Origin of the sequence: Bradyrhizobium sp. HKCCYLRH2047 (assembly GCF_051168175.1) — a bacterium.
In the GTDB taxonomy this organism is placed as follows: Bacteria; Pseudomonadota; Alphaproteobacteria; order Rhizobiales; family Xanthobacteraceae; genus Bradyrhizobium.
In genome coordinates, this window is sequence record NZ_JBNPUM010000006.1 from 55,380 (window position 1) to 282,299 (window position 226,920).

Consider the following 226,920-nt stretch of genomic DNA (forward strand, 5'->3'; position numbering starts at 1 on the left):
GCTCGACCAGGTCGTCGCCGATCACGATCTCGATCTTCACCTTGGGCAGGAAATCGACGATGTATTCGGCGCCCCGGTACAGCTCGGCATGACCCTTCTGCCGGCCAAAACCCTTGGCTTCGGTGACGGTGATGCCCTGAAGTCCCACTTCCTGAAGCGCCTCCTTCACCTCGTCGAGCTTGAACGGCTTGATGATGGCTTCGATCTTCTTCACTGAGCGCCTCCCGGGCATTCCGCTATAAACAACAGGTGGGTCATCGTCAGGCTGCGCCCACGCGCAGGTCGTTCGATCATTTCGCTACCGGGCCCGACACTCTCCGGCGGAGGCCCGGTGATTGACTGCCCGACTTGCCCCGTGCCGAAGTGGCTCCACAAAAGCAGGGTCTATGCCAAGTCGTTAACGGGCCCAAATAGGGCCGATAATCAGGCATTTCACGAGCGCCCTGACGATTCCCTCAAGGAACGTCTAGAATACCGGAGCCTTGAGAATAGGCAAACAGATCAAACGTTGTGCAGACATCGACGATCCAGACGCGCGCTGTCCGAAATGCCCAGGGAAAAGGCGACATGCCGGGTTTCGTCGCGTCTTGCCAGACGCGCAGCGCCCTTGGAAGTTGCGGGCCGGCGCGGCAATAGGAAGCGCGGGATTCGCGCGCGCCGGCTCCTCGGGACGGGGCGCCGACGCCCGCTGAGACGCGATGGGGACGATATCACGCAGCCGGCGCTAGACGGCGGCTGGGGACGAGAGCGGCGATGGAAATCTTGACCACGAGCGAAATGGAGCGCGCCGACCGGCTGACGATCGCAGCCGGCACGCCGGGCTTTTCGCTGATGCTGAGCGCCGGCCAGGCAGTGGCCGAGGCGGCCATGGACCTGGTCGAGACCGGGCCGATCGTGGTGGTCTGCGGGCCGGGCAACAATGGCGGCGACGGCTTCGTTGCCGCGGCCGAACTCGCCGCGCAGGGCAGGGACGTCTCGGTCATCCTGATGTGCGAGCGCGACGCGTTGCACGGCGACGCGGCCTCCGCCGCCAAGGGCTGGAAGTTTCCGGTGCTGCCGTTCACGCCGCAGGCGATCGGCAGGCCGGCGCTGATCATCGACGCGCTGTTCGGCGCCGGCCTCAGCCGGCCCGTCACCGGCGAGCCTCATGACGTCATCGCAGCGATCAACGGCAATGGCGCGCCGGTGCTCGCGGTCGACCTGCCGAGCGGCATCAACGGCACCACGGGCGCGGTGATGGGCATCGCAGTCCGCGCCACCGAGACGGTGACCTTCTTCCGCAAGAAGCCGGCGCATCTGCTGCTGCCGGGCCGCCAGCATTGCGGGCGCGTCCGGCTCGCCGACATCGGCATCGCTCCCCAGGTGCTCGCGGAGATCAGGCCGCAGGCCTTCGAGAACGATCCCGAGCTGTGGCAGGGCCATTTTCCGGTGCCACGCATCGACGGCCACAAATACGCCCGCGGGCACGTGCTGGCGATGTCCGGCGACGTCACCGCCACGGGCGCGGCGCGGATGGCCGCGCGGGCCGCGTTGCGGGCCGGCGCCGGCCTCGTCACGCTGGCCTCGCCGCGGGATGCGCTGGCGGTCAATGCCGCGGCGCTGACGGCGGTGATGGTGCGCGCCGCCGACACCGCGATCGCGTTCGGCGAATTGCTCGGCGACAAGCGCTACAACACCTGCATCATCGGGCCCGGCACCGGCGTCAGCGAGCGCACGCGCGACCTCGTCTACACCGCGCTCACGGCGCAGCGTCACCTCGTGCTCGATGCCGACGCGTTGACGAGCTTCGCCGATGCGCCGGAGCGGCTGTTCGAGCAGCTCAGGGCGATGGCCGAGGCGCAGATCGTGCTGACACCGCACGAGGGCGAATTCCCCCGGCTGTTCTCCGATCTCAGCAACAAGCATCCCGGCCGCTCCAAGCTGGAGCGCGTCCGCGCGGCAGCGGTGCGCTGCGGCGCCGTGGTGCTGTTGAAGGGCGCCGACACGACGGTGGCCGCGCCCGACGGCCGCGCCGCAATCGCCGCCAACGCACCGCCCTGGCTCGCCACCGCCGGCGCCGGCGACGTACTCGCCGGCATCATCGCCGGCATGCTGGCGCAGGGTGTGCCGGCGTTCGAGGCCGCCTGCATCGGCGTCTGGATGCATGGCGAGGCGGGCAACGAGGCGGGGCCGGGGCTGATTGCCGAGGACCTGACGGAGACGCTGCCCGCGGTGTTCCGGCGGCTCTATGACCGGTTCGGGATCGAGTATTGAGCAGGGCGAGCCGTCGCCCGGCAGACACTGTCATGCCCACGAAAGCGGGCATCCAGTACGCCGCGGCCCATCGATTCAATCGCGGCCGCTTCGGCGTACTGGATCGCCCGGTCAACCCCGGGCGATGACAGTTGTGGTTGCGGTGACGTCGGACCGTCCAGCTAACGCTGGTCGGCTCACGTGACCTGATACTTCGCCACCGCGCTCTCGTTCCACGCGAGCCCGAGGCCCGGGCCCTTCGCCGTCACCTTGCCGTCAATCACCTGCAGCGGCTCGGCGAGAATTGCGCCGGCGAAGTCCAGCACCTCCAGCCAGTGTGCCGTCGGCGTTACCGCCAGGACATGCGCGCTCGCCTCGGGCAGGATGTGGCTCGACATCGGGATCGAGGCGGCATCGGCCTGACCTGCGACGTTGAGCCAGCCGGTGATGCCGCCGACCTTCATCAGGTCGGGCATGATGAAGTCGGACGCGCCGGCCGCGATTGCCTCGGCAAAGCCGCGCGGAAACCACCAGTTCTCGCCGGCCTGGATCGGGATCTCCGACCGCTCGCGCACCCGGGCATGGCCGGAGAGATTCTCCTGCGGCACCGGCTCCTCGATCCAGGTCAGGCCGTAGTCCGCAAGGCGCGTGATTCTGCGCGTGGCTTCCGGGGGATCGAGCGACTGGTTGAAGTCGAGCATCAGCGCCATGTCCGGGCCGAGCAGGGCGCGCAGGCCCTTGATCATCGCTTCGTCGGTCGCGAGATCGCCATGACCGCCCTTGGTCTTGATGGCGCGGAAGCCGTGCTCGTCGCGCGCGGCGCGTAAGATGCGCTCGTCGTCCTTTGCATCGAGCACGCCATAGCTGTCATAGGCCGGAATCGGCCGCGCCGTGCCGCCGAGCAGCTCGGCGACGGGCTTGCCGGCGAGCTGACCGAGCGCGTCCCAGAACGCCATGTCGAGGCCCGAGACGGCCATGCCGACGAGGCCCTGCCAGCCGAGCAGGCGAAACTTGGCGTCCATGAGTTTAATCAGGTCGAACGGGACCAGGGCCTGGCCTTTGAGCTCGCGGCCGATCTCCTCGACCAGATGCAGCAGCGGTTTCAACGCAAGCCTGGTGTAAGCGAACAGGTAGGAGTGGCCGGTAACCCCCTGATTGGTGGCGACGTCGATCAGCACCAGCGGTCCGGAGTCGATGATGCCGAACGCGTTGCGCAAGGGGCGCTTCATGGGCGTGATCACGGCGCGCGCCGTGACCCCGGTGATGGCAGCGATGGTCATGGGGACTGTTCCCTCAGGTTCGTTTCCTCACCGGATCTCATACCACCGCAGCAGGCGCGGCGCTGCCCAGCTGGTCGCCATGCTCTCGACCAGGAACCGGCCGGACTGCTCGGCAAGGAACGCAATGCGCTGGGTCTGGCCGGCCTCCAGTGCCAGCGTGTCGAGCCAATAGGGCTTCCAGCCGTCGTCGAGCTGGTCGAGCAGCCGGAACGGCTGGCCGTGCAAATGGACCACACGGGAGGCGGCGGTCTTGTTGGTAAGAGCCAGCACGACCACCCGGCCGGCCTTCGCCTGGAAGGCGGGGGCGGCGGTGGCATTGAACTGGACGGGCGGCCGCCACTCGGCGCCGTCGAGCCCGAGTTCGGCCCGAACGGCCGTCTTGAGGTCCAGTCTGTCCGGCAAGCCGTTCGACGGCAAAGCTGGCGCCGGCGGCAGTGGGGCGGCACGGAGTGGCGGCTCGCTCGCCGTCACCAGCCGGGCGATGGGGCGCGCATTGCTGCCGTTGTGCAGCAGCACGTCGAGCGCCGTCCTGGCCGCGGGCATGTCGATGAACACATCGGTTCGGCCGCCGGGCGGCAGCACCACGGCGCCGTTGCGCGCCAGGAAAGGCTCGGCCGGCTGGCCGTCGATGGCCATCACGCGGACGGCGTCGAGGTCGGCGATTTTGATCGCGATCACAGCGCGTTGACAGCCATTGATGAACCGCAGCCTGACCCGCGCATGGGTCCGCAGCGCGATCTCGGGCTGGGTCTGCCCATTGACGGTGTAGAGGAGCTCGGCGTCCGTCGCCTCGGTTCCCGGCGCAACCGCGGTGCCGTCGGCCTTGAGCCTGAAGTCCTCGATCAGGAAAACCTCGTCGCGGTCGACAGTTACCGTCGCGGCCTCATCGACGATGACAGGCAGCGGGCGGATCGCCACGACGTCGGCCAGCAGCCGCAGGTCGAGCAGGCCGGTCCCGGCCCGCGACGCCAGGGCTGGAATGGTGGCCCGGCCGCCGGGGCCGATCTCCGCCTGCGCCAGCAGCGGGGCGGGCAAAGCGAGGCCGCGGCTGGACAGCGCGGCGGGGATCGTAAGGCCATTCGAAAGGTCGAGATCCAGGGCCGTGCCGCGGGCAAGCCGGACCACCGGGGCCGGTGCTGCCAGCCGCCAGAGCGGGCTGGCCGCGCGTCCCTGGGCCAGCACGAGAGATTCGCCGCGAGCGTTCAACGAAACCGAGATTCGGCGAGCGGCCCGCGCCGGGCGGGCAAACGAGGCCGCGCCGGCTGCCGCGAGGCCGCCGAGCAGGGCGCGGCGGCTGAGCCCCTCCGACGATTCCGTCATGCGACAAAACATCGTGCAATGAGGGGGATGCGGATCATGCTGTTTTCCCTTATCTGTGCGTTCGACACGGTCGATCGGCCTGCCGGTGGTGCTTTCGACAGCCCATTTTTTTGCTGCGGACGGTTTCGTGCGTGGTATAAGCCGCGCCGCCCGCGGCATCGCGGCCGGGCTATCGATGCAGTTCACGCGGGCGTGGCGGAACTGGTAGACGCGCTGGATTTAGGTTCCAGTGACGAAAGTTGTGGGGGTTCGAGTCCCTCCGCCCGCACCAAGCGCTTCTCCGGCGTTTGCCCCTAGTTTTACCGGCGAACCCGTTCTCTCGCACAGAGAAGCGGGCCGCCGATCCCACCGACGCAAGGCCCTTTGCCGCGCGTCGTCCACAATTGAGTCAGATGTGTCCGGATCGCAAGGGTCCGGACCGAAGCGGAAGAAGATTGACGCCATGCAGGTCACAGAAACCTTGTCGGAAGGCTTGAAGCACGAGTTCCAGATCAGCGTTCCGGCGGCGGATCTCGACGCCAAGGCGGATGCCAAGCTGGTCGATCTCAAGGACAAGGTCCGCATCAACGGCTTCCGCCCCGGCAAGGTGCCGGTCGCGCATCTGAAGAAGATCTACGGCAAGTCGGTCATGGCCGAGACCATCGACCAGACCATCCGCGACACCAACACGCAGATCTTCACCGAGCGCGGCTTCCGCCTGGCCACCGAGCCCAAGGTGACGATGCCGACCGAGGAAGCCGAGGTCGAGAAGATCCTCGCTGGCGAGTCCGACCTGACCTACACCGTGGCCGTCGAGGTCGTGCCGGCGATCGCGCTCGCCGACTTCAAGACCTTCTCGGTCGAAAAGCCGGTGGCCGACATCACCGACGCCGACGTCGACGAGGCGATCAAGCGCCTGGCCGATGCCAACCGTAGCTACGCCGCCAAGGCCGATGGCGCGAAGGCCGAGAACGGCGACCGCGTGAAGATCAACTTCAAGGGCACGATCGACGGCGTCGCCTTCGAGGGCGGCACCGGCGAGGGCATCGACGTCGTCATCGGCTCCAACACCTTCATCCCCGGTTTCGAGGACCAACTGGTCGGCATCGGCGTCGGCGAGACCCGTACGCTCAAGGTCACGTTCCCGACCAACTACCTGAACAACGAGCTCGCCGGTAAGGCCGCGGAGTTCGAGACCACGGCGACCGCGATCGAGGCGCCGGAAGACAAGGTGGTGGACGACGAGTTCGCCAAGACGCTCGGCCTGGAATCGCTCGACAAGCTGAAGCAGCTGATGCGCGATCGTCTCGCCGGCGAGTTCAGCCAGGCGACCCGCCAGCGCGTCAAGCGCGCGCTGCTCGACCGTCTCGACGAGACCCATAAGTTCGATGCGCCGCCGTCGTTGATCGACGAGGAGTTCAACCTGATGTGGAACTCGGTCAAGGCCGAGATGGATTCCAGCGGCAAGACCTTCGCCGACGAGAACACCACCGAGGACAAGGCGAAGGAGGAGTACCGCACCATCGCCGACCGCCGCGTGCGCCTCGGCCTCGTGCTCTCCGAGATCGGCGAGAAGAACAAGATCACCGTGACCGACGACGAGGTCAGCCGCGCCGTGATCGAGCGCGCGCGCTCGATGCCGGGCCGCGAGAAGGAGGTCTGGGACTTCTATCGCAGCAACCCGCAGGCGCTCGCGCAGCTGCGCGCGCCGATCTACGAGGACAAGGTCGTCGACTTCATCCTCGAGCTTGCCAACGTGACCGAGAAGAAGGTCTCCAAGGACGAGCTGTTCAAGGACGACGACAGCGACAAGGCAGCCTGAAAAGGCCGCCCATCGTAGGGTTCGCGACATAAGCGCGAGATTAAGGTTGACCGGCGAAAGCGCCGGTCAGCCCGGTTCCGGTGCTGGCCGCCGCCGCGGGAATCAGCTTGAACAGAGCAACGACCTCGCTCGCGGCTGGCCAGGAGACCCGGTCTTGTCACCGGCAAATTGGTCCATATCTGTGGGCTCGGTCTTGAAGTTCTGCATCACGGGACACCTGTCCGTCGCTGCTCGTTGAAATGAGCCTCACCTGCGGCGGCCGGTCGTCTCAACTGCTGGTCCAACCCTTGGGTGATTCATGCGCGATCCCGTCGAAACCTATATGAACCTTGTGCCCATGGTGGTCGAACAGACCAACCGCGGTGAGCGCGCCTACGACATCTTCTCGCGCCTCCTGAAGGAGCGCATCATCTTCGTGACCGGTCCGGTCGAGGACGGCATGGCGACCCTGATCGTCGCGCAGCTGCTGTTCCTCGAGGCCGAGAACCCGAAGAAGGAAATCGCGATGTACATCAACTCGCCCGGTGGCGTGGTGACGTCGGGCCTCGCGATCTACGACACGATGCAGTTCATCCGCCCGGCGGTGTCGACGCTGTGCACCGGCCAGGCGGCCTCGATGGGCTCGTTGCTGCTCTGTGCCGGCCACAAGGACATGCGCTTCTCGCTGCCGAACTCGCGCATCATGGTGCATCAGCCGTCCGGCGGGTTCCAGGGCCAGGCGACCGATATCATGCTGCACGCCCAGGAGATCCTGAACCTGAAGAAGCGGCTCAACGAGATCTACGTCAAGCACACCGGCCAGCCTTACAAGGCGATCGAGGACGCCCTGGAGCGCGACAAATTCCTCACGGCGGAAGCCGCCCAGGAGTTCGGCCTGATCGACAAGGTTCTCGACAAGCGGCCGGAAGATCCGGCGGCGATGGGTAAGTGAGCCCTCCGTAAACGAGGCGGGGTTCGTTTGACCCGCCTCGGAGCGCACAGCATCACCTTTGTCGGCCCGGGCCGGCAAAGGTACTGAGGTGGGGTCCCAAAAGGGTCGCAACCTTGCCGTGCGGCCGGCAAATAGGCGTGGCAAACACGCAACGCTCCGCTGATTTCGCGTGCTCTTACCGTGTCAAGCCCCAAAATCACGGTAATGTCACGGTCTAGGGTCTGTGCTCCGATTAGCGAATTCTTGATAGTCGGATGACAGCATGATTGGCTAGAGTGTCCAGTTATGGATCGTGGGGGATTCGCGTAGGTCGTGGGCGCACGACAGGTGAAGAACAAGGTGTTAATTTTGGTACGAAATTTGCTCTTTCACCAGTCTGGTCCGGCCCGTGCCGGATCGGAACGAACGAGCGGACAAGAGCGAACCGCGGACGGAGACAGGAATGAGTAAGGTCGGCACGAGCGACTCGAAGAACACGCTATATTGCTCGTTCTGCGGCAAGAGCCAGCACGAAGTCCGCAAACTGATCGCAGGTCCAACCGTCTTCATCTGCGACGAGTGCGTCGAACTCTGCATGGACATCATCCGCGAGGAGAACAAGTCCTCGCTGGTCAAGTCGCGCGACGGGATTCCGACCCCGAAGGAGATCTGCAAGGTCCTGGACGATTACGTCATCGGCCAGAACCACGCGAAGAAGGTGCTCTCGGTCGCCGTCCACAACCACTACAAGCGGCTGAATCACCAGACCAAGCACTCCGACGTCGAGCTCGCGAAGTCGAACATCCTGCTGATCGGTCCGACCGGATCGGGCAAGACGCTGCTCGCGCAAACGCTCGCCCGCATCCTGGACGTGCCGTTCACGATGGCGGATGCGACGACCCTGACCGAGGCCGGCTATGTCGGTGAGGACGTCGAGAACATCATCCTGAAGCTCTTGCAGGCGGCCGACTACAATGTCGAGCGCGCGCAGCGTGGCATTGTCTACATCGACGAGATCGACAAGATCAGTCGCAAGTCGGACAATCCCTCGATCACCCGCGACGTGTCGGGCGAGGGCGTCCAGCAGGCGCTGCTGAAGATCATGGAAGGCACGGTTGCGTCGGTTCCGCCGCAGGGCGGCCGCAAGCATCCGCAGCAGGAGTTCCTGCAGGTCGACACCACCAACATCCTGTTCATCTGCGGTGGTGCGTTCTCCGGTCTCGAGAAGATCATCTCGGCGCGCGGCCGGTCGACCTCGATCGGCTTCGCCGCCCAGGTTCTGGCGCCGGAAGACCGCCGCACCGGCGAGATCTTCCGTCACGTCGAGCCTGAGGATCTCCTGAAGTACGGCCTGATCCCCGAGTTCGTCGGCCGTCTGCCGGTCGTTGCGACGCTCGAGGATCTCGACGAGAACTCGCTCAAGAAGATCCTGACCGAGCCCAAGAACGCGCTGGTGAAGCAGTATCAGCGGCTGTTCGAGATGGAGAACATCGAGCTCACCTTCGCCGACGAGGCGCTGGGCGCGGTGGCGCGCAAGGCCATCGAGCGCAAGACCGGCGCGCGTGGTCTGCGGTCGATCCTCGAGAGCATCCTGCTCGAGACGATGTTCGACCTGCCGGGTCTCGAGGGCGTCGAGGAAGTGGTCATCTCGCGCGAAGTGGTCGAGGGCACCGCCCGTCCGCTCTACATCTACGCCGATCGGTCCGATCGCGCGGTGGAAAGCAGCGCCAGCGCGTGAGGCGCGCTGGTACGAGAGACAGAAGACCTCGATTTATTAGATCGGCGATCGCCGCGGACATCATGTCCGCGGCATCGCAGCGTTTCAGAGTCCCGCCGCGTAAAGCCATTTTTGGCGGGTGTTTACCGATACTTGACACCCCCCGGGTCGATAGCCACCTAATGTCGCGTGGCGATACAAATCTCAATCCCGGGATTCGCCTCAACAACGATCCGAAACAAGCGGGCGATATCGACGCGTCAGTGAAGTCCGGATCAGATCGCACCTTGTGGCGGTTGCGCACGATGGCGGACTGCGTGCAAGGGGGCTAAACAAAAGGAACAGGCCATGACGACCCCCAAACCCCGGCCGACCATCGTTTACGGCGAGAGCCACGCCTATCCGGTTCTGCCGCTCCGCGACATCGTCGTCTTCCCGCACAACATCGTTCCGCTGTTCGTCGGCCGCGAGAAATCCATCCGCGCCCTCGAAGAGGTGATGAAGAACGACGCGCTGGTGATGCTGGCGACGCAGAAGAACGCGTCCGACGACGATCCAGCTCCGGATGCGATCTACGAGACCGGGACGCTCGCCAGCGTGCTGCAACTCCTGAAGCTGCCCGACGGCACCGTGAAGGTGCTGGTCGAAGGCCTGGAGCGCGCGCGCGTCGAGAAGTACACCGATCGCGCCGACTACTACGAAGCCACTGCCGTTGCGCTCGAGGACACCGACGCCAAGTCGGTCGAGGCCGAAGCGCTGGGCCGCTCCGTCGTGTCGGACTTCGAGAGCTATGTGAAGCTGAACAAGAAGATCTCGGCCGAGGTCGTCGGCGTCGTTCAGTCGATCACCGATTTCGGCAAGCTGGCCGACACCGTCGCCTCGCATCTCGCCGTCAAGATCGCGGATCGCCAGGGCATCTTGGAGACGCTGTCCGTCACCACGCGCCTGGAGAAGGTGCTGGGCCTGATGGAGAGCGAGATCTCGGTGCTGCAGGTCGAGAAGCGCATCCGCTCGCGTGTGAAGCGCCAGATGGAGAAGACCCAGCGCGAGTACTACCTGAATGAGCAGATGAAGGCCATTCAGAAGGAGCTGGGCGACGAGGACGGCCGCGACGAGCTCGCCGATCTGGAAGAGCGCATCAACAAGACCAAGCTCTCCAAGGAAGCGCGCGAGAAGGCCCAGCACGAGCTGAAGAAGCTGCGCCAGATGTCGCCGATGTCCGCGGAAGCGACCGTCGTGCGCAACTACCTGGATTGGCTGCTGTCGATCCCGTGGAACAAGAAGTCCAAGGTGAAGAAGGATCTGGAGGCCGCGCAGGCGGTTCTGGATGCGGATCACTATGGGCTGGAGAAGGTCAAGGACCGCATCGTCGAGTACCTGGCGGTGCAGTCGCGCGCCAACAAGCTGACCGGCCCGATCCTGTGCCTGGTCGGACCTCCCGGCGTCGGCAAGACCTCGCTCGGCAAGTCGATCGCGAAGGCCACGGGGCGCGAGTTCGTTCGCGTGTCGCTGGGCGGCGTGCGCGACGAGGCGGAGATCCGCGGTCATCGCCGGACCTATATCGGCTCGATGCCCGGCAAGATCATCCAGTCGATGCGCAAGGCCAAGACCTCGAATCCGCTCTTCCTGCTGGACGAGATCGACAAGATGGGCTCGGACTTCCGGGGTGATCCCTCGTCGGCGCTGCTGGAGGTCCTGGACCCCGAGCAGAACACGACGTTCAACGATCACTATCTGGAGGTCGACTACGACCTGTCGAACGTGATGTTCATCACGACCGCGAATACGCTGAATATTCCCGGACCGCTGATGGACCGCATGGAGATCATCCGCATCGCGGGCTACACCGAGACCGAAAAGCTCGAGATCGCCCGCAAGCACCTGATCCCCAGCGCGATCTCGAAGCACGGCCTGGACTCGAAGGAGTGGTCGATCGACGACGACGCGTTGCTGCTCGTGATCCGGCGCTACACCCGCGAAGCGGGCGTGCGTAATCTGGAGCGTGAGATTTCCACACTGGCCCGCAAGGCCGTGAAGGAGCTCATGATGTCCAAGAAGAAGTCGGTGAAGATCACCGAGAAGACCGTCGAGGAATTCTTGGGTGTTCCGAAGTACCGCTTCGGCGAGATCGAGAGCGACGATCAGGTCGGCATCGTGACGGGCTTGGCCTGGACCGATGTCGGTGGCGAGCTGCTGACGATCGAAGGCGTCATGATGCCCGGCAAGGGCAAGATGACGGTGACGGGCAATCTGCGCGACGTCATGAAGGAGTCGATCTCGGCGGCGGCCTCGTTCGTCCGCTCGCGGGCGATCAACTACGGCATCGAGCCGCCGCTGTTCGACCGGCGTGACATCCACGTCCACGTGCCGGAGGGAGCAACCCCGAAGGACGGACCGTCGGCGGGCGTCGCGATGGCGACGACCATCATCTCGGTGATGACCGGCATCCCGGTCCGTCACGACGTCGCGATGACCGGCGAGATCACGTTGCGTGGTCGCGTGCTGCCGATCGGCGGCCTGAAGGAGAAGCTGTTGGCTGCGGCCCGCGGCGGCATCAAGACGGTGCTGATCCCCGAGGACAACGCCAAGGATCTCACGGAGATTTCCGATGCGATCAAGGGCGGCATGGAGATCATCCCGGTCGCCCGTCTCGACGACGTCGTCGCCCGGGCCCTGGTCCGCAAGCCGGTGCCGATCGTCTGGGAAGAGGACACCAAGGTGCCCGTGAAGGCCGATGGCGACGAAGCCGCCGGCGGCCTGACCGCCCACTGACGACCGAACAGAACAAGGAAACGGCGCCCGAAGGGGCGCCGTTATCGTTTGCGGGATCGAGCCACTGACTTCGAGCGTGCGGAGTCTGCCCCACCGTTCCCGCTGCGGCGGTTTCTCGCTGCCGCCGCGTGGTTCCGGCGTTGATTGCGGATCGGGCAGGGGGTAAAGAAGCGCGACGTGAGGGCGGCTAGCTCAGCTGGTTAGAGCATCTCGTTTACACCGAGAGGGTCGGGAGTTCGAATCTCTCGCCGCCTACCACTCGGATCTGCCGGCAGGCACGCTCGAATTGCGGTGGCTATTGCGGCAGGCGCTGTTTTTCCAGGCTGACCGCGATCCTTTCCAGAAGCGTGTTCGTACGTCTGGTTTCATCGATCTGCTGCTCGTAGAGCTGAACCACCTTCGCGCTGGGACCCAATCCGCCGCGACGGCTGAGCAAGAACCAAACCCCGATCAGGAAGATGAAGGGAAGCCAGGAGACGATCAGCTCCACGACCCATTGTTGCATGACGACCCATTCCCCCATTTGAACCTCTGTCAGAGGTAGCAGGATGGCTATACCGCAGCCTCGTGGTGAAGCGTAGGTGCTGCGGGACGTCGCCGTGGGACAGGGTTTAGAATCCTTTTCGGCGGCCACTACGAAGTGTCAGAACGATTTCGCGTGGTGACCAGCTCTTCTTCGGCTAGCTTCGCGCGGGGTGAAACATCGCGGACGAAACGATGACCGACTTCCTGCGTCACTGCACAGGCGGACACGAACGCATCATCGCGGCTGGCTCCGACCTGCTGGAGGAGGGCCACAGCACCGGGCATCTCTACATCCTGCTGGACGGGCGGCTGGAGGTCATCAAGGCCGGGGCCACGGTGGCCGTCGTCTCCGAGCCGGGTGCGCTGTTCGGCGAGATGTCGCTGCTGCTGGAGCAGCCGCACACGGCGACCGTGCGGGCGCTTGCCGAGTGCCGGATCTATGAGATCCCCAATGCGCCGCGCTTCCTGGCCGAGAATCCCGAGGCGACGCTGGCGATCGCGCGCATGCTGGCGCAGCGGCTCAATGTCGCCAATACCTATCTGGCCGACCTCAAGCGGCAATATGCCGGCCATGGCACGCACCTCGCGATGGTCGGCGACGTCCTGCAGAGCATGGTCAACCTGCCGCCGCAGCAGGTCTCGCCAGGAACGGATCTGGAATCCGATCCACGGCTCTGAGCCAGTCGGGCGCCGCTGTCACCGGCTGGGCCGGGCGCTCCAGCGGTCCGGCGAGGTCGATCCATTCGGCCTGCCCCGCCGACAGCCAGAACGCGCGCTGGGCCTCGGTGTCGAGCACCATGTAGGTCGGCGGGCGCCCGGGCTGCCGTCCGGTGTTGAAGACCCAGGTCTCACCGACGCGATCGAACCAGGATCCGTTCGTGATGAAGGGCGACTGGTGGACGTGGCCGGAGATCACCATCGTTGGCCGATGGCGCGCGATGAAGCCTTCGAGCTCGGTATCGCCGAAGAAGCGCTTGCCGCCCCAGCTCACCGGCGAGTTGCCCGGCGGCGCATGATGCACCCAGATCCAGCGCGCGGGCTTGCGTGCCGCGGCGGCTTCGAGCTGACGCGCGACGGCGGCCTTCACGAGCGGGCCGTCCCACCACGGGCAGACTGAGAACATGATGTCGCCGACCACGAGATCGTCGCCATCGGAAGCGATGCCGAGCTCGCGGACCGTGCTGAGCCAAGCCGCGATCTTCTCGCCGTCCGCGCTACGCTCCTCCAGGTCGTGATTGCCGGAGCAGATCATCACGCGCGTCCTGGCGGCAAGCAGGCCGAGATACTTCTTCACGACGACGATCTGGGCGCGAATGTCGACGATCGAGGCGAGGTCGAGCGCATCGCCGGCGAACACGACCATGTCGAAATGCTCGGCCGCCGCGACCAGCCAGTCGAACTGCGGCAACGTGTAGTGAAGATCGGCAACGATGAGACAGCGCATGAGGCTCCTGACGCGCAGGATGAAAGCAAGAGCGGGACCATGTTCTGCCCGCGCGATTGCATCTCGAAACCGCCGGCGCCAGCAAGACCGTCCTCTGGTCTGTTGAACTCGCCGGTATGATGTTGGCGCGAGCCATCGCGCGCTCGTGCCTTGACAGGCAAGACCCGCGCATGCGCGATGCCTACTCTCTCGATGAGCTCAACCAGACAAGGCGCGTCATGCAATTGCCTTCAGGAGACGACCGCAACGCCGACCAGATCGCCTATTGGAACGGCCCGGGGGGCCAGCGCTGGTCCGATCGCCAGGAGGCGCAGGACGTCCTGCTCGCGCCGGTGTCGCGGATCCTGATCGACCGCATCGCGGCCAAGCCGGGAGATCGTGTGCTCGACATCGGCTGTGGTTGTGGCGGCCTGTCGATCGCGCTGGCCGGGCAGGTGAGCCCGGGCGGGCATGTGCTCGGCGTCGACATTTCCGCGCCGATGCTGGCGCGGGCGCGGGCCGTCGCGCCGGCCGGGCTCGCCACCGAATTCGTGCTGGCCGACGCCACCGTGCATCCGTTCGCGCCGGCGGGCTTCGATCTCTTGGTGTCGCGGTTCGGGGTGATGTTCTTCGCCGATCCGGTGGCGTCGTTCGCCAACATCCGCCGCGCGCTGAAGCCGGGCGGTCGGGTCGTGTTCGCCTGCTGGCGCGAGCCGAAGGCCAATCCCTGGATGATTGCGCCGCTGCAGGCGGTCTATCGCCACGTCCCGAAGCTGCCGGAGATGGCGCCGGAGGATCCGGGTCCGTTCGCGTTCGCATCCGAGGCGCGGGTGACGCGGATCCTCGGCGAGGCCGGCTTCAGCGACGTCGCGCTGCAGGCACATCCGCTGTCGCTCGACATCGCCCGCGGACAGGGTCTCGACGCGGCGGTGCAATCGGCCTTCGAGATCGGCCCCGCCAGCCGCGCGCTGGAAGGGCACCCGGCGGAGACGCGCGATGCGGCGCGTCTCTCGGTACGCGAGCTGCTCGCACAGCATCAGGATGGCGGCAGCGTCACGCTGTCGGGCTCGATCTGGCTGGTGACGGCGCGCGCCTGACGCGGCGCCGGACGGTGCTCAGGAGCGCTCTTCCCAGATCATCGCCAGATGGACGATGGTCTGCGCCGCCTTCTCCATGTCCTTGACGCTGACCCATTCGAGACGCGAGTGGAAGGCATGCTCGCCGGCGAAGATGTTGGGGCAGGGCAGGCCCATGAACGACAGCCGCGAACCGTCGGTGCCGCCGCGGATCGATGTCCGGACCGGCGTCAGTCCGGCGCGGCGGATCGCCTCCTCGGCATAGGTCACGATCTCCGGATGCCGGTCGATGACCTCCTTCATGTTGCGGTATTGCTGCCGGACCTCCATCCGATAGGTCGAGCGCGGATAGTCCTTCAGGACATCCCTGACGATGTCCTCGAGCAGCGCTTCCTTCTGCCGCAGGCCCTGCTCGCTGAAATCGCGCACGATGAAGTCGAGCCGCGCCTGTTCGAGCGCGCCGGAGATCCCGACCGGATGCAGGAAGCCTTCCTTGCCCTCCGTCGTCTCCGGCGAGCAGCCATCCTTCGGGAGCCGATCGACGATTGCGGACGCGATCTTGATCGCATGCTCCATCTTGCCCTTGGCAAAGCCGGGATGGGCGCTGACGCCGTTGATGAGGATGGTGGCGCCGTCGGCGGAGAAGGTCTCGTCCTCGATGTTGCCGGCGGTCTCGCCATCCATCGTATAGCCGAAATCGGCGCCCAGCTTCTTCAGGTCGACCCTGTCGACGCCGCGGCCGATCTCCTCGTCCGGCGTGAACAGGATCTTGATGGTGCCGTGCTTGATCTGTGGATTGCTGATCAGGAATTGCGCCGCGTCCATGATCTCGGCGATGCCGGCCTTGTTGTCGGCGCCCAGCAGGGTCGTGCCGTCGGTGGTGACGATGTCGCTGCCGATCTGGTCCTTCAATGCAGGATGCTCAGCCGCACGGATGATCTGGCTCGGGTCTCCCGGCAGCACGATGTCGCCGCCCTGGTAGTTGCGTACGATCTGCGGCTTCACGTTCGCCCCGGAGCAGTCGGGCGACGTATCCATGTGCGAGCAGAAGCAGATCACCGGCACCGCCTTGTCGGTGGTGGCGGGGATGGTCGCGTAGACGTAGCCGTGGTCGTCCAGATGGGCGTCCGAAAGTCCCATCGCCTGGAGCTCGGCCGCCAGCAGCCGGCCGAGATTCTTCTGTTTGAGCGTCGAAGGGCAGGTCGGCGACGTCGGGTCCGACTGGGTGTCGATCACGGCATAGCGGAGCAGGCGCTCGGTGACGGAGTGGGTATAGCTGCGAAGCGGGTCGGACATGGGCACCACGAGAGAGAGAGAGAGAGAGAGAGAGAGAGAGAGAGGTCGCCGGAGGTATGAGTATACTAATATATCAGTTATTGCATGCCAGATACCAGGAGCGGCAGGTTATCAATGGTTTCAGCTCTGATCAAAGAACGTCCGCAAGCTCCCGTGCTGCGGAATACGACGTTTCGCGGCCGGCGTTGATCAGCACCGCTTCGCCGACGGCAGGATTGAGCTCCATCTGCAGGATACCGCCTCCGGCGATTCGAAGCTCAGCTTGCTCGCACAGGTGCCGGGCGATTCGTGGGCGGCGTCCGCGAGGAATCTCCTCTCACTCGCTTCCTGGTCAGCCCGTGCGCCTCGACCGGGACGGCGGCCGGAAATTTCAATATGCCCGGTCGAAAGTATGCCTGGTCGGACTTGGCGCCCATTTTGCCATATCCGGCCTGCGACGTCTTCGCGAAGCGACCGCCACGGCCGCGGGGCAGGGGTGCCGAGGTCCGGAGGGAGAGACGTGGGATGGCCCATCATCGTGCAGCGATTGACGTCGGCTGCTCGGCCCAGACAAGGAGACCGGGCGTGCTGCATGGACCCCTCATCAATGACTTCGCACAGCTCTCGGTTCATTGTCCTTGACTTCGAAACATCGCCCCTTTAAGTCGCACTCCTCCGCGGATTTCGCGATCACGCGGGAGTAGCTCAGTTGGTTAGAGCGCCGGCCTGTCACGCCGGAGGTCGCGGGTTCGAGCCCCGTCTCTCGCGCCATGTTTTCAATGGCTTAGCTTTCGATCTGATCCGTCCGCTGGCGCAAGCGGCACTCCCGCGCGATCTCTTCCCGCCTACGACCTGATGCTCCGCCGACTGCAAGTGCTCCGTCGCCAATTTTCCGACCGGGCATGAAAAAGGCCACCCGGCGGGTGGCCTGCGAATGCTGTCAGATGGCAGCGGACAGTGGCCTCAGCGGACCATCGAGTCGCTGGAACTCGTCATGGTCACCGGCTTGCCGGCCTTCACGACGTGCGATGCCGTCTGGCTGTAGTCGACGTTGGCGCGGGTCGCGATGCCGAAAGCGGTCACGGCGATGCCGGCGATCAGGGCAACGGCGACGATCTTCAGATGGGTCGATCGGTCTGCGGAATGCAGCGAGTGGTTCATGTCAGCCTCCCGGCGTCTCAGAGCGCCACTTTGTTGCGTGGACATGTACCCCTGCTTTGTTTCGATCCGGTTTCTTCGTTTCCTCAAAATGGTTTCATCGGTTGCAGCCGCCGCGGCGGCAATCGGGAGTATGCGGCCGGGGCTGACTGCGCGCGGCGGTGCCGGCATCGACGGCGGCCGCGGATGATCTTGATCCGGCGGCCCTTCGTGACCATTTCCTGCGGTAACGGAAGCCTATCGGGCGACGGTCCAGTCGCCTCGTTTGGATCGCCCGATCGAACGCTGATCCGCATCCGTCTCCGACCAGCCCAGCCTGCGCACAACGGCGTGCGTCCTCGCGATTGCTGATCGCCTCAGCATCCTGCGGTGGACCGTGCGGCACCGTAATGCTGCGGGTCTGCAATGCGGCTCCTGCACGCGTCATCCGCGGCGCCGTTGCTCGGTGTGTCCCGGTTTCCGCAATGTGGGGAGGGATGACGACGGCGAGACGGCTCGTCTTGCGCGGCTTGGTGCGCTGCGCTAAGGCTTCGACCAATTCCAATGCAACGAGTCTGCGGTTTGCACCGAAACCGCAGAGGAAAGTGGCGCCGATGACCGGCATCCTTCAGAACTATCTCCCCCTCGTCGTTTTCATAGGTGTCGCAGCCATCATCGGGGTGGTGCTGCTGATCGCGCCGTTCCTGGTCGCCTACCAGCAGCCCGATCCCGAGAAGCTCTCCGCATACGAGTGCGGCTTCAATGCGTTCGACGACGCCCGTATGAAGTTCGACGTCCGCTTCTATCTGGTTGCCATCCTTTTCATCATCTTCGACCTCGAAGTCGCCTTCCTGTTCCCCTGGGCAGTCGCATTCGGCAAGCTCGGCGCGGCCGGCTTCTGGTCGATGCTGGTGTTCCTGGCCGTGCTGACGGTCGGGTTTGCCTACGAATGGAAGAAAGGCGCGCTTGAATGGGATTGAGCCCGACCACGTCCTCGACCGGGCCGGCGATCGCTCCGGCCCCGAAGGGCATTCTCGATCCCGCGACCGGCAGGCCGATCGGTGCCAACGACCCGTATTTCCTCGAGGTCAGGTCCGAGCTGTCGGACAAGGGATTCTTCGTTGCCACCGCTGACGATCTCATCACCTGGGCCCGCACCGGCTCCCTGATGTGGATGACGTTCGGCCTGGCCTGCTGCGCCGTCGAGATGATGCAGGTCTCGATGCCGCGCTACGATGTCGAGCGCTTCGGCTTCGCGCCGCGTGCCTCGCCGCGCCAGTCCGACGTGATGATCGTCGCCGGCACGCTGACCAACAAGATGGCGCCGGCGCTGCGCAAGGTCTACGACCAGATGCCGGAGCCGCGCTACGTCATCTCGATGGGGTCGTGCGCCAATGGCGGCGGCTACTATCACTATTCCTATTCGGTGGTCCGCGGCTGCGACCGCATCGTTCCCATTGACATCTATGTGCCCGGCTGTCCGCCGACCGCCGAAGCGCTGCTGTACGGTGTGCTGCTGCTGCAGAAGAAGATCCGGCGCACCGGCACCATCGAACGCTGAAGGTTTTTCGTTATGGACGACGGCAGGCTCGACGCCCTTGGGCAGACGATCGTAAGCGCGCTCCCGGGCGCCGCGATCGGCCATACGGTCGCTTTCAATCAGCTCACGGTGAATGTGGAGCCCGCCCGGATCGTCGAGGTCGTGACACATCTGCGCGACGATCCGGCTCTCCGCTTCGTCAACATCACCGACATCACGGCGGTCGACTATCCCGAGCGCGCCAAGCGTTTTGATGTCGTCTACCACTTCCTGTCACCGACGCTGAACGCGCGCATCCGGCTCAAGGCCGAAGCCGACGAGACCACGCAGGTGCCGTCGCTGATCGATGTCTTTCCGGGCGCCGATTGGTTCGAGCGCGAGGCCTACGACCTCTACGGCGTGATCTTTGTCGGCCACCCCGACATGCGCCGCCTGCTGACGGACTACGGCTTCGATGGCCATCCGCTGCGCAAGGACTTCCCGACGACGGGGTTCGTCGAGGTGCGCTACGACGACCAGGAGAAGCGGGTGATCTACGAGCCGGTCAGGCTCAACCAGGAATTCCGCAAGTTCGATTTCCTGTCGCCCTGGGAAGGCGCGGACTATCCGCTGCCGGGCGACGAGAAAGCGAATAAGTGAGTGGGAGCGCGAGCATGAACGAGCAGAGCCCGGCCCTCCGCAACTTCACGATCAATTTCGGCCCGCAGCATCCGGCGGCGCACGGTGTGCTGCGCCTGGTGCTGGAGCTGGACGGCGAGGTGGTCGAGCGCGTCGATCCGCATATCGGCCTGCTGCATCGCGGCACCGAGAAGCTGATCGAGACCAAGACCTACATGCAGGCGATGCCCTATTTCGATCGGCTCGACTACGTCGCGCCGATGAATCAGGAGCATGCGTTCTGCCTCGCGGCCGAGCGCCTGCTCGGAATCGAGGTACCGCGCCGCGGCCAGCTGATCCGCGTGCTCTACTCCGAGATCGGACGGCTGCTGTCGCACCTGCTCAACGTCACCACCCAGGCGATGGACGTCGGCGCGCTGACCCCGCCGCTGTGGGGCTTCGAGGAGCGCGAGAAGCTGATGGTGTTCTATGAGCGCGCCTCCGGCTCGCGCATGCACGCCAACTACTTCCGCATCGGTGGCGTCCACCAGGACCTGCCGCCGAAGCTGATCGACGACATCGACGCATTCTGCGATCCGTTCCTGAAGGTGGTCGACGATCTCGACCGGCTCCTCACCGGAAACCGCATCTTCAAGCAGCGCAACGTCGACATCGGCGTCGTCACCCTGAAGCAGGCCTGGGAGTGGGGCTTCTCGGGCGTGATGGTGCGCGGCTCGGGCGCGGCCTGGGACCTGCGCAAGTCGCAGCCCTATGACGTCTACGCCGAGATGGAGTTCGACGTTCCGATCGGCAAGAACGGCGACTGCTACGACCGCTATCTGATCCGCATGGAAGAGATGCGCCAGTCGGTGCGTATCATGAAGCAGTGCATCCAGAAGCTGCGTGCACCGGACGGGCAGGGCCCGGTGATGATCACCGACAACAAGATCGCGCCGCCGCGCCGTGGCGAGATGAAGCGCTCGATGGAAGCGCTGATCCACCACTTCAAGCTCTATACCGAGGGCGTGCACGTCCCCGCCGGCGAGATCTATGCGGCGGTCGAGGCGCCGAAGGGCGAGTTCGGCGTCTACCTCGTCGCCGACGGCACCAACAAGCCGTACAAGTGCAAGATCCGCGCGCCGGGTTTTGCGCATCTGCAGGCGATGGACTTCATCTGTCGCGGCCATCTGCTCGCCGACGTCTCGGCCATCCTGGGCTCGCTCGACATCGTGTTCGGAGAGGTGGACCGCTGATGGGCCATGCGCCGATCCAGTTCGATCGTGCGTCCGGAGCGCTCGAAGGAGCGAACCTCTGGGAGCGCACGGCTGCATTGGCGCTGTCGACCGGCTCGAAGATCTCGTCGCATTTCTCGCATCGCGGCTACAACCGCTGCGCCAACCTGTTGCGCCTGGCGCTGCCCGAACGCGATATCGCGGTGAAGCTCAACCCGGACGCCGTGTTCGAGTTTCCCTATGGCGACGGCTACTGGAGCAAGCTGCTCAACCGCGACTATCACTACGAGGACGAGCTCGAGATCCTGTTTCTCGGCACTGTCGATGTCGACTACACCTTCATCGATGGCGGGGCCAATTACGGCTACTGGTCGGTGCTGGTCTCGAGCGCGCCCTACGGTGCGCACAAGGCGATCGCGATCGAGCCGTCCTCGGCCAACTTCGCCAAGCTCGCCAACAACGCCCGGATCAATGCCGGCCGTTTCGAGGTGATGAAGTGCGCGATCGGCGCCAGCCGCGGCACGGCCTATTTGACTGGCACCAAGCACGAGGCCTTCAGCATTGCGGGCGGCGCCGCCGACGGCGAGCGGGTGCCGGTGATGGCGCTCGACGATCTGATCGACGACGGCAAGGTCGCCGCGTCCGGCAAGTACCTGATCAAGCTCGACGTCGAGGGCGTCGAGATCGAGGCGATCAAGGGCGGCGCGCGGTTGCTGGCGACCGACAGCATGATCCTGTGCGAGGAGCACGGCCAGGACCGCAACCATACGGTGTCGCGCTACATCCTCGATCAGACGCCGATGCAGCTGATGGTCTACGACCCCGCGAGCGGCCGCTTCGAGATCGTGACGGAGCTGTCGATCCTCGACCGCATCAAGGCTTCCGCCCACGTCGGCTATAACGTGTTCGGAACTGCAAGTGCCTTCTGGCAGAATCGCGTCGCAGCGCTCAATGCAGACGCCGCGCGCCGCATGCAATGAAAGATTGAAGAGCCATGTCCGTCCGCCGTCTTGCCCCGAAGGAAGTTCAGCCCGCGAGCTTTGCGTTCACGGACGAGAACCTTGCCTTCGCCAAAGCGCAGATCGCGAAATATCCGGAAGGCCGCCAGGCCTCGGCGGTGATTGCGATCTTGTGGCGGGCCCAGGAGCAGCACGACGGCTGGGTGTCGGAGGCTGCGATCCGCGTCGTCGCCGACATGCTCGGGATGCCCTATATCCGCGTGCTCGAGGTCGCGACCTTCTACACCATGTTCCAGCTCCAGCCGGTCGGGAAGAAGGCGCATGTGCAGGTGTGCGGCACCACGCCGTGTCGGCTGCGCGGCGCCGAAGAGCTGATCGAGGTCTGCAAGCATCGTATCCATCATGATCCCTTCCACCTGTCGAAGGACGGCGACTTCAGCTGGGAAGAGGTCGAGTGCCTGGGCGCCTGCGTGAATGCGCCGATGGTGCAGATCTGGAAGGACACCTATGAGGACCTGACGCCGGAGAGCTTCGGCAAGGTGCTGGACGGCTTCGCGACCGGCAATCTGCCGACGCCCGGCCCGCAGAACGGCCGCCAGTTCTCGGCGCCGGCAGGTGGGCCGACCACGCTGAAGGAGAAGACATGAGCCGCGATCGCACCCGCGTTGCGGCCCTGACGGAAGAGGGCGCCGCGATGAAGAACTGGCGCTACGTGGCGCTGCATACGCTTGCTGCCGCCGCTTTCATTTTCGTGCTGCAGCGGTTCGCGCTCAACGCGACGCTGGAGTCCAGTCTGCTGTGGGCCTTGGTGTTCGGCGGCTGTGCCGCCTTCATCGCCACCATGCAGTCGAACCGCTGATTTTCGAGGAAGCCGTCTGATGCTCGACGACAAGGACCGCATCTTCACCAACCTCTACGGCCTGCACGATTGGGGCCTCGAAGGCGCTCGCCGGCGTGGCAGCTGGGACGGCACCAAGGGCCTGATCGAGAACGGCCGCGATTGGATCATCAACGAGATGAAGGCGTCGGGCCTGCGCGGCCGCGGCGGCGCCGGCTTCCCGACCGGCCTGAAATGGTCGTTCATGCCGAAGGAATCGACCGACGGCCGGCCGAGCTATCTCGTGGTCAACGCCGACGAGTCCGAGCCCGGTACCTGCAAGGATCGCGAGATCATGCGGCACGATCCGCATCATCTCGTCGAGGGCTGCCTGCTCGCCAGCTTCGCGATGAACGCGCATGCCTGCTACATCTATGTGCGCGGCGAGTTCATCCGCGAGCGCGAACGGCTGCAGGCGGCGATCGACCAGGCCTATGAGGCCAACCTGATCGGCAAGAACAACATCCACGGGTGGCCGTTCGATCTCTACGTCGCCCACGGCGCCGGCGCCTATATCTGCGGCGAAGAAACGGCGCTGCTCGAGAGCCTGGAGGGCAAGAAGGGCCAGCCGCGGCTGAAGCCGCCATTCCCGGCCAACGTCGGCCTCTACGGCTGCCCCACCACGGTGAACAATGTCGAGTCGATCGCGGTGGCGCCGACCATCCTGCGCCGCGGCGCCGCGTGGTTCGCCGGCATCGGCCGTCCGAACAATGTCGGCACAAAACTGTTCTGCATCTCCGGTCACGTCGAGCGGCCTTGCAACGTCGAAGAGGCGATGGGCATCCCGTTCCGCGAGCTGATCGAGAAGCATTGCGGCGGCATCCGTGGCGGCTGGGACAATCTGAAGGCGGTCATCCCCGGCGGCTCGTCCGTGCGCATGGTGCCGGCCGAGCAGATCATCGATACGCCGATGGATTTCGACAGCCTGTCGAAGCTGCGCTCCGGCCTCGGCACCGCGGCCGTGATCGTGATGGACAAGTCGACCGACCTGATCCGGGCGATCGCGCGCATCTCCTATTTCTACAAGCATGAGAGCTGTGGCCAGTGCACGCCGTGCCGCGAAGGCACCGGCTGGATGTGGCGCGTGCTGACCCGCATGGCCGAGGGCCGGGCGCACAAGCGCGAGATCGACATGCTGCTGGAGGTCACCAAGCAGATCGAGGGACACACGATCTGCGCGCTCGGTGACGCCGCGGCCTGGCCGATCCAGGGCCTGATCACGCATTTCCGTCACGAGATCGAGGCGCGCATCGATCAGTATTCGCACAAGGCCGATGTCGACGACGTCGGCGTGCGCGATCCCGCGCACATGGTGGCGGCGGAGTAGGCGGTGGCGGTCCGGTCCGCCAGCAAGGTTTTCCCCCGCGCTCGCGCCCTCACGGTGCGCAGCGCGGCGGTCCGTGGTTTGAGAGAGATGTGAGGCTATGACCAAGATCATCATCGATGGCAAAGAGATCGATGTGCCGCCGGAGTACACGCTGTTGCAGGCGTGCGAGGCGGCGGGCGCCGAGATCCCGCGCTTCTGCTATCATGAGCGGCTGTCGATCGCCGGTAACTGCCGGATGTGCCTCGTCGAGGTGAAGGGCGGACCGAAGCCGGTCGCGAGCTGCGCCTGGGGCGTGCGCGACTGCCGGCCGGGCCCGAAGGGCGAGCCGCCGGAGATCTCGACGCGGTCGCCGATGGTCAAGAAGGCGCGCGAAGGCGTGATGGAATTCCTTCTGATCAACCATCCGCTGGACTGTCCGATCTGCGACCAGGGCGGCGAGTGCGACCTGCAGGACCAGGCGATGGGCTATGGTGTCGACACCAGCCGCTTCGCCGAGAACAAGCGCGCCGTCGAGGACAAATATCTCGGCGCATTGGTCAAGACCTCGATGAACCGCTGCATCCAGTGCACGCGCTGCGTCCGCTTCTCGGCGGAAGTCTGCGGCGTGCCGGAAATGGGCGCGATCGGCCGCGGCGAGGACATGGAGATCACGACCTATCTCGAGCAGGCGCTGAGCTCGGAGCTGCAGGGCAATCTGGTCGACATCTGCCCGGTGGGCGCGCTGACCTCCAAGCCCTATGCTTTCGCGGCGCGGCCCTGGGAGCTCGGCAAGACGCAGTCGATCGACGTCATGGACGGCGTGGGCTCAGCGATCCGGGTCGACACCCGCGGCCGCGAGGTGATGCGCATCCTGCCGCGCATCAACGATGCCGTGAACGAGGAGTGGATCTCCGACAAGACCCGCCATGTCGTCGACGGCCTGCGCACGCAGCGGCTCGATCGTCCCTACGTTCGCGAGGATGGCAAGCTGCGCGCCGCCTCCTGGCCTGAGGCATTCAAGGCGATTGCCGCCAAGCTGTCGCGCATCGATGGCAAGCGCATCGGCGCGATCGCCGGCGATCTCGCCGCGGTCGAAGAGATGTTCGCGCTCAAGGATCTGCTTGCCAAGCTCGGCTCGACCAACGTCGCCGTGCAGGGCGGTGACAGCTTCGATGCCAAGCTCGGCCGCGCATCCTATCTGTTCAATCCGACCATCGCCGGCATCGAGCAGGCCGACGCGATCCTGATCGTTGGCGCCAATCCGCGCAAGGAAGCGGCCGTGCTCAACGCCCGCATCCGCAAGCGCTGGCGGTCGGGTCAGCTCAAGGTCGGCGTGGTCGGCCCGAAGGCCGATCTCACCTATGCCTATGAGCACATTGGCGCGGGCACGGACTCCCTGAGCGACGTCGCCGCGGGCAAGCACTCGTTTGCGACCACGTTCCGCAACGCCAAGAATCCGATCGTGCTGGTCGGCGCCGGCGCGGTCGCGCGTCACGATGGCGCGGCGATCCTGTCGCTCGCGGCCAAGATCGCGATGGACGTCAACGCCGTGCGCGACGACTGGAACGGTTTTGCCGTGCTGCACGACACCGCGTCGCGGGTCGGCGCGCTCGACATCGGCTTCAACGGCACCGGCCTGACGGCTGCGCAGATGACGACCTTCGGCACCATGGACGTGATGTTCCTGCTGGGCGCCGACGAGGTCGAGGTGCCCGAGGGCGTGTTCACTGTCTACATCGGCACCCATGGCGACCGTGGCGCGCATCGCGCCGACGTCATCCTGCCGGGCGCCGCGTACACCGAGAAGTCGGGTCTCTTCGTCAACACCGAGGGCCGGGTGCAGATGACGGGCCGGGCGTCATTCCCGCCGGGCGAGGCACGCGAGGACTGGGCGATCATCCGGGCGCTGTCCGACGTGCTCGGCAGGAAGCTCGGCTACGACTCGCTGGCCGGCTTGCGCGCTGCGATCATCAAGGCCGTGCCGCATCTCGGCCGGATCGACCAGATCGAGGCGGGCAAGATCGCCGACATCAAGACCCTGGCGGGCAAGGGCGGCAGCCTCGAGAAGGCGCCGTTCAAGCCTGTCATCGATGACTTCTATCTCACCAACCCGATCGCGCGTGCCTCGGCAGTCATGGCGGAATGCTCCCGCCTGGCCTCCGGGCAGATGCTGACGGCAGCGGAGTGAGCGTGACCTGATGGCTGATTTCTTTGCGAGCTCATTCTGGACCGGTTTCCTCTGGCCGCTGATCATCATGATCGCGCAGAGCGTGCTGCTGCTCGTCGTCCTCCTGGTCGCGATCGCCTACATCCTGCTGGCCGACCGCAAGATCTGGGCGGCGGTGCAGATCCGCAGGGGTCCGAACGTGGTCGGGCCCTGGGGCCTGTTCCAGTCGTTCGCCGACCTCTTGAAGTTCGTGCTCAAGGAGCCGATCATTCCGGCCGGCGCCAACAAGGGCGTGTTCCTGCTGGCGCCGCTGGTGTCCTGCGTGCTGGCGCTGGCGGCGTGGGCGGTGATCCCGACCAATCTCGGCTGGGCGATCGCCGACATCAATGTCGGCATCCTCTTCATCTTCGCGATCTCGTCTCTGTCGATCTACGGCATCATCATGGCCGGCTGGTCGTCGAACTCGAAGTATCCGTTCCTGGCGGCGCTTCGCTCGGCGGCGCAGATGGTGTCCTACGAGGTCTCGATCGGCTTCGTGATCATCACCGTGCTGCTCTGCGCCGGCACCCTGAATCTGTCGGCGGTGGTCGAGGCGCAGCACGCCCGCGGGCTTGCGAGCCTGATCGGCCTGCCGCAGCTGACGATCCTGAACTGGTACGTCTGGCCGCTGTTCCCGATGTTCGTGGTGTTCTACGTCTCGGCGCTCGCCGAGACCAACCGCCCGCCCTTCGACCTGGTCGAAGCTGAATCCGAGCTCGTCGCCGGCTTCATGGTCGAATACGGCTCGACGCCGTATCTCTTGTTCATGCTCGGCGAGTATGTCGCGATCACCACGATGTGCGCGCTGGCCACGATCCTGTTCTTGGGCGGTTGGCTGCCGCCGATCGATCTGCCGCCGTTCAACTGGGTGCCGGGCGTCATCTGGTTCTCGCTCAAGCTGTTCTTCATGTTCTTCCTGATCGCGATGGCGAAAGCGATCGTGCCGCGTTACCGCTACGACCAGTTGATGCGCCTTGGCTGGAAAGTGTTCCTGCCGCTGTCGCTGGCCATGGTGGTGATCGTCGCGGGCGTGCTGCAATTCGCCGGCATCGCGCCGAAATGAGGCTGTCATGAACATCTCCGCCACCGCACGGTCGCTGCTGCTGCAGGAGTTCGTCTCCGCGTTCTTCCTCGCGATGCGCTACTTCTTCCAGCCGAAGCCGACCCTGAACTATCCGTTCGAGAAGGGCCCGATCTCACCGCGCTTTCGCGGTGAGCACGCGCTGCGCCGCTATCCCAATGGCGAGGAGCGCTGCATCGCCTGCAAGCTGTGCGAGGCCGTGTGCCCGGCGCAGGCGATCACGATCGAGGCTGGCCCGCGCCGCAACGATGGCACCCGCCGCACCGTGCGCTACGACATCGACATGGTGAAGTGCATCTATTGCGGCCTGTGTCAGGAAGCCTGTCCAGTGGACGCCATCGTCGAGGGACCGAACTTCGAGTTCGCGACCGAGACCCGCGAGGAGCTTTACTATGACAAGGCCAAGCTGCTCGCGAACGGCGACCGCTGGGAGCGCGAGATCTCCAAAGCCATCGCGCTCGACGCGCCGTACCGCTGAGGCCGTCCGATGATCCTTCCTGCGCTCTTCTTCTACCTGTTCGCGGCGGTCTGCGTGGCCTCCGCGGTGATGGTTATCGTCTCGAAGAACCCCGTTCATTCGGTGCTCTATTTGATCCTCGCCTTCGTCAATGCTTCAGGCCTGTTCGTGCTGATGGGCGCCGAGTTCCTGGCGATGATCCTGGTCGTCGTCTATGTCGGCGCGGTCGCCGTGCTGTTCCTGTTCGTGATCATGATGCTCGACGTGGACTTCACCGAGCTGCGCGAGGGATTCCTGCAATACATGCCGATCGGCCTCGTCATCGGCGGCATCTTCCTGTTCGAGCTGCTGCTGACGGTGTCGTACTGGGTCATCAACCCGACGACGCCGAAGGCGATCACGGCGGCGATCCCGACCAACGTCACCAACACCGAGGCGCTCGGCCTGGTGCTCTATACGAAGTACATCCATTACTTCCAGCTGTCGGGCATGATCCTGCTGGTGGCGATGATCGGCGCGATCGTGCTGACCCTGCGCCACAAGGCCAGCGTGAAGCGCCAGGACATCAACGTCCAGAACGCGCGCACGCCGGAGATGGCGATGGCGGTGCGCAAGGTCGCGGTCGGGCAGGGGCTGCAGGACACGGATGCCGCGGAGTGGGTGAAATGACCATCGGACTGGGACACTACCTCGCCGTGGCGGCGATGCTGTTCACGCTCGGCATCCTCGGCATCTTCCTGAACCGCAAGAACATCATCGTCATCCTGATGTCGGTCGAGCTGATCCTGCTCGCGGTCAACATCAACCTGGTGGCGTTCTCGACCTTCCTCGGCGACATCGTCGGCCAGGTGTTCGCGCTGCTGGTCCTGACCGTTGCGGCGGCGGAAGCCGCGATCGGCCTTGCCGTGCTGGTGGTCTACTTCCGCAACCGCGGCTCGATTGCGGTTGAAGACGTCAATCTGATGAAGGGCTAAGGACGCATGATCCGCACAGATGGGGGCCGGCTTGCCGGCAAGGTCATGCGTAAGGGGATGGGCGAATGATCCAGGCCATTGTCTTTCTGCCGCTGCTCGGCGCGATCCTGGCCGGCCTGATCGCGCTGCTGGGGGCGCATGGACGCCATCCGAGCGGCGATGTGGTCGAGCATCATCACGACGACGGCCATCACCATGGCGCCGCCGACGCGCACGCACATGACGATCACGGTCATGGGCACGACGACCATCATGTCGCAGAGCCGCCCGCGGCCGGCACCTGGGCGGCGCAGGCGATCACCACCGCGCTGCTGTTCGTCTCGGCCGGGCTGTCCTGGGCGATGCTGATCAGCGTTGGCTTCATGCATCACGAGGCCGGGGTGAAGGAGCTCTTGCCCTGGATCAATTCCGGCGAGCTGCAGGTCTCCTGGGCGCTGCGCGTCGATACGCTGACGGCCGTCATGCTGGTCGTGGTCACCAGCGTGTCCTCGCTCGTGCATCTGTATTCGATCGGCTACATGGACGAGGATCCGAACCGTCCGCGCTTCTTCGCCTATCTGTCGCTGTTCACCTTCGCGATGCTGATGCTGGTGACCGCGAACAACCTCGTGCAGCTGTTCTTCGGTTGGGAGGGCGTCGGTCTCGCCAGCTACCTGCTGATCGGCTTCTGGTTCCAGAAGCCGTCGGCCAACGCCGCCGCGATCAAGGCCTTCGTCGTCAACCGCGTCGGTGACTTCGGCTTCGCGCTAGGCATCTTCGCGATCTTCCTGCTGACGAAGTCGACCGACTTCGAGACGATCTTCGCCGCCGCGCCGAGCTTGGCTGGCAAGGCGACGATCAACTTCCTCGGCTGGCACGCCGACGCGCTGACCTTGACCTGCCTGCTGCTGTTCATGGGCGCGATGGGCAAGTCGGCGCAGTTCCTGCTGCACACCTGGCTGCCGGACGCGATGGAAGGTCCGACCCCGGTCTCTGCGCTGATCCACGCCGCGACCATGGTCACCGCCGGCGTGTTCATGGTGGCGCGCCTGTCGCCGCTGTTCGAGCTCGCGCCGAACGCGCAGGCCGTCGTGATGTTCTTCGGCGCGACCACGGCGTTCTTCGCAGCGACCGTCGGCCTCGTGCAGAACGACATCAAGCGCATCGTCGCCTACTCGACCTGCTCGCAGCTCGGCTACATGTTCGTGGCGATGGGAGCAGGGGCCTACTCGGTCGGCATGTTCCATCTGTTCACGCATGCCTTCTTCAAGGCGCTGCTGTTCTTGGGCTCCGGCTCGGTGATCTACGCGATGCACCACGAGCAGGACATCCGCAACATGGGCGGCCTGTGGCGCAAGATCCCGTACACCTTCGCGGTGATGACGGTCGGTACGCTCGCGCTGACGGGCTTCCCCGGCTTCGCCGGCTTCTTCTCCAAGGATGCGATCATCGAGGCTGCATACGCCGCGCACAATCCGTTCGCGACCTACGCGTATTTCCTCACCATTGTCGCCGCCGGCCTGACCTCGTTCTATTCCTGGCGCCTGGTGTTCAAGACTTTCTTCGGCACGCCGCACGATCAGCATCATTATGATGCCGCGCATGAGAGCCCGATCTGGATGCTGATCCCGATCGGCGTGCTCGCGGCCGGCTCGATCCTGGCCGGGCTCCCGTTCAAGGGCGTGTTCACCGATCCTCATGGCGTCGAGCACTTCTTCGGCGAGTCGCTGAAGATGAACCCGCACATTCTCGAAGACATGGAGCACATGCCGGCCTGGCTCGCTCAGCTTCCCTTCGTCATGATGGTGCTGGGATTTGTGGTCTCCTACTTCTTCTACGTCAGACGTCCGGACATCCCGGAGGAGCTCGCCGCGCAGCAACCGTTGCTCTACAGGTTCCTGCTCAACAAGTGGTACTTCGACGAGCTGTATGACGTGATCTTCGTCCGTCCGGCGAAGTGGCTCGGCCGCTTCCTCTGGAAGAAGGGCGACGGCTTCGTCATCGACGGATTCGGTCCGGATGGTGTCTCGGCGCGGGTGCTCGACATCACGCGCAACGTCGTCAAGATCCAGACCGGGTACCTCTATCATTACGCCTTTGCCATGCTGATCGGCGTCGCCGGCCTGATCACCTGGTTCATGTTCATGGGGGGCCAGCAATGACCACCTGGCCAATTCTCTCCGTCGTCACCTTCCTGCCGATCGTCGGCGCGCTGCTGATCTATCTGGTCCGCGGCGACGACGAGGCGGCCCGGCGCAATGCGCGCTGGATCGCGCTGTGGACCACGCTGATCACCTTTGCGGTGTCGGTGATCCTGGTGCTGCGCTTCGATCCCGGACAGACCGACTTCCAGTTCGTGGAGAAGTCGAACTGGCTGGCGGCCGGCATCAGCTATCACATGGGTGTCGACGGCATCTCGCTGCCGTTCGTGATCCTGACCACCGCCTTGATGCCGTTCTGCATCGTGGCGAGCTGGAAGTCGGTCACCAACCGCCTGCGCGAATACATGATGGCGTTCCTGATCCTGGAAACGCTGATGGTCGGCACGTTCTCGGCCCTCGACCTCGTGCTGTTCTACCTGTTCTTCGAGGGCGGCCTGATCCCGATGTTCCTGATCATCGGCGTCTGGGGTGGTCCGCGTCGGGTCTATGCCTCGTTCAAGTTCTTCCTGTACACGCTGCTCGGCTCGGTGCTGATGCTGCTCGCCATCATGGCGCTGTACTGGAACGCAGGGACCACCGACATCCCGACGCTGATGCACACCGCGGTGCCGCGTAACCTGCAGACCTGGGCATGGCTGGCCTTCTTCGCCTCCTTTGCGGTGAAGATGCCGATGTGGCCGGTTCATACCTGGCTGCCGGACGCGCATGTCGAGGCGCCGACGGCGGGCTCCGTGATCCTGGCCGCGATCCTCCTGAAGATGGGCGGCTACGGCTTCCTGCGCTTCTCGCTGCCGATGTTCCCGCTGGCCTCGCACGACTTCGCGCCGCTGGTGTGGACACTCTCGGCCATCGCGATCATCTACACCTCGCTGGTCGCGCTGATGCAGGAGGACATCAAGAAGCTCATTGCCTACTCGTCGGTGGCGCATATGGGCTTCGTGACGATGGGCATCTTCGCCGGCACCATGCAGGGCGTCGCGGGCGGCGTGTTCCAGATGATCTCGCACGGCATTGTCTCCGGCGCGCTGTTCCTCTGCGTCGGCGTCGTCTACGACCGGATGCACACCCGCGAGATCGCGGCCTATGGTGGCCTCGTCAACCGGATGCCGGTCTACGCGCTGGTGTTCATGGTGTTCACGATGGCCAATGTCGGCCTGCCCGGCACCTCCGGCTTCGTCGGCGAGTTCATGACCCTGCTCGGCACCTTCAAGGTGTCGATCCCGACCGCGTTCTTCGCGACCTTCGGTGTCATCCTGTCGGCAGCCTATGCGCTGTGGCTGTACCGCAAGGTGGTGTTCGGTGCGCTGACCAAGCCGTCGCTCGCCAGCATCAAGGACCTCACGCTGCGTGAAGGCGTGATCCTGTTTCCGCTGGTGGCGCTGACCATCCTGTTCGGTGTCTATCCGAAGCCGATCCTCGACATGTCGGCGGCGTCGGTGCAGCAGCTCGTCACCAACTACAATACCGCCGTGACGGCCGTGAAGGCCGCCGCGCTGCTCCAATGATGAGACCCTTGGGGTCGGGACAGAGACGATGATCGAGAATCTTGGGCCTCAGCTTTGGGTGGTGCTGCCGGAGCTGCTGTTGGCCGTGGGGGCCATGGCGCTGTTGATGCTGGGCGCGTTTCGCGGGCAGGGGACGACGGGGCTCGTCACCTGGCTGGCGGTTGCTCTGCTGATCGTGGTCGGCATCCTCGTCTTCAGGCAGCCGGGCGGCCAGGCCTTCGGCGGCAGCTTCATCGCTGACAGCTACGCGCGCTTCCTGAAGATACTGGCGATCATCGGCTCGATCGCGACTTTGGTGATGTCGGCGGAATTCTTGTCCAAGCCGGACCGCCGCATCTTCGAATATGCAATCCTGGTGCTGCTCTCGACCTTGGGCATGCTTGTCCTGATCTCGGCCGGCGACCTGATCTCGCTGTATCTGGGTCTCGAGCTGATGTCGCTCGCGCTCTACGTCGTCGCGGCCAGCCATCGTGACAACGTCAAGTCGACCGAGGCCGGCCTGAAGTACTTCGTGCTCGGTGCGCTGTCGTCGGGCATGCTGCTCTATGGTGCCTCGCTGATCTACGGCTTCACCGGCACGGTGAGCTTTGCCGGGATCGCGGCTGCCACCAAGACCGGCAGCGTCGGCATCATTTTCGGCCTCGTCTTCCTGTTCGCCGGCATGTGCTTCAAGGTCTCGGCGGTGCCGTTCCACATGTGGACGCCGGACGTCTATGAGGGCGCGCCCACCCCGGTGACGGCGTTCTTCGCCTCCGCGCCCAAGGTCGCGGCGATCGCCGTGTTCGCGCGCGTCGCGCTGACGGCGTTCCCGGGCATCACCTTCCAATGGCAGCAGATCATCGTGTTCGTCTCGATCGCCTCGATGGCGCTCGGCTCGTTCGCCGCGATCGGACAGACCAACATCAAGCGCCTGATGGCCTATTCGTCGATCGGCCATATGGGCTTCGCGCTGGTCGGCCTCGCCGCAGGCACGGTCGAGGGCGCGCAGGGCGTGCTGACCTACATCGCGATCTATGTCGCGATGACGCTCGGCTCCTTCGCGGTGATCATGGCGATCAAGCGGAACGGCCAGTCGTTCGAGAAGATCAGCGATTTCTCGGGGCTGTCGCGCACCAATCCGCTGCTCGCCTTCTTCTTCGCGATGCTGCTGTTCTCGCTGGCCGGCGTTCCGCCGCTCGCGGGCTTCTTCGCGAAATGGTACGTGTTCGTCGCCGCCATCAAGGGCGGGCTGTTCACGCTGTCGGTGATCGGCGTGCTGACCAGCGTGGTCGGCGCCTACTATTATCTGCTCATCGTCAAGACGATGTATTTCGACGAGCCGCTGCCGACGCTCGATCCGGTCCGGATCGAGTTGCGCACGGTGCTCGCGATCTCCGGCATCTTCAACATCCTGTTCTTCGCCTATCCCGGCCCGCTGGTCAGCGCGGCTGCGGCCGCGGCGAAGTCGCTGTTCTAGATGGCGTTTGCTCTCGGGTCCCGTGCCGCTGCGGCAGGTTACGGGCTCGTCACGTTCGATCAGGCGGGGTCGACCAACGTCGAGGCGCTGAAGTCGGCCAGAGAGGGCGGCAAGGCGCGGTGCTGGTTCGTCACGTCGGAGCAGACGGCCGGGCGCGGCCGTCGCCAGCGTCCGTGGATCGCGCCGCGCGGCAATCTGGCCTCGAGCGTGCTCGAAGTGCTGAACGTGGCTCCCGCCGTGGCCGCCACCCTCGGCTTCGCCGCGGGCCTGGCCATCGAGGCCGCGTTGCGCCAGGTGAGCCTCGAGGCTGCGCTGCGGTCCGGAGGCGGCGTGGCCTTTGCGTTGAAATGGCCCAACGACGTGTTGGCCGACGGCCGCAAGATCGTCGGCATGCTGCTCGAAGCGGAGCAGGTGGCTGGCGGGCTCGCCGTGGTTGCCGGCATCGGAACCAACGTGGTGGCGGCGCCGCCGGATACCCCGACACCGGCGGTCTCGTTGGCGGACCTCGGCATCCAGGTGGCTGCCGAGGATTTGTTCGCGGCCTTGTCTGACGCCTGGGTCGAATATTTCGGCATCTGGAACGAGGGCCGGGGCTTCGGTGATATTCGCCGGCTCTGGCTGGAGCGGGCGGCCGGCCTCGGGCAGCCCGTCGCCATCAGGTCCGGACATGCTATCATCGAGGGGATTTTCGACACGATCGACGAACAGGGTTGTATGCTGGTGCGGACCGCGGAGGGACGATTGGAGCCGATCACGGCAGGCGATGTTCATTTCGGCTCGGTCGCCTCCCAAGGAGCGGTCTAGATGGCACGTCCCGACGAACTGACTTTTGCACCGCTCGGCGGCGTCGGCGAGATCGGCATGAACCTGTCGATCTACGGCCTCGGCAACCGCCACCAGCGGTCCTGGCTCGCGATCGATCTCGGCGTCTCCTTCGGCGACGAGGAGCATCTGCCGGGCATCGACCTGATCATGCCCGACGTCGCTTTCCTGGAGAAAGAGCGCAACAACCTCGTCGGTCTCGTGCTGACCCATGCGCATGAGGACCATTTCGGCGCGATCATCGACCTGTGGCCGCGGCTGAAATGCCCGATCTACGCGACCAAGTTCAGCGCCGCTTTGTTCGAGGCCAAGTGCGAGGCCGAGCGCCTGCCGGCCAAGATTCCGGTCAAGGTGATTCCTTCCGGCGGCCGCGTCGATATCGGTCCGTTCAACGTCGAGTTCATCCCCGTCGCGCATTCGATTCCGGAATCGCATGCGCTCGCGATCCATACCGAGGTCGGTACCGTCCTGCACACCGGCGACTGGAAGATTGATCCGACGCCGGTGCTGGGTGCGCCGACCGATGAGAAGCGGCTGCGCGAGCTCGGCGACGCCGGGCTGCTGGCGCTGATCGGCGACTCCACCAACGCGGTGCGCGAGGGGCGGTCGCCGTCCGAGGCCGAGGTCGCCAAGACGATCGCGGCTTTGGTGAAGGAAGCGAAGGGGCGCGTCGCCGTCACCACCTTCGCCTCCAACGTCGCGCGCATCCGCGCTGTCGCCGAGGCAGCGCGTGAGGCGGAGCGCGAGGTCGTCATCGTCGGCCGCGCCATGGAGCGGGTGGTCCAGGTCGCGCGCGAAACCGGCTATCTCGACGGCGTGCAGAACTTCCGCGGCATGGATCTCTACGGCCACTTCCCCGCGGACAAGGTGCTGGCGCTGTGCACCGGCAGCCAGGGCGAGCCGCGCGCCGCGCTGGCGCGCATCGCCAATGACGACCATCCGTTGGTGACGCTGAACAAGGGCGACACCGTCATCTTCTCGTCGCGCACCATTCCCGGCAACGAGAAGGCGGTCGGTGCCGTCATCAACGGGCTGGTGCAGCAGGGCATCGAGATCATCACCGACCGCAACCATCTGGTCCATGTCTCCGGCCATCCGCGCCGCGACGAGCTGCGCGACATGATCGCGTGGACGCGGCCGCAGCTCCTGATCCCCGTGCATGGCGAAGCGTTGCATCTGCATGAGCATGCGAGGCTGGCGCGCGCCTGCGGCGTGCCGAAGGTGATCACCTGCCGCAACGGCGACCTGGTCAAGCTCGGCCCCGGTGATCCCGGGATCATCGACGAACTGCCGGCGGGACGGCTCTACAAGGACGGCAGCATCGTCGAGGACTCGAAATCGCGCGCCGTGGTCGAGCGCCGCAAGATGGCCTTTGCCGGCTGCATCTTCGTCGCGCTCGCCATCACCGAGAAGGGCGAGCTGGCCGACGATCCCGAAGTCGACATGGTCGGCATCCCCGAGAAGAATGCGGCAGGCGAGGCGATGGACGACATCGTGTTCGACGCGGTCGTCTCGACCTTCGAAGGACTGCCACGCGCGCGGCGTCGTGATCCCGATGCCGCGGCGGAATCCGTGCGGCGGGCGGTGCGCTCGACGGTGAACGAGCAGTGGGGCAAGAAGCCGATCTGCCTCGTCCATGTCTTGGAAGTCTGACGCGGGCCAACAGAACGGCCGTTCAAAAGAAAAAGTGGAGGATGTCATGCTGGGCCGGCTCAACCACGTCGCCATCGCGGTCAAGGACGCCGAAAAGGCTGCCAGGATTTATGGCGCGGCGTTCGGTGCCGAGATCTCCCCCGCGGTGCCGCTGCCGGAGCATGGCGTGATCACCGTGTTTGTGACCCTGCCCAACACCAAGATCGAGTTCATCCAGCCGCTGGGCGAGGCGTCACCGATCGCCAAATTTCTCGAGCGCAATGCGGATGGCGGCATCCATCACGTCTGCTACGAGGTGGCCGACATCATCGCCTCGCGCGACACGCTGATCAAGGAGGGCGCCCGCGTGCTCGGCGACGGCCAGCCGAAGATCGGCGCCCATGGCAAGCCGGTGCTGTTCCTGCATCCGAAGGATTTTTCCGGCGCGCTCGTCGAGATCGAGCAGGCCTGAGCAGCGGGGGCAATCATGGCCTACATCATCTCAACCTGGCTTGCGATCTACTTCGTGCTGTGGTGGGTCATGCTGTTCGTGACCCTGCCGTTCGGCGTGCGTAGCCAGCACGAGACGGGCGGCGGTTCGCCCGGCACCGATCCCGGCGCGCCGACCATCAGCCTGATGGGGCGCCGCTTGATCTGGACCACGCTGTTGTCGGCGGTCGTGTTCGGCCTGGCGCTCCTGGCCTATCAGGCCGGCTATCTCAGCATCGAGCGGCTGTCACGGCTGATGGGAATTCCGTTCTAGCCGCGCTCGCATCGCACAACGTCCTCTCGAAGCCGATGCGCGGACGCGCGTCGGCTTTTTTGCTATAGGAGGTCAAAACAAGACCGACAGGGAGGTTGCGCGTGATGACATCGGCCGAGGCCCGGAACGGGACGCCATCGGGCTATCGCATTCTGAACGAGATTGATCTTCGAAACCATCTCGCGGGGATTCCTTCGGTCGCAGGGCAACTCGGCGGATCGGCTGAGCGCTGGTCGATCACCGAGGTCGGCGATGGCAACCTCAACCTGGTCTTCATCGTCAAGGGATCGTCCGGCGGACTCGCAGTGAAGCAGGCGTTGCCTTACGTGCGGCTGGTCGGCGAGAGTTGGCCGCTGCCGCTGTCACGCGCCCACTATGAGCATCTGGCGCTGACGTATCAGAACCGCCTTGGCCCCGGCCTCGTGCCGGCCATCATTCACCATGATCCGGCGCTGGCGCTGACGGCGATGGAGCTGCTCGAGCCGCACATCATCATGCGCAGGGGACTGGTCGCGGGCACAATCTACCCGGCCTTCGTCGATCACATCACGACCTTCATGGCGCGGACGCTGTTCTTCTCGTCCGACCTCGCGCTGTCTGCCGCCGCGAAGAAGGATGCGATTGCGAGCTTTGCCGGCAATCATGCGCTGTGCAAGATCACCGAGGACCTGATCTTCACCGACCCCTATCGCATCGCCGAGCAGAATCGCTGGACGTCACCGTGGCTCGACGCCACGGCCGCCGAGATCCGTGCCGATCTCGATCTGCACGTCGCGATCTCCCGGCTCAAGCTGAAATTCCTGTCATGCGCCGAGGCGCTGATCCATGGCGATCTGCACACGGGATCGATCATGGTGACGAATACCGAGACCCGGGTGATCGATCCGGAATTCGCCTTCTACGGCCCGATGGGTTTTGACGTCGGTGCCGTGCTGGCCAATTTGCTGATGGCGTATTTCGCCTCCGAAGGACATGAGCAGGAGCGCGGTAGTAGGGACGCCTTCGAAAGCTGGGTGCTTGCGACTGTCGATGAAGTCTGGACCGGGTTTGCCGACAAGTTCCTGGCATTGTGGCGGAGTGAGGCGACCGGTGATGCCTATCCGCCGTCGCTGTTTCCGGGCGAGGCGGGAGCGACACGGCTGGAGACGGAGCGTCAGGCATACATGGCCGGATTGTTCCAGGATGCCGTCGGCTTCACGGCGGCGAAGATCATCCGCCGCATCCTGGGTCTCGCGCACAACATCGACTTCGAGCTGATCGAGGATGCCAAGCAGCGCGCGGTGTGTGAGGCGAGGGCGCTGCGGCTCGCGCGGACGCTGATGCTTGAGACGGCATCGTTTACGTCGATCGACACGGTAACGAAGGCCGCGCGCGAGCTGCGTCATTGGCAGCCGGGGTTCTAGACCTCGACAGAGGCTGCCGTCACCGCGAGGAGCGAAGCGACGAAGCAATCCGGAGGCGCGCGTGACGCCCTGGATTGCTTCCGCCTACGCCTTCGGCGGACATGTCACTTCGCTCGCAATGATGGAAGCAGGTGCGTAGGGTTGGCAAAGGCGCGCCGCGATGCATCAGCTCGGCCTCGTTCTTTCCCGCGCCGTGCCCACCATTTTCGCACCAAGCTTGCTGATGGACGGTGGGCACGCTGCCGCCCTGCGGGCGGCGGCTTTGCCCACCCTACGGCATCCCAGTTAGTCCGCCGCCTTGGCGCGCAGCCGTTGTGCGTAGACGTTGATCACCAGTGCCGCCAGCAGGATCAGGCCGCGGATCAGGATTTTCAGGAAGCTGTCGATGTTGACGTGGTCGAGGCCGTTGTTGAGGACGCCGAGCACGAACAGGCCGACGATGGTGTTGCCGATGCCGCCGCGGCCGCCGAACAGGCTGGTGCCGCCGACCACGACGGCAGCGATCGAGTCCAGCAGGTAGGTGTCGAATTCGTTCTGCTGCGCGCTGCCGAAATGCGCCACGCCGAGCATGCCGCCGATTCCCGAGCACACGGCCGAGATCACCATCACGCTGCCGAGGATCAGCTTGACGTTCAGGCCGGAATATTCCGCCGCCTCGCGGTTGCCGCCGACCATGTAGACGTAGCGGCCGAACCGCGTGTAGGTCAGCACGAGGTGCCCGAGCAGCAGCATCAGCGCCGCCACGATCACGATCCAGGGCACGCCCGCGATCGAGCCTGAACCGAGCGTCGTGATGATGGGCGGGACCTTGTAGGCGATCTGGCCGCGCACCAGCATCGCCGAGATGCCTGCGGCGATCTGCATCATCGCGAGCGTCATGATGAACGAGGGAATGCCGATCACGGTCAGGCCGAAGGCGTTGACCACGCCGAGCAGCGCGCACAGCGCGAGCGCGAGCAGGATGGCGGCAAAGCCGGGCATCGGCAGGTTGGCGATGTTGACGTAGGACTCCTGCAGGGTGAAGTAGGCCACGGCGATGCCGGTGACGTTGGCGATGGCGGCGATCGACAGGTCGATCTCCGCGCACAGGATGACGAAGGTGAGGCCCACCGCAATGATGCCGGTGACCGATACCTGGGTCAGGATGTTGCCGACATTGTCGAGCGTTGCGAAAGATGGGCTTGCGATCGCGAAGAACGCGGTGAGGAAGATCAGCGTCAGGAACGGCGCGATGTTGCGCATCTGCGAGCGCAGCAGCGCTGCGACCCCGCCGGCGCGCCGCGGCTGCGCCTCCGGCATCGGAACGGTCTCGCCATGCGCCATGACAATCTCCCTACGCCGCCTCGAGCAGACGGTCTTTGCTGATGGTCTCGCCGGCGAATTCGCGCACGACCTCGCCGCGCTTGAGCACGATGACGCGATCGGCCAGCGACAGCACGGTCTCCGGCTCGGTCGAGAGCACGATCACGGCGATGCCCTGGTCGCGCAGTTGCCGCACGATCTGGATGACGTCGCTCTTGGCGCCGACATCCATGCCTCGCGTCGGTTCGCACAACACCAGGAGCCGCGGCGGATGGCTGAGCCATTTGGCGAGCGCCACCTTCTGCTGGTTGCCGCCGGAGAGCAGGCCGAGGTCGATCTCGACATCGGCAGGCCGGATCTGCAACTGCTCGACCTGGCGCTTCGCGAGCGCGCGCTCGTGTGCGGGCTTCAGCAGCACCGCGTTGATTCGGTCGAGGATGCTGATCGAGACGTTCTTGTAGACGGGCTCCTGCAGGAACAGCATGTCGCGGCGGCTCTCCGGCACGAAGGCGATGCCGGCGCGGCGCGCATCCGCCGTGCTCTTGAAGCGGTTACGCTGGCCGGCGATTCGTAACTCGCCGGCGTCAGGTGCAAGCTTGCCGAACAGGATTCGCGCCAGCTCGAGCTGACCGCAGCCCATGAAGCCGTAGATGCCGAGCACCTCGCCGGCACGCACGGCGAACGAGACGCGCTTCAGATTGCGCGCCAGCGACAGGCCGTCGGCTTCGACGACCACGGGCTTGCCGGCCGTCGGCGCGGGCAGGGTGATGTCGTGGGTGTAGCTGTCCTCCAGCGCATCGCGTCCCTTGCCGATCATGGCCTCGATCAGCGCGGCCTTGCTGGTGTCGGCAGCACGCGTCTCCATGATCTTGCGGCCGTTGCGGAACACCGTGACCTCGTCGGAGATCAGCAGGATGTCCTCGATAAAGTGCGAGATGAAGATGATCCCCGTGCCTTGCTCGCGTAGCTTGCGCAGCGCCGCGAACAGCCGCTCGACTTCGGGCGGCGACAGCGCCGAGGTCGGCTCGTCCAGGATGATGATGCGCGCGCCGGAGAACAGCACGCGCGCGATCTCGATCAGCTGCTGCACGCCGATCGGGAGATCGCCGAGCCGGCTCATCGGATCGGCGTCGATGCCAAGGCGCTTGAGCTGCTCGGCGGCCTCGCGCGCCATCCGGCGCCACTGCACGATGCCCAGCGCATTGGTCGGCTGGTTGCCGAGAAACACGTTCTCGGCCACCGTGAGATCCGGGGCGACGCTCAGCTCCTGATGGACCATGGCGATGCCGGCTGCACGGGCATCCCGGGCAGAGTTGAAGTGAACCTCGCGGCCGTCGAGCAGGAAGCGGCCGGAGAATCCGGTATGCACGCCGGCGATGATCTTCATCAGCGTGCTCTTGCCGGCGCCGTTCTCCCCGACGAGACCATGGATCTCGCCGGGGCGAAGCGTGAAGTCGACGCCGCGCAACGCGGTGACGCCGCCGAACGACTTGGTGATGTCCTGCAGTTCCAGAAGCGGCGGGCGGCTGTTCGACATGGGAGGGACTTCAGATCAGGAAATGATCCTCCATCCATTGCATGCCGGCGGCATTCGCCTTGGTCACGACCGGACCGTCGGTGATGACGTGCTTCGGAATGCCCTGGCCGCTCTTCTCGCCGGCGGTGACCGCCGCGACGCCGGCCACGATCGCGCCGCCGTGGATGCGGCAGGACGGATTGCGCACGGTCGCGAACATGCGGCCGTCGCTGACCGCCTGGATCGCAGGCGGCATGGCGTCGACGCCGCCGATCAGGATGTTGGTGCGGTTGCGCGCCTTCATGATGTTGTAGGCGGCAAGCGCCATGTCGTCATTGTGGAAGAACGCCGCGTCGATCTGCGGATATTTCGTGAGATAGGTCTCCCACAGCCGCGCCGCCTTCGACACGTCCCAGTCGGCCGGCTGCGTGTCCAGCACCTCGATGTTCGGGAACTGCTTGATCACCGAATTGAAGCCCTTGGCGCGGCCCTGTGCGCCGGTATGGCCGAGCGCGCCCTGCGTCATGATGATCTTGCCCTTGCCGCCCATCGCGTTCGCCAACGCCTGGGTGACGGATGCGCCCATGAACTCGTTGTCGGGTGCCAGGAACGAGTGGACATTGATCTGATCGAGCGGGGCGATCAGCGTGTCCATGTCGATGACGGGAATGCCGGCGTCGATCATCTTCTGCACCGGCTGGGTCAGGGTGCCGATGCCGAACGCCTGGATGGCGACGAAATCCCACTTCTGCGACGCCATGTTGTCGATCGCGGCGCGCTGTTTCACCGCATCGAGCTGGCCGTCGAACCAGGTGACCTCGACGTTGAGCAGCTTGCCCCACCATTCCGCGGCCTGCTTGCCCTGGGCGCACCAGGTCGCCTGCAGTCCGGCATTGGAGAACGCCGCCTTGAGCGGCTTTTCGGAACGGCCCATCTCGGCGGCCATCGCCGGATTGATGCCGAAGCCGGCGAGCAGCGCGGCCGCAGAGCCCGCGGCCGTCGCCGCCTGGAGAAGATCGCGCCTGGTCGTTTTCTTGGACGTTTTGTCAGTGCCGGGCATCCCGTGCTCCCTGTCCCATCGTTGTCCGGCGGCGTCATTGATCGCGCCGCCAAGATCTGCAGTGTTTCACAACCCAATTCATCACGCCACAGCCGGATGTTGTGCGTTGCACTGGATGGCTTTCGCGCTGCACGCGCAATGTCAGAAAACCGTGATGCACCCGTGGTACGCGGCAGCGCAGCTTTGGGAGAGAGCCTTTGGCAACGACACGCATCGCCGTGATCGCCGACATCCATCACGGCCGGGACACGCAGACGAAGCGTGGATCGGTGGCGCTGCCATTGCTCGAGCGCTTCGTCACGCAGATGAACGCCGAAAACATCGCTGCGGTTATCGATCTCGGCGACCGGATTTCCGACGAAGATCCCGAGCGCGATCGTCTGCTGCAAAGCGACGTCGCGATGTGTTTCGCAAAGCTTGCGCCGGCGCATCATCATGTCAGTGGCAATCATGATCTCGCATTGCTCAGTCTCGCCGACAATGAAGCGATCATGGATCGTCCGTGCGGGTCGCGGGCTCTGATCATCGGCGATGTCAGATGTGTGTTCTGGCAACCCGACGTGAGTCTGACGCGGAGCCGTGGCTTTCGCCTCTCCGCGGGCGATCTCGGCGCGTTGGTCCAGCTGCTTGCCCAGGATGACCGGCCGACCCTGCTCGTCAGCCACGTGCCGCTGTCAGGACAGGCTCAGACCGGCAACTACTACTTCGAAGCCAATCCGGAACACGCGGCCTATGCCGAGACCGATGCGATCCGCGCGGCGATCGCGGATGCGCCTTGCCCGATCGTCGCGCTCGCCGGGCATGTCCATTGGAATACGATGACGACGGTCGATGGCACACCGCATCTGACGTTGCAGTCGCTGACCGAGACGTTCATCTCGGGCGATCCAGCCGAAGCGGCTGGCCTTCTCGATATCGGCGATGGTTCGTTGCGCTGGAGCGTGACGGGCCGCGAACCGCTGTCGGTGACGTTGCCTTGGCCAAAGGCCAAGGCGCGGTGGCGTGCGCCATTGACACGCTTCGCGACGGCTGCGGTGGCTTGAGGTGGTGGCGTGTTCAGGTGGCGTTCATGCGGCCCGCAATACCGTCATGAAGACGGTGGCTGCCCTGCGAGGACTGCAAAAAAAATAGAGCAGGGCAGCGGGCCCTGCTCGGAAATTGTGTCGACCCTTTAGATATCCCGCAAGTTCAGATTTGATCTTGTTAAGCGGGGTGACGCTGCTTGTTGCGCGCCAGGGCTCCTCCCGAGACTTGGACCACCAGACTTCCGCAAGCGTTAGCCTGAGGCCCAAATTCGTAGACGATCTTTTTGCGTTTGTCATCCTTTTCGGCAACGATTGTTCAAATTTCGCGCACTTCCTGAAATGATCGGTAAGTGCTTGCAATTGACGAGTTTTATTTTCGTGTTTTCTCGTGATAGGTGCCAAGTTACCGTATTTGACGGCGGCCCCTGAGGCGCGGCGGGATTGTTCTTAATCAACGACCGCTGGCGAAATGTGCCGACTGTGCCTTGCGCGACCTCGACTCCGGGCGTCCACTCGGGCACAAGAATTCGGTTCATTTGGCAGGCTTTGATGCGGCAGCGGCTGCAGGCGTTTCTCCCGATCATGCTGATCGCACTGATGGTGCAGATCCTGGCGCCGATCGGTGTTGCCTGGGCGGCGGCATCAGCCGCGGCCGATCCCCTGTACGGACTTGAGATCTGCCACGGCCAGCTGGGTTCCCAGCCGATTGACGATGGGTCGCCGGCGAGCCCTGCGCTTCACGGCTGTTCGCTGTGCTGCCTGGCGCAGCCGGTCACACTGGATGGGCCAGGGCTCTCCACCGTCGCCGTTCCGCAACGCGATTCGGGCGAGGTCGTGTGGCGCGCCGGTGACCGGGCAGACGGGATCACCAAGGCTTTTTCGAACGCGCAGGCACGGGCTCCGCCCGCAGCGTGACGCGCTGGCCGTCGTGCGGCCCTGACCTCCCAAATCACATCACCATGACCTGCGTTGTCTGCGCGGCGATCGCCGTGCGGACATGCGCCGATCAACCAAGCTGGCGCATCGCCGCCAAGACAAGAAGGATAATCGACATGACCTTCCTCGGACGCTCTCTGCTCGCATTCGCTCTCCTGTTGGGAGGATCTTCCGCCGCCTTGGCCGCCGACGTGAAGGCCGGTGACCTCGTCATCACCCAGCCTTGGAGCCGCGCCACGCCGGGCGGCGCCAAGACGGGCGCCGGCTATCTGACCATCGAGAACAAGGGCAGCGCGCCCGACCGCCTCGTCGCGGTGACCGGCGACGTCGCCGGGCGAGTCGAGATTCACGAGATGGCCATCACCAACGGCGTCATGACCATGCGTCCCCTCGACAAGGGACTCACGATCGAGCCGGGCAAGACCGTCGCGCTGGCGCCGGGCGGCTATCACCTGATGCTGATGGAGCTGAAGAGCCCGCTGAAGCAGGGCGACAAGCTGCCGGTCACGCTGGAGTTCGAGAAGGCCGGCAAGGTGGCCGTGACGCTCGAGGTGCAGGCGGTCGGCGCCAAGGCACCAGGCGGCGAGGGCGGCGGCATGATGAAGCAGCATGATCATTCCGGCATGAAGATGTAGGCCGGGCGCTCTGCGGCTCCGACGGAGAGGCCGGCCTCGATGACGCAACGGGTGTTGAACGCCGCCATGATAGCCGGCTCGCGCGCGAGCCGGCTGCTGGCGGCCGACCGCACCCGACGTCCTGCCAATGTCCGTCAGAAGTTCGTCCGATATCTGCCGGTCGCGCTGCTAGCAATGCTGTTGCAGGTGTTGGCGCCAGTGGCGGCGTCCGCCCTGACGGCAGCGACGATCGTGACGGTCGATCCGTTCGGCGGGACGGCGATCTGCCATGCCGAGACGGATGCGGCGCCCTCTAATGGTGATACCGACCGCGCTGCCTGCGGCCTTGACTGCGTCATGTGCTGCGTGCTGCACGCCGCTGCGGCGCTCGATGCGTCGCCGGCGCCATTCGATGCGGCTCCGCTGCGTCTGACGGCGTCCATCGTCTGGACTGCGCGCGAGCTCCGCCTCGTTCATCTCCTCGCCCGGGCACAGGCGCAACCAAGAGGACCCCCGTTCCTCTCCTGAGCACAGAACTCGTCGTCGGCGCCGCAGCAGCGCGCCGATCCGTTTTGAACCAGGAAGACCGGCCGTGTAGAGCCGGCATCGGGGAAGTCAAACATGTTCCGTCGTCATGCCCTGGGTGGCGTGAGCGTGGTCGCCTTGCAGCTCATGCTGCTGCAACCGGCCACGATCGCGCGCGCCGAGACCGAGAAGGAATTGCCGTCCGTCACCGTCGACGCGCCGCGTGCAGCACCACAACGGACCGTGCGCAAGCCGGTTGTGCAGGCCGCCTCCGTCCGCCCCCGCGCGCCGAAGCCGGCCGGCGCATCCGTGGCCGGCAGCTCCGGGCCGGGAGGAGCGGTGTCCGACCCAGCCTCGGCTGTCGGCGCCGCCCGCAACCAGCTCAGCCAGTCGCCGTCCGGCCAGACCGCAACCACCATCGACCGCAGCCGCTACGATGACCGGCCTGCGTTTTCCGTCGGCGACATCCTGCGCGAAAGCCCCGGTGTTTCGCTCAAGCAGGGCAACGGACCGCGCGATCTCGGCATCTCGATCCGAGGCTCCAACGCCCGCAACGGCTTCGGCATCCGCAACATCGCGCTGTTCGAGGATGGCTTTCCCGTCACGCAGCCGGACGGGCTGTCGCGCAGCGACCTGATCGATCCCCACGCCTATGGCGCGGTCGACGTCATCCGCGGCCCGTCCTCGGCGCTCTACGGCAACTATGCGACCGGAGGCGCCATCAACTTCCGCACCCGTCCGGGCGGCAGCATCGACGGCGCGGAGATCGGCAGCGAGGGCGGCAGCTTCGGCTATCTCAGCAACTACATGACCTTCGGCAAGAAGGTCGGCAATTTCGAGGGCTCGTTGTTCACTAGCGACGTCCGCGGCGACGGCTATCTCGGCAACGGCTGGTTCAACACCCAGACGGTCAACTTCCTCGGCACCTACAAGGCGACGCCGGATGACCGCTTCACGGTCAAGATCATCAACAACGACCTGTTTACGCGGCTGCCGATTCGATACACGCTGAGCCAGTACTATCAGAACCCATATCAGCAGGGCTGCACCACGAGAACGTCTATGGCGGCCGGCTGCGCGACCGTCGGGCTCAACAAGAACGGAATCAATACGCTCGGTGGGGTTGATCAGGAGACCGCGTTGCAGGCGGGGCTCGGCCGCAACGATCGACGCACGATCGTCGGCGGCCGCTGGGAGCACGACTTCGACAACGACACGACCTGGCGCAACCAGTTCGTGTTCGACGACCGCAACATCAGCCAGCCGACAGGATCGACCAGCGCGATCGGCGACTATCCGTCCTACAACTACATGAGCGACATCACCAAGAGGGGAGAGATCTTCGGGCTGGAATCGACCGCCTTCTTCGGCGCGTTCTACAACACGCTGACCGCGTCCGGAGATACGCGCTTCGTCGTGCCCGGCGGCAACGCAGCGCTCGGCGGCCTCTCGGCCAACACCTGGAGCGAGACCACCAACTACGGCCTGCGAGCCCGCGAGGAGCTCAAGTTGACGTCGGCACTGACGGGGGTGGCCGGTCTCGGCTGGGAGCGCACCCATCTGCGCGGCGTGAACACCGCCTACACCTACGGCGCGACGGCAACGACGACCACGATCACGACGGCGGACCGGCAGTTCGACAATCTCGCCCCCGAGCTGGCACTGCTCTACAGGGTGAATAGCGACTGGCTGCTGCGAGCTCGCGTCGCCACCGGGTACGGCACGCCGCAGGTCTCCAACCTGTTCGTGCTGCCGACCGGCGATTTCGGCAACAACACGCAGCTGAAGTCGCAGACCAATCTGGGCTACGACGTGGGGTTCGACTGGACGCCGAACCGGTCTCTGACCCTCAGCGCAACGGGCTTCTACGAGTTCTTCCGCAACGAGATCGTCACCCAGGCCGTCACAGGGACGCAGAACACGTCCTACACCTTCAACGCACCGCGTTCGGAGCATCGCGGCGTCGAATTGGCGGCCGATTGGCGGGTCCTGCCGGGCTGGCGGTTCACCGCTGCCTACACCTACCTCGACCAAGTCTACACCGAGTATTCTGAGAACCTTGTGAACGGCAGCAACCTGTTCGGCTTCAACCGCGCCGGCAACAAGATTCCCGGCATCTCGCCGAACGAGCTGACCGCGCGGCTCGGATACGATCACGACAGCGGGCGGTTCGCGGGACTTGGTGCGTTCGTCGAGGTCCAGTGGAAGGACTCGTTCTATATGGACAATGCGAATTTGCTGAAGGCGCCGGGCTACGAGCTCGTCAATCTGAACGTTCACTACAAGACCGAGCTTGCCTCTGACACGTTCAAGTCGATGAACGTCTTCTTCGAAGTCCGCAATGTGTTCGACCGCACCTACATCGCCTCCGCGAACAATCTGCAGAATACGGTGACGGGCGCCGGCGTGCAGGGACTGGCAGGCACGGGAACGATCTACGCCGGCTCGCCGCGCGCGTTCCTGGCCGGGATGAAGGTGGCATTCCGATGAGGACCGAAATGACAAGGATCGCACGGCTTCGGAGCGGGCTCGTCGGGCTGGCGATCGCCATGCTTTGTCCGCTCACCGCCCGAGCCCAGATGGCCCACCAGCACGGATCCGAGGCGGCATGCGAGGGCACCGAGCTCCGATGCGCCACCAAGGTGACGCCATTCTTCGCTGAAGACGGCAAGCTCTGGCTCGTCTGGATGGCCGGAGGACGGGTGTCGGTGGCGAGCTCGACCGACGGCGGGAAAACGTATTCCGCCGCCGCGCCGGTCACCGAGCAGCAGCTCAATCTCGACTGGGGGCCCGATGCCCGGCCGAAGCTGGTGGTCGATCGCAAAGGCGTTATAGCGGTGGCGTTCTCGATCTTCCGCGACCAGGCGTTCAACGGGCAGGTGCTGTACTCCAGGTCGGAGGATGGCGGCAAGAGCTTCGCGGCGCCCCGTCCGATCACGTCGAACAACGAAAGCCAGCGCTTCGAGGCGCTGGCGCTGGACCAGGATGGCACCGTCTTCGTGGCGTGGCTCGACAAGCGCAACCGGGTGCCGGCCAAGGCCGCAGGGCGCTCGTACGAGGGTGCGGCATTGTACTTCTCCTCGTCGCGCGATGGCGGCGCCACCTATGCCGAAGCGACGCTGGCCCAGGACAACACCTGCGAATGTTGCCGGCTCGGCGTTGCCTTCGCGGGGCCGGGACGTCCGGTGGTGATGTTCCGCAACATCTTCGAAGGCAGCGTGCGCGACCACGCCGTGATCACGTTCAGCGACCTCGGCACCCCCGGCGAGGTCTACCGGGTCAGCACCGATGATTGGCAGATCAAGGCCTGCCCGCATCAGGGTCCGAGCCTGACCGTGGCGCCGACCGGCACCTATCATGTCGCCTGGTTCACCAGCGGCAAGGTTCGCAAGGGGCTGTTCTACGCGCATTCGCGCGACGGCGGCCGGACGTTCTCGGAACCGATGGCGATCGGCCAGGCCGACCGCAATCCGACGCGACCATATATGCTCGCGACCCAGGACACCACGACGCTGGTGTGGAAGGAGTTCGATGGCGAGCGCACCACGGTGATGGTGATGCAATCCCGTGACGATGGCGAGACGTGGTCGAAGCCGCGCGCGCTTGCCAGCACGGACAATGCGTCGGATCATCCGCTCCTGGTCGCCCATGGCAGGCAGATCTTCCTGTCCTGGATGACCAAGTCGGACGGCTATCGGTTGCAGCCGATCGGAGATGAATCATGACACGCGCATTCGCCGCCCTTGCGATCTTTGGCCTCGTCGCCTTGACGGCGTCGAGCACCGCAGCTCCACCGTCGCTGAAGCCGTTCGAGCGCGGCACCTGGCGCGAGGTGCTGCGGGCCCATGCGGGTCGTCCGACACTGATCCATTTCTGGGGCGTCACCTGCGGCCCCTGCAAGATCGAGCTGCCGCAGCTCGGCAAGTTCATGTCCGATCATCCCGAGATCGACGTGGTCACCGTCAGCGCCGACCTGGTGCCGAATCTGGATGCTGCGACCCAGGCCATGCTGGACAAGGCCGGTCTCACCACGGCGGAGAACTTCATCTTCAGCGACGGTTTCGTCGAGCGGCTGCGGTTCGAGATCGATCCCGCCTGGCAGGGCGACATTCCGCGCACGATGCTCGTGACCCGTGACGGCGCCGTCGAAACGATCGAGGGCAGCGCCGAGATCAGCGATCTCGACAAATGGTCCGCGGAACAGGTGCGGCGGCAATAGGGCGCCCGAGATCAAGGACCCTGCCGGCCGCGACCATCGCGACCGGCGGCAAGACGGCGTTGCGGCGTGTTCATCCTCCGCATCAGCCCAGCGAGTAAAATGATTGGGAATCCGGTCGCTTAGCCGCTTTTTCTCAAACCCAGTCTTGTGTTTTGCCGTCCGATCCGCTTTGACTGCGCCAGCCCGAACCGAATCCTGAAGGCTTGGCCCATGCGTCTGTCGCGGTTTTTCCTGCCCATTCTGAAAGAAAATCCGAAGGAAGCCGAGATCGTCTCGCATCGTCTGATGCTGCGCGCGGGCATGCTGCGGCAGGAGGCGGCCGGCATCTATGCCTGGCTGCCGCTGGGCTTCAAGGTGCTGAAGAAGATCGAGCAGATCGTGCGCGAGGAGCAGAACCGCGCCGGTGCGCTGGAACTGCTGATGCCGACGCTGCAGCTCGCCGATCTCTGGCGCGAGAGCGGCCGCTACGACGCCTATGGGCCGGAGATGCTGCGCATCAGCGACCGCCACAAGCGTGAGTTGCTGTACGGGCCGACCAACGAGGAAATGATCACGGAAATCTTCCGTGCCTATGTGAAGTCCTACCGCAATTTGCCGCTCAATCTCTATCATATCCAATGGAAATTCCGCGACGAGCAGCGTCCGCGCTTCGGCGTGATGCGCGGCCGCGAGTTCCTGATGAAGGACGCCTATTCGTTCGATCTCGACGAGGCCGGCGCGCGGCGTGCCTACAACAAGATGTTCGTCGCCTACTTGCGCACCTTCGCGCGGATGGGCCTGAAGGGCATCCCGATGCGCGCCGAGACCGGTCCAATCGGCGGCGATCTCAGCCATGAATTCATCGTGCTCGCTGAGACCGGTGAATCCGGCGTCTACTGCGACCGTGACGTGCTCGACCTGCCGATCCCGCCGGCCTCCGTCGACTATGACGGCGACCTGACCCCGATCATCAAGCAATGGACCTCGCTCTATGCGGCGACCGAGGACGTCCATGACGCGGCCCGCTTCGAGGCCGAGGTGCCGGCCGAGCGGCGGGTCCATACCCGCGGCATCGAGGTCGGCCAGATCTTCTATTTCGGCACCAAATATTCCGAGCCGATGAAGGCCCTGGTCGCCGGCCCCGAGGGGGCGGAGGTCACCGTCCACGGTGGCTCCTATGGCGTCGGCGTGTCACGGCTGGCTGGTGCGATCATCGAGGCCTGTCACGACGAGGCCGGCATCAAATGGCCGGAGGAGGTCGCCCCGTTCCGCGCCGTCATCCTCAACCTGAAGCAGGGCGGCTCCGACACCGATGCCGCTTGCGAGCAGCTCTATCGCGATCTGCTCGCCAAGGGGGTCGACGTGCTCTACGACGACACCGAGCAGCGCGCCGGCGGCAAGTTCGCCACGGCGGACCTGATCGGCATCCCCTGGCAGATCATGGTCGGACCCAAGAGCCTTGCCGAAGGCAAGGTCGAGGTGAAGACTCGCAGCGACGGCGCCCGCCAGATGATGTCCCCGGCGGACGTCGTGGCACGGCTCGGCGGCGGGACATCGGCTGGCTGAGGCGCTCGTTCGATCATCGGATTATCCACCGGGGCTGCCCGCCCCTACAGGCCAATCCGGCCACATTCGGCCCGAATCATGGGATGATCGCACAATGGATGACGCCATGACCGAACCGGTGCAGACCACCACTCCCTTCGCTCCCTTCGAGTGGATGCTGTCGGGGCGCTATCTGCGTGCGCGCCGCAGGGAGGGGTTCATCTCCGTGATCGCGGGGTTCTCCTTCCTCGGCATCATGCTGGGCGTCGCAACCCTGATCATCGTGATGGCGGTGATGAACGGCTTCCGCAAGGAGCTGCTCGACAAGATCCTCGGCCTGAACGGGCATCTGCTGGTGCAGCCGCTGGAGTCGCCGCTCACCGACTGGAAGGACGTCTCCGACCGGATCGCGCAGGTGCAGGGCATCCGCCTCGCCGCGCCGGTGGTCGACGGACAAGGTCTCGGCTCGTCGCCCTTCAATGCGTCCGGTGTGTTCATCCGCGGCATTCGCGCGCAGGACCTCACGAACCTGACGTCGATTGCCAAGAACATCAAGCAGGGCTCGCTGGAAGGTTTCGACGAAGGCCAGGGCGTCGCGATCGGCCGCCGGCTCGCGGACCAATTGTCGCTGCACGCCGGCGACAGCATCACCCTGGTCGCCCCGAAGGGCGCGGTGACGCCGATGGGCACCACGCCGCGCATCAAGCCCTACAAGATCGCGGCGGTGTTCGAGATCGGGATGTCCGAGTACGACGCCAGCTTCGTCTTCATGCCGCTGGCCGAAGCGCAGGCCTATTTCAACCGCAACAACGACGTCACCGCGATCGAGATCTTCACCAGCAATCCCGACAAGGTGGAGGAGTTTCGCAAGACGGTGACCGAAGCGGCCGGCCGACCGATTTTTCTCGTCGACTGGCGCCAGCGCAACTCGACCTTCTTCAATGCGCTGCAGGTCGAGCGTAACGTGATGTTCCTGATCCTGACCTTGATCGTGCTGGTCGCCGCGCTCAACATCGTTTCGGGACTGATCATGCTGGTCAAGGACAAGGGCCAGGACATCGCCGTGCTGCGCACCATGGGGGCTTCGCAGGGGGCGATCATGCGGATATTCCTGATCACCGGCGCCTCGATCGGGGTGGTCGGCACGCTCACCGGATTTGTCGTCGGCCTCCTGATCTCGATGAACATCGATTCGATCAGGAAGTTTCTGTCCTGGCTGACGAGCACCGATCTGTTTCCCAATGAGCTCTATTTCCTGTCGAAGCTGCCGGCTGAGATCGATGCCGGCGAGACTGCGGCCGTTCTGATCATGGCCTTGACCCTGTCTTTCCTGGCTACGCTGTATCCATCCTGGCGCGCGGCCCGATTAGACCCGGTCGAAGCGCTTCGCTACGAGTGAGGCGCTGATGGAAGAGCAGGGGGCCGAGGATGTGCCCGTCGTTTATCTCCACGAGATCAAGCGGCGGTACATGCAGGGCGAGCAGCAGCTGACCATTCTCGACGGGGCCAAGCTGGCGCTGTGGGCCGGGCAATCCGTGGCGCTGGTGGCGCCGTCCGGCTCGGGCAAGTCGACATTGCTGCATATCGCGGGCCTCCTGGAGAGCCCCGACGAGGGCGAGGTCTATGTCGGGGGCGTGCCGACGTCGCAGCTCACCGACATCGAGCGCACCCAGATGCGCAGGACCGACATCGGTTTCGTCTACCAGTCGCACCGGCTGCTGCCGGAGTTTACGGCGCTGGAGAACGTGATGCTGCCGCAGATGATCCGCGGCTTGAAACGGTCCGAGACGGTGAAGCGGGCGACCGAGATCCTGGCCTATCTCGGCCTCGGCGAGCGGATCAAGCACCGCCCGGCCGAACTCTCCGGCGGCGAGCAGCAACGCGTCGCGATCGCGCGTGCGGTCGCCAATGCGCCGCGTGCGCTGCTGGCGGACGAGCCGACCGGCAATCTCGATCCTGCCACCGCCGATCACGTCTTTCACGCGCTGATGCAACTCGTGAAGGCCACGCGGGTCGCGATGCTGATCGCGACCCACAACATGGAGCTGGCCGGCCGCATGGACCGGCGCGTCTCCATCGTCGGCGGCAAGGTCGTCGAGCTGGATTGAGTCAGGTCGCAGTCAGGGCCTGATCACCGTCATCTGGAATGGCTCGCGATGAGCGGCGGCGTGGGCGACCGCGTCGTTGGCATGATCGAGGTCGAAACAGGTGGGCTCGAACTGCGCGAGCTCGAGCAGCCCGGCCCGGATCAGCGCGACCATCCTGACCGCAGCATCCGGCGGATACATCCAGACGCCGTGGATCGTGATGCAGTCGCGCATGATCCATGGATAGGGCAGCTCGAGCCCCGCTCCGCCCAGCATCCCGACGCCGCCCATCAGCACCACGCGCCCATAGGGACGCACGGTCATCACGGCTGATCGCACGACCCCGGCCGAGACCGACGGCGGCATGATGTCGAGCACGCAGTCGATCGGACGCGGCGACGCGCGCTTCATGCGTGCGGTGTCCTCGCTCTCGTCGCCGGAGAGTCTGACCGGGTGGACGCGGGGGCCGAACCGGCGCTTCAGCTCCGCCAGCATGGCCTCGTTGCGGCCGGGGGCGACGACCGCAGCGGCGCCCATGGCGAGCGCCACCGCAACCGCGGCGCTGCCGAACCGGCCGGTGGCGCCGCTGACCAGGACGGTCTCGCCCGCCTGCAGATGGGCGGCAAGAAAGCCGCCATAGGGCACGAGCAGGGTGCCGAGCGCGCACCACCGTGCCGCGTCGTTAGCGTCGATGGCCCCGATCGGCTTGGCGTTCTCCGTCGGCACGCGCATGCGCTCGGCAAACGAGCCGTGCCGGAAATGCTGTTGCAGCTTCAGCCCGCCCGGTCCGCGCGCGCTCAGGCCCTGCAGGGTGATGTCAGGGGCGAGGGCTGTGTCACGCGAGCGCACGGTTGGATCGCAGTACACCCAGTCGCCGATCGCGAGATGCGTCGCATCGGGGCCGAGGGCGCTGATCCGGCCGATGCCCCCGGTCCCCGGGATGACCGGCAGGTCCAGCAGGTACTTCCGCTCGCCGCTGAAAACCTCGTTGGCATAGGACAGCACGCCGGCCGCGGCGACGTCGACGATGACCTCGCCGGTGCCGAGCACGGGGTCTTCGACACGCTCGATCTCGAGCGGCGATCCAAATCGTTTGAGTACGGCGGCCTTCATGGTGCTTCTCCATTTCGCGATGGCGAGGCTGCAGCCTGCCGGTCTATGCTCCGCGCAGGAAGGCCTGGTATTATCCTGGGATTGGGCAAGCCCAGGCTGGCAAGCCGCCTCGAAAGCGAACCATGAGGGATCCAGCGCATGAGTGATCAGCGCCATGCCGAGCTCGGCAACTTCCTGCGCTCGCGGCGCGAGAAGCTGACGCCGCAGGCGGTCGGACTCGCGACCGGGCGGCGGCGACGCACCGCAGGGCTGCGGCGGGAGGAAGTGGCCGAGCTCGCTGGCATCGGCGTCGACTGGTACATCCGAATCGAGCAGGGCCGGGCGGTGAAGCCGTCCTCCTCGACCATCGATGCGCTGGCGCGCGCCCTGCGCCTGAGCCGAACCGAGCATGCTCATCTCAAGGCGCTGGTGCGCGATCCCACGCGCAAGCCGTTCGTGCGCGAGCAGGTGCCGGTCCGGCTGCGCGAGCTCGTGCAGAGTCTGAACCAGCCGGCCTACATCTCCGGACGACGATGGGATGTGCTGGCCTGGAATGCCGCGGCGGACGAGATCTTCGGCTTCTCGCAACTCGCCGACGACGAGCGCAACACGCTGGTGCTGATGCTTTGCAAGCCCGGCGTGCGCCGGCTGTTCGGCGTGCAATGGAAGGAGCTGGCGCAACGCATGGTCGCGCAGTTTCGCGCGACCTATGATCTGTGGGCGGGCGATCCCGCCTTCGTCGATCTGATCGCGCGGCTGCGGCACGGCAGCCGCGAGTTCGACGGTCTGTGGGCGGCGCACGACATCAACCCGCTTGCTGCGGGCGAGAAGCTGCTCGAGCATCCGAAGAAGGGCCGCGTGAGGCTGCGATACGCGACGTTCCAGTCCAACGACGATCCCGCGCTGAAGCTGGCGATCTACTACACGTGATGATGACGAGCGCGCGTTCGGCATCGCCCGGCAGGCATCATACAATCGACTGCTTTGCGGATGATGATGCTACGCATTCGCAGGACCCATCGTGCTGCCCCGAAGAATCCACGACTGGGACGCCAGAAGGTTCGTTACGTGACCGGGAGTTTCCCGATCACGATTTTGCCGTCGCTCGTATTGTGGCCATGGATGGACGACGGCCACGACTCCTCCATACATCTTATTAGTTGTTTGTTCATGTTGCCGGCAAAGCCTTTGAAAACAGGCCTTTGCACCCAATCCCATAAAAGCCGGAAAGAATGGTTCTGATCTGCACATCGGTTGATGTCGGCGGAGCGAATGCGGGTGGCATAGTCGCTTCGTCGCGCTGCATGTTTTTCGCACGGAACCAGGGGGCCTGGGGACTTTGGGACAGAAGCTACGGAGTTCGATGATGAAGACGCTTTTCGGCGCAACGGTGGGGCTCGGCGCAATCGCCGCGGCGACGTCTGCATTCGCAGCTGATCTTCCAATGAAGAAGGGGCCGTACACCAAGGCGCCGCCCGCCGTCGTGGCGACGGTGTATGACTGGAGCGGCTTCTATGTCGGCTTCAACGCCGGCGGAGGTTCCAGCCGGGATTGCTGGAATCTGGTTTCGAACGCCGGTGTGGCGGTGAACCCGGCAGCCAACCGCGAAGGCTGCTCCGGGGGCGGCGGCGCGGCCGTCGGCGGCCAGGTCGGCTACCGCTATCAGATGGCCAACTGGGTGTTCGGCGTCGAGGCGCAGGGCGACTGGGCCAACTTCAAGGGCACGAATCGCAACCTGATTCTTCCCAATGTCAGCGACCGTTCACGCACCAACGGCTTCGGCCTGTTCACCGGCCAGGTCGGCTATGCCTTCGACAACATTCTCGGCTATATCAAGGGCGGTGCCGCGGTCGTCGGCGATCGCTACGACACCTTCACCACGGGCACCAACGTGATGCTCGATCGCGCCAACACGACGCGGTGGGGCGGTACGATCGGTGCCGGCCTCGAATATGGCTTTGCGCCGAACTGGTCGGTCGGCGTCGAGTACGACCACATCTTCTTGGGCAACAAGAACCTGAACTTCGTCGCCGCGGCCGGCGCGCCCGCGATGACTCATCGCATCAAGCAGGATGTCGACATCGGGCTCGTGAAGCTGAACTACAAGTTCGGCCCGGGTTTCGGGATGATGCGCTGACGCAACGTCACCCTCGATTGCTCCGGTTCGTCGAAGCCGCGGCTTCGACGAACCTTCGATGGTACAGCCTGAGACGGCAGCTCGCTGCGTCGAAGGCGGGGACGGGTCAGTCCTCTTCGAACACGAATGGGTTGGGGAACGGCGCGTAGGGATTCGGCGCCGGCGGACGCGGCCTGATCCGCTGCCTGTGCGGATACGGATAGGGTGTCGCGCGCGGGTCATTGCTCACACCGGCGAAATAGGGGTTCGCGATGCAGTTCAGCAGGCGTCCCGACGCCGTCGCCTGGCATTGCGCGTAAGTGTCGAAGGTGCAGTGGCTCAAGCCCGGAAACTCATCTCCCTGCAGACAGAACGCATGCCTGACACCGACGGCGTGAGCCGGCGCATGGGTTGCGACCACGAGGCCGGCTGCAGCCAGGGCCGCAAATAAAACCTCACGCATCAACGATCTCCCTTCATCCCTTGATGACCAGAACGCGCGCGCTTCATGGCGAAGCACCGGCGCGACGGCCCTCACGCGTGTGTAGTCGGTCGGCCCTCGATTGCAAGCTGGAAAGTTCCATCAACACACTGTGATTAAAGATTAATTCCCAACATGTCTCGCGGCCTTTCAGCAGCGAGCTGTGACCGAGCGGCTACAGCAATTGTGGCGCAGATCGGTAAGAGGTGCGGCTGGCCTGGGGGCCAAATGAGACGAGACTGGACCTGTGATGAAGAAACTTCTGTTGACGACGACGGCGCTCGTGGTGCTGGCCTCGCCGGCGCTTGCCGCGGATCTCGCTGCGCGTCCCTACACGAAGGCACCGCCGCCGGTGATGGCTGCGATCTATGACTGGAGCGGCTTTTACATCGGCGTGAACGGTGGCGGCGGCTGGAGCGAGAACACCTGGGATCTGGTCGGCGGCGGCCGCGAGGGTTCGCATGATGCATCCGGCGGCACCGTCGGTGGCCAGGTCGGCTATCGCTGGCAGATGGGCCAGATCGTGTTCGGCGTCGAGGCGCAGGGCAACTGGGCCGACCTCACCGGCGACAATCAGAGCGCGCTGTTCGGAACGCGTAACCGTACCAAGACCGATGCGTTCGGCCTGTTCACCGGCCAGGTCGGCTACGCCATCAACAACGTGCTGCTCTACGCCAAGGGCGGCGCGGCCGTGACCAGCAACAAGTACACGATCACCAATGCGGCGACCGGCGCGTTCCTCGCCTCAAACGACGACACGCGCTGGGGCGGCGTGGTCGGTGCCGGCGTCGAATACGGCTTTGCGCCGAACTGGTCGCTGGGCGTCGAGTACGACCATCTGTTCATGGACCGCCAGACCGTCAGCTTCGGCGCGCTCGGCTCCGACAGCATCAAGCAGGACGTCGATCTGTTCACCGCCCGCCTGAACTACCGCTTCGGCGGCCCGGTCGCGACGCGGTACTGAGTCGGTCCTCGCCCGATCGGTGAATTGCACAGCCCCGGCGTTCGCGCCGGGGCTTTTTGTTTGCGGAGGCGGGTTAACCATTTGCTGTGCCGGTGCGGCGATGAGCCGATCAGCGCGCTTGACCTGAGAACAGAAAAGGAACATTGTTCTTCATATGTTCTGACTCAGGGAGGTCCCGATGCTGAAGGTTTTCGTTCAAGAAGCCGCCGCGCTGGCGTCGATCACGCTGTTCGTCGGCATGATCGCGCTCTGGGCGCAAATCATTCCACAGCTTTAGTTTTCCGAGCGCGTTGGCTGGGGACAAGGCAGGCGAGGGCGCCGGACTTACCGATGGGCCTCCGATATGATGCGGGGGCGAGTCGGTCGGAGGATAGGGCATGGCGCGGGGGGCAGGATCCCGAGCGAGCCCCGAAGCCGGCCCGATCCCTTGATCTCGGAAAAGCCCAGGTATCAGCAAGGCGAGCATGTCCAGCGCCGGATTCGTCCATCTCCACGTTCACTCCGCCTATTCGCTGCTGAAGGGCTCGATCAAGATCGCCAAGCTCGGCGAGCTCGCCAAGTCCGATCGCCAGCCGGCGCTGGCGCTGACCGACACCGACAACATGTTCGGTGCGCTCGAATTCTCCGACAAGATGGCGAGCTACGGCATCCAGCCGATCGCCGGCTGCGAGCTCGCCATCGATTTCGGCGACATGGACCCTAACGCCCGCAATGCCGGCGCGGCCGCGCAGCCCTCGCGAATCGTCCTGCTCGCCGCACGCGAGGAGGGCTACCGCCACCTGATGCGGCTGAACTCGCGCGCCTTCCTGGACACGCCGACGCACCAGGCCCCGCACATCAAGTTCGAGTGGCTGAACGAGGGCGTCGATGGTCTGATTGCGCTCACCGGCGGGCCCGATGGGCCGATCTCGCTCGCGATCCAGCACGACATGGCGGCACTTGCGACGCAGCGCTGCGAGCGGCTGGCGAGCCTGTTCGGCGACCGCCTCTACATCGAGCTGCAGCGCCACGGCGTCGACCGCGAGCGCCGCGTCGAGGGCGGCCTGATCGACATCGCCTATGGCAAGGGCCTGCCGCTGGTGGCGACCAACGAGCCGTATTTCGCGACCGCCGACGACTACGAGGCGCATGATGCGCTGCTGTGCATCGCCGGCGGCCACCTGATCGCCGACACCGAGCGCGTGCAGTTGACGCCCGACCACCGTTTCAAGACCCGCGCCGAGATGGCGGTGCTGTTCGCCGACCTGCCGGAGGCGCTGGCCTCGACGGTCGAGATCGCCGAGCGCTGCTCGTACCGGCCGCGCACGCGCAAGCCGATCCTGCCGTTCTTTACGGTCGGCGCCGGCAGCGGCGATGCCGTGGACGCCGCCAGCGCCGAGGCCGCCGAGCTCAAACGCCAGGCGGAGGAAGGCCTGGAGCGGCGCCTCAAGGTGCACGGCATGGCGCCGGGCATGACCGAGGAGGACTATCAGAAGCGGCTCGCCTTCGAGCTCGACGTCATCATGCGCATGAAGTACGCGGGCTACTTCCTGATCGTGTCGGACTTCATCAAATGGGCCAAGGCGCACGGCATCCCGGTGGGACCGGGCCGCGGCTCCGGCGCCGGCTCGCTGGTCGCCTGGGTGCTGACCATCACCGACCTCGATCCGATGCGCTTTGCGCTGCTGTTCGAGCGCTTCCTCAATCCCGAGCGCGTGTCGATGCCGGACTTCGACATCGACTTCTGCCAGGACCGCCGCGGCGAGGTGATCTCCTACGTCCAGCAACGCTACGGCCGCGACCAGGTGGCGCAGATCATCACCTTCGGTACCTTGCAGGCGCGCGGCGTGCTGCGCGACGTCGGCCGCGTGCTGCAGATGCCCTATGGTCAGGTCGACAAGCTCACCAAGCTGGTGCCGCAGAATCCGGCCGCGCCGGTGACGCTCGCCGCCGCGATCGAGGGCGAGCCCAAGCTGCAGGCGTTCCGCGACGAGGATCCCGTCGTGGCGCGCGCCTTCGACATCGCGATGCGCCTCGAAGGCCTGACGCGCCACGCATCGACCCACGCCGCGGGCATCGTGATCGGCGACCGGCCGCTGAGCGAGCTGGTGCCGATGTATCGCGATCCGAAATCGGACATGCCGGTCACCCAGTTCAACATGAAATGGGTGGAGCCGGCCGGCCTCGTCAAGTTCGACTTCCTCGGCCTGAAGACGCTGACCGTGCTCGACGTCGCCGTGAAGCTGCTGAAGCAGCGCGACATCCACGTCGATCTCGCGACCTTGCCGATCGACGATGCGCCGAGCTACCAGATGCTCGCCCGCGGCGACGTGGTCGGCGTGTTCCAGGTTGAAAGTCAGGGCATGCGGCGGGCGCTGATCGACATGCGCCCCGACCGGTTCGAGGACATCATCGCGCTGGTCGCGCTGTATCGCCCGGGCCCGATGGCCAACATCCCGACCTACTGCGCCCGCAAGCACGGCGAGGAGGAGTCGGAATATCTACACCCGATTCTGGAGCCGATCCTGAAGGAGACCTTCGGCGTCATCATCTACCAGGAGCAGGTGATGCAGGTCGCGCAGCAGATGTCCGGCTACTCGCTCGGCGAAGCCGATCTCCTGCGGCGCGCCATGGGCAAGAAGATCCGCGCCGAGATGGACAAGCAGCGCGTCCGCTTCGTCGAAGGTGCCGTCAAGAACGGCGTGCCGAAGGACCAGGCCGACACGATCTTCGACCTCTTGGCCAAATTCGCCGACTACGGCTTCAACAAGTCGCACGCGGCCGCCTACGCGCTGGTGTCCTACCACACCGCCTACATGAAGGCGCATTATCCGGTGGAGTTCATCGCGGCGTCGATGACGCTCGATCTCAACAACACCGACAAGCTCTCGGAATTTCGTACCGAGGCGCAGCGTCTGGGGATCAAGGTCGAGCCACCGTCGATCAACCGCTCCGGTCCGACCTTCGAGGTCAGCGGCAACACCATCTTCTACGCGCTCGCCGCCTTGAAGGGCGTCGGCCCGCAGGCGATCGAGATGATCGTCGAGGCCCGCAACAAGGGGGGGCCGTTCACCTCGCTCGCCGACTTCGCCTCCCGCGTCAGTCCGCGCGCGATCAACAAGCGCATCATCGAGACCCTGGCCGCCGCCGGCGCCTTCGACGGGCTCGACAAGAACCGCGCGCGCGTGTTCGCCGGCGCTGATGCCATCGTTGCCGCCTGCCAGCGCGCCAACGAGGCTGCCACCTCCGGCCAGAACGACATGTTCGGCAACGCCGCCGATGCGCCGGCGATCATCCTGCCGAACATCGAGAACTGGCTGCCGGCCGAGCGTCTACGGCGCGAATATGATGCGATCGGCTTCTTCCTGTCGGGCCATCCGCTCGACGACTACGCGGCGGCGCTGAAGCGGCTGCGGGTGCAGAGCTGGGCCGAGTTCTCGCGCGCGGTGAAGACCGGCGCGACCGCGGGTAAGGTCGCCGCCACCGTGGTATCGCGCATGGAGCGGCGCACCAAGACCGGCAACAAGATGGGCATCATGGGCCTGTCGGATCCGACCGGGCATTTCGAGGCCGTGCTGTTCTCGGAGGGGCTTGCACAATATCGCGACGTGCTCGAGCCCGGCGCGGCCGTGCTGCTGCAGCTCGGCGCCGAGCTGCAGGGCGAGGATGTCCGCGCCCGCGTGCTGCATGCCGAACCGCTCGACGATGCCGCCGCCAAGACCCAGCGCGGCCTGCGCATCTTCCTGCGCGACACCAAGCCGCTCGACTCCATCGTCAAGCGCCTGCAGGGGCCGGAAGGTGCCGCGGCCAATGGCAATGGAGCGATCGCCAAGGGTGCGGCGCCCCCCTTGGCGCCCCGCACGGCAGCAGGCGAGGGCGAGGTATCGCTGGTGATGATGCTGGACCTCGAAACCGAGGTCGAGATGAAGCTGCCGGGGCGCTTCAAGGTTTCGCCACAAATCGCAGGTGCCATCAAGGCGGTGACCGGCGTGGTCGACGTGCAGCAGCTCTAAAGGCGATCGTTCCGCTGGAGCGGCTGCGTCCGGCGATCTTGCCGGTCGAACGGGGACGAGGAACAAAAAAGCTGCGCGTGGGCTGTACGGACATGCCTCCGTTCAACCGCGGTTCAGCCATTCTCCCGCTGAATCCGCGGCGGGTGCCTCGAAGGGGCTTGAACCATGCGCTTGGCCAAGATCACCGCGAAGATCGTCCTGAGTGTTTCGCTCTGCCTGCTCGCCTGGGCGGCCCTGCCGCGGCCTGCCGCAGCGCAGCAGCCCGGTGCCGAAAAGCGTATCGCCTTGGTGATCGGCAACGGGGCCTATGCCAAGGGCCCGCTGGCGTCGGCGGCCAACGATGCCGGCCTGATCGCGCAGACGCTGCAGGCCGCGGGCTTCGACGTGGTCGGCGCGCGCGATCTCGATGCAGACACGTTGCGCAAGAGCTTTCGTGATTTCATTCACAAGGCCCAGTCAGCCGACAACAACACCGTCGCGATGGTCTATCTCGCCGGCTACGGCATGCAGCTCGCCGGCGAGAACTACTTTCTTCCCGTCGACGCCAACATCGGCAGTGACGTCGACATTCCGACCGAGGGGCTGCGCCTCAGCGACTACATCCGCCAGCTTGCGGCGACGCCGGTGAAGGCCAGCGTCGTGGTGCTCGATGCCGCCCGCCAGCAGCCCTTCATCGCCAGCGGTCCGGCGATCGCCGGCGGCCTGGCGCTGGTCGAGCCCGATGCCAACATGCTGATCGCGTTCAATGCCGCGCCGGGCACGATCGCGCCGAACGAGACCGGCGCCTACGGCGTCTACGCGCGCTCGCTCGCCGAGATGATCCGCACCGGCGGGCTGTCGCTGCCGGAGGTGTTCGACCGGCTGCGGCTGCGCGTCAATGAGGAGACCAAGGGCGCGCAGGTGCCCTGGGACGCGCAGAAGATCCAGGCCGCCTTCACCTTCTTCGAGCGGGCGCCCGACGCCCCCGCCACGTCGGATTCGCCGGAGCAGAGCGCGGCGCTGCGCTCGCGCCCGATCCGCGAGCTGCCGGTGCAGGAGGCCTATGCCGCCGCGCTCGAGCGCGACACGCTGCAGGGCTATGAGGACTTCATCGCCGCCTATCCGAGCGACCCGCTGGCGCGGCGCGTGCGCGCCCTCGTCGCCGCACGCCGCGAGGCGCTGACCTGGCGGCGGACGTTCCGCACCGACAGTCCGGAAGCCTATTGGTCCTACCTGAAGCGCTATCCCTATGGCGCGCATGCCGAGGACGCCCGGCGGCGGCTGGCGATGTTGTCCGCGCCGCCCGCGCCGCCGCCGACCTTCGCGATGATCGACTATGACGTGCCGCCGCCGCCGCTCGACGAGGTGATCTATGTCGAACGCCCGGTGCTGATGTTCTCGGATCCCGAATTCGATTTCGTGCCGCCGCCCCCGCCGCCGGTCTACATCCTGCCGCCGCCTCCGCCGGATTTCGTGGAGCTGCCGCCGCCATTCGCCCCGGTGGGCCTGTTCATCCTGCCGCGGCCGGTGTTCGTGCCGATCCCGGTCTATGTCCGGCCGCCGGCCTTCGTTGCGCCGCCGCCGAACAACATCATCTACCAGAACATCCACAACACGACCGTCATCAACACCGTGATCAATCGTCCGGCGCCGCCGGCCGGACCGATCACTGCAGGCCCCGCGGCGGTGCCGACGCCGGCCGTGGCGGTGGCACCGGCCCTGCCGCCGGCTGTCGTGCAGCGCGCCACGCTGATCCAGCAGGGCAAGGTCCCGCCGCCGGGAGGACCGCTCGTCAATCCCGCACTCCGGCCCGGTGCGGCACCGGCCATTCAGGCCAACGCTCCGCCGGGTGGACCCTCGCCCGCCATGACAGGACCAGGGCAGGGGCATGCCAACGTCAATCCGCTGCCGGTGCCCGGTCGCGGTGGTCCGCCGGTGCCACCATCGGTTCAGACTCCTGGTCTGCGCCAGCCGGCACCGGCATCGCCCTCTGGCGCGCTGCCACCGCCCGCGCGCCAGGATCTGCGCGCGAACCGCACGCCGCCGGGCGCCGTCATGCCGCAGCCGGCAAGGCCATCGGCGATGCCGTCCCGTCCGGTCATGCCGTCAGCCGCTCCGCGCGGGCCTGAGGTGAGCCCGCGCATTCAGCAGGCGACGCCACCGCAGATCCAGCGCCGCCCGCCGCCACCACCGGCGACGGCGCGTCTGAGTCCGCCGCCGGCGCCGCCACGACCGCCGGTTGCACCGATGGTTCGGGCGGCTCCGCCACCTCGGCCGGCGCCACCGCCGCCGCAAGTCATGCGTCCGTCCGCTCCGCCACCAATGGCGCGCCCTGCGCCTCCGCCGCAGATGGCGCGTCCCAGTCCGCCGCCGATGGCCGCCGTGGCCCGGCCGGCGCCGCCACCGCCGCCGATGGCACGGCCCGCGGCGCCGCCGCCACGTCCGGCGGCCCCGCCGCCGCCGGGCAAGAGATGTCCGCCGAACGTTCCGCATTGCTGAGCCGCCGCGCGTTGGCCTGACGCCGGCGCGGTTGCAACATCGGCCTGTTTTCGATATGGGCGGACCGCCGGACTGATCGATCGTGGGCGCAAGACGTCGACGGCCGACGACGTGTTGCGGGGGCTTCAGTGAAATCAGCGTTTGTCGGGACCTTGCGCACGCTGTCTTGGCGAAGCTCAATTTGGCGAAGCTCAATCATGGCCGCCCTTTGCAGCGTCGGTATCGCCGGCCTGCCTTCGCCAAGCGATGCGCAGGGGCTGCCGGGCGCCGAAGCCGTCTATGCCTCGGCGCCGCCGCGCCTGCTCCAGATCCGCACGCTCGTGGCCGATGCCGGCCGCCAGACCTCGACAGGATCCGGCTTTCTGGTCTCGGCCGACGGGCTCGCGGTCACGAACTATCACGTCGTCTCGGATGCAGCGCTCGAGCCGAAGACGTACCGGCTCGAATATACCGGAGCGGATGGCACGCAGGGCGGCGTCACGTTGCTTGCCGTCGACCTGCCCAACGATCTCGCGCTCGTTCGCGTCGACAAGCAGAACGCGCCGTTCTTCTCGTTCGACAAGGCCGCGCTCGACGGCAGCCTGCCGAAAGGCGAGCGGCTGTATTCGCTCGGCAACCCGCTCGACCTCGGCTTCACCATCATCGAGGGCACCTATAACGGCCTCGTCGAGCACAGCTACAACGATCACATCCATTTCACCGGCGCGCTCAATCCCGGCATGAGCGGCGGTCCGGCGGTCAATGCGCAAGGCCAGGTGGTCGGCGTCAACGTCGCCACGCGCCGCGGCGGCCAGCTCATCAGCTTCCTGGTGCCCGCGCGCTTTGCGGCCGCGCTGCTGGCGCGCGGCCAGGATGCCAGGCCGGCGGCGGCCGATCTGCGCAAGGACGTGATCGCGCAGCTTACGAGCTGGCGTGGAGCGCTCTACAAGTCGCTGGGCGAGGAGGGCTTCCGCGACCGCGTGTTCGGGTCCTATCAGGCGCCGGAGACGCGCGCGGGGTGGTTCGAATGCTGGGCGAGCACCAATGCCAGCGCGTCGCCGAAGCCGCGCGCCAGCATCAATTCGACCAGTTGCAAGGCCGAGGCCAGCGTCTATGTCGCCTCCGACCTCAACACCGGCGTGGTCGAGGTCAGCCACTCCTACGCGAAATCGATCGACCTCAATCAATTCCAGTTCGCGACCGTGCTGACGCAGCTGGCGCAGCCACGACTCACCCAGGGCGGCTCGTTCCGCAAATGGTACACGCCGCAGCATTGCCATGCCGATTTCGTCGGCGTGACGCCGGCGGCCGCTCATCCGCCGCTGCGCGTGCTGTGGTGCGCGCAGGGCTATCGCGAGTTCGACGGCCTCTATGACGTCGTTCTGGTCGCGGTGACGCAGGATCATGCCGACGAGGCGCTGGTGTCGCGGCTGAACCTGCAGGCGATCGCTTATGACGACGCCTTGCGCCTCGGCAAGAGCTTCCTCGAACGCCTGCAGGTCGCACGATGATCTGGATCGAGATCCTCTCCAAGCATCGCGACGTCGCCGGCCGCTTCCGTGTCGATGCCGCCGAGATCAGCATCGGCCGCGGCTACGACAATCACGTCATTCTCGACGATCCCTATGTCGCCGCGCGCCATGTGCGAATTTTCCGCGACGGCGAGGGGCGCCTGGTCGCCGAGGATCTCGGCAGCGCCAACGGCCTCTTTCTCGATCGCGGCAAGAGCCGGAAGCCGCAGCTCGTTCTCGACGGCACCAAGCCGATCCGGATCGGCCAGACGCTGCTTCGGATCCGCGACGCCGGCCATGCCGTCGAGCCGGAGCGGCTCGCGGGCTCCGAACGCGGGGCGCTGCTGATCATCGCCGCGATCGCCCTCGGCGTCGTCCTGCTCGCAATCAACGCGGTGATGACCTGGTTTGCGCAGACCTCCGAGGCGCATCTGTCCGATTATCTCGTGCCGACCGTCACGATGATCGGGGTGGTCGTCGCATGGGTTGGCGTCTGGGCGCTGCTGGCGCGGCTGTTTTCCGGCCGCTCGCATTTTCTGCGCCACCTCCTGATCGCGCAGGCGGGTCTGATCGCGTTCTGGGTCTACAGCGAGTTCGCCCAGATTGCCTCGTTCGCCCTGACCTGGACCGCTGTCTTCACCTACGGCTACGTCGTCTCGTGGATCGTTCTCGCCGCGACCTGCTTGCTGCATCTGCGTGAGGTCGGACGCGGCCATATGCTCGCCAAGGGCGTGGTGGTCGGCCTTCTGCTGGTGGTCGCGATCGCGATCCAGACCGTGCAGCGGTCGGAGGCGCTGGCGAATTCCGGCCGTCCCAATGTGAGCCACGTGCTGATGCCGCCGTCCCTGCGCCTGGTTCCGGTGCAGGACGAGCAGACCTTCTTCGAAGACGCCGCGCGGCTGAGGGCGAAGCTCGATGCGGACCGCGCCGCGCTGGCGCCGGCCGGTGTGGAGCGCTGATCACAGTTCCATTGTCTTTGCTCCCCGAGATTGAAAGTTCCCTGGTTCCCGTCATAGCCTTGAAGCCCGGGTTTCTACGGGGAGGGGGCGATGAACAGGCGAGCGCTGCTGGGACTGGGAACGGCATTTCTGGTATCAGGATGCCTGACAGGCAAGGAAGGCACCGAATACGCCGTGGTGTCACAGAAGATCGGGGCGCCGCGTCCCGGGCAGTCCCGCATCATCATCATGAGCTTGAAGGATGCCTGGCTGGACAGGACCACCTGCGACGCCAAGGTCGACGGCGTCGCGCTGAGCCGCCTGATCCCCGGGACGTATGTCTACATCGACCGGCCGGCCGGTCCGCACCACCTCGTCGCCACCCAGACCCTGTTCCCGGGCGACTCGGTGCTCGATTTCAACACCGAACCGGGGCGGACCTATTTCTTCTCGATCAGGCCCAGCGACCGGTCCAGGGCGATGCAGGGCGGCGGCATGGCGTTCGGTCTGCTCGGCATGGGCGTGATGGCCGCGGCCTCGTCCGGCGCCGACAACAAGGGCCCGGTCGACTTCGTTCCGCTCCAGGAGGGCCAGGCCCGGACGGCGATGGCCGAGCTTCTGCAGGCGGAATGAGCCCATTTTCCTTGCGTTGCGCCAAAATCCGGCTATATAGCGCGCCATCTCACACGGAAACTTGGCTCTCCTAGAGGGCGTCCGGTGGCAAGCCGGGCCTTGATGGCCCGTTTTTGCTCACGCGTTTCCGGAGGAATCAACCGGAGAATATCCAATGGCGCTGCCTGAATTCACGATGCGCCAGCTGCTCGAAGCTGGCGTTCACTTTGGTCACCAGTCTCACCGCTGGAATCCGAAAATGGCCGATTTCATTTTCGGAGCCCGCAACAACATCCACATCATCGACCTCGCCCAGACCGTGCCGATGCTGCACACGGCGCTGCAGGCCGTCAGCGACACCGTCGCCAAGGGCGGCCGCATCCTGTTCGTCGGCACCAAGCGCCAGGCACAGGACAACGTGGCCGACGCAGCCAAGCGCTGCGCCCAGTACTTCGTCAATTCGCGCTGGCTCGGCGGCACGCTGACCAACTGGAAGACGATCTCGGCCTCGATCAAGCGCCTGCGCCATCTCGACGAGGTGCTGTCCTCGGGCGAAGCCAACTCCTACACCAAGAAGGAGCGCCTGACCCTGCAGCGCGAGCGCGACAAGCTCGACCGCTCGCTCGGCGGCATCAAGGACATGGGCGGTCTGCCCGACATGATCTTCGTGATCGACACCAACAAGGAAGACATCGCGATCCAGGAGGCCCAGCGCCTCAAGATCCCGGTGGCCGCGATCGTCGACACCAATTGCGACCCGAAGGGCATCACCTATGTCGTGCCCGGCAATGACGACGCCGGCCGCGCCATTTCGCTGTACTGCGACCTGATCGCGCGCGCCGCCATTGACGGCATCTCGCGCGCGCAGGGCGAGCTCGGGATCGATGTCGGCGCCTCGGCGGCTCCGCTCGAGGAGGATCTTCCGGCTGCGTCCGCTTCGACGTTCCAGGGTCTGCCTGGTCCGCGCGGCACGGCCGACGACCTCAAGAAGCTCACCGGCGTGTCCGGTGCGATCGAGAAGAAGCTCAACGACCTCGGCATCTTCCACTACTGGCAGCTCGCCGAGCTCAACCACGACACCGCGCACCAGATCGGCGAAGAGGTCGGTCTCCCGAGCCGGGCCGATGCCTGGGTCGCGCAGGCCAAGTCGCTCGCCGACGCGTAAGACGACACAACACCATTCTGGCCGGCGTCGCACGCCGGCCATCGCGACTGAGATAGGTTTTCCTGGCAGCGGGCGGCGGCGAGCCATCCGCTGCGTCGCGCTTTGGACAGGCAAAAGGACGTTCAACAATGGCGAATATTACCGCAGCGATGGTGAAGGACCTGCGCGAGTCGACCGGCGCGGGCATGATGGACTGCAAGGCCGCGCTCACCGAGAACGGCGGCGACATGCAGGCCGCGCAGGATTGGCTGCGCAAGAAGGGCCTGTCGAAGGCCGCCAAGAAGGCCGGCCGCGTTGCGGCTGAAGGCCTGATCGGCGCGCTGACCTCGGGCAAGAAGGGCGTGGTCGTGGAGGTCAACTCCGAGACCGACTTCGTCGCGCGCAACGAGCACTTCCAGGGCCTGGTCAAGATGATCGCCCAGGTCGCGCTCGACGTCGGCGCCGACGTGGAGAAGATCAAGGCCGCCAAGGTCGGCAGCATCACGGTCGAGGCCGCGATTGCCGATTCGATCGCCACCATCGGTGAGAACCAGACGCTGCGCCGCGCGGCCTCGCTCGAAGTGAGCGAAGGCGTCGTGTCGAGCTACGTCCATGGCGCCGTCATCGAAGGCGCCGGCAAGCTCGGCGTCATCGTCGCGCTGGAGTCGCCCGGCAAGACCGACGAGCTCGCCGTGCTCGGCCGTCAGCTCGCGATGCATGTCGCCGCGGCCAACCCGCAGGCGATCGATGCGGCGGGTCTCGATCCCGAGCTCGTCAAGCGCGAGAAGGACGTGCTCGCCGACAAGTATCGTCAGCAGGGCAAGCCGGAGAACGTGATCGAGAAGATCGTCGAGTCCGGCCTGAAGACCTACTACAAGGAAGTCACCCTGCTCGAGCAGGCCTTCATCCACGACAGCGGCAAGTCGGTCGCGCAGGCGCTGAAGGAAGCCGAAGGCAAGGTCGGCGGTCCGATCAAGGTCGCCGGTTTCGTCCGCTATGCCCTCGGTGAGGGCATCGAGAAGGAAGAGACCGACTTCGCGGCCGAAGTCGCCGCTGCGAGCGGCAAGAAGTAACGACTGGGCACAGTCACGATCCGGCGCGGCGTTCGCGCCGGATATCAACGCGCGGGATAGGAGAGCATTGGCACATGGCTGAGCCGGTCTATCGTCGCGTCGTGGTCAAGCTGTCCGGCGAGTATCTCGCGGGCCCTCATTCCTTCGGCATCGACCAGCCGACCGTCGATCGGATCGCCGACGACCTCATCGCAGCGCAGAAGCTCGGCATCGAGATCGCCGTCGTGGTCGGCGGCGGCAACATGGTGCGCGGCGTCGAGGTCTCGTCGCAGGGCGTGTCGCGTCCGACCGGCGACACCATGGGCATGCTCGCCACCGTCATGAACTGCCTGGCGCTGGAAGCCGCCATCCAGCGCAAGGGCACCCCGGCGCAGGCGCTCTCGGCGTTCGTCATGCCGGAAGTGTGCGAGCTGTTCACGCGCGCTGCGGCGCACAAGTCGCTGGCCGAGGGACGTATCGTCGTGCTCGGGGGCGGCACCGGCAATCCCTATTTCACGACTGACACCACGGCGGTCTTGCGGGCCGCCGAGATCGGCGCCCAGGCCGTGCTGAAGGCTACGAACGTCGACGGCGTCTACAGCGCCGATCCCAAGAAGGATCCGGCCGCCAAGCGCTTCGACCGGCTGACGCATTCGCAGGCCATCGAAGGCGGCTACAAGGTCATGGACGCGACCGCATTCGCCCTTGCCCGGGAAACATCGCTGCCTATCATTGTGTTCTCCATTGCCGAACCGGGCTCGATCGGCGCGATGTTGCGGGGCGAAGGGCGCGGTACCATCGTCGCGGGGTGAGCCGCGGCGCCGCTGGCGGCCGGTGTTGGACCGGCTTCGAGCCTGCGGTAGAAGCGTAAGCGAGACAGGAATTCGTCCGGGAGTCGCCCAAGTCCGACCGCAGGCCTTTCGAGGCCCGGCAGAGCCGGCCGCAGGCCCCCCGGATTGCAGAAAGGAAAGCGTGATGAGCACGGGCAATTTCGACCTCAACGAACTGAAGCGCCGCATGCAGGGCGCGACCCAGGCGCTGAAGCACGAGCTCGGCGGCCTGCGCACCGGCCGCGCCTCGGCATCGATGGTGGAGCCGGTCCAGGTCGAGGCCTACGGCTCGCACATGCCGCTCAACCAGCTCGCGACCGTCTCCGTGCCCGAGCCGCGGCTGCTCTCGGTGCAGGTCTGGGACCGCTCCATGGTCAAGGCCGTCGAGAAGGCGATCGTCGATTCCAACCTCGGCCTGTCGCCCGCGACCGAAGGCCAGGTGATCCGGCTGCGCATTCCCGAGCTCAACCAGGAGCGGCGCAAGGAGCTGGTCAAGGTCGCGCACAAATATGCGGAAGCTGCCCGTGTCGCCGTGCGTCACGTGCGCCGCGACGGTCTCGATACGCTGAAGAAGCTCGAGAAGAATCACGAGATGTCCGAGGACGATCAGGAGCGCTTCGCCGGCGACGTGCAGAAGGCGACCGACAGCGTGATCTCCGAGATCGACCAGTTGCTGGCGGCGAAGGAAAAGGAAATCCTCACCGTCTGAAGGATGCGCTTGATGTCGAAAGCCGCGGCCCCGGTGACGGAGGCGCCGGACCGGTCCGACGCACCGGCCCATGTTGCCATCATCATGGATGGCAATGGCCGCTGGGCTGCGGCCCGCGGGCTGCCGCGCGCGGAAGGGCATCGCCGCGGCGTCGAGGCGTTGCGCCGCGTGGTGCGTGCCTCGCATGAGCTCGGCATCCGCTATCTCACCATCTTCTCGTTCTCGTCCGAGAACTGGTCGCGTCCGGCCAGCGAGATCGGCGACCTGTTCGGCCTGTTGCGCCGCTTCATCCGCAACGATCTCGCGACCCTGCATCGCGACGGCGTGCGTGTCAGGGTGATCGGCGAGCGCGACGGGCTCGAGCCCGACATCTGCGCGCTTCTCAGCGAAGCCGAGGATCTCACCCGGGGCAACACCAAGTTGACGCTGGTGGTTGCCTTCAACTACGGCTCGCGCCAGGAGATCGCGCGCGCGGCGCAGCGGCTGGCGCGCGAGGTCGCCGAGGGTCGGCGCGATCCGGCGTCGATCGATGCCGATGCCATTGGCGCCCATCTCGATGCGCCCGACATTCCCGATCCCGACCTCATCATCCGCACCAGCGGCGAGCAGCGGCTGTCGAACTTCCTGATGTGGCAGGCCGCCTATAGCGAGCTGGTGTTCGTGCCGATCCATTGGCCCGACTTCGATAAGGCGGCGCTTGAGGGTGCGATCGCCGAGTTCGGCCGGCGTGAACGCCGCTTCGGCGGCCTCGCGGCGAAAACCGCCTCGTGACCAAACCGGATACCGCAGCCGTGGGAGACGCCGCCAACGCCGCGCAGCGCAATGATGCCGGTCAGCCGAAAAAGGCCGCAACCAGCAATCTGGTGATGCGGGTTGTGGCTGCACTCGTGCTGGTGCCGCTGGCGCTCGGCGCCGCCTATGCCGGCGGCATGTTCTGGACCGCTCTGGTCACGGTGGTCGCGGTCGGCCTGTATCTCGAATGGTTGATGGTGGTAGGCGAGGTCCGCACCGCCAGCGTCGGCACGGCCGGAGCCCTGGCCATCGGCATTGCCGGCGTCTGCTGCGCCTATGGCCTGCTCGACTTCGCCGTCGTCGTGCTCGGGCTCGGCCTGGTCGCCGCTACGGCGCTTGCTGCGGGACGTCGCACCTGGGTGGCCGCCGGCTTCGCCTATGCGTCGGCGGCCGAGCTCGGCTCGGTGCTGGTGCGCTTCGATGCCGCCGAGGGATGGCACGCGCTGGTGCTGGTGTTTCTCGTCGTCTGGGCCAGCGATATCGGCGGCTATGTTGCCGGCCGCAGCATCGGCGGGCCGAAGCTCGCGCCGCGGATCAGCCCGAACAAGACCTGGGCCGGCGCAGTCGGCGGCTTCGCCGCCAGCCTCGTCGCCGCGGCCGCCTGGTCGATGGCCGGCGCCGGCGGACTGGTGACGACGCTCATGCTGGCCGCGACGCTGTCGGTGGTCTCGCAGCTCGGCGACCTCGCCGAATCTGCGGTGAAGCGGCACTTCGGGGTCAAGGACTCCAGTCACATCATTCCCGGCCATGGCGGCCTGTTGGATCGCCTGGACGGCTATGTCGCGGCCATCGTCGTCGCCGCATTGCTCGGTTTGCTGCGCGGCGGCCTCGATGGGGTCGGCCGCGGTCTTCTGGTTTGGTGACCGTCGGCGCAGCCGACCGGTCGATAATGTTTGGTGAGAACATGAGCGCAGTGCCATTGCGGAACAACAAGGCCGGTGTCGCGGAGATGCGCAGCGTCACCGTGCTCGGCGCCACCGGCTCGATCGGCGATTCGACCATGGACCTCGTGCGCGGCGCGCCGGAGCGCTACCGCGTCGAGGCGCTGACCGGCAACAGCAACGTCCAGGGCCTGGTGAAGCTGGCCCGAGAGTTCAACCCGCGCTTCGTGGCGGTGGCCGATCCGGCCGGCCTCGACGAGCTGCGCGATGCGCTGGCCGGCACCGGGATCGAATGCGGGGCAGGGGAGAGCGCCATCATCGAGGCGGCAGCCCGTCCCGCCGACTGGGTCATGGCCGCCGTCTCCGGCGCCGCTGGCCTCAAGCCGGCGCTCGCCGCAGTGGACCGCGGCGCGACCGTGGCGCTCGCCAACAAGGAATGCCTGGTCTGTGCCGGCGATTTCTTCATGGAGCGGGCCGCCCGGGCCGGCGCTTGCATCCTGCCGGCCGATTCGGAGCACAACGCGCTGTTCCAGGCGCTGTCCTCGGGCAATCGCGAGGAGCTGGTGCGGGTGATCATCACCGCCTCCGGCGGCCCGTTCCGCACCTGGGCGCCGGCCGATATCGAGCAGGCGACGTTGGCCGAGGCGCTGAAGCATCCGAACTGGAGCATGGGCCAGAAGATCACGATCGATTCGGCCTCGATGATGAACAAGGGCCTCGAGGTGATCGAGGCGTCCTACCTGTTCGCGCTGTCGCCCGACGAGATCGACGTCCTGGTGCACCCGCAGTCCATCGTCCACGGCATGGTCGAGTTCTCGGACCGTTCGGTGGTGGCACAGCTCGGCGCGCCGGACATGCGGATTCCGATCGCCCATTGCCTAGGTTGGCCGGAGCGCATCAAGGGTCCGTCGGCCCGACTCGATCTCGCCAAGATCGGCACGCTGACCTTCGAGGCCCCGGACTTCGAGCGGTTCCCCGGTCTGCGGCTGGCCTACGATTCGCTGCGCACCGGGCGCGGTGCGACGACGGTGTTCAATGCCGCCAACGAGGTCGCCGTCGCGGCCTTCATCGGCGGCCACATCCGCTTTGGTGCGATCGCCCGCCTGGTCGAGGCGACCCTCGAGAGCTGGACGCGCTCAGGTAATTTGGCACCTCTGACGTCCGCGGACGACGCCATCGCCATTGACCATGATGCGCGAAAAAGGGCCGCGGGCCTCTTGCCTCAAATCGCCGCAAAAGCATCTTAACGGGTTGGATGGGCCGCTGGCCCGTCGGGAAGGTCATCGATGTCCGAATTTTTCCACCATATCTTCAATACCTTGAGCCACGGCCTTCTCGGCTACATCGTCCCGTTCCTGTTCGTGCTGACGATCGTGGTGTTTTTCCACGAGCTCGGCCATTTCCTGATCGCACGCTGGGCCGGCGTGAAGGTGTTGACGTTTTCGCTCGGATTTGGCCCAGAACTGATCGGTTTCAACGACCGCCACAACACCCGCTGGAAGATCTCGGCGATCCCGCTCGGCGGCTACGTGAAGTTCTTCGGCGACGAATCCGAGGCCTCGACGCCGTCGGCCGAGGCGCTCGCGAAGATGACGGCCGAGGAGCGCGCCGACAGCTTCCACCACAAGACCGTCGGCCAGCGCGCCGCGATCGTCGCGGCCGGCCCGATCGCCAACTTCATCCTGGCGGTCATCATCTTCGCCGGCATGGCGCTGTATTTCGGCAAGCCGAACACGACCCCGCGGGTCGATGCGGTGCAGCCGGACAGCGTCGCGGCCGCCGCCGGCTTCAAGGACGGTGACATCATTGCCGCCATCGACGGCCGGTCGATCGAGACCTTCGCCGACATGCAGCGCGTCGTCTCGGTCAGCGCCGGCACGGAATTGTCCTTCCTGGTCAAGCGGGACGGCACGGAACTCACCCTCAAGGCGACGCCGGCGCTCAAGGAGGTCAAGGACCTGTTCGGCAACAGCCACCGGATCGGCGTGCTCGGCATCCAGTACAACGCCAAGCCGGACGAATCGCGGTCGATCCCGGTCGGGTTCCTCGAATCGATCAAGATCGGCTTCGAGCAGGTCTGGTTCATCATCTCCACGACCTTCAAGTTCATCGCCTCGCTGTTCGCGGGCGCCGGGAGTGCCGGCGACGTCGGCGGTCCGATCCGAATCGCTCAACTCTCGGGACAGGCGGCCAGCCTCGGCTTCCAGTTCGTTGTGCAGCTGTGCGCGACGCTGTCGGTCTCGATCGGGCTGCTGAACCTGTTCCCGGTTCCGCTGCTCGATGGCGGACACCTGTTGTTCTACGGGGTCGAGGCCGTCCGCGGCCGGCCGCTGTCGGAGCGGGCGCAGGAGATGGGGTTCCGAATCGGCCTCGGGCTGGTCCTCATGCTCATGGTCTTTGCAACCTATAACGATATCCTTCACCTCGCCGGGTCCTGAGCGCGGCTTTTTTACGACGTGGCCGTTAGGCAACGTTTTGAAACGAATTTGAAAATTCAGAGAGATCCGGCGTTTGCCGTCGGGTCCAAATTGGCTACAAGCGAACGACAAATGGGAATCTGTCGGGTTCGTAGGGGTACGGAACCGGCAACGGAATATAAGGGCGCGTAGCGCATGAAGTTCGGATTGCGGGTGCGGGGGGGCTTGGCGGCCGCCTTTATCATGTTCGCCGGACCGGTGGCTTTGCCGCTGGCGAGCGTGGTTCTTTCGTCGCCAGCTGCGGCGCAGACGGTCAACTCGATCGAAGTGGTCGGCAACCGCCGTGTCGAGCTGGAGACCATCCGCTCGTACTTCAAGCCGGGCCCCGGCGGGACGCTCGACGCCGGCCGGGTCGATGACGGCCTCAAGGCGCTGATCGAGACCGGTCTGTTCTCGGACGTGAAGATCAACCGCCAGGGTGGGCGGCTGATCGTGACCGTCGTCGAGAATCCGGTGATCGGCCGCGTCGCGTTCGAGGGCAACAAGAAGGTCAAGGACGAGCAGCTCCAGGCGGAAGTGCAGTCGAAGCCGCGCGGCACGCTCTCGCGCCCGATGGTGCAGTCCGACGCCCAGCGCATTGCGGAGATCTACCGCCGTTCGGGCCGTTACGACGTGCGCGTCACGCCGGAGATGATCGAGCAGCCGAACAACCGCGTCGACCTGATCTTCACGATCGAGGAAGGCGCCAAGACCGGCGTGAAGTCGATCGAGTTCGTCGGCAACAACGCCTTCTCGTCCTATCGCCTCAAGGACGTCATCAAGACCCGCGAGACCAACCTCCTGAGCTTCCTGGGCTCGGGCGACGTCTACGATCCGGACCGTGTCGAGGCCGATCGCGACCTGATTCGCCGCTTCTACCTGAAGAACGGTTATGCCGACGTGCAGGTCGTGGCCGCGCTCAGCGAGTACGATCCGGAGCGCAAGGGCTTCCTCGTGACCTTCAAGATCGAGGAAGGCCAGCAGTACCGGGTCGGTTCGGTCGACTTCCAGTCGTCGATCGCGACGCTCGACGGCAACACGCTGCGCGGCTATTCGCGCGTCAGCGTCGGCTCGCTCTATAATGTCGAGAACATCGAGAAATCGGTCGAGGAGATGCAGATCGAGGCCTCGCGGCGCGGCTACGCGTTCGCGGTGGTCCGCCCGCGCGGTGATCGCAACTTCGAGGCCCACACCGTGTCGGTCGTGTTCGCCATCGACGAGGGCCCGCGCACCTATATCGAGCGCATCAACATTCGCGGCAACACCCGCACCCGCGACTACGTCATTCGCCGCGAGTTCGACATCTCCGAGGGCGACGCCTACAACCGCGCCCTGGTGGACCGTGCCGAGCGCCGCCTGAAGAACCTCGACTTCTTCAAGGACGTGAAGATCGTCACCGAGCCAGGCTCGTCGAGCGACCGCGTGGTCCTGAACGTCAACCTGGAAGAGAAATCCACGGGTGACTTCTCGATCTCCGGCGGCTACTCGACCACGGACGGCGCGCTGGCCGAGGTCTCGATCTCCGAGCGCAACTTCCTCGGCCGCGGCCTGTTCGCCAAGGCGTCGGTGACCTACGGCCAGTTCGCCCGCGGCTACTCGCTGTCCTTCGTCGAGCCCTATCTGCTCGACTACCGGGTTGCGCTGGGCCTCGACCTGTATCAGCGCCAGCAGCTCGCCAACAACTTCATCTCCTACGGCACCAAGACGCTCGGCTTCAGCCCGCGCCTCGGCTTCCAGCTGCGCGAGGACCTGTCGCTGCAGCTGCGCTACTCGATCTACCGCCAGGAGATCTCGCTGCCGGCGACGCTGTCGGACTGTAACAACGTTGCCGCCGGTTCCATGATCGGCAACCGCTTCGTGCCGTTCAACCCGACCCCGGCCTTCATCAATGCCAATGGTATCGCCGATCCGAACGGCGGCCTCGGCTGCTTCGCCAACGGCGAGGCCTCGCTGCCGGTCCGTCAGGAGCTGGCGAACGGCGCAACCTTGACCTCGGCGCTCGGCTACACGCTGAACTACAACACGCTCGACAACACCAAGAACCCGACCGACGGCCTCTTGGTCGACTTCAAGCAGGACTTCGCGGGTGTTGGCGGCGACGTGTCGTACCTGAAGACCGCCTTCGATGCGAAGTACTTCACCCCGCTGGTGTCGGACATCGTCAGCATCGTCCACCTCCAGGGCGGTATCCTGAACAAGATCGGCAACACGCAGTTGCGCATGCTCGATCACTTCCAGATGGGTCCGAACTTGGTTCGTGGTTTCGCTCCGAACGGCATTGGTCCGCGTGACATCAATCCGTTCGGCACCCAGGATGCGCTGGGCGGCACCAAGTACTGGGGCGCTTCGCTCGAATTGCAGATGCCGTTCTGGTTCCTGCCCAAGGAGACTGGTCTGAAGGGTGCCGTTTACGCCGACGCTGGTGGCCTGTGGGGCTACCAGGGGCCGACGTCGTGGGCCCAGACCGGCGAGGTCAATGTGGCCGGCTGTCAGCCGCCGTCGCGTAATCCGAACAATGCCGGCACCTGCCTTGGCCTGCAGTTCAACGACCAGAATACGGTCCGGACCTCGGTCGGTGTGGGTCTGGTGTGGGCGTCGCCGTTCGGTCCGCTGCGCTTCGACTACGCGATCCCGCTCACCAAGGGTCAGTTCGACCGGACGCAGGAATTCCGGTTCGGCGGCGGTACCTCGTTCTGAGCCTGGGCCGATCGAATCCGGGTTGGCGTCGACCAACCCCGCCGGTGTAAGAGATGGGAGCTCGGTTCCGGGACACCGGAGCCGGGCTCTGACTTTTTGTCCTGAGAGTACGACTTGTCCCGAGAGTACGACGGAATGGCCCAGCCGACCTTCTTCCAATCGCCGCCGCCCACGACGCTGGCGGCGATCGCAGCCGCCGCCAAGGCGACCCTGGTCGACCCGTCCCGCGGCGAGCAGGTGATCAAGGGACTGGCGTCGCTCGACGAGGCCGGCCCGATGCATCTGGCGTTCTTCGACAACCTCAAATACGCCGACCAGCTCGCCGGGACCAAGGCGGGCGCCTGCCTGGTCAGTCCCCGATTCGAGGCGCGCGTGCCGTCCCATGTCGCGGTGGTCCGCGCCAATCAGCCGTTCCGCGCCTTCGTGCAGCTTGCGCGTGAGTTCCATGCCGACGCACTGCGGCCGCAACCCTGGTTCGGCGACGACGGAATTTCGCCCCAAGCCATCATCGATCCCACCGCACGGCTGGAGGACGGCGTCATCGTCGAGCCGCTGGCGGTGATCGGCGCCCATGTCGAGATCGGCTCGGGGACGATCGTTGGTGCGGGTGCGGTGATCGGCCCCCACGTCAAGATCGGTCGCGACTGCAATGTCGGCGCCCGCACCGTCATTCAGTGCGCGCTGATCGGCAATGACGTCCTGATCCATCCCGGCTGCAGCATCGGCCAGGACGGCTACGGCTTCATCTTCTTCGGCGCGGATGGGCACACCAAGGTGCCGCAGACCGGGCGGGTGCTGATCCAGAACCACGTCGAGGTCGGCGCCGGCACGACGATCGATCGTGGCAGCCTGCGCGACACGGTCATCGGCGAGGGCACCAAGATCGACAACCAGGTGCAGATTGGCCACAATGTCACAATCGGGCGGCATTGCCTGCTGGCGGCCCAGATCGGGCTGGCAGGCAGCCTCACGATCGGCGACAACGTCGCGCTTGGAGCGAAAGTCGGTATCAACAATCACCTGACGATCGGCGATGGTGCCCAAGTGACCGCGATGAGCGGCGTCAAGGACGACATTCCGCCGAACGGCCGGTGGGGCGGCTTCTTCGCCAAGCCGACCAAGCAGTGGTTCCGCGAGATCGTCGCCGTGGAACGGCTGGTGCGCGATCAGACGGCGGCGAACAGGGACGAGGGGCGGGAGTGATGGACGAGTCACCCATCAGGTTTGCGGACATCGACATCAACGAGATTCTGAAGACGCTGCCGCACCGTAACCCGTTTCTCCTGATCGACCGCGTGAAGAACATCCGGGCCGACTACAGCGGCATCGGCGTCAAGAACGTCTCGTTCAACGAGCCGTGCTTCCAGGGCCATTTCCCGGAACGGCCGGTCTATCCGGGCGTGCTGATGATCGAGGGCATGGCGCAGACGGCGGGCGTGATCGGCATCAAGTCGGTCGAGGGCACGGAAAAGCCGCGCGCGGTGTATTTCCTCACCATCGACAAGTGCAAGTTCCGGAAGCCCGTGCTGCCCGGCCAGACCATCGAGTACCACATGCGCTCGATTGGCCGGCGCAAGACGATGTGGTGGTTCCACGGCGATGCCAAGGTCGACGGCGTCGTCGTCGCCGAGGCCGATGTCGGCGCGATGCTGACCGACTGACGGACTGGTAGAAAGTTGATTGCGTCGAAATGAGCAAGATTGATCCCACCGCACGCGTCGAGGATGGCGCCGTCATCGGTGAGGGGACCGTGATCGGTCCTTACTGCATCGTCGGCCCCAACGTCGTGATCGGGGCCAACTGCAAGCTGATCAGCCACGTCCAGATCATGGGCCACACCACGCTCGGCGATGACAACGTGATCTCGCCCTTCGTCGTGCTCGGCGGCGCGCCGCAGGATCTCAGCTATCGCGGCGAGCCGCATCGGCTCGAGATCGGCTCCGGCTGCACCTTCCGCGAAGGCGTGACGATGAGCATCGGCACCACCAAGGGCGGCGGTCTCACCAAGGTCGGCAATGCCGGCTTCTTCATGAACAACGCCCATGTCGCCCACGATTGCGTGGTCGGCGACAACGTCATCTTCGCAACCTCGGCCACACTTGGCGGCCATGTCGAGGTCGGTGATGCCGTCTACATCGGCGGCCTGTCCGCGGTGCATCAGTTCACCCGCATCGGCCACGGCGTGATGGTCGGCGGCGTCTGCGGCGTACGCGGCGATATCATTCCGTATGGCCTCGCCAACGGCCAGTATGCCGCGCTCGAAGGTCTCAACGTCATTGGCATGAAGCGCCGCAAGTTCACCCGTGAGCGCCTCGCCACGGTGCGGGCGTTCTATCAGAAACTGTTCCACGGCCCCGGCGTGTTCGCCGAGCGGCTGGCGGCCGTGCGGCCAATGGCCGGCGAGGATCCCGCCATCGCCGAGATCCTCGCCTTCATCGATGGCGGCCGACATCGCGCCTTGTGCCTGCCCGAGATCGGCAGGCCGGCCATCGAGCCGTAGCGCCATGGCGCCCGCCGCCGACACCTCTCCGCCGATCGGCATGATCGCCGCGGGCGGGGTGCTGCCTTTCGCGGTCGCCGACGCCATCGTCGCGCGCGGCCAGACGCCGGTGCTGTTCGCCCTGAAGGGCATCTGCGATCCAAAGCCGCTGGCGCGCTTCCGGCATCACTGGATCGGCCTCGGGCAGCTCGGCAATGCCCTGAAGCTGCTGAAGGCCGAGGGCGTCCGCGATCTCATGTTCATCGGCAATCTCGTTCGTCCGGCCGTGTCGGAGATCCGCTTCGACTGGGGCACGCTGCGCGAGCTGCCCTACATCTGGTCGGCCTTTCGCGGCGGTGACGATCATCTGCTGTCCGGCGTCGGCCGCATCTTCGAGCGCCACGGCTTTCACATGATCGGCGTCAAGGACGTCGCCCCCAATCTGCTCGTGCCCGAAGGGCGGCTGACCCGGAGCGGGCCCACCGATCTGGTGACCGGAGACATCGCCAAAGGAATGTCCGTGCTCCGCGCCATGGCGCCGTTCGATGTCGGGCAGGCGGTGGTCGTGATCGACGGCCACGTCGTTGCGCTCGAGGATATCGAGGGCACCGACGGGCTGCTGGCCCGCGTGGCGCGGCTGCGTGCCGATCGCCGCATTCGTGCTGCCGCCGGGCGCGGCGTGCTGGTGAAGGCGCCCAAGGCCGGCCAGGATCTCCGCTACGACCTGCCGACCATCGGGCCGCGCACCGTCGAGGGGCTTTCAGCCGCGGGTCTCGCCGGAGTCGCCGTGGCTGCCGCCTATACCCTGCTCGCCGATCCCCAGGAGACGGTGGCTGCCGCCGACCGGGCAGGCGTGTTCATCACGGGTGTCACGGCGTGACGTTCCGGCCTCCGGCAGGCCCGGCGATGCGCAGGATCTGCCTGGTCGCGACCGAAGAGTCCGGTGATCGCCTCGGCGCCAGCCTGATGAAGGTGCTGCGCCAGCGGCTCGGCGACGGCGTCGAGTTCTCCGGCGTCGGCGGTCGCGGCATGACACGCGAGGGGCTCGCCTCGCTGTTTCCGATCGAGGAGCTCTCGATCGTCGGTTTCGCGGCGGTGCTGAAGCAGCTGCCGAAGATCCTGCGCCTGATCCGCGGCACGGTGGACGCGATCGTTGCAGCTCAGCCCGACGTGCTCGTCATCATCGACAGCCCGGATTTCACCCAGCGGGTGGCGAAGAAGGTTCATGCCCGCGACGCCACGATTCCGATCGTGAACTACGTCGCCCCCACCGTGTGGGCGTGGCGGCCGGGCCGTGCCAGGGCGATGCGCGGCTATGTCGACCATGTGCTGGGGCTGCTGCCGTTCGAGCCGGAGGCGTTCCGCAGGCTTGGCGGCCCGCCCTGCACCTATGTCGGCCATCCCTTGATCGAGCAGCTTGCAACGCTCCGGCCGAATGCGGCTGAGCAGCAACGTCGCGACGCCAAGCCCCCGGTTCTTCTCGTGCTGCCGGGGAGCCGGCGCAGCGAGGTCGCGCGGCACATCGCCGTGTTCGGCGAGACGCTGGCGCGGCTGCGCGCGCAGGACATCGCGTTCGAGGCCGTGGTGCCGACCACGCCACATCTCGAAGCCGCGGTCAGGGCAGGAGTGGCGAACTGGCAGATCGCGCCGCAGATCGTCACCGTCGAGACGGAGAGGCGCGCCGCCTTCCGTAGCGCCCACGCAGCGCTTGCGAAGTCGGGCACCGTGACGCTTGAGCTCGCGATCTCGGGCGTGCCGATGGTCACGGCCTACCGGGTCGGCGAGGTCGAAGCCTTCATCCTGCGACGGCTCATCAAGGTCCAATCCGTGATCCTCGCCAATCTCGTGATCGGCGACAACGTCATCCCGGAATTCCTGCAGGAGGCCTGCATCGCCGACAATCTCGCGCCCGTGCTGGCGGATCTGTTGAGCAACGGCCCGATCCGCGCGCGTCAGGTCGAGGCGTTCAATCGCCTCGACGCCATCATGTCGACCGGCGCATCGTCACCGAGCATGCGCGCCGCCGACATCGTGCTGGAGACGATGCGCGGGGGACGGGCAGGGAACTAATCAGGTCGAGTCCGAGCTACAGTCTAAGCGCCGCGAGAGGTGTAAAACGATGGTCGACCAAGACGATCTCCCCTGGGAGGGACAATGCGCCGATGCCGCGTACACGTTCGCATTGCGATGCGCGGAATTGTCTGCGCGAAACCCTCACAGTTTGCCTGCGCCGCTGAACGAGATCATCGGCACCTTGATGACAGAGCTATGGGACCGGAATTTCAGCCAAACTGACATCCGTGTGGCCTTCGACGCAGCCGTGCGAGGTATGCCGCGTTACGCCGCGGGATCAGAGCGACGCAGCCCGACGTCCACAAGGTTGGCGACCGACGATTGGCGTGCCGCCGACGGATAGGCGATGAGTCCAGCGGACTCGCCGACAGAACGCGCCGCGCGACGGTGGGCCTGCTGCCGCCTTGCGGCGACCGCTTTGCCCACCTACGGCGGCTCGCCGAGTCGCTCACTTCAACTGCTCCACAAGAAAGCTGGTCGTTCGTGTGAGCGCGTCCGTTGCCTTGGACACTTTTAACGGGCTGTCGCGGCTCAATCGGCAGTCGGCCTTTGTTCCGCGGCTCGAAGCTCTACGAGTGCACCATTCGCACGAGGTCTTTTCCGAGCTGTTCCAAGCTCAGAAACAAATTTGAGGCTTCGGCCAAAAAAACGAAAAGGAATGCATGCACCAGATACATGCGGTTGCCGAGAGTAACGAGCATACGTTCGATGACGACGCGCGGATATGAAGGCCTGGTGAAAAGCACGACGAATGCTACGCCAAGGACCAGCGAGCCGATCACGTCGCTTGGATAGTGAAACGCAAAGGCGACCCTGGATAGCGCAACGACGACGGTCGCCCAAAGAAAGCAAAGCCATCCAGCCCATCTGTTCTCGATGAACACCACCGTCGCGAGGCCGAAGAACAACGTCGCGGTGTCGCTGGGAAACGAACTCTGGCGGTCCCAGCTCCAGGGTACGGCGACGGAGTTCACATGAAGCGCCGGGTCCAGGAGAGGACGCGTGTGGACAAAGACGTGAAACTGGAGCCAGACAGACAGCATCGTCGCCAAGCAGACTCCGAACAGTCCTGCCAGCATACGACTCCGGCGCTTTGCACAATCGTCCACGAACCACAGCGCGACAAGCGAGCCGAATATCGGAATTCCTCTGAACAGGGAATTGGTCGCAAGCTCATAGAGACCGGCATGCGTTCCGGCGAGCGCGTTTATTCCAAGCAACAGGTCCTGATCCAAATTGCCAGTCATCTCCTTAGCCAAGCCTAAATATAACTGCGGGACAGCCATCCCTCGCAGACTGCGTCAATCGGCAGCAAGCAGAACATGCGATTTTGGTTAACCCTGCCGCCCGCGGCGTCGTCGTATGCCCGGTCCCACATGATCATGTCTCCAGCATCAGCCCGAGACGGTCCTCGTCGAGAGGCTACGCCCCGGCGCCGTCCCCCCGTCTTGCTGATCGGTTCGCCGATCGACGGTTGGGACTGCCGCGTTGCCGATCTTTGCGACGCATCCCAAGCTTCGGCGCAAGAGCATCCAGCCGTAACGAAAAAGGCCCATCCAGCGTGCTGGACGGGCCTTTGGTGATTTGATGTCTCGCGGCGGGCGCGATCAGCCGCGCTTGTCCATCTCGACGTAGCTGCGCGTGGTCACGCCGGTGTAGAGCTGGCGCGGACGGCCGATCTTCTGCTGCGGATCCTCGATCATCTCGCTCCACTGGCTGATCCAGCCGACGGTGCGGGCGACCGCGAACAGCACGGTGAACATGGAGACCGGGAAGCCCATCGCCTTCAGCGTGATGCCCGAGTAGAAATCGACGTTCGGGTAGAGCTTGCGGTCGATGAAGTACTGATCGCTGAGCGCGATCTTCTCCAGCTCCAGCGCGACCTTGAGCATCTGATCGTCGGCGTGGCCCGTCTCCTTGAGCACCGCGTGACACATCTTCTGCATGATCTTGGCGCGCGGATCGTAGTTCTTGTAGACGCGATGGCCGAAGCCCATCAGGCGCACGTCGCTGTTCTTGTCCTTCACCTTGGCGATGAATTCCGGAATCTTGTCGACGGTGCCGATCTCGGCCAGCATGTTCAGCGCAGCCTCGTTGGCGCCGCCATGCGCCGGGCCCCACAGGCAGGCGATGCCGGCGGCGATGCAGGCGAACGGGTTGGCGCCCGACGAGCCGGCGATGCGCACCGTGGAGGTCGAGGCGTTCTGCTCGTGATCGGCGTGCAGGATGAAGATCTTGTCGAGCGCGTCGGCGAGCACCGGGTTCGGCTTGTACTCCTCGCACGGCACGGCGAAGCACATGTTCAGGAAGTTCTCGGCGAAGGACAGCGAGTTCTTCGGATAAACGAAGGGCTGGCCGATGGTGTATTTGTAGGCCATCGCCGCCAGCGTCGGGATCTTCGCGATCATCCGCATCGACGCGATCATGCGCTGCTTCGGATCGTTGATGTCGGTGGAGTCGTGGTAGAACGCGGCGAGCGCGCCGACCGAAGCGACCATGACCGCCATCGGATGCGCGTCGCGGCGGAAGCCGTGGAAGAAGCGCGACATCTGCTCGTGCACCATCGTGTGGTGGGTCACGCGATAGTCGAAATCCTGCTTCTGGGCCTTGGTGGGGAGCTCCCCGTACAGCAGCAGATAGCAGGTCTCCAGGAAGTCGCCCTTCTCGGCGAGCTGCTCGATCGGATATCCGCGGTATTCGAGGACGCCGGCGTCGCCGTCGATATAGGTGATCTTGGACTGGCAGCTGCCGGTCGAGGTGAAGCCGGGATCATAGGTGAACATCCCGGTCTGGGCGTAGAGCTTGCCGATGTCGATGACGTCGGGACCCACGGTGCCGCTCAGGATCGGAAGATCGAAATTCTTGTTGCCGACGGTGAGCGTCGCGGTCTTGCTTGCGGATTTTGCGTCCATCGTTTGTCCCCGATGAGATCGTTAGGCTTGGCCCTTGTTCTTTGTGAGAGATGGCAGGGCGGGTGGACTTTATCTAGTGCGGTGGCTTTGACATTCGCGTCACTGTCGCTGCCAACAGCTTAAGAAGGTCAAATCCGAAACCGTACTGGAATCTTATGCTTACTAGTGTCCTTCGGCCCAAACATCGCTCAACGAGCCCGCCGCAACGTGTGAAGAATGTCCGAGCCGGGAAAACCAGCGGGTGCCGCGCAAATGCGTATCGTATTGCCCTGTGCGCTGCAAGATGGGGGTCCATGAGACCTTATGAGGTGGTCTGGTCCTCCAGGCGGCCCAAGGATTCATCACGCCCCAGGATCGCCAGAACGTCGAAAATGCCGGGTGAGGTGGTTCGGCCGGTCAGCGCCGCGCGCAGCGGCTGCGCCACCGCGCCCAGCTTGAGATTGTTGGCCTCGGCAAACGCACGCAGCGCGGCTTCCGTGGCCGGTCCGCTCCAGGACTCGACAGCGGCCAGCGCCTCATGCAGCCGGCCGATCAAGGCGCGGCTGTCCGGCGTCAGCAGGGCGGCGGCCTTGGCGTCGATCGGAAGCGGCCGCTCGGCAAAGATGAAGGCGGCGCCGTCGATCAGCTCCAGCAAGGTCTTGGCGCGCTCCTTGAGGCTCGGCATCGCCAAAGTGAGCTGCGCCCGCGTGGCGTCGTTGAGCTTCGTCTTCAGCGCCGCGCCGTTCGGAACATAGTTCAGTACGTCCTCGAATTGCCGCACCAGCGCCGCATCGTCGCTGTGACGGATGTAGTGGCCGTTGAGGTTCTCGAGCTTGGCGAAATCGAAGCGCGCTGCCGAGCGGCCGATCGCCGGCAGGTCGAAAGCTTCGATCATCTCCTCGGTGGAGAAGATCTCCTGGTCGCCATGGCTCCAGCCGAGCCGTACCAGGTAATTGCGCAGCGCCGACGGCAGATATCCCATCGCGCGGTAGGCGTCGACGCCGAGCGCGCCGTGGCGCTTCGACAGCTTCGAGCCGTCGGGCCCGTGAATCAGCGGGATGTGCGACATCGACGGCACCGTCCAGCCGAGCGCATCGTAGATCTGCTTCTGGCGCGCGGCGTTGATCAGATGGTCGTCGCCGCGGATGATGTGGGTGACGCCCATGTCGTGGTCGTCGACGACCACCGCCAGCATGTAGGTCGGATTGCCATCGCCTCGCAGCAGCACGAGGTCGTCGAGGTTCTCGTTCTGCCAGACCACGCGGCCCTGCACCTGATCCTCGATCACGGTCTCGCCGGTCAGGGGCGCCCGCAGCCGGATCGTCGGCTTGACGCCTTCGGGCGCCTCCTTCGGATCGCGGTCGCGCCACAGCCCGTCATAGAGCCGGGTGCGCCCTTCCGCGCGCGCCTTCTCGCGCATTGCCGTCAGCTCCTCGGCGGTGGCATAGCAGCGATACGCCATGCCGCTGGCGAGCAGTTGCTCGGCGACCTCGCGATGGCGCGCGGCGCGGCTATATTGGTAGATGACCTCGCCGTCCCAACCGAGCTCGAGCCATTTCAGCCCGTCGAGGATGGCGTCGATCGCCGCCGTCGTCGAGCGCTCGCGGTCGGTGTCCTCGATTCTGAGCAGCATCTTGCCGCCGCGGCCCCGCGCATACAGCCAGTTGAACAGGGCCGTCCGGGCACCTCCGATGTGGAGAAAGCCGGTCGGAGAGGGGGCAAAGCGTGTGACGATCGGGGAGGTCATGGGCGGCAGCACGAAATCCAGGCAGGGGCTATGAAGGGCGGGGGGTGTATAGCAGGCCTATCGCATAACTAAAGCCTTCCTTGGGGGAGGCGGATTTGGCAGATAGGCTGCCAAATTCCGGAGCAGGATATTCTTGATGACCACGACGACAGACACGGCGGCGACGGCAGAGGCAGGGCGCGACTTCATCCGCGACATCGTCCAGGCCGATCTCGACAGCGGCAGGCACAAGACGGTCGTCACCCGGTTCCCCCCGGAGCCGAACGGCTATCTGCATATCGGCCATGCCAAGTCGATCGGTCTCAACTTCGGCATTGCCCAGGAGTTCGGCGGCCGCTGCAATCTGCGCTTCGACGACACCAATCCGACCAAGGAAGAGCAGGAATATATCGATTCCATCCAGGCTGACGTGCGCTGGCTCGGCTATGACTGGGGCGACAACCTGTTCTTCGCCTCGGACTATTTCGAGCGGCTCTACGACTGGGCCGAGGGCCTGATCAAGGCCGGGCTCGCTTATGTCGACGACCAGACGCAGGAGGAGATCCGGCTGTCGCGCGGCACGCTCACCGAGCCCGGCAGGAACAGCCCGTTCCGCGACCGCTCGGTCGAGGAGAATCTCGACCTGTTCCGGCGCATGAAGGCCGGCGAATTTCCCAACGGCGCGCGCGTGCTGCGCGCCAAGATCGACATGGCGGCCGGCAACATCAACCTGCGCGATCCCGTGCTGTACCGGATCCTGCACGCCCATCACCCGCGCACCGGCGATACCTGGAAGATCTATCCGAGCTATGATTACGCCCACGGTCAGTCGGATGCGATCGAGGGCGTGACGCACTCGATCTGCACGCTGGAATTCGAGGATCACCGGCCGCTCTACGACTGGTTCCTGGACAAGCTGCCGGTGCCGTCGCATCCGCACCAGTACGAATTCGCGCGCCTCAATCTGACCTACACCCTCTTGTCCAAGCGCGTGCTGACGCGGCTGGTGCAGGACGGCCACGTCTCCGGTTGGAACGATCCGCGCATGCCGACCATCGCCGGGCTGAAGCGCCGCGGCGTGCCGCCGGCGGCGGTGCGCGAGTTCATCAAGCGCATCGGCATCGCCAAGGCCAACAGCATCGTCGATGTCGGCATGCTCGAATTCTGCATCCGCGAAGAGTTGAATCGCACGGCGCAGCGCCGGATGGCGGTGCTGCGGCCGCTGAAGGTGGTGATCGAGAACTATCCGGAAGGCCAGGTCGAGGAGCTCGAGGCGATCAACCACCCCGACGACGCTTCCGCCGGCACGCGCAAGATCGCGTTCGGCCGCGAGCTCTATATCGAGCAGGACGACTTCATGGAGAACCCGCCCAAGAAGTTCTTCCGCCTGTCGCCCGGCAACGAGGTGCGGCTGCGCTACGCCTATTTCATCAAGTGCCGCGACGTGATCAAGAACGATGCCGGCGAGATCGTCGAGCTGCGCTGTACCTATGATCCGGCGACCAAGGGCGGCAACGCGCCGGACGGACGCAAGGTCAAGGCGACGATGCACTGGCTGCCGGCGGCGCAGTCGCTGAAAGCCGAGATCCGCATCTACAATCAGCTGTTCGCCAATCCGAGTCCGAACGCCGCCGACTTCACGGCCGACCTCAATCCCAACTCGTTGGAAGTGCTGACCGACGCCCGCATCGAGCCGGCGATCGCCGCGAGCAATTCGGACGCGCCGATGCAGTTCGAGCGCCAGGGCTACTTTGTGCGCGATCCGGACTCGACGCCCGACAAGCTCGTGTTCAATCGTACCATCGGCCTGCGCGACACGTTTGCGAAGGAGGTCGCCAAGGGCTGAGGCGAGCGGAAGCCGCGGGACGCTTGCAGCTCAGCTGATCGCGTCCTGGCCGGCGTTCGTCAGGGTCGGCACACCGTCGGTGAGTTCGACGAGCCCGCGCTCGGCGAGGAGCGAGAGGTCTTCCTCGGCGACTGGCGACAGCGTGAGCCGGTGGGCCTTGATGTCCCGGAGAGTCCAGCGGAGGTGGATCGCCCTCTCGAGCGCGAGATCGGCGAAGGGGTCGTCAATACCTTTAGCGTCCATACCCCGATAAGCGCGTGCGACGCGAAAAGTTCCAAGCCAGGTGCGCGTGCAGAAAGTCAGGATTCCCGTTTCGTTCTGCTAGGCGGCCTCGCGCAGCTTCCGATAGCCTTCCCGCCCGGTCGGGTCACGGGTGGTGTTGGCAATGGCGGAGCCGGTCAGGCCGCCAGCAGGACGTCCAGGAGGGCGGCGCGGGATCGCGGGCGTGATGGCCGACGTCTGGCCGCCGCGGGGCGCGCTGGCCGGCGGCTGGCCCGCGATCCGGCCCGGCGCGTCATCGGCGTTCGCCGCGCGCCTCAAGATCTGGGCGGCCGAGGAGGCCGGCGCGGGGCGGCTGCTGCCCTGGGTGCCGGTGGCATTCGGGGCCGGCATCGCGCTGTATTTCACCGCCGATCACGAGCCTGTGCTCTGGATCGCCGCCATCACGGCGGCGCTGCTCTGCGTCGTTGCGATCATGATGCGACGGCATCGGCTGTTTCCGGCGGCCGTGATGATCGGGGCGGCGGCGAGCGGCTTTGCCGCCGCGACCCTCAAGACCGCGCGTGTCGCGCATCCGGTGCTGGCGCGGCCGCTGTATTCGGTGGCGCTGTCCGGCTTCGTCGAGGCGCGCGACATCCGCGAGCGCAGCGATCGGATCGTGCTGCGGATCACCGCGATGGAGAGCCCGCGCAACGCGATCACGCTGGCGCGCGTGCGGCTCGCGGTGCGCAAGGGCGCGGCGCCCGAGGTCGGCAGCTTCGTGGAGCTCAAGGCGCGACTGCTGCCGCCGATGGCCCCGGTGCGGCCGGGATCCTACGATTTCGCGCGCGACATGTTCTTCCAGGGCATCGGCGCCTCCGGCTTCGTGATGGGCGCGATCACGACGGCGGCGCCGCCGCAGGCCGCCGGCTTCGGCCTGGGCTATGCGGCGGCCATGCAGGGCCTGCGCGATGCGATCGATACGCGCATCCGCGGGCGGCTGTCGGGCGACGAGCGGGCGATTGCCACCGCGCTGCTGACCGGCCGGCGCGACGCCATCACGCCCGATGTCAACGACGCGATGTTCATCTCCGGCCTCGGCCATGTGCTGTCGATCTCCGGCTATCACATGGCGGTCGTCGCCGGCGTCGTGTTCCTTGCCGTGCGCGCACTGCTGGCGCTGATCCCCGGCCTTGCCGTCAGCCTCCCGATCAAGAAATGGGCGGCGGCCGCGGCGCTGGTCGCGGCGGCGTTCTATCTGTTGCTCTCAGGCGCGGAGGTCGCGACCCAGAGATCGTTCTTCATGACGGCCGTGGTGCTGATCGCGGTCATGGTCGACCGCCGCGCCGTCACCTTCCGCACGCTCGCGGTCGCGGCGATGATCGTGCTGATCGCAGCCCCCGAGGCGCTGGTGCATCCGAGCTTCCAGATGTCGTTCGCGGCAACGCTCGGCCTGGTCGCGCTGGTGCAGTTCGGCCTGCCCAGGCTGTTCGCGACGCCGGACAGCTCCACGACGCAGCGCGTCGCGCTGTGGGGCGGGCGCGAGCTCGCGATGCTGCTGCTGGCCTCGCTGATCGCCGGGCTCGCGACCACGCCCTATGCCGCCTTCCATTTCCATCGTGTCACGCCGTATGGCGTGCTCGCCAATCTCGCGGCGATGCCGGTGGTCTCGGCGCTGGTGATGCCCGCCGGCCTGATGGGCCTGGTGGCGGCGCCGTTCGGCCTGGACGGCGTCTGGTGGACGCTGATGGGCCTCGGCATCGACTGGATGATCGCGGTGACGCGCTGGGTGGCGGCGCTGCCCGGCGCGGTCGGGCGCATCCCGGCCTTCGGCATCGGCCCGCTGATCCTCGCCAGCCTCGGCGTCATCGTGATCGGCCTGCTGCGCACACCGCTGCGCTGGTCGGGCGCCGTCGGGCTCGTGGTGGCCACCGCGTGGGCCGCCACGACGCCGCTGCCCGACGTGCTGATCGCCGGTGACGGGCGCGCGGTGGCGGTGCGAAGCCGTGACGGGCGCCTGCATGTGATGCGCACGGGGAAGGACGTGTTCGCCACCAAGGAGTGGCTCGCGGCCGACGCCGATGCCCGGCTGCCGGCGGATCCGTCGCTCGCCGATGGCGTCTCCTGCGACGAGGCGGGCTGCGTGGTCGCGATGGCCGACGGCCGCTTCGCCGCCCTGACCCTGCGCGCCGAGGCGCTCGCCGATGATTGCACCCGTGCCGCGCTGATCGTCACCGCGCGCGCCGCGCCGTCATCCTGCGCGGCGGCCGTGATCGATCGCGAACGGCTGCGGCAGCAGGGCGCCTTGATGCTGGTGCAGCGGGGCAAGGGCTTCACCGTGACGCCGGCGCGCGCCGGCGGCACCGACCGCCCATGGTGGCCGGCGCCCGCCGAGGCCGGCGCGTTCGACACGACGCTGACGCCGCGTGCGCCGGCCGCGCCGCTTCAGGACGCGACGCCGCCGGAGACGGAGCAGGGCGAGCAGGATTGAGCGCCGGGCAGCTCGAACGTGCCGAGATGATACTCGGTGTCACCAGGTCCATCGAACAGCGAGGGGCCTTCGACCAGCGTGAACGCGGTGCCCGGATAGCGTTGCCAGATGGCGATGTCATCAGCCGTGACCGTCAGCCAGCCGAACGCAAGCATATAGCGGCCGGGCTCGGTGATCCGTCCGGCCTTGTTCCAATCGATCTTGTTGACCACGGCGGCAAGCTCCCCCGGCACACAATGCCGGCCGAGGGATGTCTTTCCTATCCGATGCGATGCCGGGGCGTGAGATTCGCCCGAGAGGACTTTGCGCTTGCAGAACCCAAGTTGACCAAGTCTCCCACCTTCGAAAGCGCGCTCATGACCGACAGAAATGCCGACGCGCAGGCCCTCAGGTGATGCTGATGCGGCGAATCGGTGTGGCCTGCGACGTCGGCACGTCCTCGCCGATGTCCGGGCGACGCTCTGCCGGCTGCTTGCTGACCGGCAATTGCAGCACGGTGACGCGCTGGCCCTCGCAGAGCTGGGTCACCAGCACGTGGCGGCCGTCGGCGAACTCGATCGCGTCGTGATGGCGATCGGGAATGTGCGTCTCGATGCTGTTGAACTTCGCGACGCGCTCGCGGATCGTCCGGGTCCAGAGCCAGCGGCTGTCGTAGCGGACGTCCTCGGCGAAGGCCAACTCGGTGCCGGGCAGCATGCAGACTGCGACGGTCGGCTCGCTCTCCAACGCGAAGCCGCGGGTGGCGGTGCCACGGAAGGTCATCGAGATCAACGTCTCGCCGACCTTGGCGGGACGGGACGCAACCGCATGGAGGCTGTAGTCACACATCGGATCGCTCCTCGTTGAGAGATAGCCGACCCACGCTCCCCCCGGACAGGCGCAGGCCTCTATCAGAGTGGACATCGATGGTGATGTTAGCGCGCGCTTCGCGGCAATTCTGCGCTGATCTGCATCGCGTGTGCCCGCGGCCGATCACAAGCGTTTGAGCATGCCGCGCTGCACATCATGAAGTGCATTCGCGTGTGGCGTATTTTGCTGGCTGCTTCCAGCTTGGCTGGCTTCTCGCTCGGCGGCGACAGCGCGTGCGCCCGCCGCCGAGCGACCGATCCCATTCGCGATCAGTACTTGCGGTACAGCCCGACCAGCTTGCCTTGGATCTTCACCCGGTTCGGCGGCAGGATGCGCACCTCGTAGGCGGTGTTGGCCGGCTCGAGCGCGATCGATGCGCCGCGACGGCGGAAGCGCTTCAAGGTCGCTTCCTCATCGTCGATCAGCGCCACCACGATGTCGCCGGTGTCGGCGGTCTCGTTGCGCTGGATCAGCGCCATGTCACCGTCGAGGATGCCGGCATCGACCATAGAGTCGCCGCGCACCTCGAGCGCATAGTGATCGCCGTTGCCGAGCATGTCCGCAGGCACGCTGATGGTGTGGCTGCGCGTCTGCAGCGCCTCGATCGGGGTACCGGCGGCGATGCGGCCCATCACCGGCACCGCGACAGGGCGCTCGCCATCGTCTAGCGCGGGAGTGCTGGTGCGCACCTTGCCGAGATTGCCTTCGATCACCGACGGCGTGAAGCCGCGACGGTTGCCCGCGGCCTGCGACAGCTCGGGCAGCTTGATCACCTCGATCGCGCGGGCGCGATTCGGCAGCCGGCGGATGAAGCCGCGCTCCTCGAGCGCCGTAATCAGGCGATGAATGCCGGACTTCGAACGCAGATCGAGCGCATCCTTCATCTCGTCGAAGGACGGCGGCACGCCGGCTTCCTTGAGCCGCTCGTTGATGAACCGCAGAAGTTCGTACTGTTTGCGCGTCAGCATTTCGACCTGGTCCCCGGTTTGTTGTTGTCCGAGTCCAGGAGCTGCGCCTTGAGCACAAGCCGGCTGAGAGCGCCCTGGAGTCGGACCGTCATCGCGTCGCCCGCAACATACTAAAAACAAATCATGAACGGACACTATATGTTCGATGTGTGTTCCGCAATCCTAAAAATATGATGAACGGACCGGGCTTTACCGGGGAAGCGGCTCAGTTCGGCAGGCGCAGGATCTCGCACGGGCTGCCGGCAGGCGCCTTCGGCGCAAACGCCGGCCGGATCACCAGCGCCTGCGACAGCGCGAGATTGCCGAGCAGCGACGAATCCTGCTGCGTCACCGGTGTTGCGACCAGGGTGCCGTCGGCGCGCTCCTTGAGCTGCGCCCGCAGATAGTCCTCGCGCGAATCGTTCGCCCCCAACTCGCGGCCGAGCAGGGCGGTCTCGCGCGGCATCACGGCCTCGTCGCGGCCGAGCAGGCGCCGAATCAGCGGCACCATGAACAGGATGGCGCAGACATAGGACGACACCGGATTGCCGGGCAGTCCGATCACCCTGATGTCGCCGAGCCGTCCGTGCATCATCGGCTTGCCCGGCCGCATCGCGATCTTCCAGAACGCCATTTCGACGCCCTCGGCCTCCAGCGCCTGCTTGACCAGGTCGTGATCGCCGACCGAGGCGCCGCCGGTCGTGATCAGGACGTCGGCCTCTGCCGCGCGGGCGCGCCGGATTCCAGCGACCGTCGCCGCCATCGTATCCGCGGCGATGCCGAGATCGATCGGCGTCGCGCCCTCGCTGCGCACCAGCGCCCGCAGCGCGTAGCCGTTGGAATAGACGATCTGCCCCGGGCCGGGCGTCGAGCCCGGCATCACCAGCTCGTCGCCGGTGGCGAGCAGCGCCACCTTCGGCCGCCGCCGCACCGGCAGCGCCGGATGATTCATGCTGGCCGCCAGGGATAGGTCGCGGTCGCTGAGCCGGCGCCCGGCCTTCAGCAGCACCATGCCCTGGTGGAAGTCGACGCCGGCCGGCCGGATGTGCCGGCCTGTGATCGCGGCCTCGGTGATCACGACATGGCCGTCCTCGGCGATCGTGTCCTCCTGGATCACCACCGCGTCGGCGCCTGCGGGGACAACGCCGCCGGTGAAGATCCGCGCCGCCTCGCCGGGCCCGACCACGCGATCGAACGGCCGTCCCGCCGCGACCTCGCCGATCACCTTCAGCCGCGCCTTGGCCTTGGCTGCGTCGGCCGCGCGCACCGCATAGCCATCCATCGCCGACATCGCCTCGGGCGGCTGCGTCCGCAGCGCCGCGAGGTCGCGGGCCAGGATGCGGTGATAGGCCTCGTCCAGCCCGACCATTTCCTCAGCCAGCGGCTCGGTGCCGGCGAGCACCGCGGACAACGCATCGGAGACCGGCATCAGGGCCATGGGATTACCTTCGGACGAAGACGGGCAGATCGACTGAATCGCCTTCTAACCGAACGCGCACGGGGTGGCCAAGAGCCTAAGCCGCTCCCGGCTTTCCGATCGTCTGAAGGTGCGTCGCGTGGCCCGCCGCCTCACGATCGCGCGAGAAACTCTGCAATCATGCCGGGGGGGGCAGTCGCGATCTGCTCACGTGCACACGGAGTCCAGACGGAGCTATCCGGCAGCCGCGCGACAGGCGGCGCGCTCGGTGGTGTGCAGGATGTTTGCCACCATGTTCCGCAGCCAGACCGATGCGGCATCGCGGTCGAGCTGCAGCGGCCAGACCATCGAGACCGCCGGCAGCCGCAACTTCAACGGCGCCGGACAGAGCGCCAGCCCAAACCGGGGTCCGTAGAGCCTTGCCATCCGGGTCGGGATCGTGGTGATCACCGGTGACGCGGCCACCGTCGCCAGCACGCTGAGGAAATCCGAGGAGGCCGAGACCACGTTGAGCTCGGTGCCGATCTCATCCAGCGCCGCCTCCAGGCAGCCCTGCAGGCTGTTGGTCAGCGTCACCAGTGCGTGCGGAAGCGACAGATAGGCATCCAGGCCGATCGGTGTTTTCATCGCGATGCGCTTTGGATTGTAGACGCAGCTCAGCGCCTGCTCGAACAGGAACTGGGATCGGTGCCGCAGCGCCACCGCCTCGAAGCAGCCGACGCCGACATCCAAGGCGCCCTCGTCGAGCAGACGATGCACCTCGTTGCGTTCGGTCGGACGGCTGAGAAGCCGCACGCCGGGCGCCGTTCGACGCAGCTCCGCCGTGAGTTCGGGGATCAGCAGCAGCTCGACCTCGCTCGAGAATCCCAAGCGGATGGTGCGCTGCTCGGTCGCTGGGTCGAACTCCGGTGCGGCGTGCAACGCAGCCTGCATCTGAGCCAACGCCGCCCGAACCGGTCCGGCCAGCACCGCAGCCTTGGGGGTCGGCTGCATGATCGTGCCGACGCGGACGAACAGCTCATCCTGCAGCAGCACGCGAAGCGTCGACAGCGAATGGCTCATCGCCGGCTGCCCCACCTTCAGGCGCGCCGCCGCGCGTGTCACGCTGCGCTCCTGCATCAGCGCGTCGAACGCGACCAGCAGATTGAGGTCGAAGGAGCGAAGATCGAAATGATCGATGGACTGCATGAGTTGGATCGATTTGAGGAATGCATGACCTAATCGTAGATCTCGGCCCAGACAAGATCACCGTTCGGATCGAGGCCGCCAAACATGCAGGACATCACGACCTATCGCGTCGGGGACGCCACCATCAGCAGGATTTTCGAGATCGGTCTCGATGCGGTCGAGGGCGAGTTTCTGTTTCCAGGCGTGGACGCCGCCAGCATTGCCCGCGAACGCGGCCGTTTCGGGCCGGGATCGGTCGATCCGCGCACGGGATCGCTGCGCCTGAGCATCCATAGCTGGCTGGTGCGGACGCCGGAGCGCGTGGTGCTGATCGACACGGCCACCGGCAACGACAAGGAGCGGCCCGGCGCGGCCGTTCTGCATCGCCTGAACGAGCCGTTCCTCGACCGATTGCGGGCGGCCGGCGTCGCCCCCGACGATGTCGACCTCGTCCTGATGACGCATTTGCATGCGGATCACGTGGGCTGGAATACGCAGCTTGCCGATGGCCGCTGGATGCCGGTGTTTCCGAACGCCCGGCACGTTTTCTCGGGCCGAGAGCGCGCCTATGTCGCCGCCCTCTCGGCCGGCGACGGCTCGGACGCCGCGATCAGGGACGCGGCCGGGCTCGGACCCATGCTGCATCCACCGATGCCGGGGGTCTACGAAGACAGCGTGCTGCCGATCGTCGAGGCCGGCCTCGCGCGCGAGATCACGGTCGATGGCAGCGAGGTCGTCGGCGGCTTCCGTTTTGTGCCGAGCCCCGGTCACAGCATCGATCACGCCTGCATCAGCTTCAGCTCGCGTGGCGAGCGCGCGCTGTTCTGGGGCGATGTGCTGCATCATCCGATGCAGGTCGCGCATCCGGACTGGAATTCGGTCTATTGCGAATTCCCGGAGGCGGCGCGGACCTCACGGCTATGGGCGATGAACCATGCCGCGGAGACCGGCTCCCTCGTGTTCACCACCCATTTCGCCGAGTCCTCGGCCGGGCGCGTCAGCCGCGACGGCGACCGGTTTGCCTGGCACTTCGCCTGATCCGAGATGGCCATGATCGATAATGCAACGTTCTCCTCGCGCATCGTTTCCGAGCGCCGCCTGATCGAAGGTCCGGTGTCCGACGTCCAGCTTCAGCTCATCAACAAGCGCCGGCACGACCTGCAACGCTTCTCGGCCGAGCGCACGCTGGTGATGATGCACGGCGCCACCTTTTCGTCCGCGAGCCTGTTCGACGTCGCGGTCGATGATGCCTCCTTCATGGATGTGCTGGCGCAGGCCGGCTACGACGTCTGGGCCGTCGACGCGCGCGGCTACGGCGGCTCCAGCCGGCCGCCGGAGATGTCGCGCGCGCCAGAGGAAGGTTCTCCATTGGCCAATGCGCGGACCGCCGTGGACGATTTCGCTGCCGCGGTGGACTTCATCCGCCGGCATCGCGATATCCCGCGCGTCAACGTGCTCGGCATGTCCTGGGGCGCCACGATCGCCGGCATGTTCGCGAGCGCGGCGAACGCGAAGCTCGAGAAGCTGATCCTGGTGACGCCGCTCTGGCTGTCGAGCGAGCCGTTGCGCATCGACGCCGGCGGACCGCTCGGCGCCTATCGGATCGTCACCCCGCGCGCGTTCGAGGCGGCATGGCGCGGCGCCGCTCCGGAGCACGCGCGGGACAAGCTGATTCCGGACGGCTGGTTCGAGACCTGGGCGCAGGCGACGCTCGCGACCGATCCGGACTCGCCGTATCCCGACGCGATCCGCGCGCCCTCGGGCGCGGTACAGGACGTCCGCGCGCATTGGACCGCGGCCAGGCCGACCTATGATCCCGGCAGCATCAACTGCCCGGTTCTCCTGCTCTCGGCGGAATGGGATGTGGATGTCAGCTTCGAGATGGCGCACGACCTGTTCGTTCGACTCGCGAGCGCGCCGTACAAGCGCCTGGTCGAGATCGGCCAGGGCACGCACATGGTCCTGATGGAACGGAATCGACAGCAGGCGTTCGATGCAGTGATCGGATTTCTCGACGAACGCGCCGTGCCGGCGCGTTGATCATGGCGCGGACGATCTGCAACGGGCGGACGGCTTTCGTGCGGTCTGTTAGAGCGGATGTCGAATCCAGACATTCGGCTCGACATAGGCGGCATGGTCGTGCGCGACCGACGCGAGCACAGGCACGAGAGCACAGGGGATCTCGATCTCACCCGATCGATCGAAGGTCACGCCGGTCCATTGCGACCACTCGGCGAGCGTGCCGACGATGGTCATCGAGCACGGCGCGATCTTGACGATCTCGCCGCCGATGCGGATGTGCGTGCGCAGCCAGGAATCCGCGAGCTGGCCGTCTTCGCGCCGCTGATCGAGATAAGCGCGCATCGGCGTCCGCGGCACCAGATGCTTCTGGTTCGGCCGCACCGGCGCGTACAGCTCGGCAAAGCCTTTTGCGCGCGCGCCGTCCTTCAGCGCCGCCAGCATGGCGAGCGAGCTGCCGGGCACGCGCGCCTTCGGCAGCAGCGCGATCTCGAGCGCGCTCATCGTCGTCGGCTGCCGCCCCAGCAGGCGATCCTCGTGACCCCAGCGGATCACCTCGTCCCAGCCCGCATCCGGCAGCGTCCGGCGGCCCTCGATGCCAAAGGCGAAGGGAATGGCGAAGCCGCGTCCGACCACCTCGTTACCGGCCAGCGCCGCATAGGCGCAGTCCAAATAGTGGTCGAACACGGGCGGGTCGAAGTACAACATTGCGGTCCGGTCCTGACGCATGAAGGGGGGCCAAAGACCATCGAGCTCGGGCGAGAACACGCGCGGGATCAGGTCGGGCCGGTCACGCAAACAGATGATGTCGAGGGGCATTCGGTTCTTCCGGGCGGCGGGCGTGCAGGAGCGGACAGCTTAGGCGGTCGGGCCGTCCGCGGCCAGCGGACGCGCCGGGAGGCGGGCCGGACGGCGCCGTTGCCGGCGGCCGAATTTAGGATTCGCTTTTTCGGAAAAGACTGCTATGCTGATTTGGTCCCGTGCTCGACAGGAGGGGCGCTTCGCGATCGTCACGGACGTGGAGCGCGGGATGCGGTGGCCGCGACGTGTCGCAGCGTGCTTCGGCATGTGGACGGACGGCATGGCGCGGACGTGAAGTCGCGTGGTCCTGGCATCCCGACGCTGATGCCAAGCCGGCGGGTGATGATGAGCCCGACGGCGACGGTGGCCAACAAGCCGGAGCACCGGGGAGAGCGCGAAGTAAGCGTGAAGACCATCGCGCAGGGAATGCCGGATGTCGGCTGGACCTGTGGTGACTGCCGCCTGCTTTTTTTCTGCAGGCGGGCCATGGGTTGCGGCCTGCAGCCCGGCATTCCCTGCGCCCTCCGACTTCGAGGGTGAACGACAGCAGCATCACTCGGGCTCACCGTGCCGCGAGAACAATTTCGCATGAGTGGACGTCGTGATTGCGAGCGCAGCAACTCAGAATTTTTCCGCGGGGGGACTCCGTTTTTGCGCGGTGATCGAGAAGCGGAGTTTTCGTCTTTGCGAATTCCTCGTGCCTCTCTCACCGCCTCAAGCCTGTATGAGCTTCGATCCAGCGCCGCCCTCCGCTGTCGTCCCGGGCAAGTCACGACGCCGCGCCAGCGGCGGCGGGGCGCCGACCCGGGATCCATAGCCACAGGGAGATGTTTTGCGCACGATATCGAACGAGTCTTGCCAGATCATGGCTGCCGGTGGCTATGGGCCCCTGCGTTCGCAGGGGCGACAGCGGAGGTTGTGGCGGAGTTGCGGGCCCGAGCCTCGTTGATACGCCGCCGCCGGCCATGACGCGTCCTTCCGACAAACGCCTAGATCCCCAGCGCCTCCAGCGCCGCGGCGACATCGGCTGTCGAGCGCACCAGCACCGCATTCAGCCCGCTGGCCTGCGCGCCCTCGACGTTTTCGGCGAGATCGTCGAAGAACACGATCCGCTTGGCGGGCACGCCGATCGCTCGCACCACGTGATCATACGCCTCGGCATCCGGCTTGCGCAGGCCGATCGACGACGACAGGAAGATCTCGCGAAAGTGACCGAGCAGATCGGCGTAAACAGGCGAGAAGTGATCGATGTGCGGCTGGTTGGTGTTGGAGAAGGCGTAGAGCGGCAGCTTTTCCGCCGCGCGTGCGAGCAGCGCGGCGATGCCCGGCATCGCGCCGACGAAGATCGCGTTCCAGCCATCAAGAAACTGCGCGTCGGTGATGTCGATGCCGAGCTGCTGGCGCAGGTTGGCGAAGAACGCGGCGTCGGAAACGGTGCCACGCTCATGGCCGTGATAGATCTCGTCGCGCACGAAGCGCGCCGCGATCTGCTCGGGCGGACAGCCGGCATGCGCCGCCCAGCGCGAGACCACCTGGACGAAATCGATGTCGATGACGACGCGGCCGAGATCGAACAGCAGCGCATCGGCCGCGCCGGGGTGGAGAGCGGAGGAGGGCATGGACAGCGGCGGCGGTGCCTGGTGTGGAAGCGACGGAGCGCTTCCTTAATAGCGATAGGGCTCGATGTCGACCAGCGGAAACGCGCTGACCACGCTCGGCAGGTTGGTGGCGGTCGCCGGATGCAGATAGGATGCGTTCAGCTCCGCGAACGAGGTGACGCCGAGCAGGCCGAGCGCGCGGATGACCTCGTCCTCCAGCAGCTCGAGCATGCGCAGGATGCCGTCCTCGCCGGCGGCCGCCAGCGCCCAGCATTGCAGCCGGCCAATGCCGACGAGATCGGCGCCGGAGGCGATCGCCTTGACGATGTCGGTGCCGCGGCAGAAGCCGCCGTCGACCATGATCCTGGCCCGGCCCTTCACCGCCGCGACGATCTCCGGCAGCACGTGCATCGCGCCGCGGCCATGATCGAGCTGGCGGCCGCCATGGTTGGAGACGTAGATCCAGTCGACGCCGTGATCGACCGCGATCTGCGCGTCCTCGGCGGTCGCGATGCCCTTGATGATCAGCGGCAGCTTGAACTTGTCCTTGATCAGCCTGACGGTGTGCCAGCTCAGCGCCTTCTGATGATCGCCGCCGGTCGCGCGCAGCCGGCTTTCGCGCACATAGCGCTTGGCGATGTCGCGCTCGCGCCGGCTGTAGTGGGCGGTGTCGACGGTGAGGCAGAACGCCGTGTAGCTGTTGGCGACGGCGCGGCTCACATAGTCCTCGACGAAGGCGTCGTCGCCGCGGACATAGAGCTGGAAGATGCGCAGCGCGTCGGGAGCGGCCTCGGCGGTCTTCTCCAGCCCGGGCTCGGACACCGAGCTCAGCATATGCGCGGCCCCGAATCGTCCGGCGCCCCGAGCGACGCTGGCGGCCCCTGCCGGATCGAAGATTTCGAGCGCGCCGACCGGGGCCAGAACCACCGGCAGGCGCAGCCTGCGGCCGAAGGTTTCGACCGAGGCATCGACCCTGGAGACGTCGCGCAGCACGCGCGGACGGAACGCGATCTCGTCGAGCGCCATCCGGTTCCGGCGCAGCGTGGTCTCGGTTTCGGCGCCGCCGATGATGTAGTCCCAGGCATTCTGGTTGAGCTGGGCGCGGGCCTTGCGGATGAACTCGTGCAGGTTCTGGAACTTCTCGTCGCTCGAGCCGAGCTCGACGTTCCGCCACCCGGCCTCGATCGGGGACTGTTGGTTCATGGTTGCCTCCCAGCGACTGTCATGTTTCCCGGTTTTGCCGCGGAGCATCGCCCATCGTGCGGTCCGGGTGCAAGCCATTCCGAACTGGAGTTCGCCGGGCGTGCAAAGGCGGTCGCCGCAGCCGCCGGCGGTCAAATTGCGTCATCTTCCGCGGCTCGTCGAAATGTGATGAGGGGTGCCCGTGAAAGACCGGATATGTGCAGTCGGTCCCTGGAGGACAGGCGCAGCCCTGATCTTGATTTCAGCCTGCGAACGTCCATTTCGGATGCGGGCGCCGGCGGTCGGGCTCCGGTACGGCGGCGCAATATCGGCCTTGAAGAAACCGGAAATGTGGTGTGAGTTCGCAACACAAATCGCGCCGGCGACGCGTGCGGACCCTGTGATCGACCGGCCATCCAACAAACGCTCGGGAAGCAAACAATGCGGAAAAACTGGCTGTTCTTGGCGGGCACGATGACCGGCGTCGGTCTGACCCTGATGGTGACGGGTCCCGACGGCGCGCAACTCGTGGCGAAGGCCAAGGCCGCGGCCGGCATGGCCGACACCTATTCGCAGCTCAATTTGTTCGGTGCGGTGTTCGAGCGTGTCCGCGCCGACTATGTCGAGAAGCCCAGCGATCCCGCGCTGATCGAAGGCGCCATCAACGGCATGGTGTCGTCGCTCGATCCGCACTCGCGCTACATGAATGACAAGTCCTGGCGCGACATGCAGGAGACGACGTCCGGTGAGTTCGGCGGACTCGGTCTCGAGGTCACCATGGAAGAGGGCCTGGTCAAGGTCGTCGCGCCGATCGATGACACGCCCGCGTCCAAGGCCGGCATTCTCTCCGGCGATCTCATCGCCAAGATCGACGGCGAAGCCGTGCAGGGACTGACGCTCGAGCAGGCCGTCGCCAAGATGAAGGGCGGCGTCAACACCAAGACCAAGCTCACGATCATGCGCAAGGGCAAGGAGTCGCCGCTCGACGTCACGCTGACGCGCGAGATCATCAAGGTGCGCCCGGTACGCTATCACACCGAAGGCGGCGACATCGGCTATATCCGCATCACATCCTTCAACGAGCAGACCACCGAGAGCCTGCGCAAGGCCGTCGCCACCATCTCCAAGGAGATCCCGCAGGAGAAGCTCGCCGGCTACGTGGTCGACCTGCGCAACAATCCGGGCGGCCTGCTCGACCAGGCGGTGTCGGTCTCCAGCACGTTCCTGCCGCGCGGCGAGGTGGTTTCCACCCGCGGCCGCAATCCGGAAGAGACGCAGCGCTTCACCGCCCGCGGCGGCGATCTCACCAAGGGCAAGCCGCTCGTGGTGTTGATCAATGGCGGCTCGGCCTCGGCCTCGGAGATCGTGGCCGGCGCGCTGCACGATCACAAGCGTGCGACGCTGGTCGGCACGCGCTCGTTCGGCAAGGGCTCGGTGCAGACCATCATTCCGCTCGGCGCCGGCAATGGCGCGCTGGCGCTGACCACGGCGCGCTACTACACGCCGTCGGGCCGCTCGATCCAGGCGCAGGGCATCGCGCCGGACATCGAGGTCAAGCAGGACGTGCCGGACGAATTCAAGGATCGCGGCGATCTCAAGGGGGAGGCCGGCATGCGCGGCCATCTCTCGGCCGCCGACGGCACCGAGCAGACCGGGTCGCAGTCCTACGTTCCGCCGGACGAGAAGGACGACAAGGCGCTGCACGCCGCATTCAACGTGCTGCGGGGCGTCACGGTGAACGCCGATGTCCGCGCCAAGGCGGCGGTGCCGAACTGATCTGCGAAGTGGGCGGGTGCGCGGCTTGCGACGCTCGATGCTCACACCCGACGGGGCGGCCCTGAGGCCGTCCCGCCGTGGTTTTCGACCAGCGTGTACTGGCGGACACGGAGCATGTCCGTCTGTGTCCGGTAGATCATGGCGGAGCTGTGGACTTCAAGCGGCGAACGGGACGACTGGTCGGCAGGGTTTGAATCTGGCTTGCGGAAACGCCTCAAATTGCAACGGTATTTATCGGTTCGGAACCGGCTCAGGCGGCGTCCGAGCGCGAACGGCGGCCGGATGAGCGATTGGTGCGCTGCGCGGCGAACAATTGCCGCACGTCGGCCGCCGGCTTCGGAGGGCTGAAGAGATAGCCCTGCATCTCCGAGCAGCCGAGCCGTTTCAGCACCTGGCGCTGCGCCTCGGTCTCGACGCCCTCGGCGGTCGTCGACATCTTGCGGATGGCGGCAATGTTGACCACGGCCTGCACGATCGCCGCGGAGCCCTCGCTCTCGGTGATGTCCTGGACGAAGCAGCGGTCGATTTTGATCTTGTCGAACGGAATGCGCTGCAGATAGCTGAGGCTCGAATAGCCGGTGCCGAAATCGTCGAGCGCGATGCGGACGCCGAGCGCGCGCAACTGGTGCAGGGTGTCGAGCGCGTCGTCGTCGCGGATCAGCACTGCTTCGGTGATCTCGAGCTCCAGCCGATGCGGCGGCAGGCCGGAGGTCGCAAGGGCATTGGCGACCTTGAGCGCCAGGGTACCGCTCTTGAACTGCACCGGCGAGACGTTGACGGCGAGCCGGATGTCGTCCGGCCAGCTCACCGCCTCGGTGCAGGCGACCTGGAGGACGCGTTCGCCGAGCAGGTTGATGAGGCCGGTGTCCTCGGCGATCGGAATGAACTCGGCCGGCGAGACGCTGCCGCGCACCGGATGCTTCCAGCGCACCAGTGCCTCGCAGCCGACGATGCGGTCGTCCTGCAGGCTCAGGCAAGGCTGGTAGTAGACCTCGAGCCGATCGTCGGCGATGGCCTGGCGCAGGTCGACCTCGAGCTGGTGGCGCGCCTTGACCTGGGCGTCCATCTCGGGCTCGAAGAAGCGCCAGGTGCGCCGTCCCGCGCCCTTGGCGGCGTACATTGCCAGATCGGCGTTCTTCATGATCTGGTCGAGATCGGTGCCGTGCTCGGGGATCAGCGCCACGCCGATCGAGGCGTCGGCGGTGAGCTGATGGCCGAGGCAGTCGCGCGGCGCGCGGATCGCGCCGAGAATGTCCTCGATCAGCTGTTCGACGTCCTCGCGGTTGCGGATCGCCGTCTGAACCACGGCGAACTCGTCGCCGCCGAGGCGGGCGACGAATCCCGTGGTGCCGACACAGGCGCTCAGGCTCGCCGCGACGGACTTCAACAGCTCGTCGCCGACGAGATGGCCGAGCGAATCGTTGACGCCCTTGAACTCGTCGATGTCGATGTAATGCAGCGCGAGGCGCCGGCCTTGGGGGACGCCGGTCAGCTCCTCCTTGAGGCGCTCGTGGAACAGGGTGCGGTTCGGCAGATCCGTCAGGGCGTCGTAGTGCGCCAGATGCGTGATCTGCTCCTCGGACCGTTTGCGCTCGGTAATGTCCTCGTGGGTGGCGAGCCAGCCGCCGCCCGCGATCGGCTCGTTGACGATCTGGATCCAGCGACCGTCCGTGGTCTCGATGATCTGCGAGGTCTTGCGGCCGATGTCGCGCAGCACCGCATCGGCATATTCGCCGTCGTCGCCCGCGAGCGAGCCGGTCGCCTTGCGGTGCGCGATCAGCTCGCGGAACGTGCAGCCTGGTTTCACGACGTCGGCCGACAGGCCGTACATGTCGACGTAGCGCTGGTTGCTGATGACCAGGCGCTCCGATGCGTCGAACAGCAGGAGGCCCTGGGTCATGTTGTTGACGGCCTTGTCGAGCCGTTCCTTCTCCAGCGTCAAGCGGCGGCTCGAAACGTCGTGGTCGCTGATCAGCCGGCGCACCACGACGTAGAGCATGCCGGCGATCAGCAGCACCGATGTCACGCCGACGGCGATCAGGAAGCGCATCTGCTCGCGCCAGTCGGCGAGCGCCGCCGAGACCGTCGTCGTCGCGGTCACGATCAAGGGATAGCTCGTCAGCCGGTGCGATGCGCCGATGCGGTGCTCGCCGTCGACGGGGCTGCTGAAAATGCCCGTGGTGTTGCCATCGCCGGCCAGGATCTGGCGGAAGATCGGCGCGTTCTTGTAGTTCTGGTTCTGCATGCCCTCATGGCGTGGATGGCGGGCCAGAAGGGTTCCGTCGCGATGCATCATCGAGATCGCCGCGTCGGGCCCGAGCGCAACGGAGGCGAAGAACCGCTCGACATTGATGGGTTCGAGACTGCGGCTGATGATGCCCAGGAACTCGCCGCTGGGACTGGTCAGTTTCAGGGCGATGACCGCGACATAGGTGCCGGTGATCCGGCCCACGACCGGTTCGATCAGCAGTTGCGGCGCAGTCGGATCGGATTTCAGCCGCTTGAAAAATGTGCGATCGGCAATGTTGACGGGCGGCACCGGCCAAGCCGCTCCGGAGTTGATCAGGTTGCCCTCGGCGTCGAAGATGTTCAAACCGCCGACGTAGGTCACCGCGCTCAGCTTGTCCTTCAGCATGGCATTGACGGCGGCACTTCCCATCTGCTCCTTGAAGCGGGCGCCGGTGTCGATGTGGTTCTGTCGGACGTAGTTGGCGAGATCGCGCTGGATCGCGCCGAGATCCTCCATCTGCTGATCGAAATGACGCGCCAGCAGAAGGACGGTGTTCTCCAACTCGCGCGTCGCGCTGTTCAGCGCGCGTTCCCGGAAACTGTCGGCCATGATGGTCGTGCCGATCGCGATGGCTGCAATCAGCACGAGGCCTCCGCCGACCAGCCAGCGGATCGGTCCACCGCGGTCGGTCGAAGCTCTGAGGGCATTCCGTGGACTGGCGTTGGTCGTCATCGGCCCCTGAATACGCTTGCGATAGGCGCTTCGGGATGGACCGCTACGACGTCCCTCCCACAACCATTGCTATAGGCCCGCTATGGAAGTGAGGTTAGGAAGTTGAGTTAGCGAACAATTAATTCGAAGTTGTATTTGACTTGGTAATGTCTTCAGGCGCGATAGTGCCCGGACTTGCCGCCGATCTTCTCGGTCAAGTGGATACCTTCGATGCGTACGCCGCGCTCGGCCGCCTTGATCATGTCGTAAATGGTCAGGCAGGCGACGGACACGGCCGTCAGGGCTTCCATCTCCACGCCGGTCGGCCCGGTCACCTTGACGGTGGCGCTGACGACGCAGCCGGGTAGCGCGGCATCGGGCGTGATGTCGACGGTGACCTTGGACAGCGCCAGCGGGTGGCACAGGGGAATCAGCTCGGAGGTCCGCTTGGCGGCCATGATGCCCGCGATGCGGGCAGTGCCGAGCACGTCGCCCTTCTTGGCGTTGCCTGACAAAATGAGCTCGAGCGTCGCCGGGCTCATGACGACGCGGCCCTCGGCGGTCGCGGTTCGCTCGGTCGCGGCCTTGTCCGACACGTCGACCATGCGGGCTTCGCCGCGGGCGTCGATGTGGGTGAGGGCGGGAGCGTCGGGCGACTTGTCGGACATGGTCACTCAGCCGCGCTGGCGGAGGCGGCATTGCGCGCGAGCAGCCCGCGCGTCGCCGCCGTGACGTCCGCCTGCCGCATCAGGCTCTCGCCGACCAGGAAGGTCTGGATGCCGACGCGCGCCAAGCGCGCGAGGTCTGCGGGCGTGAAGATGCCGCTCTCGCCGACCAGCAGGCGCTCCTTCGGCACCAGCGGCGCCAGCGCCTCGGAGGTCGCCAGCGTGGTCTCGAAGGTGCGCAGGTTGCGGTTGTTGATGCCGATCATCGGCGAGCGCAGCTTCAGCGCGCGATCGAGCTCGGCGCGATCATGGATTTCGATCAGCACATCCATGCCGTGGGCGAGCGCGGCAGCCTCGATGTCCGCAGCGGCGGCATCGTCCAGCGCGGCCATGATGATGAGGATGCAGTCGGCGCCGTGAGCACGCGCTTCGATCACCTGGTAGGTGTCGAACATGAAGTCCTTGCGCAGCACGGGCAGGGCGGTCGCGGCCCGCGCGGCGACCATGAAGTCGAGATGGCCCTGGAACGATGGCGTGTCGGTCAGCACCGACAGGCAGGCCGCGCCGCCGGCCTCGTAGGCCTTTGCGAGCACCGGCGGATCGAAATCGGCGCGGATCAGTCCCTTGGACGGCGAGGCCTTCTTCACCTCGGCGATCAGCGCGTAGTCGCCGTTTACGTGCTTGGCTCGGATCGCCGCCACGAAGCCACGCGGCGGCGAAGCGACGCGCGCGCGGACCTCGAGTTCGGGCAGCGCGCATGCCCGCTTGGCTGCCGCGATCTCCTCGCGCTTATACGCTTCGATCTTGGTCAGGATGTCCGACATGGCACGCTCCGGTGGGTCAGCTGTTGGAGACCTCGATCAGCTGCTTCAGCCGCGCCGCCGCGGCGCCGCTGTCGAGCGAATCGCGGCCGATTGCGACCCCGTCCTTCAGCGTCTTGGCACGGCCGGAGACGACCAGCGCCGCCGCAGCGTTCAGCAGAGCGACGTCGCGATAGGGGCTCGGCAGGCCGTCCAGCACGCTCTGCAGCGCCACCGCATTGGCCGCAGCGTCGCCGCCCTTCAGACCGTCGCTGCCGCACAGGCCAAGCCCGGCCTCCTCGGGCGAGACCTCGAAGGTGCGGATATGGCCGTTCTCCAGCGCGGCGACGAAGGTCGGGCCAGTCAAGGTGATCTCGTCGAGCCCGTCGGAGCCGTGCACGACCCAGGCGGCCTCCGAGCCGAGATTCTTCAACACGTGGGCCAATGGCTCGACCCATTGCCGCGAGAACACGCCGACCATCTGGCGCCTGACGCCGGCCGGATTGGACAGGGGACCGAGCAGATTGAAGATCGTGCGGGTGGCGAGCTCGACCCGGGTCGGTCCGACGTTCTTCATCGCCGGATGATGCGCGGGCGCGAACATGAAGCCGATGCCGGCCTCGTGCACGCATCGTCCGACCTGGTCCGGCTTCAGGTCGATCTTGACGCCGAGCGCGGCGAGCACGTCGGCAGCGCCGGACCGCGACGACAGTGCGCGGTTGCCGTGCTTGGCGACCGGCACGCCGGCGCCGGCCACGATGAAGGAGGCGCAGGTCGAGACGTTGACCGAGCCGGAGCCGTCACCGCCAGTGCCGACGATGTCGACCGCGCTCGCCGGCGCATCGACGCGCAGCATCTTCGCCCGCATCACGCTGACGGCGCCGGTGATCTCCTCGACCGTCTCGCCGCGCACGCGCAGCGCCATCAGCAGCGCGCCCATCTGCGACGGCGTCGCCTCGCCCGACATCATGCTGTCGAAGGCGGACGCCGCCTCCTCGCGGGACAGCAGCGCGCCGGTCGCGACCTTGCCAATGATCGACTTGAGATCGTCCATCACGCGTGCCCCTAGCAAACCGTCACTGATTGTTGCCGCCGACCACCTGGGCCACGGCGGCCTCGTTGATCGTCGTCCCGATGTCCTTCTCGAGCTTCATGACATAGGCCGTGCCTTGCTCGTCGGCGAGCGCGCGCTGCAACTGGTCCTTCAGCTTCTTGGTGTCCTCGGACGCAAGGTCGACCTTCGGATCGATGATGTCGGTGACTCGGAACACGATCCACTGCCGGCCGCCATCAGCCTCGGTCTGGCCGACGCCGTCCTTGGCGGTGCGGAACGCGGCGGTGATCGCTCCGGTGGGGACGCCGGGCACCGAGGCGTCGCGCTTGAACGCGCTGGCCGTCTCGATCTTCACGCCCAGCGATGTCGCCTCATCGGCGAGCTTGCCCCCCTCGTTGAGCTTCTTGACCAGCTCGGTGGCTTTGGCGCGCAGCTTCGCTGCGACCTCGTCGTCGCGCCAGCGCGCGGCGACCTGATCCTTGACCTCGTCGAGGGCGCGATCGCGCGGCGGGGTGATGCCGAGAACCTCGAACCAGACATAGCCGCCGCGGAACGAGATCGGCTCGTTGTCGACACCGACGTCGCTGGTGAAGGCCTGCGCAACGACATCAAGGCCAAGCGGGATGTTCGAAACGGGCTGGCCGTTGGGTTGCTTGCCGGACCTGTCGACCGCTTCGAGCGTAACGGCATTGAGACCGAGCTTCTTGGCGGCCTCGGCCACGCTGGCGCCGCCGCCGCGCTCATCTTCCATCTTGTCGCGAAGATTGGCGACTTGCGACTTGGCGCGGTCGGCTGCGATCTCTTTCTTGATCTCGGCAGCGACGCTCTCATATTCGGGCTGCTGGCCCGGCTGAATCGCGCTGACCTTGACCAGCGCCACGTTGAACGCGCCCTTGACCGGCTGGCTGACCTCGCCGGTCGGCAGCGAGAAGGCGGTATCGGCAACGACAGGGTCGAGAATCGCCGATTTCGTCACCAGACCGAGATCGAGATCGGCCGGGTTGAGGTTGCGCTCCTTGGCGAGCTCGTCGAACGTGACTTCACCCGCGGCGATCCGGGCGCGCGCCGCCTGTGCCTCCTCCATGGTGGGGAAGGTCATCTGCTGGACCTGGCGCTTCTCCGGCGTGCCCATCAGCGCCTTGCGCTGGTCGAACAGCTTCCTGGCGTCCTCGTCAGAAACGTCGGTCGACTTGCCGATCTCTTCGGGTGTCACCACGACGAACGAGATCTTGCGATATTCCGGCGCCTTGAACTGGGCTTTGTGCTCATCGAAATAGGACGCGAGAACCTCGGGCGAGGGCGCATCGATGGTGCCGGCCTGCGCCGCGTCGAGCTTGATGTAATCGATCGAGCGCTGCTCGTTCTGGAAGCGGCTCAGCGCCTCGAGCATCGTGTTGGACGGCTCCAGCCCGGCCGCGATCGTGCCGGTGATCTGCCGCCGCAGCGACTGTCGTCGCTGGTCAGCCAGATAGCGCTGCTCGGTGAAGCCGAAATTGCGGATGATGGCCTGGAAACGCTGCGGGTCGAATGCCCCGTTCGGGCCCTTGAAGTTGGGATCGCTGAGGATCACCCGCATGGTCTCCGCATCGGACTGGGCGAGACCGAGACGGCGAGCCTGCTCGTCGAGGGCGGCTTCCGCAATCGTCTGCTGCAGCACGGAGCGGTCGAGCCCGAACATGTGGGCCTGCTCGGTGGTCAGCGGACGGCCGAGCTGGCGGCCGATCTGCTGCAGCCGGTCGGTATAGATCTGCCGGAACTCGTTGATCGAGATCTCCGTGCGTCCCACGGTTGCAGCCGTCGACTGCCCGAAGCCGCGGAAGATGTCGGCGATGCCCCAGATGCCGAAACTGACGATCAAAACGCCCATGACCACCGCCATGATGGTCTTGCCGAGCCAGTTTGATGAGGCCTTGCGTAATCCTCGAAGCATGGGTCCAGTCTGTCTGCAGGAAAAAGGATGAAGAGGCCGCGCCTTAAAGCAGATTCCGCGAAAGGCCGTCGCCGAGTTGAAACGGCTTATAAAGAGGCAGCCGCCCGGTCGCAACCTCGGCCCTGAGGCCGATTGAAGCGGTGAGAAGACGGCTCCCGCTCTGGTGCTCCTCGAAGGGCTCTGCTAGCCGATGTCCGTCACAACATTTGCTGGAATCCCGCCATGACCGACCGCATCCGGCCGCTGATCGCCGGCAACTGGAAAATGAACGGCCTGAAGGCCTCGACCACCGAGTTCGACGCTATGCTGGCCGGAGCCGCCGAGGTCACCGGCAAGGCCGACCTGCTGGTCTGTCCTCCCGCCACCCTGGTGGCAGGCTTCGCCGAGCGGGCGCGCGGCACCCACGCGATCGCGATCGGCGCGCAGGACTGCCACCCTAAGGCCTCAGGAGCCCATACCGGGGACATTTCGGCGGAGATGCTGGCCGATGCTGGCGCCAGCGCCATCATCGTCGGCCATTCCGAGCGGCGTGCCGATCATGGCGAAAGCGATGTTGTGGTGCACCAGAAGACCGAGGCGGTGTGGCGCGCGGGGCTGGTCGCGATCGTTTGCGTGGGCGAAACCCAGCAGCAGCGCGATGCCGGACAGACGCTCGACATCCTGCGCGGCCAGCTCAACCTCAGCCTGCCGCAGGACTCACGGGCCGACAACCTGGTCGTGGCCTATGAGCCGGTTTGGGCGATCGGCACCGGCCTCACGCCGACCGCCAAGGATGTCGAGCAGATTCATGCCTTTATTCGGCAATTGCTGATCGACCGCTTCAAGGAGCAGGGGGCGCGCATGCGTATCCTCTATGGTGGCTCGGTCAAGCCCTCCAATGCCGCCGAGCTGATGGCGGTCGCCAACGTCAACGGGGCGCTTGTCGGCGGCGCTAGCCTGAAAGCGGCTGATTTTCTCGCAATTGCGAAGGGCTGTTGAGAGCCGAGGTGAGCCGGGCGCTCTGATACCCTGCGCCTCATGCCGCTTCTCCAATCCGCTTCCAATAGATCATCGTGCCGGTGAGGCCGCCATGCGGCTTCACGGCATAGTCTGGAATGATGCCGCTCAGCTGGAAGCCGACGCCTTCATAGAGTGATGAGGCGCCGCCATCTTCGGCGGTGTCGAGCACGAGCATCGTGCGGCCGTGCCCGCGCGCGAGGGTTTCTGCCGCATCCAGCAGAGCACGTGCGACGCCGCGCTTACGATGGCTTACGCGGGTCATCATCTTGGCGATCTCGGCGCGATGTGGCTGGTTCGGCGGCAGCTTCAGCTGCAGCGTCACCGTCCCGATCAGGTCCTGCCCGTCAAAGGCCCCCAGCACGATTCGTTCGCCGCGCTCCGCGGCCGCGAGCGAGTCCTGCCAGAAAGCATCGGCATCGCCGGAGCTGAGCGGGTGCATGAAGCTGACGGACCCGCCATGGGCCACTGTTTCGATCAGCATCGCGCTCAGCGCCGCGCGAATGGCCGGCGTGTCGGACAAGGCTGCGATTCGCGGTAACATGCTCAACTCCGGGCAAGCGCCACGACGTAGACGCAGGGTGCGTCCGATTCGTTGGCAAAGGTGGTGTCGATCGGTGGGCCGAAGCCGAGGCAGTCGCCGGGGCCGAGGACGTGGCGGTCCGCGCCTTCCGTGATGGTCAATTGTCCGCTTTGCACCCAGAGAAGCTGGCGGATGTGGATGTATGAAGAGGCCGGCAAGGTCACGCTGCGGTGCGCCGGCATCTCGACCGTTACCAACTCGATCGGATGATCCGGCCTGAGAAAGACCTGGCGCCTGACATAGCCCGTCTCCGGATCGCGCCAGACCGGCTGCTCGGCCGCCTTGGACAGGCGCTCCGACTGGGCTTCGGCGCGGAGCATCAGGCCGGCCAGCGTGAGGTCGAACGCGCTTGCGAGCTTCACCAGGATGACCGCGGTCGGGCTGACCTCGGCACGCTCGATCTTGCTGATGGTTGCCTTCGACACGCCGGAGCGTTCGGCGAGGTCGGCCAGCGACCACCCGCGGGCGTCGCGTTCCAGCAGCAGGCGGCGCGCGAGCCGTTGGCTGAAATCGTCCACTATTTGATCCATTCGTCTCTGATAATGGATATCGAGGCGGACGGCAAGGGGCGACCCCGAGGGCTACATCGGCGCTTGTGTGAAGCGTGCTTGCGATTATCTGCGGGGTGGCGTTGCTCGACACGATCGTGTAACACCGCGCAAATTTCCGAATAGCCCGCGAAGCTCTCGCGATCCCGGCCTCCGGCCGGGGCCTGCGAGGGCTTGTGACGGAAGGTCACCATGCAGACTGTCTTGATCGTCATTCACCTCATGATCGTCGCCGTCCTGATCGGCGCGGTGCTGTTGCAGAAGTCCGAAGGCGGCGGCCTCGGCATGGGCGGCGGCGCCGGCTTCATGTCGAGCCGCGGCACGGCGAACCTGCTGACGCGCACCACGGCGATTCTGGCGGTCGGCTTCTTCCTCACCAGCCTGGCCCTGACCTGGCTGGCAGGATACGATCGCAAGCCGGCCTCGATCCTCGGCACCGTGCCTGGGCAGACCCAATCGGGCGGGGCGACCCCGGTGGCGCCGACCAGCGGTGGCGTGCTCGACCAGCTCAAGAAGGCCGACGAGCAGCAGGCCCCCGCGGCACCGAGCGCGCCGCAGGCCCCGCAGTCGCAATAAAGCGGGCAAGCCATGCAGGAACGCAGTTGGCGTCCTGCATCATGAGGCGGTCTCAAGTCCCTGAGGCCATTCATATTTTGACGTCACCCACAGGCCCGCGACGACGTTGCGGGCCGACCACGATTCGTTTTGGCGAATCGCATCAGCGGCATTAAAGGTAGGGTCCCATGGCGCGGTACATCTTCATCACCGGCGGCGTGGTTTCCTCGCTCGGAAAGGGTCTGGCTTCAGCCGCGTTAGGCGCGCTGCTGCAGGCCCGCGGCTACAAGGTCCGGCTTCGCAAGCTCGACCCCTATCTCAACCTCGATCCAGGCACGATGTCGCCGTATCAGCACGGCGAAGTGTTCGTGACCGACGACGGCGCCGAGACCGATCTCGATCTCGGCCATTACGAACGCTTCACCGGGCGGCCCGCGACCAAGGCCGACAACATCACCACAGGGCGGATCTACCAGGACATCCTGACGAAGGAGCGCCGTGGCGACTATCTCGGCGCGACCATCCAGGTCGTCCCGCACGTGACGAACGCGATCAAGGATTTCGTCCTGTCCGGGAATGACGAGTACGATTTCGTGCTGGTCGAGATCGGCGGCACCGTCGGCGACATCGAGGGCCTGCCGTTCTTCGAGGCGATCCGCCAGCTCGGCAACGAGCTGCCGCGCCATCACGCGATCTACATCCATCTCACGCTGCTCCCGTACATCCCGAGCGCCGGCGAGTTGAAGACCAAGCCGACGCAGCATTCGGTCAAGGAGCTGCGCTCGATCGGCATCCAGCCGGACATCCTGCTGTGCCGCACCGACCGCCCGATCCCGAAGGAGGAACGGCGCAAGCTCGGCCTGTTCTGCAACGTGCGCGAAAGCGCCGTCATCGAGGCGCGCGACGTCGACAACATCTATGCCGTGCCCGAGGCGTATCACGCCGCCGGTCTGGACGACGAGGTGCTGGCCGCGTTCGGCATCGAGCCGCGGGTGCCGCCGGCGCTGTCGAGCTGGCACACGATCAACGAGCGCGTCCGCAACCCGGAAGGCGACGTGACGATCGCGATCGTCGGCAAGTACACGGGCATGAAGGATGCCTACAAGTCGCTGATCGAGGCGTTGTCGCATGGCGGCATCGCCAACAAGGTCCGCGTCAAGCTCGACTGGATCGAGAGCGAGGTGTTCGAGAACGAGGACCCGGCGCCGTTCCTCGAGCACGTCAACGGCATCCTGGTGCCCGGCGGCTTCGGCCAGCGCGGCGCCGAGGGCAAGATCCGCGCGGCGCAGTTCGCCAGGGAGCGCGACGTGCCGTATTTCGGCATCTGCTTCGGCATGCAGATGGCGGTCATCGAGGCCGCGCGCAATCTGGTCGGGATCACCGAGGCCAACTCGACCGAGTTCGGTCCGACGAAGGAGCCGCTGGTCGGTCTGATGACCGAGTGGCTGCGCGGCAACGAGCTGGAGAAGCGCTCCAAGAGCGGCGATCTCGGCGGCACGATGCGGCTCGGCGCCTATCCCGCGGCGCTCAAGCGCGGCAGCCGCGTGTCCGAGGTCTATGGGGGCGCGACCGAGATCTCCGAGCGCCATCGCCACCGCTACGAGGTCAACACCGCCTACAAGGACCGGCTCGAGCAGCATGGCCTGAAGTTCTCCGGCCTGTCGCCGGACGGCGTGCTGCCGGAGATCGTGGAGTACGAGGACCATCCGTGGTTCATCGGCGTCCAGTTCCACCCCGAGCTGAAGTCGCGCCCGTTCGAGCCGCATCCGCTGTTCGCGTCCTTCATCCAGGCGGCGGTGGTGCAAAGCCGGCTGGTCTGAGCCAGACGCGAGGGGCGAGCGATCACGCCTCTCCATGAGCACGCTGCTCATGGCCAATGTGCAGCGCCGATTTCGGAGCCGGACCCTCATGGTGAGGAGCGTCGCCTTTGCGACGCGTCTCGAACCATGAGGCCACAGTACGGGCCTCGCCCTTCGAGACGACCGCCTGCGGCGGTCTCCTCAGGGTGAGGGTCGAACAACGTTCCAAGTGGCGCAAATCTCTCTCCACGAGCAAACGGCCCGTCGCCAAAGCGCAGCGGCAGGAGACGCGTTGAGCCATCTCCAACCCTGCGGCCACAGCGGTCACTCCGCCTTTGACGGCAGCAGTGATTGTTGCGACAACGCTCCCTGTTCACGCGAAGCAAGAACAGATCAGGGAGGATCACATGATCTATGAGAGCCGCATCTATCGCTGCATTCCCGGCCGCCTGCCGGCGCTGCTCAAGCGTTTCGAAAACACGACGCTGAAGCTGTGGGAAAAGCACGGCATCCGCCCGGTCGGCTTCTTCACCACCCTGATCGGCGAGTCCAACCAGGACCTGACCTATTTCCTCGCCTGGGAGTCGCTCGCCGAGCGCGAGACCAAATGGACCGCGTTCATGACCAATCCGGACTGGATCGCGGCGCGCGCCAAGAGCGAGGAGGACGGCCAGATCGTCGCCAACATCACCAGCCAGTTCCTGGTGCCGACCGCGTTCTCGGCGCTGAAGTAGAGGCCGGGGAGGGGCGGGGATGACCGATCCCCGCAACCCTGCTATTCGCGGGGCCGCGCCGGGTTGATCCGGCGGCCTGCGCCGGGTCATGGTCGCGCGCACGAAGAGGATGAAGTTGTGAACGCTCCGATCTCCGCCGCGCCGGTCGTCAGCCTCGGCTCCGTCAAGTTTGGCAATCATCTGCCGCTCGCGGTCATCGCCGGGCCGTGCCAGCTCGAGAGCCGCGCGCACGCGCTCGAGGTCGCCTCGGCGCTGAAGGAGATCGCGACGCGCCTGAACATCGGCCTCGTCTACAAGACCTCGTTCGACAAGGCCAACCGCACCTCTGGCTCCGCCGCGCGCGGGCTTGGCCTCCAGCAGTCGCTGCCGATCTTCGCGGAGATCCGCGCCTCGCTCGGCCTTCCCGTGCTGACCGATGTCCATGACGCGAGCCAGTGCGCCGAGGTGGCGCAGGCCGTCGACATCCTGCAGATCCCCGCCTTCCTGTGCCGCCAGACCGACCTGCTGCTCGCGGCCGCCGCGACCGGCAAGGTGATCAACGTCAAGAAGGGCCAGTTCCTGGCGCCGTGGGATATGGCGAACGTCGTTGCCAAGATCACCGGCGCCGGCAATCCGAACGTGCTGGCGACCGAGCGCGGCGTCTCGTTCGGCTACAACACGCTGGTCTCGGACATGCGGTCGCTGCCGATCATGGCGCGCACGACCGGGGCGCCGGTCATCTTCGACGCCACGCATTCGGTGCAGCAGCCGGGCGGGCAGGGCACCTCGTCGGGCGGCCAGCGCGAATTCGTACCGGTGCTGGCGCGCGCCGCGGTCGCGGTCGGCGTCGCCGGCGTGTTCATCGAGACCCATCCCGATCCGGATCATGCGCCCTCCGATGGGCCGAACATGGTGCCGCTCGCCCAGTTCGAGGCCTTGTTGAAGACGCTGATCGACTTCGACCGGCTGGCCAAGGCGCAGACGACAGACGCCATCAGCTGATGCACCAGCCCGTCGCCAAGCCCGCAGACAACAAGTTTCCGCCAGCCGTGAACATCATCGCGCTGGCGGGCTTCTCGGCGGCGCTGTCGACGCGGGCGCTCGATCCGGTGCTGCCGCATGTCGCCGAGGATTTTTCGATCAGCATCGCGACCGCGGCCGGCATCGCCGCCGGCTATGCGCTGATCTACGCGCTGATCCAGCCGGCGATCGGCGCCGCCGCCGATCTGTTCGGCAAGGCGCGCCTGATGACCTTGTGCCTCGCGCTGCTCGGCGTCGCCAGCATCCTTGGCGCGCTCGCCACCTCGTTTCCGCTGCTGTTCGCCTCGCGCATTCTCGCTGGCGTTGCCTCGGGCGGTGTGTTCCCGGTCGCGCTCGGATTGACCAGCGATCTCGTCGCGCCCGACAAGCGCCAGGTTGCGATCGGCCGCACGCTGGCGGGATCGATGGCCGGCAACCTGCTCGGCGCCACGGCCTCCGGTATCATCGGCGACTTCATCGGCTGGCGCGGCGTGCTCGCGATCCTCGGCGCGCTCGGACTGATCGCCTCGCTCGCGGTGGCGGCCGGTTTCCGCGGCTCCAAGGTCACCCACGTGCCGACCACGGATCTCGCCGCGCTGAGGAAGGGCTACCGCACCATCTTCACCAACCCCAATGCGCGCTTCTGCTTTCCGGCGGTGTTCGTCGAAGGCTGCTGCGTATTCGGACTGTTTCCGTTCATCGCCTCGTTCCTGTTCGACCTCGGCGAAACCTCGCTGTCGATCGCCGGCATCGTCATCGCGGGTTTTGCGGTCGGCGGCCTGTTCTACACCTTCACGGTGTCGAGCTTCCTGCCGCGGCTCGGCGTCAAGGGCATGATGATCGTGGGCGCGGGACTGGTCGGCCTGCAACTCGCTGCGCTCGCCTTCGGCCCCGGCTGGAAACTGCAGTTCGCCTGCATGCTGATGATGGGCTGGGGCTTCTACATGATCCATGGCTGCCTGCAGGTGTTTGCCAGCGAGTTGTCGATCGGCGCCCGCGCCACTGCGATGTCGCTGCACTCGTTCTTCTTCTTCCTCGGCCAGACCGTCGGCCCCATCGCCTACGGCTTTGGCGTCGTCCATGGCGGCAAGCAGCCGACGCTGCTCGCCGCCGCCGTCCTGATGGTCGCGCTCGGCTTCGCCTGTGCCGCGCTGCTGCGGCAGCGGCCGCCGGCGGATGCGGCGACGAGCTGACCGCCCTGTCGGGCACAGGTGTATGCTCATTGCATCTGAAGACACCGAGCCATAGCCGCAGGAACGCCTGCTCATTTGTTGCTCCGTCATGGCCGGGCTTGTCCCGGCCATCCACGTCGTCCGGCACGCCGAGAAGGACGTGGATGGCCGGGACAAGCCCGGGCATGACGACGTGGAGACAGGCGAGCGCATAAAGGCCCATCGTTTGCTGCTTTAGCCCTGGGCGCACACCGCCGCCATCTCGCGGCGCATCTGCGTCCGAGCTTTGCCTTTGGACATGCCCTCTTTCCGAAAAGAGGGCACGGGGAATGCCGGGAGCTGGCCGCCCCCATGGCCCGCCTGCGGAAAAAAATGCAGGCGGCGAGAACCACAGGTTCAGCCGAGACATCCCGGCATTCCCCGCGCGATGGTTGGGCGGCTTATACGTACTCTCCCCGGGGACCGGGCTGTCTTGCCCCCGTGACCGGCGGATCATCACCGCCAGCGTAGCCTCAGCGTCGGGAGGCCAGGACCATACGACTTCGCCGGCGCATCAGGATCGTTCGTCCGCGCGAATGATCACGCTGCGACCCGACACACCCACCGCATCCCGCCTCAACGTCCGTGACGACCGCGAAGCGCCCCTCTGATCGAGACAGGACGGCGACAGTCAATCATGGATTCTGATAAAACGAAAGTGAAATATTTTTCGCGGAAGGACTGGACAGGGGTGATCGGCTTGAACACGCTGACGAAATCAGTTTCTGGGCGCGTGCGGTTTGACAGTCGAACAAGACGTGGGAGCCGACCCGTGGGGCGAGGCGCGCCCGACGGGCAACTCGCCAGCATGACAGCGTTGGAGACGGCGAGAGCTCAACCCACGATCGCTTGCTCCGCAACTTTGTGAAAGTGATGATCAGATGATGAAGCTGATCCCCAATGAAGCCGCCACAAAGCTCCTGTCATTCTCCGCAGGAAAGAAGCTCGCTTTTCTGATTCTGCTCTACGAGAGAATGATGCCCGAGCTGCGTTCTTTTTGCCTCACCGAGAACAGAGACTTCTCCATTTTTCACACAGCACGAGAGGAGTATTGGCGATCACTTCTGGATGGTTCGCGTCCTATGTCTTGGGCCCAGCTTCGTCAGGATATTCTAGATGCGATCCCCGACACCGAGGACTTTGGTTCGCTGGAAGTCTCATTCACATTGAACGCAGCTCTGGTTGCAGCAAATATCGCGGACTTTATGGTTGATGCACGAGACGTCCATATCGTCGAAGCCATGCAGTATCCTCTGGAGTCGCTGCATGCTTACGTGAGCGATCAAATGGGACTGGTCGCCTACGATAAGGCGATCAATAACATCGTAGGCGGCCACCCGCTCGTGCAGAAGGAGGCGCAGACTGAGGAAGGAGACGTCGCATTCTTGAGCACGATCGAGGATCCCCCGTGGTCGGAAAGCATGTATTCCTTGGTGCGGGCGAGGGCCGAAGGCCAGCACGGCTTGCTCAGTTGAAAGGCTGAGGTTGGGCGGACTTTGATCGTCGTGAGTTAGATTCTTCACGGCAGGGCGAACTACGGTGGAAGTGCACTCAATATGTAAGGGGCAGGTTACAGGTTAAATGCACCGTCACCGTAACCTGTCGGCGCCATCATGATGAATGCCACGCTGGTCATCAGATATGGGAAGCCAATATGGCGCCCACGAGCGGTAATTACGTAAGTATTTGATAAGATTGAGATATTTGCCGGAATCGGCGAGTTATCCACCGGTTGCCCTAACGAAATTTGCGCTAACTAACTAGATGGGCTATAGAGTACCCACGTCACCAAAGGCCGAGCCGTGTCCGACAAGTCGCCCATCGAAATTCTCGAAGCCATGAAGCGGCACCAGGCCAACCTCCTGGAGCAAGCGGCTGCCGTCGAGCGTGACATGGCCGAGATGGCCCGGCTTGCGGAACTGGCGAAGAAGTACAACTTCGTGGTTACGGCGCCCGCCCAGCAAGCGCCGCTTTCCACCGGTTCTTCTCTGACGCTCTCGGAGCTCATCGAGCACTACAAGACAAACGAGCACTCCCCCTACCACAAGCTTTCTCACGCATCCCGGAAGCACTACTCCGACATTCTGCGCCTGGTTGAAGGGGATTTTGGCAGCAAGCGCCTTTCGGACATCGCACCGTGGGAATTCTCGACCTGGCACAGCAAGTGGAGCAAGGGCGGCAAGCTGGCGATCGCCTACGCCAAAATCACCATGGTCAGGACATTGATGGCCTTCGGGACCGAGGTGCTTAAGGACGACCAGTGCGGTCGCCTTTATGGCGTTCTCTGCACTATGAAGTTTCAGGTGCCGGCGGCGCGAACGGAGCGCTTGACTTTGGATCAGGCCAACAACGTCCGCGCAGCCGCACGTGCGATGAAGCGACCTTCAATTTCCCTAGCCCAAGCTTTCCAGACAGACGTCGAACTGATGCAGAAAGACGTCATCGGCGAGTGGGTGCCCGTTGCGGATAAGACTGTCTCGGACATCACTGACGGGGAATTAAAGTGGGTTCGGGGACTCCGCTGGAGCGAGATTGACGTCAACTTGACCCTCCGCCATCCGAGCACCTGGGCGGGCAATATCGAGTTCAATCTTCGAAAGGCTCCCAATGTTCTTGAAGAGTTGAAGATCCAGTTTGGCTTCAACCCCGAGGGTTCTCGGTCTCAGCTTCCCGCCTCAGGCCCCATCATCGTTTCCGAGCACAGCAAGCTACCCTGGACCGCGCCTGAGTTTCGCAGGTGGTGGCGTCAGGTTGCCGATGCTTGTGGCGTGCCGAGCAACGTCAGGAATTCCGACAGCCGCAAGCGACGGGTTCAGGAGAAGGACACGGAGCAGAAGCGCAAAGCGAAATAAGACGGCGGCCGAAGCCGCCGTCTGAATCCCGTCTGCATCAGGCCGTGTCACTGTTGCAGGGGGCAGCCACCGTGAGGGTGGTAGTGGTATCCGCAAGGACCACAAGCGCGTCTAAACCGGGGCAGGCACGGAAGGCCCCGGAAGGAGGTGGATCATGAAGCCACCATAGAGTAGGCGTGGCGCCTCACCGGCCAGGGTGGGGCGTCACGCCAATTGTAGTAATTCATTGGATTTATGCAAGGATTCGGCATTTCGCTATTGGCCGGTTAAGGTGCCTTGCCTTATCAGCAATTAATTGAATCACATTCGTCGGTGAGAAGGCGTGCCATTTATGCGCTTTCCGGGTTTAAGGCCTGCGGCCTTGCCCCGGAATGACGGTGGTTGTGACGCAGGTGGATGAGCAAGCGGCTCCTCACCCCCGTCCGCGATATGGCGCCACGCCCTGATCGGGCACCCACAGGCCCTTCGGCAGCTTGCCGGTCTGCCAGAACACGTCGATCGGGATGCCGCCACGGGGGTACCAATAGCCGCCGATGCGCAGCCATTTCGGCTTGAGCTCGGTGGCGAGGCGCTTGCCGATCGCGACCGTGCAGTCCTCGTGGAAGGCGCCGTGGTTGCGGAAGCTCGCGAGGTACAGCTTCAGCGACTTGGATTCGACCAGCCAGGGACCGGGGGCGTAATCGATGACGAGATGCGCGAAGTCCGGCTGTCCCGTCACGGGGCAGAGCGAGGTGAATTCCGGCACCGTAAAGCGGGCCAGATAATCGGTGTCCTTCTGCGGGTTGAGAACGCGGTCGAGCTTGGCCGTCTCCGGGCTGTCCGGCTGGGTGACCGGGCGGCCGAGCTGGAGCTCGGCTGATGTGTCGGATTTTGTGGATCTTTTCGCCATGTCTCGGGCCAGGGATGAGGTTGGGCGCCGTCTTAGCCAATCCGGCCGCCGCCGTCACTCGCCGCGTCGGGCAGCCGCCTCGTCATTTGGCCGCGACTTCTGCCCGACATCTGCCCGACTTGGCCTTTTCGCCCTCCCGTCCCTGCGGTAGAAGCGGCGCAGCAATGTCCACCCGAAAAGCCCGCAAGAGGACCTCATGACCGCCATCGTCGATATCATCGGCCGCGAAATCCTGGACAGCCGCGGCAATCCCACGGTCGAGGTCGACGTCGTGCTGGAGGACGGCTCGGTCGGCCGCGCCGCCGTGCCGTCCGGCGCCTCCACCGGCGCCCATGAGGCGGTCGAGCTGCGCGACGGCGACAAGCACCGCTATCTCGGCAAGGGCGTGCTCAAGGCCGTCGAGGCCATCAACGACGAGGTCTATGAGGCGCTCAGCGACATGTCGGTGCAGGACCAGGTCCAGATCGACCAGATCCTGATCGAGCTCGACGGCACCGAGAACAAGAGCCGGATCGGCGCCAACGCCATTCTCGGCGTCTCGCTCGCCTGCGCCAAGGCGGCGGCGATCTCCTACGACATGCCGCTGTATCGCTATGTCGGCGGCACCTCGGCGCGCACTTTGCCGGTGCCGATGATGAACATCGTCAATGGCGGCGTCCACGCCGACAATCCGATCGACTTCCAGGAATTCATGATCATGCCGGTCGGCGCGCCGACCTTTGCGGAGGCGCTGCGCTGCGGCTCGGAAATCTTCCATACGCTGAAGGGCGAGCTGAAGAAGGCCGGTCACAACACCAATGTCGGCGACGAAGGCGGCTTCGCGCCGAACCTGCCGTCGGCGGACGCAGCGCTGGACTTCGTCATGAGCGCGATCGGCAAGGCCGGCTACACCGCGGGCGAGGACGTCATGCTGGCGCTCGACTGCGCCGCGACCGAGTTCTTCAAGGACGGCAAGTACGTCTACGAGGGCGAGAACAAGTCGCGCTCGCGTTCGGAGCAGGCCAAATATCTCGCCGACCTCGTCGCGCGCTATCCGATCGCCTCGATCGAGGACGGCATGTCGGAGGACGACATGGACGGCTGGAAGGAGCTGACCGACCTGATCGGCCACAAGTGCCAGCTGGTCGGCGACGACCTGTTCGTCACCAATGTGAACCGGCTCGAGGACGGCATCCGCAACGGCCGCGCCAATTCGATTCTGATCAAGGTCAACCAGATCGGCACGCTGACGGAGACGCTGGCTGCGGTCGAGATGGCCTACAAGGCCGGCTACACCGCCGTGATGTCGCACCGCTCCGGCGAGACCGAGGATTCGACGATTGCCGATCTCGCCGTCGCGGCCAATTGCGGGCAGATCAAGACCGGCTCGCTGGCGCGCGCCGACCGCACCGCCAAGTACAACCAGCTGCTGCGCATCGAGCAGGAGCTCGACGCGCAGGCCAAATATGCGGGCAGGGCGGCGCTGAAGGCGCTGGCCTGATCCGGAACGCAACACGGAAGAGGGAGGCGCGCATGGGTGTCGAGGCAGGCCTGCAACTGCGGACGCTGATCAAGCGCAGCGGTGAGCTCGAGCTCTCGCTGGTCGACGTGCCGACCCCTGAGCCTGGGCCGGACGAGGTCGTGGTGCGGATCGAGGCGGCGCCGATCAACCCGTCCGATCTCGGCCTGCTCGTTGGCGCTGCCGACCTCACGACCATGCAAGCGTCCGGCACCAAGGACCGTCCGGTCATCATCGCGAAGGTGCCGGAGGCGGGGATGCGGGCGATGGCCGCCCGGGTCGACGAGTCCATGCCTGTTGGCAACGAGGGGGCGGGCGTCGTGGTCAAGACCGGATCCTCCGACGCCGCCAAGGCGCTGATGGGCCGCACGGTCGCGGCGATCGGTGGGGCGATGTACAGCCAGTATCGCTGCCTGAAGCTCTCCGAATGCCTGCCGCTGCCGGCCGGCACGACCCCGGCCGAGGGCGCCTCCTGCTTCGTCAATCCGCTGACCTCGCTCGGCATGACCGAGACGATGCGGCGCGAGGGCCATACGGCGCTGGTGCACACCGCGGCCGCGTCCAATCTCGGGCAGATGCTCAACAAGATCTGCCTCAAGGACGGCATCCCGCTCGTCAACATCGTGCGCAGTGCGGCGCAGGCCGAGATCCTGCGCGGCCTCGGCGCCAAATACGTCGTGGATTCGACCTCGCCCACCTTCATGGACGAACTGATCGCGGCGCTGGTCGAGACCGGCGCGACCATCGCCTTCGATGCGATCGGCGGCGGCAAGCTCGCCGGCCAGATCCTCAACGCGATGGAAGCCGCGATCAACAAGTCCGGCAAGCACCCGTACAGCCGCTACGGCTCCAGCGTGCACAAGCAGGTCTACATCTACGGCAGCCTCGACGTCAGGCCGACCGAGATCACGCGCGGCTTCGGCATGACCTGGAGCGTCGGCGGCTGGCTGCTGTTTCCGTTCCTGATGAAGATCGGCAAGGCGGATACCGAGCGGCTGCGCCAGCGCGTCGTCGACGAGCTGAAGACGACCTTTGCCAGCCACTACACCAAGGTCGTTTCCTTGTCCGAGGCGCTCGATCCGGCCAACCTCGCGGTGTACGCCAAACGGGCCACCGGCGAAAAATTCCTCATCGACCCCAACAAAGATAAGTGACCTAACGTCGCTCCCCGGACGTTGCTGACGGGCTTGCGTTTGGCCCGCATGCGGAGACAATCCGCCCCGTTTGTCTGGGGGGCGGCGTCAGCCGCATGGAGCACTGAGGAGAGATTTGTCATGACCCGATTGGATCGCCGTCGATTTCTGGCCGGTGCGGCCCTCGCCGGAGCTGCAACCGCTTTGCCGCCGCTGGCCGGACAGGCACGCGCAGCGGTTGCACCCGCCGGCGCGCAGGCGCCCGGCTTCTATCGCTATAAGGTTGGCGACTACGAATGCACCTCCGTCAATGACGGCGCGCGCACCTTCCCGATGCCCGACACGTTCGTCGTCAACACCTCCAAGGACGACGCGCTGGCGGCAGCGGATGCGGCCTACATGCCCAAGGGCATGATCACGATCCCCTTCAATCCGCAGCTGATCAACACCGGCTCCAAGCTGGTCCTGATCGACACCGGCAATGGGGCCGGGGCCTTCGAGGCCAGCAAGGGCGCGGTGGGCCGCACGCTGCAGAATCTCGCTGCCGCCGGCGTCGATCCGAAGAGCATCGACGTCGTCGTGCTTTCCCACATGCATGGCGACCACATCAACGGCCTCAAGCTCGCGGACGGCTCGCTGGCATTTCCGAACGCCGAGCTGAAGGTGCCGGCCAAGGAGTGGGCGTTCTGGAATAGCGACGAGAACGCCGCCAAGGCGCAGACCGACTTGATGAAGGGCAATTTCGCCAACTTCAAGAAGGTGTTCGGCGGGCTCGAAAGCAAGGTCACTCAGTACGAGTGGGACAAGGAGGTCGCGCCCGGCATCACCGCGCTCGGCACGCCCGGTCACACGCCGGGACACACCTCGTTCGCGGTCGCTTCCGGCAATGCCAGGGTGCTGATCCAGGCCGACGTCACCAACGTCCCCGAGCTGTTCCTGCGCAATCCGGATTGGCACGTGATGTTCGACACCGATGCCGCGATGGCGCAGGAGACGCGGCACAAGTTCTACGACATGGCCGCCGCCGAGAAGGCCAAGGTGATCGGCTTCCACTTCTCGTTCCCCTCCGTGGGCTATGTCGAGAAGGACGGCGCCAAGTACCGGCTGATTCCGGCGCCGTGGAATCCGGTGATCTGATTTCGCTTTAACCGGCGTCATTGCGAGCGAAGCGACGCAATCCAGGGGCTCGGTCGGGACTCTGGATTGCGTCGTCGCTTCGCTCCTCGCAATGACGGGGATGGAGTGTGCCAGGCCGTCTTTCGATGCGGCCTGCTTGTTTTGCATATGCGAAATGCCGGGCTTCCCGCCGCTCCGGCGAACGCCTATGTCAGGCGTTCCCGGGACTCCGCAGGGCCTTGCATGTCGATCGACCTCTCTCCCACCACCGCCGATCTCTCCAACTGGCGCACTGCGCCGTTCAGCCGCTGGGCCTTTCACAACATCCGCGCGATCCTGCCGGTCGCCGACGTCGAGAGCGCGCCCGGCAGCGCCTGGCCGCTGCCGGCGAGCCCGGTTGCGTTCGAGGATTTCAGCGTGCGGCTGCCCAAGGGCGGCACGCTCGATCTCGACGGTTTCCTGAAGGCGACGGCGACCGACGGGCTGCTGATCCTGCATGACGGCCGCATCGTCTTCGAGCGCTATGACGGCGGCACCGACCGCGACACGCCGCACATCCTGATGTCGGCGACCAAGTCGATCACCGGCCTCATGGTCGGCATCCTGGCTGGCCGCGGCGAGCTCGACATCGACGCCGAGGTCACGCGCTACGTGCCGGAGGTGGCCGCCACGGCCTATCGCGGCGCCACGATCCGGCAGCTTCTCGACATGCGTGCGGGCGTCGTGTTCGATGGCGCCGGCTTGCAGGCCTATGCCGACGCCAGCGGCTGGGAGCCGGCCGCGCCGGGCACCACGCCGAACCTGCACGATTTCTTCGCGACGATGCGCGCCCAGTCGGCGCCGCATGGCGGCGCCTTCAGCTACGTCTCCTCCAACACCGATCTGCTGGGCTGGGCGATCGAGCGCGCCACCGGCCGCAGCTTCGCAAGCCTCGTCAGCACGCTGCTGTGGAAGCCGATGGGGGCCAGCGGCGAGGCCTTCATCACCCTCGATCGCAAGGGCGCGCCGCGCTGCACCGGCGGCTTCTGCGCCACCTTGCGCGATTTCGCGCGCCTTGGGCAGCTCGTGCTGTCAGGCGGGCGGCGCGGCTCGCACGCGATCATCCCCGAGGCCTGGCTCGACGACATCAGGCACAATGGCGATGTGCAGGCTTGGCGCGACGGCCAGTGGCGCGACAGCTTTGCCGCGATCAGCCGCAACATGCACTATCGCAGCGGCTGGTACGTCATCAACGATCAGCCGCAGCTGATGTTCGCGATGGGCATTCACGGCCAGAACCTGTTCGTCGATGCCGCCAACGGCATCGTGATCGCCAAGGTCTCGTCATGGGCGCAGCCGGTCGACGGGCAGGCGATCTGGCTGACACATCAGGCGGTGGCTGAATTTGCCCGCTGCCTCAAAACCCCGGCTTGAGCTCGCCGCGGCGAAGGTCTGGAACATGGGAGCCCCTGTCGCGATGAAACGCTGAGTTTCGCGACACGCTGTTTTCATGCACTTGCATGGTCTTGCCCATGTGTCTTAAGTGCACCCCTCACGTTCCCCTGCAAAGGATGCCCTATGCCTGCTCCGTACGCCATCGTCGCCCTCGTCGGCAGTCTCCGCAAGGAGAGCTTCACCCTGAAGATCGCCAATGCGCTCGCCAAGCTGGCGCCGGCCAGCCTGAAGATCGACGTCACCACGCTCAACGGCCTGTCGTTCTTCAACCAGGATCTCGAAGCCAATCCGCCGGCCGACTGGCTCGTCCTGCGCGACAAGCTGAAGGCCTCGAACGGCGTGCTGATCCTCACGCCCGAATACAACCGCTCGATTCCCGGTGTGCTGAAGAACGCGATCGACATCGCTTCGCGCCCCTATGGGCAGAGCTCGTTCCTGGGCAAGCCGGTCGGCCTCATCTCCAATTCGCCGGGCCCGCTCGGCGGCGTGGCGGCGGCCAAGCACCTGCAGAACATCATGCCGGGCATCTCGGGCCCGATCATGGGACAGCCGGAAATCTACCTGAATGGCGTCGGCGACGCGTTCGACGCCCAGGGTGAGCTGGTCAAGGATTCGCTCAAGACGGTGTTGCAGCAATATCTGGATGCCTTCGCCGCCTTCGTGGCCAAGCAGAACGGCTGACCTTGGTCGTCGCCGTGCGGCGGTCGCCAACTGCATGACGGCTATGATGCGGGCAGGGCGTTGACGCGCCTTGCCCGATCCGTTTCAAGGCCATGCCGGACCTGCGCAAGGATGCGCATTGCCAAGGAAGCATGATGGCCCATTCGTTCACACCCGCGTCGTCGTCGAGGCCCGGCCAGAACCAGCCGGATCTCGACTCGGAGGCCGTCTGGCAGGCGCGGATCGACCTCGCGGCCTGTTTCCGGATGGCGGCGCGGCACGGGTTCGAAGAGGGCATCTGCAACCACTTCTCGGCGCTGGTGCCCGGCTATGACGACCTCTTCATCGTCAATCCCTACGGCTATGCGTTCCGTGAATTGACGGCCTCGAAGCTGCTGGTGTGCGACTTCGACGGCAACGTCATTGCCGGCGATGGCCGCCCGGAAGCGACTGCCTTCTACATCCATGCCCGCATCCACAAGGCGTTGCCGCGGGCCAAGGTCGCGTTCCACACCCACATGCCCTACGCCACCGCGCTGTCGATGACCGAAGGCGACCCGCTGATCTTCGCCGGGCAGACGGCGCTGAAATTCTACGGACGAACCGCGGTCGACGCGAACTACAATGGGCTGGCGCTCGACGCGCGGGAGGGCGACCGCATCGCCGGGGCTGTCGGCAACGCCGACATCGTCTTCATGAAGCATCACGGCGTCATGGTGCTGGCGCCGACCATCGCTGAAGCCTGGGACGATCTCTATTATCTCGAGCGCGCCTGCCAGGTGCAGTGCCTGGCGCTGTCGACCGGCCGCAAGGTCACCGCCGTCGCGCCGGCAATCGCGGAAGCCGCCTCTCGCCAGATGCGCGAAGGAGATGCGGAATCGGCTCGGTTGCACCTCGAGGCCGTCAAACGCATGCTCGACCTCGAGGAGCCGGTCTACCGGAGCTGAGGACTGATCGTCTGGAGGCTGGTGCGATGTCCAGATTGGAGCTTTCTGCCGAGCAGCGCGCAGCGCTGGATCGTCCCGTCTGGTCAGCCCTGACCACCGGGCACCGGGCGCTTGCGGAAGGCACCGCGCATGCTCGTCGCTATCCAGCGGCGATTGCACCATTCGCTGCCATGTCGGACGACAGCGATGCTGCGTGGTCTGAGCTCGCCGACTTCGCCAAGAAGGACGTGGTTGCGATCGTGACTCCCGCTCCTCCGGGCGACCTGCACGGCCTTGCCGCCTGGTTCAGCGCCAGCGTCCGCCAGATGGTTGCGGTCGAGGCCGAGGCCCCTGTTGGGGATGCCGTGATCGAAACGCTCGACCAGCGTGACATTCCGGCGATGCTGGAGATGACGGCGCTGACCAAGCCCGGCCCGTTCCTGGCCAGGACCCACGAGCTGGGCCGCTATATCGGCATCCGCGACGGGCAGCGCCTGGCTGCGATGGCCGGGGAGCGCATGCGCCTCGACGGGTTCACGGAAATCAGCGCGGTCTGTGTCCATCCGGACTCTCGCGGCCGTGGCTATGCCCAGAGGCTCGTGACGGCCCTGATGACGGCCATCAGGGGCAGGGGCGAGACGCCGTTTCTCCACGTCATAGAGGACAATCATGCCGCGATCGCGCTGTATGAGCGTCTCGGCTTCGTGTCGCGAGCCACCTTGTGTTTCACGGTGCTTCGGCAATCCGTCAGCCCGTGACGGGTGATGCGACCTTCGTAAAGAAGCCTCGCGGGGCGGATTAGCAGATCCTTAACCAAGGCGCCCCATCTTCCGGCCATGGTCTCCCGCGCGCGGCTCAAATCGTTCCTGACCGGGCTCGCCCTCTACACGATGGCGGCCGCCATCATCGGCTATTTCGGCATCAACGCCTATACCGGCCGCTACGGCCTGACCGCGCGCCAGGAGCTCGACCAGGAGATCATTGCGCTGACCTCCGAGCTCGCCCGGCTGAAGCAGGAGCGGGCGGAGGGTGAGAAGCGCGTGTCGCTGCTGCGCTCCGACCGGGTCGATCCCGACATGCTCGATGAGCGCGCCCGCTTCCAGCTCGGCTACGCCAACCCGCGTGATCTGATCCGGATCAATCGGCCAAACTGAGCGAGCCGGTCTCCGCGAGGCATCCGTTGGGAGACTGGCCTCGCGTCTGCGTAACGAACGCGTGCACGACAAGCCCATGACGAGGAAGACCCGCGCTGCGCGCGGGCCTTCGACGATCGCTGATGCGCTGCTCTTTATGCGGCCCGCACGGTGGCGAGGAACCTGTGGACCTCGGCCTTCAGGCGGTTGCTGTCCTGGGACAGTGACTGCACAGCGTTGAGCACCTGGGACGAAGCCGTTCCTGTCTCGGTTGCTTCGCGCTGGACGTCGGCAACATTCGCGGAAACCTCTTTCGTGCCGCTGGCGGCTTGCTGGATGTTGCGCGAGATTTCCTGGGTTGCGGCGCCCTGTTCTTCGACAGCGGCTGCGATGGTGGCGGCGATTTCCGACATCCGGCCGATCGTGTCGCCGATTTCCTTGATGGCGGTGACCGAATGCTGGGTGGCGGTCTGGATGGCGCCGATCTGCTGGCTGATCTCTCCGGTCGCCTTGGCGGTCTGCTCGGCGAGCGCCTTGACCTCCGAGGCGACAACGGCGAAGCCGCGGCCGGCTTCACCCGCCCGCGCCGCCTCGATGGTGGCGTTCAAGGCCAGCAGGTTGGTCTGGCCGGCGATGGTGTTGATGAGCTCCACCACGTCGCCGATGCGAGCCGCCGCTTGCGACAATTCGCCCACGCGTTCATTGGTCTTGCGGGCCTGCTCGACGGCTTCACTGGCGATCGCCGAAGACTGCTGCACCTGCCGGCTGATCTCGTTCACGGAGGAGGACATTTCCTCGGTGGCGGCGGCGACCGACTGGACGTTGTTGGAGGCGGCGCCTGAGGCGCCGGCTACGACGGTGGCGAGACCCTTCGAGCGTTCGGCAGTCGCGCTGAGCGACTGGGCCGATGACTCCAGATCGGTCGCTGCCGACGACACGGTCTCGATGATCTGGCCGACCGCTGTCTCGAAATCGTTCGCAAGGCGCATAGTATCGATCTTGCGCTGCTCGGCCTGGCGCGCCTCCAGCTCGTTCTGCTCGGCTTCGAGCCGCTGGCGGGCGACGGCATTGACCTTGAACACCTCGACGGCACGGGCCATCTCGCCGACCTCGTCGCGCCGTTCCGAGCTCGGTATCTGCACAGCGAGATTCCCGTTCGCAAGCTCGGTCATCGTCCGGGTGATCGCTTGCAGCGGCCGGACCAGGCCGCGCGCGATCATCAGGGTCGCAACGCACAGCAGGGCGATCAATCCGACGGCCCACATCAGCGTCACCTTGACGGAGGCGTAGAACGCCTCGTCGAGATCGTCGACATACACGCCCGTGCCGACGACCCAGTTCCACGGATCGGCCTTCAAGGTGTAGCCGAGCTTCGCCACCGGGACGCTGCTGCCGGCGCGCGCGAACATATAGCTGACGAAGCCGCCACCAGGCTGGGTCGAAGCCGCGATCAACTCGCGTACGAAAGGCAGACCGTTGGCGTCCTTCTCGTTGAGCAGGCCCTTGCCCTCCCAATCCGGCTTCGGGCCAAGCACGAGGTTCACGCCGTCCGGCTGGTAGACGAAGATGTAGTCGTTCTTGCCGAACCGGATGCCGCGGAGCACGGCCTTGGCGCGGTTCTGCGCCTCGTCCGCGGTCAGGGCGCCCTTCGCCGCCGCATCGGCAAAGCCCTTAACGATCGACACGGCAGATTGCACCTGTCCGACGACCGCGGCCTTACGCTCTTCGACCAGGGCTGTGCGGGTGGCCAGCAGCTGGCTGACGACGGCGACGATACAGACGCCGATGGATAACGCGACCAGAACCGCAAAGCGGCGAGGGATGGTGAGAACCATGTTCGTTCCTGTCAGGGGGACGAGGCAGCCGGACAGTTCAGGCAGCCAGGGATTTCCGTTGAGTTATTTGATTTCGTTGATGAATTCGGAAAAATTGTGCGTTGCGGAAGGTTTAGAATTGATTGATTCGAAGGCCCGTAGAAACACGGAGACCCTCTGCCGCTGCTCGGTCGGAATATCCGTTATGCCGATGTTCGATATGTCGGGTTTTTTGGTCGCCGATGGCGTCGTCGAGATCCACCGATGAGGGTGTCGCGGAGGGCGTCGTCGGCTTGGCCGGACGCGTCCCATCCGCTGAGATGGCTGCTCTTTTTTGTAGCGGCCTGCGGTCGGATTCCAAAAATGGTGGAATTGTATTTGCAATATTTCGTGTGCATTGCAGTGCGGCACGCCAAAGCCTTCGGACGTGCCACGCGGTCCTTTTACGTCTCCTGGAGTTGAGCTAGAGAGAGCTACTTTTTCTCTCATCCGGAATTGCCATGGCCGCACCGAAGAAGACCGCCGCAAAGGAACAAGGGCAGGACAGAGATAACGGCCCGCCGCCGGAATTCACCAGAGAACAGGAATTGGCTGCGCTGCGCGACATGCTGCTGATCCGCCGCTTTGAGGAAAAGGCGGGTCAGCTTTATGGCATGGGTGCGATCGGCGGCTTCTGCCATCTTTACATCGGCCAGGAAGCGGTCGTCGTCGGCATGCAGATGGCGCTGAAGCCGGGCGACCAGGTCATCACCGGCTATCGCGATCACGGCCACATGCTGGCCACCGGCATGGATGCCAAGGGCGTCATGGCCGAGCTCACGGGACGCCGCGGCGGCTATTCCAAGGGCAAGGGCGGCTCCATGCACATGTTCAGCGTGGAGAAGAACTTCTTCGGCGGCCACGGCATCGTCGGCGCCCAGGTCTCGCTCGGCACCGGCCTTGCGCTCGCCAACCGCTACCGCGGCAACGACTCGGTCAGCGTCGCCTATTTCGGCGACGGCGCGGCCAACCAGGGGCAGGTCTATGAGAGCTTCAACATGGCGGAGCTCTGGAAGCTGCCGGTGATCTACGTCATCGAGAACAACCGCTATGCCATGGGCACGGCGGTGTCGCGCGCCTCGGCGCAGACCGACTTCTCCAAGCGCGGCATCTCCTTCAACATCCCGGGCGAGCAGGTCGACGGCATGGACGTCCGCGCGGTGAAGGCCGCCGGCGAGAAGGCGGTCGCGTGGTGCCGCGAGGGCAAGGGTCCGTATATCCTGGAAATGCAGACCTACCGCTATCGCGGCCACTCGATGTCGGACCCGGCCAAGTACCGTACCCGCGAGGAGGTGGAGAAGGTCCGTCACGACCAGGATCCGATCGAGCAGGTGCGCAACCGCCTGCTGGCGGCCAAGGTCAGCGAGCAGGATCTCAAGACGATCGATGCCGATGTGCGCAAGATCGTCAACGAGGCCGCCGATTTCGCGCAAGCCGATCCCGAGCCCGATGTCGCCGAGCTCTACACCGACGTTTATCGCTGAGCGCGCGCAAGCTGTTTCTCTGGAGCTGATATGCCTATTCAAGTTTTGATGCCTGCGCTGTCGCCCACGATGGAAAAGGGCAATCTCGCCAAATGGCTGAAGAAGGAAGGCGAGGCGATCAAGTCGGGTGACGTGATCGCCGAGATCGAGACCGACAAGGCCACGATGGAGGTCGAGGCGACCGACGAGGGCACGCTCGGCAAGATCCTGATCCCCGAAGGCACTGCCGACGTCGCGGTCAATACGCCGATTGCGACCATCCTCGCCGACGGCGAGACCGCCGCCGATCTCGGCAAGGCGGCAGCGCCTGCAGCCGAGATGAAGGCCGCGCAGTCGGCGCCGCCGGCCGAGCCGGCTGCTTCGGTGTCGGCATCGCCTGCGCCGACCGGCGTGGCTGCGCCGCAGAGCGTGGCCGAGCCCGATCCCGAGGTGCCCGCGGGCACCGAGATGGTGACGCAAACCATCCGCGAGGCGCTGCGCGACGCGATGGCCGAGGAGATGCGCCGCGACGGCGACGTCTTCATCATGGGCGAGGAGGTCGCCGAATATCAGGGCGCCTACAAGGTCACCCAGGGCCTGCTGCAGGAGTTCGGCGCCCGCCGCGTGATGGACACGCCGATCACCGAGCACGGTTTCGCCGGCATCGGCGTCGGTGCCGCGATGGCCGGCCTGAAGCCGATCGTCGAGTTCATGACCTTCAACTTCGCCATGCAGGCGATGGACCAGATCATCAACTCCGCGGCCAAGACCTTGTACATGTCCGGCGGCCAGATGGGTTGCTCGATCGTATTCCGCGGTCCGAACGGCGCTGCCGCCCGCGTTGCCGCGCAGCACAGCCAGGACTACTCGTCCTGGTACTCGCACATCCCGGGCCTCAAGGTGATCGCGCCGTATTCCGCCGCGGACGCCAAGGGCCTGTTGAAGGCCGCAATCCGCGATCCCAATCCGGTGATCTTTCTCGAGAACGAGGTGCTCTACGGTCACTCCGGCGAGGTGCCCAAGCTCGACGACTACGTGATCCCGATCGGCAAGGCGCGCATCGCCCGTAGCGGCAAGGACGTCACCATCATCTCGTGGTCGAACGGCATGACCTACGCGCTGAAGGCCGCCGATGAGCTCGCCAAGGAGGGCATCGAGGCCGAGGTGATCGACCTGCGCACGCTGCGTCCGATGGACACCGAGACCATCGTCGCCTCGGTCAAGAAGACCGGCCGTGCGGTGACGGTGGAAGAAGGCTGGGCGCAGAGCGGCGTCGGCGCCGAGATCGCCGCGCGCATCATGGAGCACGCCTTCGACTATCTCGATGCGCCAGTCGCGCGCGTGTCCGGCAAGGATGTGCCGATGCCTTACGCGGCGAACCTCGAGAAGCTCGCGCTGCCCTCGGCGGCGGAGGTCGTGCAGGCCGCCAAGTCCGTCTGCTACCGCTAAGGGACATCCCACCATGGCCGGACCCAAGGAGCAGCCGCTGCCGCCCGACGTCATCGGCCGCGAGGACGCCACCGAAGTGTTGCGCGCCTTCGTGCTCGATGGCGGGCTCTCGATCGCATTCCAGCGCGCCTTCGAGGAGCCCGACGTGTGGGGGCTGCTCCTGGTCGACGTCGCCCGACATGCTGCGCGCGCCTATGCGCGCGAGAGCGATTATTCCGAAGACGAGGCGCTGCAGCGCATCGTCGAGATGTTCGAAGCCGAGCTGGCTCGGCCGACTGACACGGGCACTACCAGCCCCAGGTCGAAACAAGGTCACTGATCATGCCGATCAACATTCTGATGCCCGCGCTGTCGCCGACGATGGAGAAGGGCAACCTCGCTCGTTGGCTCAAGAAGGAAGGCGACCAGGTCAAGTCCGGCGAGGTCATCGCCGAGATCGAGACCGACAAGGCCACGATGGAAGTCGAGGCGGTCGATGAGGGCACGCTCGCCAAGATCCTGGTGCCGGAAGGCACGCAGGACGTGCCGGTCAACGACGTGATCGCGGTGCTCGCCGGCGAGGGCGAGGACGTCAAGGCGGCCGGCAGCGCGCCGGCGGCGGCGGCTCCCAAGCCCGAGGCGAAGCCGACGGTGTCCGCGGCGGCGCCCGCCGCCACACCTGCACCTTCCGCCGCGCCCGCGCCGAAGCCGGCCGCGGCTCCTGCGCCGGCCGCTCCGGCGGCTGCGCCCCAGGTCAACGGTCACGCGCGCATCTTCTCGTCGCCATTGGCACGTCGTCTCGCCAAGGATGCCGGCATTGATCTCGGCCGCATCACCGGCACCGGCCCGCACGGCCGCGTCGTCGCGCGCGACGTTGAGGACGCAAAGTCCGGCAAGGGCCTGAAGGCTGCGCCGTCGGCGGCACCTGCCGCGGCAGGCGCGCCGGCGCTGGCGCCGTCGATGTCGGACAAGCAGATCCTGGCGCTGTTCGAGCCGGGCTCCTACGAGGTCATCCCGCATGACGGCATGCGCCGCACCATCGCGCAGCGCCTGACCGCGTCGGTGCAGAACGTCCCGCACTTCTATCTCACGATCGACTGCGACATCGGCAAGTTGCTCGCCGCCCGCGAGGAGATCAATGCGGCAGCTCCAAAGGACAAGGAGAAGAAGCCGCTCTACAAGCTCTCGGTGAACGACTTCGTCATCAAGGCGATGGCGGTCGCGCTGCAGAAGATTCCGAACTGCAACGTGAGCTGGACCGAAGGCGGCATGGTCAAGCACAAGCATTCGGACGTCGGCGTCGCGGTGGCGATGCCGGGCGGACTGATCACGCCGATCATCCGCAAGGCCGAGACCAAGACGCTGTCGGCGATCTCGGGCGAGATGAAGGACTTCGCCGCGCGCGCCCGCTCGCGCAAGCTGAAGCCGGAGGAATATCAGGGCGGCACCACGGCCGTGTCCAACCTTGGCATGTACGGCATCAACCACTTCACCGCCGTGATCAATCCGCCGCATGCGACCATCCTCGCGGTTGGCACCTCGGAAGAACGCCCCGTGGTGCGCAACGGCAAGATCGAGGTCGCCAGCATGATGAGCGTGACCCTGTCGTGCGATCACCGCGCCATCGACGGCGCGCTCGGCGCCGAGCTGATCGGCGCGTTCAAGCAGCTGATCGAGAATCCCGTGATGATGATGGTGTGACGTTGCGTTCCGGAGCGGGATGGCAGACGGGGCCAGCGCATGCGCATCAGAACGCGGTGGCCCTGGATCACGGCACTGGTGAGCGCCGCGTTGTTTGCCAACCCGCTCGGGATCGACGTCATCCATTCTGCTTTCTACTCCGGCGAGGCGCTGTCGCGCGGCATCTGGGCGCCGATCGTGCTTGCCGGATTTGCGATCTGCGCCGTGCTGGTGCTGCTGGAGGCAATAGTTCGAGCCTTGATCTGGCGACGTTCCGTCGGCAGCACCACGACCATCTGATTTCCAACTGCTTCAGTTGAATGGGAGCCGTAATGGCCGACACATCCTTCGACGTCATCATCATCGGCTCCGGCCCGGGCGGCTACGTCACCGCGATCCGTGCCGCGCAGCTCGGCTTCAAGACCGCGATCATCGAGAAATCCTACCTCGGCGGCATCTGCCTGAACTGGGGCTGCATCCCGACCAAGGCGCTGCTGCGCTCGGCTGAGATCTATCACTACATGCAGCACGCCAAGGAATACGGCCTGTCGGCGGAAAAGATCTCCTACGATCCGAAGGCGGTGGTGCAGCGCTCGCGCGGCGTGTCGAAGCGGCTGAACGACGGCGTCGGCTTCCTGATGAAGAAGAACAAGGTCCAGGTGATTTGGGGCAAGGCTGCGATCGATGCGCCCGGCAAGGTCACCGTGACCAAGTCCGATGTCGAGGCGCCGAAGGGTGCGCTCGGCGAGGGGACCTATCAGGCCAAGCACATCATCGTCGCGACCGGCGCGCGGCCGCGCGTGCTGCCGGGCCTCGAGCCGGACAAGAAGCTGGTCTGGACCTATTTCGAGGCGATGGTGCCAGAGAAAATGCCGAAGTCGCTGCTGGTGGTCGGCTCCGGCGCGATCGGCATCGAGTTCGCGTCGTTCTTCCGCACCATGGGCTCCGAGGTCACCGTGGTCGAGGTGCTGCCGCAGATCCTCCCCGTGGAGGACGCCGAGATCGCCGGCATCGCCCGCAAGCAGCTGGAGAAGCAGGGCCTCAAGATCATGACCGGGGCCAAGGTCACCAAGCTCGACAAGAAGAGCGACAGCGTGGTGGCGACGATCGACGACGGCAAGGGCAAGACCGAGTCGGTCGAGTTCGACCGCGTCATCTCGGCGGTCGGCGTGGTCGGCAACATCGAGAATCTCGGGCTGGAGAAGCTCGGCGTGAAGACCGACCGCGGCTGCATCGTCATCGACGGCTACGGCAAGACCAACGTGCCCGGCCTCTACGCGATCGGCGACGTCGCGGGGCCCCCGATGCTCGCGCACAAGGCCGAGCATGAAGGCGTGGTCTGTATCGAGGCGATCAAGGGGCTGCATCCGCACCCGATGGACAAGAACCTGATTCCGGGCTGCACCTATTGCCATCCGCAGGTCGCCTCCGTCGGTCTTACCGAGGCCAAGGCCAAGGAGCAGGGCCGCGACGTCAGAGTCGGCCGCTTCCCCTTCGTCGGCAACGGCAAGGCGATCGCGCTCGGCGAGGACCAGGGTCTGGTCAAGGTGATCTTCGACAAGAAGACCGGGCAACTGATCGGTGCCCACATGGTCGGCGCCGAGGTCACCGAGCTGATCCAGGGCTATGTGGTCGCGATGAACCTCGAGACCACCGAGGAAGAGCTGATGCACACGGTGTTCCCGCATCCGACCCTGTCGGAGATGATGAAGGAAGCTGTGCTCGACGCCTACGGCCGCGTGCTGAATATGTAATCCGCTCACCGGCCGTCATGCGCGGGCTTGACCCGCGCATCCATCCCCTTCGAAAATACTTGCGAAGGGGATGGATTGCCGGGGCAAGCCCGGCAATGACGGAGATGACCAGACGGGCACAACAAGAGGCTCCGCCGTGAAATCCAGCGACAATCTCACCACCGAGCGCCCGACCTTCGTCACCCATCTCGAATGCGCGATGGAAGGCGATCATTATCCGGCGGACCAGGTCCACAACCTCTCCAAGGCCGGCAAGCCGCTCCTGGTGCGCTACGATCTCGCAGGGGTGAAACAGGCGCTGACCAAGGACGCGCTGGCGCAGCGTCCGGCCGACATGTGGCGCTATCGCGAACTGCTGCCGGTGCGCAAATGCGCCGACATCGTGAGCCTCGGCGAGGTGATGACGCCGCTGATCAATCTGCCCAAGCTGTCGAAGAAGCTCGGCGGCGGCGAGATCATCGTCAAGGACGAGGGCCGGCTGCCGACCGGCTCGTTCAAGGCGCGCGGCCTGGTGATGGCGGTGTCGATGGGCAAGGCGCTCGGCATCAGGCACATGGCGATGCCGACCAACGGCAATGCCGGTGCTGCGCTCGCGGCCTATGCAACGTCCTGCGGCATCAAGACCACTATCTTCTGTCCGGCAGACACCCCCGAGGTGAATGTCAGCGAGATCGAGCTGCAAGGCGCGACCGTGTATCGCGTCAACGGCCTGATCGATGATTGCGGCAAGATCGTCGGCGAGGGCAAGGCCAAGGTCGGCTGGTTCGACACCTCGACCTTGAAGGAGCCCTATCGCATCGAGGGCAAGAAGACGATGGGCCTCGAACTCGCCGAGCAGCTCGGCTGGGACGTGCCCGACGTGATCTTCTATCCGACCGGCGGCGGCACCGGCCTGATCGGCATGTGGAAGGCGTTCGACGAGCTGGAGAAAATCGGGTTTATCGGCGCCAAGCGCCCGCGCATGGTCGCGGTGCAGGCCTCCGGCTGCGCGCCGATGGTGCGCGCCTTCGAGCAGGGCGTCGAGCACGCGACCCGCTGGGAGGACGCCCATACGATCGCCTCGGGCATCCGCGTGCCCCAGGCCGTCGGTGATTTTCTCATCCTGCGGGCGGTGCGCGAAAGCAAAGGTTTCGCCATCGCGGTCGATGACGAGAAGATTTCATCTGCGCTCACCGAGGTCGCGCGCGAGGAGGGGCTGCTGTTGTGCCCGGAGGGCGCGGCGACCTATGCCGCCTACAAGCAGAGCCTGGCCGACGGGCGCGTGACGAAAAACGATCGCGTCATGCTGTTCAATTGCGCGACAGGACTTAAGTATCCGCTGCCGCCGGTCACCCGCACGCTCGATCGTCACCAGCCGATCGACTTCGGGCAGTTCTAACTAACAACCAGCACCGCGGCCTCGGGCACATGCTCCGGCGCAGACGCATCAGCGTCTGTGACCGGCGCGTGCGACACAAGGGAGGACGTGATGCGACGAGCTCTTTGCGCCGTGCTGTTTGTATGTCTCGCGCTGGCGTTGCCGGCGCGCGCCGACAATTATCCCTCGCGCGCGATCACCGTGATCGTGCCGTTCGCTGCCGGCGGCCCGTCGGATGCGATGATGCGCATCCTCGCCGAGCACATGAGACAGACGCTCGGGCAGCCCGTTCTGATCGAGAACGTGACCGGGGCGGGCGGTTCGATCGGCGTGGGACGCGCGGTGCGCTCGAAGCCCGACGGCTACACCGTGAGCTTCGGCCATCTCGGCACCCATGTCGCGAACGGTGCCGTCTACCGGCTCGGCTATGACCTCGAGGCCGATCTCGAGCCGGTGGTGCTGCTGCCGAGCAATCCGATGATCATCGTCAGCAGGAACAACATCCCGGCCAAGTCGCTGCCGGAGTTTCTCGCCTGGGTGAAATCGCAGCCGAACCCCGTATCGGCGGGCACCGCCGGCAATGGCTCCGGCAGCCACATCGCAGGGCTCTATTTCGAGCAGGTCACCGGCCTCAAGCTGCAATATGTGCCGTATCGCGGCACGGGGCCGGCGATGAATGATCTGGTCGCTGGCCAGATCGACCTGATCGTCGACCAGACCTCCAACGCCATCAACCAGGTTCGTGCCGGGACGATCCGCGCCTACGCCGTCACCGACGCCAAGCGGCTCGAGTCCGCGCCGGAGATTCCGACCACCGACGAGGCCGGCCTGCCGGGTTTCCACATGACCCTGTGGTCGGGCCTCTGGCTGCCGAAGGGCGTCAGCAAGGAGATCGTCGATACGCTCAGTGCGGCGGCGGTGGCCGCGCTGGACGAGCCGGATGTGAAAAACCAGTTGAAAAACCTGGGGTTGCAGATGCCGGCGGCCGATCAGCGCGGCCCCGCCGCGCTTGGAACTTTGCAGCGGGCCGAGATCCGCAAATGGTGGCCGATGATCCGCGCCGCCGGGGTGGTGCCGGAGTAGGCGCCCGCAATTCCTGCCAACCAAGGATGGTTGCGCATCGGCCACGAATGTTGCGACGTCGCCACAGTTTGCGAAGTTTTGGTAACAATCTCCGGCGCTCCGCAAACGCGCCGCTTTTTAGCCACACCTGGTCGTGAAATACTTTGATCAGAACATAACCAGTGCGTGTGAGGCTGCCGAAAATCCACTTGCCGGATTTTGAGCGTTCTCCGCAGCACCGGGAGGCCAAAACAGCGATGGACGCGAAGACCGACATCAAGCGCAGGCTGCCCAGCCGTCATGTGACGGAAGGGCCCGAGCGTGCGCCGCATCGGTCCTACCTCTACGCCATGGGCCTCACCACGGCGCAGATCCATCAGCCCTTCGTCGGCGTCGCCTCGTGCTGGAACGAGGCTGCGCCCTGCAACATCGCGCTGATGCGGCAGGCCCAGGCGGTGAAAAAGGGCGTCGCCCACGCCGGCGGCACGCCGCGCGAGTTCTGCACCATCACCGTGACCGACGGCATCGCAATGGGCCATGACGGCATGCGCTCGTCGCTGCCGTCGCGCGAGGCGATCGCCGATTCGGTGGAGCTCACGATTCGCGGCCATTCCTACGATGCGCTCGTCGGCCTCGCCGGCTGCGACAAATCGCTGCCGGGCATGATGATGGCGATGGTCCGGCTCAACGTGCCCTCGATCTTCATCTATGGCGGCTCGATCCTGCCCGGCAATTTCCGCGGCCAGCAGGTCACGGTGCAGGACATGTTCGAGGCTGTCGGCAAGCATTCGGTGGGTGCGATGTCGGACGACGACCTCGACGAGCTCGAGCGCGTGGCCTGTCCGTCGGCCGGCGCCTGCGGCGCCCAGTTCACGGCCAACACGATGGCGACGGTGTCTGAGGCGATCGGGCTGGCGCTGCCTTATTCGGCCGGCGCCCCCGCGCCTTACGAAATCCGTGATTCCTTCTGCATGACCGCCGGCGAGAAGGTCATGGAGCTGATCGCCGCCAACATCCGGCCGCGCGACATCGTCACGCGAAAATCCCTGGAAAATGCCGCTGCGGTTGTGGCGGCGTCCGGCGGGTCGACCAATGCTGCGCTGCATCTACCTGCGATTGCACACGAGGCCGGCATCAAGTTCGACTTATTCGACGTCGCCGAAATCTTCAAAAAGACACCTTATATCGCGGATTTGAAGCCGGGTGGCCGCTATGTCGCCAAAGACATGTTCGAGGCTGGTGGCATTCCGCTCTTGATGAAGACGTTGCTCGACCATGGCTATTTGAACGGCGACTGCCTCACAGTCACCGGCCGGACGATCGCCGAAAACCTCAATGGCGTGAAGTGGAATCCGCACCAGGACGTGGTGAGGCCGGCCGACCAGCCGATCACTGCAACCGGAGGTGTGGTCGGTCTGAAAGGCAATCTCGCGCCAGAGGGCGCGATCGTGAAAGTCGCGGGCATGTCGAACTTGAAATTCTCTGGGCCGGCCCGCTGCTTTGATCGGGAAGAGGACGCCTTTGACGCCGTCCAGAAGCGTACCTATCGCGAAGGCGACGTGATCGTCATTCGCTACGAAGGGCCGCGTGGCGGTCCGGGCATGCGGGAAATGCTGCAGACCACGGCGGCGCTGACCGGGCAGGGCATGGGCGGCAAGATCGCGCTGATCACCGACGGCCGGTTCTCGGGCGCGACCCGGGGCTTCTGCATCGGTCATATCGGACCGGAGGCGGCGGTCGGCGGACCGATCGCGCTGGTCGAGGATGGCGACATCATCGAGATCGACGCCGAGGCGGGCATCCTTAACGTGAAGTTGAGCGATGCCGAGCTGGCGACACGTAAGACCAAGTGGACGCCGCGTGAGACGCATCACACGTCAGGTGCACTTTGGAAATATGCCCAGCAGGTGGGGCCGGCCGTGGCGGGCGCCGTGACCCATCCAGGTGGTGCGCAAGAGAAGTATTGCTATGCGGACATCTGATCGGATCCTTTTCGCATTGATGCTGGGGGTTGCCCCGCTCGCGTTGCCGACGCCATCGTTCGCGTTCGATGGCGCTCCGGTCAACCAGGAGCCGGCGATCCCCGTGGCTGGACAGCAGGCTGGCGCCGGCGCGCTGCGCAAGGCGCTGCCCGCGACGACGTCCTCGACCTCGCCCACGCAGTCCCTGACGGCGCTGCAATACGCGGCGGAGGAAGGTCACCCGATTGCGCAGTTCAAGCTCGGCCGCATGTATGCGGCGGGCGATGGCGTTGCGCGCGACGACATGCGCGCCTTCGACTATTTCAGCCGCATCGCCAATGCGCATGCGGAGGACAGTCCGTCGGCGCCTCAGGCGCAGATCGTCGCCAATGCCTTTGTCGCGCTCGGCCGCTATTACCTGAGCGGCATTCCGAACACGAAGGTCAAGGCCGATCCGGATCGCGCGCGGGAGATGTTCTCCTATGCGGCGTCCTATTTCGGCAATGCCGACGCCCAGTACGATCTGGCGCGGATGTACCTGAAGACCGCAGACGCCTCGCGCGACGACTTCCGCTATGGCGCGCGCTGGCTCGGCCTCGCCGCACAGAAGGGCCAGCACCAGGCCCAGGCGCTGCTTGGTCAGATGCTGTTCAACGGCGACCGGTTGCCGCGCCAGCCGGCGCGCGGACTGATGTGGCTCACTCTGGCGCGCGACAGCGCCGGTCCGGACGAAGCCTGGATCAAGGAGAGCTACAACCGCGCCTTCGCCAAGGCCTCGGACGATGACCGCGCCTCGGCGCTGCAGATGCTCGAGAGCTGGGTGCAGGGCAAGCGCGAGTAGCAGGAGCGGAATGCATCGCGTTCCCTCCGTTCGACAGAGGGACTGCGATGATCATCCGCGATGCGACGGCTGACGATGCCGAGGCGGCCTGCGCCGTGCTGCGCGCCTCCATATCCGAATTGTGCCTGGCGGATCACCGCGGCAACCCTGATATCCTGGCGCGCTGGCTCGCCAACAAGACACCGCAGAACGTCGCGGCCTGGGCGGACGGGCGAGGGCGATCGTTGCTCGTCGCGGTCGAGGATGATGTGATTCTCGCCGTCGGCGGGCTCGCCCACCCCGGCGAGATCACGCTCAACTACGTGTCGCCGCGCGGACGCTTTCGCGGCATCAGCTCGGCTCTGCTGGCGGAGCTGGAGCGGCGGGCGGCCGCACTGGGCGCGCGTGACGTGGCCCTGCTGAGCACCGAGACCGCGCACCGATTCTATCTCGCCCGCGGCTACGCGGATGTCGGCGTGCCCGCCGGCAAGTTCGGCACCGCGGCCTCCTATCCGATGAGCAAGACCCTCGCCATTGCGCCGTGAGTCGCGAGCCATGGTGAGACATCGAGGCCATGGCCGCGGATGCCTAACGAATAGGCGTCGGCGCGCCGATGTTTTGATCAGCGTCAGGTTTCATAACCAAAATCGGCGATCTTTGGTACACGAACGACCGCGATGACGCCAAAACGCGCTTGGCACGATTCGTGAGTGCAAGTCCCCTGCAACAGCAGAGGCGGCACGTTTGCGCAGCGTTCGGATCGGCCTGATCATTCCTCGGCGCGGCTCGGCAGGGTTGTGGGCACCCTCCGCGGAAGCCTGTGGGCGGCTGGCCGTGACCGAGCTGAACCAGGCCGCGGGCATCCGCCGCCGACAGGTCGAGCTGATCGTCATCGACGCCGGCGCGACCGGCGCCAGCGCGGGCCGGGCTGCGGTGGAGGCGGTCGACGAGCTCGCCGTCGATGGCCTGATCGGCATGCTGCCGAGCTACGCGCGCGATCCCGTCGCGCAAGCCGCGCGCGGCCGCGTGCCGTTCGTCTACACGCCCCAGTTCGAGGGCCTGCCGGCGAACAGCGATGTGATGACCACGGGCGAGACCGCCGGCGAATTACTGGGGCCGGCGGTGCAGTGGCTCTCCGAGATCAAGCGCGCCCGGCGCTTCTTCCTGTGCGGCAACGACTACATCTGGCCGCGCTCGTCGCTCGGCATCGCCAGGCGCTTGATCGCGCGCTTCGGCGGGACCGTGACCGGCGAATGCTACGTGCCGGTCGGCGTCCACGATTTCGACGAGATGCTCGACCGCATCAAGACCACGCGCAGCGACGTGGTGCTGCCGGTCTTTCTCGGCTTCGACTGCATCGCCTTCAGCCGCGCCTTCTGCGCCGCCGGTCTCAGCCGTCACGTGCTGCGATTCTCGTCCGCCTTCGACGAGACCATCGTCTACGGGCTCGACAGCGGCGAGACCGAGAATGTCTATGTCGCCTCCAGCTATTTCGCCTCGCTGCGGTCGCGCAACAACGGCGCGTTTCTCGAGCGCTACTACACGGCCTTCGGTGACAATCCGCCGCCGCCGAACGGCTATGGCGAGTCCTGCTACGAAGGCATTCACGCGCTCGCCGCGCTGATCGAGCGCGCCGAGAGCTTCGACGCCCGCGATCTCAGGCGCGTCTTCGGGCGCACGCTGCAGCGGCGCACGGCGCGCGGCAACGAGGCGCAGCCGGTGGTTGGCGGGCGCCATCCGATCCATCTCGCCGAGCTGGATGGCTACGACTTCGCGGTCGTCGCCTCGCGCTGAGGCGCAGGGCGCGCTCCAAAAAACACTTGCCTTTTCAAATATTGTAATTTTAAACTTCTCGCGGATCATGAACCAGCATCATCAACCCATGGGGACCTTTATGACTCTCTCCCGACGTCGTTTCCTGCAACGCTCGGCCATCGCGACCTCGACATTGATCGCGGCACCCGCCGTGCTGCGCTCGGGTGCGCTCGCGGCCGAGAACCCGATCACGGTCGGCAGCCTGCACGACCAGTCCGGTCCCATCGGCACCTCCGGCACGCCGATGGTCTACGCGCTGCAGCTGGCCGTTGAGGAGATCAACGCCGCGGGCGGCCTGCTCGGGCGTCCCTTGAAGGTGATCCACTACGACACTCAGTCCAACATCCAGATGTACTCGCAATACGCCCAGCAGCTGGCGGTCAAGGACAAGGTCGACGTCGTTCACGGCGGAATCACCTCGGCCTCGCGCGAGGCGATCCGTCCGACCTTCGACCGCTTCAAGGTGCTGTACTTCTACAACACGCTGTATGAAGGCGGCGTCTGCGACCGCAACACCTTCTGCACTGGCACGACGCCGGCGCAGACGGTGGAGAAGCTTGTGCCGAGCGCGATGAAGAAGTCCGGCAAGAAGGCCTACATCATCGCGGCCGACTACAATTACGGTCAGATCACCGCGAAGTGGATGACCAAATACTGCAAGGACAATGGCGGCGAGATCCTGGCGACCGACTTCTTCCCGCTCGACGTCACCAATTTCGGCTCGACCATCTCGAAGATCCAGGCGGCCAAGCCCGACCTCATCCTGTCGGCGCTGGTCGGCGGCAACCACACCGCGTTCTACCGGCAGTGGACCGCGGCCGGCATGAAGGGGAAGATCCCGATCGCCTCCACCACCTTTGGTCTCGTCAACGAGCCCTCGACATTGGATGCGGCGGAGAGCGATGGGGTCATCGGGGCCTACGGCTATTTCGAGGAGCTGACCACGCCGGCCTCCAAGAGCTTCGTCGAGAAGATCAAGAAGGCGCATCCGGATTCGCCTTACATCAGCGAGCTCGCCTCGTGCACCTATGAGGGCGTCATGCTCTGGGCCGAAGGCGTCAAGAAGGCCGGCAGCATCGACCGCATGAAGGTGATCGAGGCGCTCGAGAGCGGCCTCGTTTTCGACGGCCCGAGCGGCAAGGTCTCGCTGGACAAGCAGACCCATCACACCGTCCGCAACGCGTTCCTGGCCGAGGTGAAGGACCGCAAATGGTCGGTGCTCGAGACCTACACCGACGCCAAGCCCGCGGACACCGCGAGCGTCTGTGACCTCGTCAAGAACCCGAACGACGTCAAGCAGTACATCATCAATCTCTGACGCGTGCCGGGTCCCGCCATCCGGCGGGACCCGGTTTCATTGGACTGCCCTGAAAGACCCCGCATGGCGATCTACGTCATCCTCGCGCTCGACGTCCTCAATGGAATCTCATCGCTGTTCCTGCTCTGCCTGGGACTGGCGATCATCTTCGGCATGATGAAGATCATCAATCTCGCCCATGGCGAGTTCATCATGCTCGGCGCCTACGCCACCGTGATCTCGGCCAATGCCGGGGTGAACATCTGGATCGCGATGCTGATCATCGCGCCCCTGTTCGTCGGCATCGTCGGCCTCGTGATCGAGCGCTGCCTGATCCGGTTTCTCTACGGCCGCCTGGTCGATTCCATGCTCGCGACCTGGGGCCTCAGCCTCCTGATCATCGGCATCATCACCACGATCTACGGCAACACCCAGCAGGGCGTGCCGACGCCGCTCGGCGGCTTCTCGATCGGCTCGTACCAGTCGAGCTACTACACGCTGTTCCTTGCACTGATGGCGGCCGTCATGATGGCCATCATCTACGGCGTGATGCGCTACACCCGGTTTGGCCTGGTCGCCCGCGCCACGATGCAGAACCCGGCGATGGCGGCGACGCTCGGCGTCAACCCGGCCCGCGTCTACATGAGCACGTTCGCGCTCGGGGCCGCCGTGACGGGTCTCGCCGGCGGCCTGCTGGCGCCGGTGTCCGGCATCACGCCGGTGATGGGCGGCGCCTATGTCGCCAAGGCCTTCATGACGGTGGTTGGCGGCGGCGCGGCGATCCTGTCGGGCACGCTCTCGGCGGCGAGCCTGTTCGGCTCGGTCAACCAGATCGGCGCCTATTTCACCACGCCCGTCTATGGCGAGGTGATCGTCTTCACCACCGCGATCGTGCTCATCCGTCTGCTGCCGCAGGGCATCTCCGGGCGCTTCTTCAAGGGGAACCTGTGATGGACAAGCGCCTTCGCCTCGCTCTCCAGGCCGTGGGGACCGTCGTCGCCATTGGCGTGATCGCGATTATGCCGAGCGTGATCGAGTTGTTCGGCCTGATGCAACTGACGTTGTTCGCCGCGATGTCGGTTCTGGCGCTGAGCCTCGCCTTCATCTGGGGCTATGGCGGCATCCTGTCGTTCGGCCAAACCGCCTTCTTCGGCCTCGGCGGCTATGCCTACGCGATCGCTGCCGTCAACTTCCAGGACTCGACGCCGGCGATCCTGCTGGCGATCGCCGTGCCTGCGCTGTTCGCGGCGATCCTCGGCTACTTCATCTTCTTCGGCCGCATCTCGGACGTCTATCTCGGCGTCATCACGCTCACCGTCACCTTGATCCTGTTCAACTCGGTCAATTCGACCTCGGGCGACGCCTACAAGATCGGCAAGGCGCTGCTCGGCGGCTTCAACGGCATGCCGGCGGTGCCGACCTTCAACATGCCGTTCGATCCGTCGACCGTGCTGTCGCCCGAGCAGTCGTGGTGGACCACCGCCTACGTGCTGCTCGGCGTGTTCCTGCTGCTGCGGCTGCTGCTGGCGCTGCCGGCCGGGCGCATCATCGTCGCGGTGCGCGAGAACGAGGTGCGGGCGTCGCTGCTCGGGTACGATCCGCGGCTGGTGAAGTGCCTGACCTTCATCCTCGGCGGCGCCATCGCCGGTCTTGCCGGCGCGCTCTACGTCAACTGGGGCGCCTTCGTCAGCCCGACCATCTTCAGCCTGTCGCTGTCCGCCGAGATCATCATCTGGATCACGGTCGGCGGGCTCGGCACCTTGCTCGGGCCGATCATCGGCTGCGTCGTGATCGAGTACATCGTCGCCTATATCGGCTCGCAGCAGCTCCTGAACTCCAACCTCGTTCTCGGCGGCGTACTCGTGGTGTTCGTGCTGCTCCTGCCGAAGGGCATCTTCCCGACCGCGCGTGATCTGGTGATGCGGCTGATCCCGGACAAGAAGCCGAAGACCAATGGTCCGCCGGTCCCGTCAGCGGCGGCGCCGCATCCTGCAGGAGCCGAGTGACATGGCCGACCTCGTTCCTCTGCTCAAGGCCGAGCACCTGACGATGCGCTTCGGCGGCGTGGTCGCCAATGACGACATCACGTTCACCCTGCAGGAGATGGAGCTGCGCTGCCTGATCGGCCCAAACGGCGCCGGCAAGAGCACGTTCTTCAAGACGCTGACCGGACAACTGGTGCCGACGTCGGGCAGCATCGCGTTCCGCGGCATGCCGATCGCGGGAAAGCTGTCGCACGAGATCGCGCGCATGGGCATCGGCATCAAGACCCAGGTCCCGAACGTGTTCAACGGCCTCTCGGTGCGTGAGAACATCTGGATGGCGGTACGGCGCAAGGCAACGCCGCGGCAGCAGGGGCCGGCGGTCAATGCCGTGCTGGAGATGATCCGGCTGACCGACTACGCCGACAGTATCGTCGCGACCTTGTCGCACGGCCAGCGCCAATGGGTCGAGATCGGCATGGTGCTCGCCGCCGAGCCGGAGCTGATCCTGCTCGACGAGCCCGCCGCCGGCATGACCGACGAGGAGACCTTCCACACCGCCGCGATCATCCGCGAGATCAACCAGACCCGGGCCATCGTCGTCGTCGAGCACGACATGGAGTTCATCAAGCAGATTGCCAAGCGCGTGACCGTATTCCACCAGGGGCGCGTGCTGGTTGAGGACACCGTCGACAAGGTGCTCGCCGACCAGCGCGTGCGCGACGTCTATCTCGGCAAGAAGGTGGCGGCATGAGCGCGCTTCTCGAGGTCAAGGGGCTCAAGTCCGGCTATGGCCGGATTCCGATCCTGTTCGGCGTCGACCTGACGGTGGCCGACGGCGAATATCTCGGCATCCTCGGCCATAACGGCATGGGCAAGACCACGGCGCTGCGCACCTTGATGGGGCATCTGCCGACCACCGACGGCTCGGTGGTGTTCGCAGGCCGAGCCATCACGCATCTGAAGCCGCACGAGCGCTCTCGGCTCGGCATCGGCCTGGTGCCGCAGGGCCGCGAGATCTTTCCGGACCTGTCGGTCATGGAAAATCTGCGCATGGGGCTCGCTGCGGCGCCGAAGGAGGACCGCAGTGTCATCGATGCCGTGCTGCAGGATTTTCCGCGCCTGGTGCGGCTGCTCGACCGCCGCGGCGGCGCGCTGTCGGGCGGCGAGCAGCAATTGCTGGCACTGGCGCGCTGCCTGTGCACAAAGCCCAAGCTGATCCTGCTGGATGAGCCGACCGAAGGCATCCAGCCGTCGATCATCGAGGAGATCATCGAGACGCTGCTGGCGTTGAAGTCGCGCTGGAAGATGTCTTTGATCGTGGTCGAGCAGAACCTCGAATTCATCACGTCGTTATCGGATCGCATCCTGCACATCCAGAAGGGGCGTATCACCGAGGAACTCGACCGTGAGACTCTCCTGGCCCGGGAAGGTCAGATGATCCCGAGCTAGAGCCCGTACCGGCGCGCGCGCGCCGGCCCATTGAACTGACAATTTGCTGTCTCTGCCCAGCTTGTCCTCACAAGAAAGGATGACTCATGTCCATCAAACGCCCGAATGCCGAGGAAGTTGCCGATCTCGCCGCCAGCCTGCACATGAACATGACGGTCGAGGAGGCCGCCGAATATCTGTCGCTGATGGGCGGCATGTTCGACCAGTACGACATCATCGATGAGCTGCCGAACCCGCTGCCGCCGGTGAAATATCCGCGCACGCCGGGCGCCAAGCCGATGCCTAAGGAGAACAAGTACAACGCCTGGGCGATCAAGACCGAGGTGAAGGGTGCGTCGTCCGGCAAGCTCGCCGGCCGCACGGTGGTGCTGAAGGACAACGTCGCGCTCGCCGGCGTGCCGATGATGAACGGCTCGACCACGCTGGAAGGCTTCATTCCCGCAGCCGACGCCACCATTGTCTCCCGCATCCTCGATGCCGGCGGCACCATCGTCGGCAAGGCCGTCTGCGAGCACTTCTGCCTGTCCGGCGGCAGCCATACCTCCAATCCCGCGCCGGTGCACAATCCCTGGAAGATGGGCTATTCGGCCGGCGGCTCGTCCTCGGGCAGCGCTGCGCTGGTGGCGGCCGGCGAGGTCGACATGTCGATCGGCGGCGACCAGGGCGGCTCGATCCGCATTCCCGCGTCCTATTGCGGCATCTACGGCATGAAGGCGACGCACGGTCTCGTGCCCTACACCGGCGTCATGCCGATCGAGTCGACGATCGACCACACCGGGCCGATGACCAAGTCGGTCGCCGACAACGCGCTGCTGCTCGAAGTGCTGGCCGGCGCCGACGGCCTCGATCCGCGGCAATATGCGCCGAAGGTCTCGGCCTACACCGAGGCGCTCGGCAAGGGCGTCAAGGGTCTCAAGATCGGCGTGCTCAAGGAAGGCTTCAGCGCGCCGAACATGGAAGAGGGCGTGGTCAGCAAGGTCAAGGCCGGCGCGGAGCGCTTCGCCAAGATGGGCGCGTCGGTGTCGGAGGTCTCGATCCCCGAGCACATGCATGCGCTGGCGGCGTGGAATCCGATCACGCTGGAAGGCTTCCTGGTGCAGATGATGCTCGGCAACGGCATGGGCTTCAACTGGAAGGGCCTCTACGACGTCGGCCTGCTCGACGCGCATTCCGGCTGGCGCACGCGCGCTGACGATTTGTCGGTGACGTTGAAGCTGACCATGCTGGTCGGGCAGTGGGGCCTCGAGCACTACCGCGGCCGCTACTACGCCAAGTCGCGCAACATCGCGATCCAGGCGAAGGCGGCCTATGACGCGATGTTCGGCTCCTACGACCTCTTGCTGATGCCGACCTTGCCGTGCGTCGCCACGCCGATCCCGGCCAAGGACGCGCCGCTCGCCGAGGTGGTGCAGCGCGCCTTCGAGATGACCGCGACGACGAGCCCGTTCGACGTCACCGGTCATCCCGCGATGACCGTGCCGTGCGGCCTCTCGGATGGCCTGCCGGTCGGCCTGATGCTGATCGGCAAGGACTACGCCGAGTCCACGATCTACCAGGCGGCGGCGGCGTTCGAGGCCGACGGCGACTGGAAGACCTTCTGATGATCACCATCACCGCGGTCATCAGGGCCAAGGCGGGACAAGAGGCCACGATGCGCGACGCCCTCGTCGCCGTCGCGGCCCATGTCGCGGCCAACGAGCCGGAGACGATCGGCTTCTTCATCTCGCAGAGCGAGACCGAGCCGGGTCTGTTCACGACCTATGAGCGCTTCGCCGACAAGGCCGCGATGGACCGCCACAACGGCTCCGCCGCGGTGGCGACCTTCTTCGGCATCGCCAAGCCAATCCTCGACGGCGAGGTCATCCTGGTGACCTCGCAGGAGGTGTCGGCGACGCTGCGGTAGGGGCAGGCACCAACCGTCTCCACAGTCATTCCGGGGCGATGCGACAGCATCAAACTATGGTGCGCAATCGCGCACCTGAGAATCTCTAGATTCCGGGTTCAGCCCTGACAGGCTGCCCCGGAATGACGAAGACTATATCAACAAGAGGAACCCCGCCGATGCTCCGTCTGCACGGCATCCTGGGACGCGCGAGCGACAAGGCTTATGCCGGCCGCATCCACGCGCTGGAGCATCGCGGTGGCATCGAGTTGCTGTTCGTGCCGCCGGAGGATGCCGGCCGCAAGCGCTTCCGCCTGACCACCGATCGCGGCACCGACTGCGCCGTCAGCCTGGATCGCGACGAGGAGCTGGTCGACGGCGCGCTGCTGCATCTCGACTCCGATCGCGCCATCATCGCACGTTTTGGCGAGCAGCATGTGCTGCGCCTCAAGGCGCGTGACAAGGCCAGCGCGCTCAAGCTCGGTTGGCATGCCGGCAATCTGCACTGGCGCGTCCGCTTCGAGGGCGACAGCCTCGTCGTACTGCTCGACGCCCCGATCGAGACCTACCGTGCGCGGATCAAGCCGCTGCTCGACGCCGGCGAAGTCGTGGAGCGCGCGCATGTTTGACCGCGGCGAGACGCTGGCCCTGCTGCAACTCGGCGACAGCGCCTTTCCCGCCGGCGGCTTTGCCTTCTCTTGGGGCATCGAAGGCCTCGCCGCCGATGGCCTGCTGTCCGACCGCAGCGATCTCGACGGCGTCATTGCCGATCACCTTGCGCAGCGCTGGGCCACGATGGATCGCATCCTGCTGCGGCGCGCCTGGCACGCTGGCGATACCGCGGCGATGGTAGCCGTGGATCGCCTCGCCGAGGCCACGACGCCGTCGGCCGAGATGCGCGAGGGCTCGCGGCGTGCGGGCAGGGCGTTGCTCGGCGTCTGGGTCAAGCTTGCAGGCCCCTTGTCCGTGTCCTACCGCGCGCGCGTCTCGGCCGATCCGAGACTTGGACACCTCGCCGTGGTGCAGGCGATCGCCGGCCGTGATGCCGGCCTGAGCCTCGATGCCGCCGAGCTCGTCTCCGGCTGGACCCTCATCACTGGCCTCGTCAGCGCCGCGGTGCGGCTCGGCCTGATCGGCCACATCGACTCGCAGCAGAGCCTGGCGCGCGCCCGCGCACGGCTCGGCGATCTGCTCAACGGCACACCCGACGACGACGCGATGCCGTCGAGCTTCACGCCCTTCATCGATATCGCCGTGTCGCGCGGGCCGTTGCGGCATGTGCGCATGTTCACGACCTGAGGTGCCGCGCCATGATGAACCTGTCGCCGACCGAGCTGGATCGTCTCGTGATCTTCAACGCCGCGCAGATGGCGCGGCGCAATCGCTTGCTGGGCATCAAGCTGAGCCATCCCGAGGCGGTCGCCTACATCACCGATGAGGTGATGACCGCGGCGCGACGCAATCTGCCCTATGCCGAGATCCGCGACATGGCCGGCCGGTTGCTGACCACCGACGACGTCGAGCCCGGCGTCGCGCAGATGATCCCGATGCTCTATGTCGAGCTGATGTTCGCCGAGGGCACCAAGGTGATGGCGCTGTTCGAGCCGATCCAGCCGGCCGAAGGCGCAGCCGCCGAGGAGATCGTACCCGGCGAGATCATCGCCGGCGGCGACGACATTGCGATGTTCAGCGAATTGCCGGCGGTCACCATCGATGTCGTCAACACCGGGGATCGCGATATCCAGGTGCGCAGCCACACCCACTTCTTCGAGGTCAACCGCGCGCTGCGCTTCGACCGCGCCGCGGCCTGGGGGATGAAGATCGACCGCCCCGCGGGGCTCGGCATGCGCTTCGAACCGGGGATCTTCAAATCGGTGCGGCTGGTGCCGATCACAGGCGACCGGATCGTGCGCGGCCAGGCCGGGCTGGTCAATGGTCCGCTCGATGCGCCCGGCGCGCGCGACGCCGCGCTGAAGCTCGCGCAGTCGCGCGGCTATCTCGGAGCCTAGGTCATGGCAACACTGACACGGCAAGCCTATGCCGAGCTTTACGGTCCCACGAAAGGCGATCTCGTCCGGCTCGCCGACACCAGCCTGCTCGCCGAGATCGAGCACGACTACACGACCTACGGCCATGAGCTGCTGGTCGGCGCCGGCAAGAACATTCGCGACGGCGAGGCCGTCGCGGCGCACCGGACGTCCACTCACAAGGCCCTCGACGTCGTCGTCAAGAACGCGACCATCGTCGACGCCGTGATCGGCATCGTGAAGGCCGACATCGGCATCCGCGACGGCCGCATCGTCGGCATCGGCAAGGCCGGCAATCCCGACATCATGCCGGACGTGCATCCGGACATGGTGGTCGGTCACACCACCGCGCCGATCGCCGGCGGCCCGTTCATCGTCACCGCGGGCGCGATCGAGAGCCACGCGCATCTGATCTCGCCGGAGCAGTCGGATCACGCGCTGGCCGGCGGCACCACCACGATGGTCGGCAACGGCTCGGGGCCGGTGTTCGACGTCGGCTCAGGCTCGGGCCCGAACTTCGGCCATTTCCTCAAGTCGATCGAGTTCTCGCCGCTGAACTACGCGCTGTTCGGCCGCGGCGGCTCCAATCCCGCAGCGGTCGAGGAGGCGGTCGCGGCCGGCGGCATGTCGGTCAAGATCCACGAGGACTTTGGCGCGGCGCCCGACGTCATCGACAAGAGCCTGATCGCGGCTGACCGCAACGATTTCGCCGTGCACCTGCACACGGATTCAATCAACGAGTACGGCTTCTGCGAGGATACGATGTCCGCGGTCGATGGCCGCACCATCCACATGTACCACGTCGAGGGCGCCGGCGGCGGCCATGCGCCCGACCTGCTCAAGGTCGTGTCCTGGCCCAACGTGATCCCGTCCTCCACCAATCCGACCAATCCCTACACGTCGTATGGCATGGAGGAGGGCGTGCCGATGACGATGATCTGTCATCAGCTCAACTACAATTCGCCCGAGGACGTCATGTTCGGCGAGGCGCGGGTGCGCGCGCAGTCGATGGCGGCGGAGGATTTCCTGCACGACATGGGCGCGATCTCGATCTTCGGCACGGATACGCAGGGCATGGGCCGGCTCGCCGAGAACGTCGCCAAATGCTGGCAGCTTGCGAGCGTGATGAAGGACCGCATCGGCCGGCTGCCGGAGGAGACAACTGTTCGGGCCGACAATGAGCGCATCAAGCGCTACGTCGCCAAGCTCACGATCAATCCGGCTATTGCCGTCGGCATTGATCATGTCGTCGGCTCCATCGAGGTCGGCAAGATGGCCGATCTCGTGCTGTGGCCGCGCGCCTCGTTCGGGCTGAAGCCCTACATGGTGATCAAGAACGGCTTTCCGGTCTGGGCCGCGATGGGCGACGGCAATGGCAGCCTCGGGCTGTCGGAGCCGATGATCCAGAAGCGGATGTGGGGCGCGCTCGGCGCGGCGCCACAGCGGCTCGGCGTCAACTTCATGTCGAAGCTCGCGGTCGACGCCGGCATCCGCGGCAGGCTCGGGCTCGGCCGCGAGACGGTGCAGATCAAGAACGTGCGCCGCCTGCGCAAGACCGACATGGTCCGCAACGCGGCGATGCCGCATGTCGAGGTCGATCCGCAGACCTTCGAGGTCCGCGCCGACGGCAAGCTCTTGATGTGCCCGCCCGCGACAACCGTGCCGCTCGCGAGGAGGTTCATGCTGCGATGAGCCGTCTCGCTCTCACCCGCGCCGATGCGCCGATGACGGCCGCGCGCGTTGGCATCGGCGGCCCCGTCGGCTCCGGCAAGACCGCGTTGGTCGAGCAGCTGATCCCGGCGCTGCAGGCGCGCGGCATCGACATCGCCGTCATCACCAACGATCTCGTCACCGCCGAAGATGCCGAGCGCGTGCGGCGCTCCGGCCTGATCGACCCCGAGCGGGTCTCGGCGGTGGAGGCCGGCGCCTGTCCGCACACGGTGATCCGCGAGGATCCGACGCTCAACATCGAGGCCGCCGACGAACTGGAGCGGCGCTTTCCCGGCGTCGAGCTGATCCTGCTGGAGAGCGGCGGCGACAATCTCGCCTCGACCTTCTCGCGCGACCTCACCGATTTCTGGATGTTCGTGATCGACGTCGCCGGCGGCGACGACATCCCGCGCAAGCGCGGCCCCGGCGTGATCCGCGCCGATCTCCTGGTGATCAACAAGGTCGATCTCGCCCCTCATGTCGGCGTCGATCTCGCACGCATGCAGCGCGAGGCCGCCGCTGTGCGCGACGGCCGGCCGGTGCTCTTGACCAACTGCCGGCGCGGTGAGGGCGTTGAAGCGATCGTCGACCTGCTCGAGCGCGAGGTGCTGTTCCGCACGTGAGCGCTTTAGCCCCAGAGCCGCCGCGGCTCGATCTCTCCTTCGCCCGCCGCGGCGGCCGCACCGTGATCGATCGCCGGCTGTTTGCCTGGCCGTTCGTGCTGACGCGCAGCTTCCACACCGATGCCGCGCGGCCGGATTGCCTCAGCGTGATCCTGCAGACCGGCAGTGGCGCCGTGCACGGCGAGGACCGGTTGACGCAGCGCTTCACGCTATCTGCGGGTACAGCCGTTTGCGTGGCCACGCAGGGCGCCACCTCAGTACATCGCGCCGAGCCGGGCGCACGTGCCAAGGAGCAGGTTCTGCTCCGGGTCGCGACCGGCGCCAGGCTCGACTATCGGCCGGAGCCGCGCATCCTCTTTCCCGGGGCGGCCCTGTGCCAGGTGCTCGACCTGAACTGCGCCGCCGATGCATCGGCGCTGGTGACCGACGCCTTCACGATGCATGACCCGGACGGGCAGGGACGCTTGTTCCGCGAGCTCGACTCCGCGCTCGTCGTGCGCCGGACGGGCGAGGAGCCGCTCCTCATCGACCGCATGCATCTGCGCGATCCTGATGTAGCGGTCTTCAACGGTCATCGCGCGTTCGGCTCGGCCGTTCTGATGCTGCCGCCGACGAACGATCTCGCCGCGCTCCGCCAGCGTCTCGCCGATGCGCTGTCCTGCATCGACGGCCTCTACGCCGCGGCAAGCCTGCTGCCGGAGCGCGCCGGTCTCGGCGTGCGCCTCGGGGGCCGCCAGATGCGCCACCTGCGCACCGGAGTCGACGCGATCGCCGCGATCTATCGCGAGGCGGCGGCTCAGGCCCCGAGCGCGGCGGCGACGGCGCGGCCGACCGCTGCGTGAACCGCGTTGCGCTTGTCGTCGCTGGCCTTGGTCTCGGTGAGATAGCTGCTCACGAGGACCGGCGCGCGCCCTGTCGGCCAGATCACGGCGACATCGTTGCTGCTCCCGTTGTCGCCCGCGCCGGTCTTGTCGCCGATGCGCCATTCGCCGGGCAGGCCGGCGCGCAGCTTGGCGCCACCGGTCTTGCAGGCGATCAGCCAGCCATTCAGGACATCGCGCGACGCCGCCGACAGCGCAGTGCCGGTGGTCAGCTTCGCCAAGGTCTGGGCCATCGCCGCGGGCGTGGTGGTGTCCCTCGGATCGCCGGGCACGCTTTCATTGAGCGCGGGCTCGATGCGGTCGAGCCGGGTGATGGCGTCGCCGAAGCCGCGGATGGCGCGGGTCAAGCCGGCGGGGCCGCCGAGCGTCGCCAGCAGCAGATTCGCCGCGGTGTTGTCGCTGAGCGTCACGGTCGCCTCGCACAATTCGCCGACCGACAGGCCCGACGTCCCCACATAGGCCTTGGTGACCGGCGCATAGGACAGGATGTCTTCTTGCGCGATCGGAATGCGGCGTGCCAGCTGCTCGGTGCCGGAATCGACCTTGGTGAGGATCGCGCCCGCCAGCAGCGCCTTGAAGGTGCTGCACATCGGGAACCGCTCGTCGAGCCGATGGCCGCCGAGGGCGCCGCTCGCGGTGTCCAGCAGGGCCACGCCGAGCCGCCCGCCGCTGTCGGCTTCGATGCCGGCGATTGTCGCCTGCAGGTCGGCGGCGAGCGCCGGCTTCGCCACCAGCAGCGGCACGAGTGCGAGCGGAAACAATTGCCGCCGTGTGTAGATCGTCATCGACTGTCCTCGAGTTACGCCGTCTCGAGATCGAAATCGGCCCACACCGGCACGTGATCCGACGGCTTCTCCCAGGCCCTGACATAGCTGTCGACGCCGACCTCGACCAGCCGGTCGCTGGCCTGCGGCGACAGCAGCAGGTGATCGATCCGGATCCCCATGTTCTTCTGCCAGGCGCCGGCCTGATAGTCCCAGAACGTGTACTGCCCCGGCGCGTCGGTGACGGCGCGCAGCGCGTCGGTGAGCCCGAGGCCGAGCAGCGACTGGAAGCTCTCCCGCGTCTCGGGACGGAATAGCGCGTCCTCGACCCAGGCCTCGGGGTTGGAGACGTCGTCGGCGGCGGGGATCACGTTGAAGTCACCTGCGAGGATCAGCGGCTCCTCGGTCTTCAGCCGTTCACGCGCATAGTCACGAAGCCGCGACATCCATTTGAGCTTGTAGGGATATTTTTCCGTGTTCGGCGGGTTGCCGTTGGGCAGATAGAGGCAGGCGATGCGCACCACCCCGCTCTTGAGGCTGACCACGCCCTCCAGGAAGCGCGCATGCACGTCCTCGGCATCGCCATCGAGCCCGGACTTCGTTTCGTCGAACGGCAGCTTAGACAACAGCGCGACGCCGTTGAATGTCTTCTGACCGTGGGTCACGACGTTGTAGCCGAGCGCCTCGATCTCCAGCCGCGGGAATGCGTCGTCCGTGCACTTGATCTCCTGCAGGCAGACGATGTCCGGGGAGCATTCCTTGAGCCAGGTCAGAAGGTGATCGATCCGCTGCCGGACCGAATTGACGTTCCAAGTGGCGATACGCATGGCCTGAGGTTCCCGGGGGGAAAGAGAAACGGCCCCGGTTAGATCAAGCCGCGACCACTCCGGTCAAGGCGAATGGCGTCGGAATCACAGGCGGTGCAACAATGCCATGCACGGTGCGGCATGGTCGGGGGCGCGCGCTGCGCGTATTCATGCGGCCAACACCCAGGGAGATCATGATGGACCATCGACGTCTCGGCCATTCCGGCCTCCGCGTGCCCGCGCTCAGCTTCGGCACCGCGACCTTTGGCGGCAGCAACGACTTCTTCAAGGCCTGGGGCGGGACCGACGCTGACGGCGCCTCCCGGCTGATCGACGTCTGCCTCGATCATGGCCTCTCGATGTTCGACAGCGCCGACGTCTATTCGGACGGCCTGGCCGAGAGCATTCTCGGCCAGGCCATCAAAGGCAAGCGCAACCGCCTGCTGATCTCGACCAAGGCGACGTTCCCGAAAGGCAGTGGCCCGAACGACTATGGCTCCTCGCGCCAGCATCTGATCGAGGCGATCGACGGCTCGCTCGCGCGGCTCGGCGTCGACCACATCGACCTGTTCCAGCTGCACGGCCAGGACTACAACACGCCGGTGGAGGAGACGCTGTCCACGCTCGACCAGCTCGTGCGCGCCGGCAAGATCCGCTACATCGGCTGCTCCAACTTCTCCGGCTGGCACCTGATGAAGTCGCTGGCCGCCTCCGACCGCTACGGCTATCCGCGCTATGTCGCGCATCAGGCCTACTACTCGCTGCTCAACCGCGACTATGAGTGGGAGCTGATGCCGCTCGGCGTCGACCAGGGCGTCGGCGCCGTGATCTGGAGCCCGCTCGGATGGGGCAAGTTGACCGGCAAGATCCGCCGCGGACAGCCGGCCAAGCCCGGCACCCGCGCCCACGACATCGCCGGCACGGGACCGCATTACGAGGAGGAGCGGCTGTATCGCGTCGTCGATGCGCTCGACGGCGTCGCCAAGGAGACCGGCAAGACGATTCCGCAGGTGGCGCTGAACTGGCTGCTGCAGCGCCCGACCGTGTCGACCATCATCGTCGGCGCCCGCAACGAGAGCCAGCTCATGGAGAACATCGGCGCGCTCGGCTGGAGCCTGACGGCGGAGCACGTGGCCACGCTCGATGCCGCCAGCGACATTCCCGCGGCCTATCCGGTCTGGCATCAGCGCGGCTTCCCGATGCTGAACGAGCGGCGCTAGCCGACGAGCGAAACTGCTGTGGACCATCGGCCGCAGGCCTCGTGCCTGCGGCGCCGATGCATTTGACGACGTCCCCCGGCCGGCACTAAAATCACGCTTCGATCGTCACGTGGCCGCGCTCCGGTCATTCTGGAGCCGCCACAACGGGGGGCATCGACCCCGGACCGATCGGCGGTTGAGCCTCACGACTGTGCCGGACCCGCAGTCTTCAATGTGACGATGTTTGGCTCACTAAGTCGTCCCGGCGAACCGCATCCGATTTGTGTGGAAGAGCGAAACTCTTGCTCCTCACCCTGAGGAGCCCGCCGCAGGCGGGCGTCTCGAAGGGCGAGGCCCACACTGTGGCCTCATGGTTCGAGACGGCGCTCCGCGCCTCCTCACCTTGAGGGGCCGCTCCGAGAGCGGCGCTGCACCTTGATCATGCGAAGCTGCTTACGGCGAACGATGGTGGCGTATTCGGCTCGCCGGCTGTGCGATCAAATGCTCCATCCCTCTGCCGGATACGCCAGCGCCTCCGCCGGCTTGATCTCAGCGCCCAGCCCGTTGCAAAATCGGCTGGCATAGAACGCCAGCGGCAGGCCGTCCTGGTGCCGGCACCAGCGCACTTCGCCGATGAACAGCGTGTGGTCTGCGATCTCGATCGCGTTGACGACCTCGCAGCCGAACTGCGCGATCGCCTGCGGCAGCAGGAAGAAGCCATCGCGTTCGTCGAAGCTTGGTGCGCCCTGCGGCAGCGGTGCGCCGGCGAAATGCCGGCCGATCGCGACGTCATCCGCCGCGAGCACGTTGACCGCATAGCGGCCGGAGGTACTCACCGCCTGCCAGGTGCGGCCGCGCTTCAGCGAGACCAGCACCGTGGGCGGCTGCATCGAGACCGTGGTGAAGCTGTTCGCGGTCATCCCGACCGGTGCGCCCTGGGCATCGCGGCTCGTCACGACGGTCACGCCTGTCGAGAACCGCGAGGCGGCAGCGCGAAAGCTGGCCGGGTCCGGATGATGGCTCATCGGCTTCTCTCCGCCATCACGCTGCGAGCCTTGCCCGGTCATCGATCCAGGCATGAATACGCCGGTCGCTCGCCAGCCGGTCCCACTGCCGCTCCGGATAGTTGAAATTGTCGGTGAACTCGTCACAGAGCGCGCGATCCTGCGCCATGGTGAAGATCAGCCGGCCCATCGCCTCCGACGGCGGCTGCAGCATCAGATTGGTCCAGCGCGCCGCGGCGAGCACGCGGTTCTCGCGCGCGCGATCGACCGTCTCGACGAAGCGGTCGTCGAACGCCACGGCCTCGGTGATCGCCTTGCCGAGCTCGAACGCGGCGTAGGAAGCCATGTTGGCGCCCTGGCCCATCATCGGATCGACCACGGAGTGCACGTCGCCGAGCGCGATCGCGATCTTGCCGTCGTCGAAGCTCACCGAGGAGCGCCGTACGGTCGGCACCACGGCGCCCTGCAAGAGGTCCAGCGGCTGCAGATCGAAGCGGTGCGTGTCGATCCGGTTGTAGGTGTGCGGATGGTGCTTTTCGAGCTTGTCGAGCAGCGTCTGCCGAAAGGCCGAGGGATCGGCGTCGTAGTTGAGCGACACCAGCTCGGCCATGTCGCCGCCGGGAATGTTCTCCATCAGCAGCGCCGTCTTCATGCCGCCGAAGGTCAGCGTCGGGATCACGATCATCTCGCCATGGCCCGGCGACACCGACAGCGTGACGCCGCGCGGATCGTCACCCTCGGGGCTGCCGTGATCGACGCCGTCATAGAGGCCGACGCAGAGCAGGCGCTGCGGCTGGTTGTAGGGCGACAGCTCCGGCCGATGGCTGAACATCCGCCCGAGCGCGCCCTTGCCGGTCGACACCACCAGCAGGTCGAAGCGCGCCACCAGCGCCGGAATGTCGTCGTCCTGGATGCTGGCGTATTCGATCGTGCCGCCGCGATCTTCGAAATCCTTCATCAGCGCCGGCAGGTAGATCCGGTAGTCGACCGCGCGGCTCGGCTGCTTGAAGGCGCCGCGGAAGAGCAGGGGGCTGCCCGGAAAATTGAAGAAGTGATCATGGTGGTGATAGACGACATCGGGATCGTCCCAGTGGTTCACGCCGAGCTCGTTCTCGCGCGCCACCGTGATGCCGTGATGCGCCACCGTGTTCATCAGCCGCGTTGCAGCATACTGCTCGGGCGCGCGATCCGTCAGGACGGTCGCCTGGATCCCGTGCTGCTGCAGATAGAGCGCCAGATGCAGCCCGCCGATGCCGGCGCCGACGATGCCAATCGACTTCTCCATGGGTTTCCCCTCCCTGTGATCTTTTTTGAGAGGCTAGACTACGCCGCCTCCTGACGTATACGGAATAGCCAGAATAAAACTCATTCCGGGGAGGAATGGATGGACCGGATCGACGCGCTGCAGACCTTCATCCGGGTCATGGAGGCCGGCAGTTTCACCCAGGCTGCGGCTGATCTCGGCCTGGGACAGCCGGCGATCACCAAGCGCATCGCGCTCTTGGAGGAACAGTTCGGCTGTCGGCTATTCGTACGCACCACGCGCAAGCTGCGGCCGACCGCCGAGGCCGACCGCGTGCTCAAGCTCGCCAAGGACATCGTCACCTTGTTCGAGAGCGCGGGCATTCCATCGCCGAAGCGCGTCGGCGCGCCCTCGGGCACCTTGCGGATGACGGTGCCGACCTCGTTCGGCCGCACTTTCTTCCGCGACATTTTCGCCGAATATGGCCGTCGCTATCCAGAGGTGCGGCTCGATATCCGCTTCACCGAGCAGTTCGTCGACCTCGTGGAGACTGGCACGGAGCTCGCCATCCGCATCGGCGTGCTCAGCTCGAGCTCGCTGGTCGCGCGCCGCGTCGGCACGGTCAAGCGGCTGCTGGTCGCGGCGCCATCGCTGCTCGCGCGGCATCGCCCACCGCGGCTGCCGAACGATCTGCGCCAGCTGCCCTGCGTGACCTATTCGCGGCTGTCGCCGAAGAACGAATGGAGCTTCGAGTCCGAGACCGGGCGCCACGTCGTCGGCATCACGCCGTCGCTGACCTGCGACGATGCCGACATCATGGCCCTAGCAGCGCTGGAAGGCCTCGGCGCCGCCGTCCTGCCGGACTGGTGCGCGGTGTGCCACATCGCCTCCGGCAAGCTCGTCCACCTGCTGCCGGACTACGATGTGCCGTCGCTGCCGCTCCACGTTGTCTATCCCGACCCGCAATGGATGTCGCACCGCGCCCGCCTGTTCCGCGACCTGATCATCGAGCGCGCGGACGTGTTCGCGATTGGTGCGGCAATGGCCACAAAAGTATAGCGATGTTAGAACTCATTGTAGGTGAGGTCAGAATGAGCGCGGTGCCCGTGAATGCGCCCTCTCCCCTTGCGGGAGAGGGCTTGTAGGACAGCGCGGCAAGCTCGGTTGGGTGAGGGGATGTCTCCACAAGCCGCGATCGCGGAGAGATACCCCTCACCCGAATGAGTGCGTCGAGAAGCCGGTGCAGCCCTCTCCCGCAAGGGGAGAGGGCGCTGTATCAGGCAGCGCACGCTGCTGCGCCATCGATTTCCTCTGCAGATCCGGTCAGCGCAAACGCTTGTTAACGCTGAGTATGAACATCACCGGCGCTCTGATTGACGCACCGTCTCATCTCCCCGCAATCTCCGCGCGATTTCGCAAGCAGTCATATTGCAGGGGCAGGGGATCGATGAACGAGGCCGCGAAGCCGGGCATTCCGCTGTGGTTCAAGCTTGCCTACAGCGCGTTCTGCGCGGTGCTGGTGCCGACCTATCTGATGGCCTACGGCCCGACCAACTTCCTGTATTTCTGCGACGTCGCGCTGTTGACCACGCTGGCCGCGGTCTGGCTGGAGAGTCCGCTGCTCGCCTCGGCGCCGGCGGTCGGCATCCTCCTGCCGCAGGCGTTGTGGGTCGTCGACTTCCTCGGCACCGCTGCCGGCGTGCCATTGACGGGCATGACGGCCTATATGTTCGACGCCAAGCTGCCGCTGTTCACCCGCAGCCTGTCGTTCTTCCATTTCTGGCTCCCGTTCGTGCTGGCCTGGCTGGTCTGGCGGCTCGGCTATGATCGCCGCGCCTTCGCGGTCTGGACCGTCGCCGCCTGGGCGCTGCTGTCGGTGTGCTACTTCCTGATGCCGCCGCCACCCGCGACCAGCGACCTGCCGGTCAACATCAACTACGTGTTCGGCCTCAGCGATGCCCTGGCGCAGAGCTTCATGCCGGGGCCGGCATGGTTCGCGATGCTGCTGATCGGCCTGCCGCTCGTGATCTTCTATCCGACCCACCGACTGTTGCTGCGCTATGCAGGCCGCGCGCCGGTGTTGACGGTTGTTCCTGCAAGGTTGTGATCCGCGCGTCTCTTTGAGGATCGTCGGCACGCGCCGCCCGCTGGCGTCGCTTCGGACACCGGCCTCTCCGCCGTCATTGCGAGCGAAGCGAAGCAATCCAGAGTCCCACGCGCGGCCTGGATTGCTTCGCTTCGCTCGCAATGACGAAGATGCTAAGGCTTTGCCTTGAACGGACCGATCGAACCGCGTGACGAAGGAGACGACGATGCGGCTGGCAGTGATTTCCGATGTGCATGGCAATCTGCCGGCGCTGGAGGCGGTGCTCGCGGACATCGAGACACGCGAGGTCGATGCCACCGTCAATCTCGGCGACTGCGTGACCAGCCCGTTGTGGCCGCGCGAGACATTCGACCTGCTGCGGTCGCTGGAGTTGCCGACCGTGCGTGGCAATCATGACCGCTGGATCGAGGAGTTTCCGGAAGAGAAGCTCTCTCCCGCCGGTCGCTTCGCTCGCGCGGCGCTGACCGCCGAGCAGCGCCGGGTGTTGCACGCGCTTCCGCCACGGCTCGCCCTGGAGCAGGGCATCCTCGCCGTCCATGGCACGCCCGACGACGACTGCGCCCTTCTGCTCGAGGAGATGCTCGATGACGGCCGCTACGTCCCGGCGCGCCGCGACGTGCTGGCCTCGCGCCTCGTCAATCTCGGCGGTGCCACGCTCGTGCTGTGCGGCCACAGTCATCGTCAGGCGATGGTGCAGGTGCCGCGCGGACCCCTGGTGGTCAATCCCGGCAGCGTCGGCTGTCCCGTGTTCGGCGACATCCCGATCGCAGCCCAGCTCGAATATCGCTCGCCGCACGCCCGCTACGCCGTGCTGACGGAGCGCCGCGGGCATTGGCAGGCCGAGCTGCTGGCGCTGACCTATGACTGGGATCGCGCGGCGGCGCGCGCCGCCGAAAACGGCTTTCCGCATTGGGCCGGCGCCTACGCCTCGGGCGCGGTTATCTGACAGGTCACGACGACGCGGTGCTTGGCAAGGTACTTGGCGAGGCGCTATGCGATCGGCCATGCCCGTCGGGCAAATCAAGGCCGGTTCATCGCTGTTGTGCGCGATGCAACGGGCGACACCGGCTTTAAATCTGCCTGCGCGCAGAAATTCATTTCTCCAACGCCTTCAAGCTGATTTGCCCTGTCCAGTCCTGCCGGGAAAAATTCTCTTGTTTCGCTTTGTCAGAAGTCGTGCTTTCATCCCGCCGTCCCGCCCCGGCACGAGGGGCGTATCGCGATCGTCACGACACGCGGGGTGGGATGCGATGGGCGCTTGGGGCTGCAGCATGGCGGATGCCGTGCGGACGAACAGCCTTGGCGCACGCCGAAATCGCATGGTCCTGGCCTCCCGACGCTGAGGCCACGCCGGTGGGACGATGATCCGCCGGTCACGGGGGCAAGACAGCCGGTCCCCGGGGAGAGTGCGTATAAGGCGTAGAGCCGTCGTGCAGGGAATGCCGGTTGACCGGCTGGACCTGTGGTGACTGCCGCCTGCTTTTTTTCTGCAGGCGGGCCATGGGTTGCGGCCAGCACCCGGCATTCCCTGCGCCCTCGACCTGAACGAGGGCGACATGGACGATCATGACTCGGGCACATCGTGCCGCGGGAACGACGACTTGCATCCAGCCCTGTCAGCGCGCGCATTCGGGGGTGCCGTAATTCTACGGGCGGAACAATTAACGCGGCTGAAGCAGCCGATCAGGCATGGCAAGGGATCACAAGGAAGGTTCTGCGCGCTCATGAATTGGCCTGGGGATCCCACGCGCTCGAAGCGAACGGCCGGCGGCAGCCCGCTGGGGGCCTTCTTCCTTTGGATCGGCGGCTTCGGGGCCATCGAAGGTCTCGACGACGAAGCGCTGACCGAGCGCGATCGCCGGCGCATCCGCGCGCGGCAGGTCGATGCCGTCGCGCGCCTCGTCCCCGTGACCATCGGCATCAACTTCGCCAACGCCGCCATCATCCTCGGCGTGTTCTGGAACACCGTCTCCAATCTCTTTCTCTTCGCGTGGGGCGCCGCGATCGCCGTGGCCGGCGGCATGGCGCTGCGCGGCTGGTGGCGCGCGCGCAAGTCGCGGCCGCAGGAGGCGTCCGAACGCGCCACCTCCCGGATGACGCTGCAGGCGTTTTTCTTGGCGACCATCTGGGGATCGCTGCCGCTGATCGTGATGCCGCAGGTCGATCCGCATCTGCAGATCATCGTGGGCTCGCTGATGACCGGGATGATCTCCGGTGGCGCGTTCGCGATGTCGAGCGTGCCGCGGGCTGGTCTCGCCTACACCTGGACCCTGATGCTCGCCTCGGTCGGCTCGCTTTTTCTTTGCGGCGGCGCGACCTATCTCGTGCTCGTCGTGTTCCTGCTGCTCTACACCTCGTTCATGGTGCGGCACCTGGTGTCGCACGGCAACGTGTTCCTGGAAAACCTGAAGGCGCAGATCCGGCACGAGCGCCAGAACGAGACGATCTCGCTGCTTCTGAAGGAATTCCAGGAGAACGCCGCGAGCTGGCTGTGGCAGACCGATGCCGAGGGCCGTCTGATCGACGCGCCGCAGCGCTTCGCCGACGTGGCCCAGCTTCCGCTCGATCAGCTCAAGGGCGAGCGGCTGATCGATACGCTGAAATATCTCTGCCCGACGGATACGGCGACGCTCAAGACGTTCGCCGATCGGATGGCGCAGCGGCTGTCGATCCCGGAGATCCTGATCCACGTCGTGGTCGCCGGCGGCGAGCGCCGCCGTTGGGCGCTGACGGCGCGGCCGGCGCGGGATCACGAGGGCAAGTTCGCAGGCTATCGCGGCTTCGGCCGCGACGTCACCGAGCGCTGGCGCGCCGAGCAGGCGGAAGCTGAAAGCCGCGCCAAGTCCGACTTCCTGGCGATGATGAGCCACGAGATCCGCACGCCGATGAACGGCGTGCTCGGGCTCGCTTCGACCTTGCTGGAGACCAAGCTCGACGACGAGCAGCGTCATGCGGTCATGACGATCCGCGAGTCCGGCGACAACCTGCAGCGCATCCTCAACGACATCCTCGATCTGTCCAAGCTCAACGCCGGCAAGCTCGAATTCGAGACGGTGGAGTTTTCGCCGGCGGCGCTGGTCGAGGCGGTTACTGCCATCATGGGCGTCAACGCGAAATCGAAGAGCCTGCTGGTCAACGCTGATATCGATCCGAAGCTGCCGCCGGCGCTCAAGGGCGACGTGGCGCGCATTCGTCAGGTGCTGATCAATCTCGCCTCCAATGCGGTGAAGTTTACCGAGCAGGGAGGCATCACCATCGCCGTGGCCTGCCGCGCGCGCGACGATCAGAAGGCGACCATCGAGTGGCGCGTCTCCGACACCGGCATCGGCATTCCCGCCGATCGGGTCGGCAAGCTGTTCACGGATTTCGCCCAGGCCGATGCCTCGATCAACCGCCGCTTCGGCGGCACCGGGCTCGGGCTCGCGATCTCCCGGCGGATCATCGAGCAGATGGGCGGGGTCATCGCGGTGTCGTCGGTGCAGGGCGAAGGCTCGACCTTCCGCTTCAGCCTGACCTTGCCGTGGAGCGACAAGCAGGTGTCCGATCAGCGCGGCGACCGCGTCGGCGCCGGCGACCTCAAGGCGCGGATCGAGGCGCTCGGTCGTCCCTTGCGCGTGCTGATCGCCGAGGACGACGCCACCAACCGCATGGTGGTGTCGAAGATGCTGCAGGAGTTCCCGGTCGACAAATGCATCGTTCCGGATGGCTTGCAGGCAGTGAAGGCGGCCGACGAACGGGAGTTCGACCTGGTGCTGATGGATGTCCGCATGCCGGAGATGGACGGCATCACCGCGACCCGGGCCATCCGGGCGAAGGGCGGACGGCTTGTCGCGCTGCCGATCATCGCGCTGACCGCGAATGCCTTCCCCGACGATATCAAGCAGTGCCGCGAGGCCGGCATGACCGACTTTCTGGCCAAGCCGTTGCGCAAGCCGGCGATGGTGGCGGCGATGCTGAAGGCGATCGGAACGCCCGCGCCGAACGTCGAGGCGCCGGCGCTTGCGCCGTCCGATGTCCCGGCCGCGACGGCGGAGGCCTGAGCTGATAATGAGGGGGCGCTAGACCGAGAAACTGGTGCCGCAGCCGCAGGAGGCGGTGGCGTTGGGATTATTGACCCGGAACGAGGCGCCCATCAGGTCGTCGACGAAATCGACCTCCGAGCCGGCGAGGAACGGCACGGAGGCCGGATCGACCAGCACCACGGCGTGATCGCGCTCGATCACGAGGTCGTCGTCGGCCTTGGCGCGGTCGATGTCGAACTTGTACTGGAAGCCGGAGCAGCCGCCGCCTTCGACCGAGATGCGCAACATCGCGCCGGCGCTCTCCTTGCCGAGGATCTCTCCGATGCGGCGGGCGGCGCGTTCGCTGATGGTGACGGGGCCGGTCGAGGCATCGGTCATGGCAGGAGGTCTCCGAGGGTCGTGCGTCATGCCCTATTCATTTGGTCCCGGGCACTCCCCATAGTTATGTGGGCTCCGCCGAGGAATCAAATCGCAAAAGGAACAATTGCCCGTGTCGGTCGGAATGGCTGCCCCCCGCGCTCCCTATTCCTGCGATCCCGATCGCAGCCGGGGCCGCCTGTTCGCCGAGCCGCCGTCCCGAACCCGCAGCCCGTTCCGCAGGGATTGCGACCGGGTGATCCATTCGACCGCCTTCCGAAGGCTCAAGCACAAGACCCAGGTGTTCGTCTTCCACGAAGGCGACCATTACCGCACCCGTCTGACCCATTCTTTGGAAGTCGCCCAGATCGCCCGCGCCCTGGCCCGCCAGTTCGGCCTCGACGAGGACCTGACGGAGACCCTGGCATTGGCGCATGATCTCGGCCATCCGCCGTTCGGCCATGCCGGCGAGCGCGCGCTGAACCGCTGCATGGCGGACCATGGCGGCTTCGACCACAATGCCCAGACATTGCGCATCGTCACCTCGTTCGAGCAGCGCTACCCCGATTTCGATGGCCTCAACCTGACCTGGGAATCGCTCGAAGGCATCGTCAAGCACAACGGGCCGTTGCAGGCGCCGATCCCGCCGGGAATCGCCGAGTTCAATGCCCGGTTTGACCTGGAGCTGTGGAGCTACGCCTCGCTCGAGGCCCAGGTCGCCGCGCTCGCGGACGACATCGCCTATGACGCCCACGACATCGACGACGGGCTGCGGGCCGGCCTGTTCACGGTCGATGACCTCCAGGAGATTCCGCTGCTCGCGGCGATGATCGCCGAGATCGACCGGCAATATCCGGCGCTCGATCCGATCCGGCGCGGCGCCGAGCTGGTGCGCGAGCTGATCTCCTACCTGATCGCCGCTGTAGCGGCCGAAGCCGAGCGCCGGATCACGCGGGCGCAGCCGATGTCGCCGCACGACATCAGGCGGCACAGCGGGCCGCTGGTGGCATTTCCGGCCGATGTCGCCGAGCACGAGGCGACGATCAAGGGGTTTCTCTGGCAGCGGATGTACCGCCATGAGCGGGTGATGCGGGTGATGCGCGACGCCGAGCGCATCGTCGCCGACCTCTATGGCCGCTACCATGAGGACGGTTCGACACTGCCCGCAGGCTGGCTGGACGGTTGCGACGGCGAGGGCGATCGGGCTCGCCGCATCGGCCATTTTATCGCCGGAATGACGGACCGTTTCGCCTTAACCGAGCACCACCGGCTTTTTGACTCGACTCCGGATTTGCGTTAGGCGGCGGCATGGTCGAACAAGCTTCCACCCCTTACCTTTTTGCCGACATGCTCGCGCGTGTCCACGCCATCTGCGCCATCATCGCCAAGCAGGGCGGCTGGCCCGAGGGCATCGATTTCTCGCGCGTGGTGGTCGAGCCGCCGCGCGATCCGAGCCATGGCGACATGGCCACCAATGCCGCGATGGTGCTCGCCAAGGAGGCGAAGGCCAAGCCGCGCGATCTCGCCGAACAGATTGCCGAGCGCCTGCGCGCCGATGAGCTGGTCGCCAAGGTCGACGTCGCCGGACCCGGCTTCATCAACCTGACCCTGCAGCCGACCGTCTGGGCGCAAGCGCTCGGCACGATCCTGCGCGAAGGCGCTGCCTACGGCCGCGTCGCGCCGGTGCCGGGCGCGCCGAAAGTCAATGTCGAATACGTGTCGGCCAATCCGACCGGGCCGATGCATGTCGGGCACTGCCGCGGCGCCGTGTTCGGCGATGCGCTATGCAGCCTGCTGCAGTTCGCCGGGCGCGACGTCACGCGCGAGTACTACATCAACGACGCCGGCGCCCAGGTCGACGTGCTCGCGCGCTCCGCCTTCCTCCGCTATCGCGAGGCGCTCGGCGAGGACATCGGCGCGATTCCGGATGGGCTCTATCCCGGCGACTATCTCAAGCCGGTCGGGCAGGCGCTGGCGACCGAGCACGGCGACAAGCTCAAGGCCATGCCTGAGACCGAGTGGCTGCCGATCGTACGCGACAAGGCGATCACGATGATGATGGCCGAGATCAAGGACGATCTCGCCGCGCTCAACATCCGTCATGACGTGTTCTTCTCGGAGCGTTCGCTGATCGCAGGTAGCACCAACAAGGTTGCCGACACGATCGAGTTCCTGCGCGAGCGGGGCGACGTGTATGAAGGCCGTCTGCCGCCGCCGAAGGGCGCGCCGCCCGAGGACTGGGAGGATCGCGAGCAACTGCTGTTCCGCGCTACCGCCTATGGCGATGACGTCGATCGTCCCCTGATCAAGTCGGACGGCAGCTACACCTATTTCGCCTCCGACATCGCCAATCACCGGCACAAGTTCGAGCGCGGATTCGCCGACCTGATCGACGTGTTCGGCGCCGATCACGGCGGCTACATCAAGCGCATGCAGGCCGCGGTGAAAGCGGTGACCGCCGGACAGGCGGTGCTCGACGTCAAGGTCGTGCAGCTCGTCAAGCTGTTGCGCAATGGCGAGCCGGTGAAGATGTCGAAGCGCTCCGGCGACTTCGTCACCTTGCGCGAAGTTGTTGATGAAGTGGGGCGCGATGCGGTCCGTTTCATGATGCTCTATCGCAAGAACGACGCCGTGCTCGATTTCGACCTGGCCAAGGTGATCGAGCAGTCGCGCGACAATCCGGTGTTCTACGTCCAGTACGGTCACGCGCGGGGGCATTCGATCTTCCGCAATGCGCGGGAGAGCGTGCCCGAGCTGCCGGAGGAGGAGGGGGCACGGCTGGCGTTCCTCCGCGAGGCCAACCTCGAAAAACTCTCCGACTCGGCCGAACACGACCTCTTGAAACGCCTGGCACTGTACCCACGTACGGTGGAGAGCGCGGCCCTGGCGCATGAGCCGCACCGGATCGCCTTCTACCTGTATGAACTTGCAAGCGAATTTCACGCCCTCTGGACGCGGGGGCGGGATTTGCCCTATTTACGCTTCATTATCGATGATGATGCAGAATTGACCAAGGCACGTTTGGCCATGGTTCAGGGCGTCGTCTCGGTTCTGGCGTCGGGACTTGCGATCTTGGGCGTTAATGCTCCTGATGCAATGCGCTGATTGGGGGAAACACACGACTTCAGTTGGGGGCCTCAATCTGGCAGGGTCCGCCTTAGGACGCATATGCGGCTCATCCGCAGGGACGCTTCATCACGATGGCTGATCGTTACCAGGACAGACCCTTTCCCGCTGATGGTTTTGGCCGTGGTGGAAACCAGCAGGCCGATGCCGATCCGCTCGCCGAACTCGCTCGCCTGATCGGGCAGAACGATCCTTTTGCCGCCTCGGGCCGGGCCACCCCGCAGTCTCAGCCGCGCCCGATGGCGCGCCCCGCGGCGCCCGCGCCGGAACAGCCGGTCCCCGGCATGCCTTCGGCCGGGGCTCCGGCCTGGATGCAGCGAGCCCAGCCTGCCGCCGCCAACCCCTTCGCCGACATGGGCCGCGAGCCGCCGCAGCCGGCGCCCGCACCGCCGGCCTTTCCGGCGGGCTATCAGGATCCGCGCGGCCAGCCAGGCTTTCCTGATCAGGATTTCGCGCCCGCGCCCGCTCCCCGGCAGCAGCAGGGTTATCCGAACGCGGAGTTCGCCGATCAGTTGTCCAAGCTCGACTACAGCGTCGGCGAGTCGCGCCACGGGTTCGCCGAGAATGATCGCGACTACAACCGCGACAATGGCTTCGATGACAACGAGCCGGACTCCTCGCGCTATGACGATGCGCTGTTCGGGCAGATGGGCTCGGGACAGCAGGGGTTTCAGGGCGACAACGATTTCCAGGACAGCCAATACGGCTATCAGGACGGTTACGACGAAGGCGAGGAAGAGGAGCGGCCGCGGCGGCGCAGCGGCATGAGCACCGTGCTCGCGGTGCTGACCCTTGCGGTGGTCGGCACCGGCGGCGCCTACGGCTACAAGACCTACATCTCGTCCGGCCGGACCGGCGAGCCGCCGATCATCCGCGCTGACAACAGTCCGACCAAGATCATGGCCCAGCAGGATCCGACGCCGAAGGTGCCGGATCGGCTGCTCGGCAATGACGGCGGCGAGAAGCTGGTGTCCCGCGAGGAGACGCCGATGGATCTGAACACCCGCGGCGGCAATCCGCGCGTGGTGTTCCCGCAGATGAACCAGAATGCGGCTCCGCCGCCGGTCAGCGCCGGGGCGGCCCCGATGTCGCAGATGGCCAATGCCAATGGCATTTTGCCCAACAGTGATCCGCGTCCGATCAAGACGCTGTCCGTGACGGGAGGCAATCAGGCCGCCGCGGTCGATCCGCCGATGCCTGCGACGCCTGCAACCAAACCGGCGGCGACGCCGAAGGGCCGTAAATCGCCGGCCAACGCCAACGCGTCGGCCGCCAACGACAGCCCGATGCCGCTGACACCGCAGCCGGCCGCGCCGGCGAGCGCGCCGGCCCGGATCGCCGCCGCCGTGCCGGTCACCGAGCAGACCCAGAACGATCGGACCGGCGGTTATCTGGTCTCGATCTCGTCGCAGGCCAGCGAGGCCGAGGCGATGACATCGTACAAGGCGGTGCAGGACAAGTACGGCGCCGTGCTGGGCAAATACGAGCCGATCATCAAGCGGATGGATCTGGGTGAGAAGGGTGGCGTCAGGTACCGAGCGGCCGTCGGGCCCTTCGCGACGAAGGAAGAGGCCAACAAGATGTGCGGATCGTTGAAAACTGCCGGCGGACAGTGTTTCCCGTTTAGCAACAATTAAGGCTCGCTTGACCGCCTCCGAGGCGGGGTCTATGCGGCCCGCATGACCATGCGGGCTTTCATTACCGGCATCTCCGGACCTGATCTCAGCGACGCCGAGCGCGCGTTCATCCGCGAGTTCAGGCCCTGGGGCTTCATCCTGTTCAAGCGCAACGTCCAGTCACCCGCCCAAGTGACTGAACTGGTTGAGGAATTAAGGGCCTGCGTCGGCCGCGCCGACGCTCCCGTCCTGATCGACCAAGAGGGTGGCCGGGTGCAGCGCCTGGGGCCGCCGCATTGGCCGGCCTATCCCGCCGGCGTGGTGTTCGACCGTCTCTACGACCTTGATTCGGCCGCAGGCCTCCGTGCCGCCTGGCTCAGCGCCCGCCTGATCGCCGATGACCTGATCGCGCTCGGCATCACCGTGGATTGCCTGCCGCTCGCCGACGTCCCCGTCGCCGGTGCCGATGCCGTGATCGGGGATCGGGCTTATGGCACGACGCCGGCGAAGGTCGCTGCAATTGCCCGGGCGGTGACGGAGGGGCTGGAGCAGGGCGGCGTGCTGCCGGTCCTGAAGCATATTCCCGGGCATGGCCGGGCCACCGCCGACACCCATTTCCGCCTGCCGACCGTGGACGCGCCAGAAGCGGAACTCGACGCCACCGATTTCGCCGCCTTCGGGCTGCTGGCCGACCTCCCGATGGCGATGACTGCACATGTTGTGTTTAGCGCGATCGACGCCGCCCATCCGGCCACGACTTCTGCGACAATGATCGAACGGGTGATTCGCAAACGGATCGGGTTCCAGGGTTTGTTGATGAGTGATGACGTTTCCATGAACGCATTGGCCGGATCGATCGCCGAGCGCACGCGTGCGATCGTGGCGGCCGGCTGCGACATGGTTCTGCATTGCAACGGCAAGCTCGACGAGATGCAGGCCGTGGCCGCCGAGACGCCGGAGCTGGCCGGCCAAGCCCTGATCCGCGCCGATCGTGCACTTGCGGCGCGCAAGGCACCCACAGGCTTCGATCGTGACGCCGCGCGCGGCGAGCTCGACGCCCTGATCAACCGGCTGGGACCCGCGAGCGCATGACCGCTGAAATTCTGTCGTTTGAAACCGGCCGTCCCACGACGGAGCTGGCCGAGGCCGAGCCGGCGTTGGTCGTCGACGTCGAGGGCTACGAGGGCCCGCTCGACCTGCTGCTCGCGCTGGCGCGGCAGCAGAAGGTCGACCTCGCCAAGATCTCGATCCTGGCGCTCGCCGACCAATATCTTCAGTTCATCGAGGCCGCCCGCAAGATCCGGCTGGAGCTCGCCGCCGACTATCTCGTGATGGCGGCCTGGCTCGCCTTTCTGAAGTCGCGCCTGCTGCTGCCCGAGCCGCCGGCGCAGGAAGGTCCGAGCGCCGAGGAGATGGCCACGGCACTTGCCAACCGGCTGCGCCGGCTGGAGGCGATCCGCGAGGCCGCCAATCGCCTGATGAACCGGCCGCAGTTCCAGCGTGACGTGTTCCCGCGCGGCAACCCTGAGGCCATCGCGGAGGTCCGTCGTCCCAAGTTCACCGCGACCCTGTTCGACCTGCTTTCGGCCTATGCCATCCAGCGGCAGTCGCGCGTCGTCACGTCCGTTCATATGGCCAAGCGCACCGTCTGGTCGCTCGCCGAGGCGCGCGCGTCGCTCGAACGGCTCGTCGGCATGACGGAGGTGTCGGACGACTGGGGATGTCTCGACGACTACCTGCTGGACTACGTCGTCGAGCCTGCACAGAAGGCCACCGTCTTCGCATCGAGCTTTGCGGCCGTCCTCGAACTGGTCCGCGAAGGCAAGCTCGAGCTGAACCAGAAGCAGGCGTTCGCGCCGCTGTATTTTCGTAAGCGTCCACCGATCCAGCCCGGCGCCATGGCTGCGCCGGACTTGACGGTTGAGTAACGAACAAGGAGACCCTGCCATGGCAAGCTTGGCGGAACTGCGCATGGAAGAGCCCGACGAGATCGCGATCGAGCCCGCGGCGCGCCCCGAAGAGTTGCGCATCCTCGAGGCTCTCCTGTTTGCCTCAGCCGAACCGCTCGAGCAGGCCGCGCTCGCCAAGCGTATGCCTGAAGGTGTCGACATCAAGGCCGCACTGGCGCAGCTGCAGGCGGAGTACGCCAATCGCGGCGTCAATCTCGTGCGCGTCGCCAGCAAATGGACCTTCCGCACCGCCGGCGATCTCGCCTGGCTGATGACGCGCGAGAGCACCGAGACGCGCAAGCTGTCGCGTGCGGCGATCGAGGTGCTGGCCATTGTCGCCTATCATCAACCGGTGACGCGCGCCGAGATCGAAGAGATCCGCGGCGTCGTCACCTCCAAGGGAACGCTGGACGTTCTGCTGGAGACCGGCTGGATCAAGCCGCGCGGGCGCCGCAAGACCCCGGGCCGTCCGCTGACCTTCGGCACCACCGATGCGTTCCTGGCCCAGTTCAGCCTGGAGACCCTGGGCGATCTGCCAGGCCTGGAAGAGCTGAAGGGCACGGGCCTGCTGGATTCCCGCCTGCCGACCGGCTTCACCGTCCCGACGCCATCGGACGATCCGACGCTCCGGGAGGACGAGGAGCCGCTGGATCCGGGCGATCTCGATCTGGCGCTTGCGCCGGCGGTCGAGACCGAACCTGGCGACGCTGAGGAGGCAGAGGCCGAAACGGCGGAGATGGAAACAGTCGCAGCCGAGACGGCGGCGGCCGAGGCTGCCGAGGGCGAGATGGGAACCGCCGAGACCGCGGTTCAGGACGACGCCTCGTCGCAGGTCGCCGTTGGCGATCTGGAACTGCCCGGCACCGATGCGGAAACCGACACGACGGAGCTGGACTTCGCCGTCGAGGAGACCGAGCTCGAGCAGGAGGACGAGGCCGTGACCGAGCTCGTCGAAACTTCTGCCGAGGCTCAGTCTCAGGTGGAGGACGAGGCAGAAGCAGAGGCCGAGATCGACGCGGCAGACCACGAGATCGACGCCGCCGATGACGAGCACGATCGCGATACCGACGAGGACGGCTCGCCGCACCAAAACTAGTGGTCGGAGCTGTTAACACTCGCGTTATTACGTAGGTCCCGCCGCGAATTGTCGGACCTTAAGTGCTTGTTTTTGGAGGCGTTGGCGCCTACCTTCCGCCCAGATCGGGCTGTCCGCGCGCTATTTTCGGCCGGTGCTAGGCCGCGTTCGTGTTGCTGTTTCGCAATCGAATGCTAGAAGCGAAGTGTCGCGGTCAAGTCCATGGATATGACGCGGTTTCGGCGGTAGCGTCGACGGGCAGTCGGGTGAAGGCTGCGCCGGTGTTTGGAGGGTTGCAGGATGGGTTCGCTTAGCATTTGGCACTGGATCGTCGTGATCGCGGTCGTCCTGCTGTTGTTCGGGCGCGGCAAGATTTCCGATCTGATGGGCGACGTCGCGCAGGGCATCAAGGCGTTCAAGAAGGGCATGCAGGACGACGACAAGGCGCCGGAGAAGACCGAGCCCGTCAAGTCGATCGATCATGGCGCCACGCCTTCGGCCACCCGCACGGATGTCGGCAGCAAAGCCGTTTGATCTGCGCGTGAAAGGCGCGGGCGGCGCGCCCCCGCAGGGACGGCACCGGGACCTGTTCAGGCAGGCCCGGGCAGGCGGGATCAGAGGCGTCGTCGCGTAGGCGGATTGTTTCATGTTCGATATCGGCTGGAGTGAGCTGCTCGTCATTGGGGTCGTCGCGTTGATCGCGATCGGTCCCAAGGAGCTTCCGGGCGTCCTGCGCATGGTCGGGCAATGGATCGGCAAGGCGCGCCGGATGGCCTCGGAGTTCCAGGGCCAGTTCCAGGAGGCGATGCGCGAAGCGGAAATGGCCGACCTCAAGAAGAGTTTCGACGAGGTCCGTGAGGCCGCCAGCGGTTTCACCCCGACCGGCGTGATCTCCTCGTTGCAGCGCGACGTCGACAAGGCTCTCGATATCGAGGGGATCGACAAGCCTACTGAGCCGGCGCCCGCACCGGACGCGGCCGCTGCTTCGTCCGAGCCTCCTTTGATGACCCCGACGACCCCCGAACCGCCACAGGCCGAGACCTTCGTGGAGGCTGAAGCTCATCAACCGGTGGGCGAGCCGCTGGCGATCGTACGTGAAATCAAGCCCGAGCCGCAGCCCGAAATGTCTGCGTCAGCAGAAGCTGAACGCCTGAAGGACGCCAAAGCGTCATGACCGTCGAAGATATCGAGGCCAGCAAGGCCCCGTTGATGGACCACCTGATCGAGCTGCGGTCGCGGCTGATCAAGGCGCTGCTCGGCTTCGGCGTGGCCTTCATCTTCTGCTTCTTCTTCGCCAAGCAGATCTACAACATCCTGGTGCTGCCGTTCGTCTGGGTGGCAGGTGCCGAGAACAGCAAGTTCATCTACACCCAGCTGCTCGAATATTTCATCACGCAGCTCAAGCTGGCGATGTTCGGCGCCGGCTTCATCTCCTTTCCGATCATTGCGACGCAGATCTACAAGTTCGTGGCGCCCGGCCTCTACCGCCACGAGCGCAATGCTTTCCTGCCTTACCTGATAGCGACCCCCGTCTTCTTCGTGCTCGGCGCCATGCTGGTCTATTTTGCGGTGTGGCCGATGATCGTGCGCTTCTCACTCGGCATGCAGCAGCTCGGCGGCCCCGAGACGGCGCAAATCGCGCTGATGCCCAAGGTCGGCGAATATCTGTCGCTGATGATGTCGCTGATCTTCGCCTTCGGCATCGCATTCCAGCTCCCGGTCATCCTGACCCTGCTTGGGAGGATCGGCATCGTCACCTCGCAGATGCTGAAGGAGAAGCGGCGCTATTTCATCGTGATCGCCTTCATCATCGCGGCCGTCCTGACGCCGCCCGACGTGCTCAGCCAGGCCTCGCTGGCATTGCCGCTGCTCGCGCTGTACGAGGGCGCGATCATCGCGGTCGGCATCGTCGAGAAGCAGGCGGCCGCGGCCAAGGCGGGCACTTCGTCGGGCTCCGGCAACTTGCCGACCACGCCAGCGGAATAGGGCAGGCCCGCAATCCCGGGCTCCATCCCCGGGCGTTGCCTGTTCCCATCCGCCGCCATTCGCGGTAGTGCAGGCCGGCCCGTGATCCACGGCGACTCGCCGACATCCATCGTTCCCAGGACCGAACGACCATGCACGACATCAGATCGATCCGCGACAATCCGCAAGGTTTCGATGCGGCGCTGACGCGCCGGGGTCTGTCGCCCCAGTCGTCGCAACTGCTTGCCATCGACGAGCGGCGTCGCGCGGCGATCCTGGCGTCCGAGCAGGCGCAGGCCCGGCGCAACGCCGCTTCCAAGGAAATCGGCGAGGCCAAGAAGGCCAAGGACGAGGCGCGTGCGAGCGCGTTGATGGAGGAGGTCGCGAGGCTCAAGACCACGATGCCGGAGCTCGAGGCCGCAGCGAAGCAGGCCGACGAGGAGCTGGCGCGCGAGCTGTCAGCGATTCCGAATCTGCCGCTCGACGAGGTGCCCGACGGCAAGGACGAGCACGACAATGTCGAGCGCCATGTGTTCGGTGCCAGGCGCAACTACGCGTTCGCGCCTAAGCCGCATGACGACATTGGCTCACCGCTCGGCATGGACTTCGAGGCCGCCGCAAAACTGTCGGGCGCGCGGTTCGTCGTCCTGAAGAAGGGACTGGCGCGGCTGGAGCGCGCGCTCGGGCAATTCATGCTCGACCTGCACACGACCGAGCACGGCTACACCGAGATCAACCCGCCGCTGCTGGTGCGTAACGACGTCATGTTCGGCACGGGACAATTGCCGAAGTTCGAGGACGACCAGTTCTGGGCCGTGAAGGGCGAGCTGATTGCGGAGCCGGATGATCGCCTCAAGACCGAGCGGCTCGGACTCATTCCAACTGCTGAGGTTGCCCTGACCAACCTCGTGCGCGAGTCCATCGTCGACGAGAAGGAGCTGCCGATGCGGCTCACGGCGCTGACGCCGTGCTTCCGCGCCGAGGCAGGCGCGGCCGGCCGCGACACCCGCGGCATGATCCGTCAGCATCAGTTCACCAAGGTCGAGCTGGTCTCGATCACGACGCCGGAAGCCAGCAAGGACGAGCATGAGCGCATGCTGGCCTGCGCCGAGGAGGTGCTGCGCCGGCTCGATCTGCACTATCGCGTCATCACGCTGTGCACCGGCGACATGGGCTTCTCCTCGCAGAAGACCTACGACATCGAGGTCTGGATGCCGGGGCAAGGCGATGGCGGCGCCTTCCGCGAGATCTCCAGCTGTTCGGTGTGCGGCGACTTCCAGGCGCGCCGCATGGATGCACGCTATCGCGGAAGTGACGGCAAGCCGCGCTTCGTGCACACATTGAACGGCTCGGGCACGGCTGTCGGCCGTGCGCTGATCGCGGTCATGGAGACCTATCAGCAGGCCGACGGCTCGATCGCGGTCCCCGATGTGCTGCAGCCCTATATGGGCGGCCTCAAGGTGGTGGCCGCCGAGCCATAGCGCCGCGGCAAATTGCATCCGCCCCGGTCGCCGCCATTGCGTGGCGGCCGGCGGGTCGTATCCTCCGGTTCTGTTCAGCAATTGCTTTTCAGAAACCGGCAACATGGTCCTGCATCGGGATATTTTCTGGATCGGGCGGCAATGGGCCGTCACCGGCTCCGGCATCCAGGCGGTCGATCAGCGCCTGAAGGGAGCGTTCGACGTCGATTGCTCGAGGGTCTGGGACGAGGGTCTGCACGACTCGCTGCGCGGTCAGCCCTGGTTCAACCCGGTCGACTTCGAGAAGGCGTTGAGTGTCGCGCGGGCCCGGTTTGCAGCAGTGCCGCCGACCGAGCCTTCAGCAGTGCCGGCGCCTCCTGCTCAGCAGGCAGCCGGCGTATCCGGCACGTCCAGCCTACCGTTGAGGCTGGGCATACGAGGGCAGCTCGCCAGGTTCCTGCCGCAGTGGCGGATCCGGCATTGACCGGGTGATGCCGGCGAGCGCTCGGGTTTGCCTCGCTGCGGCACAGCAGATAAGACACCCCCGAACGATGCTTTCGAAGAGACGGAAGGTTGGCCATGCGGATTCTCTGCACCAATGACGACGGGATCCATGCGCCGGGTCTCAAGGTGATCGAGGAGATCGCACGCGCCCTGTCCGACGACGTCTGGATCGTGGCGCCCGAGCTGGACCAGAGCGGCGTGTCGCATTCGCTTTCGCTCAATGATCCGTTGCGGCTGCGCGAGGTCGGCCCGCGGCATTTCGCGGTGCGCGGCACGCCGACCGACTGCGTCATCATGGGGGCCCGGCATATCCTGGGGGCGAAGCTGCCCGACGTGGTGCTGTCCGGCGTCAACAAGGGCCGCAACGTTGCCGAGGACGTGGTCTATTCGGGCACCATCGCCGGCGCGCTCGAAGGCACCATTCTCGGCTTGCCGTCGTTCGCCCTGTCGCAGGAATTCAGCATCGCCACTCGCGACAAGCCGTCCTGGGACACCGCGCTCAAATTCGGCCCGCAGATCGTGCGCAAGGTGCTCGAAGCCGGCGTGCCGAGGAATACAGTGATCAACGTCAACTTCCCCGCCTGTGCACCGGAAGAGGTCAGGGGCGTCGTGGTCACCCGCCAGGGCAAGCGCAATCTCGGCTTCTTGAAGGTCGATGAGCGGCGCGACGGCCGCGGCAACCCCTATTTCTGGATCGGCTTCGACCGGGCAGCTTCGCTCGATTTGCCCGACGAGGGGACGGACCTCGCAGCTCTCGCGGCGCACTACGTGTCAGTGACTCCGCTTCGCCTGGATCGCACGGACGAGGCGTTCTCCGGCAAGCTCAGCGACATTCTCGGCTGAAGCGCCTTCTACCCCTGCGGCTCAGCGCCACGCAGGGCATGATCGATCGCCTTTCCGAGCGTCTCGAGCTGGAACGGCTTCTGCAGGGCCGGCCGGTCGCGATATTCTTCCGGCAACCCCGACGAGCCGTAGCCGGTTGCGAAGATGAAGGGCCGGTTGCGCGCCTTGATGAGATCGGCCACCGGCGAGATGACCTTGCCGTTGACGTTGACGTCGAGAATGGCAACGTCGAAATAGGTGCTCTCGGCCAGCCGCATCGCTTCGCCGATTTCGCCGGCCTCGGCCGCGACGGTGTAGCCGAGCTCTTCCAGCATGTCGGCCACCATCATTCGGATCATGACTTCGTCTTCAACCAAAAACACAGAGCCGCGCGGCGGCCGCGGTGCAGTCATGATGTCAGTCCTTGCCCATATCCGATTTGACGCTCGCAAATAACGGCTTATGGCGCAACGTCAACAATGTCGTCTTTCATGGCCGTGCGGCGTGGGCACGATCGCCCATAAGGTGAACGAACCGGACCCGACTTGGTTCCTCGTGCGGAACGCGGTCGTCGTCGGGACCATGACGGTGCATCCTGGTTGCGACGGGCGCGCGGAAAATCGGTGCGCAACCCTCGCCCGGCAGGTAAATTGCGCAGGAGCCCACCAACCGACATCCCGATGCCCCCAGCTGCTCCTCCCGAGAAAATGATGTTTCAGCTGACCCTGCGTCGGCGCGGGATCAGCGATCAGGCGGTGTTGCGTGCGATGGAAGAGGTGCCGCGGGAGGAGTTCGTTCTGCCGGCCGACCGCCCGGACGCCTATCGCGACAGCGCGATGGCGATCGCTTGTGGACAGACCATCAGCCAGCCCTTCGTCGTCGCCTACATGACCGAGCAGCTCAAGCTGCAGAAGTCCCATCGTGTCCTCGAAATCGGGACGGGGTCGGGGTACCAGGCCGCGATTCTGTCCAGGCTGGTTACCAACGTCCTGACGGTGGAGCGCTTCCGGACATTGGCCGACAAGGCCAGGGAGCGGTTGGAGAAGCTCGGCTGCTTCAATGTCGAGGTCATGCTCGGCGATGGCTACGCGCTGCCGCCGGGGGGCGGCCAGTTCGACCGCATCATCGTAACGGCGGCGATGGATGAGATTCCCCAGAGCCTGCTCGACCGGCTGGAGCCGGACGGTATCCTGATCGCGCCGGTCGGGCCGCAACACGGGGTGCAGACGCTCGTCAGGATCACGCGGACGGGTGATCGTTTCGACCGAAAAGAGCTCGTCGACGTGCGATTTGTGCCGGCAATTCCGGGAATTGCGCGCGAACTCTAAAGAGACGGATCAGCAGGCCGCACAACGCTTTATTCGCGGCTTAAGCGCTTATTTACCGCGGCTGTGTTTACTCGAATTCGTTGTTTGTTGCGTACGAGTGAGTAACCATGCCCGCCACTGTCGAGTTGCTTCGCTCGCGCCGCCTGCCGCAGGTTGCGGCGTTGGCGCTGATGTCATTCGGCGTCGCCGGCTGCAGCGCCGACATGTCGACGCGGCTGTCGCAGACGCAAAATCCGTTTTCAAACCCGTTTGCATCCGATTCCACCGGGTCGGTGCAGGCGCAGCCGCCCCGGCAGCACCAGCAATACAGCCAGTCCTACACGCCGGCTCCCGCGCCGGCGCCAGCCTATTCGTCCTCGGCGCTGCCGCCCCCGGCGGTTGGGGCTCCGCAATCCTATCCGACGGGCGGCGGTGCCGGAGGCATGTCGTCGGGCGGGCGCGGCGTCGCATCCTATGCGCCACCCGCTGCGGTCCCCGTCGCAGCGCCCGCCGTCGCCGCACCCCAGGCCTATGCACAGCCGGCGCATTCCTATGCTCCGCCGGCCCAGCCGCGGCTCGAGACCACCGGCACCGTGCCGCCGCGTTCGGTCGCGGCCGCGCGTCCTGCCAGTGGCACCAAGATCATCGTCGGCACCAGCGATACGCTCGACATCCTCGCCAAGCGCTACCGCGTGACGCCGGCTGAGATCCTGGCTGCCAACGGCTACAAGGGGCCGCGCGCGTTGTCGCCGGGCCAGCAGCTGATCATTCCGCATCCTGGCGCGGTGGCGGCTGCGCCCGCGGCCCAGCCCGTTGCTGCGGCGCCAATGATCGCGCCGAAGCCGGTGGCGGCCGCAGCACCGTCCACCGTCCACTTCGTCAACCGCGGCGAGACACTCGCCAGCATCGCCCGCCAGAATCATCTGACGGCGGCTGAGCTCGCCCGCGCCAACAACATCGATCAGGCATCGCCGCTGAAGCTCGGGACCAGGCTGACCGTCCCTGGCAGGGCCGTAGCGGCAGCCGCGCCGGTGGCCCCGGTCGCAACCGTTCCCCAGGCGGTTGCGACCGTGCCGGCGCCAGCGCCGACGACGCGGGTTGCGGCGGCAGGTCCGGTCCAGAGCGCCCGCCTGGCCCAGGCCAATCCGGCGCCCGAGAAGGAGGAGGAGCCGGCGCGGCCGGCCGAAACCACCAGCTCGCTGCCGACCTTCCGCTGGCCGGCTCGCGGCAAGGTGATCACGAGCTACGGCGCCAAGACCAACGGCAAGTCCAACGACGGCATCAACATCGCCGTCCCCGAGGGCACCCCGGTGAAGGCAGCCGAAGATGGCGTCGTCGCTTACGCCGGCAATGAATTGAAGGGCTATGGCAACCTGGTCCTGGTGCGGCATTCCAACGGCTATGTCACCGCATATGCCCATGCGAGTGAGCTGATGGTGAAGCGCGGTGATCCGATCAAGCGCGGCCAGGTCATTGCCAAGTCGGGTCAATCGGGAGAAGTCGGATCGCCGCAGCTCCACTTCGAGATCCGCAAGGGATCGTCTCCGGTTGACCCGCTGCAATTCCTCAACGGGGCGTGAGCCGCGACGCCTGCCGTCCTCACATGCAAGGGCTCGCCTCTGGGCGAGCCCTTGTCGTTTGAGGCGGGATATCAGCCAAAGGCGTCATTGCGAGCGCAGCGAAGCAATCCAGGGTGGTGTGCGGGACTCTGGATTGCTTCGCTGCGCTCGCAATGACGGAGGCTGAGACTGGTTGCGTGCCACGCAGGCGACTGTCATCGCCTGCGATGGGGCGCGGAAGGTCGGATTACTTCGCGCTCAGCCGCACGCCGAGGCGGCCCGCCAGATCCTGCGTGAACTGCCAGGCGACGCGGCCCGAGCGCGAGCCGCGCGTCGTGGCCCATTCCAGCGCCTCGCGCTCCAACTGATCCTCGGCCACTGCGATGTCGAAATGGCTGCAATAGCCTTTGACCATCGCGAGATATTCGTCCTGGCTGCAGCGGTGGAAGCCGAGCCACAGGCCGAAACGGTCGGAGAGCGAGACCTTCTCCTCGACCGCTTCGCCCGGATTGATCGCGGTGGAGCGCTCGTTCTCGATCATCTCGCGAGCCAACAGATGGCGCCGGTTCGACGTGGCGTAGAGAATGACGTTCTCCGGGCGTCCCTCGATGCCGCCTTCGAGCACGGCTTTCAGCGATTTGTAGGATGCATCATTGCCGTCGAACGACAGGTCGTCGCAGAACACGATGAAGTGGAACGGTGCGGCACGCAGGATGTCCATCAGCGCCGGCAGGCTCTCGATGTCCTCGCGGTGGATCTCGATCAGCTTCAGCCGGTCGGCCGGCTTGCGCGTGACGTTGATGCTGGCGTGAGCGGCCTTCACCAACGATGATTTGCCCATGCCGCGCGCGCCCCACAACAAGGCGTTGTTGGCCGGCAGGCCGTTGGCGAAGCGCTCGGTGTTCTCGATCAGGATGTCGCGCATCCGGTCGATGCCCTTGAGCAGGTCGATCTCGACACGGCTGACGCGCGGCACCGTCGAGAGCCGGCCGTTCGGATGCCAGACGAAGGCGTCGGCCGCGTTGAGGTCCAGCGCGGGCGTGGCACCCGCATGGGTTGCTGCCAGATGCGCGGCAATCGCTTCCAGCGCACGGGCAATCCGGTCAGCCGTATCGTCGGAGGCGGGGCGGGCAGGACGTTTTGCCGCGATCTCTGGTGGCTTTTGCGCTGCAGGCCGGGTGCCTTTGGCGAGCGGTCCGAGGGCGTTTTTGGCGGGGCTACGGGACGGGGCTTTGGCTGGTTTTTTCGACATGCTGCAAGTTCCTGATGGGGCAGCCATATCGGGCCTCGCCGGCTGCCGCAAGCGGGGCGAAATGAAGGGGCGGGGCGCCTTGCTATTGGGACTGCTGCCGCTATATTCCGCGCGAAATTCGCAAGAGGCCGGCCCGCGCCGAGACATGCGTGGTTCGCCGGCTATTCCCGTCTCACCGGGCGCTGCCCACGAGGATCGACCACATGCTGATCACCCCTGCCTATGCCCAGGCCGCCGGCGCTGGCGACACCAACAGCATGCTGATGTCGCTGCTGCCGTTCGCGCTGATCTTCGTGATCATGTATTTCCTGATCCTTCGGCCGCAGCAGAAGAAGGTCAAAGAGCATGCCGACCTGGTCAAGAACGTCCGCCGCGGCGACACCATCGTGACCCAGGGCGGCCTGGTCGGCAAGGTGACCAAGGTCGTCGACGACGACCAGGTCGAGTTCGAGATCGCCGACGGCATCCGCGTGCGCCAGATGCGCCAGATGATCACCGGCGTCCGCACCAAGGGCGAGCCCGCGAAGGCAGACGCAAAGGACGACAAGAAGGACGAGAAGGCCGCGAGCTGATTGCGGCCCGGCCAGATGAACTCCGGCCTTCGCTCTCTAGTGATGTTCTGATTTTTCGGGCCGGCTACGGCCCTTACGGACAAGCTCCATGTTGTATTTCACGCGGTGGAAGGCGCTGGGCATCATTCTCACGGCGCTCGTCGTGTGCCTGTGCGCGGTGCCCAACTTCTTCTCCGAGGCGACGGTCAAGACCTGGCCGGCCTGGGCGCAGCGCCGGCTGGTGCTCGGCCTCGACCTGCAGGGTGGCTCCTATCTGCTGCTCGAGGTCGACTCCAACTACATCAAGAAGGAGCGGCTCGATGCCGTGCGCGACGACGTTCGCCGCACGCTGCGCGATGCCAAGATCGGCTACACCGGATTGGTGAGCCGGGGTGATGGGGTCGAGGTCCGGATCACCAAGGAAAGCGACACGGGAACTGCGATCTCCAAGCTGCGTGATCTCTCGCAGCCGCTCGGTGGGCTGCTCGGTTCCAGCGGCCAGCGCAGCCTCGAGGTCAGCGATGCCGGCGGCGGACTGGTCCGGCTGACGATCCCGCCGGCGGCCATCACGGAACGCATCCGCCAGACCATCGAGCAGTCGATGCAGATCGTCGAGCGCCGCGTCAACGAGCTCGGCACCGTCGAGCCGGTGATCCAGCGCCAGGGCAACGACCGCATCCTGGTGCAGGTGCCGGGCTTGCAGGATCCGACGCAGCTCAAGAACCTGCTCGGGCGCACGGCCAAGATGGAATTCCGCATGGTCGACACCTCGGTGCCGGCGGATCAGGCGATGCAGGGGCGGGTGCCGCCGGATTCCGAGGTGCTGCAGAGCGCGTCGCCGCCCAACCAGCCCTATGTCGTCAAGAAGCAGGTGCTGGTCTCCGGCGGAGATCTCTCCGACGCGCAGACCGGCTTCGACCAGCGCACCAACGAGCCGATCGTCACCTTCCGCTTCAACTCGGCCGGCTCGCGCAAGTTCGCGCAGGCCACGACCGAGAATGTCGGGCAGCCGTTCGCCATCGTCCTCGACAACAAGGTGATCTCGGCGCCGGTCATCCGCGAGCCGATCACCGGCGGCTCGGGCCAGATCTCCGGCAATTTCACCGTGCAGTCTGCCAACGAGCTCGCGATCCTGCTGCGCGCCGGCGCGCTGCCGGCGCCGCTCACGGTCATCGAGGAGCGCACCGTCGGTCCGGGCCTCGGTGCCGATTCGATCGCCAAGGGCGAGCTCGCCTCCTATGTCGGCTCGATCCTCGTCATCGTGTTCATGCTGGTGACCTATCGGCTGTTCGGCGTGTTCGCCAACATCGCCGTGATGGTCAACGTCGCGATGATCTTCGGCGTGCTGTCGCTGCTCAATGCCACGCTGACCTTGCCGGGCATCGCCGGCATCGTGCTGACGGTCGGCATCGCCGTGGACTCCAACGTGCTGATCTATGAGCGCATCCGCGAGGAGCTGCGCGGCGGCCGTAACGCGATCTCGGCGATCGACGCCGGCTTCAAGCGCGCGCTGGCGACCATTCTCGACTCCAACATCACCACCTTCATCGCCGCCGCCGTGCTGTTCTACATCGGCACCGGCCCGGTGCGCGGCTTCGCCGTGACGCTGGGCATCGGCATCCTCACCACGGTCTTCACCGCCTTCACGCTCACCCGCCTGATCGTGGCGGGGTGGGTGCGGTGGAAGCGGCCGCAAAGCGTGCCAATCTAGGAGCTACTGTGACACACTGGGTTCTCATCGGGCTTGGCATCCTGATCGTGGTGCTGACGGTGGTCAGCGCGCTCGGCCTGCTACCGTCGCTGCGCATCGTGCCCGACGACACGCATTTCGATTTCACGCAGTTCCGCCGCATCAGCTTCCCGATCTCGGCGGCACTGTCGATCCTGGCGATCGTGCTGTTCTTCACCCACGGCCTGAACCTCGGCATCGACTTCCGCGGTGGCACCTTGCTCGAGGTGCGGGCCAAGTCGGGCACCGCCGACATCGCCGGGATGCGTGCGAAGCTGTCGACGCTCGGCCTCGGCGAAGTGCAGCTGCAGCAGTTCGGTGCTGATACCGATGCATCGGTTCTGATCCGTATCGCCGAGCAGCCTGGCGGTGATGCCGCGCAGCAGGAGGCCGCCAACAAGGTGAAGGCGGCGATCGGTGATTCCGTCGAATATCGCCGCGTCGAGGTCGTGGGTCCGCGCGTCTCGGGCGAGTTCCTCGCCGTCGGCTTGCTTGGCCTGATGCTCGCGATCGTCTCGATCCTGATCTATCTCTGGTTCAGGTTCGAGTGGCAGTTCGCGCTCGGCGCCATGATCGCCAACGTCCACGACATCGTGCTGACTATCGGCTTCATGTCGATCAGCCAGGTCGACTTCGACCTCACCAGCATCGCGGCGCTGCTGACCATTCTCGGCTACTCGCTGAACGACACCGTCGTCATCTACGACCGTATCCGCGAGATGCTGCGGCGCTACAAGAAGATGCCGATGCCGCAGCTGCTCAACGAATCGATCAACTCGACCTTGTCGCGCTCGATCATCACGCACGTCACGGTGACCCTGGCGCTGCTGGCGCTGCTCTTGTTCGGCGGCCCGGCGATCCACAGCTTCACCGCGGTGATGATGTTCGGCGTCGTGCTGGTCGGCACCTACACCTCGATCTTCATCGCGTCGCCGATCCTCATCTATCTCGGCGTGCATTCGGTCCGAGCCGAAGCGCAGGAGGAGAAGCCGGCGGCGAAGAAGAAGATGCCGTGATTCGAAGGAAGCTTGCCTTCGGATCAGATCCGGAGGCAGCAAGCTGGTCTCGGACATGACCACTCCGAACGACACTCCGCACTTCCCGCGATCGGCGCCGATCGACGGCTATGGCAAAGGCGGCTTTGCCTTTGCCGGCATGTCGCACCGCGGCTCGCTGTTGTGCCTGCCCGACTCGATCTGGGCCTGGGATGTCACTCAGCCCGGCCAGATCGACCGATATTCGCTGCAGCGCGTTTTCGACGCGGCGAACAGAATCGACACGCTCATCATCGGCACCGGAAACGAAGTCTGGATCCCGCCCGCACCGCTGCGCGCGGCCCTGCGCGGCGTGAACGTCGTTCTCGATGCGATGCAGACCGGCCCCGCGATTCGCACCTACAACGTCATGATCGGCGAGCGGCGCCGGGTTGCGGCAGCGCTCATCGCCGTCCCATGAGCGAGACGAGCGCCAACAGCGACGCCGCGTTCTGTGCAGGCCTTGTCCGCCAGCACGATTTCGACCGCTACGCCTCGACGCTGTTCATGCCGCCCGAGCCCCGGCGTGCGCTGTTGTCGCTGTACGCATTCAACGTCGAAGTCAGCCGCATACGAGATCTGGTGTCGCAGCCGCTGCCGGGCGAAGTCCGGCTGCAGTGGTGGCACGACACGCTGACGGGTCACGAACATGGCGGCGCGGAGGGAAATCCCGTTGCGGCCGAATTGCTGCTCACCGTGCAGCGCTTCGCGCTTCCGGTCGAGCGGCTGACGCGCCTGGTCGATGAGCACCAGTTCGATCTCTATAACGATCCGATGCCGACGATGGCGGCGCTGGACGGCTATCTCGGCGACACGCGCGGCGCGCTGTTCGCGCTGGCCGCGCAGATCATTGCGCCGCCGTTTGCGGACGCCGATCATCTCGCGCACCATGCCGGCATCGCGCAAGGGTTGCTCCAGGTGATCGCGTCGCTGCCGCGCGATGCCGCCCACCGGCAGCTCTACGTTCCGCTCGATCTTCTCGCGCGGCATGCCGTCGGCCAGGAGGAGATGTTCTCCGGCAAGGCATCACCGGCGATCCAGGAGGTGATCATGGACCTGCGCGGGCAGGCCCGGCAGCATCTCGATCACACCCTCGAACTGGCGCGTCAGGCGCCGCCGGCCGTGCGGCCGGTTCTGCTGCCGCTCGCGCTGGTCCGGCGCGACCTCGCGCGGGCCGGGCCCCGCGACGATCCGTTTCAACCGCGCCCCCGCTCGCGCCTTGCGACGCTGTGGACGCTGTGGCGGGCCGCGGGGACGGCGAGTTTTCGCGCGCGCTGACGCCGTCGCGGGCTCAAGCCGAGGGCATCGTGTTCCAGAGTGGCGGGCTGTGCAGGAGTCTCGGCATGTCCGGCGGCTCGTGCCGGTGGATCGTGCAGCGGGTGTCCCAGACGACGAGATCACCGGGCCGGCAGGTGTGGGTCCAACTGAACTCGGGCCGTTCGGCAAGCTGCCAGAGATCGTCGAGCAGCGCGTCTGATTCGTCCTGCTCGAGGCCGACGACGTAGGAATGGCGGCGCTGCCCCAGTGCGAGCATCGAGCGGCCGGTATCGATATGATTGCCGACCAGCGGGTGCACCGGGCCTGCGATGACGGTGCGACGGCCGTCATCGGCGGTGTCGGTCGAGAGATGACGAACCTTCAGATGAGCGACGCGGCTGCGCAGCGCCGGCGAGAGCGCGTCATAAGCGGCGTAGAGGCTGCAGAATGACAGTCTGTCGCCCAGCAAGCCGCCGGGAGAGGTGTAAAATAGATCCGCGTGACCGAAGCGGCGGCTGAAAGCCGCGATGTCACGTTCACCAAGACGCTGGCCGCGCACGAGCAGGACCTGGTGCTTGAGCAGCGCGCGCATGAACGAGGCGAACGCCCAATCATCGAAGGATCCGAGATCGACATTGCAGACCTCGGCACCGAGCGTCTTTCCCGTCGGGATGACCTGGATGAGGCTGCTTTCGGCGCTTCGAGCAACGTTGCTTCTGAGACTCACTTGCGTCATCTCCCAAGTTTCACCAGCGCCTGCAAATCAACCATCGTAATTTGTCGCGGGTGTTTCGGCTCGGAGGCAATTCGCGGAAGGATCGCGGCACGATCTGCCGATTGTCGGCACACTCTGCCGCTCTGAGTCGGAAATTGGACGCTTCAAGGCGACGCACGAGGAAATATCCAGCAACCTGCAACTCATTCGCAGGCAATCTGGCGCTTGATCGTGCGGATGTCGCGCGCAAGCGAATCAGTGCGGGCGATTCGTTCCCTTGATCTGGGTCCGATGCATGATTCGCCGCGCATGATCATCGAACGGATCGCGCCGATGCATGGTGCAGCGATTGTCCCAGATGACGAGATCGCCGACCTTCCAGACATGCTCCCAGGCGAATTCCGGACGGGCTACATACGCCCACAATTCGTCGAGCAGTGCCTCCGATTCCGCCAGTTCGAGCCCGACCAGATAGGCGTTGCGCCGGCGGCCGAGATAAAGCATCTGCCGACCGGAATCGGGATGCGTGCAGACCAGCGGATGGATCGCGCCCGGCGAGGTGCGCGGATCATCGGTCGGCGTCACGCCCTGACGTACGAAGCCGCCGCTGTTGTAGGTGCCGTCGTGCTTGATCTTCAGATCCGCGACACGGCGCTTCAGTTCGAGCGGAAGCGCGTCGTACACGGCATACATGCTGCAGAACGAGGTGTTGCCGCCGGCGGGCGGAATTTCCAGCGCGTAGAGCGCGCTCGCGATCGGCGGCGTGTCGAGATACGACATGTCCGTATGCCACACCGCTTCTCCCGCGCCGAGACTGCCGATCGCCTCGCCATTCACCTTCACGTTCGAGACGATATAGATTTCGGGCAGACCGTCGACGAAGCGGCGCCCGTTCTCCTGCACCGGCGCCCAGTCGAGATCACCGAAGCGGCGGCTGAAGGCGATCAGGTCCTGGTCCGTCAGACCCTGGCCGCGCACCAGCAAAACGGAGTGCGTGTGAAAGGCGCGGAGCAGGGCGCCGAAGGCCGCATCGTCGAGATGCCTGAGATCGACATGTCGAATCTCCGCCCCGAGTTGCCGGCCAGTCGGGATGATCTCGATGCTCGACGACCGAGAGATTGTCGCCGCGCGGGTCTCGACGTTCATTGCCAAATCCTCCCAAACGACATTGCAACCACAGGATACAATGGCCGGGCCGCGAAGTCTCGTCCGCTCAGGCCGAAGGCAGCTTCAGGTCGGCCTCGAAATTGAACCGGTCGCGCAGGTTCTTGCGCGAGTCCAGGATGTCCTTGAGGAAGGCGCGATCACTGTCGCTCGTGAGCATCGGCTCGATCAGGTCGATCTGGTTCATCGCGACCAGCTGCAACAGCTCGGTGCGTGGCCTGCCGCTGGCGTCGCGCGGCAGGGCATGCACGACCTGGATGTGCTCCGGCGGCTTCGGGCCCTTGGCTGAAGCAAGCTCGTTCTGCAACTGGGTTTCAAGCGTAGGCTGCTCCCCCTCGACGAACGCATACAGCCCGACGCCGGTTCGGCGGTCGGCGAAGGCGACGATCGCGGCATCGCGCACGGCCGGGTTCTTCCGGATCATATCCATCAGCACCGGCGCATCGTTGACGAGGCGCCGTCCACCCCCCTCGCGGTCGGTGAAATTGAAGATGCCGCGCGTGATCGCGCGATACACCTTCTTGCCGGTCATCAGCCAGATGCGCGCGAACAGCGATTTGCGTGCCAGGATCTTGCGCTCCTTCGGCGTCAGCGCCTCGGGCGCGTAACTCCGCTTGTGCTTGAGCAGGTGACGCAAATCCTCATAGGCCGCGATCCGGAACAGGCGGCTGCGGCTGTCGAAGCAGGCGGCCAGCTGAAAGTCCGTCACGTAGCTATGGCCGTCGTGACCGACCAGCCAGTTCTGCTCCTTGGCGAGATCGTTGTGCGTGATTCCGGCGCGATGCAGCCGGCGCATCATCCGCTTGGCCGAGCGGAAATAGGCGACGTTGCCGTGCGGCTTGGCCAGATGCAGCGCCACGCCATTGATGAAGCCGCGGACCAGCGCGCGATCGCCCGCCCACAGCAGATCGGGGCCGGCGTTGAGCCCCCTGGCGCGCGTCAGCGCCTTGCGCTCGCGCGCGAACAAATGCCGCGCCAGCACGAACGACCACCACGGCACCTCGTCGAGCCGGCGCAGCACCGCATCGACTTCGCCGGCCTCGCTCTTGAAGCGGCCGCGCTCGACGGTCGAGAACACGTCGCGCTTGAGCAGCACGCCTTCGCTCCAACGTGCCGCCAGCACGGCGGAATCAGTCTTCGGCAAACTCATGGGGCTCTCACGCAGCGGCCGCGACGCGCAGGTGCTCGGCGATCCAGCGGTCGAGATCAGCCAGCGCGCGGGCGCTCATCGCCTGCTTCTTCGCCACCGTCTTCTCGTTGCCCTTCAGCCGCGTGCCGTCCGGCTTGCGGGTGGGGGCCGCCGCCAGCGGCGGGAACAGGCCGAAATTGATGTTCATGGGCTGGAACGAGCGCGTCGCGCCGTCGATCGTCTCGATGTGGCCGCCGGTGATATGGCCGAGCAGGGCGCCGAGCGCGGTGGTTGGCGGTGGCGGCAGCAGATCGGCGCCGCGCACCTCGGCGGCGGCGTAGAGGCCTGCGATCAGGCCGATGCTCGCCGACTCCACATAGCCCTCGCATCCCGTCATCTGGCCGGCAAAGCGAAGCCGAGGTTGCGCGCGCAGACGGAGCTGCGCATCGAGCAGCTTCGGCGAGTTGAGGAAGGTGTTGCGATGCAGCCCGCCGAGCCGCGCGAATTCGGCGTTCTCGAGACCGGGGATCGTGCGGAAGATCTGCTGCTGCGGGCCGTATTTCAGTTTCGTCTGGAACCCGACCATGTTGTAGAGCGTGCCGAGCTTGTTGTCCTGGCGCAGTTGCACGATCGCGTAGGGTTTGACGGTCGGATTGTGCGGATTGGTCAGGCCGACCGGCTTCATCGGACCATGGCGCAACGTCTCGTGACCGCGCTCGGCCATCACTTCGACCGGCAGGCAGCCGTCGAAATAGGGCGTGTTGGTCTCCCACTCCTTGAAGTCGGTCTTCTCGCCGGCGAGCAGCGCCGCGACGAAGGCGTCGTACTGCTCCTTCGTCATCGGACAGTTGATGTAGTCGGCGCCAGTGCCGCCCGGACCGACCTTGTCGTAGCGCGACTGGAACCAGGCCTTGGACATGTCGATCGTGTCCTTGTGCACGATCGGCGCGATGGCGTCGAAGAAGGCGAGCGCCGTCTCGTCGGTCAGGTCACGGACGGCCTCGGCCAGCGGCTGCGAGGTGAGCGGACCGGTGGCGATGATCACGTTCTCCCAGTCCGCCGGCGGCAGGCCGGTGATCTCGCCGCGGCGCAGCTCGATGCGCGGATGGCCTTCCAGCGCGCTTGCGACGGCGGCCGAGAAGCCGTCACGGTCGACGGCCAAGGCACCGCCGGCCGGGACCTGGTTGGCGTCGGCGGCCCGCATGATCAGCGAGCCGAGCCGACGCATCTCGGCATGCAGGAGGCCGACCGCGTTATTGGCCGCGTCGTCGGAGCGGAACGAGTTGGAGCACACGAGCTCGGCCGGCGTCGCGGTCCGGTGCGCCTCGGTCATGCGGTCCGGCCGCATCTCGTGCAGCACGACGTCGACTCCAGCCTCGGCGAGCTGCCAGGCGGCTTCCGAGCCGGCGAGGCCGGCACCGACAATGTGGACGGTCTTCGAAGGTGATTTGGAGCCTGTCATGCGCGGGACAGGTAGCGCTTTTCCCGAGCGCTGCAAATGCGCCAGTGAGGCTCGGCGCGAGAAAGCGGGCGCGTGTGTCGCCGTGTGCGAACCGCCCGAAAACGGCAACGCCCGCAGCGAGGCGGGCGATGTCCGGTAGAGATCGGAAGAGGGCTGATCAGCCGTTGTAGTGACCGGCAGCAACGCGCGGGATGTCCGAGCGATCGAGACCGATGTCGGCGAGTTCGCGATCGCTGAGCTGCGACAGCTCGGCAACGTTGCGCTGATACTCACGGAACGCCTGAACCATGCGGATGAGCGAGAGCAACATGAGAAATCTCCTTTAGTTCGCGATTCAGTTCTTCGTTGGAACTTCATCGTTGAAATGAACATAGAAGGGAATGTTGCGATGCGGAAGCGTGAATGTTGCGATGCAGCTAACCCCTCGGCGCATAGCTTGAGTAACGCTTGGGTAAGAATCGGGCAGGGCGCCCAGCTGCTGAGCGAATTGCAAAAAACCCCGTATTCATGCGGTTTTTCAATCGCTCGTTCGGATTGCCGGATCGCGTAATGCCAACTCCGATGCTGGACAAGTTTTGGAGGTGCCCGCCCGGCCCGTACCTCGCGAAATGCATGGGTTGATATAATGAATATAAATTCATTATTTTGGCTTTACCTGTCGAATGGAAGGCTCGCCATCACGGATCGCTCGCGGCGATTTCATTTCGTGCCATCTTGCGGAAGGTGCGACAAAGTGTCGCGGTATCCGGCAATGATGCCGATGCCGCCGCACCAGCGAGGAAGAACAATGAACAAACTGTTTGGGGCCGCGCTCATCACTGCGGCAATCGTGGCGTTCGGTCCGGCTCAGGCCGCGCGGATGCATGGCGCCGGCTGCAGCGGGGCCAACCTGGAAAAGACCGAGACGGCGATCGAGGCCATGGCCGACGGCGACGCCCGATACACGGCGCAAAAAGAGATCGCGGCGGCGCAAGACGCGCTTCTGAGCGGCAAGATGGGTGCCTGCAGCATGCACCTGACCAGGGCGATGCAGGCCGGGATGAGCAAGTAGCGGGCGTATCACAGCATCATCGAACGAACGGCCGGTCGCGATGCCGCGATCGGCCTCACTCTCCCTCCTACGGCGCCCGCGCCAGCTGGGTCGCGAACGTCGCGATCGTCCGCGCATAGACCTCGCTCTTGTTCCACTGCTGGATGACCGCAAAATTCGGGCCGCCGGGCTCCCAGTCCTTGCCCTTCTGCCAGCCATAGCCCTTCAAATAGTTCGCGGTGGAGGCGAGAACGTCGGGCGCGCTGCGGATCAGGTCGCGCCGGCCATTGCCGTCGAAATCCACGGCATATTTGATCCAGGACGACGGCATGAATTGGGTCTGCCCGATCTCGCCGGCCCAGGCGCCGTGCATCTCGGCCGGTTGAAGGTCGCCGCGGTCGACGATGCGCAGCGCATCCAGCAACTCGCCGCGGAACTGCTCGGCGCGGCGGCAGTCATGGGCCAGCGTCGCGAGCGCGCGGATGGTCGGGAACTTGCCGACGTTGACGCCGAAATCGGTCTCGAGACCCCAGATCGCGACCAGCACCTCGCCGGGCACGCCGTAGCTCTGCTCGATCCGCGACAGCACCGAGCCGTATTGCTTCAGCATGTTGGAGCCGCGGGTCAGGCGCGGCGGCACCATGCGCCCGGAGAACTCCTCGAAGGTCTGGCTGAACACCTTCTGACCGCGGTCGCGGTTCAGCACGCTCTGGTCGGGCGTCACGCCCGTCAGCGCCGCATTGATCGTGTTCTGCGAGATGCCTTTGGCCGCCGCTTCGGTCTTGAACTCGGCGAGCCAGCCGTCGAAATTGCCGTTGCCGCAGGGTACCGCGGCATGCGCTGGCGCTGACAGGGGGGTGAGGGCAGCGAGACAGGCAAGAGCGGAAACGGCGAGAACGCGAGCAATCATCGAAACACCTGGACGGCAATGGATTCAAAAGGCGTTGCTGGGCGTGCTCCATGTCGGGCGTAACCGCGGCAGCAGCAAGGCCTTTCGATCACATTGGCGTCGGATTTCGTGAGCGCCGCCACACTCTGCGGCCACTCGACGCGACCGCCGGCCTGGAGGCCGGCGGCAGTGAAGATTCATCGCGGCGTCCTCACATCTGGTCACGCGAGCGCCACGGGAACAGGTTCGCCGGGAAATCCGCCGCGGGCTTGGAGCTGCGGGGGGCCGGCGGCACGATCCGGGCGGCGTCGGGATGGATCGCGATGGCCTCACGGTAGAGATGCCAGGTGGCGTGGCCGAGCACCGGGATCACGACGGCGAGGCCGAGGAAGAACGGGATCGTGCCGGCCACCAGGAGCACTGCGACGATGAGGCCCCAGGCCGCAACCGGAACTGGATTCTTGGCCGCCACGCGCAGCGAGGTGACCACCGCTTCGAGCGCGCCGGCGTGACGGTCGAGCATCAATGGGAAGGACACGATGCTGAGGCACAGCGCCAGCAGCGCGAACAGGAAGCCTGCGCCACAGCCGACCGCGATCAGCCACCAGCCTTGCGGTGTGGTGAAGACCCGCTGCAGGAAATCGCTCACACCGGTCGCGCCGCCATAGCCGAACACTGCGACGTAGATCGCCTGCGCCGTCGCGACCCAGGTGACGAACAGCGCGAGGAGCAGCGTGCCCAGTCCGAGCATCGAGCCGAACGACGGCGACCGCAGCACCTCCAGGGCGTCCCAGGCACTGGTGTCCTCGCCGCGGTCACGGCGGCTGCTGAGCTCATAGAGACCGAGCGCGGCGAACGGGCCGAGCAGGGCGAAGCCCGCCGCCAGCGGAAACAACAGCGGCACCACCGCATAGCCGAACACTGCGCGCGCCAGCACCAGGCCGAGAACGGGATAGATCGCACATAGCATCACGGCGTGACTCGGCACCGCCTTGAAGTCATCCCAGCCGAGCCGGAGCGCGCGCATCAGGCTCGACATGTCGATCGTACGAATCGTCAGCTCAGCCGCGACCTCGTCTGCCGCCCGCACGTGGGAGGCAGCATTGCTGTGGTAGGTGGCCATCGTCGTGTGCTCCCTCAACTTGCGTAGGGCGCTTCCCAACCACGCAGGCGGGCTGCGCTTCTCGTTGGAACAAGTTCGCGGATGGCCAGACGCGACGAACCTCGGGACGGCCATTCGCGAACGGAAGTCATCAGGATAGTGCCAAAACAGGCTGCGCCTACTCACGCCTCGGTGAGGGCTGTGAATGTCGCAGTGCATTAGACTGGAACGCTCACGCAGAAGCTGGAGCATGGTCCAATAAAGTCGTTCCGCCGTCATTCCGCCTTGGGTAAGCTTCACATTGGTCGCCGTGTTCGCGTTTGGCAGGCCACGGCGGTGGCGGGGCGGCTCCGACGGGCGTCTCCGCAACGGAAGGCCGCCGGCCGAGTTCTTCTTACGATCACCATCCATTGGGAGCCATTGATGAGCGTTTTCGGAAAGATCATGGGCGCGATTTTCGGCCATCATGCCGAGGCGGCACCGGCCGGCGGCAGCACGCCCGCCGCTGGTGGTACCGCGCCGGCAGGCGGCGCGGCCGCGTCCCCGACGGCAGCCCCGGCTGCTGCGCCGCAAAATGTCGATGTGGCTGCGATCGTCGACAAGGCGGCGGCTGCCAAGCACGAGAAGCTGGAGTGGCGGACCTCGATCGTCGACCTGATGAAGGCGCTCGACATCGATTCCAGTCTCGCTGCGCGCAAGGAGCTCGCCAAGGAGCTCGGCTACAGCGGCGACACCAACGATTCCGCCAGCATGAACGTGTGGCTGCACAAGCAGGTGATGAGCAAGCTCGCCGCCAATGGCGGCAAGCTGCCGCCGGAGATCAAGCACTGAGCGTGCGCCGCTCACGGCAAGAACAAGAAAGCGAAAGGCCCGCCATCGTGCGGGCCTTTGTCGTCTTGGATCGCGTCGAGCGCGAGGCTGCGCCAGCGCCTCAGACGTGTACGAAGCCGGCGCGTTCCCAGGCCTCCGCGTGCAGCTGGTCGCGCTCGAAGCCGATGTCGCGCAGCGTGCGCTCGTCGAGCTGGTCGAGATAGGCGAGCTGGGTGCGGTAGTGAACGTAGCGCTTGAGAACGTCGAAAATGGCTGTGATGAACATGTGCCTCTCCCCATGGGTCTGGTTGCTTGTTCGGCGGGGGATTGCTGATCCATCCAGGTAGCCATTGCGTTAAAGCGCACCGTCCAATCGTCTCGTCCGGTAATTCCACGGCCCATCAGGCCATGAGATCCCGATTCTCCGGATGGTCACGGAGGTAGTCGGCGACGAAGCTGCAGCCCGCGATGACCTTGCGGCCGTCGGCGCGGATCAGCGCGAGGGCGCCTTTCACGAGCTGCGAACCGATGCCGCGGCCGCGCAGCGGTAGCGGGGTCTCGGTGTGGGTGATGATCACCCCCTGCGGCGTGGCCCGGTAATCGGCAAACGCGACGTGGCCATCGATATCGAGCTCGAAGCGGCTCCCGGCCTTGTTGTCACGGACATCAGTCATGCGTCCCTACTTTCGCTTGGGCTTCTCGGTGATCTTGAGGAACTCCGCCAGCAGTGTACGGATCGACCATGGCTTGCCATCGACCGCACCCCGGATGTCGTCGATCTTCCATTGGCCGGCCTCGCGCACGAGGTCGTAACGGATGATGTCGTCGGCCTGTTCCTTGCGCTCGGTGCGGTGGCCGCGAATGCTGACAGCAACGGTTGCCTTGTCGCCGTCCTGCATTTCCGGCGTTACCTTGAACGAGGCGACATCGGGATCCTGCGAATTCGTGACGGGATCGAAATCGATCGCCCCGACCTCGCCCTTGGGCGTGCGGGCGTCCATTTTCGCCCATTGGGCGGCCAGCGACTTCGACAGATATTTCGCGCGCGCCGCCTTGTCCTCGATGACGAAGGTGCCGCCATCCTCGCCCTTGCCCTTGGCGACGCGGGTGTAGATCGCGGTCATGATGCCGACGGGCTCGTTGGAAGAAGACGCCTGCGCGTGCAGCGGAGAAGCGGCGAGCACGCCAGCGAGGCCGAGAAGCAGGAAGCGACGATCGATCATGGTTGTCCTCAAATCAGATTCGGCGCGCGGTGATATGAAGAAATGCGCGGCCGGCCACGGTTTGTCGCGCGGCATCTGCATCCGTTCGAAACACGCCACCGCATGGGTGCGATGGGGAGGCCGGCCTTGCGAGGGCGAGCAGGACCGGGATAAACAGGCCCAAAGGGTATCGGGCGGCTGAGATCGCCTGAAGGATCGATCGAGGGGACGCTTCCATGGGTCTGTTCGTCAGCTGCAGCGGCGCGAGAGGTTGTCGATGACACCGGCACCCCTGCGCATGTCCCGCCGGGTGATGAACCTCGCGCATATCGTTACGCAAAATGGCCGCCGGCTTGGCGATCGCGTCGGCTTCGTCTGGGGCGAGAGGTCGTGGACCTGGCGCGAAATCGACGCGATGGTCTCGGCGCTCGCGGCGGCGCTGGCCGAGCGGGGGATCGCCAAGGGCGATCGCATTCTGGTGCACTCCAAGAACTGCGAGGAGATGTTCGTCTCGATGTTCGCCGCGTTCCGGCTCGGCGCGGTCTGGGTGCCCACCAATTTCCGACTGATGCCGGACGAGGTCGCCTATCTCGCGACCGCCTCGGGCGCCAAGGCATTTCTCTGCCATGGCGATTTTCCGGAGCATGCTGCGGCGGTGACGACCACGGAGTTCACGTGGCGCATCGGCGAGGGCGGCAGCTTCGGCGCGCGCTCCGTGGCCGACGCCATGCAGGCGCATGCGGGCGCAGAGGTCGCAAATGCGGCCGTCGAGCACGACGATCCCTGCTGGTTCTTCTTCACCTCGGGCACCACGGGCCGCTCCAAGGCGGCGGTGCTGACCCATGGCCAGATGGCGTTCGTCATCACCAATCATCTCGCGGATCTGACGCCGGGCACGACAGAACACGACGCGTCTCTCGTCGTGGCGCCGCTGTCGCACGGCGCCGGCGTGCACCAGCTGATGCAGAGCGCGCGCGGCGCCCGGACGGTGCTGCTGCCGAGCGAGAAGTTCGACATCACCGAAGCCTTCCGCCTGATCGAGAGGCATCGCGTCAGCAACCTGTTCACGGTCCCGACCATCCTCAAGATGATGGTCGAGCATCCCGCGGTCGACCAGTTCGATCATTCTTCGCTGCGGCATGTCATCTATGCCGGCGCGCCGATGTATCGCGAGGACCAGAAGAGCGCGCTCGCGCGGCTCGGCAAGGTGATCGTGCAGTATTTCGGTCTCGGCGAGGTCACCGGCAACATCACGGTGTTGCCGGCCGCGGCGCATGAGGAAGAGGATGGACCGGAGGCGCGGATCGGCACCTGCGGCTATGAGCGCACGGGCATGCAGGTCTCGATCCAGGACGATCAGGGGCGTGAGCTCAAGCCCGGCGAGACTGGCGAGATCTGCGTCATCGGACCGGCCGTGTTCGCGGGCTACTACGACAATCCGGAGGCCAACGCGAAGGCGTTTCGCGACGGCTGGTTCCGCACCGGCGATCTGGGCCACATGGACGAACACGGCTTCGTCTACATCACCGGCCGCGCGTCGGACATGTACATCTCCGGCGGCTCCAACATCTATCCGCGCGAGGTCGAGGAAAAGATCCTGACGCATCCGGATATCGGCGAGGTCGCCGTGCTTGGCGTGCCCGATCCGGTGTGGGGCGAGGTCGGCGTCGCCGTCTGCGTCGCGCGCGAGGGCGCGGCGGCGCCGAGCGAGAGCGCCATCGCCGGCTATCTCGCGACCAAGCTGCCGCGCTACAAGATGCCGAAGCGGTTCTTCTTCTGGGACGCGTTGCCAAAATCGGGCTATGGCAAGATTCCGAAGCGTCTGGTGCGCGACGAGCTCGAGGCGCGCGGCCTGCTCGATCTCACCAGGCAGGACTGACGCGTGATGCGATCCATCATCCAGCCCGGCGCGCCCGTGGCCGACCGCATCCAGTGGGTTGCGGCGCGCGGCCGTGCTTTCACGTTCACGCTCGAAAAAGGCCTGCCGCTGCTGGAAGCCGCGCGCCGCGGCTTCGCGGCCAATGGCTTTGCCGGTGGCGTGCTCGACATCAAAGGCGGGGCGCTCGGACCGTTCGCCTATGTCATGCCGGCGCTGTCGAAGACGGCGGATCATGCCGCGTTCTACAGCGAGACCTATCGGCCCGCCGGTGTGACGCGGCTGTCGACCGCGACGATGACGCTCGGCGTGCGCGACGGGGCGCCATTCTTCCATTGCCACGCGCTGTGGACGGAACAGGGCGGCCGCGCCGGCGGAGGGCACATCCTGCCGGAGGAGACCATCGTCGCCGAGCCGTTCGAGGTCGAGGCTTTCGGGCTCGATGGCGCGATCTTCACGGCCGCGCCTGATCCCGAGACCGGCTTCAGGCTGTTCGGCCCGGTGACGGCTGCGCCGAGCGCTGCCACGACGGATCGCCGCGCCTTCGCGCTGCGGCTGCGGCCGAACCAGGATTTCGCCGGCTGCCTCGAGGCGTTCTGCCGGGCGCAGCGGATCAGCAAAGCGCGCATTCGCGGCGGCGTCGGCTCGACCATCGGGGCGCGCTTCGAGGACGGCGGCGTCGTCGAGCCGTTCGCGACGGAGCTGACGATCACCGCCGGCACGATCGCGCCCGGCGACGACGGCGTTGAAGCCATCGTTGACGTCGCGCTGGTCGACTACACCGGCGCACTCGCGCAAGGCCGCCTCGTCCGCGGCGACAATCCGGTGCTGATGACCATGGAGCTGGTGCTGGAGGTCGTGGCATAGCGGTGGTGCGGCGGTGGCCGATGCGGCCGCGATGTGCGAGATTGCCGGGGATGTCACCGAGGTTGTGAAGGCGTCATGGCGAGGAAGCAACGCGAGATCCGGCTGCCAGCCCCTTATCTGAAGCGGCTGTGGCTCGATCCGGCCAAGATCTCCGATCGCGCCGCCTATCCGTTCTGCCTGCCGTTCCTGCAGGATGAGTTCGAGCTCAGCTTCACGAGTGCGATTACGATCATCGTCGGCGAGAACGGCACCGGCAAATCGACCCTGCTCGAAGGCATCGCAGCGCTCGCCGGCTATGACGAGGCCGGCGGCGGCAAGGGTTACATGCCGGTTGATCATGGCCGCGCGGTGGAGCGCATGGGCGGCGCACTCGCTGCCGCGCTGCGGGCGAGCTGGCTGCCGAAGATCACGCAGGGCTGGTTCTTCCGCGCCGAGAGCTTCTTTTCGGTGGCGCGCTATCTCGACCAGGCCGCACTGGACGATCCGCTCGGCGGGCCGCCGCCGGACTTCCTGTCCCACTCCCACGGCGAGGGCTTCCTGCGCTTCTTCGACGAGCGCTGCCAGCGCCAGGGCATCTACATCTTCGACGAGCCGGAATCGGCGCTGTCGCCGGCGCGGCAGATCGAGTTTTTGAAGCTGATGCGGCGGATGGATGACTCCAGTCATTGCCAGGTGCTGATGGCGACGCATTCGCCGGTGCTGATGGCCTATCCGGGCGCGACTCTGCTGCGGTTGACCAAATACGGGTTGGAGCCCGTCCGCGTGCAGGACACTGATCATTTCAAGGCCATGCGCGAGTTCTGCAATGATCCGGACGGGTTCGTACAGGGCGTGTTTGCGGAGTGACGGCTCCGGACGACTCTGGATTGCTCGCCGTGACTGGCCATGTGACGCCGATCTCGCGATGCCCCGGCATCCGAGCTTTGACATTCATTCCGCCCTCCCAGGTGAGAGGGCGCAGGGAAGGCCGGGTGCAGGCCGCACCCATGGCCCGCCTGCGAAAAAAATGCAGGCGGCAGGAACCACAGGATTGGCCGAACAACCGGCCTTCCCTGCGCGACGGTTTACGACTTATACGCGCTCTCCTCGGTGCACCGGGCTTTCTGGCCACCGTCATCGGCGCGACGCCCTGAAGGCATCGACACCCATTTGACCTCAGCGTCGGGAGGTCAGGACCACACGATTTCGCCGTCCGTCCCGCGACCCGTCGTCTTGCGCATCAGCACCGGGCCCGTGACGTCCATCGCATCCCGCCCTCCACGCCCGTGACGACCGCGAAGCGTCCCTCTCGTGAGGACGGGACGCATGCAGGAAAACAGAAATTCTCTAAAAACGAAATAAGAATGTTTTTTGCGGCAGGACTGGACAAGCGTGATGCCGCTGATCGCGTTCGGAAATTTAGCTTTTGCGCGCACGGCTGTTTTGGTGTCAAAACGGCCGCGTCGTAGCTCGGCCATGTGCGCGGCCTGCCCGTCGGGCGACTCAGGGCGCGACGGCAGCGAAGGAAGAGGGGGGCAGCATGCCGGAGCAGACCCACGGCCACGACAAGCTCGAACGGGCGCTGCTGGCCCTGGATGATCGCGCCATGGTGCTGGAGGAGCTCGACGGCTTCATCGCCGGCCTGCTCGTGCTGCCTGAGCCGATTCCGCCGGGCGAATGGTTCGCGGCGGCCTTCGGGCTCGGCAAGGGGCATCGCTCCGTCTTCTCCAGCATCGACCATGCCAATGAGGTGCTCGGGCTGGTCATGGACTATCACCGGGAGATCGCGCTGACGCTCGCGCAGCATCCGGAGCAGTACCAGCCGCGTTTTCCAATCGACGCCTTCAACGGCGACGTCGTCTGGGAGCTGTGGATCGACGGTTTTGCGGCGGCCGTGGACCTTCGCCATGAGAGGTTCAAGGCTTATCGGCAGGTCGACGGGGAGGTGGGCGAGGCGGCGCTGCGTCTGATGGTGGCGATCGAGCTGGCGCTCGACGACGATCGTGCCGAGAACGCCAAGCTCGACCGCGAGGCGCCGGCTGATATCCGCGAGGCGGTGCTGACGCTGTATCAATACCGGCAGAGCGGGCCGCCGGTGCCCACGTCGACCAACTTTGCCCGGCAGCCCAATCCGTTCGCCTCGTTCGGCAAGACCGGCCGCAACGACCCCTGTCCCTGTGGTTCCGGCCAGAAATACAAGCGCTGCTGCGGCGCGAATTGAGGCGGCCACGACACGGTCTTTTTTGTTGCAACAATCCAGTGCGGTGCAAAGATAGGGCTGTCCGCGCCGGATGCGGACCAATGAAAGTGACCGAGGAAACGAGATGAGGATGGTGTTCGGCAAGGCGCTGACCGCAAGGACGGCGCTCGCGATCGCGACGACGGCCCTGACAATCACGACCCTGACGATGGCGGAAGCGCATGGGCCCACCCGGCGCAAGGTGCAGGAGCACGTGGAGATCAACGCCGCGCCCGCCAAGGTGTGGGCCGTGATCGGCAACTTCCAGGACATGAGCTGGCTCGGCATCGTCGACAAGACCGCGGGCGACAAGGGCAACGAGATCGGCGCAACGCGCAAGCTAACCCTGAAGGGCGGCGCGACCGTCGACGAGGAGCTCTACAAATACGACGCCGAGAAGATGAGCTATTCGTATCGCATCACCGCCGTCGACGTGAAGGTGCTGCCGGTGACGAACTATTCGTCGACCATCGCGGTGACGCCGAGCGCTGACGGCAAGGGCAGCGTGGTCGAATGGACCGGCGCGTTCTACCGCGGCTTCCCCAACAACGACCCGCCGCCGGAGCTGAACGACGAGGCCGCGGTCAACGCGGTCAGCGGGCTCTACAAGGGCGGGCTCGAGGGCCTGAAGAAGAAGGTGGAGGGCGGTAGCTGAAGGGGCGGATTGGTAGTTAGGGATCGATGATGTCGCCCGGCCGGCACTGCGCTCCCTCTCCCCGTTCTTACGGGGAGAGGGTTGGGGTGAGGGGCAGACGCACGGGAAGTGCTCGTGGAGAGACCTGTACCCCCTCACCCGGATTGCATCTGGCGATGCAATCCGACCTCTCCCCGCAAGCGGGGAGAGGTAAGCACCGAGTCCGCTACTCTGCCACCAGTCCTCTCTCTCATTTTGGCCGAGCCCTTCTGTTCGCAGTTGTACTCGCCCTTGGCACCGCAGCTCACGCCGAGGAAGCCTTCGTCACCAATCAGCTCAGCGACGATCTGACGATCGTCGACCTCGCGACCTCGAAGCCGGTGGCGACGATTCCGATCGGCGGCAAGCCGGCCGGCGTTGCCGTCGCCGCAGACGGCCGCCTCGCCTATATCGCGAGTCCGGACGACAAGACCGTCAGCGTCGTCGATGCTGCCGAGCGAAAAGTCGTCGGCCGCATCGAGGTCGGTGGCGGGCCGCTCGGCATAGCGGTGACGCCGGACGGTTCGACGGTGTACGTCGCAGATTGGTACAACGCCGCGATCCGCGTGATCGATGCGAAGACCCGGACGGTGATCGGCAGCATCACGGTCGGCGCCTCGCCGTCGGGGCTTGCAGTGACCCCCGACGGCAAGCTGCTGCTGTCCGCCGACCGCGACGACGACATGGTCTCGGTGATCGACACGGCGACGCGCCAGCGCCTTGCGACCATCAAGGTCGGGACGCGGCCGTTCGGTGTCACCATCGACGCCGAGGGCAAGCGCGCCTACACGGCAAATGTCGCCTCCAACGACGTCTCGGTGATCGACCTCGCCGGGCGCCGCGAGATCGGCCGGGTCAAGACCGGCTTGCGGCCCTATGCGGTGGCGCTGGCGCGGGGCAGGGGCTTCGCCACCGACCAGTATGATGGCACGGTCAGCGTGTTCGACCTGGCGAGCCTGCAGCCGCTCAAGCGCATCAGTGTCGGCGACTATCCGGAGGGCATCGAGGCGACCGCCGACGGCCAGCGCGTCATCGTCGCCAATTGGGAGAGCAACATCCTGAGCGTCATCGACGTGGCCGCGCTGAAGGTCACGGGAGAGATCAAGGTCGGCGACGGTCCGCGCGCCTTTGGCGCGTTCCTGCGGCGGTGAGGCGTTGGGCACGGACTGTAGCCCGGATGAGCGCAGCGATATCCGGGTTCTTCTGCGACGCCGGCGATGACCCCGGATGTCGCTGCGCTCATCCGGGCTTTGACGAGGCGCTCGCAAAGACGCGGGCAGGTATCGAGGTTCGTCATTGTCCCTGCATCCCGGCGCCGATGCAGGCTACGGATCTCGTCCGGCATGCACGACCAGCCGCTCCACGATCTCCTCCACCCGCGTGAACAGCATCTCCGGTCGCTGGTCGCGCAGCGCCTGCTCCGCGGCATAGCCCCATGTCACCGCGCCGAAGGCAATGCCGGCGGCGCGCGCCGCCTCGATGTCGCGGGTCTCGTCGCCGATCGCGATGGCCCGGGCCGGGTCGACGCGCAGCCGCTTCAGCACGCGGCGGAACTTGCGTGCCTTGCCGAACACCGAGGCCGAGCAATCGAAATCGGCGAACAGGCCGGCGCGCGATCCGAGCTTCTGCCGCGCGTTGGCCTCGCTGTCCGACGAGACCAATGCGAGCGTCGTGCCGTTCGCGGCAAGCGTGTCGAGCATGATGTCGACGCCTGCAAACAGCGGAATGCTTGCGGCATGCGCCGTCTTCAGGCGGCGCACGTGGCGCGCGATGAAGGGCAGCTTCCAGCGCGGCACCTGGAGGAAATCGAGGATCTCGCGGGTCGAGGCATGGCGCAGCCCGTCGATGTCCTCGTCCTTCACCTGGCGAAAGCCGAAGCGCGCGGCGACCGCATTCACGTGGACCCGAAACCACGGGAAGCTGTCGGCGAGGGTGCCGTCGAGATCGAAGATGACGAGAGAATATGGCATCGCGCGGGGTGAGCGTGGCGAGGGGCTGATGATCGTCGAGGCGTGTCGTGCTGCGACAGCCCTGCGCCATAGCAACGGGAGGGGCGGGGCGCAATGTGAGACGCGACCGTTGCGTCTCGCAGCGCCATGGCGACGTTAGATGATCAGGGGTTGAACATGTTGTGATGTGCACCTGGAGATGACGCGGTCTATGATCCCGGTGCGCCGGCGGATCAGGGTCTGCCTGCCCGATTTGATCGAAATTGTTTTCATCATTCAAGCCAGAGAGATTTCACATGGCCCTCAACAAGGTTGCTGCAGCCTATCTGTCCTACTTCGCCTATATCGACGATGCGCTCGATGCGGTTCAGCCGAGCGATTTCGTGACGATGCTGAAGTCCGTCCCATCGGGCGCCGCGAACGGTCCGTGGTCGCTCGTCTGGGGCCCGGCGGTCAACAACGGCGTGCTCGCCTATGTCGCGCAAGGCAGCGACGGCAGCTATGCGCTGGCGTTCCGCGGCACCGATGTCGACGGCTCGGTCGCCGGCGCCTTCGAGAACGTGCTCGCCGATGCCGACGCGGTTTTCCAGGTGCCGTGGCTGTATCCGCAGCAGGCCGGCGCGCCGCTCCAGATCAGCGCCGGAATCAACGACGCGCTGGCGCTGGTCATCGCGCTCACCGATCCCACGACGGACCTGTCGCTGCTGGACTATCTGCGCGGCCTCGCGGCCAAGCAGAACCTGCAACTGATGGTGACCGGGCACAGCCTCGGCGGCGCGCTCGCCGTGGCGGCGACGGCATGGCTGCAGGATCAGCTGCCGAAGCTGAACTCGTCGCTGAAGTTCACGCTGTGGCCGCACACCTTCGCGGCTCCGACGATGTGGAACGCGGGATTCGCGGCGACCTTCGCGAAGAGCTACACCTATTACGCGGCGGTCAACAGCAACGACATCGTGCCGATGGGCTGGGCCAACCTGAACGGGATTCTCGGCACCTATCCGCCGCCGGCGCCTGTCCTGAAGGACACCAACTACTACTCGATCTACAAACCGCTCGAGTGGCTCAGCGCATCGATCCCGACCTATACCGCGATTGCGCCGAGCAATCCGGACCTGTTCACGATCACGCCGATCGTCGAGGCGAACGACTCCTGGACCGCGGAAGCCGGCTACATGCATTCCATGCAGCTGCAGTATTTCCCGCATGCGACCGGCACGAAGGCGCCGCCCCTGCCGGGAGTGACCAAGACCGGCGTGGCGCGGCCGCGGGCGGTCGCCGTCGCGGCCTGAGCGTCGCAGGGGAGCTTTTGCGGGGCTGGGTTCGCTCAGTCCTGCAAGGGGGCTCGGTGCGGCGGCCAATCAACCTTTCATCACGATTTTTGTGAGTGTGCGCTGCAGGAACGCCTTGCGCGGTGCGGTGGTTGACCCCGCACAGAAGCAAGGAGAGAGACATGCAACGCACGATCAAGATGGCCGCGCTGGCCGGAGCCACGCTGGTGATCGGCACCGCCGCAGCGTCCGCGCAGGGCTATGCCCGTTTCGGCGACTCCATGGCCTGGGTGCCGCCGGCGCAGACCACCGATTCCGAGCCGGTGTATGGCGCAGCGCCGGCGCCGGCCTACGCGCCCGGTCCGGTGGCCGGCCCAGTGGCCTGGGGCGGCGGCTACAATGGCACCAACCATCCGACCCCGGGCTCGACCCAGGGCGATGTCGGTCCGTCCGGCAACAACAACGGCACGCTGACCGGCGTCTATCGTCAGTGGTAATCGCTGTCAGATAAGTCAGCGTCCAGTCGACAAGCCCGCCGCCCGGACACGAGCGGCGGGCTTGTCTTCCGCAAGGAGCTACCGAGAGACAGCCGCGTTGGATCATTCAATCGCGGCAATGTGAGCGAAGCGTTGTGTCGCAGCATTGTCGTGACCTGCCGCGGAACCGGCAGGGTCCTTACGTTGTTTGCTCCGCGATAATTAGGAACGAAGGAGCAAGTCATGACGCGCATGTTTGGTTTGGCGGCCTTGACCGCGGTCACGCTGGTTGCCGGCACCGCCGCCGCTTCAGCCGGCGAGTACGGCCCGGGTGGCTACGGCTATGGCGGCCAGGTCACCAGCACCTACGCCTACCGCGATTCCTTCGCCTGGGCGCCGGGTCCGGTCTATGAGGAAGGCTACGTCGCGGTCGCGCCGGGCCTGTATGACGGCCCGGGCTGGGGCGCCGGCTACAACGGCACCAACCATCCGACCCCGAGCTCGACCCAGGGCGATGTCGGCCCAAGCGGCAACAACAACGGCACGCGCAGCGGGTATTATCGCTGGTGAGTTGAGTTGGTAGAGCAACGATGAAGCCCGTCGCGCTTGGCTGAGCGGCGGGCTTTGTCGTTGCGTTACAGGGGGGAGACGATAGGCTGGGTAAGCCTTGTAACCTCGAAGTCCAGCGGACCCGCGCATGAAAGTCATTCCGCCGTTTCAGCTCGTCCCTGAACCGTTGGATGACGTCGCGCGCGAAATGCCACCTTTCAAATGGGCGCCAAAGCCGATCGGACGCAGGCACCGGCTCGGTGGAAGCCCCGATTTCATCCAGGGTGATGAATGGCCGACCTGCAAGACCTGCCGGGTCAAGATGACGTTCTACGGTCAACTCGATTCGATCAATGACGAGATATGTATCGCGGATTGCGGGATGATCTACGTCTTCCTGTGCTTCGATTGCTACGCGTCGGAGTCGTTCGTTCAATCGAACTGATGTACGATCTAGGGTCCGTGCAAGCAGCGACCTCTCGCATGGCGCACGAGCCCGTCGTCCCGACCGTCATCGCGAGGAGCGGAGCGACGAAGCGATCCAGAGTCTCGCGCCCGGCTCTGGATTGCTTCGCTTCGCTCGCAATGACGGCGCGACGGAACTACTCCGCCGCCTCGCTCGCGGCGCCGCGGCTGCGCTTCTTCGGCTTGGCCGACTTCTCCAGCACCGGCTTCAGGAACTGCCCGGTGTAGCTGCGCGGGGCCTTGACGATGTCCTCGGGCGGGCCCCAGGCGACGATCTCGCCGCCGCCGTCGCCGCCCTCGGGGCCGAGGTCGATGACCCAATCGGCGGTCTTGATGACCTCGAGATTGTGCTCGATCACCACCACCGTGTTGCCCTGCGCGACCAGCTCGTGCAGCACCTCCAAAAGCTTCTTGACGTCGTGGAAGTGCAGGCCGGTGGTCGGCTCGTCCAGGATGTAGAGCGTGCGGCCGGTGGCGCGCTTTGACAATTCCTTGGCGAGCTTCACGCGCTGCGCCTCGCCGCCGGACAGCGTGGTGGCCTGCTGGCCGACATGGATGTAGTCGAGGCCGACGCGGCGCAGGGTCTCGAAGGTGTCGCGCACGCGCGGCACCGCCTTGAAGAACTCGGCGGCCTCCTCGACGGTCATGTCTAGCACGTCGGCGATCGACTTGCCCTTGAACAGCACGTCGAGCGTCTCGCGGTTGTAGCGCTTGCCCTTGCAGACGTCGCAGGTGACGTAGACGTCGGGCAGGAAGTGCATCTCGATCTTGATGACGCCGTCGCCCTGGCAGGCTTCGCAGCGGCCGCCCTTGACGTTGAACGAGAACCGGCCGGGCTCGTAGCCGCGCGCCTTGGATTCGGGCAGGCCGGCGAACCATTCGCGGATCGGCGTGAACGCGCCGGTATAGGTCGCGGGGTTGGAGCGCGGCGTGCGGCCGATCGGCGACTGGTCGATGTCGATGATCTTGTCGATGTGCTCCAGGCCCTCGATGCGGTCGTGCGGCGCCGCCGCCTCGTTGGCGCCGTTGAGCTTGCGCGCGATCGCCTTGTACAGCGTGTCGATCAGCAGCGTCGACTTGCCGCCGCCGGACACGCCGGTGATCGCCGTGAACAGGCCGAGCGGAATCTCGGCGGAGACGTTCTTCAGATTGTTGCCGCGGGCGTTGACGACCTTGATGGTGCGGCGATGGTTCGGTGGCCGCCGCTCGGGTACCTCGACCTCGAGCTCGCCGGTGAGATATTTGCCGGTCAGCGACGCCGGATTGCGCATGATCTCGGCCGGCGTGCCCTCGGCGACGATGTTGCCGCCATGGGTGCCGGCGCCGGGGCCGATGTCGAGCACGTAGTCGGCGAGGCGAATGGCATCCTCGTCATGCTCGACCACGATCACGGTGTTGCCGAGGTCGCGCAGCCGCTTCAGCGTGTCGAGCAGGCGGGCATTGTCGCGCTGGTGCAGGCCGATCGACGGCTCGTCCAGCACGTAGAGCACACCCGTCAGCCCCGAGCCGATCTGCGAGGCCAGGCGGATGCGCTGGCTCTCGCCGCCGGACAAGGTGCCGGAGGAGCGCGCCAGGGTCAGGTAGTTCAGGCCGACATCGAGCAGGAAGGTCAGGCGGTCGCGGATCTCCTTGAGGATGCGGGTGGCGATCTCGGTCTGCTGCGCGTTCAGGGCCTTCGGCACCTCGGCAAACCATTCGCCGGCAGCCTTGACGGAGAGATCGCTGATCTCGCCGATGTGCTTGCCGCCGACCTTGACGCACAGCGCCTCGGGCTTCAGCCGGAAGCCTTTGCAGCCGGCGCAGGGCACGTCGTTGAAGTACTTGCCGAGCTCCTCGCGCGCCCATTCGCTCTCGGTCTCACGGAAGCGGCGCTCGATGTTGGTGATGACGCCCTCGAACGGCTTCTTGGTGTCGTAGGCGCGGACGCCGTCCTCATAGGTGAACTTGATCTCGTCGTCGCCGGAGCCGTGCAGCAGCGCGTTCTGCGTCTTCTTCGGCAGGTCCTTCCACTTGGTGTCGAGCGTGAACTTGTAGAACTTGCCGAGCGCGGTCAGCGTCTGCAGGTAGTAGGGCGACGACGACTTGGCCCAGGGCGCGATCGCGCCCTTGCGCAGCGTGACGTCCTTGTCGGGAATGACGAGGTCGGCATCGACATGCTGCTCGACGCCGAGGCCGCCGCATTCCGGGCAGGCGCCGTAGGGGTTGTTGAACGAGAACAGCCGCGGCTCGATCTCGGGGATGGTGAAGCCGGAGACCGGGCAGGCGAACTTCTCCGAGAACAGGATGCGCTCGGGCCCGCTCTTGTCGTGGATCTTGGCCACCTTCTTCTTCTCGTCATGGCCGGGCTTGACCCGGCCATCCATCTCCTTCGAAGAGGATGGATCACCGGGTCTCGCGCCTTCGGCGCGGCCCGGTGATGACGAGGAAGGGGCTGCATCCGCGAACTCGATCACGGCCAAGCCCTCGGCGAGCTTCAGCGCGGTCTCGAAGCTCTCCGCCAGGCGCTGGCCGATATCGGGGCGCACGACGATACGGTCGACGACGACATCGATGTCGTGCGGGAACTTCTTGTCGAGCGTGGGCGCCTCGGCCAGCTCATGGAAGGTGCCGTCGATCTTGACGCGCTGAAAGCCCTTCTTGAGATATTCCGCGAGTTCCTTCTTGTACTCGCCCTTGCGGCCGCGCACGACCGGCGCCAGCAGATAGAGGCGGGTGCCTTCGGGCAGCGCCAGCACGCGGTCGACCATCTGCGACACGGTCTGGCTTTCGATCGGCAGGCCGGTCGCCGGCGAGTAGGGCACGCCGACGCGCGCCCACAGCAGGCGCATGTAGTCGTAGATCTCGGTGACGGTGCCCACCGTCGAGCGCGGATTCTTCGAGGTCGTCTTCTGCTCGATCGAGATCGCCGGCGACAGGCCGTCGATCTGGTCGACATCCGGCTTCTGCATCATCTCCAGGAACTGGCGTGCATAGGCCGACAGCGATTCGACGTAGCGGCGCTGGCCCTCGGCATAGATGGTGTCGAAGGCGAGCGAGGATTTGCCGGAGCCGGACAGCCCGGTGAACACCACCAGCCTGTCGCGCGGGATCTCGACGTCGATGTTTTTCAGATTGTGCTCGCGGGCGCCACGGATGGTGATGGCCCGCAGGCTCGACTGGTTGGCTTGCGCGCGCTGCTTGGCCTTGAGCACTTCATCCATGACGATCGTCCCACGGCGCGAGACCGCGCCATTGTTGCAGGCGCGTTCTGCCGGGAGCCGGCCATCGGACGCCAGAGGGAAAAGGTATCGTCGGAACGTAGGAAGAACGTGGCCGGATTTCCAGTACCGTCAGCGAATCATCAACAATGCGCTCAGGGAATGGCAGCGATTGGCAGGAGGCTGCCGGTTCCGTCCGGCCCTGTGCGCGATCCCGCAAAGAAAAAGCCTCCGCTCTGGCAGAGCGGAGGCTGTGTGCGTTGGCCCGGAGGCGACGTTCTTAGAAGTGGTAGTTGATGCCGACCTGACCGGAATGCACGTTGAGCGTGCCGGTCGCGAGCGTGCCGAGGCCGGTGAAGGTGTAGCTCTCGCCACCGAAGCTCTTGTAGAGGTACTCGCCCTTCAGCGACCAGTTCGGGGCGAACATGTACTCGACGCCTGCGCCGACGGTCCAGCCCGAGTGGATCTTGCTGTCCGAAACGGCGACGCCCGGAGCCGTCAGCGAGATGCGGTTGTCCGCCCAGGCGTAACCGCCGGTGGCGTACAGCAGGGTCGGGCCGAAGGCGTAACCGATGCGGCCACGGACGGTGCCCCAGTCACGGATCTTCGATTCGGCGGTCACGCCAAGCGCGCCGACGGAGGCATTGATGTCAGCCCAGGCAGCATCGGCCTCGAGGCCGAACACGACAGCACCCTGCTGCCAGTTGTAGCCGACGGTGCCACCGGCGAAGCCGCCCTTCATGGCCGCAAAGTCGGCGTCCTCATTGGCGTAGCCACCCATCGCACCGATGTAGAAACCGGTCCAGGTCTGCACCGGCGCGAGAACCGGGGCCTTGGTGTAGGTCGGGCGTGCGGCGAGATCAGCGGCGGCAGCGGGAGCGGCCAGGGCGGCCAGGGCCACGGTCGCGAGCAAGATCTTCTTCATTCCAGTCTCCAGTTTATTCCTCGAAGTCCGCATCGCACCGATAAGCTTACGCACGAAACAGACTCACCCGTTCAAGTTGACGAGGTTCCTATAGCCCGGTTCCGTACGGATTACCGTCACCCTGAAGACACACTCGCGGCCAAACCGCGTTTTTACGGCCCAGTTCCAGAAAGCCTATGTTACTCAATTGCTTGGTTCCGTGTGTGGCGAGCCGGCACGGTGGTATCGGTGCAACAAAAAAGGCCGGCTTTCGCCGGCCTTTCTCGGAACCTGTCGGTTGCAGGTATCAGTATTTGGCAATGACCGGGCCGCCGAAATGGTAGCTGAGGCCGACCTTGACGGTGTGGACGGTGTCCTTCCACTCGGAGCGGTTGGTCGCGAAAGCGCTGTACTGGATCGCGCTCTTGCCGAAGTCGAGATAGTTGTACTCGAGCTTGGCCGACCAGTTCGGGGCGAACATGTATTCCGCGCCGGCCCCGACCGTGTAGCCCCAGCGGGTGGTGGTCTGGCTGAAGACGTTGCCCGGCACGCCGTCGTAGCGGTGCTGCAGTTGGCCCACGGCGGCACCGCCGCTCACGAAGAACAGAGCGGGACCTGCGGCGTAGCCGAGGCGGCCCTTGATGTCGCCGAAGCTGGTCAGCTTGGTGAAGAAGGTGTCGCCCACGCCGGCATTGACCACTGCGGAGCGGCCGTTGATGTCGGCCCAGTGATAGTCGCCTTCGAGGCCGAACACGACGTTGTCGACCTGCCAATTGTAGCCGAGCACGCCGCCGACGAAGCCGCCATTGGTGTTGTAGTTCTGGGTGCCCAGGAAGCCCGGCGCATTGAAGCGGCCAAGGAAGGTTTCCTTGCTGGTGCCCCAGCCGCCGCCGCCCTGGATGCCGGCGTAGAGGCCCGACCAGCTCAGGATCTGCGCGACCATGGGCGGCGCCTTGGTGTAGGGCCGTGCCGCCATGTCGGCCGCCGACGCGGACGTGGCGGCCGCGACGCCGGCGAGGGCCGTCGTGATCACAAGCAACTTCTTCATCAAATTCTCCCCCGGGAGGTTGGAATGACAAGCGATGGGCAAGTCATACACAGGGCATCCCGGAGACGCTGTAACGCGCCCGCCACAGAAACGAAAAAGCGTTATAAATCATATATTTAGCACAAAAACGCCGCGACGCTGCCGGGCTGTTGACACGAAAAAGGCCGGCGTGGAGGCCGGCCTTTCCGAATGCGTGCGAGTGGCGGCTTTTTTCAGTAGCGGGTGCCCATCGGCGCTCCGAATCGATAGTTCACTCGGACGGTCGCCATGTCGATGTCCTGCTTGATGGTGTCGACGCGCGACAGCACGGTGGCGGTGGCCGGGAAGCTGATGTCGCGCGAGCCCATGAACAGGTGGTCGTACTCAACGGCGACCGACCAGTTCGGCGCGAAGCCGAACTCGACGCCGGTGCCGACGGTGCCGCCCCAGCGGGTCTCGCTGGCGGAATCCAGCAGCGTGCCGACCGGGAAGGGCGCAGCCGCATTCGCCGTGCCGGTGTATTTGTTGTGGGTGACGGCCGCGCCGCCCTTCACGTACCAGAGCACGTTGCCCCAGGCATAGCCGACCTGGCCGGTGAACAGGCCGATCGCATCGGTCTTGGTGGTGTTGGTGATGCCTGCAGCCAGCGCAGCCGTGCTCGCGTTCGACGACTTCAGGTCGGTCCAGTCGCCCTGGGCCTCGACGCCGAACACCCAGCTCGCCGCCTGCCAGCGATAGCCGACCTGGCCGCCGATGAGTCCGCTCGAGGCATTGTGGCAGCCTTCGGACTGGGTCGGCACGACCGGCACGCCGCCGACGCGATTGAGCGTCCAGCAGTTGTGGCTCCAGTCGGCGCCGCCATTGACGCCGAGGTAGAACCCGGCCCAGCTCGGCAGCGGCGTGACATAGGCCGGCGGCGGCGCCTTGCTGTAAGGGCGCGTCGCGAAGTCGGCCGCGGAGGCCGGCGCCAGTCCCAGCGCCGCGGCTCCAGCGGTCAAGATCAAGGTCGTCTTCTGCATTCGTCTCTCCCCAGTCCCATAACTGTCCTCGCACCGGATCCCTCCGATCCGGGCCCACGCGAAGGTGGCCTGTGGCTGGTTGTAGGAGACACTGCTTTCTAAACTCGTGATCGGCAGCAGGCGTGCGGCGGGATGTGTCGAACGTGCTTAAGCGCGGGTAAAGATCGCGGCCGTCGCGCCGATCGTGGAGCTGTCCCGAGGGCACGCATGGTGAGCGCCTGGCGCGTCAGGCCTCGAGTGCCAGTCTTCGAGCGCGCCAGTCTTCGAGTGCCTGTCCTCGAGGGTCAGTGCTTGGAGACGACGGGACCGCCCCAGCGATAGTTGACGCGGACCGTCGCCATGTCGACGTCCTGGCCGACCGCATCGGTCCGGCCCGCGGCTCCGCCGGGAACACCGGAGAAGCCCAGGGTGCGGTTGCCCATGAACAGGTGCTCGTATTCGGCTGCGACCGACCAGTTCTTGGCGAAGCCGACCTCGACACCGGTGCCGACCGCAGCCCCCCAGCGCGTGGCGCTGGACTGGTCGAGAGCCGCGCCCGTTGCCGTGGCGAGACCGTTGTACTTCTCGCTTGCGACCGCGGCGCCGCCCTTGACGTACCAGAGCACGTTGTTCCAGGAATAGCCGACCTGGCCCGTGAACACGCCGATGCCGTTGATCTTGGTCTGGTTGGTCACGGCCGGGGCGAACTGGCTGGTGTTGCTGCCCTTGAGGTTGGCCCAGTTGCCCTGACCTTCGACGCCGAATACCCAGCCGCCAGCCTGCCAGCGATAGCCGATCTGGCCGCCCGCCAGCGCGCCGGTCGCATCGTGGCAACCCTCGGCGTTGGTCGCAGCGACACCTGCGAAGCTGACCTTGTTGGTCCAGCAGGTGCGGGAGGATGCGCCGCCGGCGTTCAGGCCGACATAGAAACCACTCCAATCATAGATCGTTGTGATCATCGCAGGCGCTTTGGTGAAGGTGCGCGCGGGCAGATCGGCAGCGATGGCCGGCGCAATCCCCAGCGCCAGCGAAGTTGTCGCCCCCAGCAACAGCCTTCTCATCGCATTCCCCAAACCAAGTCCGACGCCCGCACGCACGCTCTCACCAACGCCCACCCGCCGGACCTTGATAGCCCCTTCCGCCGTAAAAAGCCGTCACCCAAAGGACACAACGGCTCGGCAAGTACCGGTTCTGGCACACAAAAAAAGGCCGGCGCGAGGCCGGCCTTTCGACATATTCGCTTTCTGCGTGCGATCAGTAGCGCGACATGCCCGGACCACCGAAGTGGTAGGAGATGCCGGCCTTGACGGTATGGACGGTGTCGCTCCACTCCGAGCGGTTGGTCGCGACCGGGGAGTACTGGATCGAGCTCTTGCCGAAATCGAGATAGTTGTACTCGACCTTGGCCGACCAGTTCGGAGCGAACATGTACTCGGCACCGGCGCCGATCGTCCAACCCCAGCGCCAGTCGTTCTGCACGAACACGTTGCCGGGAACGCCATCGTAGCGGTGCTGCAGATCGCCGACGGTGGCACCGCCGCTGACGAAGAGCAGTGCCGGACCCGTGGCCCAGCCGAGCCGGCCCTTGATGTCGCCGAAGCCGCGCAGCTTGGTGAAGTAGGTGTCACCGACGCCGGCGTTGATCACGGCCGAGCGGCCGTCGATGTCCGCCCAGTGATAGTCGCCCTCGAGGCCGAACACGATGTTGTCGACCTGCCAATTGTAGCCGATCACGCCGCCGGCGAAGCCGCCGGTGATGTCGTAACGCTGCGTGCCGGCAAAGATCGCCGTATTCGGCGCACCGAAGAAGGTCTCATCGCTGCGGCCCCAGCCGCCACCGCCCTGCAGACCGAGATAGAAGCCGGCCCAGGTCGGAAGCGGAGCGGGCGCCATCACCGGGGCCTTCGTGTACGGGCGGGCGGCGAGATCGGCGGCTCCCGCCGGCGTCAGCGCCCCCAAGACCATCAAGCTGACAGCTCCAAGAAAAATTCTTTTCATCCCAAGTCTCCCGCTTTGGGCGTCTCCAAAATGGTCCCCGGAGACGCACGTCTGTGAAGTTGGTGCGACCACGCTTGCGGCCCCAATCCGTCCTCAAATATACGCGATTCAACCCTGGATACCGTCTCCCAAAAGCCACAGGCGGGGAGGAAGTGGGGCGATGTAAGCTGATGAAAGTTAATCGCTTTTTCGTGATTGACGGAACTTTTTCGCGGTTCCATTGGGTTCCATCGGGTTCCTTGGAACTCGACGCACGGTTGTAGACACAGGCGCGCGAACAAAACTGGAACAATGGCCGTCCGCCTGCTATATGTGGATAAACAATGGACGAGGCGGGTGGACCGCGCGGCAACCGTATAGGGTCCGCCGCGAGAGGAAGGGTTAGCCACCGGACGCCGTGAGGCCGGTGTGGACGGCCGGTCCGATGATCGAGAACCGCGGGAGAGTGGTGATGGCGGGTAGTGTGAACAAGGTGATTCTGGTCGGCAATCTCGGCAAGGACCCCGAGATCCGGCGTACGCAGGATGGGCGGCCGATCGCCAATCTGAGCATTGCGACGTCGGAAACGTGGCGCGACAAGGCGACCGGCGAGCGCAAGGAAAAGACCGAATGGCACCGTGTGGTGATCTTCAATGAAGGTCTCTGCAAGGTCGCCGAGCAGTATCTGAAGAAGGGCGCCAAGGTTTACATCGAGGGCGCGCTGCAGACCCGCAAATGGACCGACCAGAGCGGCGTCGAGAAGTACTCGACCGAGGTCGTCCTGCAGGGCTTCAACTCGACCCTGACGATGCTCGATGGCCGTGGTGGCGGGGGCGGCAGCTTCTCCGATGACATGGGTGGCGGCGATTTCGGCAGCAGCGGTCCGTCGATGGCGCCGCCGCGCCGCGCGGTCGCTTCGGCCGGCGGTGGCGGACGCAACAGCGACATGGACGACGACATTCCGTTCTGAGCCGCCTGCGTCCTCGGTCGATACAAGGTGGCTTCCGTCCGTGTCGGGACGGGAGCCGGGGCGATCACCTCGGGTCTCGCATTGCAGGCGATCGCGCGCGTCTGACGTTTCGTTCGCTTGAGCAGTGCGTAACCTGACCACCGGGGTGTTGCATGAGCTTCGCACCGCTGCTCGCCGCCGAGCCCGCCGTCCTGCTGCACGCTGTCGCCGCGATGACGGCGTTCGCACTGGGGCTGGTCCAGTTCGCAGCCCCGAAAGGGACCTTGCCGCATCGAACGCTCGGCTGGATCTGGGTCACTCTCATGGCCGCCGTTGCGGCCAGCTCGTTCTGGATTCACACCATCCGGCTGGTCGGTCCCTTCAGCCCGATTCACCTGCTGTCGCTCTATACGCTGGCCGTGCTGCCGGTTGCGGTGTGGGCTGCGCACCGCCATCGGGTGGGGCCCCATCGCCGGGCCATGATCACGCTGTTCTCCGGCGCCCTCGTGATTGCCGGACTGTTCACGCTCATGCCTGGACGGATCATGCACAAGGTGGTCTTCGGCCCATAGCCAAACAGGGTTCCCGGAGCCTGCCATGGGCGGCCGCGGCAACCGGTTAAGTCCCTGGAAAAGCGAGCAGAAAAAGCGCGCTCCGAACCCCCTTGGGGGTGGCTAGCGGCAGCGCCATGCGCTATATGATTCCAAGCGATTTTCGCGTGTCAAAACCGACCGGTATCCCCTTTGTCCGATAAAGAAGATGAGAAGCCCGGCGAGCCGGGCGGACCTTCCGACATTCGTCCCGTTTCCATCCTCGACGAGATGAAGCGCTCCTACCTCGATTACGCGATGAGCGTGATCGTGTCGCGAGCGCTGCCCGATGCGCGCGACGGCCTCAAGCCCGTGCACCGGCGCATCCTGTATTCGATGTACGAGCAGGGGCACACGCCCGACAAGAAGTACGTCAAGTCCGCCCGCGTGGTCGGCGACGTCATCGGTAAATACCATCCGCATGGCGATCAGTCGATCTACGACGCCATGGTGCGCATGGCGCAGGACTTCTCGATGCGCGTGCCGCTGATCGACGGCCAGGGCAATTTCGGCTCCGTCGACGGCGATCCCCCCGCGGCCTATCGATACACCGAAGCGAAGCTCGCCAAGTCGGCGATTCCGCTGCTCGACGACATCGACAAGGACACCGTCGACTTCCAGGCCAACTACGACAATTCCGACAAGGAACCGTCGGTTCTTCCGGCCAAATATCCGAACCTGCTGGTCAATGGCGCCGGCGGCATCGCGGTCGGCATGGCCACCAACATCCCGCCGCACAATCTCGGCGAGGTGATCGATGCCTGCATCGCGCTGATCGACAATCCCGCGCTCACGATCGACGACCTCATCAACATCATTCCGGGGCCGGATTTCCCGACCGGTGGCATCATCCTCGGCCGCGCCGGCGTCCGCTCGGCCTATCATCTGGGCCGCGGCTCGATCATGATGCGCGGCAAGGTGACGATCGACACGATCCGCAAGGATCGCGAGGCGATCATCATCTCCGAGATTCCCTACCAGGTGAACAAGGCGACGATGGTCGAGCGCATCGCCGAACTGGTGCGCGAGAAGAAGATCGAAGGCGTCGCCGACCTGCGCGACGAAAGCGACCGCGACGGCTACCGCGTCGTCGTCGAGCTGAAGCGCGACGCCGTGCCGGACGTCGTGCTCAACCAGCTCTACAAGTTCACGCCGCTGCAGACGAGCTTCGCCGCCAACATGCTGGCGCTCGACGGCGGCCGCCCGCAGACGATGACGTTGAAGGACCTGCTGACGATCTTCGTCGCGTTCCGCGAGCGTGTCGTCACGCGCAGGACCAAGTTCCTGCTCAACAAGGCGCGCGACCGCGCTCATATCCTGGTCGGCCTTGCCGTGGCCGTGGCGAATATCGACGAGGTCATCCGGGTCATCAGGACGTCGCCCGATCCTGCGACCGCGCGCGAGGCGTTGATGTCGCGCGACTGGCCGGCGCGCGACGTCGAGGCCATCATCACGCTGATCGACGATCCGCGCCACCGTCTTTCCGAGGACGGCACCATCCGGCTGTCGTTCGAGCAGGCCAAGGCGATTCTCGACCTCCGCCTGCAGCGCCTGACCGCGCTCGGTCGCGAGGAGATTTCCGACGAGCTCGACAAGCTCAAGGTCGAGATCAACGACTATCTCGACATCCTGCGCTCGCGGGCGCGGGTACAGGGGATCATCAAGGACGAGCTCGCCGCTGTTAAGGCGGAGTTCGGCACGCCGCGCCGCACCGTGATCGCCGAGCAGGAAGGCGAGGTCGAGGACGAGGACCTGATCCAGCGCGAGGACATGGTCGTGACCGTGTCGCATGCCGGCTACACCAAGCGCGTGCCGCTGTCGGCGTATCGGGCGCAGCGCCGCGGCGGCAAGGGCCGCTCGGGCATGCAGACCCGCGAGGAGGATTTCGTCAGCCGGCTGTTCGTGGCCTCCACGCACACGCCGGTGCTGTTCTTCTCGTCGCGCGGCCAGGTCTACAAGGAGAAGGTCTGGCGGCTGCCGATCGCGGCGCCCAACGGGCGTGGCAAGGCGCTGATCAACATCCTGCCGCTGGAGCAGGGCGAGCGCATCACCACCATCATGCCGCTGCCGGAGGATGAATCCTCCTGGGCCAATCTCGACGTGATGTTCGCGACCACCGGCGGCAACGTCCGCCGCAACAAGCTGTCGGATTTCGTCGACGTGCGCCGCTCCGGCATCATCGCGATGAAGCTCGACGAGGGCGAAGAGATCGTCAACGTGCAGATCTGCACCGAGCGCGACGACGTCCTGCTCACGGCGTCGGGCGGGCAGTGCATCCGCTTCCCCGTCACCGACGTGCGCGTCTTCACCGGTCGGACCTCGATGGGCGTGCGCGGCATCGCGCTCGCCGGCGGCGACAAGGTGATCTCGCTGTCGATCCTGCGCCATGTCGAGACGACCTCGGACGAGCGTACGGCGTACTTGAAGATGCGCCGGGCGATGTCGGGCGATGCTGCCACCGAGGAGCCGGTCGAGGCCGAGGGCGAGGAGGCGGCCGCTGGCGCGATCCAGCTGTCGCAGGAACGCTATGTCGAGATGTCGGCGCACGAGCAGGTGGTGCTGACCGTCTCGGTCAACGGCTACGGCAAGCGCACCTCGTCCTACGAGTACCGCACCACCGGCCGCGGCGGCAAAGGCATCGTCGCGATGTCGGTCAACAACCGCAACGGCAAGCTCGTCGCCTCATTCCCGGTCGAGGATGGCGACCAGATCATGCTGGTGACGGACAAGGGGCAGTTGATCCGTTGCCCCGTCGACGGCATCCGCATCGCGGGACGCTCGACGCAGGGCGTCATCGTGTTCGACACCGCCGATGATGAGCACGTCGTTTCGGTGGAGCATATCGGCGAGGAGGCCGAGAACGGCAACGGGAACGCTGACCAGGCGAATGGCGAATAGGGCGTAGCGAATAGCGGACGACGCAGGTCTTTCGCTGTTCGCCTCACTGCGTCCGCTCGACCGAGACCATCCTGGCCTCGCGGATGGTTCCCCGGGTTCCGGCGCTGCGCAGGCAGCCCGCCTCGAAGTTGGGCCAGGCCTGCTGCGAGCAGTCGCGGCCGATCGGGCGGATGTCCAGGCGGTCCGCCTTGGCCAGCGGACGCGGCACGCTGGCTTCGACCTGGGGAGCGAAGCCGGGCAGGAGGGTGATGCCGGCAGCCACCAAGCCGGCTGCTGCGACTGCAGATAGCGCTTTGATCATGACGGTCCCCTGTCTGGGCCGTTCGGCCCGTGCTCGTTAACGATTTGATAACCAGATCGGGTTTCGAGACGTCTTCGCGGGACGGGCGAATTGGTTTCGTCTCGGCGCGAGCGTGTTTCATGTCGGATGTTCCGACGAAACAATCGCGGTAGCCGACCACGGTTCCGGCCCACCGGCGTCGCACCTCATTCCATCGCAATGCAGTCTCTCGGCCGCTCTTTGCCCATCACAGCCACGCCAGCGTGCCTGACGGCGGCTTGCCGGCCTGTTCCGGGCGGTATAGGACGAGCGCATGCAACGCATTGCGCTCTATCCGGGCTCGTTCGATCCCGTCACCAACGGCCATCTCGATGTGGTCCGGCAGGCCGTCCACCTCTGCGACCGCCTGATCGTCGCGGTCGGCGTGCATCACGGCAAGAAGCCGCTGTTCTCGACCGAGGAGCGGCTGGCGATGGCGCATGAGATCTTCGGCCCCGTGGCAGCCGCGGCGGGCTGCAGCTTCGAGGCTTCGACCTACGACAATCTGACGGTCACGGCCGCGCAAAAGGCCGGTGCGATCATGATGATCCGGGGCCTGCGCGACGGCACCGATTTCGACTACGAGATGCAGTTGGCCGGCATGAACCAGACCATGGCACCGCAGGTCCAGACGGTGTTCGTTCCAGCCTCGGTGGGTGTCCGTCCGATCGCAGCCACGCTGGTTCGCCAGATCGCCGCCATGGGCGGCGAGATCTCGCATTTCGTGCCGCCGTCGGTGGCCGAAAGTCTCAAGGCCAAGTTCAAGTGATCCTTCAGGCACCGGCCGCTTCCGGCGGTGCCTTCCTCTCCACATCGTCTCATGTCATCGGAGTTGCCATGATCCGCGCGCTCGCTTTCGTCTTCGCTCTCGTCTTCGCATTGCCGGCGCTGGCCCAGTCGCTGCCTGCCGGCCTCGACAAGCAGAATGCCCTGGTCATCGACACCACCAAGGGCCGCATCATCATCAAGCTGCGCACCGATCTGGCGCCACAGCATGCCGAGCGGCTGAAGACGCTGGCGCGCGAAGGCTTCTACAACAACGTGCCGTTCCACCGCGTCATGGACGGCTTCATGGCGCAGACCGGTGACGGCCAGAACTTCAATGGCACCGGCGGCTCGAAGTACCCGAACCTGAAGCAGGAGTTTTCGTCAACGCCGTTCAAGCGCGGCACCGTCGGCATGGCGCGCCGGGGCGATAGCGTCGATTCCGCCAACTCGCAGTTCTTCATCTGCTTCGGCGATGCCTCCTTCCTCAACGGCCAATACACCGTGATTGGCGAGGTCGTGCAGGGCATGGACGTCGTCGACAAGCTCAAGAAGGCGCCTCCGGGCTCCTCGGGCGGTGCCGTCACCGATCCGGACAAGATGGTGAAGGTTCAGGTCGCCTCGGACATCAAGTAGAGGCAGAGCAGGGGGACACCCGGGTCTCGCGCCCGGTTCCCTCGGGCCTTAAGGAACCTTTTGCCACGTCGCGGCGGCATGCCGATTCTGCCGGCCCGCCACATCGACAGGGCCGGTGGCTTCAGCTTTAAACGCATTGGGTCTATTCTGGACCAGCATCGCGGGCCTCGTCGTGCTCGGATTGCCGTCAGGAGGGGTGACGGCCGCACATGGGAAGGCGCCGCGACATTTCAGACCCAGGATTTGCTTTGTCCTGACCCCCGTCAATTCTACCAAAACCGAGAGACCAGCATGGCTGTGACCGAAAATACCTTGATCCTCGAGACCACCCAGGGCCCCGTCACCATCGAGATGCGTCCCGATCTCGCGCCCGGCCATGTCGCGCGCATCAAGGAGCTCGTCCGCGAGGGCTTCTACGACGGCATCGTCTTCCACCGCGTCATCGACGGCTTCATGGCGCAGACCGGCTGCCCGCAGGGCACCGGCACCGGCGGCTCCGGCAAGAAGCTGAAGGCCGAGTTCAACGCCGAGCCGCATGTTCGCGGCACCGCCTCGATGGCGCGTGCGGCCAATCCAGATTCAGGCGACAGCCAGTTCTTCATCTGCTTCGACGACGCCCGCTTCCTGGACAAGCAGTACACGGTCTGGGGCAAGGTCACCGAGGGCATGGAGAATGTCGACAAGATCAAGCGCGGCGAGCCGGTGCAGAACCCGGACAAGATCGTGAAGGCCTACATGGCCTCCGACGCGGCGTAACCAACGACCCTCTCCATGAACACGCCTCTCGGCGTGTTCATGGTCGGTGTGCAGTAGCGCCCTCGGCTTTTGACCCTCATGGTGAGGAGCGTGCGCAGCACGCGTCTCGAACCATGAGGCCACAGTCGGGCCTCATCCTTCGAGACGCGATGACGCGCTCCTCAGGATGAGGTTTTCGACGGTCGTTCCAGAACGACGATGCGCACAGACCTCTTCGACTTTCAGCTGCCCCCCGAAAACATCGCGCTGCGGCCGGCGAGCCCGCGCGAATCCGCGCGCATGCTGGTGGTGCAGGGCGATGGCGTGCTGCGCGACCGCACGGTCGCCGACCTGCCGGACTGGCTGGAGCCGGGCGATCAGCTCGTCGTCAACGACACCAAGGTCATCGCCGCTCAGCTCTCAGGACGCCGCATCAGCCGCGAGACCGAGGCGAAGATCGAGGCGACCCTGATCAAACGGCTCGACGGCTCGCGCTGGCAGGCGCTGGTGCGGCCCGCCAAGAAGCTCGCGCCAGGCGATACGATCCGTTTCGGCAACGAGGGCAAGGTCTGCCTGCTCGGCCATCTCGATGCCACCGTCGAGGCCAAGGGCGAGGAGGGCGAGCTGACGCTGTCCTTTGTGTTTCATGGGCCCGCGCTCGACCAGGCGATCGCCGATCTCGGCCGGCCGCCGCTGCCGCCCTACATCGCCGGCAGGCGGCCCGCAGACGAGCAGGACGCGACCGATTATCAGACCATGTTCGCGGCCAAGGAGGGCGCGGTGGCGGCCCCCACCGCCGGACTGCATTTCACGCCGACGCTGGAACGGCGGCTGCGCGAGCGCGGCGTCGGGCTGCAGCGCGTCACCCTGCATGTCGGCGCCGGCACGTTCCTGCCCGTGAAGGCCGATGACACCGAAGGCCACCGCATGCATGCGGAGTGGGGCAGTCTGACGCCTGAGACCGCCGCTGCGCTGAACCAGGCCCGTGCCGAAGGCGGCCGTATCGTCGCGGTCGGAACGACGTCGCTGCGGCTGCTCGAGAGCGCGGCGCAGCCGGACGGCACGATTGCGCCGTTCGAGGCGGAGACGTCGATCTTCATCACGCCCGGCTATCGTTTTCGCGCGGTCGACATCCTGATGACCAACTTCCATCTGCCGCGCTCGACCCTGTTCATGCTGGTCTCGGCTTTCGCCGGGCTCGAGACGATGCAGGCGGCTTACGCGCATGCGATTCAAAGCGGCTACCGGTTCTATTCGTATGGCGATGCGTGCTTGTTGTTCCGGCAACAGGACGAGCGGGTCGCCGAGCCGTAGAGTAGAGAAGACTGCTACAGGCGGCGCGGCCTACTCATGATCGCCAAATCGCTTTAGCCTAACTTTTAATGCATCTATTTCAGCACGTGCCTTGGCGATCATATCTGAATTGATGAGAGCCGATAGGTCGTCAGTTGCACTGTATCGTGCTGAGTTCCTATCCTGAGATAGCTTGTTGAACATCTCCACAAATTCGCGGTCAACGTTACCGAGCTTGCTCCAACGGTTAATGCCCGAGTGAATTGTGCCATGCGTCTTTGTATCGTTGTTCACGACAGCTGCTGTAATGAGGCGCGCCTTTGCGACAAGCTCACAAGCGCTAAATAGGTTGTCAATCGCTGGTCCAAAATAACTCTGAGACAGAGCGTATGCTGCGGTGTCGCAAAACTGTTCGGATCTTTTAATTAGGTTCGATGCCGTCAGCTTGTTTCTGCGGAAGTCAAAGAACATGCGCCATTCGTTATTGAAGAGCATTACGGTGAAATGTCCGGCATCGGCATCCGCTAGATCAAGCTCGGCTGATTCTATGTGCTGTATCTCATGGAGCGGTATCACTTCCCCCTCCTTGAGCTCTCGAGGAACTTTTACAGCAAGCGAAATTTTTACCTCATCGTTAAGGCGGACTTCTGGTGATCTACCCTCGAAAAATAATACTTGCGCAGCCACGACTGTGAATGGGTCGGGCAGGGAATCGATCAACTGTCGACGTTTCAACTCCGGTTCAACATATAACTTGAACATTTGCAGGAAAGTCCGCTCGGGCCCGACAATATCGTCGGGAATGTCTGGCTGATCCCGTGACAAGTTCATTTTTCAATCCTCCGTGCGGGAGCCGTGGGCTTATCTTGCAAGTGTAGCCGACCCATCAGCAACGTTGGATCGATGTCACGCCCAATCCAGAAGGTGACATCAGTGCATCTCGTTTTGGTGCTGTGAGTGTTACACAGTAATCGGTCGCATTTCGGCGAGTGCTGCATCACTCGCTTTGGCGAGTGATGCAGTGGTAACTTGTTGGGTTCGTACCCGCCTTACGCCATCACCCGCTCCGGCAGCAGCTCGGCGATTTGCACCGCGTTCAGCGCGGCGCCCTTCAGCAGCTGGTCGGCGGCCACGAACATCGCGATGGAGTGGCCGGAGGGATCGGA

Annotated in this window: 210 protein-coding genes and 3 tRNA genes (2 of these 213 running past the window's edge); 152 read left to right on the plus strand and 61 right to left on the minus strand. The window is 65.6% G+C overall.

The genetic code is table 11. The annotated features are described in order from the left end of the window. A protein-coding gene (locus ACQR1D_RS15980) for a P-II family nitrogen regulator (RefSeq protein ID WP_009027873.1) crosses the window boundary here: on the minus strand, positions 1–214 show its 5' portion. 125 nt of this gene lie to the left of the window's left edge; only the first 214 of its 339 coding nucleotides appear in the window; it begins with the start codon at positions 212–214; the stop codon falls past the left edge of the window. 539 nt (positions 215–753) lie between these two features. On the opposite strand from ACQR1D_RS15980, the gene ACQR1D_RS15985 reads away from it, so the two are divergent. After that, entirely contained in the window at positions 754–2,253 is a 1,500-nt protein-coding gene (locus tag ACQR1D_RS15985) for an NAD(P)H-hydrate dehydratase (RefSeq protein ID WP_315799686.1), read from the plus strand. A gap of 176 nt (positions 2,254–2,429) precedes the next feature. On the opposite strand, the gene ACQR1D_RS15990 is transcribed toward ACQR1D_RS15985, so the two are convergent. Beyond that, a complete protein-coding gene (locus tag ACQR1D_RS15990; protein ID WP_434840133.1) occupies positions 2,430–3,512 on the minus strand; it encodes an enolase C-terminal domain-like protein in 1,083 nt (360 codons plus the stop codon). A 27-nt stretch (positions 3,513–3,539) separates the two neighbouring features. Continuing rightward, positions 3,540–4,844 (minus strand): multicopper oxidase domain-containing protein, encoded by a 1,305-nt coding sequence (locus tag ACQR1D_RS15995; RefSeq protein ID WP_434840158.1) that lies wholly within the window; start codon positions 4,842–4,844, stop codon positions 3,540–3,542. 174 nt (positions 4,845–5,018) lie between these two features. On the opposite strand from ACQR1D_RS15995, the gene ACQR1D_RS16000 reads away from it, so the two are divergent. From ACQR1D_RS16000 to ACQR1D_RS16025, 6 genes are all read left to right on the plus strand, one after another. After that, a tRNA-Leu gene (locus ACQR1D_RS16000) sits at positions 5,019–5,103 on the plus strand. 171 nt (positions 5,104–5,274) lie between these two features. Continuing rightward, a complete protein-coding gene (gene tig / locus ACQR1D_RS16005) occupies positions 5,275–6,633 on the plus strand; it encodes a trigger factor (RefSeq protein ID WP_315799688.1) in 1,359 nt (452 codons plus the stop codon). A gap of 298 nt (positions 6,634–6,931) precedes the next feature. Further along, a complete protein-coding gene (locus ACQR1D_RS16010) occupies positions 6,932–7,564 on the plus strand; it encodes an ATP-dependent Clp protease proteolytic subunit (RefSeq protein ID WP_172109612.1) in 633 nt (210 codons plus the stop codon). Positions 7,565–8,006: 442 nt separating this feature from the next. Next, complete coding sequence (gene clpX / locus ACQR1D_RS16015; RefSeq protein ID WP_012044595.1) at positions 8,007–9,281, plus strand: ATP-dependent Clp protease ATP-binding subunit ClpX; 1,275 nt, start codon at positions 8,007–8,009, stop codon at positions 9,279–9,281. Positions 9,282–9,608: 327 nt separating this feature from the next. Further along, positions 9,609–12,032: an endopeptidase La gene (gene lon, locus ACQR1D_RS16020; protein WP_006611021.1), complete on the plus strand. Its 2,424-nt coding sequence runs from the start codon at positions 9,609–9,611 to the stop codon at positions 12,030–12,032. A 181-nt stretch (positions 12,033–12,213) separates the two neighbouring features. Beyond that, a tRNA-Val gene (locus ACQR1D_RS16025) sits at positions 12,214–12,290 on the plus strand. 37 nt (positions 12,291–12,327) lie between these two features. Here the strand turns inward: ACQR1D_RS16025 and ACQR1D_RS16030 are convergent. Beyond that, entirely contained in the window at positions 12,328–12,555 is a 228-nt protein-coding gene (locus ACQR1D_RS16030) for a hypothetical protein (RefSeq protein WP_315799689.1), read from the minus strand. Between the two features lie 194 nt (positions 12,556–12,749). On the opposite strand from ACQR1D_RS16030, the gene ACQR1D_RS16035 reads away from it, so the two are divergent. After that, the gene (locus ACQR1D_RS16035; RefSeq protein ID WP_315799690.1) at positions 12,750–13,235 is read left to right on the plus strand and encodes a Crp/Fnr family transcriptional regulator; all 486 of its coding nucleotides are present in this window, start codon (positions 12,750–12,752) and stop codon (positions 13,233–13,235) included. On the opposite strand, the gene ACQR1D_RS16040 is transcribed toward ACQR1D_RS16035, so the two are convergent. Further along, positions 13,174–14,001 carry a metallophosphoesterase family protein gene (locus tag ACQR1D_RS16040; protein WP_434840132.1) on the minus strand — a complete coding sequence of 276 codons (828 nt, stop codon included), beginning with the start codon at positions 13,999–14,001 and terminating at the stop codon, positions 13,174–13,176. The two genes, ACQR1D_RS16035 and ACQR1D_RS16040, sit on opposite strands and share 62 nt — an antisense overlap. A 218-nt stretch (positions 14,002–14,219) precedes the next feature. Here ACQR1D_RS16040 and ACQR1D_RS16045 point away from each other — a divergent pair, with 218 nt between their 5' ends. Further along, complete coding sequence (locus ACQR1D_RS16045; RefSeq protein WP_434840157.1) at positions 14,220–15,077, plus strand: class I SAM-dependent methyltransferase; 858 nt, start codon at positions 14,220–14,222, stop codon at positions 15,075–15,077. An 18-nt stretch (positions 15,078–15,095) separates the two neighbouring features. On the opposite strand, the gene pepT is transcribed toward ACQR1D_RS16045, so the two are convergent. After that, the gene (pepT, locus tag ACQR1D_RS16050; protein WP_434840131.1) at positions 15,096–16,352 is read right to left on the minus strand and encodes a peptidase T; all 1,257 of its coding nucleotides are present in this window, start codon (positions 16,350–16,352) and stop codon (positions 15,096–15,098) included. Positions 16,353–17,025: 673 nt separating this feature from the next. Here pepT and ACQR1D_RS16055 point away from each other — a divergent pair. Beyond that, positions 17,026–17,102: transfer RNA gene (locus ACQR1D_RS16055), tRNA-Asp, on the plus strand. A 192-nt stretch (positions 17,103–17,294) separates the two neighbouring features. Here ACQR1D_RS16055 and ACQR1D_RS16060 read toward each other — a convergent pair. Continuing rightward, positions 17,295–17,492: a hypothetical protein gene (locus ACQR1D_RS16060; protein WP_315799693.1), complete on the minus strand. Its 198-nt coding sequence runs from the start codon at positions 17,490–17,492 to the stop codon at positions 17,295–17,297. 590 nt (positions 17,493–18,082) lie between these two features. On the opposite strand from ACQR1D_RS16060, the gene ACQR1D_RS16065 reads away from it, so the two are divergent. The 21 genes from ACQR1D_RS16065 (at position 18,083) to mtnK (ending at position 38,419) form a co-directional block, all read left to right on the plus strand. Next, positions 18,083–18,448: an NADH-quinone oxidoreductase subunit A gene (locus ACQR1D_RS16065; RefSeq protein ID WP_008964559.1), complete on the plus strand. Its 366-nt coding sequence runs from the start codon at positions 18,083–18,085 to the stop codon at positions 18,446–18,448. Next, positions 18,445–19,029, plus strand: coding sequence for a NuoB/complex I 20 kDa subunit family protein (locus tag ACQR1D_RS16070; protein WP_315800415.1), 585 nt, complete (start codon positions 18,445–18,447; stop codon positions 19,027–19,029). Before ACQR1D_RS16065 ends, ACQR1D_RS16070 begins: the two co-directional genes overlap by 4 nt. A gap of 12 nt (positions 19,030–19,041) precedes the next feature. Beyond that, positions 19,042–19,647, plus strand: a complete 606-nt coding sequence (locus tag ACQR1D_RS16075; RefSeq protein ID WP_315799694.1) for an NADH-quinone oxidoreductase subunit C — start codon at positions 19,042–19,044, stop codon at positions 19,645–19,647. Positions 19,648–19,661: 14 nt separating this feature from the next. After that, a complete protein-coding gene (locus ACQR1D_RS16080) occupies positions 19,662–20,858 on the plus strand; it encodes an NADH-quinone oxidoreductase subunit D (RefSeq protein WP_315711546.1) in 1,197 nt (398 codons plus the stop codon). After that, a complete protein-coding gene (locus tag ACQR1D_RS16085; protein WP_315799695.1) occupies positions 20,858–21,817 on the plus strand; it encodes an FkbM family methyltransferase in 960 nt (319 codons plus the stop codon). The genes ACQR1D_RS16080 and ACQR1D_RS16085 overlap by 1 nt, the downstream gene beginning before the upstream one ends. A 14-nt stretch (positions 21,818–21,831) precedes the next feature. Then, the gene (nuoE, locus tag ACQR1D_RS16090; RefSeq protein ID WP_315799696.1) at positions 21,832–22,443 is read left to right on the plus strand and encodes an NADH-quinone oxidoreductase subunit NuoE; all 612 of its coding nucleotides are present in this window, start codon (positions 21,832–21,834) and stop codon (positions 22,441–22,443) included. After that, entirely contained in the window at positions 22,440–22,655 is a 216-nt protein-coding gene (locus ACQR1D_RS16095) for a hypothetical protein (protein WP_315799697.1), read from the plus strand. Before nuoE ends, ACQR1D_RS16095 begins: the two co-directional genes overlap by 4 nt. A 19-nt stretch (positions 22,656–22,674) precedes the next feature. Further along, on the plus strand, positions 22,675–24,000 hold the full coding sequence (gene nuoF / locus ACQR1D_RS16100) for an NADH-quinone oxidoreductase subunit NuoF (protein ID WP_315799698.1): 1,326 nt from the start codon (positions 22,675–22,677) through the stop codon (positions 23,998–24,000). 97 nt (positions 24,001–24,097) lie between these two features. Next, on the plus strand, positions 24,098–26,167 hold the full coding sequence (gene nuoG / locus ACQR1D_RS16105) for an NADH-quinone oxidoreductase subunit NuoG (protein WP_434840130.1): 2,070 nt from the start codon (positions 24,098–24,100) through the stop codon (positions 26,165–26,167). A gap of 10 nt (positions 26,168–26,177) precedes the next feature. Continuing rightward, positions 26,178–27,248, plus strand: a complete 1,071-nt coding sequence (gene nuoH / locus ACQR1D_RS16110) for an NADH-quinone oxidoreductase subunit NuoH (protein ID WP_315799700.1) — start codon at positions 26,178–26,180, stop codon at positions 27,246–27,248. 7 nt (positions 27,249–27,255) lie between these two features. After that, positions 27,256–27,744 carry an NADH-quinone oxidoreductase subunit NuoI gene (gene nuoI / locus ACQR1D_RS16115; protein WP_006611003.1) on the plus strand — a complete coding sequence of 163 codons (489 nt, stop codon included), beginning with the start codon at positions 27,256–27,258 and terminating at the stop codon, positions 27,742–27,744. A gap of 9 nt (positions 27,745–27,753) precedes the next feature. Beyond that, positions 27,754–28,392, plus strand: coding sequence for an NADH-quinone oxidoreductase subunit J (locus ACQR1D_RS16120; RefSeq protein ID WP_015666525.1), 639 nt, complete (start codon positions 27,754–27,756; stop codon positions 28,390–28,392). Beyond that, positions 28,389–28,697 (plus strand): NADH-quinone oxidoreductase subunit NuoK, encoded by a 309-nt coding sequence (nuoK, locus tag ACQR1D_RS16125; RefSeq protein WP_006611001.1) that lies wholly within the window; start codon positions 28,389–28,391, stop codon positions 28,695–28,697. Before ACQR1D_RS16120 ends, nuoK begins: the two co-directional genes overlap by 4 nt. A 65-nt stretch (positions 28,698–28,762) precedes the next feature. After that, a complete protein-coding gene (nuoL, locus tag ACQR1D_RS16130) occupies positions 28,763–30,838 on the plus strand; it encodes an NADH-quinone oxidoreductase subunit L (RefSeq protein WP_315799701.1) in 2,076 nt (691 codons plus the stop codon). Then, entirely contained in the window at positions 30,835–32,343 is a 1,509-nt protein-coding gene (locus tag ACQR1D_RS16135) for an NADH-quinone oxidoreductase subunit M (RefSeq protein WP_316181342.1), read from the plus strand. Before nuoL ends, ACQR1D_RS16135 begins: the two co-directional genes overlap by 4 nt. A 28-nt stretch (positions 32,344–32,371) precedes the next feature. Next, on the plus strand, positions 32,372–33,799 hold the full coding sequence (gene nuoN / locus ACQR1D_RS16140; RefSeq protein ID WP_316237401.1) for an NADH-quinone oxidoreductase subunit NuoN: 1,428 nt from the start codon (positions 32,372–32,374) through the stop codon (positions 33,797–33,799). Then, positions 33,800–34,603 carry a biotin--[acetyl-CoA-carboxylase] ligase gene (locus ACQR1D_RS16145; protein WP_315799704.1) on the plus strand — a complete coding sequence of 268 codons (804 nt, stop codon included), beginning with the start codon at positions 33,800–33,802 and terminating at the stop codon, positions 34,601–34,603. Then, positions 34,604–36,274 carry a ribonuclease J gene (locus ACQR1D_RS16150; RefSeq protein ID WP_315799705.1) on the plus strand — a complete coding sequence of 557 codons (1,671 nt, stop codon included), beginning with the start codon at positions 34,604–34,606 and terminating at the stop codon, positions 36,272–36,274. 46 nt (positions 36,275–36,320) lie between these two features. Then, positions 36,321–36,725: a methylmalonyl-CoA epimerase gene (gene mce, locus ACQR1D_RS16155; RefSeq protein ID WP_316181340.1), complete on the plus strand. Its 405-nt coding sequence runs from the start codon at positions 36,321–36,323 to the stop codon at positions 36,723–36,725. Positions 36,726–36,740: 15 nt separating this feature from the next. Further along, positions 36,741–37,016 (plus strand): DUF1467 family protein, encoded by a 276-nt coding sequence (locus tag ACQR1D_RS16160; protein WP_315799707.1) that lies wholly within the window; start codon positions 36,741–36,743, stop codon positions 37,014–37,016. Positions 37,017–37,117: 101 nt separating this feature from the next. After that, positions 37,118–38,419, plus strand: a complete 1,302-nt coding sequence (gene mtnK / locus ACQR1D_RS16165; protein WP_434840129.1) for an S-methyl-5-thioribose kinase — start codon at positions 37,118–37,120, stop codon at positions 38,417–38,419. A 285-nt stretch (positions 38,420–38,704) separates the two neighbouring features. Here mtnK and ACQR1D_RS16170 read toward each other — a convergent pair whose 3' ends face one another. The 3 genes from ACQR1D_RS16170 to ACQR1D_RS16180 are packed head-to-tail and all read right to left on the minus strand — an operon-like array spanning position 38,705 to position 42,297. Further along, positions 38,705–39,742 carry an ABC transporter permease gene (locus ACQR1D_RS16170; protein WP_315799708.1) on the minus strand — a complete coding sequence of 346 codons (1,038 nt, stop codon included), beginning with the start codon at positions 39,740–39,742 and terminating at the stop codon, positions 38,705–38,707. A 10-nt stretch (positions 39,743–39,752) separates the two neighbouring features. Next, the gene (locus ACQR1D_RS16175; RefSeq protein ID WP_316181338.1) at positions 39,753–41,258 is read right to left on the minus strand and encodes a sugar ABC transporter ATP-binding protein; all 1,506 of its coding nucleotides are present in this window, start codon (positions 41,256–41,258) and stop codon (positions 39,753–39,755) included. A gap of 10 nt (positions 41,259–41,268) precedes the next feature. Then, positions 41,269–42,297, minus strand: a complete 1,029-nt coding sequence (locus ACQR1D_RS16180; RefSeq protein ID WP_315799710.1) for a sugar ABC transporter substrate-binding protein — start codon at positions 42,295–42,297, stop codon at positions 41,269–41,271. Positions 42,298–42,494: 197 nt separating this feature from the next. Between ACQR1D_RS16180 and ACQR1D_RS16185 the strand changes: the two genes are divergently transcribed. The 10 genes from ACQR1D_RS16185 to ACQR1D_RS16230 all read left to right on the plus strand — a co-directional run bounded on the left by ACQR1D_RS16185 (position 42,495) and on the right by ACQR1D_RS16230 (position 53,248). Next, positions 42,495–43,340 carry a metallophosphoesterase family protein gene (locus ACQR1D_RS16185; RefSeq protein WP_316181336.1) on the plus strand — a complete coding sequence of 282 codons (846 nt, stop codon included), beginning with the start codon at positions 42,495–42,497 and terminating at the stop codon, positions 43,338–43,340. 531 nt (positions 43,341–43,871) lie between these two features. Further along, positions 43,872–44,237, plus strand: a complete 366-nt coding sequence (locus ACQR1D_RS16190) for a DUF2946 family protein (RefSeq protein WP_434840128.1) — start codon at positions 43,872–43,874, stop codon at positions 44,235–44,237. 137 nt (positions 44,238–44,374) lie between these two features. Further along, positions 44,375–44,893: a copper chaperone PCu(A)C gene (locus ACQR1D_RS16195; protein WP_434840127.1), complete on the plus strand. Its 519-nt coding sequence runs from the start codon at positions 44,375–44,377 to the stop codon at positions 44,891–44,893. A gap of 39 nt (positions 44,894–44,932) precedes the next feature. Further along, the gene (locus ACQR1D_RS16200; RefSeq protein WP_434840126.1) at positions 44,933–45,400 is read left to right on the plus strand and encodes a DUF2946 family protein; all 468 of its coding nucleotides are present in this window, start codon (positions 44,933–44,935) and stop codon (positions 45,398–45,400) included. A 93-nt stretch (positions 45,401–45,493) separates the two neighbouring features. Then, complete coding sequence (locus tag ACQR1D_RS16205) at positions 45,494–47,887, plus strand: TonB-dependent receptor family protein (RefSeq protein WP_315799715.1); 2,394 nt, start codon at positions 45,494–45,496, stop codon at positions 47,885–47,887. An 8-nt stretch (positions 47,888–47,895) separates the two neighbouring features. Continuing rightward, on the plus strand, positions 47,896–49,122 hold the full coding sequence (locus tag ACQR1D_RS16210; protein ID WP_315799716.1) for a sialidase family protein: 1,227 nt from the start codon (positions 47,896–47,898) through the stop codon (positions 49,120–49,122). Next, entirely contained in the window at positions 49,119–49,616 is a 498-nt protein-coding gene (locus ACQR1D_RS16215) for a TlpA family protein disulfide reductase (RefSeq protein WP_434840125.1), read from the plus strand. The genes ACQR1D_RS16210 and ACQR1D_RS16215 overlap by 4 nt, the downstream gene beginning before the upstream one ends. Positions 49,617–49,826: 210 nt before the next feature. After that, complete coding sequence (gene proS, locus ACQR1D_RS16220) at positions 49,827–51,161, plus strand: proline--tRNA ligase (protein ID WP_316181326.1); 1,335 nt, start codon at positions 49,827–49,829, stop codon at positions 51,159–51,161. Between the two features lie 94 nt (positions 51,162–51,255). Then, on the plus strand, positions 51,256–52,539 hold the full coding sequence (locus ACQR1D_RS16225; RefSeq protein WP_316181325.1) for a lipoprotein-releasing ABC transporter permease subunit: 1,284 nt from the start codon (positions 51,256–51,258) through the stop codon (positions 52,537–52,539). Between the two features lie 7 nt (positions 52,540–52,546). Further along, a complete protein-coding gene (locus tag ACQR1D_RS16230) occupies positions 52,547–53,248 on the plus strand; it encodes an ABC transporter ATP-binding protein (RefSeq protein WP_316181324.1) in 702 nt (233 codons plus the stop codon). Between the two features lie 12 nt (positions 53,249–53,260). Here ACQR1D_RS16230 and ACQR1D_RS16235 read toward each other — a convergent pair whose 3' ends face one another. Further along, a complete protein-coding gene (locus ACQR1D_RS16235; protein WP_316181322.1) occupies positions 53,261–54,340 on the minus strand; it encodes a zinc-binding alcohol dehydrogenase family protein in 1,080 nt (359 codons plus the stop codon). A gap of 138 nt (positions 54,341–54,478) precedes the next feature. Here ACQR1D_RS16235 and ACQR1D_RS16240 point away from each other — a divergent pair, with 138 nt between their 5' ends. Together ACQR1D_RS16240 and ACQR1D_RS16245 are read left to right on the plus strand one after the other, a co-directional pair. After that, on the plus strand, positions 54,479–55,249 hold the full coding sequence (locus ACQR1D_RS16240; protein ID WP_316181321.1) for a helix-turn-helix transcriptional regulator: 771 nt from the start codon (positions 54,479–54,481) through the stop codon (positions 55,247–55,249). Between the two features lie 433 nt (positions 55,250–55,682). After that, on the plus strand, positions 55,683–56,456 hold the full coding sequence (locus ACQR1D_RS16245; RefSeq protein ID WP_315711586.1) for an outer membrane protein: 774 nt from the start codon (positions 55,683–55,685) through the stop codon (positions 56,454–56,456). A gap of 106 nt (positions 56,457–56,562) precedes the next feature. Here ACQR1D_RS16245 and ACQR1D_RS16250 read toward each other — a convergent pair whose 3' ends face one another. Continuing rightward, on the minus strand, positions 56,563–56,898 hold the full coding sequence (locus tag ACQR1D_RS16250) for a DUF3551 domain-containing protein (protein ID WP_315711587.1): 336 nt from the start codon (positions 56,896–56,898) through the stop codon (positions 56,563–56,565). A 268-nt stretch (positions 56,899–57,166) separates the two neighbouring features. On the opposite strand from ACQR1D_RS16250, the gene ACQR1D_RS16255 reads away from it, so the two are divergent. The 20 genes from ACQR1D_RS16255 (at position 57,167) to lpxB (ending at position 82,500) form a co-directional block, all read left to right on the plus strand. After that, positions 57,167–57,880, plus strand: a complete 714-nt coding sequence (locus tag ACQR1D_RS16255; protein WP_315711588.1) for an outer membrane protein — start codon at positions 57,167–57,169, stop codon at positions 57,878–57,880. Positions 57,881–58,344: 464 nt separating this feature from the next. After that, positions 58,345–61,872 (plus strand): DNA polymerase III subunit alpha, encoded by a 3,528-nt coding sequence (gene dnaE / locus ACQR1D_RS16260; protein ID WP_434840124.1) that lies wholly within the window; start codon positions 58,345–58,347, stop codon positions 61,870–61,872. Between the two features lie 165 nt (positions 61,873–62,037). Then, the gene (locus ACQR1D_RS16265; RefSeq protein WP_434840123.1) at positions 62,038–64,350 is read left to right on the plus strand and encodes a caspase family protein; all 2,313 of its coding nucleotides are present in this window, start codon (positions 62,038–62,040) and stop codon (positions 64,348–64,350) included. A gap of 197 nt (positions 64,351–64,547) precedes the next feature. Then, positions 64,548–65,840, plus strand: coding sequence for a S1C family serine protease (locus ACQR1D_RS16270; RefSeq protein WP_434840122.1), 1,293 nt, complete (start codon positions 64,548–64,550; stop codon positions 65,838–65,840). Then, positions 65,837–66,799 (plus strand): FHA domain-containing protein, encoded by a 963-nt coding sequence (locus ACQR1D_RS16275; RefSeq protein WP_434840121.1) that lies wholly within the window; start codon positions 65,837–65,839, stop codon positions 66,797–66,799. The genes ACQR1D_RS16270 and ACQR1D_RS16275 overlap by 4 nt, the downstream gene beginning before the upstream one ends. 90 nt (positions 66,800–66,889) lie before the next feature. After that, positions 66,890–67,411, plus strand: a complete 522-nt coding sequence (locus ACQR1D_RS16280; RefSeq protein ID WP_316237391.1) for a hypothetical protein — start codon at positions 66,890–66,892, stop codon at positions 67,409–67,411. Between the two features lie 154 nt (positions 67,412–67,565). Further along, a complete protein-coding gene (locus ACQR1D_RS16285) occupies positions 67,566–68,555 on the plus strand; it encodes a 30S ribosomal protein S2 (protein WP_315799728.1) in 990 nt (329 codons plus the stop codon). 128 nt (positions 68,556–68,683) lie between these two features. Continuing rightward, entirely contained in the window at positions 68,684–69,607 is a 924-nt protein-coding gene (gene tsf, locus ACQR1D_RS16290; RefSeq protein ID WP_315799729.1) for a translation elongation factor Ts, read from the plus strand. 74 nt (positions 69,608–69,681) lie between these two features. Beyond that, on the plus strand, positions 69,682–70,398 hold the full coding sequence (gene pyrH / locus ACQR1D_RS16295) for a UMP kinase (RefSeq protein WP_316181314.1): 717 nt from the start codon (positions 69,682–69,684) through the stop codon (positions 70,396–70,398). A gap of 163 nt (positions 70,399–70,561) precedes the next feature. Then, positions 70,562–71,125, plus strand: a complete 564-nt coding sequence (gene frr, locus ACQR1D_RS16300; protein ID WP_315799731.1) for a ribosome recycling factor — start codon at positions 70,562–70,564, stop codon at positions 71,123–71,125. A 12-nt stretch (positions 71,126–71,137) separates the two neighbouring features. After that, positions 71,138–71,896: an isoprenyl transferase gene (locus ACQR1D_RS16305; protein ID WP_315799732.1), complete on the plus strand. Its 759-nt coding sequence runs from the start codon at positions 71,138–71,140 to the stop codon at positions 71,894–71,896. Beyond that, entirely contained in the window at positions 71,893–72,780 is an 888-nt protein-coding gene (locus ACQR1D_RS16310; RefSeq protein WP_434840120.1) for a phosphatidate cytidylyltransferase, read from the plus strand. The genes ACQR1D_RS16305 and ACQR1D_RS16310 overlap by 4 nt, the downstream gene beginning before the upstream one ends. A gap of 41 nt (positions 72,781–72,821) precedes the next feature. Further along, positions 72,822–74,045, plus strand: a complete 1,224-nt coding sequence (gene dxr / locus ACQR1D_RS16315; RefSeq protein WP_434840119.1) for a 1-deoxy-D-xylulose-5-phosphate reductoisomerase — start codon at positions 72,822–72,824, stop codon at positions 74,043–74,045. Between the two features lie 39 nt (positions 74,046–74,084). Beyond that, a complete protein-coding gene (gene rseP, locus ACQR1D_RS16320) occupies positions 74,085–75,236 on the plus strand; it encodes an RIP metalloprotease RseP (RefSeq protein WP_434840118.1) in 1,152 nt (383 codons plus the stop codon). A 174-nt stretch (positions 75,237–75,410) separates the two neighbouring features. Then, positions 75,411–77,951, plus strand: a complete 2,541-nt coding sequence (gene bamA, locus ACQR1D_RS16325) for an outer membrane protein assembly factor BamA (RefSeq protein WP_316217877.1) — start codon at positions 75,411–75,413, stop codon at positions 77,949–77,951. A 135-nt stretch (positions 77,952–78,086) separates the two neighbouring features. Beyond that, on the plus strand, positions 78,087–79,154 hold the full coding sequence (lpxD, locus tag ACQR1D_RS16330; RefSeq protein WP_434840117.1) for a UDP-3-O-(3-hydroxymyristoyl)glucosamine N-acyltransferase: 1,068 nt from the start codon (positions 78,087–78,089) through the stop codon (positions 79,152–79,154). Then, positions 79,154–79,612: a 3-hydroxyacyl-ACP dehydratase FabZ gene (gene fabZ, locus ACQR1D_RS16335; protein ID WP_315799738.1), complete on the plus strand. Its 459-nt coding sequence runs from the start codon at positions 79,154–79,156 to the stop codon at positions 79,610–79,612. Before lpxD ends, fabZ begins: the two co-directional genes overlap by 1 nt. 29 nt (positions 79,613–79,641) lie before the next feature. Next, positions 79,642–80,451, plus strand: a complete 810-nt coding sequence (gene lpxA, locus ACQR1D_RS16340; protein WP_434840116.1) for an acyl-ACP--UDP-N-acetylglucosamine O-acyltransferase — start codon at positions 79,642–79,644, stop codon at positions 80,449–80,451. Between the two features lie 4 nt (positions 80,452–80,455). Beyond that, a complete protein-coding gene (locus ACQR1D_RS16345; RefSeq protein WP_316181304.1) occupies positions 80,456–81,310 on the plus strand; it encodes an LpxI family protein in 855 nt (284 codons plus the stop codon). Further along, positions 81,307–82,500, plus strand: coding sequence for a lipid-A-disaccharide synthase (gene lpxB / locus ACQR1D_RS16350; protein WP_434840115.1), 1,194 nt, complete (start codon positions 81,307–81,309; stop codon positions 82,498–82,500). Before ACQR1D_RS16345 ends, lpxB begins: the two co-directional genes overlap by 4 nt. A gap of 572 nt (positions 82,501–83,072) precedes the next feature. Here lpxB and ACQR1D_RS16355 read toward each other — a convergent pair. The 3 genes from ACQR1D_RS16355 to gltX all read right to left on the minus strand — a co-directional run bounded on the left by ACQR1D_RS16355 (position 83,073) and on the right by gltX (position 87,141). Next, a complete protein-coding gene (locus tag ACQR1D_RS16355) occupies positions 83,073–83,738 on the minus strand; it encodes a phosphatase PAP2 family protein (protein ID WP_434893437.1) in 666 nt (221 codons plus the stop codon). Between the two features lie 372 nt (positions 83,739–84,110). Next, positions 84,111–85,415 (minus strand): citrate synthase, encoded by a 1,305-nt coding sequence (gltA, locus tag ACQR1D_RS16360; RefSeq protein WP_315799743.1) that lies wholly within the window; start codon positions 85,413–85,415, stop codon positions 84,111–84,113. A 301-nt stretch (positions 85,416–85,716) separates the two neighbouring features. Then, the gene (gene gltX / locus ACQR1D_RS16365) at positions 85,717–87,141 is read right to left on the minus strand and encodes a glutamate--tRNA ligase (protein ID WP_434840114.1); all 1,425 of its coding nucleotides are present in this window, start codon (positions 87,139–87,141) and stop codon (positions 85,717–85,719) included. Positions 87,142–87,277: 136 nt separating this feature from the next. Here gltX and ACQR1D_RS16370 point away from each other — a divergent pair, with 136 nt between their 5' ends. Beyond that, complete coding sequence (locus ACQR1D_RS16370; RefSeq protein ID WP_434840113.1) at positions 87,278–88,966, plus strand: glutamine--tRNA ligase/YqeY domain fusion protein; 1,689 nt, start codon at positions 87,278–87,280, stop codon at positions 88,964–88,966. 30 nt (positions 88,967–88,996) lie between these two features. Here the strand turns inward: ACQR1D_RS16370 and ACQR1D_RS16375 are convergent, their stop codons facing one another. Continuing rightward, positions 88,997–89,209: a hypothetical protein gene (locus ACQR1D_RS16375; protein ID WP_315799746.1), complete on the minus strand. Its 213-nt coding sequence runs from the start codon at positions 89,207–89,209 to the stop codon at positions 88,997–88,999. 142 nt (positions 89,210–89,351) lie between these two features. Here ACQR1D_RS16375 and ACQR1D_RS16380 point away from each other — a divergent pair, with 142 nt between their 5' ends. Continuing rightward, a complete protein-coding gene (locus ACQR1D_RS16380) occupies positions 89,352–91,655 on the plus strand; it encodes a ComEC/Rec2 family competence protein (RefSeq protein ID WP_434840112.1) in 2,304 nt (767 codons plus the stop codon). Here ACQR1D_RS16380 and ACQR1D_RS16385 read toward each other — a convergent pair. The 5 genes from ACQR1D_RS16385 to ACQR1D_RS16405 form a co-directional block, all read right to left on the minus strand. Further along, the gene (locus ACQR1D_RS16385) at positions 91,610–91,867 is read right to left on the minus strand and encodes a hypothetical protein (RefSeq protein WP_434840111.1); all 258 of its coding nucleotides are present in this window, start codon (positions 91,865–91,867) and stop codon (positions 91,610–91,612) included. The two genes, ACQR1D_RS16380 and ACQR1D_RS16385, sit on opposite strands and share 46 nt — an antisense overlap. Positions 91,868–92,042: 175 nt before the next feature. Beyond that, the gene (locus ACQR1D_RS16390) at positions 92,043–92,483 is read right to left on the minus strand and encodes a hypothetical protein (RefSeq protein WP_316181291.1); all 441 of its coding nucleotides are present in this window, start codon (positions 92,481–92,483) and stop codon (positions 92,043–92,045) included. A gap of 290 nt (positions 92,484–92,773) precedes the next feature. After that, complete coding sequence (gene lexA, locus ACQR1D_RS16395; protein WP_006611089.1) at positions 92,774–93,472, minus strand: transcriptional repressor LexA; 699 nt, start codon at positions 93,470–93,472, stop codon at positions 92,774–92,776. Between the two features lie 205 nt (positions 93,473–93,677). Beyond that, entirely contained in the window at positions 93,678–94,889 is a 1,212-nt protein-coding gene (locus ACQR1D_RS16400; protein ID WP_434840110.1) for a molybdopterin molybdotransferase MoeA, read from the minus strand. Positions 94,890–95,102: 213 nt separating this feature from the next. Continuing rightward, positions 95,103–96,056: a LysR family transcriptional regulator gene (locus ACQR1D_RS16405; protein WP_434840109.1), complete on the minus strand. Its 954-nt coding sequence runs from the start codon at positions 96,054–96,056 to the stop codon at positions 95,103–95,105. A gap of 84 nt (positions 96,057–96,140) precedes the next feature. Between ACQR1D_RS16405 and ACQR1D_RS16410 the strand changes: the two genes are divergently transcribed. Together ACQR1D_RS16410 and ACQR1D_RS16415 are read left to right on the plus strand one after the other, a co-directional pair. After that, the gene (locus ACQR1D_RS16410; RefSeq protein ID WP_315799752.1) at positions 96,141–97,073 is read left to right on the plus strand and encodes an MBL fold metallo-hydrolase; all 933 of its coding nucleotides are present in this window, start codon (positions 96,141–96,143) and stop codon (positions 97,071–97,073) included. 12 nt (positions 97,074–97,085) lie between these two features. Continuing rightward, positions 97,086–98,075 carry an alpha/beta hydrolase gene (locus ACQR1D_RS16415; RefSeq protein WP_434840108.1) on the plus strand — a complete coding sequence of 330 codons (990 nt, stop codon included), beginning with the start codon at positions 97,086–97,088 and terminating at the stop codon, positions 98,073–98,075. A gap of 48 nt (positions 98,076–98,123) precedes the next feature. Here ACQR1D_RS16415 and ACQR1D_RS16420 read toward each other — a convergent pair whose 3' ends face one another. The 3 genes from ACQR1D_RS16420 to ACQR1D_RS16430 all read right to left on the minus strand — a co-directional run bounded on the left by ACQR1D_RS16420 (position 98,124) and on the right by ACQR1D_RS16430 (position 101,656). Then, on the minus strand, positions 98,124–98,783 hold the full coding sequence (locus ACQR1D_RS16420) for a hypothetical protein (RefSeq protein ID WP_316181556.1): 660 nt from the start codon (positions 98,781–98,783) through the stop codon (positions 98,124–98,126). A 1,061-nt stretch (positions 98,784–99,844) separates the two neighbouring features. Next, positions 99,845–100,474 carry an HAD family hydrolase gene (locus ACQR1D_RS16425; RefSeq protein ID WP_316183659.1) on the minus strand — a complete coding sequence of 210 codons (630 nt, stop codon included), beginning with the start codon at positions 100,472–100,474 and terminating at the stop codon, positions 99,845–99,847. A 45-nt stretch (positions 100,475–100,519) separates the two neighbouring features. Beyond that, positions 100,520–101,656: an alpha-hydroxy acid oxidase gene (locus ACQR1D_RS16430; RefSeq protein ID WP_434840505.1), complete on the minus strand. Its 1,137-nt coding sequence runs from the start codon at positions 101,654–101,656 to the stop codon at positions 100,520–100,522. Positions 101,657–102,076: 420 nt separating this feature from the next. Here ACQR1D_RS16430 and ACQR1D_RS16435 point away from each other — a divergent pair, with 420 nt between their 5' ends. Next, positions 102,077–103,411 carry a S41 family peptidase gene (locus ACQR1D_RS16435; protein WP_315799756.1) on the plus strand — a complete coding sequence of 445 codons (1,335 nt, stop codon included), beginning with the start codon at positions 102,077–102,079 and terminating at the stop codon, positions 103,409–103,411. A 250-nt stretch (positions 103,412–103,661) separates the two neighbouring features. Here ACQR1D_RS16435 and ACQR1D_RS16440 read toward each other — a convergent pair whose 3' ends face one another. The 5 genes from ACQR1D_RS16440 to ACQR1D_RS16460 form a co-directional block, all read right to left on the minus strand. Further along, positions 103,662–106,373, minus strand: coding sequence for a bifunctional diguanylate cyclase/phosphodiesterase (locus ACQR1D_RS16440; protein ID WP_434840506.1), 2,712 nt, complete (start codon positions 106,371–106,373; stop codon positions 103,662–103,664). Between the two features lie 152 nt (positions 106,374–106,525). Beyond that, complete coding sequence (gene moaC, locus ACQR1D_RS16445; protein WP_434840507.1) at positions 106,526–107,020, minus strand: cyclic pyranopterin monophosphate synthase MoaC; 495 nt, start codon at positions 107,018–107,020, stop codon at positions 106,526–106,528. A 2-nt stretch (positions 107,021–107,022) separates the two neighbouring features. Beyond that, a complete protein-coding gene (gene trpC, locus ACQR1D_RS16450) occupies positions 107,023–107,841 on the minus strand; it encodes an indole-3-glycerol phosphate synthase TrpC (RefSeq protein ID WP_316217891.1) in 819 nt (272 codons plus the stop codon). Positions 107,842–107,857: 16 nt separating this feature from the next. Continuing rightward, complete coding sequence (trpD, locus tag ACQR1D_RS16455; RefSeq protein WP_434840508.1) at positions 107,858–108,871, minus strand: anthranilate phosphoribosyltransferase; 1,014 nt, start codon at positions 108,869–108,871, stop codon at positions 107,858–107,860. Between the two features lie 22 nt (positions 108,872–108,893). Beyond that, on the minus strand, positions 108,894–110,801 hold the full coding sequence (locus ACQR1D_RS16460) for a peptidylprolyl isomerase (RefSeq protein ID WP_316217892.1): 1,908 nt from the start codon (positions 110,799–110,801) through the stop codon (positions 108,894–108,896). A 222-nt stretch (positions 110,802–111,023) separates the two neighbouring features. On the opposite strand from ACQR1D_RS16460, the gene tpiA reads away from it, so the two are divergent. Then, positions 111,024–111,779 (plus strand): triose-phosphate isomerase, encoded by a 756-nt coding sequence (gene tpiA / locus ACQR1D_RS16465; protein ID WP_316236379.1) that lies wholly within the window; start codon positions 111,024–111,026, stop codon positions 111,777–111,779. A gap of 37 nt (positions 111,780–111,816) precedes the next feature. On the opposite strand, the gene ACQR1D_RS16470 is transcribed toward tpiA, so the two are convergent. Both ACQR1D_RS16470 and ACQR1D_RS16475 read right to left on the minus strand, forming a co-directional pair. Further along, complete coding sequence (locus ACQR1D_RS16470; RefSeq protein WP_315799763.1) at positions 111,817–112,341, minus strand: GNAT family N-acetyltransferase; 525 nt, start codon at positions 112,339–112,341, stop codon at positions 111,817–111,819. 2 nt (positions 112,342–112,343) lie between these two features. Further along, entirely contained in the window at positions 112,344–112,910 is a 567-nt protein-coding gene (locus ACQR1D_RS16475; RefSeq protein WP_316183671.1) for a helix-turn-helix domain-containing protein, read from the minus strand. Between the two features lie 210 nt (positions 112,911–113,120). On the opposite strand from ACQR1D_RS16475, the gene secG reads away from it, so the two are divergent. From secG to ACQR1D_RS16510, 7 genes are all read left to right on the plus strand, one after another. Next, positions 113,121–113,504 (plus strand): preprotein translocase subunit SecG, encoded by a 384-nt coding sequence (gene secG, locus ACQR1D_RS16480; RefSeq protein WP_315799765.1) that lies wholly within the window; start codon positions 113,121–113,123, stop codon positions 113,502–113,504. A 167-nt stretch (positions 113,505–113,671) separates the two neighbouring features. Beyond that, on the plus strand, positions 113,672–115,303 hold the full coding sequence (locus ACQR1D_RS16485; RefSeq protein ID WP_315750932.1) for a CTP synthase: 1,632 nt from the start codon (positions 113,672–113,674) through the stop codon (positions 115,301–115,303). A gap of 386 nt (positions 115,304–115,689) precedes the next feature. Further along, positions 115,690–116,016: an NIPSNAP family protein gene (locus ACQR1D_RS16490; protein ID WP_316183674.1), complete on the plus strand. Its 327-nt coding sequence runs from the start codon at positions 115,690–115,692 to the stop codon at positions 116,014–116,016. Between the two features lie 117 nt (positions 116,017–116,133). Continuing rightward, on the plus strand, positions 116,134–116,997 hold the full coding sequence (gene kdsA / locus ACQR1D_RS16495) for a 3-deoxy-8-phosphooctulonate synthase (protein ID WP_434893904.1): 864 nt from the start codon (positions 116,134–116,136) through the stop codon (positions 116,995–116,997). After that, positions 116,997–118,208: an MFS transporter gene (locus ACQR1D_RS16500; protein WP_434893905.1), complete on the plus strand. Its 1,212-nt coding sequence runs from the start codon at positions 116,997–116,999 to the stop codon at positions 118,206–118,208. Before kdsA ends, ACQR1D_RS16500 begins: the two co-directional genes overlap by 1 nt. A gap of 899 nt (positions 118,209–119,107) precedes the next feature. Next, positions 119,108–119,701: a DUF416 family protein gene (locus ACQR1D_RS16505; RefSeq protein WP_434882403.1), complete on the plus strand. Its 594-nt coding sequence runs from the start codon at positions 119,108–119,110 to the stop codon at positions 119,699–119,701. 327 nt (positions 119,702–120,028) lie between these two features. Next, a complete protein-coding gene (locus tag ACQR1D_RS16510) occupies positions 120,029–121,078 on the plus strand; it encodes a hypothetical protein (RefSeq protein WP_434882402.1) in 1,050 nt (349 codons plus the stop codon). A gap of 412 nt (positions 121,079–121,490) precedes the next feature. On the opposite strand, the gene queF is transcribed toward ACQR1D_RS16510, so the two are convergent. Beyond that, on the minus strand, positions 121,491–121,967 hold the full coding sequence (queF, locus tag ACQR1D_RS16515) for a preQ(1) synthase (protein ID WP_434893906.1): 477 nt from the start codon (positions 121,965–121,967) through the stop codon (positions 121,491–121,493). Between the two features lie 196 nt (positions 121,968–122,163). Between queF and eno the strand changes: the two genes are divergently transcribed. The 8 genes from eno to ACQR1D_RS16555 all read left to right on the plus strand — a co-directional run bounded on the left by eno (position 122,164) and on the right by ACQR1D_RS16555 (position 129,888). Beyond that, the gene (gene eno, locus ACQR1D_RS16520; RefSeq protein WP_434893907.1) at positions 122,164–123,447 is read left to right on the plus strand and encodes a phosphopyruvate hydratase; all 1,284 of its coding nucleotides are present in this window, start codon (positions 122,164–122,166) and stop codon (positions 123,445–123,447) included. A gap of 32 nt (positions 123,448–123,479) precedes the next feature. Continuing rightward, positions 123,480–124,619: a zinc-binding dehydrogenase gene (locus ACQR1D_RS16525; protein ID WP_434893908.1), complete on the plus strand. Its 1,140-nt coding sequence runs from the start codon at positions 123,480–123,482 to the stop codon at positions 124,617–124,619. Positions 124,620–124,739: 120 nt separating this feature from the next. Continuing rightward, positions 124,740–125,735 (plus strand): MBL fold metallo-hydrolase, encoded by a 996-nt coding sequence (locus ACQR1D_RS16530; RefSeq protein ID WP_434893909.1) that lies wholly within the window; start codon positions 124,740–124,742, stop codon positions 125,733–125,735. Positions 125,736–125,957: 222 nt separating this feature from the next. After that, a complete protein-coding gene (locus tag ACQR1D_RS16535; protein WP_434839818.1) occupies positions 125,958–127,127 on the plus strand; it encodes a serine hydrolase domain-containing protein in 1,170 nt (389 codons plus the stop codon). Between the two features lie 144 nt (positions 127,128–127,271). Then, on the plus strand, positions 127,272–127,829 hold the full coding sequence (locus tag ACQR1D_RS16540; protein WP_434839819.1) for an NADPH-dependent FMN reductase: 558 nt from the start codon (positions 127,272–127,274) through the stop codon (positions 127,827–127,829). Positions 127,830–127,963: 134 nt separating this feature from the next. Further along, entirely contained in the window at positions 127,964–128,755 is a 792-nt protein-coding gene (locus tag ACQR1D_RS16545; protein ID WP_434839820.1) for an aldolase, read from the plus strand. Between the two features lie 26 nt (positions 128,756–128,781). Continuing rightward, on the plus strand, positions 128,782–129,492 hold the full coding sequence (locus ACQR1D_RS16550) for a GNAT family N-acetyltransferase (protein WP_316178496.1): 711 nt from the start codon (positions 128,782–128,784) through the stop codon (positions 129,490–129,492). A gap of 78 nt (positions 129,493–129,570) precedes the next feature. Continuing rightward, positions 129,571–129,888 carry an FtsB family cell division protein gene (locus ACQR1D_RS16555; protein WP_315711657.1) on the plus strand — a complete coding sequence of 106 codons (318 nt, stop codon included), beginning with the start codon at positions 129,571–129,573 and terminating at the stop codon, positions 129,886–129,888. A gap of 134 nt (positions 129,889–130,022) precedes the next feature. Here the strand turns inward: ACQR1D_RS16555 and ACQR1D_RS16560 are convergent, their stop codons facing one another. Beyond that, on the minus strand, positions 130,023–131,702 hold the full coding sequence (locus tag ACQR1D_RS16560) for a methyl-accepting chemotaxis protein (RefSeq protein ID WP_316178498.1): 1,680 nt from the start codon (positions 131,700–131,702) through the stop codon (positions 130,023–130,025). A gap of 479 nt (positions 131,703–132,181) precedes the next feature. Between ACQR1D_RS16560 and pdhA the strand changes: the two genes are divergently transcribed. The 25 genes from pdhA to ACQR1D_RS16685 all read left to right on the plus strand — a co-directional run bounded on the left by pdhA (position 132,182) and on the right by ACQR1D_RS16685 (position 156,875). Further along, positions 132,182–133,204 (plus strand): pyruvate dehydrogenase (acetyl-transferring) E1 component subunit alpha, encoded by a 1,023-nt coding sequence (gene pdhA, locus ACQR1D_RS16565; RefSeq protein ID WP_316178501.1) that lies wholly within the window; start codon positions 132,182–132,184, stop codon positions 133,202–133,204. A gap of 30 nt (positions 133,205–133,234) precedes the next feature. Continuing rightward, positions 133,235–134,632, plus strand: coding sequence for a pyruvate dehydrogenase complex E1 component subunit beta (locus ACQR1D_RS16570; protein WP_316178503.1), 1,398 nt, complete (start codon positions 133,235–133,237; stop codon positions 134,630–134,632). A gap of 13 nt (positions 134,633–134,645) precedes the next feature. Then, positions 134,646–134,951: a DUF5076 domain-containing protein gene (locus ACQR1D_RS16575; RefSeq protein ID WP_015666657.1), complete on the plus strand. Its 306-nt coding sequence runs from the start codon at positions 134,646–134,648 to the stop codon at positions 134,949–134,951. A 2-nt stretch (positions 134,952–134,953) separates the two neighbouring features. Further along, complete coding sequence (locus tag ACQR1D_RS16580) at positions 134,954–136,312, plus strand: pyruvate dehydrogenase complex dihydrolipoamide acetyltransferase (RefSeq protein ID WP_434893910.1); 1,359 nt, start codon at positions 134,954–134,956, stop codon at positions 136,310–136,312. Between the two features lie 39 nt (positions 136,313–136,351). Beyond that, positions 136,352–136,591 carry a hypothetical protein gene (locus ACQR1D_RS16585; RefSeq protein WP_315799785.1) on the plus strand — a complete coding sequence of 80 codons (240 nt, stop codon included), beginning with the start codon at positions 136,352–136,354 and terminating at the stop codon, positions 136,589–136,591. Positions 136,592–136,623: 32 nt separating this feature from the next. Further along, on the plus strand, positions 136,624–138,045 hold the full coding sequence (gene lpdA / locus ACQR1D_RS16590) for a dihydrolipoyl dehydrogenase (RefSeq protein ID WP_434839821.1): 1,422 nt from the start codon (positions 136,624–136,626) through the stop codon (positions 138,043–138,045). A gap of 136 nt (positions 138,046–138,181) precedes the next feature. After that, positions 138,182–139,423: a threonine synthase gene (locus tag ACQR1D_RS16595; protein ID WP_316178511.1), complete on the plus strand. Its 1,242-nt coding sequence runs from the start codon at positions 138,182–138,184 to the stop codon at positions 139,421–139,423. Positions 139,424–139,513: 90 nt separating this feature from the next. Further along, positions 139,514–140,485, plus strand: coding sequence for a tripartite tricarboxylate transporter substrate binding protein BugD (locus ACQR1D_RS16600; RefSeq protein WP_434839822.1), 972 nt, complete (start codon positions 139,514–139,516; stop codon positions 140,483–140,485). A gap of 236 nt (positions 140,486–140,721) precedes the next feature. Continuing rightward, the gene (gene ilvD, locus ACQR1D_RS16605) at positions 140,722–142,446 is read left to right on the plus strand and encodes a dihydroxy-acid dehydratase (RefSeq protein ID WP_434839823.1); all 1,725 of its coding nucleotides are present in this window, start codon (positions 140,722–140,724) and stop codon (positions 142,444–142,446) included. Positions 142,447–142,549: 103 nt separating this feature from the next. Beyond that, on the plus strand, positions 142,550–143,266 hold the full coding sequence (locus tag ACQR1D_RS16610; protein ID WP_409977886.1) for a tetratricopeptide repeat protein: 717 nt from the start codon (positions 142,550–142,552) through the stop codon (positions 143,264–143,266). Positions 143,267–143,313: 47 nt separating this feature from the next. After that, positions 143,314–143,790, plus strand: a complete 477-nt coding sequence (locus ACQR1D_RS16615) for a GNAT family N-acetyltransferase (protein WP_434839824.1) — start codon at positions 143,314–143,316, stop codon at positions 143,788–143,790. A 199-nt stretch (positions 143,791–143,989) separates the two neighbouring features. Next, positions 143,990–145,039 (plus strand): substrate-binding domain-containing protein, encoded by a 1,050-nt coding sequence (locus ACQR1D_RS16620; RefSeq protein ID WP_315799791.1) that lies wholly within the window; start codon positions 143,990–143,992, stop codon positions 145,037–145,039. A 100-nt stretch (positions 145,040–145,139) separates the two neighbouring features. Then, the gene (locus tag ACQR1D_RS16625; protein ID WP_316236396.1) at positions 145,140–146,378 is read left to right on the plus strand and encodes an urea ABC transporter substrate-binding protein; all 1,239 of its coding nucleotides are present in this window, start codon (positions 145,140–145,142) and stop codon (positions 146,376–146,378) included. A 63-nt stretch (positions 146,379–146,441) separates the two neighbouring features. Next, complete coding sequence (locus ACQR1D_RS16630; RefSeq protein WP_315711674.1) at positions 146,442–147,308, plus strand: branched-chain amino acid ABC transporter permease; 867 nt, start codon at positions 146,442–146,444, stop codon at positions 147,306–147,308. Further along, entirely contained in the window at positions 147,308–148,363 is a 1,056-nt protein-coding gene (locus ACQR1D_RS16635; protein ID WP_434839825.1) for a branched-chain amino acid ABC transporter permease, read from the plus strand. The genes ACQR1D_RS16630 and ACQR1D_RS16635 overlap by 1 nt, the downstream gene beginning before the upstream one ends. Position 148,364: 1 nt before the next feature. Beyond that, on the plus strand, positions 148,365–149,093 hold the full coding sequence (locus ACQR1D_RS16640; protein WP_315711676.1) for an ATP-binding cassette domain-containing protein: 729 nt from the start codon (positions 148,365–148,367) through the stop codon (positions 149,091–149,093). Further along, on the plus strand, positions 149,090–149,791 hold the full coding sequence (locus ACQR1D_RS16645; RefSeq protein ID WP_316178519.1) for an ABC transporter ATP-binding protein: 702 nt from the start codon (positions 149,090–149,092) through the stop codon (positions 149,789–149,791). The genes ACQR1D_RS16640 and ACQR1D_RS16645 overlap by 4 nt, the downstream gene beginning before the upstream one ends. Before the next feature lie 86 nt (positions 149,792–149,877). After that, the gene (locus tag ACQR1D_RS16650; RefSeq protein WP_316178521.1) at positions 149,878–151,392 is read left to right on the plus strand and encodes an amidase; all 1,515 of its coding nucleotides are present in this window, start codon (positions 149,878–149,880) and stop codon (positions 151,390–151,392) included. Continuing rightward, positions 151,392–151,694 carry a putative quinol monooxygenase gene (locus ACQR1D_RS16655; protein WP_434839826.1) on the plus strand — a complete coding sequence of 101 codons (303 nt, stop codon included), beginning with the start codon at positions 151,392–151,394 and terminating at the stop codon, positions 151,692–151,694. Before ACQR1D_RS16650 ends, ACQR1D_RS16655 begins: the two co-directional genes overlap by 1 nt. Positions 151,695–151,852: 158 nt before the next feature. Beyond that, positions 151,853–152,302 carry an urease accessory protein UreE gene (gene ureE / locus ACQR1D_RS16660; protein WP_434839827.1) on the plus strand — a complete coding sequence of 150 codons (450 nt, stop codon included), beginning with the start codon at positions 151,853–151,855 and terminating at the stop codon, positions 152,300–152,302. Further along, positions 152,295–152,972, plus strand: coding sequence for an urease accessory protein UreF (locus ACQR1D_RS16665; protein WP_316178525.1), 678 nt, complete (start codon positions 152,295–152,297; stop codon positions 152,970–152,972). The genes ureE and ACQR1D_RS16665 overlap by 8 nt, the downstream gene beginning before the upstream one ends. A gap of 11 nt (positions 152,973–152,983) precedes the next feature. Further along, positions 152,984–153,682, plus strand: a complete 699-nt coding sequence (ureB, locus tag ACQR1D_RS16670; protein ID WP_434839828.1) for an urease subunit beta — start codon at positions 152,984–152,986, stop codon at positions 153,680–153,682. A gap of 3 nt (positions 153,683–153,685) precedes the next feature. Beyond that, positions 153,686–155,392 (plus strand): urease subunit alpha, encoded by a 1,707-nt coding sequence (gene ureC, locus ACQR1D_RS16675; RefSeq protein ID WP_434839829.1) that lies wholly within the window; start codon positions 153,686–153,688, stop codon positions 155,390–155,392. Beyond that, positions 155,389–156,033 carry an urease accessory protein UreG gene (gene ureG, locus ACQR1D_RS16680; RefSeq protein WP_316178531.1) on the plus strand — a complete coding sequence of 215 codons (645 nt, stop codon included), beginning with the start codon at positions 155,389–155,391 and terminating at the stop codon, positions 156,031–156,033. Before ureC ends, ureG begins: the two co-directional genes overlap by 4 nt. Then, positions 156,030–156,875: an urease accessory protein UreD gene (locus ACQR1D_RS16685; protein ID WP_434839830.1), complete on the plus strand. Its 846-nt coding sequence runs from the start codon at positions 156,030–156,032 to the stop codon at positions 156,873–156,875. The genes ureG and ACQR1D_RS16685 overlap by 4 nt, the downstream gene beginning before the upstream one ends. Here ACQR1D_RS16685 and bla read toward each other — a convergent pair. Together bla and xth are read right to left on the minus strand one after the other, a co-directional pair. Next, a complete protein-coding gene (gene bla / locus ACQR1D_RS16690; protein ID WP_434839831.1) occupies positions 156,830–157,699 on the minus strand; it encodes a class A beta-lactamase in 870 nt (289 codons plus the stop codon). The genes ACQR1D_RS16685 and bla overlap by 46 nt on opposite strands. A 14-nt stretch (positions 157,700–157,713) precedes the next feature. After that, positions 157,714–158,505 carry an exodeoxyribonuclease III gene (xth, locus tag ACQR1D_RS16695; protein WP_434839832.1) on the minus strand — a complete coding sequence of 264 codons (792 nt, stop codon included), beginning with the start codon at positions 158,503–158,505 and terminating at the stop codon, positions 157,714–157,716. 176 nt (positions 158,506–158,681) lie between these two features. Between xth and ACQR1D_RS16700 the strand changes: the two genes are divergently transcribed. Next, positions 158,682–159,704 (plus strand): aldo/keto reductase, encoded by a 1,023-nt coding sequence (locus ACQR1D_RS16700; RefSeq protein ID WP_316178539.1) that lies wholly within the window; start codon positions 158,682–158,684, stop codon positions 159,702–159,704. A gap of 476 nt (positions 159,705–160,180) precedes the next feature. On the opposite strand, the gene ACQR1D_RS16705 is transcribed toward ACQR1D_RS16700, so the two are convergent. Next, entirely contained in the window at positions 160,181–160,708 is a 528-nt protein-coding gene (locus ACQR1D_RS16705) for a flavin reductase family protein (protein ID WP_316178541.1), read from the minus strand. Positions 160,709–160,724: 16 nt separating this feature from the next. Then, positions 160,725–161,972 carry a styrene monooxygenase subunit StyA gene (gene styA, locus ACQR1D_RS16710; RefSeq protein ID WP_434839834.1) on the minus strand — a complete coding sequence of 416 codons (1,248 nt, stop codon included), beginning with the start codon at positions 161,970–161,972 and terminating at the stop codon, positions 160,725–160,727. 99 nt (positions 161,973–162,071) lie between these two features. Here styA and ACQR1D_RS16715 point away from each other — a divergent pair, with 99 nt between their 5' ends. The 4 genes from ACQR1D_RS16715 to ACQR1D_RS16730 all read left to right on the plus strand — a co-directional run bounded on the left by ACQR1D_RS16715 (position 162,072) and on the right by ACQR1D_RS16730 (position 168,077). Then, entirely contained in the window at positions 162,072–162,989 is a 918-nt protein-coding gene (locus ACQR1D_RS16715; RefSeq protein WP_434839835.1) for a LysR family transcriptional regulator, read from the plus strand. A gap of 388 nt (positions 162,990–163,377) precedes the next feature. Beyond that, entirely contained in the window at positions 163,378–164,037 is a 660-nt protein-coding gene (locus ACQR1D_RS16720; RefSeq protein WP_315799810.1) for a hypothetical protein, read from the plus strand. Positions 164,038–164,242: 205 nt separating this feature from the next. After that, positions 164,243–164,983 carry a metallophosphoesterase family protein gene (locus tag ACQR1D_RS16725; protein WP_315799811.1) on the plus strand — a complete coding sequence of 247 codons (741 nt, stop codon included), beginning with the start codon at positions 164,243–164,245 and terminating at the stop codon, positions 164,981–164,983. Positions 164,984–165,761: 778 nt separating this feature from the next. Beyond that, positions 165,762–168,077 (plus strand): ATP-binding protein, encoded by a 2,316-nt coding sequence (locus ACQR1D_RS16730; RefSeq protein ID WP_434839837.1) that lies wholly within the window; start codon positions 165,762–165,764, stop codon positions 168,075–168,077. Between the two features lie 18 nt (positions 168,078–168,095). Here the strand turns inward: ACQR1D_RS16730 and erpA are convergent, their stop codons facing one another. Further along, the gene (gene erpA, locus ACQR1D_RS16735) at positions 168,096–168,437 is read right to left on the minus strand and encodes an iron-sulfur cluster insertion protein ErpA (RefSeq protein ID WP_315799813.1); all 342 of its coding nucleotides are present in this window, start codon (positions 168,435–168,437) and stop codon (positions 168,096–168,098) included. A gap of 112 nt (positions 168,438–168,549) precedes the next feature. On the opposite strand from erpA, the gene ACQR1D_RS16740 reads away from it, so the two are divergent. The 12 genes from ACQR1D_RS16740 (at position 168,550) to surE (ending at position 180,954) form a co-directional block, all read left to right on the plus strand. Then, positions 168,550–169,716: a deoxyguanosinetriphosphate triphosphohydrolase gene (locus ACQR1D_RS16740; protein WP_434839838.1), complete on the plus strand. Its 1,167-nt coding sequence runs from the start codon at positions 168,550–168,552 to the stop codon at positions 169,714–169,716. A gap of 8 nt (positions 169,717–169,724) precedes the next feature. After that, positions 169,725–171,521 carry an arginine--tRNA ligase gene (gene argS / locus ACQR1D_RS16745; RefSeq protein ID WP_434839839.1) on the plus strand — a complete coding sequence of 599 codons (1,797 nt, stop codon included), beginning with the start codon at positions 169,725–169,727 and terminating at the stop codon, positions 171,519–171,521. Positions 171,522–171,616: 95 nt separating this feature from the next. Beyond that, the gene (locus ACQR1D_RS16750) at positions 171,617–173,179 is read left to right on the plus strand and encodes an SPOR domain-containing protein (RefSeq protein WP_315799816.1); all 1,563 of its coding nucleotides are present in this window, start codon (positions 171,617–171,619) and stop codon (positions 173,177–173,179) included. 42 nt (positions 173,180–173,221) lie between these two features. Then, complete coding sequence (gene nagZ / locus ACQR1D_RS16755; protein WP_434839840.1) at positions 173,222–174,250, plus strand: beta-N-acetylhexosaminidase; 1,029 nt, start codon at positions 173,222–173,224, stop codon at positions 174,248–174,250. Next, a complete protein-coding gene (locus ACQR1D_RS16760) occupies positions 174,247–175,086 on the plus strand; it encodes a segregation and condensation protein A (protein ID WP_315751001.1) in 840 nt (279 codons plus the stop codon). The genes nagZ and ACQR1D_RS16760 overlap by 4 nt, the downstream gene beginning before the upstream one ends. Positions 175,087–175,105: 19 nt before the next feature. Next, positions 175,106–176,203, plus strand: coding sequence for an SMC-Scp complex subunit ScpB (scpB, locus tag ACQR1D_RS16765; RefSeq protein WP_434839841.1), 1,098 nt, complete (start codon positions 175,106–175,108; stop codon positions 176,201–176,203). A 279-nt stretch (positions 176,204–176,482) separates the two neighbouring features. Then, positions 176,483–176,716: a twin-arginine translocase TatA/TatE family subunit gene (locus ACQR1D_RS16770; RefSeq protein WP_006614346.1), complete on the plus strand. Its 234-nt coding sequence runs from the start codon at positions 176,483–176,485 to the stop codon at positions 176,714–176,716. A gap of 112 nt (positions 176,717–176,828) precedes the next feature. Next, complete coding sequence (gene tatB, locus ACQR1D_RS16775; protein ID WP_315799819.1) at positions 176,829–177,356, plus strand: Sec-independent protein translocase protein TatB; 528 nt, start codon at positions 176,829–176,831, stop codon at positions 177,354–177,356. Next, positions 177,353–178,168, plus strand: a complete 816-nt coding sequence (gene tatC, locus ACQR1D_RS16780; RefSeq protein ID WP_434839842.1) for a twin-arginine translocase subunit TatC — start codon at positions 177,353–177,355, stop codon at positions 178,166–178,168. Before tatB ends, tatC begins: the two co-directional genes overlap by 4 nt. 131 nt (positions 178,169–178,299) lie before the next feature. Next, positions 178,300–179,628 carry a serine--tRNA ligase gene (gene serS / locus ACQR1D_RS16785; RefSeq protein WP_434839843.1) on the plus strand — a complete coding sequence of 443 codons (1,329 nt, stop codon included), beginning with the start codon at positions 178,300–178,302 and terminating at the stop codon, positions 179,626–179,628. A 103-nt stretch (positions 179,629–179,731) separates the two neighbouring features. Continuing rightward, positions 179,732–180,091 (plus strand): hypothetical protein, encoded by a 360-nt coding sequence (locus ACQR1D_RS16790; RefSeq protein ID WP_434839844.1) that lies wholly within the window; start codon positions 179,732–179,734, stop codon positions 180,089–180,091. A gap of 95 nt (positions 180,092–180,186) precedes the next feature. Beyond that, entirely contained in the window at positions 180,187–180,954 is a 768-nt protein-coding gene (surE, locus tag ACQR1D_RS16795; protein ID WP_315799823.1) for a 5'/3'-nucleotidase SurE, read from the plus strand. Between the two features lie 8 nt (positions 180,955–180,962). Here the strand turns inward: surE and ACQR1D_RS16800 are convergent, their stop codons facing one another. After that, entirely contained in the window at positions 180,963–181,346 is a 384-nt protein-coding gene (locus ACQR1D_RS16800) for a response regulator (protein ID WP_315799824.1), read from the minus strand. A gap of 267 nt (positions 181,347–181,613) precedes the next feature. Here ACQR1D_RS16800 and ACQR1D_RS16805 point away from each other — a divergent pair, with 267 nt between their 5' ends. Both ACQR1D_RS16805 and ACQR1D_RS16810 read left to right on the plus strand, forming a co-directional pair. After that, positions 181,614–182,261 (plus strand): protein-L-isoaspartate(D-aspartate) O-methyltransferase, encoded by a 648-nt coding sequence (locus ACQR1D_RS16805; RefSeq protein WP_315800417.1) that lies wholly within the window; start codon positions 181,614–181,616, stop codon positions 182,259–182,261. Between the two features lie 107 nt (positions 182,262–182,368). After that, a complete protein-coding gene (locus tag ACQR1D_RS16810) occupies positions 182,369–183,820 on the plus strand; it encodes a LysM peptidoglycan-binding domain-containing M23 family metallopeptidase (RefSeq protein WP_316218778.1) in 1,452 nt (483 codons plus the stop codon). 226 nt (positions 183,821–184,046) lie between these two features. Here ACQR1D_RS16810 and ACQR1D_RS16815 read toward each other — a convergent pair whose 3' ends face one another. Next, on the minus strand, positions 184,047–185,051 hold the full coding sequence (locus tag ACQR1D_RS16815) for a DUF815 domain-containing protein (protein WP_434839845.1): 1,005 nt from the start codon (positions 185,049–185,051) through the stop codon (positions 184,047–184,049). A gap of 203 nt (positions 185,052–185,254) precedes the next feature. Between ACQR1D_RS16815 and yajC the strand changes: the two genes are divergently transcribed. From yajC to ACQR1D_RS16840, 5 genes are all read left to right on the plus strand, one after another. Further along, a complete protein-coding gene (gene yajC / locus ACQR1D_RS16820) occupies positions 185,255–185,623 on the plus strand; it encodes a preprotein translocase subunit YajC (protein WP_172108587.1) in 369 nt (122 codons plus the stop codon). A gap of 88 nt (positions 185,624–185,711) precedes the next feature. Beyond that, positions 185,712–187,313, plus strand: coding sequence for a protein translocase subunit SecD (gene secD, locus ACQR1D_RS16825; protein ID WP_434839846.1), 1,602 nt, complete (start codon positions 185,712–185,714; stop codon positions 187,311–187,313). Positions 187,314–187,321: 8 nt separating this feature from the next. Beyond that, complete coding sequence (secF, locus tag ACQR1D_RS16830) at positions 187,322–188,347, plus strand: protein translocase subunit SecF (protein WP_315799828.1); 1,026 nt, start codon at positions 187,322–187,324, stop codon at positions 188,345–188,347. Between the two features lie 55 nt (positions 188,348–188,402). Further along, positions 188,403–188,786: an Mth938-like domain-containing protein gene (locus tag ACQR1D_RS16835; protein ID WP_315799829.1), complete on the plus strand. Its 384-nt coding sequence runs from the start codon at positions 188,403–188,405 to the stop codon at positions 188,784–188,786. After that, positions 188,783–189,643 (plus strand): phytoene/squalene synthase family protein, encoded by an 861-nt coding sequence (locus tag ACQR1D_RS16840; protein ID WP_434839847.1) that lies wholly within the window; start codon positions 188,783–188,785, stop codon positions 189,641–189,643. The genes ACQR1D_RS16835 and ACQR1D_RS16840 overlap by 4 nt, the downstream gene beginning before the upstream one ends. 13 nt (positions 189,644–189,656) lie before the next feature. On the opposite strand, the gene ACQR1D_RS16845 is transcribed toward ACQR1D_RS16840, so the two are convergent. The 5 genes from ACQR1D_RS16845 to ACQR1D_RS16865 form a co-directional block, all read right to left on the minus strand. Continuing rightward, positions 189,657–190,349 carry a TauD/TfdA dioxygenase family protein gene (locus tag ACQR1D_RS16845; RefSeq protein WP_316178571.1) on the minus strand — a complete coding sequence of 231 codons (693 nt, stop codon included), beginning with the start codon at positions 190,347–190,349 and terminating at the stop codon, positions 189,657–189,659. A 243-nt stretch (positions 190,350–190,592) separates the two neighbouring features. Then, entirely contained in the window at positions 190,593–191,483 is an 891-nt protein-coding gene (locus tag ACQR1D_RS16850) for a TauD/TfdA dioxygenase family protein (RefSeq protein ID WP_316178573.1), read from the minus strand. 67 nt (positions 191,484–191,550) lie between these two features. Then, a complete protein-coding gene (locus tag ACQR1D_RS16855; protein WP_316178574.1) occupies positions 191,551–192,651 on the minus strand; it encodes a serine/threonine protein kinase in 1,101 nt (366 codons plus the stop codon). A gap of 7 nt (positions 192,652–192,658) precedes the next feature. Further along, positions 192,659–194,092 carry a methylenetetrahydrofolate--tRNA-(uracil(54)-C(5))-methyltransferase (FADH(2)-oxidizing) TrmFO gene (trmFO, locus tag ACQR1D_RS16860; protein WP_316178576.1) on the minus strand — a complete coding sequence of 478 codons (1,434 nt, stop codon included), beginning with the start codon at positions 194,090–194,092 and terminating at the stop codon, positions 192,659–192,661. Between the two features lie 157 nt (positions 194,093–194,249). After that, the gene (locus ACQR1D_RS16865; RefSeq protein WP_006614327.1) at positions 194,250–194,402 is read right to left on the minus strand and encodes a DUF1127 domain-containing protein; all 153 of its coding nucleotides are present in this window, start codon (positions 194,400–194,402) and stop codon (positions 194,250–194,252) included. 477 nt (positions 194,403–194,879) lie between these two features. Between ACQR1D_RS16865 and ACQR1D_RS16870 the strand changes: the two genes are divergently transcribed. Further along, a complete protein-coding gene (locus tag ACQR1D_RS16870) occupies positions 194,880–195,143 on the plus strand; it encodes a hypothetical protein (RefSeq protein ID WP_316178946.1) in 264 nt (87 codons plus the stop codon). Between the two features lie 67 nt (positions 195,144–195,210). Here ACQR1D_RS16870 and ACQR1D_RS16875 read toward each other — a convergent pair whose 3' ends face one another. Continuing rightward, positions 195,211–196,032: a lytic murein transglycosylase gene (locus ACQR1D_RS16875; protein ID WP_315799836.1), complete on the minus strand. Its 822-nt coding sequence runs from the start codon at positions 196,030–196,032 to the stop codon at positions 195,211–195,213. Positions 196,033–196,222: 190 nt separating this feature from the next. Continuing rightward, positions 196,223–197,134 carry a DUF2189 domain-containing protein gene (locus tag ACQR1D_RS16880; RefSeq protein ID WP_316178578.1) on the minus strand — a complete coding sequence of 304 codons (912 nt, stop codon included), beginning with the start codon at positions 197,132–197,134 and terminating at the stop codon, positions 196,223–196,225. 402 nt (positions 197,135–197,536) lie between these two features. Between ACQR1D_RS16880 and ACQR1D_RS16885 the strand changes: the two genes are divergently transcribed. Continuing rightward, positions 197,537–197,944 (plus strand): DUF3597 domain-containing protein, encoded by a 408-nt coding sequence (locus ACQR1D_RS16885; protein WP_316178580.1) that lies wholly within the window; start codon positions 197,537–197,539, stop codon positions 197,942–197,944. A gap of 100 nt (positions 197,945–198,044) precedes the next feature. Here ACQR1D_RS16885 and ACQR1D_RS16890 read toward each other — a convergent pair whose 3' ends face one another. The 3 genes from ACQR1D_RS16890 to ACQR1D_RS16900 form a co-directional block, all read right to left on the minus strand. Next, positions 198,045–198,209, minus strand: a complete 165-nt coding sequence (locus ACQR1D_RS16890) for a DUF1127 domain-containing protein (protein ID WP_315799839.1) — start codon at positions 198,207–198,209, stop codon at positions 198,045–198,047. Between the two features lie 115 nt (positions 198,210–198,324). After that, positions 198,325–198,597 carry a GNAT family N-acetyltransferase gene (locus ACQR1D_RS16895; protein WP_315799840.1) on the minus strand — a complete coding sequence of 91 codons (273 nt, stop codon included), beginning with the start codon at positions 198,595–198,597 and terminating at the stop codon, positions 198,325–198,327. A 6-nt stretch (positions 198,598–198,603) separates the two neighbouring features. Beyond that, a complete protein-coding gene (locus tag ACQR1D_RS16900; RefSeq protein WP_316178583.1) occupies positions 198,604–199,146 on the minus strand; it encodes a DUF3828 domain-containing protein in 543 nt (180 codons plus the stop codon). Positions 199,147–199,402: 256 nt separating this feature from the next. Here ACQR1D_RS16900 and ACQR1D_RS16905 point away from each other — a divergent pair, with 256 nt between their 5' ends. The 3 genes from ACQR1D_RS16905 (at position 199,403) to ACQR1D_RS16915 (ending at position 202,714) form a co-directional block, all read left to right on the plus strand. Next, positions 199,403–201,004 carry an acyl-CoA synthetase gene (locus ACQR1D_RS16905; protein ID WP_316178585.1) on the plus strand — a complete coding sequence of 534 codons (1,602 nt, stop codon included), beginning with the start codon at positions 199,403–199,405 and terminating at the stop codon, positions 201,002–201,004. A 6-nt stretch (positions 201,005–201,010) separates the two neighbouring features. Beyond that, positions 201,011–201,868 carry a PCC domain-containing protein gene (locus ACQR1D_RS16910; RefSeq protein ID WP_316178588.1) on the plus strand — a complete coding sequence of 286 codons (858 nt, stop codon included), beginning with the start codon at positions 201,011–201,013 and terminating at the stop codon, positions 201,866–201,868. Positions 201,869–201,943: 75 nt separating this feature from the next. Beyond that, on the plus strand, positions 201,944–202,714 hold the full coding sequence (locus ACQR1D_RS16915) for an AAA family ATPase (protein ID WP_434839848.1): 771 nt from the start codon (positions 201,944–201,946) through the stop codon (positions 202,712–202,714). A gap of 323 nt (positions 202,715–203,037) precedes the next feature. On the opposite strand, the gene ACQR1D_RS16920 is transcribed toward ACQR1D_RS16915, so the two are convergent. After that, the gene (locus tag ACQR1D_RS16920) at positions 203,038–203,325 is read right to left on the minus strand and encodes a hypothetical protein (protein ID WP_316215883.1); all 288 of its coding nucleotides are present in this window, start codon (positions 203,323–203,325) and stop codon (positions 203,038–203,040) included. Between the two features lie 62 nt (positions 203,326–203,387). Here ACQR1D_RS16920 and ACQR1D_RS16925 point away from each other — a divergent pair, with 62 nt between their 5' ends. The 3 genes from ACQR1D_RS16925 (at position 203,388) to ACQR1D_RS16935 (ending at position 205,910) form a co-directional block, all read left to right on the plus strand. Continuing rightward, positions 203,388–204,068: a UPF0149 family protein gene (locus ACQR1D_RS16925; RefSeq protein WP_316215882.1), complete on the plus strand. Its 681-nt coding sequence runs from the start codon at positions 203,388–203,390 to the stop codon at positions 204,066–204,068. 103 nt (positions 204,069–204,171) lie between these two features. Continuing rightward, positions 204,172–204,741, plus strand: a complete 570-nt coding sequence (locus ACQR1D_RS16930; protein ID WP_316215881.1) for an SRPBCC family protein — start codon at positions 204,172–204,174, stop codon at positions 204,739–204,741. Positions 204,742–204,896: 155 nt separating this feature from the next. Next, positions 204,897–205,910 (plus strand): cytochrome D1 domain-containing protein, encoded by a 1,014-nt coding sequence (locus ACQR1D_RS16935; protein ID WP_434839849.1) that lies wholly within the window; start codon positions 204,897–204,899, stop codon positions 205,908–205,910. Positions 205,911–206,084: 174 nt separating this feature from the next. On the opposite strand, the gene ACQR1D_RS16940 is transcribed toward ACQR1D_RS16935, so the two are convergent. Next, positions 206,085–206,729, minus strand: coding sequence for an HAD hydrolase-like protein (locus tag ACQR1D_RS16940; protein ID WP_434839850.1), 645 nt, complete (start codon positions 206,727–206,729; stop codon positions 206,085–206,087). 275 nt (positions 206,730–207,004) lie between these two features. On the opposite strand from ACQR1D_RS16940, the gene ACQR1D_RS16945 reads away from it, so the two are divergent. The 4 genes from ACQR1D_RS16945 to ACQR1D_RS16960 all read left to right on the plus strand — a co-directional run bounded on the left by ACQR1D_RS16945 (position 207,005) and on the right by ACQR1D_RS16960 (position 209,446). After that, positions 207,005–207,997, plus strand: coding sequence for a lipase family protein (locus tag ACQR1D_RS16945; protein ID WP_315799847.1), 993 nt, complete (start codon positions 207,005–207,007; stop codon positions 207,995–207,997). Between the two features lie 161 nt (positions 207,998–208,158). Continuing rightward, positions 208,159–208,473, plus strand: coding sequence for a hypothetical protein (locus tag ACQR1D_RS16950; RefSeq protein WP_316215879.1), 315 nt, complete (start codon positions 208,159–208,161; stop codon positions 208,471–208,473). Positions 208,474–208,695: 222 nt separating this feature from the next. Next, positions 208,696–209,022, plus strand: coding sequence for a hypothetical protein (locus tag ACQR1D_RS16955; protein ID WP_434839851.1), 327 nt, complete (start codon positions 208,696–208,698; stop codon positions 209,020–209,022). Between the two features lie 127 nt (positions 209,023–209,149). After that, positions 209,150–209,446 (plus strand): DUF1963 domain-containing protein, encoded by a 297-nt coding sequence (locus tag ACQR1D_RS16960; protein WP_316236425.1) that lies wholly within the window; start codon positions 209,150–209,152, stop codon positions 209,444–209,446. Between the two features lie 157 nt (positions 209,447–209,603). Here the strand turns inward: ACQR1D_RS16960 and uvrA are convergent, their stop codons facing one another. The 6 genes from uvrA to ACQR1D_RS16990 all read right to left on the minus strand — a co-directional run bounded on the left by uvrA (position 209,604) and on the right by ACQR1D_RS16990 (position 217,590). Continuing rightward, positions 209,604–212,666 carry an excinuclease ABC subunit UvrA gene (gene uvrA, locus ACQR1D_RS16965; protein ID WP_315799850.1) on the minus strand — a complete coding sequence of 1,021 codons (3,063 nt, stop codon included), beginning with the start codon at positions 212,664–212,666 and terminating at the stop codon, positions 209,604–209,606. Between the two features lie 277 nt (positions 212,667–212,943). Next, the gene (locus ACQR1D_RS16970; RefSeq protein ID WP_315799851.1) at positions 212,944–213,588 is read right to left on the minus strand and encodes an outer membrane protein; all 645 of its coding nucleotides are present in this window, start codon (positions 213,586–213,588) and stop codon (positions 212,944–212,946) included. Positions 213,589–213,874: 286 nt separating this feature from the next. After that, positions 213,875–214,615 (minus strand): outer membrane protein, encoded by a 741-nt coding sequence (locus ACQR1D_RS16975; RefSeq protein ID WP_315799852.1) that lies wholly within the window; start codon positions 214,613–214,615, stop codon positions 213,875–213,877. Positions 214,616–214,827: 212 nt separating this feature from the next. Beyond that, a complete protein-coding gene (locus ACQR1D_RS16980) occupies positions 214,828–215,613 on the minus strand; it encodes an outer membrane protein (protein ID WP_316215878.1) in 786 nt (261 codons plus the stop codon). 284 nt (positions 215,614–215,897) lie between these two features. Next, positions 215,898–216,653: an outer membrane protein gene (locus tag ACQR1D_RS16985; RefSeq protein WP_316215877.1), complete on the minus strand. Its 756-nt coding sequence runs from the start codon at positions 216,651–216,653 to the stop codon at positions 215,898–215,900. 193 nt (positions 216,654–216,846) lie between these two features. Further along, complete coding sequence (locus ACQR1D_RS16990) at positions 216,847–217,590, minus strand: outer membrane protein (protein WP_315799855.1); 744 nt, start codon at positions 217,588–217,590, stop codon at positions 216,847–216,849. 451 nt (positions 217,591–218,041) lie between these two features. Between ACQR1D_RS16990 and ACQR1D_RS16995 the strand changes: the two genes are divergently transcribed. The 3 genes from ACQR1D_RS16995 to gyrA all read left to right on the plus strand — a co-directional run bounded on the left by ACQR1D_RS16995 (position 218,042) and on the right by gyrA (position 222,006). Then, a complete protein-coding gene (locus ACQR1D_RS16995; protein WP_315711764.1) occupies positions 218,042–218,539 on the plus strand; it encodes a single-stranded DNA-binding protein in 498 nt (165 codons plus the stop codon). Positions 218,540–218,691: 152 nt separating this feature from the next. After that, the gene (locus ACQR1D_RS17000; RefSeq protein ID WP_316178607.1) at positions 218,692–219,090 is read left to right on the plus strand and encodes a DUF2306 domain-containing protein; all 399 of its coding nucleotides are present in this window, start codon (positions 218,692–218,694) and stop codon (positions 219,088–219,090) included. 171 nt (positions 219,091–219,261) lie between these two features. Next, the gene (gyrA, locus tag ACQR1D_RS17005) at positions 219,262–222,006 is read left to right on the plus strand and encodes a DNA gyrase subunit A (protein WP_434839852.1); all 2,745 of its coding nucleotides are present in this window, start codon (positions 219,262–219,264) and stop codon (positions 222,004–222,006) included. A gap of 43 nt (positions 222,007–222,049) precedes the next feature. Here the strand turns inward: gyrA and ACQR1D_RS17010 are convergent, their stop codons facing one another. After that, complete coding sequence (locus tag ACQR1D_RS17010) at positions 222,050–222,307, minus strand: hypothetical protein (RefSeq protein ID WP_315799858.1); 258 nt, start codon at positions 222,305–222,307, stop codon at positions 222,050–222,052. Positions 222,308–222,599: 292 nt separating this feature from the next. Here ACQR1D_RS17010 and coaD point away from each other — a divergent pair, with 292 nt between their 5' ends. The 4 genes from coaD (at position 222,600) to queA (ending at position 225,775) form a co-directional block, all read left to right on the plus strand. Next, positions 222,600–223,094, plus strand: coding sequence for a pantetheine-phosphate adenylyltransferase (gene coaD / locus ACQR1D_RS17015; RefSeq protein ID WP_316215874.1), 495 nt, complete (start codon positions 222,600–222,602; stop codon positions 223,092–223,094). Positions 223,095–223,162: 68 nt separating this feature from the next. After that, positions 223,163–223,726 (plus strand): peptidylprolyl isomerase, encoded by a 564-nt coding sequence (locus ACQR1D_RS17020; RefSeq protein ID WP_315711771.1) that lies wholly within the window; start codon positions 223,163–223,165, stop codon positions 223,724–223,726. A 291-nt stretch (positions 223,727–224,017) separates the two neighbouring features. Beyond that, the gene (locus ACQR1D_RS17025) at positions 224,018–224,482 is read left to right on the plus strand and encodes a peptidylprolyl isomerase (protein ID WP_316215873.1); all 465 of its coding nucleotides are present in this window, start codon (positions 224,018–224,020) and stop codon (positions 224,480–224,482) included. A 198-nt stretch (positions 224,483–224,680) separates the two neighbouring features. Continuing rightward, complete coding sequence (queA, locus tag ACQR1D_RS17030; RefSeq protein WP_434839853.1) at positions 224,681–225,775, plus strand: tRNA preQ1(34) S-adenosylmethionine ribosyltransferase-isomerase QueA; 1,095 nt, start codon at positions 224,681–224,683, stop codon at positions 225,773–225,775. 30 nt (positions 225,776–225,805) lie between these two features. On the opposite strand, the gene ACQR1D_RS17035 is transcribed toward queA, so the two are convergent. Together ACQR1D_RS17035 and ACQR1D_RS17040 are read right to left on the minus strand one after the other, a co-directional pair. Then, positions 225,806–226,585, minus strand: a complete 780-nt coding sequence (locus tag ACQR1D_RS17035; protein ID WP_434839854.1) for a HEPN domain-containing protein — start codon at positions 226,583–226,585, stop codon at positions 225,806–225,808. Positions 226,586–226,803: 218 nt separating this feature from the next. Continuing rightward, positions 226,804–226,920, minus strand: partial view of an aspartate-semialdehyde dehydrogenase gene (locus ACQR1D_RS17040; RefSeq protein WP_434839855.1) — the 3' portion only. It continues 909 nt past the right edge of the window; only the last 117 of its 1,026 coding nucleotides appear in the window; its start codon lies beyond the right edge, outside the window; it ends in the stop codon at positions 226,804–226,806.

Coding starts and splice junctions, on each gene's coding strand:
- ACQR1D_RS17010 (WP_315799858.1), bottom strand. CDS start 222,307: ATGATCAAAGCGCTATCTGCAGTCGCAGCAGCCGGCTTGGTGGCTGCC.
- ACQR1D_RS16665 (WP_316178525.1), top strand. CDS start 152,295: ATGTTTGACCGCGGCGAGACGCTGGCCCTGCTGCAACTCGGCGACAGC.
- ACQR1D_RS16720 (WP_315799810.1), top strand. CDS start 163,378: ATGAACGAGGCCGCGAAGCCGGGCATTCCGCTGTGGTTCAAGCTTGCC.
- ACQR1D_RS16905 (WP_316178585.1), top strand. CDS start 199,403: ATGACACCGGCACCCCTGCGCATGTCCCGCCGGGTGATGAACCTCGCG.
- ACQR1D_RS16880 (WP_316178578.1), bottom strand. CDS start 197,134: ATGGCCACCTACCACAGCAATGCTGCCTCCCACGTGCGGGCGGCAGAC.
- ACQR1D_RS16285 (WP_315799728.1), top strand. CDS start 67,566: ATGGCGCTGCCTGAATTCACGATGCGCCAGCTGCTCGAAGCTGGCGTT.
- secD (WP_434839846.1), top strand. CDS start 185,712: ATGTTGTATTTCACGCGGTGGAAGGCGCTGGGCATCATTCTCACGGCG.
- ACQR1D_RS16120 (WP_015666525.1), top strand. CDS start 27,754: ATGATCCTTCCTGCGCTCTTCTTCTACCTGTTCGCGGCGGTCTGCGTG.
- ACQR1D_RS16995 (WP_315711764.1), top strand. CDS start 218,042: ATGGCGGGTAGTGTGAACAAGGTGATTCTGGTCGGCAATCTCGGCAAG.
- ureE (WP_434839827.1), top strand. CDS start 151,853: ATGCTCCGTCTGCACGGCATCCTGGGACGCGCGAGCGACAAGGCTTAT.
- ACQR1D_RS16570 (WP_316178503.1), top strand. CDS start 133,235: ATGCCTATTCAAGTTTTGATGCCTGCGCTGTCGCCCACGATGGAAAAG.
- ACQR1D_RS16485 (WP_315750932.1), top strand. CDS start 113,672: ATGGCGCGGTACATCTTCATCACCGGCGGCGTGGTTTCCTCGCTCGGA.
- ACQR1D_RS16910 (WP_316178588.1), top strand. CDS start 201,011: ATGCGATCCATCATCCAGCCCGGCGCGCCCGTGGCCGACCGCATCCAG.
- ACQR1D_RS16280 (WP_316237391.1), top strand. CDS start 66,890: ATGAACAGGCGAGCGCTGCTGGGACTGGGAACGGCATTTCTGGTATCA.
- pdhA (WP_316178501.1), top strand. CDS start 132,182: ATGGCCGCACCGAAGAAGACCGCCGCAAAGGAACAAGGGCAGGACAGA.
- ACQR1D_RS16895 (WP_315799840.1), bottom strand. CDS start 198,597: ATGACTGATGTCCGTGACAACAAGGCCGGGAGCCGCTTCGAGCTCGAT.
- tpiA (WP_316236379.1), top strand. CDS start 111,024: ATGACCGACCGCATCCGGCCGCTGATCGCCGGCAACTGGAAAATGAAC.
- ACQR1D_RS16645 (WP_316178519.1), top strand. CDS start 149,090: ATGAGCGCGCTTCTCGAGGTCAAGGGGCTCAAGTCCGGCTATGGCCGG.
- ACQR1D_RS16405 (WP_434840109.1), bottom strand. CDS start 96,056: ATGCAGTCCATCGATCATTTCGATCTTCGCTCCTTCGACCTCAATCTG.
- ACQR1D_RS16275 (WP_434840121.1), top strand. CDS start 65,837: ATGATCTGGATCGAGATCCTCTCCAAGCATCGCGACGTCGCCGGCCGC.
- nuoI (WP_006611003.1), top strand. CDS start 27,256: ATGAACATCTCCGCCACCGCACGGTCGCTGCTGCTGCAGGAGTTCGTC.
- bamA (WP_316217877.1), top strand. CDS start 75,411: ATGAAGTTCGGATTGCGGGTGCGGGGGGGCTTGGCGGCCGCCTTTATC.
- ACQR1D_RS16985 (WP_316215877.1), bottom strand. CDS start 216,653: ATGAGAAGGCTGTTGCTGGGGGCGACAACTTCGCTGGCGCTGGGGATT.
- ACQR1D_RS16840 (WP_434839847.1), top strand. CDS start 188,783: ATGAGCGAGACGAGCGCCAACAGCGACGCCGCGTTCTGTGCAGGCCTT.
- ACQR1D_RS16865 (WP_006614327.1), bottom strand. CDS start 194,402: ATGTTGCTCTCGCTCATCCGCATGGTTCAGGCGTTCCGTGAGTATCAG.
- ACQR1D_RS16585 (WP_315799785.1), top strand. CDS start 136,352: ATGCGCATCAGAACGCGGTGGCCCTGGATCACGGCACTGGTGAGCGCC.
- ACQR1D_RS16240 (WP_316181321.1), top strand. CDS start 54,479: ATGAGTGATCAGCGCCATGCCGAGCTCGGCAACTTCCTGCGCTCGCGG.
- ACQR1D_RS16960 (WP_316236425.1), top strand. CDS start 209,150: ATGAAAGTCATTCCGCCGTTTCAGCTCGTCCCTGAACCGTTGGATGAC.
- ACQR1D_RS16575 (WP_015666657.1), top strand. CDS start 134,646: ATGGCCGGACCCAAGGAGCAGCCGCTGCCGCCCGACGTCATCGGCCGC.
- ACQR1D_RS16460 (WP_316217892.1), bottom strand. CDS start 110,801: ATGCTTCGAGGATTACGCAAGGCCTCATCAAACTGGCTCGGCAAGACC.
- nuoL (WP_315799701.1), top strand. CDS start 28,763: ATGATCCAGGCCATTGTCTTTCTGCCGCTGCTCGGCGCGATCCTGGCC.
- ACQR1D_RS16040 (WP_434840132.1), bottom strand. CDS start 14,001: ATGCGCTGTCTCATCGTTGCCGATCTTCACTACACGTTGCCGCAGTTC.
- ureG (WP_316178531.1), top strand. CDS start 155,389: ATGAGCCGTCTCGCTCTCACCCGCGCCGATGCGCCGATGACGGCCGCG.
- lon (WP_006611021.1), top strand. CDS start 9,609: ATGACGACCCCCAAACCCCGGCCGACCATCGTTTACGGCGAGAGCCAC.
- ACQR1D_RS16750 (WP_315799816.1), top strand. CDS start 171,617: ATGGCTGATCGTTACCAGGACAGACCCTTTCCCGCTGATGGTTTTGGC.
- ACQR1D_RS16650 (WP_316178521.1), top strand. CDS start 149,878: ATGTCCATCAAACGCCCGAATGCCGAGGAAGTTGCCGATCTCGCCGCC.
- tig (WP_315799688.1), top strand. CDS start 5,275: ATGCAGGTCACAGAAACCTTGTCGGAAGGCTTGAAGCACGAGTTCCAG.
- ACQR1D_RS16270 (WP_434840122.1), top strand. CDS start 64,548: ATGGCCGCCCTTTGCAGCGTCGGTATCGCCGGCCTGCCTTCGCCAAGC.
- ACQR1D_RS16075 (WP_315799694.1), top strand. CDS start 19,042: ATGGACGACGGCAGGCTCGACGCCCTTGGGCAGACGATCGTAAGCGCG.
- ACQR1D_RS16210 (WP_315799716.1), top strand. CDS start 47,896: ATGACAAGGATCGCACGGCTTCGGAGCGGGCTCGTCGGGCTGGCGATC.
- ACQR1D_RS16160 (WP_315799707.1), top strand. CDS start 36,741: ATGGCCTACATCATCTCAACCTGGCTTGCGATCTACTTCGTGCTGTGG.
- xth (WP_434839832.1), bottom strand. CDS start 158,505: ATGCGTATCGCCACTTGGAACGTCAATTCGGTCCGGCAGCGGATCGAT.
- nuoF (WP_315799698.1), top strand. CDS start 22,675: ATGCTCGACGACAAGGACCGCATCTTCACCAACCTCTACGGCCTGCAC.
- ACQR1D_RS16375 (WP_315799746.1), bottom strand. CDS start 89,209: ATGGACGCTAAAGGTATTGACGACCCCTTCGCCGATCTCGCGCTCGAG.
- nuoH (WP_315799700.1), top strand. CDS start 26,178: ATGGCTGATTTCTTTGCGAGCTCATTCTGGACCGGTTTCCTCTGGCCG.
- moaC (WP_434840507.1), bottom strand. CDS start 107,020: ATGTCCGACAAGTCGCCCGACGCTCCCGCCCTCACCCACATCGACGCC.
- ACQR1D_RS16725 (WP_315799811.1), top strand. CDS start 164,243: ATGCGGCTGGCAGTGATTTCCGATGTGCATGGCAATCTGCCGGCGCTG.
- ureC (WP_434839829.1), top strand. CDS start 153,686: ATGGCAACACTGACACGGCAAGCCTATGCCGAGCTTTACGGTCCCACG.
- ACQR1D_RS16980 (WP_316215878.1), bottom strand. CDS start 215,613: ATGCAGAAGACGACCTTGATCTTGACCGCTGGAGCCGCGGCGCTGGGA.
- ACQR1D_RS16900 (WP_316178583.1), bottom strand. CDS start 199,146: ATGATCGATCGTCGCTTCCTGCTTCTCGGCCTCGCTGGCGTGCTCGCC.
- ACQR1D_RS16180 (WP_315799710.1), bottom strand. CDS start 42,297: ATGCCCGGCACTGACAAAACGTCCAAGAAAACGACCAGGCGCGATCTT.
- ACQR1D_RS16930 (WP_316215881.1), top strand. CDS start 204,172: ATGAGGATGGTGTTCGGCAAGGCGCTGACCGCAAGGACGGCGCTCGCG.
- ACQR1D_RS16790 (WP_434839844.1), top strand. CDS start 179,732: ATGGTCCTGCATCGGGATATTTTCTGGATCGGGCGGCAATGGGCCGTC.
- ACQR1D_RS16525 (WP_434893908.1), top strand. CDS start 123,480: ATGGGTGTCGAGGCAGGCCTGCAACTGCGGACGCTGATCAAGCGCAGC.
- ACQR1D_RS16705 (WP_316178541.1), bottom strand. CDS start 160,708: ATGAGCCATCATCCGGACCCGGCCAGCTTTCGCGCTGCCGCCTCGCGG.
- tatC (WP_434839842.1), top strand. CDS start 177,353: ATGACCGTCGAAGATATCGAGGCCAGCAAGGCCCCGTTGATGGACCAC.
- ACQR1D_RS16060 (WP_315799693.1), bottom strand. CDS start 17,492: ATGAACCACTCGCTGCATTCCGCAGACCGATCGACCCATCTGAAGATC.
- ACQR1D_RS16010 (WP_172109612.1), top strand. CDS start 6,932: ATGCGCGATCCCGTCGAAACCTATATGAACCTTGTGCCCATGGTGGTC.
- ACQR1D_RS16435 (WP_315799756.1), top strand. CDS start 102,077: ATGCGGAAAAACTGGCTGTTCTTGGCGGGCACGATGACCGGCGTCGGT.
- ACQR1D_RS16970 (WP_315799851.1), bottom strand. CDS start 213,588: ATGAAGAAGATCTTGCTCGCGACCGTGGCCCTGGCCGCCCTGGCCGCT.
- ACQR1D_RS16885 (WP_316178580.1), top strand. CDS start 197,537: ATGAGCGTTTTCGGAAAGATCATGGGCGCGATTTTCGGCCATCATGCC.
- ACQR1D_RS17035 (WP_434839854.1), bottom strand. CDS start 226,585: ATGAACTTGTCACGGGATCAGCCAGACATTCCCGACGATATTGTCGGG.
- scpB (WP_434839841.1), top strand. CDS start 175,106: ATGGCAAGCTTGGCGGAACTGCGCATGGAAGAGCCCGACGAGATCGCG.
- argS (WP_434839839.1), top strand. CDS start 169,725: ATGGTCGAACAAGCTTCCACCCCTTACCTTTTTGCCGACATGCTCGCG.
- gltX (WP_434840114.1), bottom strand. CDS start 87,141: ATGACCTCCCCGATCGTCACACGCTTTGCCCCCTCTCCGACCGGCTTT.
- ACQR1D_RS16615 (WP_434839824.1), top strand. CDS start 143,314: ATGATCATCCGCGATGCGACGGCTGACGATGCCGAGGCGGCCTGCGCC.
- ACQR1D_RS16990 (WP_315799855.1), bottom strand. CDS start 217,590: ATGAAAAGAATTTTTCTTGGAGCTGTCAGCTTGATGGTCTTGGGGGCG.
- ACQR1D_RS16925 (WP_316215882.1), top strand. CDS start 203,388: ATGCCGGAGCAGACCCACGGCCACGACAAGCTCGAACGGGCGCTGCTG.
- ACQR1D_RS16940 (WP_434839850.1), bottom strand. CDS start 206,729: ATGCCATATTCTCTCGTCATCTTCGATCTCGACGGCACCCTCGCCGAC.
- yajC (WP_172108587.1), top strand. CDS start 185,255: ATGCTGATCACCCCTGCCTATGCCCAGGCCGCCGGCGCTGGCGACACC.
- ACQR1D_RS16390 (WP_316181291.1), bottom strand. CDS start 92,483: ATGTGTGACTACAGCCTCCATGCGGTTGCGTCCCGTCCCGCCAAGGTC.
- bla (WP_434839831.1), bottom strand. CDS start 157,699: ATGACGATCTACACACGGCGGCAATTGTTTCCGCTCGCACTCGTGCCG.
- ACQR1D_RS16200 (WP_434840126.1), top strand. CDS start 44,933: ATGACGCAACGGGTGTTGAACGCCGCCATGATAGCCGGCTCGCGCGCG.
- ACQR1D_RS16555 (WP_315711657.1), top strand. CDS start 129,571: ATGGTCTCCCGCGCGCGGCTCAAATCGTTCCTGACCGGGCTCGCCCTC.
- ACQR1D_RS16955 (WP_434839851.1), top strand. CDS start 208,696: ATGACGCGCATGTTTGGTTTGGCGGCCTTGACCGCGGTCACGCTGGTT.
- lpxD (WP_434840117.1), top strand. CDS start 78,087: ATGGCCCAGCCGACCTTCTTCCAATCGCCGCCGCCCACGACGCTGGCG.
- ACQR1D_RS16470 (WP_315799763.1), bottom strand. CDS start 112,341: ATGTTACCGCGAATCGCAGCCTTGTCCGACACGCCGGCCATTCGCGCG.
- ACQR1D_RS16170 (WP_315799708.1), bottom strand. CDS start 39,742: ATGGCGCATGGCGAGACCGTTCCGATGCCGGAGGCGCAGCCGCGGCGC.
- ACQR1D_RS16410 (WP_315799752.1), top strand. CDS start 96,141: ATGCAGGACATCACGACCTATCGCGTCGGGGACGCCACCATCAGCAGG.
- ACQR1D_RS16195 (WP_434840127.1), top strand. CDS start 44,375: ATGACCTTCCTCGGACGCTCTCTGCTCGCATTCGCTCTCCTGTTGGGA.
- pepT (WP_434840131.1), bottom strand. CDS start 16,352: ATGTCCGACCCGCTTCGCAGCTATACCCACTCCGTCACCGAGCGCCTG.
- ACQR1D_RS16205 (WP_315799715.1), top strand. CDS start 45,494: ATGTTCCGTCGTCATGCCCTGGGTGGCGTGAGCGTGGTCGCCTTGCAG.
- ACQR1D_RS16415 (WP_434840108.1), top strand. CDS start 97,086: ATGATCGATAATGCAACGTTCTCCTCGCGCATCGTTTCCGAGCGCCGC.
- ACQR1D_RS16915 (WP_434839848.1), top strand. CDS start 201,944: ATGGCGAGGAAGCAACGCGAGATCCGGCTGCCAGCCCCTTATCTGAAG.
- ACQR1D_RS16135 (WP_316181342.1), top strand. CDS start 30,835: ATGACCACCTGGCCAATTCTCTCCGTCGTCACCTTCCTGCCGATCGTC.
- ACQR1D_RS16190 (WP_434840128.1), top strand. CDS start 43,872: ATGCGGCAGCGGCTGCAGGCGTTTCTCCCGATCATGCTGATCGCACTG.
- ACQR1D_RS16175 (WP_316181338.1), bottom strand. CDS start 41,258: ATGTCGAACAGCCGCCCGCCGCTTCTGGAACTGCAGGACATCACCAAG.
- ACQR1D_RS16265 (WP_434840123.1), top strand. CDS start 62,038: ATGCGCTTGGCCAAGATCACCGCGAAGATCGTCCTGAGTGTTTCGCTC.
- ACQR1D_RS16530 (WP_434893909.1), top strand. CDS start 124,740: ATGACCCGATTGGATCGCCGTCGATTTCTGGCCGGTGCGGCCCTCGCC.
- queA (WP_434839853.1), top strand. CDS start 224,681: ATGCGCACAGACCTCTTCGACTTTCAGCTGCCCCCCGAAAACATCGCG.
- nuoE (WP_315799696.1), top strand. CDS start 21,832: ATGTCCGTCCGCCGTCTTGCCCCGAAGGAAGTTCAGCCCGCGAGCTTT.
- ACQR1D_RS17000 (WP_316178607.1), top strand. CDS start 218,692: ATGAGCTTCGCACCGCTGCTCGCCGCCGAGCCCGCCGTCCTGCTGCAC.
- ACQR1D_RS17020 (WP_315711771.1), top strand. CDS start 223,163: ATGATCCGCGCGCTCGCTTTCGTCTTCGCTCTCGTCTTCGCATTGCCG.
- ACQR1D_RS16810 (WP_316218778.1), top strand. CDS start 182,369: ATGCCCGCCACTGTCGAGTTGCTTCGCTCGCGCCGCCTGCCGCAGGTT.
- ACQR1D_RS16145 (WP_315799704.1), top strand. CDS start 33,800: ATGGCGTTTGCTCTCGGGTCCCGTGCCGCTGCGGCAGGTTACGGGCTC.
- ACQR1D_RS16625 (WP_316236396.1), top strand. CDS start 145,140: ATGACTCTCTCCCGACGTCGTTTCCTGCAACGCTCGGCCATCGCGACC.
- queF (WP_434893906.1), bottom strand. CDS start 121,967: ATGGCGAAAAGATCCACAAAATCCGACACATCAGCCGAGCTCCAGCTC.
- ACQR1D_RS15985 (WP_315799686.1), top strand. CDS start 754: ATGGAAATCTTGACCACGAGCGAAATGGAGCGCGCCGACCGGCTGACG.
- ureB (WP_434839828.1), top strand. CDS start 152,984: ATGATGAACCTGTCGCCGACCGAGCTGGATCGTCTCGTGATCTTCAAC.
- ACQR1D_RS16950 (WP_316215879.1), top strand. CDS start 208,159: ATGCAACGCACGATCAAGATGGCCGCGCTGGCCGGAGCCACGCTGGTG.
- nagZ (WP_434839840.1), top strand. CDS start 173,222: ATGACCATGCGGGCTTTCATTACCGGCATCTCCGGACCTGATCTCAGC.
- ACQR1D_RS16035 (WP_315799690.1), top strand. CDS start 12,750: ATGACCGACTTCCTGCGTCACTGCACAGGCGGACACGAACGCATCATC.
- proS (WP_316181326.1), top strand. CDS start 49,827: ATGCGTCTGTCGCGGTTTTTCCTGCCCATTCTGAAAGAAAATCCGAAG.
- ACQR1D_RS16580 (WP_434893910.1), top strand. CDS start 134,954: ATGCCGATCAACATTCTGATGCCCGCGCTGTCGCCGACGATGGAGAAG.
- ACQR1D_RS16805 (WP_315800417.1), top strand. CDS start 181,614: ATGCCCCCAGCTGCTCCTCCCGAGAAAATGATGTTTCAGCTGACCCTG.
- ACQR1D_RS16540 (WP_434839819.1), top strand. CDS start 127,272: ATGCCTGCTCCGTACGCCATCGTCGCCCTCGTCGGCAGTCTCCGCAAG.
- ACQR1D_RS16400 (WP_434840110.1), bottom strand. CDS start 94,889: ATGGCCCTGATGCCGGTCTCCGATGCGTTGTCCGCGGTGCTCGCCGGC.
- ACQR1D_RS16835 (WP_315799829.1), top strand. CDS start 188,403: ATGACCACTCCGAACGACACTCCGCACTTCCCGCGATCGGCGCCGATC.
- ACQR1D_RS16225 (WP_316181325.1), top strand. CDS start 51,256: ATGGATGACGCCATGACCGAACCGGTGCAGACCACCACTCCCTTCGCT.
- ACQR1D_RS16255 (WP_315711588.1), top strand. CDS start 57,167: ATGAAGAAACTTCTGTTGACGACGACGGCGCTCGTGGTGCTGGCCTCG.
- nuoN (WP_316237401.1), top strand. CDS start 32,372: ATGATCGAGAATCTTGGGCCTCAGCTTTGGGTGGTGCTGCCGGAGCTG.
- frr (WP_315799731.1), top strand. CDS start 70,562: ATGAGCACGGGCAATTTCGACCTCAACGAACTGAAGCGCCGCATGCAG.
- ACQR1D_RS16430 (WP_434840505.1), bottom strand. CDS start 101,656: ATGAACCAACAGTCCCCGATCGAGGCCGGGTGGCGGAACGTCGAGCTC.
- tsf (WP_315799729.1), top strand. CDS start 68,684: ATGGCGAATATTACCGCAGCGATGGTGAAGGACCTGCGCGAGTCGACC.
- ACQR1D_RS16370 (WP_434840113.1), top strand. CDS start 87,278: ATGACCACGACGACAGACACGGCGGCGACGGCAGAGGCAGGGCGCGAC.
- ACQR1D_RS15995 (WP_434840158.1), bottom strand. CDS start 4,844: ATGTTTTGTCGCATGACGGAATCGTCGGAGGGGCTCAGCCGCCGCGCC.
- ACQR1D_RS16815 (WP_434839845.1), bottom strand. CDS start 185,051: ATGTCGAAAAAACCAGCCAAAGCCCCGTCCCGTAGCCCCGCCAAAAAC.
- ACQR1D_RS16230 (WP_316181324.1), top strand. CDS start 52,547: ATGGAAGAGCAGGGGGCCGAGGATGTGCCCGTCGTTTATCTCCACGAG.
- tatB (WP_315799819.1), top strand. CDS start 176,829: ATGTTCGATATCGGCTGGAGTGAGCTGCTCGTCATTGGGGTCGTCGCG.
- ACQR1D_RS16250 (WP_315711587.1), bottom strand. CDS start 56,898: ATGCGTGAGGTTTTATTTGCGGCCCTGGCTGCAGCCGGCCTCGTGGTC.
- ACQR1D_RS16700 (WP_316178539.1), top strand. CDS start 158,682: ATGGACCATCGACGTCTCGGCCATTCCGGCCTCCGCGTGCCCGCGCTC.
- ACQR1D_RS16080 (WP_315711546.1), top strand. CDS start 19,662: ATGAACGAGCAGAGCCCGGCCCTCCGCAACTTCACGATCAATTTCGGC.
- ilvD (WP_434839823.1), top strand. CDS start 140,722: ATGGACGCGAAGACCGACATCAAGCGCAGGCTGCCCAGCCGTCATGTG.
- ACQR1D_RS16500 (WP_434893905.1), top strand. CDS start 116,997: ATGCACCAGCCCGTCGCCAAGCCCGCAGACAACAAGTTTCCGCCAGCC.
- lexA (WP_006611089.1), bottom strand. CDS start 93,472: ATGCTGACGCGCAAACAGTACGAACTTCTGCGGTTCATCAACGAGCGG.
- lpdA (WP_434839821.1), top strand. CDS start 136,624: ATGGCCGACACATCCTTCGACGTCATCATCATCGGCTCCGGCCCGGGC.
- ACQR1D_RS16490 (WP_316183674.1), top strand. CDS start 115,690: ATGATCTATGAGAGCCGCATCTATCGCTGCATTCCCGGCCGCCTGCCG.
- erpA (WP_315799813.1), bottom strand. CDS start 168,437: ATGACCGATGCCTCGACCGGCCCCGTCACCATCAGCGAACGCGCCGCC.
- ACQR1D_RS15990 (WP_434840133.1), bottom strand. CDS start 3,512: ATGACCATCGCTGCCATCACCGGGGTCACGGCGCGCGCCGTGATCACG.
- rseP (WP_434840118.1), top strand. CDS start 74,085: ATGTCCGAATTTTTCCACCATATCTTCAATACCTTGAGCCACGGCCTT.
- ACQR1D_RS16345 (WP_316181304.1), top strand. CDS start 80,456: ATGGCGCCCGCCGCCGACACCTCTCCGCCGATCGGCATGATCGCCGCG.
- ACQR1D_RS16655 (WP_434839826.1), top strand. CDS start 151,392: ATGATCACCATCACCGCGGTCATCAGGGCCAAGGCGGGACAAGAGGCC.
- ACQR1D_RS16600 (WP_434839822.1), top strand. CDS start 139,514: ATGCGACGAGCTCTTTGCGCCGTGCTGTTTGTATGTCTCGCGCTGGCG.
- ACQR1D_RS16870 (WP_316178946.1), top strand. CDS start 194,880: ATGAACAAACTGTTTGGGGCCGCGCTCATCACTGCGGCAATCGTGGCG.
- ACQR1D_RS16550 (WP_316178496.1), top strand. CDS start 128,782: ATGTCCAGATTGGAGCTTTCTGCCGAGCAGCGCGCAGCGCTGGATCGT.
- gltA (WP_315799743.1), bottom strand. CDS start 85,415: ATGGACGCAAAATCCGCAAGCAAGACCGCGACGCTCACCGTCGGCAAC.
- lpxA (WP_434840116.1), top strand. CDS start 79,642: ATGAGCAAGATTGATCCCACCGCACGCGTCGAGGATGGCGCCGTCATC.
- ACQR1D_RS16975 (WP_315799852.1), bottom strand. CDS start 214,615: ATGAAGAAGTTGCTTGTGATCACGACGGCCCTCGCCGGCGTCGCGGCC.
- clpX (WP_012044595.1), top strand. CDS start 8,007: ATGAGTAAGGTCGGCACGAGCGACTCGAAGAACACGCTATATTGCTCG.
- ACQR1D_RS16425 (WP_316183659.1), bottom strand. CDS start 100,474: ATGCCCTCCTCCGCTCTCCACCCCGGCGCGGCCGATGCGCTGCTGTTC.
- ACQR1D_RS16505 (WP_434882403.1), top strand. CDS start 119,108: ATGATGAAGCTGATCCCCAATGAAGCCGCCACAAAGCTCCTGTCATTC.
- ACQR1D_RS16640 (WP_315711676.1), top strand. CDS start 148,365: ATGGCCGACCTCGTTCCTCTGCTCAAGGCCGAGCACCTGACGATGCGC.
- styA (WP_434839834.1), bottom strand. CDS start 161,972: ATGGAGAAGTCGATTGGCATCGTCGGCGCCGGCATCGGCGGGCTGCAT.
- ACQR1D_RS16150 (WP_315799705.1), top strand. CDS start 34,604: ATGGCACGTCCCGACGAACTGACTTTTGCACCGCTCGGCGGCGTCGGC.
- ACQR1D_RS16760 (WP_315751001.1), top strand. CDS start 174,247: ATGACCGCTGAAATTCTGTCGTTTGAAACCGGCCGTCCCACGACGGAG.
- serS (WP_434839843.1), top strand. CDS start 178,300: ATGCACGACATCAGATCGATCCGCGACAATCCGCAAGGTTTCGATGCG.
- secG (WP_315799765.1), top strand. CDS start 113,121: ATGCAGACTGTCTTGATCGTCATTCACCTCATGATCGTCGCCGTCCTG.
- ACQR1D_RS16935 (WP_434839849.1), top strand. CDS start 204,897: ATGCAATCCGACCTCTCCCCGCAAGCGGGGAGAGGTAAGCACCGAGTC.
- dxr (WP_434840119.1), top strand. CDS start 72,822: ATGAGCGCAGTGCCATTGCGGAACAACAAGGCCGGTGTCGCGGAGATG.
- ACQR1D_RS16215 (WP_434840125.1), top strand. CDS start 49,119: ATGACACGCGCATTCGCCGCCCTTGCGATCTTTGGCCTCGTCGCCTTG.
- ACQR1D_RS16770 (WP_006614346.1), top strand. CDS start 176,483: ATGGGTTCGCTTAGCATTTGGCACTGGATCGTCGTGATCGCGGTCGTC.
- ACQR1D_RS16305 (WP_315799732.1), top strand. CDS start 71,138: ATGTCGAAAGCCGCGGCCCCGGTGACGGAGGCGCCGGACCGGTCCGAC.
- ACQR1D_RS16730 (WP_434839837.1), top strand. CDS start 165,762: ATGAATTGGCCTGGGGATCCCACGCGCTCGAAGCGAACGGCCGGCGGC.
- ACQR1D_RS16095 (WP_315799697.1), top strand. CDS start 22,440: ATGAGCCGCGATCGCACCCGCGTTGCGGCCCTGACGGAAGAGGGCGCC.
- ACQR1D_RS16630 (WP_315711674.1), top strand. CDS start 146,442: ATGGCGATCTACGTCATCCTCGCGCTCGACGTCCTCAATGGAATCTCA.
- trpC (WP_316217891.1), bottom strand. CDS start 107,841: ATGTCGGACATCCTGACCAAGATCGAAGCGTATAAGCGCGAGGAGATC.
- surE (WP_315799823.1), top strand. CDS start 180,187: ATGCGGATTCTCTGCACCAATGACGACGGGATCCATGCGCCGGGTCTC.
- ACQR1D_RS16545 (WP_434839820.1), top strand. CDS start 127,964: ATGGCCCATTCGTTCACACCCGCGTCGTCGTCGAGGCCCGGCCAGAAC.
- ACQR1D_RS16235 (WP_316181322.1), bottom strand. CDS start 54,340: ATGAAGGCCGCCGTACTCAAACGATTTGGATCGCCGCTCGAGATCGAG.
- pyrH (WP_316181314.1), top strand. CDS start 69,682: ATGGCTGAGCCGGTCTATCGTCGCGTCGTGGTCAAGCTGTCCGGCGAG.
- ACQR1D_RS16715 (WP_434839835.1), top strand. CDS start 162,072: ATGGACCGGATCGACGCGCTGCAGACCTTCATCCGGGTCATGGAGGCC.
- ACQR1D_RS16800 (WP_315799824.1), bottom strand. CDS start 181,346: ATGACTGCACCGCGGCCGCCGCGCGGCTCTGTGTTTTTGGTTGAAGAC.
- nuoK (WP_006611001.1), top strand. CDS start 28,389: ATGACCATCGGACTGGGACACTACCTCGCCGTGGCGGCGATGCTGTTC.
- ACQR1D_RS16535 (WP_434839818.1), top strand. CDS start 125,958: ATGTCGATCGACCTCTCTCCCACCACCGCCGATCTCTCCAACTGGCGC.
- ACQR1D_RS16065 (WP_008964559.1), top strand. CDS start 18,083: ATGACCGGCATCCTTCAGAACTATCTCCCCCTCGTCGTTTTCATAGGT.
- ACQR1D_RS16890 (WP_315799839.1), bottom strand. CDS start 198,209: ATGTTCATCACAGCCATTTTCGACGTTCTCAAGCGCTACGTTCACTAC.
- mce (WP_316181340.1), top strand. CDS start 36,321: ATGCTGGGCCGGCTCAACCACGTCGCCATCGCGGTCAAGGACGCCGAA.
- ACQR1D_RS16245 (WP_315711586.1), top strand. CDS start 55,683: ATGATGAAGACGCTTTTCGGCGCAACGGTGGGGCTCGGCGCAATCGCC.
- ACQR1D_RS16855 (WP_316178574.1), bottom strand. CDS start 192,651: ATGAGTTTGCCGAAGACTGATTCCGCCGTGCTGGCGGCACGTTGGAGC.
- coaD (WP_316215874.1), top strand. CDS start 222,600: ATGCAACGCATTGCGCTCTATCCGGGCTCGTTCGATCCCGTCACCAAC.
- ACQR1D_RS16440 (WP_434840506.1), bottom strand. CDS start 106,373: ATGACGACCAACGCCAGTCCACGGAATGCCCTCAGAGCTTCGACCGAC.
- ACQR1D_RS16850 (WP_316178573.1), bottom strand. CDS start 191,483: ATGAACGTCGAGACCCGCGCGGCGACAATCTCTCGGTCGTCGAGCATC.
- eno (WP_434893907.1), top strand. CDS start 122,164: ATGACCGCCATCGTCGATATCATCGGCCGCGAAATCCTGGACAGCCGC.
- ACQR1D_RS16045 (WP_434840157.1), top strand. CDS start 14,220: ATGCAATTGCCTTCAGGAGACGACCGCAACGCCGACCAGATCGCCTAT.
- ACQR1D_RS16560 (WP_316178498.1), bottom strand. CDS start 131,702: ATGGTTCTCACCATCCCTCGCCGCTTTGCGGTTCTGGTCGCGTTATCC.
- ACQR1D_RS16420 (WP_316181556.1), bottom strand. CDS start 98,783: ATGCGTCAGGACCGGACCGCAATGTTGTACTTCGACCCGCCCGTGTTC.
- ACQR1D_RS16380 (WP_434840112.1), top strand. CDS start 89,352: ATGGCGGAGCCGGTCAGGCCGCCAGCAGGACGTCCAGGAGGGCGGCGC.
- fabZ (WP_315799738.1), top strand. CDS start 79,154: ATGGACGAGTCACCCATCAGGTTTGCGGACATCGACATCAACGAGATT.
- ACQR1D_RS16875 (WP_315799836.1), bottom strand. CDS start 196,032: ATGATTGCTCGCGTTCTCGCCGTTTCCGCTCTTGCCTGTCTCGCTGCC.
- nuoG (WP_434840130.1), top strand. CDS start 24,098: ATGACCAAGATCATCATCGATGGCAAAGAGATCGATGTGCCGCCGGAG.
- ACQR1D_RS16635 (WP_434839825.1), top strand. CDS start 147,308: ATGGACAAGCGCCTTCGCCTCGCTCTCCAGGCCGTGGGGACCGTCGTC.
- ACQR1D_RS16945 (WP_315799847.1), top strand. CDS start 207,005: ATGGCCCTCAACAAGGTTGCTGCAGCCTATCTGTCCTACTTCGCCTAT.
- trmFO (WP_316178576.1), bottom strand. CDS start 194,092: ATGACAGGCTCCAAATCACCTTCGAAGACCGTCCACATTGTCGGTGCC.
- uvrA (WP_315799850.1), bottom strand. CDS start 212,666: ATGGATGAAGTGCTCAAGGCCAAGCAGCGCGCGCAAGCCAACCAGTCG.
- trpD (WP_434840508.1), bottom strand. CDS start 108,871: ATGGACGATCTCAAGTCGATCATTGGCAAGGTCGCGACCGGCGCGCTG.
- ACQR1D_RS16475 (WP_316183671.1), bottom strand. CDS start 112,910: ATGGATCAAATAGTGGACGATTTCAGCCAACGGCTCGCGCGCCGCCTG.
- ACQR1D_RS16030 (WP_315799689.1), bottom strand. CDS start 12,555: ATGGGGGAATGGGTCGTCATGCAACAATGGGTCGTGGAGCTGATCGTC.
- dnaE (WP_434840124.1), top strand. CDS start 58,345: ATGTCCAGCGCCGGATTCGTCCATCTCCACGTTCACTCCGCCTATTCG.
- ACQR1D_RS17025 (WP_316215873.1), top strand. CDS start 224,018: ATGGCTGTGACCGAAAATACCTTGATCCTCGAGACCACCCAGGGCCCC.
- ACQR1D_RS16920 (WP_316215883.1), bottom strand. CDS start 203,325: ATGGCCGAGCTACGACGCGGCCGTTTTGACACCAAAACAGCCGTGCGC.
- ACQR1D_RS16085 (WP_315799695.1), top strand. CDS start 20,858: ATGGGCCATGCGCCGATCCAGTTCGATCGTGCGTCCGGAGCGCTCGAA.